The following is a 230,686-nucleotide window of genomic DNA, read 5'->3' as shown; positions in this document are numbered from 1 at the left end:
GCCAGTGATTGCGGCGGCTGCCGGCGGTGCCCGGTGTTTCACCCACGGCGCGGCTCATGGCGTTGAAGAATGGCACACGCACGGCGCTGCGGGCTTCCTGATACGCGGGCAGGTAGCGGTAGGCCAGCCAGGGCAGCGGCAGCAGGAGTAACAGCCACGGGTAATCAAGCTGCCACATGATGGTGCTCCACCCAGTGTTGGCAGGTGTCGAACAGCGCCTGACGCTGCGGTGCAGGCAGGTCGCGCAGAACGTCGTCGGGGGCGTAGGCCAGTCGGGCCAGTTGCTGGCTGAAATCGGCGGGCAGCGTTTTTTTGCTGTGTTGCTGCAAGAAGTGTTGCCAGTCCTCTTGTTCAGCGGCTGCGACCGATTGCGATTGCGGCATGGAAATAGCCACACGCTTGAGCAACTCCGGCAATTCGCGCAAGGCATTCAGGTCATCACTGCGATCACGCAACTGCGCCAGTCGCACCAGCGCTTCCCGTCGATACCGGTCGCGCCGCCATTGCCGATACCGCCGCGCCCCGATCGCCAGCGCTGTCAGTAGCAGAACCGCCAGCAATACCCACCAGCCCCAGGTCTGTGGCGCGTAACTGATCGGCACGGGCAGGCCCAACTCCTTGAGTTGTTCGATGCTTGGAATGTTCGGGTTCACCGCCGGGGTCCGGCGCTTTTGCCAAGCTCGGCGCGCAATTGCTGATGGGCTTCTGCGGCGGTGCTGAACATCATCAGCGGCACCTGACTGCGGCGCAGCAGGGTGGCGACGTCCTTGAGCCGGCCACCGAGAAAATCCCCCAGCGGCTGATGCACGTTGCGTTTCTCGACCGCCAGTTCCACTTGCAACTGGCCCTGGGTGACCAGCAGTCGACCATCGCTCGGCAGCTTCATCGCCAACGGGTCGTAGACTTGCAGAGCGATCACATCGTTGTGTGCTGACAGTTGCCTCATCAACTGCAAGGTGCGTTCGCCGGCCCCGGCAAAGTCGCTGACGATGCAAATCAGATGGTCATGCCCGGCCAGCGCCAGACAACGCTGCAAGGCCTTGTCCAGTTGATCCTCGTCTTCGGCGTCGGGGTTGCCGGCGTTCAGCGCCTGGTTCTGTTCGGCGATGCGACTGAGCAAGACCTCGACCCGTTTGCGGCTGCGCAGCGGCGCGATGCAGTCGATGCGCCGATCGTTGAACACCAGCCCGCCGACCCGGTCCCCGGCATGGAATACCATCCACGCCGCCAGTGCGCCGAGTTCGGCGGCGACAGCGGATTTGAAGCTGCGCTGAGATCCGAAAAACATCGACATGCGCTGGTCGACCACGATCAGCGCCGGGCGATCGCGTTCCTCGGTGAAGGTGCGCACCACCGGTTTGCCGGTGCGCAGCGAGGCGCGCCAGTCGAGATGGCGCAAGTCGTCACCGGGCTGATAACGGCGCAACTCATCGAAGTTCAAACCCCGGCCACGCAGACGCGAGGCGTGGTTGCCGGCGAGGATGCTGCCCTGTGGCTGGCGGGCCAGGAAACTCAGATCACGGGCCTTGAACTCCAGCGCCATCAACTGTGCGAGAGAGACATAGACCAGCCCGTCGGTGCTTTCCATATCAGGCCTCAGGCGGGAATCGCCACCTTGTCGAGAATCCGGTCCAGCACCTGATCGGCGCTGACGCCATCGGCCACCGCGTCATAGCTCAGTTGCAGGCGATGGCGCAGCACCGGGTGCACCACGGCGCGCACGTTGTCCGGCGAAACGAAATCCTGACCCTGCAACCACGCATCGGCGCGGGCGCAACGGTCCAGCCCGATGCCGCCGCGCGGACTGGCGCCGATGGCGATCCAGCGGCCGAGGTCTTCGTCGTAATCGGCCGGATGGCGGGTGGCGTTGATCAGGTCGATCAGGTAGCGGTCGATGGCGGGGGAGACGTGCACCGCGCTGACTTCCTTGCGTGCGGCGAAGATCACTTCCTGCGCCAGTTCGAAGCCCTTGGCCGGCGCGGTGTTGGCGCCCTGGGCGAACTCTTCGGCGCGCAGCAGTCGCAGCACCTGGCTCTCGTTGTCGGCGCTGGGGTAGTCGAGCAGGACTTTCATCAGGAACCGGTCCATCTGCGCTTCCGGCAGCGGATAGGTGCCTTCCTGTTCAATCGGGTTTTGCGTCGCGACAACAATGAACAACTCCGGCAGCACGTGGCTGTTACCGGCCACGGTGATCTGCCGTTCTTCCATGGCTTCGAGCAATGCCGCTTGCACCTTGGCCGGCGCGCGGTTGATCTCGTCGGCCAGAATCAGATTGCCGAACAGCGGGCCGGGCTGGAAACGGATCTCGTTTTTGCCTTCGAGCTGATGCAGCACCTCGGCGCCGGTGATGTCCGAGGGCAGCAGGTCCGGGGTGAACTGGATGCGGCTCATCTTTGCGTCCAGATGCCTGGCCAGCGCCTTGACCGTGCGGGTCTTGGCCAGCCCCGGCAGGCTTTCCAGCAGCAAGTGCCCGTTGGCCAGCAGGCCGAGCAGGATCTGCCGGATCACCTGATCCTGGCCGAACACCGTTTCAGCGATGCTGGCCTGCAGGGCGTTGAGGTCGGTGAGTGCGGTCATGGCGCGAGTCCTTGCTCAAAACATGAAGGTCGGGATGACCGGAACGAACGACAGCCGGAAATTCCAGCGGCTGCTGATCTGGTCTTCGGGGTGGATTGCCGAGTACTGGATCTCGCCGGAAATCCGCACCGGCAACTTGCCGAAATTGAAGATCCGCCCGGCGCCGATACCCACGGGAAAGGTCACCTTGTTGCCGCCGTCAGCCTTCCAGTTGACCGTGACGTTGGGCGTCATGCCGACCCGCCATTGGGCCGGGCCGGGAATCACGCGCTGGATGAAGTACTGCACGTTGGTCAGGCTGACGTCCTTGCGGTTGCTGTCGCCGCCGACCGACCACCAATGCTGCGGGAATACGCCGAGCGTCCAGTCCTCGCCCAGATATGCGGCGACGAACGCTGGGCCCAGCGAGTATTTGCCGGTGCCGAGCACGTCCTTTTCAGCGGTAGGGAACATCGCCGTCGGGCCGAAGCCCCAGACCATCTTGCCGCCGCCGGCAAAACGCACCGGTTGCTTGGGCGAGAACACGCCAACGTAGGTCAAGTCGCCGAAGCCGCTGGTACGGTCAAACGGATCTTCGACCACCGAGGCGAAATCGTCGCGGTCACTGAGGATTTCATTCGGCCCCATGCCGATCAGGTTGCCGGCCCTGTGGTTGACCGGAGCGCTGACGTAGCTGATCGGCACGCGGTTGATCAGATTCCAGTCTTCGCCGAGGGAGATCGGGAAGGTCGGCATGAAGCTGTACTTGCCGAGCATCCGTGTGCCGTTGCTGTTCGGGCCCTTGAGCGCGGTGTAGTCGAACTGGTTGACCAGCAGCACCAGGTTGCCCACCGGGTTATCCATCAGTTTGGAGATCTGTTCGGTGGACGGGTCGCAACCGGCCTTCACGACGTCCTTCAGGTCGATGTCGAAGTTCTGTTGCAGGCGATGGCAGGTTTCCGGATCGCCCTTGGTGACAGGGTTGGCGGGGGCGCTACCGAGCCCCGGTAAATCACCGCCCGCGCAGGCCAGGCTGCTGAACAATGCGCTGCATAAGGTCAAGCGGCGAGCGATGGCCATCCCTGGCGCCTCCTTAGAAAAACGCCAGGGTCAGGTTGACGGAAACGCCATTGCCTTCAGGACGGTTCTTGGTGTCGAACTCCGGCACCCAACGGGCACTGACGCTGGCCTGGGCGTCGGCGAATTTGCCGCTCCAGCCAACGGTCGGGCCGGCACCGACCGAACGACCGCGAAAGCCGTTCAGGGTGTCGGCGGTGTCACCCTTGTCGTCGCTCACCTGCTGGATGTAGCCGGCGACCAGCCCGGCATTCCAGCCGTTGCCAAAGCCGTGGGTCCACAGGGCTTCGAGGGAAAAGATGTCGCCCGTACGGTAATCGGTGGCCTTGTTCTCGGTGTAGAACTGCAGGTTGCCGGACAGCGTGAGCTCGCCACCCTTGCCGTCCAGATGCGAGAACGCCACGGTGGGCATGAACGTGTAGTTGTTCTGGCCGGGGTTGGCCAGGCGATTGTCGTTATAGGCACCGGTCGGTACGTAAATCGGCAGCGAAAACGAGATGTGGTTGAGCTCGTCGAAGTGGTAGCCGGCGGCGATCGGCGTGATCAGCGCGTCGGCAAACTGGGTGCCGGAATCGCTGGTGCCGAGGGTGCGTCCACGGGGGCCGGTGATGGCCGCATCGATGTCGGTGTATTGAACCGGTATGCCGATGGCCGAGGCATAGTTCCAACGGCCTTTGCCGGTGTCCCAGACGTGAGTGACGTTGGCCATGGTGTAGGAGACTTTCATCTTGATCCCGGCGCTGACCGCCCCGGAAATCGGTGCGCCACGACTGCCCTTGAGCTCGCCGTCGTACCAGATGCTGGTAAACGACGTCACCCAGCCCGGTGCCGGCGGGACGACCCCGGCATTGGAAAACACCTGCTGGCCGGTAATCGGTCGCCCGACACCGCCCTCGGCGGCGTACAGCGCCGGGCTGCCGAGCATGCACAGCGCCAGCAACGGGCGCACAACGGAAGGCTTGACCATCACTGACTCCGCTTATTGTTTTGTGTCGACCGGGTTGAGCAACGGCATTTTCCATTCACCGCTGGCGACTTCCGGTCTTGGCAGATACAGGCGCAAGACCCCGTAGAACGGGCCGTCCGGCGCAGGCAGCCAATTGGCTTGCTTGTCTTTCCCCGGATTCTTGTGCTGCACGTACAGGGTCAGACCGCCATCGGCATCGAGCTTCAGGTCCGGCAGCATCCGCGAGTTGATCAGGTAGCGGTTGAGCGGGTTGGCCACCAGCAGTTTGGTCTTGCCGTCGTACATCGTCAGTGACCAGAACGCATCGGCGGGGGGCAGGGCGCCCTTGTCGAAATGCAGGGTGTAGTCGTGTTTCGAGGCATCGGCGTGCTGCCCGTCCTTGTCGACGAAGTAACCGATGTAGTTGGCCTCTTCGGCGGAGTTGCCGAAGATTCCCATGTTGGCGCCAGCGTAGCGGTACAGGTAATTGCCCTTGAGGTGATCGCGGGTACCGAACAGATCACCGCTGGAAACCTGATGGGTATCGACCTTGTCTTTCTGAAACGCGGCGAACTCGGCTTTTGCATCGGCAATGCCGTCTTCCAGAGCCTTGCGTTGCTCGGCGCTGAGGGCCTTCAGATCGAAGGGTTGGCCGGCACCGATACCGATTTTGGCGAAGCGGGCCAGCAAGTCTTTCTCGACATCCTGCGGCGGCGTGAAGGCCAGCATGAAATTCAGGTAACGGAACAGGTCCGGGGTTTCGCTCATGGTCGGCGTCGGTTTCGGCCAGCTGACTTTCGGCGCTGGCGCCGGGGCTTTCTGTTTCACGTAATGGCTGAGAGGTTCGACCTTGTAGCCTTTCTGGATCTGCTTGACCTTGGACAGGTCCTTGTCGTCGAACAGTTGTGTGCGGTACAGCGCGTAGGTGATGTTGCTTTCACTGCGCAGCAGACGGTCGATGTTCAGCGGCTGCTGGCCCTGCCAGTTCGGCCCGGCAATCATGAAATGACCGCCGATGTTGCCGGTGCTGCGGGTGCCCAGGTAAGCGAAATTCTGCGTGTAGGCGTCGATCAGTTGCACCGAGTAATAACGGTGCTCCTCGATGGGCGGCAGGGTGAGAATCTGCGGCTCGGCACGCAGGTCCATCCAGACGAACGAGTAAGGCGTGTCGGCGTTGGGCGTGACGAATGCGGTGTCTTTTGCGGTGAAGGCTTTGGCAGTGTTGCCGATCCTGTTCAGTGGCGCCTTGTAGTTCGGACTCTTGGTGTCGATAGCCTGGGTGTAGAGGGTCTTGTACATCTCCACGACCGGGAAACCGTACAGGTAGGCTTCCTTGGCGATGCCCCGGGCTTCATCGGGGCTGGCGGTGAAATCCTGAGCGCCGACGCCACAGCTGACAAACGTGGCCATGACGCTGTATGCCGCCACCTTGAGGGCTGGTTTCGACCGGTTACAGAGGACGGACGTCAGCGAGCGCGCCGACGAAAAGGCGTGAACTTCCGTTTTATTCGACATGATTCCCCGATTCCCTGGTGGCTCAGTGGACGACTCGGCACTTCGCGGCCGTTAAGGCGTAATCCTTTTCTTATCAAGCCTGTAGGACATGTCTGTTGAAGCTAGCAGTTAATCGGGGGTTAGCCAGTCAGAGGGATTAATTCTTTGGTTTTGTGCGCAGGATCACGCCAGTTTGTGTACTGGCGCGAGCCCTGTGCAAAGTCAGTGTTTTTTTGCCTGCTCGCGTACCCGTTCTTCCTGTTCGCGCAGTTCCGGGGTGAACTCGGCGCCGAAATCTTCCGGGCTGAACACCTGGCGAATCTCGATCTCGGCTTCGGTGCCCGGCATGGGATTAGGGCAGCGCTTGACCCACTCGATGGCTTCTTCCTTCGACTTCACGTCCCAGATCCAGTAACCGGCGATCAGCTCCTTGGTCTCGGCGAAGGGGCCATCGATCACGCTGCGTTTTTCACCGCTGAAACGCACGCGAGCGCCTTTGCTGCTGGGGTGCAGGCCGTCGGCGGACACCAGAATGCCGGCCTTCGCCAGTTCCTCGTTGTAGTTGCCCATGTCGGTCAGCAGTTGTTCGCTGGGCATCACGCCGGCTTCGGAATCCTGGCTGGCTTTGACAATGATCATGAAGCGCATGGTGTTTCTCCGCTGGAAAGTGAGGGATTCACTGCTTTGTCGAATGGCGGGGGCTTGAATCGACAGGTCGTTAAATAAAAGATGCAGACTCGCGTTTTAACAAGCATCGCCTCCATACGGAATGTGTCCGCCATGCCCACACTGGAACTCACGACCCTGATCCCCGATCGCACCCCGAGCGAGGTACTCGACTTCTGCCTGGAAGGCGTCAATTTACCGAAGATCTTTCCCGAACGCGTCACGCCGCTGGGGGATATCGACCTGAGCAACTTGCGTATCGAAGCCGGGCGGCAATTCCGTTTCCGGCACTGGATGTTCAATCTGATCCCGTCGAACTGGACGGTGACGATCCGCGAAGTCGGCGACACGCATTTTGTCGATGAAATGCTCAAGGGACCGCTGCGTGCCTTTCGTCATGAACATCGGGTGGCGGCGGGTGAGGGGGGTACGCTGTACACCGACCGCGTGACGTATTCGGCGATTGGCGGGGCGTTCAGCGAGCGATTGCTGGTGAACGGCTACATGCGGCGGATATTCGAGGCCCGCCATCGCAACATGCTGCAATTGCTTGGGTAGCGCTCAAGGTTGTATCCAATCTTGCGTGGTGGCACATGACAATTTCGGTTCAGGCATAGGTCGTCGGACAATTTCGTGGTTAACTTCCGCCTCTTGCATGCTTTCCCAACAACGTTAAGAAGGACTCCGTTCATGGCTCAAGTCACGCTCAAAGGCAACCCGGTTCAAGTCAACGGCCAATTGCCACAAGCCGGTTCCAAGGCACCAGCCTTTTCCCTGGTAGCCGGCAATCTGTCCGACGTCACCCTGAAAGACTTCGCCGGCAAGCGCAAAGTGCTGAACATTTTCCCAAGCGTCGACACCCCGACCTGCGCTACTTCCGTGCGCAAGTTCAACGCTCAGGCCAACGAACTGGCCAACACCGTGGTGCTGTGCATCTCGGCTGACCTGCCATTCGCCCAGGCCCGTTTCTGCGGCGCTGAAGGCCTGGAAAACGTACAGAACCTGTCGACCCTGCGTGGCGCCGAGTTCATCCAGAACTACGGCGTGGCCATCGCTGACGGCCCGCTGAAAGGCCTGACCGCCCGTGCGGTAGTCGTGCTGGACGAAAACGACAACGTGCTGCACAGCGAGCTGGTCAAGGAAATTGCTGAAGAGCCGAACTACGAGGCAGCTCTCTCGGTTTTGAAATAAGTGTTCTGAAACAAGCGCTTTACAATTGTTAACGGCCTGGCCCTGTCCAGGCCGTTTTCATTTGTGTATCAGTGTTTTGGCTCACACCTTGAAACGTAAGTTGAAGGTAAATTGCCGGTAAAGCTGCTTTGCTTTACCCCCACCAGTGCTTATCGTTCAGCCTCCCGTAAAAGAAGCCCACGCGCCCAATGGTTAATCACTCCATGCAATCGTCTTCCCGAAACTCTCGTCGCTGGCTGCTCAGCCTGCTTGTCCTGCTGGTCATCGCCGGTCTGTGCTGGAAATTCTGGCCCGCCGGATCGACCCACAAAGAGGGCGGCGAGAAAGCCGCGGCCGGTCATACCGGTCGTTCGGGGATGATGCGTCCGGGCTTCGGCGGCGCGGCAGGTCCGATCCCGGTGCGCGTGGCGCCGGCCGTCACCGGTGACTTCCCGCTGTATTACAAGGCGCTGGGCACCGTGACCGCGCTCAACACCATCAACGTGCGCAGCCGGGTCGGCGGCGAACTGGTGAAGATCTATTTCGAAGAAGGGCAGATGGTCAAGGCCGGCGACCTGCTGGCGGAGATCGATCCGCGCTCGTACCAGAACGCCTTGCTCCAGGCTGAAGGCACCTTGCTGCAGAACCAGGCTCAGCTGAAGAATGCCCAGGTCGACGTCGAGCGCTATCGCGGCCTGTTCAAGGAAGACAGCATCGCCAAGCAGACCCTGGACACCGCCGAAGCGCTGGTCGGCCAATACCTCGGCACCGTGAAGACCAATCAGGCGGCGGTCAACGACGCCAAGCTCAACCTCGAATTCACCAAGATCCGCGCACCGATTGCCGGTCGCGTCGGCCTGCGTCAACTCGACGTCGGCAACCTGGTGGCGGCGAATGACACCACGTTCCTCGCCGTGATCACCCAGACCCAACCGATCAGCGTGGTCTTCACGCTGCCGGAAAACACCCTCGAAACCGTACTCGCCCGCTACCACAGCGGCGCCAAGCTGCCCGCCGAAGCCTGGGACCGTGGCGACACCAAACTGCAAGCCAGCGGCGTGCTGCAAAGCCTCGACAACCAGATCGACGTGACCACCGGCACCCTGAAGTTCAAGGCACGCTACGAAAACCGCGATCAGTCGCTGTTCCCCAACCAGTTCGTCAACGTCCACCTGCTGGCCGACACCCTCAAAGGCGTCGTGCTGGCTCCGTCGGCCGCGATCCAGTTCGGCACCAACGGCACCTTCGTCTACGCGCTGGACGGCGACAAGAAAGTCACTATCCGCCAGTTGAAGATCGGTGCCAGCGATGGTCAGAACACCGTGATCACCGAAGGCCTGGCCGCCGGCGACCGCGTGGTGCTGGAAGGTACCGACCGTTTGAAAGAAGGCAGCGAAGTCGAAGTGGTCAACGACAGCCAGGACGTGCCGGCCACGCCGACCGAACACCTGCAAGGCAAGTCAGCCGCCACCGCGCCTGACGCTGCTGCCACCAACAAGGCCAAGAAGGGCGCATGAACATTTCGCGTCTGTTCATCCTCCGCCCGGTCGCCACCACGCTGAGCATGCTGGCCATCGTGCTGGCCGGCCTGATCGCCTATCGCCTGCTGCCGGTTTCGGCTCTGCCGCAGGTCGATTACCCGACCATCCGGGTCATGACGTTGTACCCGGGCGCCAGTCCGGACGTGATGACCAGCGCCGTCACCGCGCCGCTTGAACGCCAGTTCGGGCAGATGCCGGGCCTGACGCAAATGGCCTCGACCAGTTCCGGCGGCGCCTCGGTGCTGACCCTGCGTTTCAGCCTCGACATCAACATGGACGTCGCCGAGCAGCAAGTGCAGGCCGCGATCAACGCTGCGACCAATCTGCTGCCGACCGACTTGCCGGCGCCACCGGTGTACAACAAGGTCAACCCGGCGGACACCCCGGTGCTGACCCTGGCCATCACTTCGAAAACCATGTTGCTGCCCAAACTCAACGATCTGGTCGATACGCGCATGGCGCAGAAGATCGCTCAGATCAGCGGCGTGGGTATGGTCAGCATCGCTGGCGGTCAGCGTCAGGCGGTGCGGATCAAGGTCAACCCGGAAGCGCTCGCCGCCAACGGCCTGAACCTGTCGGACGTGCGCACGCTGATCAGCGCGTCGAACGTCAACCAGCCCAAAGGTAACTTCGACGGCCCGACCCGGGTGTCGATGCTCGATGCCAATGACCAGCTGACTTCGCCCAAGGATTACGCCAACCTGATCCTGGCCTACAAGAACGGCGCGCCGTTGCGGCTCAAGGATGTCGCGCAGATCGTCGACGGCGCCGAGAACGAGCGTCTGGCCGCGTGGGCCAACCAGAATCAGGCAGTGTTGCTGAATATTCAGCGTCAACCGGGCGCCAACGTGATTGAAGTGGTCGACCGGATCAAGGCGCTGCTGCCGAGCGTCACCGACAACCTGCCGGCCGGCCTTGAAGTGACCGTGCTGACCGACCGCACCCAGACCATCCGCGCCTCGGTCACCGACGTGCAGCACGAACTGCTGATCGCCATCGCTCTGGTGGTGATGGTGACGTTTCTGTTCCTGCGTCGCGCCAGTGCCACCATCATTCCGTCCGTCGCGGTGCCGCTGTCGCTGATCGGTACGTTTGGCGTGATGTACCTGGCCGGTTTCTCGGTCAACAACCTGACGCTGATGGCTCTGACCATCGCCACCGGTTTCGTGGTCGACGATGCGATCGTGATGCTGGAGAACATCGCTCGTTTCATCGAGGAAGGGGACAGTCCGATGCAGGCCGCGCTCAAGGGCGCGAAGCAAATCGGTTTCACCCTGATTTCCCTGACCCTGTCGCTGATTGCGGTACTGATTCCGCTGCTGTTCATGGCCGACGTGGTGGGGCGGCTGTTCCGCGAATTCGCCATCACCCTGGCGGTGGCGATCCTGATTTCCCTGGTGGTCTCGCTGACCCTGACGCCGATGATGTGCGCGCGGTTGCTCAAGCGTGAGCCGGAAGAACATGAACAGGGCCGTTTCTACCGGGCCAGTGGTGCGTTCATCGACTGGATGATCGCGGCTTACGGGCGCAAGTTGCAGTGGGTGCTCAAGCACCAGCCGCTGACGTTGCTGGTGGCCATCGGCACGCTGGCGTTGACCGTGTTCCTTTATATGGTGGTGCCCAAGGGCTTCTTCCCGGTGCAGGACACCGGGGTGATCCAGGGGATTTCCGAAGCGCCGCAGTCGATTTCCTTTGCCGCCATGGGCGAGCGTCAGCAAGCGCTGGCCAAGGTGATTCTGGAAGATCCGGCGGTGGAAAGCCTGTCGTCCTACATTGGCGTCGACGGTGACAACGCCACGCTCAACAGCGGTCGTCTGCTGATCAACCTCAAACCTCACGGTCAGCGCGACCTGACGGCCGCCGAAGTGATTACCCGCCTGCAACCGCAACTGGACAAACTGGTGGGCATCCGTCTGTTCATGCAGCCGGTGCAGGACCTGACCATCGAAGACCGTGTCAGCCGCACCCAGTACCAGTTCAGCATGTCCTCGCCGGACGCCGAACTGCTCAGCCTGTGGAGCGGGCGCCTGGTGGAAGCACTGGCCCAGCGCCCTGAACTGACCGACGTCGCCAGCGATTTGCAGGACAAGGGCTTGCAGGTGTTCCTGGTGATCGACCGTGACGCGGCCTCGCGCCTCGGCGTGTCGGTGGCGAATATCACCGATGCACTGTACGACGCCTTTGGCCAGCGGCAGATCTCGACCATTTACACCCAGGCCAGCCAGTACCGCGTGGTGCTGCAGGCTCAGGCTGGAGAGAAGATCGGCCCGCAGGCGCTGGATCAGATTCACGTCAAGACCACCGATGGCGGTCAGGTGCGGTTGTCGAGCCTGGCCCATGTCGAGGAGCGTCAGGCGCAACTGGCGATCACCCACATTGGCCAGTTCCCGGCGGTGATGATGTCGTTCAACCTTGCCCACGGTGTGGCGCTGGGGCATGCGGTGGACATCATCGAGCAGGTGCAGAAAGACATCGGCATGCCGATCGGTGTGCAGACTCAGTTCCAGGGCGCGGCCGAAGCGTTCCAGGCCTCGCTGTCGAGCACCTTGCTGCTGATTCTGGCGGCGGTGGTGACCATGTACATCGTGCTGGGCGTGCTCTACGAGAGTTACATTCACCCGATCACGATTCTTTCGACCTTGCCGTCGGCGGCGGTCGGCGCCTTGCTGGCGCTACTGCTCAGCGGCAACGACCTGGGCATGATCGCGATCATCGGCATCATCCTGCTGATCGGTATCGTGAAGAAGAACGCGATCATGATGATCGACTTCGCTCTCGACGCTGAACGCACCCAGGGCATGGCCCCGGAGCAGGCGATCTATCAGGCGGCGCTGTTGCGCTTCCGGCCGATCCTGATGACCACGCTGGCTGCGCTGTTCGGCGCGGTGCCGCTGATGCTGGCCACCGGTTCCGGCGCTGAATTGCGTCAGCCGTTGGGTCTGGTGATGGTCGGCGGCCTGCTGGTGAGTCAGGTGCTGACACTGTTCACCACCCCGGTGATCTACTTGTACTTCGACCGCCTCGGTCGACGCTGGGGCCGTGCGCCTTCGGCCGTGGAGCCGGTAGAACAGCCATGAACCTGTCCGGTCCTTTCATCAAGCGCCCGGTGGCGACCATGCTCCTGAGCCTGGCGATCATGCTGCTGGGCGGCGTGAGCTTCGGCCTGCTGCCGGTGTCGCCACTGCCACAAATGGACTTCCCGGTGATCGTGGTGCAGGCGAGCCTGCCCGGCGCCAGTCCGGAGGTCATGGCCTCGACCGTGGCGACGCCGCTGGAGCGCTCGTTCGGCGCCATCGCCGGCGTCAACACCATGAGCAGCCGTTCCAGCCAGGGCTCGACCCGGGTCATTCTGCAATTCGACCTCGACCGCGACATCAACGGCGCGGCGCGGGAAGTGCAGGCCGCGATCAACGCCTCACGCAATCTGCTGCCGAGCGGGATGCGCAGCATGCCGACCTACAAGAAGGTCAACCCGTCGCAGGCGCCGATCATGGTGTTGTCGCTGACGTCTGATGTGCTGGAAAAAGGCCAGCTCTACGATTTGGCCTCGACCATCCTGTCCCAGAGCCTGTCCCAGGTGCAGGGCGTGGGCGAGGTGCAGATCGGCGGCAGCTCATTGCCGGCGGTGCGCATCGAACTCGAACCCCAGGCGCTGAACCAGTACGGCGTGGCGCTGGACGATGTGCGCAAGACTATCGCTGGCGCCAACGTTCGCCGGCCCAAGGGTTCGGTCGAGGATGACCAGCGTTTGTGGCAGATCCAGGCCAATGACCAACTGGAGAAAGCCAAGGACTACGAGTCGCTGATCATCCACTACAACGGCGGTGCGGCCCTGCGCCTGAAAGACGTGGCCAAGGTCACCGACGGCGTGGAAGACCGCTACAACAGTGGTTTCTTCAATGACGACGCGGCGGTGTTGCTGGTGATCAACCGGCAGGCCGGCGCCAACATCATCGAGACGGTCAACGAGATCAAGGCGCAGTTGCCGGCGTTGCAGGCCGTGTTGCCGGCCAGCGTCAAGCTGAACCTGGCGATGGATCGTTCGCCGGTGATCAAGGCCACCCTGCACGAAGCGGAGATGACCCTGCTGATCGCCGTGGCGCTGGTGATCCTGGTGGTGTTCCTGTTCCTCGGTAATTTCCGCGCGTCCCTGATTCCGACCCTGGCAGTACCGGTGTCGCTGGTCGGCACCTTTGCGGTGATGTACCTCTACGGCTTCTCGCTGAACAACCTGTCGCTGATGGCGCTGATTCTGGCCACCGGGCTGGTGGTGGACGACGCCATCGTGGTGCTGGAGAACATTTCCCGGCACATCGACGAAGGCGTCAAACCGATGAAGGCCGCGTACCTCGGGGCCAAGGAAGTCGGTTTCACCTTGCTGTCGATGAACGTGTCGCTGGTGGCGGTGTTCCTGTCGATCCTGTTCATGGGTGGGATCATCGAGAGCCTGTTCCGCGAATTTTCCATCACCCTGGCCGCGGCCATCGTGGTGTCGCTGGTGGTTTCCCTGACCCTGACCCCGATGCTCTGTGCCCGTTGGCTGAAGCCGCACACGCCGGGCCAGGAGAACCGTCTGCAGCGCTGGAGCCGGCGCACCAACGACTGGATGGTCGGCAAGTACGCCACCAGCCTCGACTGGGTGCTGCGTCACCGGCGCCTGACGCTGTTGAGCCTGATCATCACGGTCGGCGTCAACGTCGCGCTGTACGTGGTGGTGCCGAAGACGTTCCTGCCGCAACAGGACACTGGCCAGTTGATCGGTTTCGTGCGCGGTGACGACGGTCTGTCGTTCAGCGTGATGCAGCCGAAAATGGAGACTTTCCGCCGCGCCGTGCTCAAGGACGAAGCGGTCGAGAGTGTCGCCGGGTTCATCGGTGGCAACAACGGCACCAACAACGCCTTCATGCTGGTGCGTCTGAAGCCGATCAAGGAGCGCAATATCTCGGCGCAGAAAGTCATCGAGCGTCTGCGCAAGGAAATGCCCAAGGTGCCCGGCGCACAGTTGATGTTGATGGCCGACCAGGACCTGCAATTTGGCGGTGGTCGTGAGCAGACCACGTCGCAGTACACCTACATTCTGCAGAGCGGTGATCTCGGCGCTTTGCGCGAGTGGTACCCGAAAGTGGTCACCGCGCTGCGAGCCTTGCCGGAACTGACCGCCATCGACGCCCGTGAAGGACGCGGTGCGCAGCAAGTGACACTGATCGTCGACCGTGATCAGGCCAAACGCCTGGGCGTGGACATGAACATGGTCACCGCCGTCCTGAACAACGCCTACAGCCAGCGGCAGATTTCCACGATCTACGACAGCCTCAACCAGTATCAGGTGGTGATGGAGGTCAATCCGAAATACGCCCAGGATCCGGTCACCCTCAATCAGGTGCAGGTCATCACCGCCGATGGCGCGCGGATCCCGCTGTCGACCATTGCCCACTACGAAAACAGCCTGGAAGACGACCGGGTCAGCCACGAAGGCCAGTTCGCCTCCGAAAGCATTTCGTTCGACATGGCCGAAGGCGTGACGGTGGAGCAGGGCAGTGCCGCCATCGAACGGGCGATTGCCAAGGTCGGTCTGCCGGAAGACGTGATCGCGAAAATGGCCGGCACCGCCGACGCCTTCGCGGCCACCCAGAAGAGCCAGCCGTTCATGATCCTCGGTGCACTGCTGGCGGTGTATCTGGTGTTGGGCGTGCTGTATGAAAGCTACATTCACCCGTTGACGATTCTGTCGACGCTGCCGTCGGCCGGGGTCGGTGCGTTGCTGTCGATCTATGCGCTGGGCGGCGAGTTCAGCCTGATCTCGCTGCTCGGGTTGTTCCTGTTGATCGGCGTGGTGAAGAAGAACGCGATCCTGATGATTGACCTGGCACTGCAACTGGAACGTCATCAGGGCATGGCGCCGCTGGAGTCGATCCGCAGCGCCTGCCTGCAACGTCTGCGACCGATCCTGATGACCACGCTGGCGGCGATTCTCGGTGCCTTGCCGTTGCTGCTCAGCCGTGCCGAAGGTGCGGAAATGCGCCAGCCGCTGGGCCTGACGATCATCGGCGGGTTGATTTTCAGCCAGGTGCTGACCCTTTACACCACACCTGTGGTTTACCTCTATCTCGACAAGGCCCGCCACCGCTTCAACAAGTGGCGTGGCGTACGTACCGATGCCGCTCTGGAAACTCCGCTATGAATGACCGTTCGCTTATCCAACTGGCCAGTGTCCGCGGCTCGCGTTTGCTGAGCCTGTCACTGTGCGTGGCGATGCTCAGTGCGTGCGCCGTCGGCCCGGACTACCAGCGCCCGCAGACCGCCGAAATTGCCCAGTACAAAGAGGCCGAAGGCTGGCGTCAGGCCAGTCCTGCCGACTCTCTGGCCCGTGGCGCCTGGTGGGAACTGTACGGTGATCGCCAGCTCAACGAGTTGATCGAGAAGCTCAACAGCGCCAACCAGACCGTCGCCCAGTCCGAGGCGCAATACCGTCAGGCCCAGGCCCTGGTGCGTGATGCACGCGGGGCGTTTTACCCGAGCATCGACCTGAGCGCGGGCAAGACCCGTTCCAGCCAGGGCACCGGCAGCAGCAGTTCGAGCCTGAGCAGTTCTTCCAGCGGGATTCGTGACACCTACAACGCCCAGTTGGGCGTCAGTTGGGAGGCCGATGTCTGGGGCAAGTTGCGTCGTGGCCTGGAGGCCAACGAAGCCAGCGCCCAGGCCAGCTTCGCCGATCTGGCGGCGATGCGTCTGAGCCAGCAGTCGGAATTGGTGCAGAACTACCTGCAATTGCGCGTGATCGATCAGCAGAAGCGCCTGCTGGAGTCGACAGTGGCGGCCTATGAGCGCTCGCTGAAAATGACCCAGAACCAATACAACGCCGGGGTCTCCGGGCGTGACGCGGTAGCCCAGGCGCAGACACAACTCAAATCCACCCAGGGTGATCTGGTGGACCTGATCTGGCAGCGGGCGCAGTTCGAAAACGCCATCGCGGTACTGACCGGCCAGCCTCCGGCGCAATTCAAGCTAGCCGAAACCCAGGACATCCCGAAGCTGCCGCAGATTCCGCTGAGCTTGCCGTCGCAATTGCTGGAGCGTCGCCCGGACATCGCTTCGGCGGAACGCTCGGTGATCGCGGCCAACGCCAACATCGGCGTGGCCAAGGCCGCGTATTACCCGGACTTCAGCCTGAGCCTCAGTGGCGGCTACAGCAGCAGTACTTCGCGGGACCTGATCAGCCTGCCGAACCGGTTCTGGTCGGTGGGGCCGAAAATGAGCCTGCCGCTGTTCGACGGCGGCCGACGCTCGGCGGAAGTTGATCGCACCGAAGCGAAGTACGACGAAACTGTGGCCAAATACCGGCAGACCGTGCTCGACGGCTTCCGTGAAGTGGAAAACTATCTGGTGCAGTTGAAAGTGTACGAGGACGAGGCGGCGGTACGCCAGGAAGCCCTTGATGCTGCGCGCGATTCCTTGCGTCTGACCCAGAACCAGTACAAGGCCGGGCTGATTGCCTACATCGACGTGGTGGTGGTGCAAGCCACGGCGTTGAGCAACGAGCGGACGGTGCTCAATATCCTGCAGAGTCGACTGATTGCCAGTGTGCAATTGATCGCGGCGCTGGGCGGTGGCTGGGACGGGCAGCTGGAAACCAGCCAGAATCCGTAACCCTGAATTCCCACGCAACGCGTGGGATCGATCAGTACTGCGACTGCCGGGCTAGAGCCTTGTCGAACGATCAAACAAGCGTTTCATCGGCTTGATGGCCATTTGATTACTTTGTCAGTGCGTTCTTCTGTGCAATCAGTACAATCGGCGCATTTGGCCCCGCTGAGAACGGAAGCAGTACGGTGGGGTGGTCACGAGAATTCTCATGCTCATCGGTAGTTATTCCTTCACGCTGGTTTTCATTTCGCTGTGTGTGGCGATCCTCGCGTCCTATACCGCGCTCGACCTTACAGGGCGCATCGCCACCGCCAAGGGTCGCGCCGTGCATTTGTGGACGGCCGGCGGCGCGTTCGCCATGGGCATCGGCGTCTGGTCGATGCACTTCATTGGCATGCTGGCCTTCAAACTACCGATCAGCCTGGGTTACGACATTTCGATCACGGCGTTGTCGCTGTTGATCGCCGTGCTGTCCTGCGGGTTTGCGCTGTGGCTGGTCAGCCAGCCGAAACTGCCGGCCTGGCAACTGGCCTTCGGCGCCTTGATCATGGGTGCCGGCATCAGCGCCATGCACTACACAGGTATGGCCGCAATGCGCATGCAACCGGGCATCGATTACGATCCGACGCTGTTCGGCGCTTCGCTGCTGATCGCCGTCGGCGCTTCGGCCGCCGCATTGTGGATTGCCTTTCGTCTTCGTCAGCATTCGCCTTATGTGCGCCTGTTTCGTGCCGGCGCAGCCATCGTCATGGGCATCGCGATTGTCGGCATGCACTACACCGGCATGGCGGCAGCGCGGTTTCCCGAAGGCAGTTTCTGCGGCGCAGCGCTCAGCGGTCTGAATGGCAATGGCCTCGATAATCTGGTGCTGATCACCACGCTCGCGGTGCTGAGCATCGCACTGCTGACCTCGATTCTCGATGCCCGCCTCGAAGCGCGCACCGCCGATCTGGCCCATTCGTTGACCGTGGCCAACCGCGAACTCACCCAACTGGCCCTGCACGACACCCTGACCGGCCTGCCGAACCGCATGCTGCTGGACGACCGGATCAATCAGGCGATGAAAAAGGTCAACGAGCAGGGCGGTTGTTTTGCGCTGATGTTCATCGATCTGGACGGCTTCAAACCGGTCAACGACGCTTTCGGTCACCACATGGGCGACCAGTTGCTGCGCGAAGTGGCGGTGCGTCTGCGTGAAGATTTGCGCAGTCTCGACACGCTGGCACGGATCGGCGGCGATGAATTTGTCCTGCTGGTGCGCCTGACCGAGCCCAACGATGCACTGGGCCTGGCAGCACGTCAGGTCGGTTTGATCGCGCAGTCGTTCCGCGTGGCCGAGCATGACCTGCAGATTTCCGCCAGCGTCGGCATCGCCCTGTACCCGGGTAACGGCCAGAACGCCCAGGAACTGCTGATGAACGCCGACGCCGCGATGTACCACGCCAAGGGCGGCGGTAAAAACGGCTACAGCTTCTTCGACGCCTCGATGAACAGCAACGCCCGCAAGCAACTGCAACTGTTGCAGGACCTGCGTGCGGCGCTGGAACACAGTCAGTTCAGTCTGCATTACCAACCCAAGTTCCACGCGGCCGATGGGCGTCCGGTCGGTGCCGAAGCGTTGCTGCGCTGGGAGCACCCGCTCCACGGCATGCTGATGCCGGACAAGTTCATCGATCTGGCCGAAAAGACCGGGCTGATCATTCCGATCGGCGAATGGGTACTCAACGAAGCCTGCCGGCAGATGCGCGAGTGGTACGTGCTGGGCTACACCGACTGGCGAATCGCAGTGAACCTGTCGGCGTTGCAGTTCTGCCACACCGGGCTGGTGCAAAGCGTCGCCAAGGCCTTGGCCACTCACCACTTGCCAGCCAACAGTCTGACCCTTGAAATCACCGAAACCACGGCCATGAGCGATGCCGACGCGAGCATGACGGTGTTGCAGGAACTGTCCGACATGGGCGTCGATCTTTCCATCGATGACTTCGGCACCGGCTATTCGAGCCTGATGTACCTCAAGCGCCTGCCGGCCAACGAGTTGAAGATCGATCGCGGTTTTGTCCGCGACCTGGAGCATGACAGCGACGACGCCGCCATCGTCTCGGCGATTGTCGCGCTCGGTCAGGCGCTGGGCCTGCGCATCGTGGCCGAAGGCGTGGAGACCGGCGTGCAGCAGGACTTTTTGACGCAACTGGGCTGCGATTCGCTGCAGGGTTATCTGCTCGGCCACCCGATGCCGGCGGATCGCTTCCTGCAGGACATCGTGCGCGGCAAGCCATTGGCGGTGAACTGAACGACTGACACAGGCCATGCAAAACCCCGCAATGACGGTTATTCTTCCTGCGACTGTTACGTGTGCATTGGGGGGAAAGCCTGCATGGATAAAGTCATTGTGATCACTGGCGGCGGTCGCGGAATCGGGGCCGCCACTGCGCTGTTGGCTGCCGAGCAAGGCTATCGGATCTGCATCAATTACCAGACGGACGAACAGGCAGCCCACCACGTACTCGACCAGGTGCGTGAACGCGGCGCCACTGCCATTGCCGTGCGCGCCGATGTCAGTATCGAAGACGAAGTGATCGGCCTGTTTCACCGGGTCGACACGGAGCTGGGCCGGGTCACTGCCTTGGTGAACAACGCCGGCACCGTCGGGCACAAATCGCGGGTCGACGAAATGTCCGAATTCCGCATCCTCAAAATCATGAAAACCAACGTTCTGGCGCCGATTCTCTGCGCCAAGCATGCGATCCTGCGCATGTCGCCCAAACACGGCGGGCAGGGCGGCAGCATCGTCAACGTCTCCTCGGTCGCTGCGCGCCTGGGCTCTCCGAATGAGTACGTCGACTACGCCGCGTCCAAGGGCGCGCTCGACACGTTCACCATCGGTCTGTCCAAGGAAGTGGCGGGCGAGGGGATTCGGGTCAACGCGGTGCGCCCGGGCTACATCTACACCGATTTCCACGCCTTGAGCGGCGATCCGGATCGGGTCAGCAAGCTGGAGTCGGCGATTCCGATGGCCCGAGGCGGGCGGCCGGATGAAGTGGCGGAGGCGATTGTGTGGTTGCTGTCGGACAAGGCTTCGTATGCGACGGGGACCTTCGTCGATCTCGGCGGCGGGCGTTAAGCTTAATGATCGTTCCCACGTCGAACCGTCTGCGTGGGAACGATCAACACGGCAGTGATCCTCAGAACGACCGCACAATCCGCCCCAACGTCTCCATCGCCTTTTCCGAGCTCTCGGTCCACGGGCTGCCGTAGTTCAACCGGATGCAATTCCTGAATCTTTGCGTCGGCGAAAAAATCGGCCCCGGCGCAATGCTGATGCCCTGCGCCAACGCCATCTGAAACAACTTCAACGAATCCATCTGCGGTGGCAGTTCCAGCCACAGGAAATACCCGCCGGCCGGTTGGCTCACGCGCGTCTGCGCCGGGAAATAACGGGCGATGGCCGCGAGCATCGCGCTTTGCTGTTCTTCGAGGGCATAGCGCAATTTGCGCAGGTGACGGTCGTAGCCGCCGTGTTGCAGGTAATCGGCGATGGCCGCCTGGGCCGGCATCGAGGCACAGAGTGAGGTCATCAGTTTCAGGCGTTCGATCTTCTGCGCGTAGCGTCCGGCGGCGACCCAGCCGATGCGATAGCCGGGGGCCAGGCTCTTGGCAAACGAGCCGCAATGCATCACCAGACCTTCGGTGTCGAAGGCTTTGGCCGGTTTCGGCGCCTGCTGGCCGTAATAGAGTTCGGCGTAGACGTCGTCTTCGATCAGCGGCACTTGATGGCGTTTCAGCAGTTCCACCAGTTCCTGTTTCTTGGCCTCGGGCATGGTCGCGCCCATCGGGTTCTGGAAACTGGTCATGCACCAGCAGGCCTTGATCGGATGCCGCTCCAGGGTCTGGGCGAGCACACCGAGGTCGATACCGTCGCGCGGGTGCACGGGGATTTCCACGGCTTTGAGCTTCAGCCGCTCCAGTACTTGCAGGCTGGCGTAGAACGCCGGCGCTTCGATGGCCACCAGGTCGCCGGGTTCGGTCACCGCTTGCAGGCACAGGTTCAGCGCTTCGAGGGCGCCATTGGTGATCAGCAGTTCTTCCATCGGCAGCATCAGCCCGCCGACCATGTAGCGCAGGGCGATCTGCCGGCGCAGTTGCGGGTTGCCCGGCGACATGTCGGTGACCACCATGCGCGGGTCCATTTCCCGGGCGGCGCTGGCCAGCGAGCGTGACAGGCGTTGCAGCGGAAACAGTTCCGGGCTGGGGAACGCCGAGCCGAATGGTACGGTGCTCGGGTCCTTGATCGATTCGAGCACCGAGAACACCAGTTCGCTGACGTCGACTTTGGTGGACTCATTGACCTGGCTGCTGATCACCGGCTCCGAGAACGGGCTCGGGGCGTGGGTGTTGACGAAGTAGCCGGAGCGCGGCCGGGCGCGGATCAGGCCGCGACGTTCCAGCAGGTAATAGGCCTGGAACACCGTGGACGGGCTGACGCCATAGGTCTGGCTCGCGTAGCGCACCGACGGCACCCGCTGACCGGGGCCGAGGACGCCGGAGCGGATCAGTTCAGCGATGTCGTCGGCGAATTTTTCGTAGCGTTTCATCGGTGTCCTGCAATGGATGGGATTTGGAAAACGGTTGTGCCAATGGGCGCAGCGCCATTGGCACAAAGGGTTGCATCTTAAAGGTTCAACGATTCATCGGCGCAACAAACCGGCTCTTCGCCACGCTATAAACCTCAGGTTCATCGCTGTCGGCAATCTTGAAGCTCAAGGTCTGCGAGCTGCTGGCCGGGCGATCCGTGGTCATCGCCACCGACACCGGCACATCGACGATCTCGCCTGCCGCCAGGCTCAGCTCGGTCTTGCCTTGCAGCTGGAAGCCGTCGCCATCCACCAGGCTCAGGTTGTAGTCCTGGCGCTGTTGGGTCTTGTTGATGACTTTGAGGGTGTAGATGTTTTCGATCTGGCCCTGGCCGTTCTCGCGGAACAGGCCACGGTCCTTGGTCACGTCCAGCGACACCATCGGCCGTTCGACCAGGGCCAGGGCGAGGGCACCGATCATCAGCACCAGCACCGCGACGTAACCGATCAGCCTTGGACGCAGCAAGTGCGTCTTGCCACCCTGCAATTCACGCTCAGAGGTATAGCGGATCAGGCCTCGGGCGTAATTCATCTTGTCCATGATCGAATCGCAGGCGTCGATGCACGCTGCGCAGCCGATGCATTCCATTTGCAGGCCGTCGCGGATGTCGATGCCGGTCGGGCAGACCTGCACGCACAACTGGCAGTCGATGCAATCACCGAGGCCCGCTTCGGCCGGTTTCACGTCGCGTTTGCGCGGGCCACGGTTTTCGCCACGGGCCACGTCGTAGGAAATTGCCAGGGTGTCCTTGTCGAACATCACGCTCTGGAACCGCGCATACGGGCACATGTGCATGCACACCGCTTCGCGCAGCCAGCCGGCATTGATGTAGGTGGCGCCGGTGAAAAACAGCACCCAGAACAGACTGACACCGCCGATCTGCAGGGTCAGCAGTTCTTCGGCCAGCGGGCGGATTGGGGTGAAGTAGCCGACAAAGGTCAGGCCGGTCAGCACGCTGATCGCTAGCCACAGTGTGTGCTTGGCCGCACGCCGTGCCAGTTTGTTCAGGCTCCACGGTGCAGCTTGCAGCTTGATCCGCTGGTTACGTTCACCTTCGGTGATCTTCTCGCACCACATGAAGATCCACGTCCACGAGCTCTGCGGACAGGTGTAACCACACCAGACCCGGCCTGCGAACACGGTGATGGCGAACAGGCCGAACGCGGCGATGATCAGCAGCGCCGACAGCAGAATGAAGTCCTGCGGCCAGAAGGTCGCGCCAAAGATGTGGAACTTGCTTTCGGAAAGGTCCCAGAGCACCGCCTGACGTCCGCCCCAGTTCAGCCACACGGTGCCGAAAAACAACAGGAACAGAAACCCCGCGCCACTCATGCGCAAGGTGCGGAACAGGCCGGTGAAGCTGCGGGTGAAGATCTGGTTGTCGCTGGTGGCGTTCTTCGCCTTCATTGGGCGCGCCGGTACTTTTTTTATGTGAGGCGTTGCTTCTACGGTTCGGACGGGGATTCGTTCGCTCATGGTCGTTCGCTCATCAGCCTCCATCAGGCCAGTGAACTATGAGCGCCGATCTGTTTGCATAACAGACTCAGGTATTTCAATAAAAAGCGTATCAGATGGGTTTTGCGCCCAGCCCTGCGACAACTTGAAGCAGCTGGCAGGCCGGGGCGCAGATGCTTATCCCAGACGTCTGCGCTGGATCTTGACCGGGATCAGTCAAATGACCGAATCACTGTCGGTGGCCTTGAGGTGTTTGCGTCCGTCTCGGGCGCCTGCGACGGTCAGCGCATCGGCTTCGGCCTCTGTGATGTAAACGCGCCGGCCTTCGATTTCCACGGCTGACATCGATTTTTCACTGTCGGTGATTATTGTCAGGTCACCGCACAGGCGAATCTGCTCACCGTTTTCGGTGGCGAAAAAACAGGTCTGGTTTTCGATGCGCACGGTCATGGGGCTGTCCTTTTTCCAAGGGTGTTGAAAGGTTAGGGCGCAGCCCCGGGGGATCGTTCTGCGCAACCGATTAATGGTCGCTAGACGATCACTGGCGGCATGGTCGTCGGCGGCTCTTCCTTGGGCGGCGGCGTGGTGCCCGGTGGCTCCTGTTCGGGGATCGGCTGCGGCTCGGTTTCGGGCAGGACGGGTTTGTCGATGTTCGGATCGGGCGTTTCAGCGGGGATCGGAATACTCATCAGATGAACCTCCGTGTGGCACATGGCGTGAGAAGTGCTTAAGTGGGTTGACCACTTCACCGCGAATTCGATCCGATTTTGTGGCGGGGCAAATCCCTGTGAACTTTTGCCGGCGAGGGTCGCTCGGAACCTGAGAGAGTTCATCGTCGGGCGCAGGCCCGGCCGTGATCGCCAAACAGGCAAGCGAGCGTCCTTGGGGCGTTAAGGAGAGATGCTCAATGACTGCTGAAAAACCCTCCGAACAGAGCTACAACCCGCACATCCCGCTGTCGCAGGCGTTGCTGCTGCCACGCATCGTCATCGAAAACACTCAGCCTTCGCTGGAGGGCGGGCAGTTTGCCGTCAAGGCTGTGGTCGGGCGCGAAATCGTGGTCACCAGCAAGATCTTCGCCGATGGTCACGACAAACTGGCGGTGCGCATCCGCTGGCGCGAAGAAGGCGAGGAAGTCTGGCAAAGCGAAGTCATGGCCGATCAGGGCAACAATGGCTGGGAGGGCCGGTTCCGTCCTCAACGCATGGGCCGCTATCTGTACCTGATCGAAGCCTGGATCGACCTGTTCGCCAGTTTTCAGTACGAGTTGGAGAAAAAGCACACCGCCGCCGTCCCGGTCAGCCTGGAGTTGCAAGAGGGCCGCACGATGGTGCAACAGGCGGCCGAACGCAGCGAAGGCCCGCTCAGTGAGCGGCTGGCGGCGCTGCACCACGAATTGTCCGGGCTGCTCGAAACCGAGCAGGTGGCGCTGTTTCTGCACCCGCAGAGTGCACAACTGATGACCGAGGCCGATCACCGCCCGTATCTGAGTATCAGCAATGAATTTCCGCTGGACGTCGAGCGCGAACTGGCCGAGTTCGCCAGTTGGTACGAGCTGTTTCCCCGCTCGATCACCGACGATCCCGCCCGTCACGGCACTTTCAATGATGTGCACGCGCGGTTGCCGATGATTCAGGACATGGGCTTCGACGTGCTGTATTTCACGCCGATCCACCCGATCGGTCGTAGCCACCGCAAGGGCCGCAACAACTCCCTGATTGCAGGGCCGGACGATCCGGGTAGCCCTTATGCGATCGGCAGCGAAGAGGGCGGGCACGAAGCGATTCATTCGCAGCTCGGCACTCGCGAGGACTTTCGTCGTCTGGTGGCGGCTGCCGCTGATCATGGTCTGGAAATCGCCCTCGATTTCGCCATCCAGTGTTCCCAGGATCACCCGTGGCTCAAGCAGCATCCGGGCTGGTTCAACTGGCGGCCGGACGGCACGATCAAATACGCGGAGAACCCGCCGAAGAAATACCAGGACATCGTCAACGTCGACTTCTATGCGCCGGAAGCGATTCCGAGCCTGTGGGTCGAGCTGCGCGACATCGTCGTCGGCTGGGTCGAGGAGGGCGTAAAGATCTTTCGCGTCGACAACCCGCACACCAAACCACTGCCGTTCTGGCAATGGCTGATCGCCGATGTGCGCACGCTGTACCCGGAAGTGATCTTCCTCGCCGAAGCGTTCACCACCCCGGCGATGATGGCGCGGCTGGGCAAGGTCGGTTACACCCAGAGCTACACCTATTTCACCTGGCGCAACACCAAGGCTGAACTGGCGAGCTATTTCAGCGAACTCAACGAATCGCCGTGGCGCGAATGCTACCGGCCGAATTTCTTCGTCAACACACCGGATATCAACCCGGCGTTCCTGCATGAGTCGGGGCGTCCCGGGTTTCTCATTCGTGCGGCGCTGGCGACCATGGGCTCGGGCCTGTGGGGCATGTATTCGGGATTCGAACTGTGCGAATCGGCGCCGGTGCCGGGCAAGGAGGAATACCTCGATTCCGAGAAGTACGAGATCCGCGTCCGCGACTTCAATGCGCCCGACAACATCATTGCCGAGATCGCCCAGCTCAATCGCATCCGCCGGCAGAACCCGGCGCTGCACAGCCATCTGGGCCTGAAGATCTACAACGCCTGGAACGACAACATTCTTTACTTCGGCAAGCGCAGCGCCGATGGCAGCAATTTCATTCTGGTGGCCGTCAGTCTCGATCCGCACCACGTGCAGGAGGCCAATTTCGAATTGCCACTGTGGGAGATGGGCCTGCCGGACGACGCCACCACCCATGGCGAAGACCTGATGAACGGCCATCGCTGGGACTGGCACGGCAAGTACCAGTTCATGCGGATCGACCCGGCTTATCAGCCGTTCGGGATCTGGCGGATCACCGCCTTTTGAACTGACTCACAGATCGTTCCCACGCTCTGCGTGGGAACGCATCTCGGGACGCTCCGCGTCCCAACGGCGGACGCAGAGCGTCCATGGCGGCATTCCCACGCAGAGCGTGGGAACGATCTGTCGATCTGCGCGGGTCGCCCTTATTGCATTGATCAGGAGTTTCACATGGCGAAGAAACCCAAGTCAGCCACCTTCATCAAGGACCCGCTCTGGTACAAGGACGCGGTTATCTATCAAGTCCACGTCAAATCCTTTTTCGACTCCAACAACGACGGGATCGGCGATTTTCCCGGCCTGATCGCCAAACTCGATTACATCGCCGATCTTGGCGTCAACACCATCTGGCTGTTGCCGTTCTACCCCTCGCCACGGCGCGATGACGGTTACGACATCGCCGAATACCGTGGCGTACACAGCGATTACGGGACGATGGCCGACGCCAAACGCTTCATCGCAGAGGCGCACAAGCGTGGTTTGCGGGTGATCACCGAGCTGGTCATCAACCACACCTCGGATCAGCACCCGTGGTTTCAACGAGCACGCAAGGCCAAGCCCGGTTCAGCGGCCCGCGACTTCTATGTGTGGTCCGATGACGACCAGAAGTACGACGGCACCCGGATCATTTTCCTCGACACCGAAAAGTCCAACTGGACCTGGGACCCGGTGGCCGGCCAATACTTCTGGCACCGTTTCTATTCGCACCAGCCGGATCTCAATTTCGACAACCCGCAAGTCATGAAAGCCGTGCTGTCGGTGATGCGCTATTGGCTGGACATGGGCATCGACGGCTTGCGGCTGGATGCCATTCCGTACCTGATCGAGCGCGACGGCACCAACAATGAAAACCTGCCGGAGACCCACGACGTCCTCAAGCAGATCCGCGCCGAGATCGACGCCAACTACCCGGACCGCATGCTGCTGGCCGAGGCCAACCAATGGCCGGAAGACACCCAGCTGTACTTCGGTGACACCGACGCCGAGGGCGTCAACGGCGACGAATGCCACATGGCGTTTCACTTCCCGCTGATGCCGCGCATGTACATGGCGCTGGCCCAGGAAGATCGCTTCCCGATCACCGACATCCTGCGCCAGACCCCGGAGATCCCGGCCAACTGCCAATGGGCGATTTTCCTGCGCAACCACGATGAACTGACGCTGGAAATGGTCACCGACAAGGAGCGCGACTACCTGTGGAACTACTACGCCGCCGACCGCCGTGCGCGGATCAATCTTGGCATTCGCCGGCGTCTGGCGCCGCTGATGGAGCGCGACCGCCGGCGTATCGAATTGCTCAACAGTCTGCTGCTGTCGATGCCCGGCACGCCGACCCTGTATTACGGCGATGAGATCGGCATGGGCGACAACATCTACCTCGGCGACCGCGATGGCGTGCGCACGCCGATGCAATGGTCGATCGACCGCAACGGCGGATTCTCCAGGGCCGACCCGGCCAGTCTGGTGCTGCCGCCGATCATGGATCCGCAGTACGGTTATCAGTCGGTCAACGTCGAAACCCAGGCCGGTGACCCGCATTCGCTGCTGAACTGGACTCGTCGCCTGCTGACCGTGCGCAAGCAGTCCAAGGCCTTCGGTCGTGGCACCTTGAAGATGCTGTCGCCGGCCAACCGTCGCGTTCTGGCCTACACCCGCGAATACACCGGACCGGACGGCAAACACGAAATCATCCTGTGCGTGGCCAACGTCTCGCGCAGCGCTCAGGCCGTGGAGCTGGACCTTTCGGCCTATGTGGGCATGGTGCCGGTGGAGATGCTCGGCGGTAATGCGTTTCCGCCCATCGGTCAGTTGAATTTCCTGCTGACCCTGGCGCCGTACGGCTTCTACTGGTTCGGTCTGGCGGCGGAAAACCAGATGCCGAGCTGGCACGTCGAACCGGCGCAGAGCCTGCCGGACTTCACCACGCTGGTGCTGAAAAAACGCATGGAGGAACTGCTCGAGGCGCCATCCCGCGCCACGCTCGAGCAGGACATCCTGCCGAACTGGTTGCAGAACCGTCGCTGGTTCGCCGGCAAGGATGCGGCGATCGAGCAGGTCCGACTGGCCTATGGAGTGCGTTTCGGCGACGCGCAGCATCCGGTGTTGCTCAGCGAAATCGAAGTCAGCAGCGGCGGGCAGACCAGCCGTTACCAACTGCCGTTCGGCTTCATTTCGGAAGATCAGGTCGGACCGGCCTTGCCGCAGCAACTGGCCCTGGCGCGGGTGCGTCGGGTACGTCAGGTCGGGCTGATCACCGATGCCTTCAGCCTTGAAGCGTTTATTCGAGCGGTGCTGCAAGGTATGCAGGGTGGCGTGGTGCTGGAATCCAGTGACGGAGAAATCCGTTTCGAGTCCACGCCGCAACTGGACAAGCTCGGCCTCGGTGCGGAATCCGAAGTGCGCTACCTGTCCGCCGAGCAGTCCAACAGTTCGGTGGTGATCGGCAACAGTCTGGTGCTCAAGCTGATCCGCAAAGTCGCGTCCGGCGTACACCCGGAACTGGAGATGAGCGCTTACCTGACCGCCGCCGGATTTGCCAATATCTCCCCGCTGCTCGGCTCGGTCATTCGTCGCGACGGGAAGGGCGAAGACAACCTGCTGATGATCGCCCAAGGCTACTTGAGCAATCAGGGCGACGCCTGGGAATGGACGCAGAACAACCTCGAACGGGCGTTGCGCGACGAGCTGGCGGACGCCGTGTCTGAACAGTCGCAACACTACAACGCGCTCGGCGAGCTGAAGGATTTCGCCGGCATGCTGGGTCAGCGTCTGGGGGAAATGCATCAGGTGCTGGCGGCGCCGAGCGACAACAAGGACTTCGCACCGCAGGTCAGCTCGGCCAAGGATGTGCAGGCGACCGGCAAGGACGTGGGCGCTCAGGTCGAGCATGCGCTGAAGCTGCTCAAGCAGCATCAGGGCGAACTTGATGCGGCGGATCAGAAGCTGGTCGGTCGTCTGCTCGACCACAAGAAAACCATCCTCGCCCATGTGCAGGAGCTGGCGAAAAAATCCGCCGGCGGCTTGCGCATCCGCGTCCATGGCGACCTGCATCTAGGCCAGGTACTGGTGATCAAGGGCGATGCGTACCTGATCGACTTCGAAGGCGAACCGGCGCGGCCACTGGCCGAGCGCCGTGGCAAGCACAGCCCGTACAAGGATGTCAGCGGGGTGCTGCGCTCATTCGATTACGCCGCCGCGATGACCATCAATGTGCACAACGTCGACAACAGTCCCGAAGCAGAGGCGGCGCGTCGCCGGGTCGCCGAACGCTATTTGCGTGAGGCCCGCGAAGCATTTGTCGAGGCATATCGCCGGGCGGCAGCTAGTCTTGATCATGCTTGGCAAGATCCTGAAGGTGCCGACGCCGCACTGGCGTTGTTCGGCCTGGAGAAAGCGGCCTACGAGGTGGCCTATGAAGCCGAAAATCGCCCCACCTGGCTGCCCGTGCCGTTGCACGGTTTGTATGGGTTATTGACGGGGCTTGAACCCTTTTCCGATCTTGGTGGAGAGTAGTCATGAGTTTCTCGAACAAGGAACAGGGTCACGTTAAAGACCGCTTGCTGCCCAGGGCGAAGGACATCGATGCCTTGGTGCGCGCAGAACATCAGGACCCGTTTTCCATTCTCGGACCCCACGGCGATGGTGCCGGCGGGCAGTTCATCCGGGCGTATCTGCCCGGTGCATTGAGTGTCACGGTGCTGGACAAGGACACCGGCGAGGAGCGCGGTCCGCTGGAGGCGACCGAAACGCCGGGGCTGTTCGTCGGGCATTTCGAGCCTTCGCGGCCGTATCAGTTGCGCACCCGCTGGGCCGGTGGCGAACAGGTCGCGGAAGACCCCTACAGCTTCGGGCCGTTGCTCGGTGAAATGGATTTGTACCTGTTCGCCGAGGGCAATCATCGCGATCTCAGCGGTTGCCTCGGTGCGCAGCTGAAAACCGTCGATGGCGTCGACGGTGTACGGTTTGCCGTGTGGGCGCCGAATGCCCGGCGGGTGTCGGTGGTCGGCGACTTCAATGTCTGGGACGGGCGCCGGCATCCGATGCGTCTGCGGCATCCGTCCGGGGTCTGGGAGTTGTTCATTCCGCGCCTGCAGGCGGGCGATCTGTACAAGTACGAAATCCTCGGCGCTCACGGCATCCTGCCGCTCAAGGCTGACCCGATGGCGCTGGCCACCAGCCTGCCGCCGGACACCGCTTCCAAAGTCGCCTCGCCGCTGCAAGTCGACTGGCAGGATCAGGACTGGATGAACGGACGCAGCGAGCGCCAGCAACACAATGCGCCGCTGTCGATCTATGAGCTGCACGCCGGTTCCTGGCAGTGCGAACTGGATGATCTCGGTGAAGTCGCCCGTCAGTACACCTGGCCGGAGCTGGCCGAACGACTGATTCCCTACGTCAAAGAACTGGGCTTCACCCACATCGAGCTGATGCCGATCATGGAGCATCCGTTTGGCGGTTCCTGGGGTTACCAGTTGCTGTCACAGTTCGCGCCGAGCGCGCGTTACGGCACGCCGGACGAGTTCGCGGCGTTCATCAATGCCTGCCATCAGGCGGAAATCGGCGTGATTCTCGACTGGGTGCCGGCGCATTTTCCGACCGATACCCATGGTCTGGCGCAGTTCGACGGCACTGCGCTGTATGAATACGGCAACCCGCTGGAAGGCTTTCATCAGGATTGGGACACGCTGATCTACAACCTGGGCCGCACTGAAGTGCATGGCTATATGCTGGCCTCGGCATTGCATTGGTTGAAGCATTTCCACGTCGATGGATTGCGGGTCGATGCGGTGGCGTCGATGCTCTATCGCGACTATTCGCGCAAGGCCGGGGAGTGGGTGCCCAATCGCCACGGCGGTCGGGAGAATCTGGAAGCCATCGATTTCCTCCGCCATTTGAATGATGTGGTGGCGCTGGAAGCACCGGGAGTTTTAGTGATTGCCGAGGAATCCACGGCGTGGCCCGGCGTCAGTCAAAGTACCCAGCAGGGCGGCCTCGGTTTTGCCTACAAGTGGAACATGGGCTGGATGCACGATTCGCTGCATTACATCCAGCAGGATCCGGTGTACCGCGCCCATCATCACAACGAGCTGAGTTTCGGTCTGGTCTACGCCTGGTCCGAGCGATTCATCCTGCCGATTTCCCATGACGAAGTGGTGCACGGCAAGCACTCGCTGATCGACAAGATGCCCGGCGACCGCTGGCAGAAATTCGCCAACCTGCGCGCTTACCTGAGCTTCATGTGGACCCATCCGGGCAAGAAACTGCTGTTCATGGGTTGCGAGTTCGGCCAGTGGCGTGAGTGGAATCACGATCAGCAGCTGGATTGGTATCTGCTCCAGTATTCCGAGCACAAAGGCGTGCAGAAGCTGGTTGGCGACCTCAACCGTTTGTACCGCGAAGAGCCGGCGCTGCACGAACAGGACGACGCGCCGCAAGGGTTTCAGTGGCTGATCGGTGACGATGCGATCAATAGCGTCTACGCCTGGCTGCGCTGGAGCAAGGACGGTTCGCCGGTGTTGGTGGTGGCCAACTTCACGCCAGTGCCGCGTCAGTCGTATCGGGTGGGTGTGCCGTTTGCCGGGCGCTGGAGCGAGTTGCTCAACAGTGATGCCGACACCTATGCCGGTTCCAATTACGGCAATGGTGGCGGGGCGTTCACCGATGATGTGCCGAGCCATGGCCAGGCGTTGTCGCTGGAGCTGAATCTGCCGCCACTGGCGGTGTTGATCCTCAAGCCCGAACGTTGATGAAGCACCTGCGGGAGCGAGCGGCTCGCTCCCGCAGGGCGACCGGAAGTGTCCTTACCAGCGCATCCGGATTCCCAGACTGCCGATCAACCCGTTCAGATCATTGTCATCCACGTCACTGCTGTAGTCGGCGCTGACATACAGGCTCACCGACGGCGTGACCTTCGCCACCAGACCCAGACCCAACTCCACCGTCGATGACTTGCGGCTGCTGCTGATCTTGTCCACCTGATCGAGGGTCACCGTGTTGCCGGTGTACACCGTGTGCCACAAGTTGGTGCGAACGTAGGGTTCGACCGGCAGACCGCTCAGGTCGTAACTGCCTTTCAGCCGAGCGCCGACCCGGCCGCTCCAGGACGAAATGTCACTCGATGAAGCGTTGCCCGAACCCGCGTAGGGCGTGTCGAGGGTGATCCGCTGATTGATCAATTGCGCCTGCGGCTCGACGACCCAGTTTTCACTCAGGCCGATCGGGAAACCGCCCTCCACCGAGAACGTCATCGCGCTGCCTTCGGTGGCCAGGCGCGCGCCCTGTTCATTACGGCTGAAACCACTGACCCGGCCACCGCTGGCCGACAGGTCGACGTGCCAGCCTTCGGATCCGGTCAGGCTGTAGTAGGCGCCGAGGCTCTGGCCTTGCAGGTTGAGGGTGTCGGTGGTCGGATCGACGAGGGCGCGGTTGACGATCAGACCGTTGCCGTTGCCCTGGATCTGGTACGTGCCGCCGATCAATCCGATCCGTTGGGTCTGGCCGCTGCTGCCTTGCAGGGTCAGCACTGGCGGTCCTTTGAGCGCTCCACCGCCGGGTGTCGCGAACCCGGGGTTGAGGATGTCAGTCTGTGCCTGGCGAGAGGCTTGTCCGTAGAGTTGATCCCAGGCCGAGGGGGCAAGGTCTTCGGTGATCAGGTGGTTGCCGCGCAGGTCGGGGCGCGGGCTCAAGCGTTGCGGGTCGGGTGTGATGACGGTCGCGGGCAGCGTCAGGATCGGTACGTCCTGGCGATACCAGGGCGTGGTCTCATCCGCCACAGGACCCGCCTGCGCCTCCATGGATGAGCACAGCAAGATAGAACTTGAAACGGTGCAAAAGGTGATTTTGATCTCGTGTGGGGTGAGTGAGGTTTTCATGAAGATCTACCTTGCTAGCGCATGTGGTATCTCGCCTTGGCGTCTCTCCTACCCCGAACGAGGGGCGACCGAATGGAGCGAGGCGAACCCGCAGCCACCCGTTTTCACGAGTGTCCGAAGGCCCGCCCCGGGTAGTGTTTCCGGGGGTAGTAAGGTAGAGCTAAGAAGACCGATGTCCCTGCGTCAAGAAATTGGACGATGAGCGGTATGGCTAAATCAGAAGCTGCAAACGTTTGTTTTTCTGCACATATCTAAGTTGTTGTTTGCAGGGAAAAACACGCCTTGAACCGCGAAACAGAGCGTTTGCTTAGCCTGCTATCGGCTTGCCAGGTGATGCGAACACCCAGATTTCCTGCCAGGCCACGCAGGTCATTGCTGTCAATATTGCGACTGTAGTCGGTGCTGGCGTAGACACTCGCGGCGGGGTCGAACTACAGATGCACCTCGACCGCCAGCGGCAGGTGATCCGACAAATGCGTCCAGGGCTTGTTGCCGAGTATCTGCGGGTCATGGCTGCTGGCATTGCGCAGGTAGACCCGGTCCAGCCGCAGCAGCGGGAAGCGCGCCGGGTAGGTCTTGGCCGGCCGGCCGTGATGACGCTCGAAGGCTTCGTGCAGGTAGTCGCGGCGGGAGAGGGTGAGGTTGCCCTGCATCTGCCAGTCATTGAAGTCGCCGGCGATGATCACCGGCGCGTCCTCCGGCAAGGATTCGAGCAACTGACAGAGCAGTTGCAGCTGCAATTGACGGTGGCTTTCGAGCAGGCTCAGGTGCACGCAGATCGCATGAACCTCATCGTGCCCCGGTACATCCAGCACGCAGTGCAGCAGACCGCGGCGTTCCGGACCGGTGATCGAGACATCGAGGTTGCGGTATTCGCGGATCGGGTACTTCGACAGCAGGGCATTGCCGTGGTGGCCGTCGGGGTAGACGGCGTTGCGGCCGTAGGCGAAATCGCTCCACATGCTGTCGGCGAGGAATTCGTACTGCGAGGTTTGCGGCCACTCGTTGTAGCGATTCGAATGCCGTTCGTGTTCGCCCACCACTTCCTGAAGAAACACCAGGTCGGCGCGGGTACTGCGCACCGCTTCACGCAGCTCCGGAAGAATGAAACGGCGGTTGAGTGCGGTAAAACCCTTGTGCGTGTTGACCGTCAACACCCGCAGGCGATGGATGGTCGACGGGTTCAAGGGCTGTGCGTCGATGACGTGACGCTTGGGGTCGCTGGACACGGTCGCTCCTCTGAATCATGACTGCCTTTTCATGCGACTGATCCGGGCGCGGGCAGTTCACATTGAGTGACTGCCCACGCCTGGCCCTCAATCTACGAAGACAATTTCATAAGGCAGGCGCATGCGCTCCAGAATAGCCCTGGGCAACAACGGTGCAATGCCGATGGCCGGTTCGCCGTTCAACTGGCTGGCGTAGGCGTGGGTAGCGTGGCTTTTGCGCGCGACGGTCCAGGTATCGAGGCGCAGCTTGCGCGCGCGGTGCCACGGAATCTGTGCCTGATCGCGCTCGGGCCAGTGCCAGGCCCAGACCGGCACATCGTGGTAGCTCGCACCGGCCAGTCGTGCGGCTTTGGCGCTGGCCCGACCGACCACTTCATGATCTTCGGTGCCGTCTTCGCACCAGGTGCTGAACACCACGTCGCCGGGTCGCAGGTAACGCGAGATGAACTCGGTCAATTGGGCTTCCTGTTCAAACAGGGCATTGTCGGTGAAACCGCCGCGCACCCATTTCAGGCTGTGCATCGGCAGGCCCAGGCGGCGCAAGGCTTCGACGCTTTCCTGGGGGCGGAACACGCTCAGGCGTTTTTCCGACCACTGGCGCGAGCCGGGATGGCTGGCGCTGCCGTCGGTGATCGAGAGCAATTGCAGGGGATGACCAAGGGAAGACAACAGTTGCAGCAAGCCGCCGCAGGTCACCACTTCGTCACCGGGGTGTGGCGCAATGACCACCGCACGCGCGCCGGGCGGCACGAGGCTATGGGTGTTGATGACGGGGATGTTGTCGAGTTGCGCGGCGCTGTTCCAGATTTGCGCCGGCAGGCCGCTTTCGCTGAGAGATAACGGTTTCATGGGGCAGGACGTCCTTGTTGAGTCTGGCCTTCAGTCACCCACGGCAACGCGTGTCTGACCCGTGAAGGCTGGTTGATAACCCTGCAGCGCTCCGAACCCTGGATTGCCGCGATGCTGAGTATTGCTCAAGACGCACGGTTCGTCGCGTTGCAGATCAATCTGCTCCGGTTTTTTTTATTCAAGCTGTGCCGTAACTCTCAAGTCGTGATCGCAGACCCAGCGGTGGAGGCCGATGTGTCGGTGTCTTGCGCTCAGTCTTCTTCGTCGCGTTGCAGTTCAAACAACAGCAGCGAGCGCCCTGTAACCGAATATTGATGCCCGAAATCGAAGCGCTCCTGACCGCGGATCGACGGTTGGTTGGTGTCGACCATGCAGGTCCAGAAACTGCCTTCAGGCACTTCCGGCAGCGTGAAGTTGACGATGTCGTGATGGGCGTTGACCACCAGCAGCAACGTCGCGTCGGCGCCTTTACGGCGGATGCCGGTTTCCTGGGCGCGGCCATCGAGCAACATGCCCAGGCAGCGGTTGTGTGCATCGTGCCAGTGTTCGGTGGTCATTTCCGTGGCGTCCGGTGCCAGCCAGGTCACGTCCTTGACCCCGATGTCTTCGTTGTATTCACCCACCAGAAAACGCCCGCGCCGCAGGATCGGGTAGGTCAGGCGCAGCTTGATCAGGCGTTTGACGAATTTGAGCAGCGCCTTGCCGTCCTCGCTCAGGTCCCAGTTGACCCAACCGATTTCGCTATCCTGGCAGTAGGCGTTGTTGTTGCCGTCCTGGGTGCGGGCGAACTCGTCGCCGGCCACCAGCATCGGCGTGCCCTGGGCCAGCAGCAGGGTGGCGAAGAAGTTGCGCATCTGCCGGTGACGCAGCGTATTGATTTCCGGATCGTCGGTGGGCCCCTCGACGCCGTGGTTCCAGGACAGGTTGTTGTTGCTGCCGTCCTGGTTGTTTTCGTCGTTGGCCTCGTTGTGCTTGTCGTTGTAGGACACCAGATCGTTGAGGGTGAAACCGTCGTGGGCGGTGACGAAGTTCACTGACGAGTAAGGGCGTCGGCCGCGCTGATTGAACATCTCGCCGGAAGCGGTCATACGGCTGGCGAAGTCGGCGAGCTGACCGTCGTCACCTTTCCAGAATGCACGCACGGTGTCGCGGAACTTGTCGTTCCATTCGACCCAACCCGGCGGGAAGTTGCCGACCTGATAGCCACCGGGGCCACAGTCCCACGGCTCGGCGATCAGTTTCACCTGGCGCAGCACCGGGTCCTGGCGGCAGGCCACGAGGAAGCTGTGACGTTCGTCGAAACCGTCGTGGTAGCGGCCAAGAATGGTTGCCAGGTCAAAGCGGAAACCATCGACGTGCATTTCACTGGCCCAGTAGCGCAGCGAATCAGTGACCATTTGCAGCACGCACGGGTGGCTCAGGTCGAGGGTGTTGCCGGTGCCGGAATCGTTGATGTAGAAGCGCTTGTCGTCCGGCATCAGCCGATAGTACGAAGCGTTGTCGATCCCGCGCATCGACAGGGTGGGGCCTTGCTCGTTGCCCTCGGCGGTGTGGTTGTAGACCACGTCGAGAATCACTTCGAGATTGGCTTCATGCAGGTGCGCGACCATCTCCTTGAACTCGGCGATCTTGCCACTGGCCAGATAACGCGGGTCCGGGGCGAAGAAGGCGATGCTGTTGTAGCCCCAGTAATTGGTCATGCCTTTGTGCAGCAGGTGCTGATCGTTGACGAAGGCGTGGATCGGCAGCAGCTCGACAGTGGACACGCCGAGTTTGCGGATGTGTTCCAGCACATCGTCGACCATCAGCCCGGCAAACGTGCCGCGCACGTTATCCGGCACGGCGGGGTGGCGCATGCTGATGCCGCGCACATGGGTTTCGTAAATGATGGTCTTGTCCCACGGCACGCTGACGCGATGGTCGTTGCCCCAGGTGTGCGCCGGGTCGATGACCTTGCATTTGGGCACGAAGGGCGCGCTGTCACGCTCGTCGAAACTGAGGTCGGCATCCGGGTGGCCGATGGTGTAGCCGAACAGCGCTTCGGACCATTTCAACTGGCCGACCAGTTGCTTGGCGTAGGGATCGATCAGCAATTTGTTGTGGTTGAAGCGGTGGCCGTTGGCCGGGTCGTAGGGGCCGTAGACCCGGTAGCCGTAAATCAGGCCTGGGTGCGCGTCTGGCAGGTAGCCGTGGAAGATTTCGTCGGTATATTCCGGCAGTTCGATGCGTTCGAGTTCGACTTCGCCGGCATCGTCGAAAATGCACAGTTCAACGCGGGTGGCGTTGGCGGAAAACAGCGCAAAGTTCACCCCCAGACCATCCCAGGTCGCGCCGAGCGGGAAGGGCAGGCCTTCACGGATTCGCGAGGGCTCGGCGTGTGCGGCGGGCTCGGCTTTCTTTGGACGGGTCATGATTGCTCCTGCAAATCGGGGTGGGCATTTTTAAAGGGCGAGTGAACCCTCGGTGGCGAGCGAACCCGCCACACGGCCATTCAGTTCAACGGTTCGAAAAGCCTCAGGCTGCCGGGGGCTTGCGGGGTGCGCGGGGCTTTTTCTCGGTGGCTTTTTCGCCTGGCGGAATCACTTTCGCGGCACTCGCCGGTTTGGCTTTGGCCGTCGTGGCCTTGGGCTTGGCCGCAGAGGCTTTGGTGGCTGCCGTTTTGCCAGTCGCCGCCTTCGGCGATTTCTTCGGTGCCAAAGCTTCGGCCTCGGCCAGTTTGCGCGCCATCTCCCAGTGGCGGGCTTCATGGCCTTCGGGCTTACCTTCCGATTCCCAGATCTGATAGGCGAATTCGCGGATGCGTTTATCGTCGGTACTCATCGCAATGCTCCTGAACTGAACTCATGCTTCTAGAAGTGTTGGATAAACAGATTGACCGGGACATCCCCCAGCGCAGCGCTGACCTCCAGCTCCCTGTTTTTTGTGACTGCGGTGCTCGAAAAAAGTCCCTTCAGATTTTCGTCCAAGGCGGCGAACGGTAATTCGACCCGCGTATCGCCCCAGCGCAGCGCATCGACCTGCGGGACGGCACCGTTTTCCAGCAGTGTTGCGCAACGGATCGGCACGATGACGATTGCCCGTTGCCCCCCATGCTCGCGGGCAAACGCGAGCACGTTGTGCGCCTGGCTGCCCAGCACCTCGAGGGCCTGGTACGAGCCTCGGCGAAACAACTCGGTGTGTTCGGCGCGCAGGTTCAGTACCTGAGCGATCAACGCTTGCTTGATGCGCCCGTTGCGCCAGTTCGACAGCAGTTCCGATACGGGAACAGGTTTCAGTGATTGTTCACGCAAGCTGTAGTCCACCGGCCGGCGGTTGTCCGGATCCACCAGACTGAAATCCCAGCACTCGTTGCCCTGATACAGATCCGGTACGCCCGGTACGGTCATGTGCAGCAAGGTTTGCGCCAGACTGTTGAGGGCGCCGGCCGCGGCGATGCTGTTGATGGATTTTGCCAATGCCCCGCGCAGCAGTTCACCTTCCGGTGCCAGCAACAGCTGCTCGGTGAAGGATTGCGCGGCGTTTTCGTAGGCTTCGTTCGGCGCACTCCAGCTGCTTTGCAACTTGGCTTCGCGCAGGGCTTTCTGCTGCCATTGCCAGATGCGTTTGGCGTAGTCGGTGAAACCACCTTGATCGTCGTTGTGCAGCTCCAGCGGCCAACTGCCGAGCAATGCCTGATAAAGGATCAACTCGTCAGCAGCCGACGGCATCTGATCGTCATTGCGCAGCGGCCGGGCGAGTGCGCGCCACAACTCGACCTGTTCGGCGTACCAGTGGCTGCGCTCGCTGAGCACAGCCAGGCGCGCGCGGGTGTCTTCGCCGCGTTTGTGGTCGTGGGTGGCGGTGGCCAGCAGGTTGTCGGGGAATGTCGCCAGACGTTGCAGGTTTGTTGCGTGAAAATCACTGACCGGGGCGCTGAACTGTTCGGTGTTGTAGCCCACGTCATTGCGCGACAGCAGCACCGCCGAGCGGTACAGCGCGGTGTCTTCCACGGCTTTGGCGGCGGCGGGTGAGGTCAGTTGCTGAAAGCGTACGCAGGCGTGGCGCAGGATCTTGCGCGACCGTCCGCGGGGTTTGCGCCGCCACGGCTGGCCGCCGAGCCAAGCGGCCACGGACTCAAGCACCGGCCAGTCGCTTTCGCTCAATGTCTGGCGCGCACCTTCCATGGCCTGCTGGAAAAACACTTCGTCCTGCGCCGAACGGCCCAGCGCACTGATGTAGGTGCGATACACCGGGAAATGCACGATCAACGCCTGCAACACCCGGCGGATCGAGCCGAGCGTGAGGTCGCGGGTCATCAGGTCGTCCCGCGCCACTTGCAACAGCGCCTGGGCAACGCTTTCGCAATCACTGGCCAGCGAGCCGTTGAGAATCTGCTGACGCGCCAGCCGTGCTTCTTCGATAAACGCCGCGGGGCGCTCGGTACGGCGTTGCCACAAGTCGCCGAGCACGTGTTCACCGGCCGGGTCGTGTTGCAGCAGCGACAGCTGATTCATGAACTCGTAACCGGTGCTGCCATCCACCGCCCAGTCGGCGCGAAGGGTTTCACCGTCGCCGAGAATCTTCTCGACGTAGATCGGCAAGTGTCGCCCCGGTGCCAGAAAGTCGAGGCGTCGACGTAGCTTGCGGCAATAACCCCGAGGATCGGCGAGGCCGTCGATGTGGTCGATGCGCAGACCGTCGATCAAGCCTTCTCCGATCAACTGGAAGATCTTGCCGTGGGTAGCTTCGAACACGGCAGGCCGTTCGACGCGCAAACCGCCGAGTTCGTTGATATCGAAGAAGCGTCGCCAGTTGATGTCGTCCGCCGCCGTGCGCCAACTGGCCAGGCGGTAGCTTTGCCGCTCCAGCAATTGATGCAGCCGCTGGAAACCGTCGTCGGTCTTTGAGTCGTAGCGCGTGAGGTTGCGCTGAAGGGTTTGCAGGATGTGCGGGTCGCTGGCCAGTTGCTGGAGTTCTTCCTTGAGCGGGATGGCCAGCGAGCGGGCGTCGGTCTGGTAGCTGAGGGTGCTGAAGCGATCGGCCAGCGACTTGAGTGCTTCGTTTGTCGGCTCGTCGGGTTTGAGCAGCTCGCCGTAATCGCCGGGGCAGATCGGGAAGTGATGCTCGTAATGCTCGACGTGGAAAGTGCCGGACTCGGCGTTGAACACCAGCGGCAGCGTGCCGTCCTGCAACGCGACGCCGTAATCGCTGCCAAGAAAGGGCAGCAGCAACTGGCCTTCCATCAACGGATCGGGCGAGTGCCACTGGATATCGAAGAACTCGCCATAGGGGCTGAGCCGGCCCCATTCCAGCAAATCGAGCCACCACGGATTGTCACCGCCACCGACCGCCATGTGGTTGGAGACGATGTCGAGGATCAGCCCCATGCCGTGTTCACGCAGGGCCGCGACCAGCCGGCGCAAGGCCGGTTCGCCGTCAAGTTCAGGGTTGACCCGGGTCGGGTCGACCACATCGTAGCCGTGCATCGAACCGGCGCGGGCGGCGAGCAGCGGCGAGGCGTAAACATGGCTGATGCCGAGCCGGGCAAAGTACGCCACCAGCGGCACCGCCTGATCGAGGGTGAAACCTTTATGGAATTGCAGGCGCACCGTGGCCCGCAACGACTGGCCTGGCGGTGCACTCATTGGTCACGCTCGGCCGCCTGAAGGCGGGCGCAGGCGAGCAGTTCCAGACGTCGCGCGGCATCGACCCCATCGAGCAACGTTTCGCTGGTGCCCGGCAGGCGCCGTGACCAGTTGGGGTGGGTGTCGATGGTGCCGGGCAGATTGGCCTGTTCGTCCAGGCCCAACGCGTCTTCCAGCGGTAGAAGCACCAGCGGCGCGCGGGTGTGGCCGAGGAACCGGACACTGGCGTCGACCACTTGATCGGCTTCATGGGACTCTTCGCGAAAGTTCTGCGGGTCCTGGCTCAAGGCGCCCCGGAGGCCTTCGCGCTCGCGTTCGCGATAACGGCGCCAGTCGATTTCACCGTTGGCGTCGATCAGCCCGAGTCGCGCATTCCAGTCGATGTCCCGGCCATGCCACCAGCCATTGAGCGTCGGGAGGTCGTGGGTGCTGGTGGTGGCCAGCGCGTTGTCCGGCCAGTCGAGGATCGGTTTGAAATGGGTGTTGTCCTGCTCGAACAACAGCACGCGCATGCCGAGCATGGCGCGGGCGATCAGTTTTTCCCGCAGGCCATCGGGCACGGTGCCGAGGTCTTCGCCCAGCACGATCGCCTGATGGCGGTGGGATTCGAGGGTCAGCAACCGCAGCAAGTCGTCCACCGGGTAATACAGGTAAGCACCGTCCGCCGGGGCTGCGCCGTTGGGGATCACCCACAGCCGTTGCAGGCCCATGACGTGGTCGATGCGCAAGCCGCCGGCGTGGGCAAAATTGGCGCGCAGCATGTCGATGAAGGCACGAAAACCATTGCGTATCAGGCCTTCCGGGGAGAATGCAGAGATGCCCCAGCCCTGGCCGGAGCGATTGAGGATGTCCGGTGGCGCACCGACGGTCAGCGACGCCAGCAATTCGTCCTGAAAACTCCAGGCCTGACTGCCGGCGCCGTCGGCACCCACCGCCAGATCAGCGATCAGGCCGATGCCCATGCCGGCGCTGCGAGCGGCGTTTTGTGCACGCTCCAGGCAGCGGTGGATCAACCATTGGCAAAACGCGAAGTAGCCGATGCGCTCGGCGTATTCCTCGGCAAACGCACCGAGGGCGGCACCTCGCGGGTCGTGCCAGTGCTCCGGCCATTCACGCCAGTCGAGATTTTCGCCCCGGGCGGCACGCATTTCCTGAATCGCTTCGAAGCGGCAGTGGTTTTCCAGCGCTTCGCCACCCGCGTCGCGGTAACTGGAAAAATCCGCCTGCAACGGATGTTCGCCACGGGTGAAACCTTCGTACAGCGCTTGCAACAGTTTTTGCTTGGCGTCGGCGGCGCTGGGCCAGTCGATCAGTTTCAGGTTTTCCAGTTGCTCGAATTGATCCGCCAGGCCGGCGGTGTCGATGGCATCACGCAGGGCGCGCTCGCCGAGAATGGTCCCCGGCGCGGCATACAGCGAATTGAGAAACAGGCGGCTGGACGGCGAATACGGGCTATAGCGCCCGGTGTCGGCGCTGAACATCGCATGCAGCGGGCTGATCGCCAAAGCGTCGGCACCGCGTTCGCCGGCGCTGCGGGCCAGTTCCTCGAGCGCCTGGGTGTCGCCGAAACCACCGTCGCCGGGGCGGCGCAGGCTGTAAAGCTGCACGCTCAGACCCCAGGCACGGGGAATCGGGCTGTCCACGGCATCGCCCACGCTGTAGCAGCGCTCGGGGGCCACGGCCAGGGTGAATTGTTGACCGGCGATGTGAATTTGCTGATAGCCGACCGGGATCTCGCCGGGCAACACCGCATCCGCATCCAGCTTGAGCGACAGCCGCGTGCCGTCCTCCAGATGAATCTCACAGGGACTTTCAGGTTCGAAATAGCGCGCCAGGTCCAGATCCGCGCCGACATCGACAGTCAGCAAGGGCGGCAGTTGGCGGTCCTGTTGCACTTGTTGCAGTTCCAGCAGGCTGGCGTCGATTTCCTGGGCTGAACCGGCCGGGTGACCGAGCCCGGTAAGGACATTGCGCAGCACGGCCGGCGCGACTTTTTGCGGGCGGCCATTGGCATCGATCCAGTCGACCGCAAGGCCGGCTCGGCTGGCGAGAATTTCCAGTTGCGCATCGCTCATAGGCGCTCTCCATCCAGGGGTGGCAAAGGGGTTGCGGCCGTGAGGCTGACGAGCGCGCAATACGGGGGCAGTCGGCCCGCGTCCTGCAGGTCGGCGGCGGGCGGTTGCTGCAAGAGCCACACCGCGTCGGCCTGTGGTGGGTTGACCACTGGCGTGTCGCTGAGGTTCAGGTCGATTCGCAGCTCGCTGCCATCGCCCAGACGCCAGCGTGCACTCACGGCGCCAAACCCCAGCACCTGTGCACCGAGTGCCTGGGTGCCGGGCAAATGCGGGGTGATGTGTTGGTGGCGCAGCTGCAACAGGTGTCGATACAGCGCAAGCGTTGTCTGCTGTTTCGGCGTGCCGCTGCCGATCAGCCTCGGTTGCGAGGCGTGAAACGTCTGCTCGGCGTTGGGATCGGGAATCTGCTCGCGGCGTTGCGGATCGGCGAAGGCGCTGAACGCGGCGAACTCGTTACGCCGGCCTTCGCGCACAAGCTTCGCGAGCTCACCGTGGTGGCTGGTGAAGAACTGGAACGGTTGCTCGGCAGCGTATTCATCACCCATGAACAACAGCGGAATCATCGGTGACAGTAGCAACAACACCGTGGCGGCCTGGAGCGCGCGCGGATCGGCCAGTTGATGCAGGCGCTCGCCGAAGGCGCGGTTACCGATCTGGTCATGATTCTGCAGGAACAGCACGAACGCGGTGGACGGCAGATGTTCGCTCGGCTCGCCACGGGGTGTGCCGTGGCGGGTCAGATGGCCCTGAAACACAAAACCCTGACTCAGGCAGCGGGCCAATTGCTCGGTGGGGTGTTCGGCGTAGTCGGCGTAATAGGCATCGGTTTCGCCGGTCAGCAGCACGTGCAGGGCATTGTGGCCGTCGTCGTTCCACTGGGCATCGTAGGCGTCTTCCAGCAGGCTGGCCTGATTGTGCTCGTTCTCCACGGTCAGCCAGACATGCCGCGACGGATCGATCTGCTGTCGTATGCGCTGCGCCAGTTCAGGCAGGAAGTCGGGGCTTTCTATGGCATGTACGGCATCCAGGCGCAGTCCGTCGAAACGGTATTCGAGCAGCCACATCAAGGCGTTTTCGACGAAGAAGTCCCGTACTTCGCGGCAGCGGAAATCAATGGCCGCGCCCCACGGGGTGTGTTTGTCTTCGCGAAAGAAACCCTTGGCGTAGCGATGCAGGTAATTGCCGTCGGGGCCGAAGTGGTTGTAGACCACGTCGAGAATCACCGCCAGGCCATAACCGTGGGCGCTGTCGATCAGGTGTTTGAGTTGTTCCGGCGCGCCGTAGGAAGCTTGCGGCGCGTAGTGCAGCACGCCGTCGTATCCCCAGTTGCGCTCGCCGGGAAACTGCGCGATCGGCATCAGTTCGATGGCGGTGATGCCCAACCCGGCGAGGCGCGCCAGATGCTGCTCGACTTCGGCAAAACCGCCGAGGGCGCCGACATGCAGCTCGTAAATCACTGCTTCGTTCCAGGGCCGACCCTGCCACGTTGTATTCCGCCAGGCATAGGCGTGCGGATCGACGACCACGCTTTGGCGATCGAGGTCGCCGTCCTGCGCCCTGGAGGCCGGATCGGGCACCTCCAGTTCGCCGTCAATGTTGTAGCGGTAGCGACTGCCGGCGGGGCAGCGGCTCTTGATCACGAACCAGCCGTCAGCCTGCGGCAGCATGGGCAGAGACCGACCGTTGCCCAGCTCGACGCTGACGTAAAACGCATCCGGCGCCCACAACGCGAATTGCGTGTGGTCGGCATCCAGCATGATCGCGCCGTGGGGCCAGGTTTCAAGGGACCGTAACGGCATCGTTGAAAACCTCCCTGGTTATTTGTGGTGCGTTTTACCCAGCGCCTTGGCCACCAGTTGTTCGTAGAGTTCGGCGTAGGGTTCGACGGCCTTGCACCAGTTGAACGGGGCAGCCATCGCCCGGCAGCGCATGGCGTGCAGCAGATCCGGGAAGGCAAACACCTTGAACGCGCGGCTCAGGGCTTCACGGTAGCTGTCAGCCGTGGACTCGTTGAACAGGAACCCGGTGACGCCGTTTTCAATGGTGTCGGCCAGCCCGCCGGTGTTGCGCGCCACCGGCAGCGAGCCGAAACGCTGGGCGTACATCTGGCTCAAGCCGCAAGGTTCGTAACGCGACGGCATCAGCAGGAAATCGCTGCCGGCGAACATCCGCCGGGCGTCGGTTTCATTGAAGCCGATGCGCACGCCGATCTGGCCGGGAAAACGCAGGGCCAGTTCGCGCATGGCCTGTTCCTCTTCCGGCTCGCCGCGTCCGATGATGGCGATCTGGCCACCGTTCTGAACGATGTACTCGGAGACGGCTTCGGTCAGGTCGAGGCCTTTTTGATAAACCAGCCGCGACACCACGGCGAACAGAGGGCCTTCCGAGTCTTTAAGGCCGAACAGTTCGCGCACGTGGGCGGCGTTGACGGCCTTGCCTTCCCAGTCGCCGATGGCAAACGGCGCGAACAGGTGCGGGTCGGTGGCGGCGTCCCAGCTCTCGTCGATACCGTTGGGGATGCCGCTGAGCAAACCTTGCTGGGTCTTGGCGGCGAGAAAGCCGTCGAGGCCGCAGCCGAAATCAGGGGTGGTGATTTCCTGCGCGTAGGTGGCGCTGACCGTGGTGATGTGGCTCGAATAGGCCATGCCGGCCTTGAGGAACGACATCTTGCCGTAGAACTCCATGCCTTCCTGCTGCAGGGCATGGGCGGGAATCCCGAGTTCCGGGCACGAGCCGAGGCTGGTCACGCCTTGATAGGCGAGGTTGTGAATGGTGAACAGGGTCGGCGTGCGTTGCCCGCGCCAGTGCATGTAGGCAGGCGCCAGACCGGCCGGCCAGTCATGGGCGTGCACCAGATCCGGGCACCAGTGGATTTGTGCGAGGTTGGCGGCGATATCGGCGGCGGCCAGGCCCAGACGGGCGAAGCGGATGTGGTTGTCCGGCCAGTCACGGCCGTTGTTGGCGCCATAAGGGCCGCCGTCGCGTGCGTAGAGCTCAGGGCAGATCAACACATAAATGACCAGGCCGTCAGGCATGTCCATGCGCCCGATCTTGCACGGTGGCAGCGCGGCGTGGCCGCCCAGTTCGCCGATGATGTGGATCGGATTTTCACTGTTCATCACTTGCGGGTAACCGGGGATCAGCACCCGGACATCATGCAGATGCGCCATCGCGCGGGGCAGGGCGGCAGAAACGTCACCAAGACCGCCGGTCTTCACCAGATCGGCGATTTCCGAGGTCACGAACAACACTTTCTTCTTGTTGGGATTCTGACTGGCTACCGGTGTCAGCGTCTTGGTGCCCGGGACGTTGATCGACCGGCTGCCGGGAACGCTCACGGTGCTCGATTCGCCGACCGGCTGATGAGCATGCTCTCCCTGAATATCCAATGCCGCACTGATCATATGAATCTCCCGTTTTGTTGATCTGATTCTTGTCTTGAACAAGCGATGTCCATGGCCAAATCCTGTGGCCGGGCGCAAACGCGCCACGCATCGGTGAGCAAACGCTACCCAACACGCGCAAGCAGAATGGGTGAAGAGGCCATTGCAAGGAATGAACCAGTCGCCTTGGCCTTGTCTTTCAGATGACCCGTCGCGATCAGCAAAAGTTTCGACAAAATTTCCACATTGTGACCGACCGGTTTCGCCCCGCGAAAACCAGTCTAGGCCAGATCCTAGAGCGGGCCAGGGCAATCGGACGAATTGTTCGACAATCTGTTGCAGGCTCACGGAAACCGTGGCTTTGAGCGGGGGATCGCACCGACGAAGTGCATGTTTGAAGGGGTGGATGGCGCAAAACGGTGACCAGTCGGTCACGTTTTAGGGCGCGAGGAAAGTGCGTATGCACTGTTGCGGTGCGGACAGTTGTGTTGGCGTGCGGTCAGTGGGTGCTGATTCGCGGGCAGGGGCTGCCCGCGAATTGGAGGAAAGTCAGTTCAGCAGACGAATCGGTTCTCCCGCTGACCAGGCCTGAATGTCCTCGATCATCTGCGAAAAGAACTGCTGATAGTTCTGTCGGCTAACGTATCCGACATGAGGCGTGGCCAGCACATTGTCCAGCGTGCGAAACGGATGCAGCGCCGGCAACGGTTCTTCATCGAATACATCCAGGGCTGCGCCAGCGATGCGCTGTTTCTGCAAGGCCTTGATCAGCGCCGCTTCGTCGACAATCGGCCCGCGCGCCGTGTTGACCAGCAGGGCGGTTGGCTTCATCCAGTCCAGCGCCTGAGCATCGACCAGGCCACGACTGCGGTCGCTGAGCACCAGGTGCACCGACAAAACGTCAGCCTGTTCGAACAATTGCTGCTTGCTGACATAGGTGACACCGGCCTGTTCGGCGCGCTCGGTGGTCAGGTTTTCGCTCCAGGCGATCACCCGCATGCCGAACACCTGACCGAACTGCGCCACCCGTTGGCCGATGCTGCCGAGCCCGAGAATGCCCAGGGTCTTGCCGTGCAGGTCGCCGCCCAGACCCTGTTGCCACTGGCCGGCACGCAGGGCGTTGGCCTCGTTCACCAGGTTGCGGGTGGCGGCCATGATCAGCGCCCAGGTCAGTTCCGGCGCAGCATGCTTATAGCTGTCGGTGCCGCAGACCTTGATCCCGAGCCGGGCTGCGGCCGGCATGTCCAGCGCTGCATTGCGCATGCCGCCGGTGACCAGCAGCTTGAGGTTCGGCAAACGCTTGAGCAGGTCTTCATCGAAGCGCGTGCGTTCGCGCATCACGCAAATCACCTGGAACCGCCCGAGGCGTTCGGCCAGCGTGGCGTTGTCCGCCGGGTAATCATGGACGAAGGTCACTTCGCCGAGACTGTCGAGCACCGACCAGTCGACTACACCCCGTGCGACGTCCTGCCAGTCATCGATCACCGCAATCTGCACCGCCATCAGCCTTGACTCCTCAACGAACGGGATTGGTTTTGTTCAGCCAGCCGAGCAGTGCCTGATGGAACTGCGCCGGTTCTTCCATCTGCGGGGCATGGCCCATGCCGGGGAATTCCACCAATGTGGACTGCGGAATCAGCTTGGCGACCTGTTTGCCCAACACGTCGTAGTGGCCGATTTTCGCTTTCACCTCGGGCGGTGCAATGTCCTTGCCGATGGCTGTGGTGTCGGAGGTGCCGATCAGCAACAGGGTCGGCATCTTCAGGTCCTTGAACTCGTAGTACACCGGCTGGGTGAAGATCATGTCGTAGATCAGCGCCGAGTTCCATGCGACCTGAGTCTTGCCCGGGCCATTGCTCAGGCCGGCGAGCATGTCGACCCAGCGGTCGAATTCGGGTTTCCAGCGACCGCCGTAATAGGTGCTGCGCTCGTAGTCGCGGATGCCTTGGGCGGTGACTTTCAGTTCGCGCTGATACCACTGGTCAACGCTGCGATACGGTACGCCAAGGGCTTTCCAGTCTTCGAGACCGATCGGGTTGACCAGCGCCAATTGCTCGACCTGATCCGGGTATTGCAGGGCGTAGCGGGTGGCCAGCATGCCGCCGGTGGAGTGGCCGAGCAGGGTGGCTTTCTGAATGCCCAGCGCCTTGAGCAATTGCTGGGTGTTGGCCGCCAGTTGCTGGAAGGTGTACTGGTAGTGATCGGGTTTGCTGGAGGTGCAGAAGCCGATCTGATCTGGCGCAACCACCCGGTAACCGGCCTCGCTCAGGGCCTGGATCGAACTGTCCCAGGTGGCGCCGCAAAAATTCTTGCCGTGCATCAGCACCACGGTGCGCCCGTTGGCCTTGCCGTGGGCGGCGACGTCCATGTAACCCATCTGCAATGATTTGCCCTGGGACTGAAAGGCAAAATGCTTGAGGGTGTAGGGATAGTCGAAACCTTGCAGTTCCGGGCCGTATTGCGGGCCTTCGGCGTGAGCCAGCAGGGGCAGGGCAGCGGTCAGCAACAGGCCGGGCAGCCAGCGGGTCAGCGACACAGACATGGGACAACTCCACAGGAAATCGGCCGATGCTGGAACGGCCGGATTAGGGCGACGTTAAACACAGGCAATGCCCGCGCCTGATCGTTCAACCGAGCCAACCCAGCGTGAGCATTGCCAGCACCGCATAACGGGCGCCTTTGGCCAGGGTGACGATCAACAGGAATCGCCCGAGCGGTTCACGCATGACCCCGGCGATCAGCGTCAGGGGATCACCGATGACCGGCAACCAGCTGAGCAGCAGCGACCAGTGACCATAACGTTGATAGTGGATGCGAGCGCGGGCCATGTGCTTCGGGCTGACCGGAAACCAGCGCCGACCCTGAAACCGCTCCAGTCCTCGCCCCAGCCACCAGTTGACCAGCGAACCGAGGACATTGCCCAGCGTCGCCACCGCCAGCAGCCCCCACAGCCAATAGCGATCGCTGACCAGCAGCCCGACCAGCACCGCTTCCGATTGCAGCGGCAGCAGTGTGGCGGCGCCAAACGCGGCGAAGAACAGCCCGATGTAACCCGCCGTCATCAATGGGCCGGGTAATCCGCCACCACCACATCAGCCCCATCCTTTTTCAGGCCGATGACTTGATAGGCATCGCTCATGCCGTCCATTTCCATGCCCGGCGAGCCCATCGGCATCCCCGGTGCCGCCACGCCAAGCAGATCGTCACGCTTGCTCAGCGCCAGCACTTGTTCGGCGGGGACGTGACCTTCGACGAATTTGCCGTTGATGATTGCGGTGTGGCAGGACGCCAGACGTGGTGGCACGCCGTGTTGTTGCTTGAAGCTGCTCATGTCGGCTTCAACGTGATCCTCGACCTTGAAACCGTTGGCTTCCAGGTGGCTGATCCACTTTTTGCAGCAGCCGCAGTTGGCGTCGCGATGGACTTCGATCGGGATGAGGTCGGCGGCTTGCGCCAGGGAGGAGATGAATAGCGCGCTCAGGGCGGCCAGACGCAGGTGGTTTCGCATGGAGGGCTCTCGGCTCGGGTAAAAAAACGCATTTTGACCGGAATTTCCCGCCCGGCATCAACGGAGTGTTTCCAAGTAATACAAGGCGGGTTGTCAGCATGATCGTAGATCAAGGCTGACAGCCCGCTGAGCGAGAGATGACAGATCTGTCAGGATCAGCGCACCTTGAACCGGCCCATGATCGCGCCGACCCGGCTGTTGGCTTCCAGCAACTGTCGGGTGTTGAGCTCGCTGGCCTGACCACTTTGCACCAGTTCATCGACCATGTGACGGATCTGCACCATGCTGCGGTTGATCTCTTCGGTGACGGCGCTTTGCTGTTCGGCGGCGGTGGCAATCTGCGTGCTGAGGCTGTTGATGTGGCTGACCGAGCCGGCCATCTCGTCGAGGCCGCTGTTGACTCGCGCCGTGGCGTCGGCGGCCGACTGGCAACTGGCCTGGGTGTTTTCCATGGCGCTGACCGACGAACTCACGCCCTGGGTCAGGCGGGTCAACATTTCGTTGATTTCCGAAGTGCTGGCCTGGGTGCGGGCGGCGAGGGCGCGCACTTCGTCGGCCACCACCGCGAAGCCGCGTCCCTGCTCACCGGCGCGGGCGGCTTCGATGGCGGCGTTCAGCGCCAGCAGGTTGGTCTGGCCGGCAATGGCGCCAATCACCCCGAGAATCTCGGTGATGCGCTGCGCGTCCTGTTGCATGCTTTCGACCTTGTGCGTGGCGCTGGCCACTTCGTCGATCAGCGCGACCACGCTGCTCGAGGCTTCGCCAACCACCACCCGCGAACGGTCGGCGTTTTCGTTGGCGCGCTGGGTGAAGGCGGCGGTTTCTGCCGCGTTCTGCGCGACGCTTTCAGCGGTCGAACTCATCTCGTTGATCGCGGTGACGGTCTGGTCGGTTTCCGAGGCGTGGCGCAGCAGGATCTGGCTGGTGTGCGCCGACGTACGTTGCAGGTTGTCGAGGCTCGAAGCCATGGCGCCGGTGGCCTGGGTGACTTCTCCGATCATGTTCTGCAGATAGGCAATGAAGGTGTTGACCGAGTGACCGATCGCGCCGAGTTCATCTTCGGCGCGGATGGTGATGCGGCGGGTCAGGTCGGCATCGCCGCTGGACAGCAGATCGATGTTGGCTTTCAGGGCCTTCATGCGCTGGATCAATTGGCGGATCGCATAGACCTGCCACAGCACCAGCAGGATCACCAGCGGGATCTGCAACAGGCTGAGTGTGCTGAGCACGTCATCGCGCTGGGCGGTAATCAACTTGGTCGGCAGGGCGGTGGCGAGGAACCATGGCGTGCCTTCAATCGGGCGCATGAAGAAGGTGCTGGCCTCACCGTTGTTGTCAAACTCGACGCGCTGGGCCTGATCACGCTGTTGCAGGCCTGCTTTTACCTGGCTGGCAAACGGTGAACTGCCGGCCAGCTCGCTGATGTTTTTCAGCACGATCGGGCCATTGATGCGCGAACTGTTGCTGATGATTTTGCCGTCGGCCTCGACGATCAGCATTTCGGCACTGAGGTCTTTTTCCTTGCGCGCCACCAGGTCGTTGAAGAAGCCCAGCGTCACGTCGATGGTCGATACACCCCAGGTCGTGCCGTTCTTCTGAATGGCCATGGCGCAGTTGGTGCGTGGCTCGGCGCTGGCATCGTCTTTATAGGCGGCGGCCCAGGCGCATTGGCCGCGCGGTGTCTGCAGGCCGCCCTTGTACCAGCTCTGGTCGTAATAGTTGGGCGCTGCGTCGCTGTTCCAGAAGGTGTTCACGGCCAGTTTGCCGGAGCCGTCGCGGTGCCAGAAGGTGCTGAACTTGTTGCGTCCCGCCTCACGCTGACCGGGCAGTGGCCAGATACCACCGCCAAATACTTTCAATTCACCGTACTGGTCCACCAGCCCCGGCAGCACCGTATCGATGGCGGCACTGTCGAGCAGCGGGATGGTCTGGGTGATGCTGCGTTGCTGCGATTGAACCTTGTTCAGTTCGCCCTGGATCTGCTCGGCGACCTCGGCAATGCGGTTGAGCACCACCTGCTCTTCGGTATGACGCAGTTTCGGCGCGACCAACTGGCTGATGCCTACCACGGTCAGGACCGACAGCAACAGGATAAATAGAACCAGAAACAGCGTGTAGCGAGCCTGAATGGTACGGAATGCGGGCATGGAGACCGGTCCTTGAGCAGCGTTTCTTATTAGGGGCGAGGAGTAAAACAGTAGGGGTATCCCTTACGTATCGTCGCGGCGCGAGGAAGCTTTAGGTACTCACGTGCTAAAAAGTTTTGAAACGCTGACCGGCAAGTAACAGATCCGACACATGCAAACTAACCAGCCCGTTCGTTAGAGTAAAAAGCCGATTTTCGCCGGACTGGCCAAGCGGCTCTGGCTCAATATCTGCGGGGCTTGCAGTGCTTTGTATCGAGAATGTACAAAATTTGTAAAAAAGTGAAAAACAGATTGGTGACATCAGTTTTCCGGCCGATACTCCGGGCAACTCAAGACGTTCCACAAGGATATTTTCATGTTCTTTTCGCAAGGAGCACGCTCATGACCGTTGGTTATACCGGCGCGTGGCAGCCCAAGGCAGGTTTGCTGGTTCGAGACGCAGGGAGCTCGGGCAAACCGGTTTCTCAAAGCGTGAAGGTCAAGCAGATGCTGGCCCTGGTCGGCAACGACCCCACCGTTCTCAACACGGCGGAAATGGACAAGCAGCGTTTGCACAAGAACATCAAGGGGTTCGATCCGGAAAACGTCACTCCCAAGCAATTGGGCAAACTGACTGACTTCCTGCGCAGCCGGGGCCTCATTTCCGAAGTGACCTCGATGACGCTGCTCAATGCCGGTGACAAGTTCGATCGTTTCGGCATTCAGAAAGACCCGGATGCCAAGTTCAATGCGCTGGAATATTTCGCCACGCAACTGGACACCATCAACAACAACAGCCTCAAGGGCAACAAGTACGCCAATACGTTGATCCCGGAGTACAAGAAAGCCATTTATGTGCTGCAGAGCCTGAAAACCTACGGACAGGGCGGTGAACGTCCGCCTCCGACCGACAAAGGCGTCAGCGCCAAGGCTTGATCGCGTAAAACCAGGCCCTCCGATGCGCAGGGCCTGGGCATTCTTGCGTTACACGGACGATGATGGCTTGGCAATGAGCGATTGCAGGTCGTCATGCAGCCGCTGCATCTGCGGGCAAATCAGCGTCAACGCCGGTGGCCTGGCGCCACGATGAAACAACGCCAGCCAGCCAGCTCCTCTCTCATCCGGCACCAGCCCGGTGAACACGAATCCCGCCGTCGTCAGCAAGTGAAAAGCGCTTGCGAATTCCTTTGCCAGCCTGAGCCTGACTGAAATGAGCCAATGCGCCGGCAGTTCCTGCAACTGCTTGAGCAAGCCGCCATCGATCTCTTTGAAAATGCCTTCATACCGGTTCAATTGTTGTTCCAGCTGCACCGGTTCGCCCACCCAGGGCGCGGCCTTGTCCTGTGTTCCGAACATGCTGCACATCTGCCTCATGAAATCCCGGCAGCTTTCGGGCCACGCCTGGGTCGGGAGCGGACGTCGGTTATCGTCGACAGGCGTGTAACCGATGACCAGCGATTCCCGCGCCGAGGCATTGAACGGAGACGGGACATGGTCGGGCAGCCATCCGACACTCTGAAAGCCGAGACTGGCTGCCATGCGCTGTGTGTAGGGATGGCCGGTGACCTGTTTGATCGTCACGCCCCGGTATCCCAGGGCTTGCGCATGAATCAACAGCTGCCGTCCCAGGCGGGTGGCAATGTTCTGACCTCGGGTTTCAGGGTCAACCACGCTCAACGCCAGCTCGGCGATGTGCGATCCCTTGGCACGAATCAAGGTCGCGTGTCCCAGCATTTGATCTTCGGCGACGGCGACCAGAGAGTGCCAGCGCCCCAGCGCATGGTTGCGATCAATCATGCAGGGCAGATAGACGTGAGGCTGGGCGTAAAGATCGCCGTAGGTTTTTCGGAACAGGTTGCTCACGGCCACAGCGTCGCTGTTGCGGTAACTGCGCAGGGTAACTGTTTCCATCAGCGCTGTTCCATGGGCGGGCTGTCGTAGACGCGCAGATCCAGTACGCGCTGGCGTTTGCCGGAGCGCGGATGGCGTGACAGGTCCTGAACCGTGCAGCAGTGAATCTCCACGTCCAGCAAGTGATCGGCATTGAGTTGTTCGATCAACGGGTAGTGTTCAATCAACGCGTGGTGCAGCCTCCGGTCGGTGTCTGCCGAAGCAGGTTGCTCAGCCTCCGGAGCCCATTTCAGGCGCAGGATATCTTTCGTTCCGGCCTGTTCGATCACCAGTTGCCAATCGTCACTGCCGGTGAGGCGTTGCACCGTATCGCCGATTTCATCGGGCAGCAGTGTCAGGATTCCCACCCTGACTCGCTGGCTGTCGGCGCTGCGGCCCATCAGCGCGAATTTGCGCGCGGGCGTTCGGTTGAGCTCTCGCCAACACGCACGATCGCCGACCGGGTAACGAATCAGCGGCATCAACCGCCGGGTGAGATTGGTCATCACCAGGCGGCCTGTGCGATCGCATTCTTCGATTACCTCACCGGTTTGTTCGTCGAGGATCTCCAGCACGCTGTGGCCCTGCGCCATCCGGTGTTCACCCAGGGCGCAGTCGCGATGACTGGCGCCGATAAAGCCGGCATCGACGCTGGCATACCCCATGGAGGCGACGCGTACATTGGGGAACACCCGGCCGAGCAGTTGCAACTGTGCCGGGAACAGGCTTTCACCGCCGTAGAGCAGGCATTCGATGCACTCCAGTCGGCGTCCCTGATGTTCCAGCCACGCGGCGAAGGTCAACAAATGCGCCGGTACACCGGCCAGTACATTGATCCGATGCCGGGAAATCGAATCGGCCAGCACGGTCGAGTCGACATGACCGGTGAAAGGGAACTCCACGACGCCCGGCTGAACGTGGGCCAGCGCATCGTGAGTGAAGATGAAACTGGCATACAGGTCGCCGACAAAAAACAGGTTGGCGACCTGATCGCCCTTGTTCAGTTGCCCGGTGAGGCTGCGACCGAAATCCTCCACCAGCGTTTGCCATTCCCGCCGCTCGAAGACCGACAGTTTGCCATCGCTGGTGGTCCCTCCGGTTTTGAACACCAGTGCGTTGCCCAGGCTTGCGGTCAATACCGGCCAGCGGTCAGTGCCGTTACCTGCTCGGGGACGCTGGCAAAGTGGCTGGCGTAAAAGCTTGAATGCTGACGCGCAAAAGCGACCAGCTCCTGCAATTCAATCCTTGGGATCATGGTGTGCTCCTTGCAGAACGGAGGAGGCGCGGGCTCCTCGGTTATCGATCAGCAGCGGCGTCTTGCCGCTGTGTTTGTTTCGGGTGAACCGGTCGATGGCGCAGACCTGCGCGTCCACTGTCAGCAGCCCGGTCTGCACAAGGGTTGCCAGCGTCGGGTAACCCAGCAGTCGGCGATGCACGTCCTGGGGTTCGAGCGCACTTAGAAATTTCATGCATTCCAGTCCGTCGGGGGCATGTTCGAGGATCACCTGAAACTCGGTCTGCAGGTGCTGCGCCAGTTCCGAGAGGCAGATGAAATCGGTGCCGATGCGCACCAGCCTGCCGTGGCGCTGAAGCAGTTCGAAGCGCGGCGTCTGCAGACCACAGCCACACCGTCCGGGCACCCAGCGGCCGCTGTCGCCGACGTCATAACGCTGAACGTCCTGACCTTCTCGAGCGAGGGAGGTGAACACCAGGCGACCGGTCTCGTTGTCACGCACTGGCTGGTCGGTTTCGAACGCGACAATTTCCAGGTGCTGGATATCGCTCAAAAGATGAAACACACCGTCGCCGGTGGCTGAACAGGCGTGACCGAGCGGGCCGGCGTCGACACTGCCGTAGATCGCCGAGCGGATCAGGCTGACGCCGCAGTCTTGCAGCAACTGCCGGCTCTGCTCGCCGAGGTGTTCGCCGCCGAGAAATACTTTTTCGACCCCGCCATAGTTGCGCAGACGCGTTTGTTCGTTGAGGAACAAACGGTGCAGGGTGCTTGGCATGCCGATCAGCGTGTTCACCTGCTGATCGACGATCAATTGCGCAATCTCCCGGTAGTCATCATCGGCCGGGGCACCCATCGGCAGGTGAGTGACGTCCAGTTGCTCCAGTACTTTGGAGAAACTGAAAAAACCGCCATACAGACCGCCACTGAAAAACAGGTTCATCACCCGGTCCCGACGTGGATCGAGACCCGCTGCAAACAGACCATCGGCTGTAGCGCGCATCTGTTGGCGAAAGTCCCGATAACTGAAACCAGACAAGGCCGGCACGCCGCTGCTGCCGCCGGAACGGAAATACAGTTGGGCCGAAGCGTTGATCGGGCGGGCGATGAACGCTTCCTTGCTCATGATCGGCAGGTTCATCACACAGGGCGCAATGCCTGAGCCATTGAGCGTGGCGTGGGAGGGCAGTTTTGTCGGCGACAGACTGGCCGAGACTCGCCGGCTCAGGCGTTGCAGGGCATAGACGCCGTCGTGAGGTTCGCCGTCGTAGCCATCGTGAATCGCTTCCGTCGGAGCAACGCGGGTGACGCCGGCGGTGATCAGCAGCTGTGAAAGCTCTGCAATCTGCTGCTCCGGGCAGATCAGGGCGCAGCTTTGCAGCACGTTTCGCCATGGCATCAGGGTCTCGATCACCCGTGTGCGCGGCAGTGGCTTGAGCAGCAGGCTGCGAAACAGTGGCGAAGGCTTCAATGGTCGGTCATGGGTCCAGATCACCCGCCAGCCCGGTGCTGTCCAGACCTCGCCAGCCACTTCGGCGAAACTGTGTGCGAGCCTGGCCATGGCGGTGTCGGTGGTGATTTGCGAGGTTTCCTGAATCGTTGGCAGCAATGCCGGCCATTGTCCGGCGCGGCGTTCGAATGCTTTGGCCAGACCCTCACCGACACCGCGCAATACGGCCTCATCGTCGCTGTCCACCAACAACCATTGCGGGCTCGAGCACGCTTGCTGATCGAGTCGGCAGACTTCGTCCACCACGGCGTCGAGCGCCTGAGGCGAGGCGGCGTCCGGTGTCAGATAAACGAAGCTGATGCGATGTCCCCAATCGATCCAGCGGCATCCGGCGGGGATTTGCTGGCGAATCGCTTGGAGTGCCGATTCGCCGCCCCAGGCCGAGACACCGTTGGCCCATTGGCACAGCTGGCCGATTTGCGCGGTGGTCGCCGGAACGACAGCGACATGCCCTGCGAGTTGGCCGCTGGGGTCGCATTGCGTCAGCGCGTGGAGCAATTGCGCGGTCAGCCCCTGATCGCTGCTGCTGGGGCGCAGCCAGGTGACGTTGCCGGCCAGCAGACTTTCGATCACAGCGCAGAACGCCAGAAGTGCCGCGTTGCCGGGGGTGATGTGGACCACCAGGCCCAACGGGCTCCAGCATTCGAAACGTGGTTGGCGATAATCGAAGCGCCGCAGTGTAGCGGGTTGATCGCCAAGCTCCCGTTCGAGTTTGCGCCGCAGACCTTGAGGCTGGCAGAACTCGATCAGTGAGTCGCGTTGTTCGGCGTCGAGCGGCAGGGTCAGGCTGATGTCGCCCAACCGAAGGGCGAGCGTGGCCGCCGCATGGATGACCGTCTCGCGGTGCAGAGGCGAGCTCAGGCGTAGGGGCAGGGCCTGGCGCAACTGATCCAGTGCGGTATCGAATCCGAAGTCAGCGTGAAGTTGTCCATTGATCAGGTACATATCAGTGCCTCCCCAAGAGTTCGGACGCCGCCATCGCGCAGCTTCTGCCGGCGGTGGTGGCGGCGCGGCCATGCAGTTCGAACCAGTCGCTGTCCAGACCGCAGCTGCAGCTTGCGCCGGGGTGCAGGGTGGCGAGGTCGCTCATGACCACCGCATGGGCGGGGCTCGAAGAAATGTAGGGCGAGACCGCACTCAGTAACCCCGGCCGACCATAGGGCAGGACGGTGAAATCGGATGGGCTACGCACAAATACCTTCGAATAGACCGGAACATGGAAGTGATGGTGAGCGCATTCGAGGTAAGGCACCGGATGCTCGACCGCACCGTAACCGTCGCGGCAGCGGGCGATGTCGATTCCCAATTGCTGGTGGATACGCTCGTAAAGCTTCCGGCGGGGGATCTCCTGCGCGGCGCTGGTTTTCCAGCCGCCGCCAAACAGCGCCAGGGAGTCAGCTGCCAGTTGCAGATCGGCCACGCCAGTGGTCTGCATGCGTTGCAGGGTCTGCCAGAGAAATGCAGGAAACCCGAAGATTCGCACCGGCAGGCCTTCTTCGGCAAAAGACTGCAACGCCGAGATGACGCCAAAGCCATCGAACTCGTGACCGTCACCGGTCCGACGCAAGGCATACACCACGCGGTTGACCGGAGCGAACCGGCACAGGAACTGGTCGGTGAACGACGTTCCCAAGGTAATGCTGGCTTCAGGCTCGTAGCTCAGGAGCAAGTAGTTGCACGGCGTTTGCGGACTGTCCCAGCCATAGTGGTGGAAGATCCGTTCGACCATGTATTGGGCGGCGGCCAGACTGCGTTCGTCATAACGCATGCGGCTTTTCTCGCCGCTGGTGCCTGACGATGTCAGTTCCAGTGCGTCTGCACCGGTCGGGCTGAGCAGTTGTTGCTGTTTGAAGAAACTGGCGAAGATCGGTGGCAGTCGCGACCAGTCGTCGAGGCTGTCCAGATCCGTCACGGTCAGTCCATTGGCGTTCAACCAGTGTTCATACCCGGGGGTGTGTTCACTGTGAAAACGGCTGATTTCGGCCATGGCCTGATCGAAAAACCCCGCCGGTACGGATTCCGGGCAATAGGGTTGCGACAACGCACAGAGCGCGTCGCTGTGGGGGAAATGGAACATCAGGCGTCCTTATTGATGTGTCGAGGAAGCGGTTTCTGCCGGAGGTTCACGCAGAAACCGGTACAAGAGAGGCAGGCTCAGCAGCCCGCCCAGTGCAGCCCAAAGGGCGAAGGACTCGAGGCGGGCACCGCCGACGATTACCGCGATGAGCGAACCGCCGGTGCCCATCACTGCAATCGAGATCATGCCCACCGCGGCAGAGACCAGGCCTTTGCTGTCATCGCTGGAAAACAGCGCCAGTCGATACAGTGCGGCATTGCTCATGCCCAGCCCCACGGCGTACAGCGCGAGGCCTGAAATCAACAAACCAAGGGGCAGGTCTGTCAGAGCACCCGCCAGCAGGGTCAAGAGCCCGAGGCAAAACGGCCAGAGCGCCAGGCGAATCAACTGCACCAATTCGCGCGAGGTCAGCAAACGGTCGAGAATCAGATTGCCGACGATGACCGCCGAAAAGATCGGTATCTGCCACAAGGCGTATTCACGCGTGGACAAGGCAAGCCGCTGGATCAACAGCAGGGGCGAGAGCCCGATCCACGCTATCAACGGCAGGCTCATCAACCCGAGCGCGAGGCTCGCGCCGAGGAACCTCGGGTTGCGCAGCAGGGCCAGGTATCGACGAAATGTCTGTCGCAAGGACAACGGAATCGGCGCCTGCTGGCCGCCGTCTCGGCGAACGATCCCGATGGTTTCCGGCATGCAGACGTAGAGCCCGGCCCACGCGATGGCAGCGACCAGGCCCAGGGCCAGGAACAGTTCGCGCCAGCTCAGCCATTCCAGCAACAGGCTGCCCAACAACGGGCCAAGCAGCGGCGACAGCAGCGCAACGTTGCCCAGCAGCGCCATGAGCCGCACGGCATCCGCCTCACAGAACACTTCCTGGAGCGCGGGATAGCTGACAGCCACCACGAATCCCAGTCCCATGCCTTGCAGAAGCCGTAATGCATTGAAGGCTTCAATGCCGGGCGTGGCGATTGCAGCCAGACAGGTCATCGCAAAGAGCGCACAACCGATGAGCAACAAGGGGCGCCGGCCAAACCGGTCGGACAGTGGTCCGATGAGCCATTGCAGGCAGACGCCTCCGAGCAGGTACAGGTTGAACGCGTTGGGGATATGCCGTGGATCAGCCTCGAGGTCTGCGGTGACGTTGAGCATGGCCGGCATGATCATGTCGCTGGCCATGTAGGTCAGCCACTCGAACAGCGTGATGGCCAGACAGAAGCCAAGCGTTTTTAGTGGCGGGATATCGATGAGTGTTCTTTGCATGCGCTTCCATGGCCTTCAAAGGGGAGAGCGCAAAGGGTAGGGGCGAGAGGTGGATGTTCCTACGCCGCCGCTGCGACGTGGTATGTCGCAGGTTTGCAGGGTATTGCCGAAGGCGGATTGCTTACTGCTGCGGGTGAAATGTCCGACATTTTGATAGGGGATATATACGGAAAATGCCCACATCATCGTGGGCATTTTTTACGGGTGCTCAATCAAATGTTGCATTTGAAGAAGCGGATATGAGAGTTGTTCGAATGTCGGATTTATCGATGTTGGTAGTAGCCTGGTCCGGGCGCGCCATAATAGCGATGGTCGCCATGCCAGCCGCCGTGGGGGAAAATGATACAGCCGCTCAGCGTGAGCAGCGCCAATACAGGAATCAGCCAGGTGATTCGACGCAGCATTTCAAAAGTCCTCATGGTTAACGCCGCATGGAGCCAAAGCTCTTCATCGGCTGTAACATGAGACCCCGTTTGCAGCGGCGCATCCCCGTGACACGGTATGCCCATGGCATGAAAGCCGATACAAACCCGATACATTTCAAAGTTTCAGGAATTCGCAATGACTCAGTCGCAACGTTTGAAATACTCGATTCTGATCGCCCTCACCGTACTGGCGATCATGTTCGGCCTGTCCTGGATGCAGAACGCCGGGATGATCAGCGAAAAAGTGTTCCAGTACATCGCCATTGGCGTGGCGGTGGTCGTGGTGGTGATCAACGGGGTGATGCGCCGCAAGGTCAAACCCTGACGGCGCTCCAGAAGGGGCTCAATCGCTATTGAGGACGGCGGCAGCCTGTGGATGCAGGCTGTAGCTCTTGTCGGCGTTGAAGGTGATCACGCCTTCGGCGCACAGGCGCTTCAACACTTCGCGCACGCTGAGAAAAGACAGCGGAATGCCCAGTTCCAGCAATTGGCTGTGGACACCGCGCACACCCAGACTGCGCTCGCTCTGAGCGGCGACCAGCAAGGCATCGATGACTTTCAGGCGAATCAGGCTGGTGCGCAGGCCGAAGCTCTTGAGCAGCAGTCGAATACGTTCATTGCCGTGGCGCTCGGCTCGTTGTCCGAATACGCTGGCGTGCGAACCCATGGAAGCTCCTTGTGGTGCCTGGCTACCGTCCGATGGTAGTTGCGGGTTGTACATGCGATTACTCCTTTTCAGAGCCTGATCAGGAAGGGTTACGGGTGCTCTCTCTAAACAAGACGTATCAGCCCGACAAATCATGAAGCGGAAAATGTAGAAAATTTGTCGTTGATTCGTCCTTTCTCCGTGATCCGGGCTCGAAACGGGCTTGTGACTGACTAAATTTTTCCCCCCGGCTTCGTTTTCTGGAAAGGCTCATTGCGCGTGGACGCGTGGGTGATTTCAGGGCGTAGCCGCTGCGCACGTATTCGAACAGGGTGCGCGGCTGCGCTCTTGGGTATTTCGATCAGGAGCGAGCGTGATTATTTCCAGGCAGTTAACCGGACTGACCCTAGCCGGCATGTTTCTCGGGCTGAGTCTGTCGGCGCATGCGTTCAGTCCTTCCACCCAGGCCGGGGCCGATATCCGTCGCACGAGTTTTGGTGTGCCGCATATCCGCGCGGAAAACGAACGCGGCCTCGGATTCGGCATCGGTTATGCCTATGCGCAGGACAATCTGTGCCTGCTGGCCAACGAAATCGTGACCGTCAACGGCGAACGTTCGCGGTACTTCGGGCCGGATCAGCTCACCGTCGAAGAGCGCGAAAACCGCGTCAGTGACGTGTTCTTCCAGTGGCTCAATACCCCGCAAGCGGTGAATGCCTTCTGGCAGGCGCAGCCGGTCGAAGTCCGAGATCTGGTGCAAGGTTATGCCGCCGGCTACAACCGGTATCTGGCCGAGCGCCGCCAGCAAGGGCTGCCGCAACAGTGCCAGGGCGAATGGGTGCGCGATATTGCAGCCGAAGACCTGGTGAAGCTGACGCGTCGGTTGCTCGTCGAGGGTGGCGTCGGTCAGTTCGCCGAAGCACTGGCAGGCGCCACGCCGCCACAAGCCACTGCGCAAAACGACAGCCACGCCCGCGCTTATGACCTCGCCGCCGCACGCCTGCAACGCTTCGCCCTGGACCGTGGCAGCAACGCGGTGGCGGTGGGCAGCGAGCGTTCCTTCAACGGCCGTGGAATGCTGCTGGCGAACCCACATTTTCCGTGGGTCGGCGGCATGCGTTTCTATCAGATGCACCTGACCATTCCCGGCAAACTGGATGTGATGGGTGCGGCGCTGCCGGGGCTGCCGATGATCAACATCGGTTTCAACCAGCACCTGGCCTGGACCCACACGGTCGACTCGTCCAAGCACTTCACTTTGTATCGCCTGCAACTCGATCCGAAAGATCCAACCCGCTATGTGCTCGATGGGCAATCGTTGCCGCTGAACAAGCAAACGGTGACGGTGCAGGTCAAACAGGCGGACGGGCAGGTGACGCCGGTATCGCGTGATATCTACAGCTCGCAATTCGGCCCGATCGTGCAGTGGCCGGGCAAGCTCGACTGGGACCATCAGTACGCCTACAGCCTGCGCGATGCCAACCTCGACAACGACCGGGTGTTGACGCAGTGGTACGCGATGAACCGTGCAGGCAACCTCAAGGATCTGCAGGACTCGGTGCACAAGATTCAGGGTATCCCGTGGGTCAACACCCTGGCCGTGGATGACAAGGGTCAGACGCTGTACATGAACCTGTCGGTGGTGCCGAACGTCAGTGCCGCCAAACTGGCCAAGTGCAGCGATCCGCGTATCGGCCTGAAAATGATCGTGCTCGACGGCGCCAACAGCGCCTGCGCCTGGGACATCGATCCGCAAGCCGCGCAAAAAGGCATTTACGCGTCCAGTCAATTGCCGCAATTGTTGCGCAAGGATTTCGTCCAGCACTCCAACGATTCGGCGTGGCTGGCCAACCCGGCGCAACCGCTGACTGGTTTCTCGCCGCTGATCAGCCAGGAGGGCCAGCCACTGGGGCTGCGCTCGCGTTTTGCACTGGATCGTCTGGCGACCCTGAGCAAAAAAGGTTCGGTGTCGGTGCAGGACCTGCAACACATGGTGATGGATGATCAGGTGTTTCTGGCCGCTCAAGTGCTGCCGGATCTGCTGAAATTCTGTGCATCGCCAGGCGGCGCCGAGGCCGCGTTGAAATCGGTGTGCAGCGGTCTCAAGGCCTGGGACGGTCGCGCGAACCTGGATTCGGGAATGGGCCTGGTGCATTTCCAGACCATCATGCAAGCCTTGCAGGAATCGCCGGATGTCTGGCGCGTGGCGTTCGATCCGAAGGACGCGCAGCACACGCCGCGCGGACTGGCGACTGAAAAGCCCGAAGTGGCCAAGGCGTTGCGCGAAGCGATGCTGGCGTCCGCCGAATCGGCCAGCAAAATGGGCCTGACCGCACAAACCCGCTGGGGTGATGTCCAGGTGGTCAGCAGTGGTGGTCAGCAGACGCCGATCCATGGCGGGCCAGGGACATTGGGCATCTACAACGCAATCCAGAGCGTGCCGCGTGAAGACGGCAAGCTGGAAGTGGTCAGCGGCACCAGTTACCTGCAAGTGGTGACGTTCGACGACAAGGGGCCGCACGCTCAGGGCCTGCTTGCGTTCTCGCTGTCCAGCGATCCCGCGTCGAAATACTCGCGGGATCAGACAGAAGCCTTCTCGAAGAAACAGTGGAGTGCACTGCCTTTCACCGAACAGCAGATCAAGGCTGACCCGCAGTATCAGGTGCAAAGTGTGCGTGAAGAACTGGATAAAACGGGGAAAGTGGCGGCGCAGTAATCAGTCGTCAGGATGTTGCGACAGCCGTTGAAGGCCGCCCCCGAAAAGGGGCGGCCTTCAGCTTTTTGGGGGTTGCTGCGGCATCGGGTTGATCACTGGATTGCCGTCCCTGTTGCGGGTGATGAACACCGGCAGGACTTTGGGCATCGAGCCGGCGAAGCTGTTGAGCTCCTTGATGTTGTAGATACCACCGACCCGGATCGACCCCGTGGCGCTGTCGGCCAGCATCAGCGGTTTGTCCAGGTAACGGTTGATCAGCGGCAGGGCTTCGTTCAGCGCCAGGTTGTCGAGAATCAACTTGCCGCTGCGCCAGGCCAGCGAGGTGTCGTTGGCGTAGGTCTGGCTGATTTGCGGCATGTAATCGCCGTGTTTGTAGCGAGCCTGCATCGAAGGGCCGAGGCGCAGGCCATCGCCGGATAACTGAGTGTTGCTGGTGACCAGCACCGAACCTTCAACCAGGTTCACTTTCACCTGGTCCTCATACATCCAGACATTGAAGCGAGTGCCGGTGACGCGAATCTTGCCTTCGCCAGCCCTGACGATAAACGGATGGTTCAGGTCATGGCTGACTTCGAAAAAGGCTTCGCCCTTTTTCAGGGTGACACGACGCTCGTCCTTGTAATTGCTGAAGGTCAGATCGGTATTGAGGTTCAGCTCGACCTGACTGCCATCGCCCAGGGTGACGTGGCGGACATTGTCGGTGGCAGCGAAATGCTGATAGCTGTTGGGCAACCAGCCCAGATTCCATCCCGTCCAGGCTGCCAGTGGCAACGCCAGCGCGCAAACGGACGCTGCTACCGCATATTGACGCCAGGTCCGGGCCGGTGGGCTGATCGGTACGATCACCGCTGGCTCCGGGCGCGGAAGGTGTTCGGCGACATCCCAGATTTCCAGCATGGCCTCGTATTCGAACGCGTGCAGCGGATGCGCATCGCGCCATTGCTCGAACGCCAGCCGTTCCTCGGCGGTGCAGTCGACGGCGTGCAGGCGCATGCACCAATGCGCAGCGGCATCGGTGATCGCATCGTATTCGGCTTCGGAGAGGGTGTTCTGGGTCATTGACTCGTCCTGATTTCCGGCATTCTAACCTTGAGGGCAAGGTGCCGAGAACATCCGTCATGGCAATTGCCCATCAAAGTGGAACTTATTTTTCACTCGGGCGCCCAAAAAGCAGGACATCCGATGAGCACTATCCACAAATGGAGTGAAAAAATGATCAAAAGAACCTTGGCCGCTTTCGTTGCGACAGCCAGTCTTCTGAGTGCCGGTGTGGCGCTGGCCGACCGGCCGGGCGCCGGATGGATCACCATTGAAAAAGCCATTGAAATCGTCAAGACCAAGGCCGGGTATGTCGAGGTCTACGAGATCGAAGCCGACAACAACGGCTACTGGAAAGGGGAAGGGCGCAAGGCTGACGGTGTGGTGTATGAATTCCGCATTGACGGTGCATCGGGCAACGTCTTGCGTGACCAGAAGGACTGATTTCGGACAGGGTGATCCATTATAAAAATGCGCAGGTGTCGAGCCTGCGCATTTTTTGTGCGAATCACGGCGCGGGAACGGAATCCAGTTGCCGGCCGACTTCGCAGATCAACAGGGCGATCGAGTCGGCGTTATGCAAGATGACACCAACACGGGCGTCCGATGAGTTCTGATCCATGAACGCATTGCGTGCTGCGTTCATGGTAGTGCTTTGCGTCTGTTTGAAGATTTCCGCCGTGGTGGTCGCCTTCTCCGCAATTCTGTCGAAGTCGATCCAGGCCTTGCTGCCAGCGTCCCATTCCGCGAACAATTGCGCTCGCGGCGTGGCCAGTGACAGCGCCATTCTTCGTTCGTCTTGCAGGTCCTGGAACAGGTTGGCACCCTCAGGTGTGGCCGGTGAAATCAGGTCAGTAAACGGCTCGCGCCCCCTGACCGTTGCAATGTCCCATGCATTGCTCAGTTGATGGGCCATCTCGTGTATGAGGGTTTCGGCTTGTGCGTGGCCGTCGATATCAAATCCCTGTGCCACGACGGGCAGGTAGTCGTCCAGTTCCTGATCAAAAAAATGCTGGGTGAAATGGACTTTGTTCTTCTGATCGCCATCAAGAACAAACGCGATCACGTCGTGGAACCATCGGGTCGAGCCGACAATGAAACGATCGGTATTGAGCAAATCATCAGTCGGATCCACCAATGCATTGCAGATGGGCACGATCGCCGTTTTTATCCTGGACAGGATCTGTGTCGTGACGCGCGGTACATCAAAAAACTCCATGAGAAACCGGTTGACCCTTCCTCCGGGCACGACATTGATGTCCAGAATGGCCAGGTTATGCAGGCAGTTGAACGCATAGTCCCGGGCCATCGCGACTGCACGCCCGAGAATCCGGGCTTTTTCGGGGTATCGCCGAGTGATTTCTCCCATACCGTGCGCTTCGATATTGAGCATCGTGCGACGCATGCGTGAGTACTTGTCGTGTTCGATCATTTTGGAAAAGGCTTTGCCGAAGTGAACGGTCTGGCCTTTTGTGATCTTCACCATTCGTGAATCAGTCTTGAGCAGCGTCGGGCCGCGCACTGCATCTTTTACCAATTGCCAGTGCGGACCGCTTTTGACAACCTGGTAAACCTTGCCGTCCACCGCCGCATAGCTACGGTTGTTCGACACTTTCTGGTAGACGCCTTGCGTCGCGCTGTAGGCGAGATCCTTGAGTGCGACATCCGTTGCTTCGAAAGGCTGCAGCAGCGTGCGTTGTGGCGAGGTCGATTCAATCTCGGCCAGGCTCGGGGCCGTGATCTTTTCGACTGTTTGAGTACCGGTGGCGACTGTCTGCTCGCTGGTGTCGGCACCCAGCGCGCGCTCGGCAGCCATCTCGGGCATCATGCCGACAAGCACCATCTGCTCCGCGCCATCGATGAAAGACCTCAGTGCTTTTTTCCAGTGATGATTCTGCAATGCCTCGGCCGAGTCCTTGAAGTCCTCATAGGCTTGCCAGAGGAAGCGCACATAGGCGAGTTTGCCCTGCAGCATGTCCGAGGCCTGTTTGATCCCGTCACTGAACAGGATCCTGGCGTTTTCCCAGTCGGGCTGGCCGTCGCTGTCTTTCTGTGAGCCGAGCATCTGCGTCAACAACTCAAGGTTGTCCTGGTACAGCTGCTTGAGCAGGTTGTCTGCAATCGGCACATTATCGAGGGTGATTTCGCTGATTTGCCCCACCGTGGAGGCCAGCAGGCTGCGGAATGTCGCGCGGTGCGCCTCAGGCAAGCGGCGCAGCAGCAGATTCTGCAGAAATCCCGGGATATTCAGCGCCGCAATCAACGCCTTTTCATCGACGAATTCGTGAAAGGCCTGTTCGGCATACGGCGCATAGAGCACCAGCGGTCCCTTGTGGCCGGTGCCAGGTGCGAAGACGTACAGCCCGCAGGCCTTGACTGCGCTGGCGTTGGCTGTCTTGATCAGGGACAGCGCACACGCGATGGCGTGTGCGCCTTCGACGGCTGCGCGCGCGAGGGTGTCAGGCATGTCCAGGACCTGACGGATGTAGCTGAATGCGGTCTCGGACAAATGCTGCTGCAGTTTCAGTGCGTGGGCATGTTGCAGTAACTGCCAGGGCAACTGACGAAAGAAAATCTGCTGCCGGGCCAGACCTGCGACGGTGGTTGTCGCCAGTGCATCACTGACTGTCTTGCTGTAGGTGGTGGGAATCGCCAGCGACTGCAGCAGTTGCGTGACAGCACTTTGATCGAGCCCCTTGGGCAATGCACCGGTGGTTCTCGAAGTCACTTTGAATCCGGTGCCTTGGGCAACGTTAACGTGATTCAGGGCAAACTCGACCAGGTTGCGAGCCGGGCCGACCAGGGCAAGGTTGGGGGTAATCTGGATGTCACGGGGATTGAGCGAACTTTTCGGGAAGCGGCTGTCGAGCAGTGATTTCAAGGTCTGTTCGACATGGCTGACCAGCGTCGGAATGCCCGTCAGGTAATCCTTGTCATCGACGACACTCTGGTGCCACTGCTCCATGAGTTCGATGTGCAGTTTCTGCTCCGCGGCCGGCGCCATGCCCAGCCAGGCCGGGTAGGTCTGCCGTGCAGCGATCGCCTGCGCATGCGCGCCAGCCAGTTTCAGGTTGGTGTGCAAGACCGAATCGCTCAGTTGCGTCAGTGCCTTGTTACGGCTGGCCGTATCTTTGACGCGTGTTCTCACCTGCTCACAACGACCCAGAAAGTGCTCGATGGTCGATTGCATGCGATTGTGCAGTATGTTGTCTTCTATGAACTGGAACACGCCGAGCGTGTAGTACCGGTGAGCTTGCGACTGCGCAGGCAGGATGTTTTCCAGCAATGACAACCGCTGCGTGCGGTGTTGCAAACGTTGGCTGAGTCGGTGCCGCGCGACCGCGACGGTGTCGAACACTTCCAGTCCGAGCGCGGGCGTCCATAACACGGCCCGCCCGGAGTGTTGGGAATCGAGGCCGCCGCGTTCGGTCATCAGCAGACAATGGGCGAGCGGCACCAAATCCTGGGTGCCGGCAACTTCGAGGGTGAGCGAATAGGCGTCCGGGCGAAAACCCTCGATCGCATGTCTTGACGCACGTGTCGGCTGGTCGGGATTGATCACCGTATTGACGATCGCCTGGACTGAAGCGGGCAACGTGCCGTCCAGCGTGCGGAGCCGGGCTTCGCCGGTCACTCCGGCAAACCAGGCGTGGGCAAGGCTGGCCTTGTGTTTTTCAAGATACGGTCGCTGGACGTCTGCGGTCGCCATAGGTTGTGTTTTGAGCATTGCGGCAAGCGGGGTTTCAATGCTGGTGAACGTCTTGATCGCCGCGCGCGCCTTGTCTGCCAGCACCAGGGAGGGCTGCTGGCTGCCGGAGACCACCGGGTACGTGCTCCAGCGGCCCGCGCTGTCCAGTTCCTGCAAACGCCCATGGACCATGGAGCGGATGTCCAGGCTCTTGTCGAACAGGGCATGCAGATTCACGACGCCATCGCTGTGGCGATACACCTGAAAGGCATACTCGATGTTTTGTCGCAGCTTGGTGATGATCCGTTCGAAAAGGATTTTGAAGACGTCACCGACGATCCGGTCGCCTGAAACCTGCGGCTGATCGAGGCCCAGAAAACGATTGCGTTCGTCCAGACTGAGCAGACCGTAGAGTTCGTCTTCATGCCCTTTGGCCATGAACTTGCTCTGCAACGTCTGTTTCAGATCGTTGTAATCGGTGAGCACTTGCAGGCCTTGCACTGGCGTGTAGAGGAATGCGTCGGGGCCGCTGATCATCAGCGAGCCGGCCAGTTCGACGTAGTTGGCTTCGTGTTCCCACAGACGCACGGTTTCTGTGAATGGACGGTGCGGGCCGTCTGCGCTGGGGCTGATCAACTGATGCAGTGCATTGAACTGCGGTGCATCGATGATGCCCGTTTCACGTTTGACCATCCATTCGGCCCGGGCCTGGTCCTCCAGAACGTCGGCAAAAAACGTGCGACGCGGCGAGCCGTCAGCGGACGGCGCGTCCCAGTACGTTTCCAGTTGCCGAAACAGCAACACCGGCAATTTGCTCGAGGCACTGGTGACGGCGTCTTCCCATTGCTTCTGGTCATCTGTCTTCACCTCTCTGCCGGGGTTTGCATACTCGCGCAAGGCGTTGCCCGGCCAGCGTTGGTGGCGGTAATGCAACAGGACCGCGTCGCTCAGGCTCATGGAGTCGAGCCAGTGTTTTAGCGTGCCGTCGGTTTTGTCGCCGGCCACGTAAAAACTGACGCGCGTACGGCTTTGCTGCAGGGATCCGAAATGCGCCTCGAGCAGTTCATCCAGTGCGCTGTCGAGCATGGGGGTGAGCGTCGGCAACTGTTTGAGCTCGTCACGCATCGCGTGCGCATTGAGCACTTGACCTTGTTTAAACGAGTGACGCTGTTCGTCGAAGACATCGCCGTCGATCAGGCTGAATGTCACTGAAATGCGTTCTGCATCCAGCAGTCGCTTGCGCTGCACCAATGCCAGAAACGCGAACAATTGATCCTGGTCGTCGGGGTTGTTCAGGCGGTATTCCAACTGTTGCTTGAGAAGGGCCCGGTTGAGATGTTTCTTGATGCCGCCGTAAGGGGTGTAGAGGAAAAGACCCTTTTCGTCTTTGTCATCGGGTGTCTCGCTCAGCACAAAAGCCCCCGGCAAAATCAGCGGGGTCTGGTCTGTAACGTTGAGCAGAATGCGTTCGGCGCGCATGGATTGCCGGTTACGCAAGGCGTCGGTGGACAGTTTTACGTGAGCGAGCCAATTGAAATCCTTCTCCACCAGACCGTGGGTCTTGCCCAGTTCTGTCCAGAGTCCGGGTGAGTTGAAGGTTTCGGGGAATAACAACGGTTTGGTCGGTGTCGCCATGGTTGAGTCTCGCATGGGTGGGCGTGTGCACGCACCGTGGGTCGAGGCTCAAGGCTAAAACTGACAATCGACGCGCGGGTGGTAGATAAATAACGCGGGGTTGACAGGCAACCGGCCAGCCGTGGTTAATCCTCTGGCGGGTTGTTCGTTCGCTGTTGTTCCCTCCAATAATTACTCTGGAGCTTCAGATGTCTGCGCCACACGATCATGCGGTCTCGTCCACGGTGTCCCTGGATGAGCTGACTCACTTGCTGGAAACGATTTTCATCCGTCACGGCACCTCGACCGAAGTCGCCAGAACACTGGCCGCCAATTGCGCCAATGCCGAGCGGGACGGTGCTCACAGCCATGGCGTTTTCCGGATTCCCGGTTATGTCTCGACCCTCAACAGCGGCTGGGTCAACGGCCAGGCCGTGCCGAAAGTCGAGGACGTGGCCTCAGGGTTTGTCAGTGTCGATGCCGGCAACGGTTTTGCCCAACCTGCGCTGGCGGCGGCGCGTCCACTGTTGGTGGAGAAGGCCCGCAGCGCCGGGATCGCGATATTGGCGATCCGCAATTCCCATCACTTTGCCGCGCTGTGGCCGGACGTGGAGCCTTTCGCCGACGAAGGCCTGGTGGCGCTGAGCGTGGTCAACAGCATGACCTGCGTGGTGCCCCACGGCGCCGATCGGCCGTTGTTCGGCACCAACCCGATCGCTTTTGCCGCACCTCGGGCCGACGGTGCGCCGATCGTATTTGACCTGGCCACCAGCGCCATTGCCCATGGCGACGTGCAGATTGCAGCACGCAAAGGCGAGAAGTTGCCGGCGGGCATGGGCGTGGACAGCCTGGGCCAGCCGACCTGCGACCCGAAAGCGATTCTTGAAGGCGGCGCGTTGCTGCCGTTTGGCGGACACAAGGGCTCGGCGCTGTCGATGATGGTGGAGCTGCTCGCCGCCGCGCTGACTGGCGGCAATTTCTCGTTCGAATTCGACTGGAAGAACCATCCCGGCGCCAAGACTCCGTGGACCGGTCAGTTGCTGATCGTGATCGACCCGAGCAAGACCGCCGGGCAGAGCTTCGCCGAACGCAGCCAGGAACTGGTCAGGCAGATGCATGGGGTAGGGCTCAAGCGTTTGCCGGGTGATCGGCGGCATTTGCAGCGCGCCAAATCACTGGCCGAAGGCATTGTGCTGGATGGGCAGACCCTGGCGCAGTTGCGTGAGCTGGCAGGCGAGTGACGTTTTACCGGACATGAAAAAGGCGAGCCGCAGGGCTCGCCTTTTTTTTCGCTGCGCTCAGCGGCGGCCGAGCAACAGACCGACCACCAGACCGAAACCGGCGGAAATCGCCACGGTCTGCCACGGGTGGCCACCAATGTAGTTTTCGGTGGCGTCCACCGCCGGTTTGGTGCGGTCACGCACGCTGGACACAGAATCCAGCGCCTGCTGCAATTTCAGGGCGATTTGTCCGCGCAGAGTCTCCGCTTCTTCGCCGACCAGTGAGGCACTGCTTTTGAGCAGTTTGTCCGACTCTTCGATCAGAGCCTGGAGTTCGCTGAACGCTTGATCCTTGATTTGGTCTTCAGCGGCTTGAACGGCGCTTTTGCGGGCCATTGGGTGACTCCTTGCAGGTGAATGGACAGTGAACAATGGAGTGTGGCGCGGCTTGAAAAGTTGCAGCGAATTTCTCTCAGGAAGAAAAACCAGCGCCGGAGATTTCCGTCCAGCGTGTAAGATGTCGCCATTTCATGCAGCAGGTAATTCCCCATGAGTTTCAATCTGGCCGACAAATCCCTCGCAGAGCGCGCTGCGCTGGAAGACGAGAAATCCCGACTGTTCGAACTCTGGCAGAACAATCTGGGCAAAGCCAAGGGCGAAGCCGCGCGATTGTTCGGCGAGCGCTCCAAGCGCAAGGGCAAATGGGCCGAATTCGTGCGCGCCGAACTGGACGGCATGTCGCCGCCGGAGTTCGCCAACATGGTGCGCAGTGAAGTCAACCGGCTGATGGCGGCCAACAAGTAATCATTCGGTCTTGAAACTGGCGACAATCGCTTCGCGTACTTTCAATACCACCGGGTCGATCTGGGTGTTGGTGCGCCAGCCCAGCTCGATCGGATAGCGTGGCAGCGCCAGCGGGCAGGGCAGCAGTGCCAGCCCGCTCATTGAAGCAATCGCCTGTGCCGCATGGGTCGGGATGGTCGCCACACTGGCGCTGCCCTTGAGCAGATGCGGCAACGCCGCAAAATGCGTGGTCGAGGCGCAGACCCGGCGAGTCAGCCCCAACGCGGCCAGCCCTTCATCGGTGATCCCGATAAAACCACCCGAGGACACCAGAATGTGCTCCCGGGCGACAAATTCCTCCAGAGTGATCTGCTGCTGACCGGGCGCAAGGCTCGCCGGGTCCACCAGACACGCGTAACCGCCTTCACCCAACACCTGACGGCTGAGCAGCCGTTCGGCAAACCCGCCGGCGGTGATCGCCAGGTCGATGCTGCGCTCCATCAAGGCCCGGGCGACGATCTGGCTGTGGGTCTGGCGGAAGATCAGACGCAGCTTCGGCGCTCGGCGGGCGATCTCTTCGATCAGGCGTCGGCCGTAAGCAATCTCGAAATCATCCGACAGCCCCACGGTGACCGAGCGGCCGTCGTAATGATCGGCGGTCGGGTCGACCATCGCCAGGCTCTGCCGACACTTGTTCAGCGCATCACTGACCACCGGTTTCAACTGATTCGCCTTGAGCGTGGGCGCCAACCCTCGACCAGTGCGCACGAACAATTGATCGCCATAGACCTCGCGCAACCGGCGCAAAGCCGCGCTGACGGCCGATTGCGTCACGCCCAGACGCAACGCTGCGCGGCTGGCGCTGGACTCTTCATGCAGCGCTTCGAAGACTTTCAGCAGGTTGAGATCGACAGTGGCGATATTCATTGTGTTCATATCATTCAGCAGTGAGTCGGGCTTTATTCATGATCCCGTGGCGCCGGAGAATGAGCAACACCTGAACTTCACGGAGTGACCACCATGCCCAAATCAATCGTTGCCGCCCTGCAGATCGGCGCTTTGCCCAGTGGCAAGGCTGACACCCTGGAACAGATCCTGAGCTGGGAAAGCGCGATCATCGAGTCCGGCGCAGCGCTGGTGGTGATGCCCGAAGCGTTGCTCGGCGGTTATCCGAAAGGCGAGGGCTTTGGTACGCAACTGGGTTATCGCCTGCCCGAAGGGCGTGAGGCCTACGCTCGTTATTTTGCCAACGCCATCGATGTGCCGGGCGCGGAAACCGAAACGCTGGCCGGGCTGTCGGCGCGAACCGGGGCCAACCTGGTGATCGGCGTGATCGAACGAGCGGGCAGCACTTTGCATTGCACCGCGCTGTATTTCGACCCGCAGGCGGGGCTGGTGGCCAAGCATCGCAAACTGATGCCCACCGGCACCGAACGGCTTATCTGGGGCAAGGGCGACGGTTCGACGCTGCCGGTGCTTGACACTCAGGTCGGTAAACTCGGCGCAGTGATCTGCTGGGAAAACATGATGCCGCTGCTGCGCACGGCGATGTACGCCAAGGGCATTGAGGTCTGGTGTGCGCCGACTGTGGATGAACGCGAGATGTGGCAGGTCAGCATGCGCCATATCGCCCATGAAGGGCGCTGCTTTGTGGTCAGCGCCTGTCAGGTCCAGGCTTCACCAAATGAACTGGGCGTTCAGATCGCCAACTGGCCGGCGGACCGGCCGCTGATTGCCGGCGGCAGCGTGATCGTCGGGCCGATGGGTGATGTGCTCGCCGGGCCTCTGCGCGGCGAAGCCGGATTGCTCACCGCCGAGATCGACACCGAAGAACTGGTGCGGGCCCGCTACGACTACGACGTGGTCGGCCACTATGCACGGCCCGATGTGTTCGAGTTGAGCGTCGACGAGCGGGCGAAACCGGGCGTGCGCTTCACGGTTTGACGGACTGTCGGCGCCGCCATTCTTCACGGGTGATTTCCCAGATTTCCCGTGGGAAACGTCCGCCGACGAAGTTGTCCTCATCGGAGCGGACCAAGCGCATGCCAGTGCGCTCCGAGAGCTTTCGCGAACCAAGGTTCGGTGCGGCTTTCGGCGCGCGCAGCACCGGTTGATCGAGGGTTTCGAACCAGTACCGGGTGACGACTTCGCTGGCTTCGGTCATCAAGCCCTGGCCCTGCCAGGCCGGGGCAAGCCAGAAGCCACGGTTGTCGTCCGGCCCGATCATCAGGCTGATGTTGCCGATCAATTGCGCCGGTGCCGACTTGAGACGGATCGTCCAGTGCCACTCTTTGCCCGCCGCAATCGCCGGCAGCGCAATGTCCCGCAGGTAGGTGAGGGCGCCGTCGTCCGGATACGGCCAGGGCACGAAGGCGTTCAGATAACGCACCACTTCCCAGTGGGGAAATTGCTGCTGGATGGCCTCGGCGTCCGCCAGTTCAAGCGGACGCAAGATCAGCCGTTCGGTGTACAGCGTGGGGGTGTCTTCCATAAACCTGCGGCTTCCCTGTTTCTGTCAGTGAGCCGTGCAGGCTACCGCATCTTTACCAGGTTGCGGCACTGGCCTTGGGCAGACTGAGCTTGCCGGAATCGACGAAGCGCATGGTGCCAAACACACCGCCCGCCAGTTTGCCGCGCAATACGTAAGGCAGATTGTCGAGGGTTTGGGTCTGGCTCAGACCCAAAGTCTGGCGCAGCACCGAGAACGCCGAAATGCTCACCGGGACGCTGACAATGGCTTCGGAGAACCGTGGAATGGAACCGCTTTGATCGCTGACACCGGAAGCGAACGAATGACCGTTGACGTCAAGGTCCAGCGCAATGCCGTTGTAGTCGATGGCGGTTTCGTTGGGGTTCTGCACCCGCAGCTTGATGGCGAAGCGCACTTCCAGATCCTGGCTCGGCAGCGGTTCGACGCCGACCACGTTGATGTTCACCGGATCACGATTGGGAAACAGCGCACAGGCGCTGAGGGAGAGCAGAAGCAGGGACAGGATGACGGCTTGGATGCGGCGCATTGATGCTCTCTCATTGAAAAAGGGCTGAACCGTTGCCGGTATCAGCCCTTTTTTCATCGAGCGGACAGGATCAACGGTTCAACTGTGCGACAGCGGCCTTTGATGCGGGTTCAGCTTTGGCCGGTACGTCCGGGTTTTCCATGACCTGAAGGATAGAGGCTTCCGGGTCGAAGTCATCTTCTTCCAGTTCGATGAACTCTTCCGGCAGGAAGATATTCAGTACGATCGCACACAGCGCGCCAACGGTGATCGGCGACTCGAAAATATTGCGCAGCGCCTGCGGCAACTCACGCAGCACTTCCGGCACGGCGGCAATGCCCAGGCCCATACCGAGGGAAATGGCCACGATCAGCATGTTGCGACGATGCAGGCCGGCCTCGGCGAGGATCTTGATCCCGGCCACGGCCACGGTGCCGAACATCACCAGTTCCGCGCCGCCGAGCACCGGTTTCGGCATCAGTTGCAGCACCGCGCCGATCATCGGGAACAGGCCCAGCAACACAAGCAGACCGGCAATGAAAAACGCGACGTAACGGCTGGCCACACCGGTGAGCTGAATCACCCCGTTGTTCTGGGCGAAGGTCACCATCGGCATGCTGTTGAACACGGCCGCCATGGCCGAGTTGAGGCCGTCGGCGAGCAGCCCGGACTTGATTCGGCGGATGTACAGCGGGCCTTTGACTGGCTGCCGGGAAATCATTGAGTTGGCGGTCAGGTCTCCGGCAGCTTCGAGCGGCGACACCAGGAAAATCACCGCCACCGGCACAAACGCCACCCAGTCGAAGTTGAAACCGTACTTGAACGGCACCGGCACGCTCACCACTGGCACTTCCGGCAGATTGGCGAAATCCACGGTGCCCATCAGCCACGCCACCACGTAGCCGAGGGTCAGGCCGATGACGATCGCGCCCAGGCGCAGGAACGGCACGTCGACCCGGTTCAGCACCACGATGGTGCCGAGCACCAGCGCCGCCAGGAACACATGGCTGGCCGCGCCCAGATCCGCTGCGCCGAAGCCGCCGGCAATGTCGGTCATCGCCACCTTGATCAGCGACAGGCCCATCAGGGTGATGATGGTGCCGGTCACCACCGGGGTGATCAGCATGCGCAATTTGCCGATGAACTGGCTCAGTACCACTTCGATGAAGGCTGCAAAGAAGCACACGCCGAAGATCGTCGACAGGATCTCATCGGTGCCGCCGCCCCGGGCCTTGACCATGAAGCCGGCGCTGAGAATCACGCTGATAAAGGAAAAGCTGGTGCCTTGCAGGCACAGCAGTCCCGAACCGACCGGGCCGAAACGCTTGGCCTGAACGAACGTGCCGAGGCCGGACACGAACAGCGCCATGCTGATCAGGTACGGGATTTCGCTTTGCAGACCGAGGGCGCCGCCCATGATCAGGGTCGGGGTGATGATGCCGACGAAGCTGGCCAGCACGTGTTGCAGCGCGGCAAACACCGTGGCGGTGAAGTGCGGTCGGTCGTTGAGACCGTAGATCAAATCGTTGTTGCGCGGGGCTTTTTCAGAGACGGTCATGGTGGTTTGCGTGCCGCAATGCGGGGCCGGGTCGGAAAATGGGTGCGCAGGATGCCGCAAGCGGGGAGCGAGGGCAACGCATTAAAACTGCCCAAAAGGTCAGGTTCGACCAAAGGCTGACAGCAGATCTTCTTCAAATGCCTTCTGCGCATCCCCCGGCACCTGCGCTCGATGGCGGGCCAGATGGAACGCCACTTCAAAGCTCAACTCACCCTCGCGCACCGGGCGCAGCAAGCCTTTGTCCTGCCATTGGCGCGCGTAATGGTTGGGCAGATAACCGACGTGCTTGCCGGACAGAATGAAGGCGAGGGTGCCTTCGACCTGCTCGGAGCGCGCCGAACACAGCTTGCCCTGAAACGGCTCGTCACTGCGCAGGAACCGATAGGGGTGATCGACCCGGTCGCAGGCCAGCAGCGCTGCGTCATCGGGTGCATCGTCGGTGAACAGCGGATGGCCAGGCGCGCAGTACAAATGCTGGGTTTCGCTGAACAGCTCGCGGTAATCAAAGGCGCTCTGCACCTGGGAGAAATAACCGATGGCCAGGTCCAGCCGCTGTTGCAGCAGCAGGCGCTCCATTTCGCCGGGCATGGCGCTGATCAGCTCGATGCGCACCGATTCGTCCCGTTCGCGAAAACGCCGGATCGCCTCAGCCACCCGTTGCAGCACCGATTGATCGACCGCTTCCGACAGGCCCAGGCGCACTTCGCCGATCAGGCGCCCGGCGACGCCGTTGGATTGATGGCGGAAGGTTTCGATCGAATCGAACAGACTGCGCGCGGCAATCAGCAGTTGTTCGCCCTTGGGCGTCAGGCTGAAACCGCCCTTGCCACGGTTGCACACCCGATAGCCGAGGCGGGTTTCCAGCTTGGCCATTTGCTGGCTGATGCTCGACTGGCTCAGCCCCAGTTCGCCTTGGGCGGCGCTGAAACCATTGGACTCGACCACCCCGAGAAACAGGCGCAGCAGCTGCAAATCGACATCGTGGAGTTGACCGAGCATCACATTAGCCTTGGATAAAGTCAGGTTAACAAACTTGATATTTCTGGAATGTATCCGACGGCGCATCCTGAGACCACTTCCTCCGGTCAGGTGTTTCGTCATGGCTCCCTTGTTCAAGCTGTGTTTACCCGCGCTGTTGCTCTCTGTCTCCATCGCCGCCCAGGCCGAGGACAAGACGCTCAACCTCTACAGCTGGGCCGATTACGTGGCGCCTGAAACCCTGCAGCGCTTCGAAAAGGAAACCGGCATTCACGTGCGCTACGACACCTTCGATACCTCCGAGGTGCTGGAAACCAAGTTGCTTACCGGCGGCAGCGGCTACGACGTGGTGGTGCCGTCATCCAGCGTGCTGGCACGGGGGCTCGCTGCTGGCGCGTTGAAGGAAATCCCTCACGACGGGCTCAAGGGTTACGCCAATCTCGATCCGGACCTGCTGGAAAAACTCGCGGCCGTCGACCCGGGCAATCGCTATGGCGTGCCGTACACCTGGGGCACGCTCGGTCTGGGCATGAACGTTGAAGCGGTCAAGCAACGGCTGCCGGATGTGCCGCTCAACAGCCTCGATCTGCTGTTCAAGCCCGAATACGCCAGCAAGCTCAAGGACTGCGGGATCGCCATTCTCGATTCCCCGCAGGAAGTGATCGGCCTGGCGTTGCACTACCTCGGTAAAGATCCCTACAGCACCGACAAGAACGATCTGGCCGCCGCCGAAGCCTTGTTGCAGAAGTTGCAGCCCTCGGTGCTTTACGTCGCCACGGGCCGGCAGATCAGTGATCTGGCCAACGGCAGCGTGTGCCTGGCGCTGACCTACAACGGTGACGCAAGCATGGCCGCCGATCAGGCGCGCAAGGCCAACAAGCCGTTTGAAGTCGCTTACCGGATTCCGAAAGAAGGCACGCTGGTGTGGCAGGACAACCTGGCCATCCCCAAAGACGCGCCGCACCCGGAGGCCGCTCGGGCCTTCATCGAGTTCATGTTGCGCCCCGAATCCGTGGCGACGCTGACCAATACGTTGTTCTTCGCCACCGCCAACCAGGCCGCCACGCCGCTGGTGGACGAAGCGGTGCGCAACGATCCGGACATTTACCCGAAACCCGAAGTGCGCGAGCGGCTGTACGCCGACCGCAGCATGAGCCTCAAGGACATGCGTCAGCGCACGCGCTTGTGGACCACTTTCCGTAGCCATCAATAACGCTGGATAAAAACCAAAGGAGCACACCGATGGACGTGCCAATGCAGAACGATCAGGCCCTGACCCGTGACAGCCTCTACGGCACCGCTGCCGAAAGCACCTACGCCGGGATCACCAGTTTCATGCGCCGGCGCTACAGCCGCGACTTGCGCGGCGTGGACGTGGCCGTCAGCGGCGTGCCGTTCGACACCGCCACCAGCAACCGTCCGGGCGCACGTTTCGGGCCTCGCGGAATTCGTGCCGCGTCCACCGGGATTGCCTGGGAACGGCACTGGCCGTGGGCGTTCGACCCGTTCGATCATCTGGCGGTGATCGATTACGGCGATTGCGACTTCGATTACGGTTCGCCGCACACGATTCCGGAAAGCATCGAGGCCCACGCCGAGCACATCCTCAGTTCCGGCAGCGCCATGCTCACGTTCGGTGGCGATCACTTCATCAGCTACCCGCTGCTCAAGGCCCATGCGCGCAAGCACGGCACGCTGTCGCTGATTCACTTCGACGCCCACAGCGACACCTGGCCGGACGAGGGCGGCAAACGGGTCGATCACGGCACCATGTTCTGGCACGCGGCGCGGGAAGGGCTGGTGGATCCGGCGCGCTCGGTGCAGATCGGTTTGCGCACCACCAATGACGATCATCAGGGCTTTCAGGTGCTGGACGCACGGCAGGTACATCGCCGGGGCTGCGAAGCGATTGTCGAGGCGATTCGTGCGCGGGTCGGGGACAACCCGGTGTACCTGACATTCGACATCGACTGCCTGGATCCGGCCTTCGCACCGGGCACCGGGACGCCGGTCTGCGGCGGGTTGAGCACGGTGCAGGCACTGGAAATCCTTGGCGGTCTGCGTGGGATCAATCTGGTGGGCATGGACGTGGTGGAAGTGGCCCCGGCCTACGACCACGCAGACGTGACATCGCTGGCGGCGGCGACGCTGGCCATGGAGATGCTGTGTCTGTACGCGGCAAGGCACAAAGTCGACGCGTGATCGGCTCTGAGCCTGGTGAAAGCTCCTGACAATTTCTGACACCAGGCTCTGCTAAGCTCCGGCAAATTTCTGCCCGGAGCCTCACACTGTGTCGCGCACCACTCGTCTACTGACTTTGCTGCAAGTGCTTCGCGGCAAGAAACGCCCGGTCACTGCGGCGACGCTGGCGTCCGAGCTGGAAATCTCCGAGCGCACCCTCTATCGCGACATCGCCGAATTGACCGCACTCGGGGCGCCGATCCACGGCGAGGCGGGCATTGGTTATGTCTTGCGCAGCGGCCTGTTTCTGCCGCCGCTGATGCTCAACGCCGACGAGACAGAAGCCATCGTCCTGGGCCTGCGCTATGTCGATCAGCGTGGCGACGAGGTCCTGAGCAAAGCCGCAGCCGACGCTTTGGCGAAAATCGCTGCGGTGCTGGATCCCCAGGCCCAGGAGGCGATGCGCAATCCGACGGTCATGCCCGGGCCGCCCGGTTACGGCTTTCCGCAGAACGCAGTGCCGTTGAATGTGTTTCGTCAGGCGATCCGCGATCAGGCCAAGCTGCACATCGATTACGCCGACGCACAACAGGTGCCGAGCCAGCGCTTGATCTGGCCGTTGGCGCTGGGGTTTCTCAACGAGGTGCGGATCATTGTGGCGTGGTGCGAGTTGCGCAGCGCGTATCGCACGTTCCGAACCGACCGGATCTCAGCGGCCAGTCTGCAGGGCGAGCGATATCCAGGACGTCGCAGCGACCTGCTGCGCACTTGGCAGCGGCAGATGCAACTGGATGAAAACGGGCGTTTCACTCCTGACAAAAACTGACGCAGGGCTGTTCTAGGATGGCGACAGAACCCGAAAAAAGGAGCTGCACTCATGTTCCATCCCACCTCGATACTCGCCCCGGCCATCGTTGAGTACATCAACGCCGCCAACGCTCGCGATACGTCCCGGGTCGGCAGTTTTTTTGCCGAGGACGCCCACGTGTTCGATGAAGGCAATCATCAGGTCGGCCCGCAGGCCATCGCCCACTGGATGCAAGACACCGCCCGACGCTATCAGCCACGAGTCGAAGTACTGGGCGTCCAGCAGCGCACCGGCAAAGTGCTGGTGCAAGGGCTGATTTCCGGGACGTTTCCCGGCAGCCCGCTGGAATTGCGTTACACCTTTCGCCTCAACGAGCAGGGCAAAATCGCACGGCTGGATATTTCCGTGTAGCCATCGTGGCATACTGCCGCGCATGACTTTCGACTCTCCCCTAAGCGCCTGGCAACATGCCGTCGAGCACAAGGGCTTCATCCAGGATGAAGCCCAGGAGCACGCGGTCTGGGCGTTGCAAAAATGCCATGAAGCCCTGCACGCCGGTGCCCGATCGGTCACCGGCGTTTACTTGTGGGGGCCGGTCGGGCGCGGCAAGACCTGGCTGATGGACCAGTTCCATCAAAGCCTGCGGGTGCCGGCCCGGCGTCAGCACTTTCATCACTTCATGGGCTGGGTCCATCAGCGCTCGTTTCAACTGACCGGCATCGCCGATCCGCTGCGGGCATTGGCCCGGGAACTGGCGGCCGAAGTGCGGGTGCTGTGCTTCGATGAGTTGTTCGTCAATGACATTGGCGATGCGATCATCCTCGGCCGGTTGTTCCAGGTGATGTTCGACGAAGGCGTGGTGGTGGTCTGCACCTCCAACCTGCCGCCGGATCAGTTGTATGCCGACGGATTCAACCGTGACCGCTTCCTGCCGGCGATCACGGCGATCAAGCAGCATATGCAGGTGGTCGCGGTGAACGGCGCCGAGGACCATCGTTTGCATCCGGGCGCCCTCGAGCAGCGCTACTGGGTGGCGGCGCCGGAGCAGGATTGCGCGCTGGCCGGGGTGTTCGATGCGTTGGCGGCCGGGCAGGACGCCAGCTCCGAACCGGTGCCGGTCGGCTACCGCGCCTTGAATGTGGTGAAGGCCAGCGAGTCCGTGTTGTGGTGCCGTTACGCGGATTTGTGCGAGCAACCGTTCGCGGCCATGGACTTCATCGCGCTGTGCGACACCTACAGGGCTATTCTGTTGAGCGAGGTGCCGAACCTGAGCGCGCAAAAGCGTGAAGGGCGGATCGCCCGTGGCACCGAAGACGGTGCCGAGCGGGTAGTGGCCGGGGATCGCGAGTTGCCGCAACTGTCGGTGCACGATGACGGTGTACGGCGCTTCATCGCGCTGGTCGACGAGTGCTACGACCGCAAGGTGCCGCTGTACATCGAGGCCGATGTGCCGATGGACGCGCTGTACACCGAGGGTTATCTGGAATTCCCGTTCCGCCGGACCCTCAGCCGCTTGCAGGAGATGCAGCTGCAACGCTTTGCCGACACTTGATGCACGGAGGGTGCGACATGACTCAGCCACTGTCCCATCACTTGCTGACCCAGGCTTATCAGAACGCCTGGGCCAACCATCGACTGGCCAAGGCCTGGCTGCAACTCGACGATGCACAACTGGCGGCGCCCAGGGTGAGTTTCTTCCCGAGCCTTCGCCTGACCCTCAATCACATCCTCACCTGCGACTGGTTCTACGTCGATGCGCTGGAGCGCGAGTTGCGCGGTGATGAGCCGCATCCCGATTGCTATGTGTTTTTCAACGTGGATGAACCCTTCACCGAGGCGCAGGCCTTGCGCCGTGAGCAGGCCCATGTCGATCGCCGCTTGATCGCTTATTGCGAGCAGCTGCGCGATGCCGATCTGGGGCGCATCGTCACCATCGCCCGCGACACGCCGCAGCACGACAGCCGTCTGCGGATGATTTCGCACCTGTTCGAACACCAGATCCACCATCGTGGTCAGGTCCACGCCATGCTCAGCGGCACACCGGTGAAACCGCCGCAACTGGATGAGTTCTTCTGTGTCGGCGAGTCCGGCTTGCGGGCCGAGGATTTCGCCGAACTGGGCTGGACGGAAGAACTGATCTGGGGCCACTGAAACGGCTGGGTTGTGGCCGGGGGCCGCCTCGCGCTAAGGTCGGACAGCCTATCAGTGCGTATCAAACGTGCCGGGGCCCCGTGCGATCGAGGAAGGAAATGGATTCCGCAGAGATTCTTGTGCTTCAAGCCAGCTATACCAATCCGGTGCATGCCGAGGCCATCGGTGTGGTGCTCAATCATTACGCCGAAGACCCGATGGGCGGCGGCCATCCGATTGCCCCTGAACTGTTGCAGCAACTGCCCGCAGAACTGGCCAAGCGGCCTCACGCGTTCAGTGTCCTGGCCTTTGTCGGCGGCGAACCGGCAGGGCTGGTGAACTGCTTTGAAGGGTTTTCGACCTTTGCCTGCAAGCCGCTGGTCAACGTCCATGACGTGTCGGTGGTAACGAAGTTTCGAGGCCTGGGGCTGAGCCAGAAAATGCTGCGCAAGGTCGAGGACATCGCCCGTCAGCGCGGGTGCTGCAAGATCACCCTGGAAGTGCTCGAAGGTAACGCCGTGGCCCAGGGTTCCTACGCAAAATTCGGTTTTGCTCCGGGCATGTTCGACCCGAGTCACGGGCGCATGCTGTTCTGGATCAAGGAATTGCAGGCATAAAAAAAGGCGCCCGAAAAGGGCGCCCAACTGTCATCTGCGAAGCCAGAGCGGAGCCATCGCAGGTCCATCGGTAAACCTGTCTACATCAAGGACGGTAATGTTCGGTGACCTGTGCGGTCTGGTCGTCCGGGACGCGAAGCTCGTTGGCTTTCGTGTCTGTCTGCTGGCTTTGTTCGGTGTGGACCGGGAAGTTCTCCCAGTGATATCGCATCCGCTCGGCGCCGCCCTCGGCGAAAGCGCTGGCGGATGCAATGGCGAGTAGACCGGCAAGGATTGCAGTCGTGGTTTTCATGGTGCCTCCTACGAAAAAAGTCGGAGCCGTTCATCCATGAATCAGAACCTCGGGGCGCAGTGTCCGTCGAGGGCATTAACCAAGGGTTAACGCGCGTTCCGTGCAGGTTTTACCGAATGTTTCCAAGGGTGGCGGACAAAGGCTGCACGCGCCGCTGACGCGTGCAGCTCGCGGGGAAGGGCGTCAGAGTTTCCAGTCGAGGCTCAGCGTCACCGTGCGCGGATCGCCCCAGAACACGCCGTTGTAGAAGCCGACGTTGTCGTAATACTTCTTGTCAAACAGGTTGTCGACGTTCAGCGATGCCGACAGGTGTTTGTCGAACTCATAACGCGACATCAGCTTGACCACCGAGTAGGCGCCCTGACTGATTCGTGTCCGTTCGGTGATGACCCGGCCATTGGCACCGCGCCCGACCGGGCGGTTGGAATTGCCGTAGACGTCACTCTGCCAGTTCACCGCGCCACCCACGGTCAGGGCGCTCCAGTCGCCCGGCAAGCGATACGCGGTGGAGACGCGAAGCATGTTCAGCGGCTGGTTGGTGTTGGTGCGGTTTTTCTCGCCGTTGAGTGCGTGGGTGTAGGTGTAGCCGGCGGTCATGTTCCAGCCGTCATGGACTTCACCCGAGAGCTCGGCCTCGAAACCGTTGACCTTGTTGCCTTTGCCGCCGCTCTTGTAGAACTCCTCACCGGTGACCGGATCCGGTGGTACCGAGTCGTCGAGCTCGGCGACGTTGTCCTGCTTGCTCCAGAACACGGCCGTGGCCAGGTTCAGGCGCTCGTCCAGCAGGCTGCCCTTGAGGCCTATTTCATAGTTGCTGCCGACCACCGGCTCAAGGAATTTGCGATTGGCGTCGCGGTATTCCTGAGGGTTGAAGATGTCGGTGTAGCTGGCATACACGGTGTATTCGGGCGTCAAGTCGTAGAGCAGCCCCGCGTATGGCGTCCACATATCGTTGTGTTGCTGGCGGCTGGCGTCGACCGCGCTCACTTGCCGATTGTCGTCATACGTATTGTCGGCTTTTGACGCTTTCCAGCTGCCGTAGCGGCTGCCGAGTACCGCATGCAAGTCATCGGTGAAACTCAGGCGAGTGGCCAGATAGCCTGCTTTCTGGCGGGTGCTGGAGGTGGAGCCGGTCAAACTTGTGACGGTGTCAGGAAATTTGGCGATATCGCCCATGTATTTCCAGTCGCGAATCCGCCCGTAACCCGGTGGAAACGTGCCGTCGATCGTATAAGGGGAGCGCTCGCTGCGCTCGGCCTCGCCATAACCGAACATCATCTCGTGTTCGCGACCGAACAGCGCATAGGGGCCCGACACGTTGAAGTCATAGGTCTTCATTTTTTGCGTGCCGATCATGTGTGATATGTAGGCCGCCATCCCGCTGCGGTCGTCTGCGGGAAAACCGGTGCCGCCGTAGTAGACCTTGCCGTCGGTATCGCTCTGGCGATGGGTGTACGCCGCTTTCAAGTGCCAGCCGCCCGCCAGTGCCTGATCGAGGGTGGCGAAAGCGGTCTTGTCCTCGATCGGCCATGAACTCCATGACGTTGCCATGTTGGTCGAGCGGCCCAGACCGGCCTTGCCGCCGTCGGCATTCCAGTAGGGCACCGTGCCCCATGAGCTGCCTTGTACGTGCTTGTTCTGATAGTCATAGCCGACCGCGAGCACGGTCGATTCCGTCAGGTCGCCTTCGAGAATGCCGTAGCCGACTTCCCGTTGCAGCGCGTAATGGTCGCGAATTGACTGGCTGTCGCGATACGCCAGCACGCTGCGTCCGCGCAAACGGCCGTCGAAAGCAAGCGGGCCGCCCACGTCCACGTAGCTGTAGTAATCGTCGTAGCTGCCGCCGCTGAACCCGGCCAGCGCCTGCAATTGCGCGGTAGGGCGCTTGCGTACCATGTTGATGGTGGCCGAAGGATCACCTGCGCCGGTGGTCAGGCCGGTGGCGCCCCGTACCACTTCGATACGGTCGTAAATGATCGTGTCGGAATCGGACTTCATCCGGCTGAAGGTGTTGAGCATCCCGTCGATCTGGAAGTTGTTGATCGAGTAGCCGCGAGACGAATAGTTGACCCGGTCCGAGTCGTAATGCTGAACCACAACGCCCGTGGTCTGGCTCATGGCTTCGGACAATGTACCGAGCTTGAAATCATCCATCTGCTGGCGGGTCACCACGGACACCGATTGCGGGGTTTCCTTGATCGACAGGTTCAACCGCGTGGCCGTGCTCATGGCGCCGGTGGTGTAGGAAGCGGTGTCTTCAGTCGTACTGCCCAATCCTTGGGCGGTGACGTTGGTGGAGGCCAGCTCGAGTGCCGGAGCGGCGGCTTCAGGCTGTTTTTCGGCGTCGGTTTCAGCCAGCAGATCCGGGCTCAATGCAGCACTGCACAGGCCCAGGGTGAGGGTCATGGAACGGGTGATGGGCGCGAACATCGCAGCCGACTCCTTGTCTTCGAGAGAAAATTTCCTTTGGTTCAAAGACGAAGAGGGGGAGTGCGATTTAGTAACAAACGAGAAATATTGTCATTTCGAGGTATTGCGACAGCATGAAAAAAGGGCCGTTTCCGGCCCTTTTCAGGTTATTGCTTGACGACTTCCTTAGGCGCTTCGTCGGGCTTTTTCGGCTTCATCAGGCTGAAGTCGATCAAGGCTCGCTGCTCACGTTCGTAAGGGTTGCCGATCAGCAACGGACGCTGTTTGAAGCTGTCGCTGACCACGCTTTTGCTGCGGTCCAGTTCATCGAAGCTCAAACCCGCCAGGTCTGCCCAGGTGTGGATCAGGTGCGCACTGCTGTAAGGCCGGCTCAAGTCAGCGGCGAAACTCCAGTCGTGGTTTTCACGCCACTTCGGCGACGCCCAGGCCATGAACGGAATGGTGTACATCGGCGCGGTCGGTTTGTTTTCGTTACGGCCCAGGGTGTTGTGGCCCACCGAGTCGAACACGTCTTCACCGTGGTCGGAGAGGTACAGCAGGAAGCCGTTCGGATCGGACTTGGCGTAGTCCTTGATCAGGCTCGAGACCACGAAGTCGTTGTACAGCACTGCGTTGTCGTAACTGTTGTAGGTCGGCACCTGGTCGTCACGCACGCCGGCCGGCACGCCGTTGCGGTCCTGGAACTTGTCGAAGGTCGGTGGATAACGGTACTGGTAGCTCATGTGCGTGCCGAGCAGGTGCACAACGATCAGCTTGCGCGGTGCTGGATCGGTCAGAGCCTTGTTGAACGGCTCGATCACATCGCCATCGTATTGCGCGGCGTTCTGGTTGCGGTTGTTGTTCAGGTACACCTGCTCGTCGGCCTGTTCGGAGAAGGTCGTGAGCATGGTGTTGCGCTTGGTCATGGTCTGCTGGTTGGTGATCCAGAACGTCTTGTAGCCGGCCTGTTTCATCATGCTGACCAGCGACGGCGTGGACAGGTACAGATCCGGGTTCTCTTCGTCGGCGAAGGTCAACACCTGCTGCAACGCCTCGATGGTGTACGGGCGCGGGGTGACGACGTTATCGAAGACCGAGAGTTGATCCTTGAGCTTGTCCAGTTCCGGTGTGGTCTTGCGCTGATAGCCATAGAGGCTCATGCGCTGACGGTTGGTCGACTCGCCGATCACCAGCACCAGGGTCGCAGGCTGATTGGCGCCAGCGTCCTTGAGGTTGTGCAGCGGCGGGATCTTGCTCGCGCTGTCGAGCATGCCCTGCATTTCGCCCAGGGTCTCGAGGTAACGGTGGTAGGCCACGGCCATCTGCCAAGGCACGGCCGGTTCGATGCGGGTTTCGAACTTCTCGAAACCGCCGGCGAAGCTGCCGGTGCGCTGAGTCTGCTTGATCAGCGGATAACCGACCACCGCGATCAGAATCGCCATGGCTGCCACGAAGGCCCGGCCGCGCGGCATGTAGACCGGACGCAGGCGGGTCCACAGGAAGTAGGCGAACGCCGTGTGAGCGAGGAACGCAGGGATCATCCACCAGGCAAAGTACTGGGTCATGTACTCGCCGGCTTCCGACACGTTCGACTCGAACATGATGAAGATGACGCTCTGGGAGAATTCCTGCTGATAAATGAAGAAGTAACCCAGACTGGCCATCGAGCAGGCCCACAACACCACGCCGATCAGGGCGGCGAGCAGACGGGTGCGTTTGGGGAACAGCAGCATCGGTGCCAGCCACACCGCGCTCATCACGAACGCCTGGCGGAAGCCGGAGAATCCGGAGGTGCCGGTCAGCTGGATCAGCAGTTGAGTGATACCGGAGAAGTACCAGAAGAAAACAAACAGCCAGAGGAACCCGGCCCAGTCAAAACCTGCCGCAGCAGTTTTGCTGCGTTTGAACAATGCCATTCAGCACTCCAACTCGATCACCATTACCACCGCCGGGACGTTTCATGAACCAGAGCATGAAAACCGACGAACGGAAGCCGCGCGCAGACACGCACGACAGAATGGGCCGGAGTATCAACAAGCGAATGTGAAAACTTCGTTAGTTGCCGCAAATGGCAGAGAGCGGATCATGTCGGGAACAGCAGGGCAGCGGCTCCCGGATCAGGCGGGCGGTCAGGCGTGGGGTAAGCGCTGTACGCGGGGCAGAGGCTGCGGCTCAAGGCCCTGGGTCATCAGGCGCAATTGCGCCAACTCTTGTTTAAGCTGGTCGCGTTCGTCTTTCAACTGACGCAGTTCATCGCGACGGATCGTGACATACAGGGTTTGTGGCGGCATTGCTGTGTGTACTGTGCCCATTGCTCACCTCGCAAATGGCGTGTCTCAACTGCAGGTCAGCCCCGGTTTCGAGCCTTGACCTGCTATCGGCGCCGATTTTGGTTTCTTTTGCCCGCGAATGGAACTTTTTTATTTTTCATGGTCGTTGTGTCTTCGGCACGTTTCCCGACGTTATCAGTCTGGATCGGGCACAATGCCCGGAAACTTCACACCGACGCTCTGGACTAACCTCCATGAGAGCGTTGGGCTATAACCTTTGACACACTTTTATTTGTAGTAAGGAGCATCAGCACATGCAACTCGGGATTATTGGACTGGGCCGCATGGGCGGCAATATTGCACGGCGTCTGATGCTCAACGGTCACACCACCGTTGTTTACGACCGCAATACCGCCTTTGTCGATACCCTGGCCGCCGAGGGCTCTACCGGAGTCGCCGATCTTCCTGCACTGGTCGCAGGCCTGGCCAAGCCGCGTGCCGTGTGGGTCATGCTGCCGGCCGGCGCGCCGACCGAAGACACCATCGAAACCCTGAGCACTCTGCTCGAGGCGGGCGACACCATCATCGATGGTGGCAACACCAACTATAAGGACGACATCCGCCGGGCCAAGACCCTGGCCGAGAAAGGCCTGCACTACATCGACGTCGGCACCTCCGGCGGCGTCTGGGGCCTGGAGCGTGGCTACTGCATGATGATCGGCGGCGATGCCGAGACCGTTAAGCGTCTGGACCCACTGTTCGCCGCTCTGGCGCCAGGCATGGGCGACATCCCGCGCACCAAGGACCGCAAGTCCGATGACTCGCGTGCCGAGCACGGCTACATCCACGCAGGTCCTGCCGGCGCCGGTCACTTCGTGAAGATGATCCACAACGGTATCGAGTACGGCATGATGGCGGCCTTCGCCGAAGGCTTCGACATCCTCAAGACCAAGTCCAGCGAGCGCCTGCCGGAAGATCAGCGTTTCGACCTGAACGTGGCTGACATCGCCGAAGTCTGGCGTCGTGGCAGCGTGGTGTCGTCGTGGTTGCTCGACCTGACCGCCGACGCCCTGGCCAGCGATCCGAAACTCGACGGTTTCTCGGGCTCCGTGGCTGACAGCGGCGAAGGCCAATGGACCATCGAAGCGGCCATGGAACAAGCGGTGCCGGTCCCGGTGCTGTCCAACTCGCTGTTCTCGCGCTACCGCTCCCGCGGCCAGGGCACCTTCGGCGACAAGATCCTCTCGGCCCAGCGTTTCGGCTTTGGTGGCCACGTGGAGACGCCTAAGAAATGACCCATACGATCCGCAGGAAATCCAAGGCAGACCCCGCGCCACCGACCACGCTGTTTCTGTTCGGCGCCCACGGTGATCTGGTCAAGCGCCTGCTCATGCCGGCGCTGTACAACCTGAGTCGCGACGGCCTGCTGGATGATGGCCTGCGGATCGTCGGCGTTGACCACAACGCCATCACGGATGAAGCCTTCGCCAAAAAGCTCGAAGACTTCATCCGCACCGAAGTGGCGGCGAAGGTCGGCAAGGGCGATCAGATACTTGATCCGGCCTTGTGGGCCAAGCTCGCCAAAGGTATCAGCTACGTCCAGGGCGACTTCCTGGACGACAGCACTTATTCCGCGCTGGCGGCGAAAATCGCCGACAGCGGCACCGGCAACGCGGTGTTCTACCTGGCCACCGCGCCGCGTTTCTTCAGCGAAGTGGTGCGCCGTCTTGGCGCTGCGCGTTTGCTGGAGGAAACACCCGACGCTTTCAGAAGGGTGGTGATCGAAAAGCCGTTCGGCTCCGACCTGCAGACCGCCGAGGCGTTGAACGCCTGCCTGCTAAAGGTCATGTCGGAAAAGCAGATCTACCGGATCGATCACTATCTGGGCAAGGAAACCGTGCAGAACATTCTGGTCAGCCGGTTCTCCAACAGCCTGTTCGAAGCGTTCTGGAACAATCACTACATCGACCACGTGCAGATCACCGCCGCTGAAACCGTTGGCGTCGAGACCCGTGGCAGTTTTTACGAACACACCGGCGCCCTGCGGGACATGGTGCCCAATCACCTGTTCCAGTTGCTGGCGATGGTGGCGATGGAGCCACCGGCCGCATTCGGCGCCGATGCGGTACGGGGCGAGAAGGCCAAGGTGGTCGGGGCGATCCGCCCGTGGACCACTGAAGAGGCGCGGGCCAACTCGGTGCGCGGCCAGTACAGCGCTGGCGAAATCGACGGCAAGCCGCTGGCCGGTTATCGCGAAGAAGCCAACGTCTCGCCCGAAAGCACCACCGAAACCTACGTGGCGCTCAAGGTGATGATCGACAACTGGCGCTGGGTTGGCGTGCCGTTCTACCTGCGCACCGGCAAGCGCATGAGCGTGCGCGACACCGAGATCGTCATCTGCTTCAAACCGGCGCCGTATGCGCAGTTCCGTGACACCGAGGTCGATGAGTTGCAGCCGACCTACCTGCGCATCCAGATCCAGCCCAACGAAGGCATGTGGTTCGACCTGCTGGCGAAACGGCCGGGGCCGGCGCTGAACATGGCCAACATCGAACTGGGCTTCGCCTACAAGGATTTCTTCGAAATGCAGCCGTCCACCGGCTACGAAACCCTGATCTACGACTGCCTGACGGGTGACCAGACGCTGTTTCAGCGCGCCGACAACATCGAGAACGGCTGGCGTGCGGTGCAACCGTTCCTCGATGCCTGGCAACAGGACGCGAGCGTGCAGAGTTATGCCGCGGGCGAAGACGGGCCTCAGGCTGCCGATGATCTGCTGACTCGCGATGGTCGCGTCTGGCATGGTCTCGGATGAGTGAGCCGATCCGTTTTCTGTTGAGCGACATGGACGGCACGCTGTTGCTGCCCGATCACAGTCTGAGCCAGCGCACCATTGATGCCGTTCGTGCGCTGCGTGAGGCGGGCGTGTTGTTCAGCCTCGCCACCGGGCGCCCGCCCAAAGCCATGTTGCAGCAGATCGAAGCCCTGGGCGTCGATCTGCCGACCGCCGCCTTCAACGGCGGCACGATCGTCAACCCGGACGGCAGCATTCTGGTCGCACATTACCTGCCGGCCACGGTAGCGTTGACGGCACTGGCGCTGTTCGCCGATCAGCCGGATGTCGAAATCTGGGTGTTCAGCGGTGGTGACTGGCTGCTCAAGGATCCCCACGGACCGATGGTCCCGCGTGAGCAGCATGGCCTCGGTTATCCGCCGGTGGTGGTCGACAGTTTCGAGCCGTACCTGGAGCATATCGACAAGATCGTGGCGACCAGCAACAACACCGGACTGTTGATCGAGCTGGAGGCACGTTTGCTGGCGAAGGTCGAGGGCATGGCGCAGGTGTCGCGTTCGCAACCGGTGTATCTGGACGTGACGGCACTCGACGCCAACAAGGGCGCGGCTCTGGCTACTATTGCCGGTCATCTCGGCGTGCCGCTGGCGCAGACCGCAGCGATTGGCGATGGCGGCAATGATCCGGCGATGTTCCATGTCGCCGGACTGTCGATCGCCATGGGTCAGGCAGAAGACGCCGTGAAGCGTCAGGCGGACGTGGTGACCGGGCCGAACACCGAGGACGGTGTGGCTCAGGCCATCGAGAAATACATGTTACCGCTCTGATCGACGCATAAAAAAACGGGAGCCCAAGGGCTCCCGTTGTTGTTTCTACAGCCAGTAACTCACGGCATACCAGCCCAGCAACCCCATCACCACGGTGTAGGGCAACGCCATCCACACCATTCGCCCGTAGGACAACCGCACCAGCGGTGCAATCGCCGACGTCAGCAGAAACAGAAACGCAGCCTGACCATTGGGCGTCGCCACGCTCGGCAGATTGGTGCCGGTGTTGATCGCGATGGCCAGCGTCTCGAAATGTTCACGGCTCATATGGCCGGACAGGAATGCCTGTTTGACCTCGGTGATGTAGATCGTCGCCACGAACACGTTGTCACTGATCGCCGACAACAGACCGTTGGCGATGAACAGCATCCCCGGTTGCTGCTCGGCGGGCAAGGCCAGCACCCACTGAATCAGCGGCACGAACAGTTGCTGATCATGGATCACCGCCACCACGGCAAAAAACACCACCAGCAAGGCTGTAAACGGCATGGCGTCCTTGAACGCGCTGCCCAGTCGATGCTCGTCAGTGATGCCGGTGAAAGCGGTGATCAGCACAATGACCATCAAACCGATAAGGCCCACTTCGGCGATGTGGAACGCCAGCCCGGCAATCAGGATCAATGCGGCTGCGCCCTGTACCAGCAGCGCGGCACGTTGACGCGGGGTGCGTTCGGCATCGTCTTCGCTGGCGTAGTTGGCGAGAACCGCGCGGACGTTGTCCGGCAGCAAGGTGCCGTAGCCGAACCAGCGCAGCTTCTCCAGCAACATACAGGTCAACAGACCGGCCACCAGCACTGGCAGGGAAACCGGCGCGACCTTGAGGAAAAACTCGGCGAAGTGCCAACCCATCTCATGGCCGATCAGCAGGTTCTGCGGCTCGCCAACCAGCGTGCAGACGCCGCCCAGCGCAGTGCCGACGGCGCCATGCATCAGCAGACTGCGCAGGAAAGCGCGGAACTGTTCCAGATCCTCGTGATGCAGCTTGGGCAGGTGTTGATCGTCGCTGAATTCGCTGTCCTGACGCGGATCGTTGCCGGAGGCGACCCGGTGGTAGACCGAATAGAAACCGACGGCGGCGCTGATGATCACGGCGGTCACGGTCAGTGCGTCGAGAAAGGCCGAAAGAAACGCCGACAAGAAGCAGAACATCAGCGCCAGCAGCATCTTCGAACGCACGCCCAGCAGCAGGCGCGAGAACAGAAACAGCAGCAGATCCTTCATGAAGTAGATGCCGGCGACCATGAACATCAGCAGCAGAATCACCGGAAAATTGTGCTGCAACTCTTCGTACAGCGCCTGGGGCGTGGTCATCTTCAACAGCAGCGCTTCGATCAGCAGCAAGCCGCCAGGCATCAGCGGATAGCACTTGAGCGCCATGGCCAGGGTGAAAATGAATTCGATCACCAACAGCCAGCCTGCGGCGACAGGACCTGCCGACCACAGCACCACGGCGTTGAGAATCAGGAACCCGACGATGCACGCCTTGTACCAGCGGGGCGAATGCCCGAGAAAGTTGTGCGCGAACGCCTGGGCCATCGAACCGGACATCGGTTGCTCCTTGCTTTAAGAAGCGCGCAAGTTGCCGTAAGCGTTGAGCAAGATCAAGCGCAGGAGGTTTCGATTTCCGGATTTGCCGTTTTATGGGTTCAGATAACGCACCACCACGGCGCGGTAGTTGCCATCCAGTGAATAACCGCCGACCAGAATTCCACCTTGCGGTTGCAGTGCCAGCGATGTGGCGGTGTCGAGACTGCGGCCCAGTCGCGTACGCAGCCAGCCGTGACCGGCACCGAAACTTTGGTCGAGACGACCGTCGGCCAGATAGCGGGCGACGATGAAATCAGCCTCGACCCCGCCAATCGTCGCGCCTGCCGCGATGAGTCGACCGTCCGACATACGTTGCGCAGCACTCCACTGGCAGCCGCTGGGGCCGATGTCCAACAGGTTGGGCTGACCGTTGTTGCAGTGCAGGTCTGGGCGACCATTGCTGTGAATTGACAGCGCCATGCACCGGATCGGGTCGCGGCTGCTGCCAAAGCAATGCAAACGGTCCATGGACTGGATGACCTGATTGACCAGCGCACTGTGCCCCTGGGCCTTGAAGGCCAGGAATCCGTCCAGCGCAAAGCGTTCGTCGAGCTGCCCGTCCGGCAGGTAACGTGCGAGCAGGCCTTCCTGGGGGAAGTCGATCGCGCCGGCCACCACGATTCGCCCGTCCTCTTGCAGCAACAAGCCCCCCAACCAGGTGTTGAGCAGCAAGTGCCGGACCATCACAAAACCTCGACCATTGAAGGTTTCGTCAAGATTGCCGCTGGGCGTGACGCGGATCAGCATGCCGACATGGTCGGCCAATGAGCAGTGGTGGTTGGCAATCAACAGAATATGCCCGTCATCCTGGACGGCGAAATCGCAGGCTTCAGCCCCCGGAACGCCAGGCGGCAGCCAGGTGTCGCGGGTACCCATGGACAGATCGCCGGGCAGGCGAATGATTTTCCGGCCGTTGTCGCCGAAGTCCAGGGCGGGTCGGCCGTGCGCATCGAACAGCGCCAGGGCGGGCAACGTGCGATGTTCGGATTCGTAATGCAGACCTGCCAGCAGGATTCGCCCGTCAGGCAAGACCTGGAGCTTGCTGCCCGTGGCTTCGAAGCCGGAAGTGAACTGGCCGATCACGCTGCCCTGAAAGCCGAAGCCAAGATCCGCAGAGCCATCATCCAGTAGACGCGCCAGGCCGAAACGGCTGCCTTGAGGGGTGACGACCTTGGCGGCGACCAGGATGCGACCTTGCGGGTCGAGCGCTACGTGTTGAGTCAGGCTGGAAGTGCTGCCGGCAAAATAAACCTGAGCCACGCCGTTATTGGCAAATGTCTTGTCGAGTTGTCCGGCGTTATTCGCTAGCGCCGGGAGCGCAATAGCGGTCTGGGTTGACATGCATGCTTCTCCTTGCGAGTTGACCGATACCCGGGAGCCGGGTTGGCAACTGCATGAGCGAAACATTCAATCCCTGTAGACGCACAAGTACAACTGACAGAACTAACAGGTGGAGGGTCGTACTGTGCCAGAACAGTGTCTTTTGGAACCAGTCGCAAGCCTGCCAAGCATTCAGGTGCGAAAGTATTTGGGGAAGTTGTACAAGCAGGCTGAAGTTTAAAAAGATTCGGCAACTAACAGAAAAGGGCGGATGGCTCGAAAACCATCCGCATCGCCCTCGAATCAGTGCGGCATCGACCAGGATTGCAGTGCGTAACCCTCGTCGCTCAGTTCAGCGCGAGCCTGTTGCAACAGGTATTCAAGTTGAGCTGGATCGGAATAGGCACTGCTTGGAATGCGGGTGCGACCAATCTGCGAGTTGGTGCGGTCGATAACGGTCAGGCTCAGTTCGCCATTGCCGTCTTGTGGGGCCCAGGCCACGCATTGGAAAGGTTTAAATGCGTGGTTGGCAATCAAAAGAGCTTCGTTGATACGGAGCGGGGCGGTCATGGGGTCTTCTCTCTATAGTGCCCAATCAAGTGATGTGCCGTCGGTTGGGCTTACCGTTCGGCGAGTTACTTGTACTGATGCACGCAACCCGCTGGCGGGTCACACAGAATTTGAAGAAATTTCGACTTTCTTACATACAATCAGTCAATCGACAGATTTTGAAAGCCTGGTGAAAGATTCAAGTCGATAGCTAACTAATAAAGCAGCTTCTTATAACTGCTTCCCTTGTACATCTATAAGCAATCGATACAAGGCGCCGTCAAATTCTTGCTAATGTTACAGCCAGGTCTGCCAAATGACTGTTTTTACAATCATTTCCTATAATTTGGCGCCAAGGAACAGTCATGAGCGAAGCGCCTGCATTACGACGTTTATTGGTCGTCGACCCTTGTGACGACTGTCACCGATTACTGCCCGGTTTACGCGCTGTCGGCTGGGACGTAGACAGTTGCAGCCTGGAAAATGCCGCTGACCGCAGTTGCGATGTCGGCCTGTTGCGCTTGCAACCTTTTCACCTGGAACGTCCCGAGGCGGTCAAGGAACTGATCAGCCGCAGCGGCACCGAATGGATCGCCGTACTGAATCAGGAAGTGCTGCGCCTGCAGAATGTCGGGGATTTTGTCTGCGAATGGTTTTTCGATTTTCATACCTTGCCGTTCGACGTGTCGCGGGTGCAGGTCACCCTCGGCCGGGCGTTCGGCATGGCACGCCTGCGTGGCCAGGGCACGATTCACGTTGATCAGCCGGAACACGAGTTGCTGGGTGACAGCAAACCGATTCGCGAGCTGCGCAAACTGCTGAGCAAACTCGCACCCACTGAGTCGCCGGTGCTGATACGTGGCGAAAGCGGGACCGGTAAGGAACTGGTCGCCCGCACCTTGCATCGGCAATCGCAACGGCACAGCAAACCGTTCGTGGCCATCAACTGCGGGGCGATTCCCGAGCATCTGATCCAGTCCGAGCTGTTCGGCCACGAAAAAGGCGCGTTCACCGGCGCCCATCAGCGCAAGGTCGGACGCATCGAGGCGGCCAACGGCGGCACCCTGTTTCTGGACGAAATCGGTGATCTGCCACTGGAACTGCAAGCCAATCTGCTGCGCTTCCTCCAGGAAAAACACATCGAGCGAGTCGGCGGCAGCCAGCCGATCCCGGTGGATGTCCGGGTATTGGCGGCCACCCACGTCGACCTGGAAGCCGCGATCGAGAAAAAACGCTTCCGTGAGGACTTGTACTACCGGCTGAATGTGCTGCAAGTCGTGACCGCGCCATTACGTGAGCGCCATGGCGACCTGTCGATGCTGGCCAACCACTTTTCCCATTTCTACAGCCATGAAACCGGCCGTCGTCCGCGCAGTTTCAGCGAAGACGCCTTGATCGCCATGGGTAAACACGACTGGCCGGGCAATGTCCGTGAGCTGGCCAACCGTGTACGCCGGGGCTTGGTGCTGGCCGAAGGGCGGCAGATCGAGGCCCGTGACCTGGGGCTGATCAGCCAACAGTCGATTGCCACACCGATGGGCACCCTCGAAGACTACAAGACCCGGGCCGAACGCCAGGCGTTGTGCGATGTGTTGAACCGGCACAGCGACAACCTCAGCGTGGCCGCCAAAGTGCTGGGGGTTTCACGGCCGACGTTCTACCGCTTGCTGCATAAACACCAGATCCGCTAGGGCGCGGTGCTTCTTCCGGCAAGAAGCTGAAAAGGCCCGCTGCGATGCAAGTCGCAGTGGGCCTTTTCATAGTGTCGCGGTTTAGAAGTAGTACGGGAATTTCAGGCTGAAGGAAAAGTCCGGGGCATCGTCGGTCATGCCGATGGACAGGTTGGGTACGATGGTCAGGTTGTCGGTGGCCGCAATGGTCATGCCGACGTTGAAGTAACCGGCGTTGGCGTCACTGGACACCACCGATTCCCAGTCCGCGCCATCCTGTTTCAGCTTGCTCTTGCGTTGTACAAGGTCAGAGACCGAGAACGACATACTCATTTTTTCGTTCAGTGCGAAGGCTATGCCTGCGCCGATCTGGAAGCTGTCGCCGATACGGACCTTGCCCGGGGTTTTCTGGTTGACCGTGGAACTGATGTCGTCAAACGATTCCTCCAGGTTGTGGGTGTAGGACAAGCTGCCGAACAACACGGCCGGGTCAAACGTCTTGACCAGCGAAACACCCGGGGTGATCGACCAGACGCCGTTGCCGGTCGGCAGGGTGTCAGGCACGAACAGGTTGGTGTTGGCGTCGGTCTGACGCAGCTTGATACCGAACGGGTCCTTGCCGGTCGGGGCTTTCACCCGCAGGGTGACCACCGCGTCCGGGGTGTTGGCCGACTCGTCCAGGAACTTATAGGCGATGCCGAAGTTGACGTCGCCAATGGTCGGATCCCGCGAAACATCCTGTTCCGTGGTGACGTTGGCTGCGCCCTGATTGCCGCCGCCCGACTGATAAGTCGAATCGCGATACACGACCGGCACGTTCACGTCGAACTGCCAGCGGTTATCGAAGTTGTAGCGGCCCGTCAGGTCGAGGGTCCAGGTATCGGCCTTGATCCGGTCGAGGTTGATGTTGCCCAGAAAGATCGAGTCCAGTGCCAGGAAGCCGTTGAGAATCAGCTGGCGAGTGTCATAACGCGAATAGGTTATGCCGGTTTCAAAGCTGAACTTGCCGCCGCCAAAGAAGCCGCTGGCCTCGTCGTACAGGTTGGACACACTCTGTGCAGGTTGCGAATCGTCGGCAAGCGACTGGCCGTAAGAAGCGCCACTGCCCCCGGCGGCGCCCCCCGACGCTGCTGCGGCCCCGGTACCGGTGGCCACTTTCGGATTGCCTTTCATGTCTGCTGGCGATTTGGCCAGACGTTTGGGTGGTGGGGAAGCCGGTTGATCTTCGACCTGGCGGACCCGTTGCTCGAGTACCGCCAGGGCTTTTTGTTGTACTTCGTATCGTTGCTTCAGCTCCAGAAGTTCCTGTTTCAGGGTCTCCACATCCGCATCGGGTGCTGCTTGCAGCATCGCCGCGGGTAGAAGAGTACTCAAACATACAGCGGCACGCAGTGATACTGATCGATACATGAATAAGCCGTCCCTTTAAGCCCAATGATCGAGACTCAGCGTAGTTCAATATCCGATATTGCGTAGTGCTCTGAGTTGACTCAAATTGCAGTCAAGCGCGCCGGCGCTCATGCCGTTATTACTAAGGACAACATTGAGTTGCGTCAGGTTGTTGACGACGTTTGCATTACCGAGCAAACGGGTGTTTTGCAGCAGCCCGCCCTGGGCTACCTGTTGCAGGGCTGTGCCCTGATTGCCTGCGGCCTGGATGGCCATTTGTACGCCACCACCAGTGGCCGAAACGGCGACGCTGCCGGCGGCATTACTGCCGGAAATCGTTTGTCCGGCCATCAAGGCTTGCCCTTGAGCCGGTATCAGCGCCGGTGCCTGGTTGGCTTCCGAAACGTTGATCGCAACGTTGTTGTAGGCCGAGTTGCCGTCGCCGGCGGCGCGAACGCTTTGTGTCACGCCTTGGGAACTGTTGAGTCCTGCGCCACCAATGACTGAGCCGGTACCCGTTTGCAGGGTGCTGCCGTTACCGGTTTCCTTGATGGTCGAGACATAGAATTCGGGTTTTACGGTTGCTGCCTGTAGTTGCATCGCGGTTGAGGCCCCGATCAGATCTCCGCTGGCATTGCGCCAGGTACTGCTCATGACGATGCCGAAGCTGATGATCCGCCCCGGCATGACATAACGACCGCGAAGCTGTGACAGCTCCGAATCCTGGATTTCGATGGGTTTGAATCCTGCATTGGCATAGCCTGAAGCACTCGCTGCCAGGCAGGCAGCGGCCAGCCAGTATGAGGTTTTCATCTGCTGCTCCCGGGACATCCAGCCCCATTCTTTATAATCGGCGATTAAAAGAAGTCGCTCTGTATGAACCCGAAGTCCATCAATTCAGCATCTTTGACGGGGTTGAAGTTATCCAGCTTGTTCTTGGCGGTCAGCGGTGCCGGAGGACTGCGTAATGCATTGGTCTTGTCGTATCCGGGGCCGACGATGGCAAAGACAATGCCGTTCCAACCTTTGACAAAGTCATCATGTTTGTAGCGTTTATGGCCGAGAACCGGGTCTCCGATGTAAACCCAATCCTTGTCCGCTCGCTGCAGCACGACGAAATGCTTGTAGCCGCGAATTTCCATCAGTACCACCACCGGGATAGTGACCGCGTCGAGTTTTTCCGGTGGAATCTTGTAGCCCCTGGCGCGCATGCCGATGCTTTCTATGTAGCGCTTCATGTCCAGCATGGAAAAACCTTGAGTACGGACAAGGTCCTGGTCAGCGTTGACCAGCATGCCTTTGATGATGTGCTCTTCATCGACGTCGAGCCAATAAGCCTGGCGCAGTACCGTAGCCAGTGCGGCGGCGCCGCAGCTGAAATCGGTTTTTTGTTCGACGATGTCGGAAAACTTGCGCTCACGAATGCTTTGCACGTTTTTGTAGACCAGTACGCCACCGGGCAGGGCAGCCACGGGCATCTGGGCAGCCTGGGTCAGACCAGAGAGGCAAAGCAGGGCGAGGAGGGCAGTCTTACGCATGATCGATACGCCTTTGCGGACTGAGGAAAAGCCCCGTTTCCGGGGCTTTCGTTTCGATCGCGATTACATGCAGGCTTTGCAACCTGCAGCGATGGACAGCGAGTTGCTTTGTTGGTTGCCAACGCCAGCAGCGTTGTTGAAGCCACCGTTACCCGACCAGCCATTGCCAACGTTGGTCATGCTGGCATTGTTGGTGACAGGGTTTTTCCAGCCGTCTGGGGTCATCACTTGTTGAGTGGTTACGCCAGCCAGACCGAAGACACCCACGGCAACGAAGTCAGATTTCTGATCTTTGCCGCCGCCGTTGCCGCCGTGGCCTCTGTCGTCGTTGCCATAACCGCCGTGACCATGACCATGATCATCGTCTTTGGTGGTTGCGGTGCCTGCGGCCACGAATACGCCGCCTGCGGTAAATGTGCCAGTGAGCGTATCTTTTTTGTAGGTCTGGGTGCCGTTGTTGGCCACTTGAAGACCGGTGGTGCTTTGGTTGGCGGCGGCAGCGGCTTGCGCTACACGACCACCGGACACAGCGATTGCCAGGTTGTTTTTCTGTTGGTTGAAGTTGCCGGCAGCGTTGTTCACGCCAATGTTACCCGAGCCGCTGTTGCCGACGTTGTTCAGGCTGGCGTTGGCAGTGCTGGAGTAGTTGGCGACACCGTTGTTGGTGTTGACTTGAGTCGCGCTGGAGGCGGATACGGCGGAGCCGAAGATGAAGCTTTCGTCAGCGGTTGCCAGAGCAGCGGCGTTGTCTTGTTGGTTGCCATCGCCAGCGGCGTTGTTCACCCCGATGTTGCCGTTGGCGCCATTGACGGCATTACTCACGCCAGCGTTGTTTTGGGTGCCCTGGTTCAACACGGTGTTACCGCTGTTGTTTTGCACATCAAGCACTGCGGCACCGGCGCCTGCGCCGATTTGCAGCAGTTCTTCCAGGGTTGGGCCTTTTGGATCATGGTCATGACCATGCCCATTGCCGTGCCCGTTACCATGACCGTGATTGTTATCATCACGACCGCCTGCCTGTGCTGCGATTGCCATCACTGCTGCGAGAGCGAAAACCAGTGGTTTGAGGGCCATTGTAGGTTTCATGGTGTTTCTCCGTCGTGCTTATTAGTTGGTTAAGTGTTGGTACTTTCTAATTGCACTGCTTCTTGTTTGGGTCAGTCAGCGACCCGGATGCTCAGGGTGTTAGCCATTCGGTTCCCCACCCCGGCACTCTGGTTCACCTGGATTACCCCTCGGCTGCCGGTGAAGGCCTGATCACTTGTCGTGACCTGGCGACTGCCGGGTGAGGTACCAGTTGCTCCTGAGCTCGGTAACAACGCCACGTTCTGTTGGGAAAGGGCGCTATCGTCAACGCTCTGCGGCGCAGCGCTGATGCTGATGCGCATGGCGTTGGCCATCTGGTTGTTGGCCCCGGAACCCTGGTTCACGCCCAGTGCACCGTTGCCGTTACTGAATGAGGTACCGCCGATGGTGGAGCTCGCGTTGATCGAGCGGTCGGCGGGGGTATCGAGTTTCTGGTGAATGGTGGTGGTGGCGCTGGCCGACGTGCCGATGGCAATCGACTTGACGTTGGTCTGTTGCTGTTGGTCGCCGGCGGCCTGGTTGACGTTGAAGTTGCCGTTGTACTGCACGCCGGAGTTCTGAATGTTGGCGCTGTCCACGGCGCTCGGATCGGCCATGACGCTGGTGCAGCCAAGCAGAGCAAGCAGGAGCAGGGAACGATTCATCTTATTGGCCTCCGGACATGCGGGTCAGCGGAGCCAGACCGGTGCTGAGGGAGCGGTTGATGGTGTTGGAAATCGTGCCACCGCTACCGCCGCCATGACCGGCTCCCATGCCGGGCAGACCGTTTGGATTGGTCAAGACGTTGGTGCCGGGCAGGCTTGACCCTACGGCCATGTTTCCGCGAATGGATGCACCACTGGCTACACTGGCAAATTCACCGTCACTGAGTTCGGTGCTGGTCATTGCCTGGTCGATACGACCCGAAGGGTTGGCATTCACGGTGGTCGGGTAAGGGTCTTTGCCGGGAGCGCTGCGTCCGATGGGGATGGGCTGGACGTCGCGATTGAGCACGATCACGCCATTGCCTTCGGCCTGAACGTTGAAACTGAGGAAAGTGCTGGCAGCTGATCCGATCAGCAGAAGGCAAGTGAAGGCTTTATTGAAATTTCCCACGGCGGCAATTCCTTCTTCAGTGGGCTGGGCCTGGTCAGCGTTGTGAAGGAGAGAGCGAAAGCTGTGCCGCTTTTTAAATATTCAAGGATCTCAATGGGTTGGATGGATGGCGTGCAGCCTTGATACAAAAGCTGTTTCACGATTGAAACAACCCCCTGTCGGTGCAGGTGGCTATAGTCGTTGCAAAGCTCTGGAACAAGGGTTTGCGAGCATGTGTTTCACAGGCGTAACAAGTCGGGTGACAAAGCGATGAAGGCCGTTGAGACGGGCACTTTGCACCCGAGGGAGTGTTTCAGGATCGGACACTTTAGCCCCAAAGCAGGGGAAACCGACCCGGGAAACGGGGTCAGCCTTGCAGCAGGTTTCGCACGGCGTCGAAAGCTTGGATCTGCCGTGCGGCCCAGTCGCCCTGAATGATCCGGACCGGTTGGCGATGCTGCTCCAGCCAGGCCTTTGTGGCGTTGTAGAACGCCAGTCGTTCACTCAGTTGCGGCTGGCAGCGTTGGCCATCGTCAGTCCAGTCGATCTGCTCCGGGGAGAGCAACAGGTGCAGGTCGTAATGGCGGGCCAAAAGCTCCGTTTCCAGCCAGGCCGGGCAGTCACCGAACAGCGTCTGGCTCCACAACATGTTGCTCAACAGGTGCGTGTCGAGGATCAGCAGCGGCGGTTGTTGCGCTCGTGCGTCGTCTTCCCATTGCAACTGGCCGCGAGCGATCTCGGGGATATCGGCGAGGCAGGTGTCCCGTGGGTTCTGCTCGATGAACCAGCGCACGTACTCGTCCACCCGCAGGCCGCCGAACTGTTGCTGAAGACCGGCCGCCAGCCAGCTCTTGCCGCTGGACTCCGGCCCGGTGAGGACGACGACTTTCATGTGCGCAACGCCGGATCGGCGCGCCATTCCCGCCAGCCCAGCACCGCGATCAGGGTGAACAAGGCGTACAACGCTGCGGTGAGGTAAAGCGCCTTATAAAGGAACAGGCCGACGAAGATCACATCCAGCACGAACCACAATGCCCAGCATTGCAGGCGCTTGTGAGCCATCCAGAATTGCGCGACGAGGCTGAAACCGGTCAGTGCGGCGTCGAGCCAGGGTTGCGCGGCATCGGTCCAGTGCGCCATGGCGGCGCCCAGCAGCAGACTGCCGACGCTGCCGATGGCCAGCCCTTTGAGGATTGAAGGCGTGTCGAGCCGGCTGACCTGACGGCCGTCATGCATCGTCCCGGCCCGGGTCCATTGCCACCAGCCGTAGACTTGCAGGGCGGCGTAAACCACCTGCAGCAACATGTCCGAATACAGCTTCACCTCGAAGAAGACCCAACTGTAGAGCAGCACCATGACCAGCCCGATCGGCCAGCACCAGGGATTCTGTTTGACCGTCAGCCAGACGGCGATCACACCGAGGGCGGCGGCAAACAGTTCGAGCCCGGACATGCAAGATCCTTGGAGGGAGTAAAAGAGGGGGCGGATTGTACCCAAAAACCTGTGGGAGTGAGCCTCCCACAGGGCAACAACGTCAGACGCGGAACTGGCGCAGCAATCCGTTCAACTGCTCGCTCAACTGGCCCAGCCGCACACTGGCGGCACTCGACTGCTCAGCGGCCATTGCGGTGCTGTGGGACAGGCCGGCGGCCTGGGTGACGTTCTGGTTGATGTCCTCGACCACGTGCGCCTGTTGCAGGGTCGCACTAGCGATCGAAGCGTTCAGGCCGTTGAGGTTGCGCAGCGCCTGGCCGATGGCATTCAGGCTCGCACCGGCCAGTCCGGCCTGCTCGATGGTCAGTTGTGAAGCCTTGCTGCTGTCACCGATCACTTTCACGGCGGCTTCGGAATGGTTTTGCAGACGCTCGATCATCGACTGGATTTCCGCCGTGGAGTTCTGCGTGCGTTGCGCCAGCAGGCGGACCTCATCGGCCACCACCGCAAAACCACGCCCCTGTTCGCCGGCACGGGCGGCTTCGATGGCGGCATTGAGCGCCAGCAGGTTGGTCTGTTCGGCAATCGAGCGGATTACCTCCAGAACGCTGCCGATCTGCGTGCTTTCGGTCGCCAAAGTACGAATGACTTCGACCGCCTGATCGATGGTGCCGGACAGTTTGTCGATCTGTTGCAGGCTGCCGTCGATGTTGATCTGGCCCTGTTGCGCCTGCGCCTCGGCATCACGCATTTCGTTGGCGGCATGCTCGGCGTTCTTCGCCACATCCTGCACGCCGTAAGTGACTTCGTTGATGGCGGTCGCCACCAGTTCCATCTGCTGCGACTGTTGCTGGCTGCGCTGCTGGGCCTGACTTGCGTCATTGCCCAGTTCAGTGGAGGACTGGCCCAGCGCACTGGCCGACACCTGCAAATCGCCGATCACCCGGCGCAGCTTGGCGGTGAAGGCATTGAAGTGATGCGCCAACTGCGTGACTTCGTCCTGACCGTGGATGTCGAGGCTGCGGGTCAGGTCGCTTTCGCCGCTGGCGATGTTGGCCATGGCGTTCACGGTTTCCTGCAACGGGCGGACGATGCTGCGGGCAATCAGGATCACCAGCACGCCCATGATCAGTGCGATCACCAGGCCGACGACGGAAGCCTTGATGACCTGGCCCTGAAACTCGGCCTGTACATCGTCGACGTACACGCCGGAACCCAGTACCCAGCCCCATGGCTCGAACAGTTTCACGTAGGAGGTCTTGGCCACCGGTTCACTGGCACCGGGTTTCGGCCAACGGTAGTCGACCATGCCGGCGCCCTTGGATTTGGCGATGGCAACCATTTCGTTGAACACCGCAAAACCGTCCGGATCGCGGATCGCCGAGAGGTTCTGGCCTTCAAGCTTGGGATTGGTCGGGTGCATGACCATCACGGGCGTGAGGTCGTTGATCCAGAAGTAATCGTTCTGGTCGTAGCGCAGGCCGCGAATCGCGGTCAGTGCCTGCTTCTGGGCGGCGTCGCGGGTCAGGGTTCCGGCCGCTTCCAGGCCCTGGTAATAGGTCAGCAAACCGCTGGCGGTCTGCACCACATGCTGGGTTTTCTGGGCCTTGGCGTGATACAGGTCATCGTGGATCTGCTTGAGCATCAACAGGCCCAGGGTCAGCAGCATGACCACCGCCACAATCAAGATGAGCCACAAGCGTCGGCTGATCGACACACTGCGCAAGCTGTTCATAACGCTGTCACTCCGATTTCTTTTTCTTGTAATAAATCACCGCCAGCATCCAACCACGTTTCCATGGCCGGGCATACGCGACCCAAGTCGTAGAACGCGGCAGCGCTATTACGGCTTGTCTGATAGGATTTCGGCCCCGCGCGTGAAAACCTGAACCCAAGTTGCCATTTCACGGAATTTTGACTGTTTCGTGTGGATCCTTTGCGCGCGGAATCGGTACAGCAACAAACAGCTACGCTGAACGCAGTGAACGTAAAAAAATACTATCGGGGCATGCCGCTGAGCATCGCTCTTTGGGGGATTGATGGATCTTTGGACCGCCTTGCAGGCACTGATTCTTGGAGTTGTAGAAGGGCTGACGGAGTTTTTGCCCATTTCCAGTACCGGACACCAGATCATTGTCGCCGACCTGCTGAACTTCGGTGGCGAACGCGCCATGGCGTTCAACATCATCATCCAGCTCGGCGCGATTCTCGCGGTGGTCTGGGAGTTTCGCCGCAAGATTCTCGACGTGGTCATCGGTTTGCCGACTCAGCCGAGTGCGCGACGCTTTACCGCCAACCTGCTGATCGCCTTCCTGCCCGCCGTGGTGCTGGGCGTGATCTTTGCCGATCTGATTCACAAGTACCTGTTCAACCCGGTCACCGTGGCGACGGCGCTGGTGGTGGGCGGCATCATCATGTTGTGGGCCGAGCGTCGGCAGCATGAAGTGCACGCCGAAACCGTGGACGAGATCACCTGGAAAGATGCACTGAAGGTCGGCTTTGCCCAATGCCTGGCGATGATCCCGGGCACCTCGCGCTCCGGCTCGACCATCATCGGCGGCCTGTTGTTCGGCCTGTCACGCAAGACCGCCACCGAGTTCTCGTTTTTCCTGGCGATGCCGACCATGGTCGGTGCGGCCGTGTACTCGGGCTACAAGTACCGCCAGCTGTTCGTGCCGGCGGACTTCCCGGTGTTTGCCATCGGTTTTGTCACGGCGTTCGTTTTCGCCATGATCGCTGTTCGCGGCTTGCTGAAGTTCATCGCCAGCCACAGCTACGCGGCATTCGCCTGGTACCGGATCGTTTTCGGCCTGTTGATTCTGGCGACCTGGCAATTCGGCTGGGTGGACTGGGCGGCGGCCAAGGCATGAGTGATTCCCGCGCACGCCGTCCGGATCGCGGCCCGTCCGGCGGCAACATTCAGCATCTGAAGTTGAAGCTGGTGGTGTTGCTGATCGTCTGCGCATTGCCAATGTTCGGCTCGCTGTCGATGTGGCTGCGCGGAATTTCACTGGTACCGCTGACGGCCTACGGAATTGTCAGCGTGCTGGCGTTTTTCCTGTACTGGGCCGACAAGCGCAAGGCCCGCGCCGAGGCCTGGCGCACCCCGGAGAACGTCCTGCACGCCGTGGAACTGGCGGGCGGCTGGCCGGGTGCGTTGATCGCCCAGCAAGTATTCCGGCACAAGACGCGCAAGGTGTCGTTTCAGATTCTGTTCTGGGTGATTGTCGCGCTGCACCAGGTGTTCTGGATCGATCAGTTGTTCCTCGGCTCGAACCTGTTGGCGCTGGGTTAGGGCTACAGCAGCAAACCCACCTGGGTTTTCTTCGGCAGCTTGCTCACCACCAACTGGTGGGAACGTTGCAGCAACCCTCGCAGTTCCTCGGCGCCCAAAGGGTAGGGCGGGTGCATGATGATCCACTGCGCCCGTGCCAGATACGGCGCCGGGTGAATGCCCGGCCGGTCGCAATGACCGAGAAACAGATCCTTGTCGACCTTGAACGCCAGCGACTCACCGCGCAGCCCCTGCAGGGCGAACATCTTGTTACCGGCAATCGAAAACACCCGCACGCCGCCCCATTTGTAGTCTTCTTGAGCGCCGGGCAATGCCAGGCAAAAATCCGCGACGTCCGCTTCGCTCAACTTTCCTTGTTTCATAACAATCGCTCTCCACAGGCATTAAACGACTCAACCAGATGATCGATCCAGGCACGCACCGCCGGCATCACTCCTCGCCGGTGCGGATACACCGCTTGCAACCAGCCGCCGGGCAATGACCATTCCGGCAGCAACTGCACCAGCGTGCCGTTGTTCAGTTCCGCTTCGCAATACATCATCGGCAGCAGGGTGAAACCCTGGCCGGCCAGCACGCAGGCCTTGCGCACGATAAAATCGTCGATCCCCAGCCGGGCCTCCAGCGCCAGATCGCAACTCTTGCCGTGCTGATCGAGCAGGCGCACATGCACCATGCGATCGGCTTCCAGTGCGCCCAGCACCGGCAGGTTTTTCAGATCCTGCGGGTGATTGATTTCCAGACCCTCTATAAAAGATGGGCTTGCCACGACCACCATTTGCGCCTGGCGCAAACGGCGGGTGACCAGCATCGGCTCTTCGGTGCCGTGCTCGCGCACGCGCAGGGCCACGTCGATGCCTTCGGTGATCAGATCGACCCGGCGATTGATCAGGGTGACTTCCAGTTGCACCTGCGGGTACTTGCCCAGGAAGTTGCTGATCACCATCGGCAGCATTTCATGGGCAAGCCCCGTCGGGCTCGAAACCCGCAGACGTCCACGGGGCTCGCTGGACATACTGGCCACCGTCTCATCAGCCATTTCCGCTTCCAGCAGCATCGCCTGACAATGACGCAAATAGCGCTCGCCAACCGCAGTCAGCTTCAGTTGGCGGGTGGTGCGTTGCAGCAAGCGCGCGCCGAGGCGTTCTTCCAGTTCGGCGATCCGCCGCGAGAGTCGCGACTTGGGAATGCCCAGCAAACGGCCGGCAGCGGCAAATCCGCCGGCCTCGACCACTTTGGCAAAATAGTAGAGATCGTTGAGGTCTTGCATGGGGAAATCCGACTGTTCTATCAGTGGGACAAACTATCGCATTGTTGCCGTCTAATCAGCTATTGGTTTCGTAGGTAGGATTGTCTCCATTCCGTCGCCACCGGCGATTCTTTCCAGGAGATTCCAAATGAAACTGCTGCACATCGATTCGAGCATTCTGGGCGACAACTCCGCTTCCCGTCAGCTGAGCACCGAAGTCGTCAAAGCCTGGCAAGCCGCTGAGCCAGCTGCTGTCGTGACCTATCGCGACCTGGCTGCAGACGCCATCAGCCACTTTTCGTCGACCACTCTGGTCGCCGCCGGCACCACCGCTGAACTGCGCAACGCCGCACAACAGCACGAAGCCGAGCTGAGCGCCACCACCCTGGCCGAATTCATCGCCGCTGACGCCATCGTCGTTGCCGCGCCGATGTACAACTTCACCGTTCCAACCCAGCTCAAGGCCTGGATCGACCGCATCGCCGTCGCCGGCCAGACCTTCCGCTACACCGAAGCCGGCCCTGAAGGCCTGTGCGGTGGCAAGAAAGTCGTGATCGTCTCCACCTCGGGCGGCATTCACGCCGGTCAGGCTTCGGGCGTTGCTCACGAAGACTACCTGAAACTGGTGTTCGGCTTCCTCGGCATCACCGACATCGAAATCGTCCGTGCCGAAGGCCTGGCCTACGGCGAAGAAGTTCGCAACAATGCCATGAGCGCGGCTCACACCCGTATCAGCGAGCAACTGTTCGCCGCTGCGTAAGGCTTGCGTAAAGAACAGCTCTCGTTCAGGCAATACCCAAAAAACTCTGTATTCTGGTTCTGCAAGGGCCAGATACGGAGTTTTTTGTTTCCGACTGTTACATAATCTGGCCCGGGTTATGCAGTCTGATGATCAACGTCTGAGTGCAACGCCGCGCCGGATCACCGAACCTCGGAGTTTCGGGCGTCGTAACACAACGGATCTTTCGATTGAGTAACAACAGGGTGGGGCATCCCATGATGCGTCTTTGTGCAACGTTACTGATTTGCCTGCTCGGCAGCCTGAATTCAGTGCACGCAGCCCCCGGCCAGCACCCGCGCTGGAGCGTCGGTTATCACGAGATGACGTTCCTCGACCCGCTCGACCTGCAACCGATGCGCGCCATCGCGTTCTACCCCTCCACCGACCGCGAACACATGAGCCTGCTCGAGGGTTACTCGGTCGAAGCCGGCGAAGACACCAAGGTCGCCCTCGGCCGCTTTCCGATGCTGATGCTGTCCCACGGCAATACCGGCACGCCACTGGCGCTACACGACCTCGCCACGTCGCTGGCCCGCAAGGGCTTTGTGGTGGTCGCGGTGATTCATCCCGGCGACAACTCCAAGGATCACAGCCGCCTCGGTACCTTGAGCAACCTCTATGGGCGCCCGATCCAGATTTCCGAAGCCATTACCGCCACCCTCGGCGACCGCATGCTTGCACCGTTCGTGAACGCCGATCAGGTCGGCGTGATCGGTTATTCGGCGGGGGGCGAGACCGCGTTGATTCTTTCCGGCGCGCAGCCTGACCTGGATCGCCTGCGCCGTTACTGCCAGGAACGTCCGGACGACCGCGACGCCTGCAACACTCAGGGCGAACTGATCGTTGATCGCGATGACTTGCAGCCGGTGGCCGATCCGCGCGTGCATGCGTTGCTGCTGATGGCGCCGCTGAGCCTCAAGTTTGGTCGTCACACCCTGGCCGACGTGCATGTGCCGGTGCTGCTGTACAGCGGCGACGGCGACAAACTGGTGGCCTTCGACAAGAACGCCGCCGCCCTGGCGCGCAAACTGCCGACTGCGCCGGACTTCAAGTTACTGGCCGGGGCAGGGCACTTCGTGTTCATGGCGCCGTGCAATGAAGAGCAGATCCGCGCGATGCCGGCCCTGTGCACTGATGCTGACGGCGTAGATCGTGAAGACATTCACCGCAACCTGATTTCCGAGGCCGGGCGGTTCTTCTCCCATGCGCTGGGCAAACCGGATCGGGCCGGGATGCAGACGGCGGATCAGTAAAGGCTCAGGCCATCGCCCGACGCTTGAGCCACAACGTCAACGCCAGTCCGGTCACGGACAGCAGCGCTACGATCAGGAAAATCCACGAATACCCCAGATTCAACGCCACCGCGCCCATCAACGGCCCGGCAATCGCCAGCGCCAGATCGAAAAACACCGCGTAGGCACTCAGCCCGGCCCCGCGGCTGGAGTTCGGCACTTGCTTGATCGCTTCAACCCCCAGCGCCGGATACACCAGTGACAGACCAAACCCGGCCAGGCCAGCGCCAATCAGTGCATACCCGGTCGACGGTGCGAGCCACAGCAGCAACAGGCCGACGGTCTCGATGCCCATGCAGGCGATGGCGGACGCAAAGCCGCCAAATCGAGCGATGGCGGAAATGAACAGCAGCCGCGACAGGATGAAGCACACGCCGAACACCGTCAGGCAGTACGCGGCGCCGGTCCAGCCGCGATTGAGGTAATAAAGGGTGATGAAGGTGGTCAGGGTGCCGTAACCGATCGAGGCCAGGCTCAAGCTGGCACCAAATGGCGCTATCCGCCCGAACACCGCCCAGAATGGCAAACGCTCGCCACGCACCACCGGCACCGAAGGTTTGTTGCGGATCAACAGCAGGGCACCGGCCGCCAGTACCGATAATGCGATCCCCAGGCTGGTAAAACCGTAATCGGCCACCATCAGCACGCCCAGCGGTGCGCCGATCGCAATGGCGCCGTAAGAAGCAATGCCGTTCCAGCCGATGGAGCGGGCGGTGTGTTCCGCGCCCACTTGGCCCATGCACCAACTGATGGTGCCGACACCGATCAAACCCTGCGCAATGCCGAGCAGCAAACGCCCGGCGATCAAAATGATCAGGCTCGCGAGCGGGAAGTCCTGCAGCAGTGTGGAAATCAGCGTCAGCAAGCCGCTGAGCACAATCCCTGACAAGCCATAAACGATCGCCCGTTTGGTCCCGACGGTATCTGACATGCGCCCGGCCATCGGCCGGCTGAGCAGGGTGGCCAGGTACTGCGAGCCAATCACCAGCCCCGCAACGATAGCGCTGAAACCCAATTGCTCATGTACATAGCCGGGCAACACCGCAATCGGCAGACCGATGCAGAGGAAGGCAATAAAGGTATAGAAAACGATGGAGACGATCTGCAGGGTGATCGCCATGGAGCTTTGCGGTGGCTGTTGCTGCGCAGACATGAGGACTCGTTCGCGGGCGGCGGTGGGAGAGTCCGCATCATGGCGTGGTGCTGAAATAAAAGGAAGCAGGCTAACTATTTTTCCTCGGCGCAAAAAAAAGCCCTGTCACAAGGACAGGGCTTTCCGTTTACAGCTCGAATCGACTCAGAACACTACGCCTTGGCTGCGCAGGTAATCGTCGTAGGTGCCGCTGAAGTCGGTCACGCCGTTCGGGCTCAGCTCGATGATGCGCGTGGCCAGGGACGATACGAACTCACGGTCGTGGCTGACGAAAATCAGCGTGCCCGGGTAGTTTTCCAGCGCCAGGTTCAGCGCCTCGATCGATTCCATGTCCAGGTGGTTGGTCGGTTCGTCCATGATCAGCACGTTCGGCTTTTGCAGGATCAGCTTGCCGAACAGCATGCGACCTTGCTCACCACCGGAGATCACCTTCACCGACTTGAGGATCTCGTCGTTGGAGAACAGCATCCGGCCCAAAGTGCCGCGAATCATTTGCTCGCCCTGAGTCCACTGACCCATCCAGTCGAACAGGGTGACGTCGTCTTCGAAGTCGTGAGCGTGGTCCTGAGCGTAGTAGCCCAGTTCGGCGGCGTCGGTCCACTTGATGCTACCGGCATCCGGCGTAAGTTCGTTGACCAGGGTGCGCAGCAGGGTAGTCTTGCCGATACCGTTCGGGCCGATGATCGCAACGCGCTCGCCCGCTTCAACCTGGAAGCTGAAGTCCTTGAACAGCGGCTTGCCGTCGAAGCCTTTGGCCATGTGCTCGACGATGACCGCCTGGCGGTGCAGCTTCTTGTTCTGGTCGAAGCGGATGAACGGGCTCACCCGGCTCGAAGGCTTGACTTCGGCCAGCTGGATCTTGTCGATCGCCTTGGCGCGGGAAGTGGCCTGCTTGGCTTTCGAGGCGTTGGCCGAGAAGCGGCTGACGAACGATTGCAGTTCCGAGATCTGCGCTTTCTTCTTGGCGTTGTCCGACAGCAACTGCTCGCGGGACTGGGTCGCCACGGTCATGTATTCGTCGTAGTTGCCCGGGAACAGGCGCAGCTCACCGTAGTCCAGGTCAGCCATGTGAGTGCACACGCTGTTCAGGAAGTGACGGTCGTGGGAGATGATGATCATCAGGCTGTTACGCTGGGTCAGAACGTTTTCCAGCCAGCGAATGGTGTTGATGTCCAGGTGGTTGGTCGGTTCGTCGAGCAACAGCACTTCCGGATCGGAAAACAGTGCCTGCGCCAGCAACACGCGCAGTTTCCAGCCCGGCGACACTTCGCTCATCGGGCCGAAGTGTTGCTCGATGCCGATCCCCAGGCCCAGCAACAGTTCGCCGGCACGGGATTCGGCGGTGTAGCCGTCCATTTCAGCGAATTCGGTTTCCAGTTCGGCCACGGCCATGCCGTCTTCTTCGCTCATTTCCGGCAGCGAGTAGATGCGATCGCGCTCGGCCTTGACCTTCCACAGCTCTTCGTGACCCATGATCACGGTGTCGATCACGGTGAATTCTTCGTAGGCGAACTGGTCCTGGCGCAGCTTACCCAGACGCACGTTCGGCTCGAGCATGACCTGACCGCCGGACGGGTCGAGATCGCCGCCGAGGATTTTCATGAAGGTCGACTTGCCGCAACCGTTGGCGCCGATGAGACCGTAACGGTTACCCGCGCCGAATTTGACCGAAACGTTTTCGAATAGCGGCTTGGCGCCGAACTGCATCGTGATGTTAGCTGTGGAGATCAATTGCTTTACCTATCAATGGGTTGCGAGCCGCACATCTGGCGCTTGGGCCATTCCTGGGGCATTTTGGAGCTTTTCCATCTCTCCCCGGTCGCCACTGGAATTGAGCCAGCGGGCATAGGTCGAGAGCAGCATCTGGACGCTGTGTCCAAGCTGTTGGGCTATAAAGGCGGGATTCATGCCAGACATTACGCATATTGTCGCATAAGTATGACGGCAGTTGTACGGCGGCCGATAACGAACCTTCAGCCTTTCCAGCGCAGGGCCCCATCGTTTGTACAGATCCGACGTCTGCTTGATGTCTTCGCTCTTCCTGGAAGGCCGGAACACGCAGAGCTTAGTCTCGACCTTGCCAATCCCCTTGGCGCGTCGGTGGGTGTTCTGGCGGGCAAGCTCGAGCGCGTGGGGCGCGCGTTCGTTCAGTAGCACAAACCGATCCTTGCCGGTTTTGATTCGTTCCTCGAGCATGCCGTAGCCCAAGGAAACCCTGAAGGCAAATAGCAAAAATAACTGCCCACAGAAAGGGGCAGTCAGGGATGTTGTGTTTCGGCTTCGGTTGTCAGGCCAGCAGATACGCAATAGATGCGATGGTGGCAGCGTATGCTGTTAGTGAGTAGTAAAAGATGGAGTGCTGAGCTTTTTTGAGATCATCTTTTGTAACCATTTGCAGGAGAATTGAATTTGCTTTTTCTGTGGCTTCATTTGTTTTGATAGATGTCAGGTTTAGCTTTTCCTGGATTTTCTCAAGAATGGCTGCCTGATTTTTGGCTGGAGTAACATCGTGGATTAATGCCGCCTTTGCTCTTTGGCGAATGGACAGCGGGGCGCTTTCATCCAGAGCGATCGAAGAGGCGAAAGCGACAACGGATTCGGGTTGTAAAATATCTGCAGTTGCTGCGTTATTGGTTAAGTTAATCTTGCCTGTGAGTGACCCGACTTCTTGATTCATTTAATGCCCACTCCTTGAGCGATGTTTCTAGCGTATTAATATTTCGCATCCCCGCTTTCATGCGGTCAGGATGCTTTCCGGTGGGCATCATAACGTGATGTCAGGCATACGTCGCGACAACTTGCTTGACCCTTTCAAGGGATGTAAAAGCATTGCATTCTCACCCACTTTATATGTGAGGTGTTGCTGTCTCCGCTTGTCGCTTGTGGTTGAACTGGATGTCACTGCGCGAGTCCTAGAGGGCAGTAAAATCAACCCTTGTGGATGCCATCATGCGTTTAAAAAAGAAAAACCTCGTTGTCGTCATGTCGTGCGTAATGATGTTTGCGGCGGCGCCGTTATTGCCTGCTGAACTGTCCATCGTGGCTTCTGCCTTTGCCAAGGATGGTGGTGGTCATGGCGGTGGTGGTGGCGGTGGTGGTGGTGGCGGAGCAGGTGGCGGTGGCAGTCACGGCGGCGGTGTTGGCGGTGCTGGACATGGAGGCGACAGTGCCGGGCACTCAGCCAGCGCCTCCAGCAATGGCCGCGCCGAAGGCCAGGAGGCGGACCATGCCGGCAGGGCCGTTCGCGATCACGGCGTGAGTGGCCAACACACCGGACGTGATCACAACACTGACCGTGGGCACGGAACAGCGACCTCGGGTGTCGCGCACTCTAAAGCCACACGGGGCTTGTCGAAGGCCACGGCGATCTCGGCCACAACACCGGGCGATCACAACACCAAGGGATTGAGCAAGGCCAGCCTTTCAACCTCCAAATAAACGCGGTTCGCTACTCACCAGGCCTTCGTACTTCGTTGAGCGTTTGTCCTGGTGATGCACCCTGATCGCGCGTCTCCCTTTCCAGCACTCTCGTCCAGGCACCCGCGCCATCTATACGTTGTGGCGCGGGTTTCGCTCGTCTGGTAAAAAAACGATGAGTCCAGCGCCTGAATGCTCAGAGGCAAACTCTGCAGCGCCTCTCTGATTTCCTCGATATCGTTCCAGGAGATCCAATCCTCAAGCTTCAGTCAGGTGCCGCGTCTGGCCCGCTGTCTCCACTTCCTCTCGTCAAACTCGATCTGCTGTAGCGCTGATGCGACAGGCACGGCTCACTGGCGTGAAGCCTCCGCGGTTGCCATTTGGCAGATTCAGCGGACAGTTTTTCACAGATGAGGTTCACCTTTGGTTACAAAGTATGGCTAAAATGCCATCCGATCACCCAATAGCCGCTAACGGCATGGGCTCAAGGAAGTGCCACCGGGATAGTATTTGTATTCATGCCACTGCATCAGACCCTGGGCCACCGGCCGGCAGGCGCGCAGTTTGTTCACTTTTGACGTGTGACGATTTCCGTGAAACTCATCATTGCTGCTATTTATGTCATTTCCATTGCATACGTTCACCTGCGTGGTCGTGTGCGCCACAAACTGGGCCGCCAGCTGAGCGATCACTCGACGTTCTTGGCCCCGATCAACTGCTTCCTTTATCTGTTTTCGAAGAATCCGAACAAGCCCTACCTTGATCCGAAGGATTTTCCCGATCTGAGCCCGTTGCAGGCTCATTGGGAGGAAATCCGTGAGGAAGGGCAGAAGCTGCTGCGTGCCGGCGAGATCAAGCGTTCCAACCAGTACGACGATGTCGGTTTCAACTCCTTTTTCAAGACCGGCTGGAAGCGTTTCTACCTGAAATGGTACGGCGACAGCCACCCGTCGGCGCTGCAACTGTGCCCGCGCACCACCGAACTGGTGCAGAGCATCGGTTCGATCAAGGCGGCGATGTTCGCCGAACTGCCGCCCGGCTCGAAACTGGTGCGTCACCGCGACCCGTATGCCGGTTCCTACCGTTATCACCTGGGCCTGGAAACGCCGAACGACGCCGGTTGCTACATCAACGTCGATGGCGAGAACTATCACTGGCGCGACGGCGAGGCGGTGATGTTCGACGAGACCTACATTCACTACGCGGAAAACACCACCGACAAGAACCGCATCATTCTGTTCTGCGATGTCGAGCGTCCAATGAAGTACCGCTGGGCGGCCGCGTTCAACGGCTGGTTCAGCCGTACCGTGATGTCGGCCGCCGGTGCGCCGAACGATGCGGGCGACCGCACCGGCGGTATCAACCGCTTGTTTACCAAGATCTACAAGATTCGCCTGCGCGGCAAAGAGCTGAAAAAGCGCAATCGTAAGCTCTACTACCTGGAAAAGTGGGCGATCTTCGGCGGTCTGCTGGCGATCTTCATTCTGATCTGATGAATCGGGCGACTGTTGAAAGACAGTCGCCCGATTTTATTTACGAGGCCTTTTTGGTTTTTTTGGCCGTCGTTGTCTTGCTGGCTGCCTTGGCCTTCGATTTGGCGGCAGTCTTGCCACCCAGGCTACGCTTGAGCAGCTCCGTCAGATCGATCACATCAGCAGATTTGCGCTCTTCTTCGCCGTCAACGGTCTCAACGTCCTCGATCTTGCCTTCATGGGCCTTCTTGTCCACCAGCGCCATGATCTTGTCTTCGAACGCGTCGGTGTAATCTTCGGGTTTCCAGTCGGCGCTCATGTCTTCAACAAGCCGTTTGGCCATGTCCAGCTCGGCTTTGGCCAGTTGCGGTTTGGTCACCTCGCTGCCCAGCGCCAGTTCATCGAGGCTGCGCACTTCCTGTGGCCAACGCAATTTCACCAACACCAGTGCCGACTCCAATGGCATCAACGCCGCCAGATACTGGCGTGTGTGTAGAACCACGCGGGCGAGGGCGACCTTTTGGGTTTTGCTCAGGGTTTCGCGCAATAACGCGTAGACCTTGCCACCGCGTTTGTCCGGGGCCAGGTAGTAGGGGGTGTCGATGTTTTGCAGCGGGATCTGCTCGCTGTCGACGAAGGCGAAGATGTCGATGGTTTGGGTCGAAACCGGGTGCGCCGAACGGATTTCCTCCTCGCTGAGCACCACATACCGACCTTTTTCGAACTGCACGCCTTTGACGATGTGCTCCTTGGTGACTTCCTTGCCGGTGACCTTGTTGACCCGTTTATAGCCGACCGGGTCCATGCTGCGGCTGTCCAGCCAGTCGAAATCCACGCCCCGGGATGAGGTTGCCGAGACCAGCGCCACGGGGATGTGCACCAGACCGAAACTGATTGCGCCTTTCCAGATTGCCCGAGCCATGGTGACGTTCTCCGAGTGATATTCGGGTGACCCGTGGCCCGGCGCAAAAGTTTCCACTGTCTTCGGGGGGAAGGCGGGAGGCAGGTCAAACCGTGTTACACCTTGTTTATCGGTGACGGGTTAACAGATCCGAACCCTGGGCGTAGCGTGGACTCGAAGGCTCTAAGCCACATGCATCAAAACACGCGCATCGAGAGAGGCCGTTCATGAACCGTTTTCTGCTTGGCATCGCATTGCTGGCCCTCAGTAGCGGGGCGGTTCATGCCGATACCCTGTTACTGGCGCAAAGCCCGACCGGCAACAGCAATAATCCTTACAACAGCCCGATTCACAGGGCCAACCCCAACAGCATGCAGGGCACGCAGCCCGCCAATCCGGTGATCCGCGGGCCGAATACCGTCCCCGTCACTCGACCGCCCACGGTGGAAAACGGCGGAATCGGCAATGGCCAGCCTCTGCGGTCGGTGCCGAGTACACCGCCGAAATTCATTCCCAACCCACCCGCCCGTGACGGCGAGAGCAACCGTTGAATGGCAGAACCGTTTCTGCCAGCCCTTCAATCGAACAAAAGGAATCGTGCATGTTGCGTAAAACCCTTTTAGCCGGCCTGTGTGCCAGCGCAGTGATCTGCAGCCCGGCATTCGCTGCCGCCTCGAAGGAACTGCAAAGCGAACAGGGCACCCTCGAAGTCACCACCATTACGCAGGGTCTTGAGCATCCATGGGCCTTGGCGTTCTTGCCGGATCGTCAGGGCATGCTGGTGACAGAACGCCCTGGTAACCTGCGGGTAGTGGGCATGGACGGCAAACGATCGGCGCCCATCGAGGGCGTTCCGAAGGTCTGGGCCAAGGGGCAAGGCGGGTTGCTGGATGTGGTGCTGTCGCCGGACTTCAAACAGGATCGGCTGGTGTACCTGTCCTACGCCGAGGGCGGTGGCGCCGGTGACAAGGCCGGGACGGCGGTCGGGCGCGGGCGTCTGTCGGATGACCTGAAAACCCTCAAGGACTTCACTGTTATTTTCCGTCAGGAACCGAAGCTGTCGGTCGGCAATCACTTTGGCTCGCGGCTGGTGTTCGACCGTGACGGTTATCTGTTCATCACCCTCGGCGAAAACAACGACCGGCCAACTGCGCAGGATCTGGACAAATTGCAGGGTAAAGTCGTGCGGATCTATCCGGACGGCAAGGTGCCGGATGACAACCCGTTTGTCGGCCAGTCCAGTGTGCGTCCGGAGATCTGGTCCTATGGCCATCGCAACCCGCAGGGTGCAGCGCTCAATCCATGGACCGGCACGTTGTGGGAGAACGAACACGGCCCGCGCGGTGGCGACGAGGTGAACATCATCGAGCGCGGGAAAAACTACGGCTGGCCGCTGGCAACCCACGGCATCAACTATTCGATGCAGCCCATCCCGGAAGCCCAGGGTAAAACCGTCGAAGGTACTGTCTCACCGCATCACGTCTGGGAAAAGTCACCCGGCGTCACCGGCATGGCGTTCTACGATGCCGATCGTTTCAAACCCTGGCAGCACAACGTATTCATCGGCGCACTGGCCACTCAGGAGCTGATCCGCCTGCAATTCGACGGTGACAAGGTGGTGCATGAGGAGCGTTTGCTGGGCGATCTGAAACAACGTATCCGTGATGTACGCCAGGGGCCGGATGGTTACCTGTATGTGCTGACAGATGAGTCCGACGGCTCGCTGTACAAGGTCGGACTCAAATGAGCACTTCATGCGGGTGAGCGGGCGTAGAGCACTACCGCCGCCCGCAGCTTGCCGCGCCCGAAGCGGCACATTTTTTCGAACTCTCCATGGCTGACCGGCACATGCTGGCAGTCCATGGGCAGGCGATGCTGGCTGTGGTCGACATCCGGGTCATGCAGGTAGACGAAATCTTCGTCGCAATCGGTGACGATCACCCAATGCGGCGATTTGGAGCGGGTCAGACGATAGCTGCTGATCAGCACCAATGGTTGCCCGCCGGCGTTTAGCAGTCGGGGTAAATCCAGTGTCGTGCCGATGATTTGATCTACGTCGGTGTCGTTCAGTTGTGCCATGAACTCGTCATGCACCAGGCGCATGACGTCTTTTTTATGCGCGTCGCGCACGCCGTCGAGAAACAGCGGCCCGGTCATGCTCAGTTGCAAACGCACGCGAAACCCTCGGCGCCATGCCGCCAATGCCAACCCTTGAGGGCTGCAACCGCCATGGCCGGCGGTCATGAACACGGTGGTCGCTTCACGCCAGAGCTGCAACTCCTCGCGGCGCTCCAGCAAGCGATGAGCCTGCAACGCGCCCATGGCCATCAACAAACACGCCGGACCACAGGTGAAATCGGTGGTTTGCCGGTAATAGGGCACCTTGATGCTGCGTGAGTCGTGGTGTTGAAGGATGCGTTTTTCCAGGCGCAAGGCGTCCGCGTGGTCTTCGTAGTAGTCGTGAATCAGCGCAAAGCGCCGATAGCCACTGCGTTCGTACAGCGCGATGGCGGCGGGGTTGTCGGTGCGCACCTCCAGTCGCAGGTAAGCGCAGTCGTGCTCAAGGGCGCACGACTCGATGCGTTGCAGCAATTGCTTGCCCAGACCACCGCCCCGGGCTTCGGGGGAAATGGCGATGGAATACAACCGCGCAAGCGACGTGCCGCAATGGAACAGCACCAGCGCATAACCCAGCAGCTGACCCTCGCGTTCGGCCACCAGCAACTGGCCGTGGGCGCGGGTAATCATCCATTGAAAGCTGCGGCGGGTGAGCCGGTCCGTGGTGAAGCAGTGCATTTCCAGCGCCAGCAGCGCCGGTAAATCATCAACTGTCGCCAAGCGAAAAACAGTGTTCATATGACCGCCGTAAAAGTTGCGTAACGAAACGGGACTTTCGAAAAAGTTCGTGCTTAATAGAAAAGGTCTTGTTCTCCAACGGATCAATTTCTATGTCAGCGGTACAGGGTCATTGGCGCGAAGTATCCAAGCAAAGTTTGCCACCGGCAACTTATTTAAAACCGCAAATAAGAACTTCAAGTCAAGTGTTGATCATCGTCGAACGCAAGGAGGACTGGGCCTCCTACTTTCCCAGCGAAGACATCCTGACGGCGCAGGAATACCTCGAACAACCCCCCGACAATGAGCCGGGAAAACGGGTGCAGGTGATCAACCTGTGCCGCAGCTACAAGTATCTGGGCCACGGCTACTACTGCTCGTTGCTGGCCGAGGCTCGGGGCCACAAGGTGATTCCGTCGGTACGCACCATCAGCGAACTGACCCGGAAATCCCTTTATGGCCTGGCTCTGGATGACCTGGATAAAACCCTGGAAAAAGCCCTCAGCCATCACCTCTACAGTGATACTGAAGGTTTTACGCTGACACTTTATTTCGGCAGAACGCATATCGAGCCGTTGCAGGATCTGGCCCGACAATTGTTTGAAGTGTTTCCGTGTCCGATTCTGTTAGTTGAATTCCGTAGAACTAACGGTTGGCACATCGAAGGCATCAAGTTCGGTGCCCTGCACAAGTTGCGCGATGATCAGGAAGATCAGTTCGCCAACGCGCTGGACGGTTTCAGCCGCAAGATCTGGCGTGTACCGCGCTCGCCGCAAGTGGCGCGTTATGACCTGGCGATCCTGCACGATCCGCAGGAAGCCTTGCCGCCGTCCAACGCCCGTGCGCTGGAAAACTTCGTGCGAGTCGGCAAAGGCATGGGTATCGATGTCGAACTGATCGAACGCAAGGACTACGCACGACTGGCTGAATACGATGGCTTGCTGATCCGCGAGACCACCAGCGTCGACAACCACACCTACCGCTTCGCCAAGAAGGCAGAAAGCGAAGGGCTGGTGGTGATGGACGACCCGACGTCGATCCTGCGCTGCACCAACAAGGTCTATCTCACTGACCTGCTCAACAGCCACCAACTGGGCATGCCGGCCACGGAAATTCTCTACAAGGAACGACCCGAAGACTTCGAACGGGTCGGCGAGCGTCTCGGCTTTCCGTTGGTGCTGAAAATCCCCGACGGCTGCTTCTCCCGGGGCGTGATCAAGGTCGAGAGCCAACAGGCATTGCTCGAAGCTACCGCCGAGCTGTTCGAACACTCGGTGCTGTTGCTGGCCCAGGAGTTTTTCTACACCGAGTACGACTGGCGCATCGGCGTACTCAACCGCAAACCGATCTTTGCCTGTCAGTACTTCATGTCCAAGGGGCACTGGCAGATCTACAACCACAAAGCCAAGGGCCAGGACGTCAACGGCGAGTGCCGCACGCTGGCGATCCACGAAGCGCCGCGTGCCGTGGTGGAACTGGCGGTGAAGACCGCCAACCTGATCGGCGACGGACTGTATGGCGTGGACCTGAAACAGGCCGGCGACAAGGTCGTAGTGATCGAGGTCAACGACAACCCAAACCTCGACGCCGGCATCGAAGACGCTTACTTGCAGGACGATCTGTATTCGCTGGTGCTGGAGGAGTTCGTGAGGCGTCTGGAACTCAAACGCCGCGGTCAGGCCTGGTGACCGGCCGATGATCAACAGCTTTGCACTGAGCCACGGCGCCTTGCAGCGGGTCGAGCGGCTGGACGCCGAGGTGATGCTGTTCAGCAACCCCGACGCTGGCGAGCGCGACGTGCTTCACAGTCATTTCAAATTGGACGAACACGCGTTGGCCTCGGCGCTGGACCCGGACGAGGTGTCGCGGATCGAGTTTCACCCCGACCATCTGTTCCTGATCTGGAAGCGTCCGGAGAACTATTCCGGCGGCGGCAGCCTGGCGTTCGAGGTGTCGTCCTGCGGTTTGCTGTTTTCGCCGGGCCAACTGTTGGTGATCGCCACCGATGAGACGCCGTTGCACGGTCTCGGCACGCGCCGGCCACTCAATACACCGCTGGATGTGTTGCTGGACCTGCTGTTCAACAACATCCATCACTACCTCGGGCACCTGAAGGTGATCAAACTGGTTGCCCGGGAGTTGCAGCAGAAATTCAACGCTTCGATGCAAAACCAGCATCTGGTGCAGATGTTCAACCTCAGCGAAAGTCTGATCTATTACATCAACGCGCTGCACAGCAACGGCGCGGTGCTCACGCGGCTGCGCAACCACGCGGAAAAGCAACATTTCGGCAGCGAAGCCATCGGCCTGATCGACGACCTGATCATCGAAAACAACCAGTGCTACAAGCAGGCGGAAATCTACTCGACGGTGTTCTCCGGGCTGATCGACGCCCGGGGCAACCTGATGAACAACAGCATGAATAACCTGCTGCGCAAGCTGACGCTGATCAACGTGGTGTTTTTGCCGCTCAACCTGATTGCGAGCATTGGCGGCATGTCGGAATTCAGCATGATGACCGCCGGGACACCGTGGTGGGTGTCGTACCCGATATTCCTGGCGGTGATGCTGTTGGGGGCGGGCGGGATGCTGTTCGGGCTCAGGCGTCTGGCGAAATGACGGTGGCCGGGCGTTTGCGATCCTGCAGGCCTCGGACCACCAGATAAAGCAATGGTCCAATGGATACAAACACCGCCGTCAGCAACAGATATGGCACTACCGAGCAGCCCGATTGCCCACGCTTGCGCGCATCCTTGAACATCCAGATGCCGGCCAGGGTCGCCAGCAGATAAAGATCGATCACCACCTGCGCAGTGTCTGGCCGCGACATCAGGCCGATGCCGAAGTCGATCAGCGATTGCTCGGCTTGCAGCATCACGCCAACGGTGTAGCCGCTGAAGGCAATCAACGCGGCGAAGGGCAGGGCGATGGACATCATGTATTCCTTCCTTGGGCAGATGAGCGAAAGGCCAGCCTACAGACCCGCCGCAAAAATCGCCATTGACTTGCCAGCAACGCCCGGGCTAATTTCGAGCCCATGACTTCCACCGTACTGCGCTGCCAGCCAAGCATTATTACCGCCATTCCTCATTTGGCGGGCTAGCTCACGACTGCAGCACCCAACCCGCCCTAGAGGCGGGTTTTTACTTTCTGTCTCCGGGGTTCTGAATCAAACGTCAGGAGACGACCATGCGCCACAGCCCCGCCCAGCAAGCCCTGCTTGAGCAGTACGTGAAAAAGATCCTCGCCGCGCCGGTGTATGAGCTGGCGGTGCGCACGCCGTTGCAACCGGCGCCGGCCTTGTCCGAAGCGCTGGGCAACCGGATCCTGCTCAAGCGCGAAGACCTGCAACCGACGTTCTCCTTCAAGATCCGTGGCGCCTACAACAAATTGGTGCAACTGAGCGACGAGCAAAAGGCGCGCGGGGTGATCACGGCGTCGGCGGGTAATCACGCTCAAGGCGTAGCGCTGGCGGCGCGTGAATTGGGCATTGCTGCGACTATCGTCATGCCGGCCACAACACCTGAGTTGAAAGTGCTGGGCGTCAGCAGTCGCGGCGCCGAGGCATTGCTGCATGGCGAAAGCTTTCCGTTTGCCCTGGCCCACGCACTGCAACTGGCTGAGCAGACCGGGCGAACGTTCGTCTCGCCGTTCGACGACCCTGATGTGATCGCCGGCCAAGGCACCGTCGCCATGGAAATCCTGCGCGAACACCAGGGCACTCTGGACGCAATTTTCGTCCCGGTGGGCGGTGGCGGGTTGATCGCCGGCATCGCGGCATACGTCAAATACTTACGGCCGGAGGTGCGGATCATTGGCGTGGAGTCGGAGCACTCGGCCTGCCTGAAGGCTGCTTTGCAGGCAGATGAACGGGTGGTGCTGCCGAGCGTGGGCACCTTCGCCGATGGCGTTGCGGTGGCGCAGATCGGCGCCTACGGGTTCGAGATTTGCCGTTTCTGCGTGGATGAAGTGATCACCGTCAGCAACGACGAACTCTGCGCAGCGATCAAGAATATCTACGACGATACCCGCTCGATCACCGAGCCTTCCGGGGCGCTGGCGGTCGCGGGCATCAAACAGTACGTGGCGCAAACCGGCGCACGGAACCAGACGCTGATCGCCATCGATTCCGGCGCCAATATCAACTTCGACAGCTTGCGTCACGTCGCCGAGCGGGCGGCGGCGTGCGGTGTTGTGGCTTGAGATTATTCGGGAATGGCGACGCCGACCTTGTCCGAAGCCGACCAGATGCGATAACGCACTTCGACATCCGACGGTGCGTAAACCACGATGGGCAGTTTGCTGTTGTAACGCACGGTGAAGCCGTCACCGATCACCGGGACGAAGGCGCGTTTTTTCTGGGTGCCGGGTGGGCAGGCCATCAGCGTGCTCATCGGGCCGCTGACTTTTTCCAGGCGGTAGAACGGATAGCCCCAGCCTTCGAGGTTTTTCTCTTCAAGGGTGCCGCCCAGACGCTGGCGGTTGCAGTCCACCTCAAGGGTCTTGCCGGCGAGGATTTCGACTTTGAAGTTGTCTTCCTGTGCCTGCTGCGGCAAATGGATGACCTGACGAGTGAAGCCCGCTTCGGCTTTGGGGTAGGGCGCCGTGTCTTCGAGTTTGGCGGCGTGGGTGAGGGTAGACAGGCTGGCGAGCATCAGGCCGGCGGTCGCGTAAACAGTGAAATTTCTCATTGAAGCCTCCTGGCGGGTGTACGTTGGTAGACGGGCATTCTCACTGTCATGGGCGGTGAATGCAAACCGCCAGCCGCTTGCAAATTGCAGTGCCTGCACGATCGGATCTTGCATTTTGCAACTGGCTAGTTGCCTGCTTTTTTGCCAAACCATTGATTTTGAAGGAGGAGAAATCGACCCGATGAAAGGCACGGTTTATGCGTTGATTTGGTGCGGCGCACCGAGTTTGTGCGCCTACACTCCAATGGGCATTTCGCAGTACAGCCGCTTGCCACACCCAGGGATTCAGCGGGGACACACCCGTGGGGAGGCGTGGTAACGGTCATGTGAATACTTGATTGGCAGTCTCACAGTAAGGAGAGGGTTCGCCATGTTTCTGTCTGCCTTGGAACTACGCAATATCATTGAAAGCAGCTTTCTGCCGAAACGCTGCCAATGCACGCTGTCCCCGGATCTGTCGATGACCGTCAAGGTGTATGGCGATCACCAGACCGATCAGGTTGATTTGCTGGTGAGTGGCATCGATGCCAGTCACTTGAACAGCTGTCGCGAAATCAACGGCCTGATCGCCGGGTTGCGCTCGGATCTGGCGCAACACACGGCAACCCATCATTCATTGCCGCGATCAAAAGCCGTTTAACCGACCGTTTCACCCAGTTCGATCGTCACGCGCCGGGCCTGGACAAAACCGAGGCCCAGCGCGAACTCGACCAGCACCGCGAGCAGAATCCCGGGGCCGGCGTGGCCGTTGAGCCATTCTGCGAAACCCAGCACCGCCAAACCAAAACAGCCGACGATAAAACCGTTGCTCAGTGCATTGCGCGCGATCGACACCGGCGCATTGCGCACCAGATAAAACATCACCCCCAACGCTGCAAACAGCACCGCCATGCGTCGAGCTACAAAACCTGCGGCCTCGGAGTATTCAATGCTCCAGATCGAAAGCAGCACCTGCGGCGCCAGGCCCCAGGCCAGTGCCAGCAAGAAACACAGACTAAAGGTGACGGTCGACAACGTGCGAAACGACAACTGCATGGCGAATCCTTGCGGCAGTGAGAAGTGACCCGAGGATAACCTTCGAGACCCTTGCTCGCCTACCGCAAAGCCGCAATTCAGAGCTTTCTGTCAGTTCTGGAAGTCGCAGGCGTCAGACATTTTCCGGTAAGTGATTTCTTCGGGTTTGCCTGACGTATCGATGTACTTCATGTCGGCATCGATCACCTTGCAGGTCTTTGCGGGCTGCTCGGTCATCGAGACCACTTTGGCCACATTCAAAGGCATGCCGTAGGTGTAAGGCACGGCTTTGGTTGTTGCGGTGGTGTCATTGGCCTGGGCCAACCCGGCAAACGCGGTGCAGGCGAGGGCGGTGGTGAGCAGAAACGGACGAATGTTCATGGAGTGACTCCCGTGCGACGGAAAGAAAGCCCGGCGTGAAACACGCCAGGCCTGCCGCACTGGGCGTCAGCATCGGGCTGAGAGCGTGCGGATGTTTAGAGTCTTTGACCGCGGCGTTAAGCGAGGGTTAACCCGGCTGAATGCCGGCTGTCTGGCGGGGGGATTGTTTCGTGGGAGAGTCTCGGCGGATTCCTGCAAGGGTGGATGCCTTGTCTGCTTTCGGCGGTTCAAGGGGGGCGCAATGGTCCCCTGTTGAACAAAGAATCTCAGCGTCTACGGATAAGGTTTCAGCTCAATCAGCGCTTCACCTTCGACGGTTGAGGAAGCCGGCAACTCATCCGCTTCCAGATAGGCGTCCGCCGGACCGTAAATCAGGTACTTGTGGACGCTTTCATGCCCGACGTTCTCGAATATCACTTGAGGGCCTTTCGAGCCGCTCAATATCCAACGAGGGCGGTTCCTTTCCGCAAATTCCACACGGTGTACCCACCTGTCAGTTGTATCCCGAAAGAACAGGATGCCTTGTTGGTAGTTGGAGCTGAACTCGCCAGTGATCAGAAAGACATTCACGCCTTTGCCTGTGGGCACGCATTGCCAATCAACACGACTGCCGAAAGACTTATCGGCATCTGCATACAAGAATCCGGTTTCTTGCTCCTGACGGATCTTGTAAACGTGAGCGTCGGAGAGGGGATGGCCCCGCAGCAAGGATAGTCTGCTGTAGGAGCCGGCCAGATCACACTCAGCCACCGTCGTGAACGGCGGCTGAGCGGCAAAGGCGTGAAGGCTTGATGCGATGAGTCCAGCCGCGAAGACTACGTTGCGTATCACGCAGACTTCACAACCTGCTTTGGCGACACGACGGTGCCTGGCTTGTCGTTAGCGGCCGGGGCCGGAATGACCGGCGGCAGAATCGCGATCCCGGTGCCCGCGCCCGGCGCACCACCGGTATTGGCTTTCACCTCGGCACCGCTGATGGTCACGCCACCGGCATCGACCTTGACGAAGCTGCCGCCAGCCTTGGCCGTCAGCTCCATCCCGCCCTCGATCACAACTTTGTCGCCAGCGTGGTAGTGAATCTCCGTGCCTGCTTCCACGAACTGCCCGGTGCCGACCTTCACGTGCTGAGTCACGCCCACGGTCAGGTGATCGTTGGCGCGCATTTCGCTCTTGCGATCCAGATGAGTGATGCGGTGTTCCTCGACCTTGAATTCGCTCAGGGTATTGGCTTCGACGGTGTCGTGCCGTTCGTTGCCAACCCGAATCTTCTGGTCGTGCTCGATGTTTTCGTCCCAGTCGCGCTGGGCGTGGATGTAGATCTGCTCCACGCCTTTCTTGTCTTCGATGCGGAACTCGTTGTAGCCCTTGCCGCCCGGTGAGCTCAGGGTTTTGAAGGTGCTGCGGGTCTTGTTCGCCGGCAGGTCGTAGGGGACGACGTTTTCCTTGTGGTACAGGCAACCGGTGACCAGCGGCTGGTCGGGGTCGCCTTCAAGGAAGGTCACCAGCACTTCCATGCCGATCCGTGGAATGGCGATCCCGCCATAGGCCGCGCCGGCCCAGCCGCTGGCGACGCGCATCCAGCAAGTGGTCTTGTCGTCAGCCTGGCCGTCGCGGTCCCAGTGGAATTGCACCTTCACCCGGCCGTACTGGTCGCAGTGGATTTCTTCGCCGGCGGGGCCGGTGACGATGGCGGTCTGGCTGCCGAGGACTTTCGGTTTCGGGTGTTCGAGGGCAGGGCGGTAGTGCGCGTCCCACGGGGTGGCGACGAAGCTGTTGCGGTAGCCCTGGTGGAAATCGCTCTTGTTGTCGGTGACGTCGCTGGTGACGTTTTCGCCCAGCACTTGCGGTTGCTTGCCTTCGTGGAAGATTTCCAGCAGCAGCCACAGGTCGTTCCACTCGGCGCGCGGGTGTTCGGCCAGGGACATGAAATGGCCGGTCGTCAGTGTCGGCTCGTCACCCTTGCCTTCGGCGAGTTTGTAGTCGCTGCGATGGCGCTCCAGCGCTCGGGTCGAGAGGAACTTGCCGCGCTCACGGGTGGTGAAACGGCCGGGATAGTCGTAGTCCTCAAGGTCCGGCATGAACGCGGATTTGGCGGCGCCTTCAGGCAGGATCTTCGGTTTCTCGAAATCGTAATCGCGACGGCTGACACGGCTGGTGCGGGTTTCCAGGCGCAGGTTGAAGCGCTTGATCACCGGTTTGTCGGCGGTCATGCCGGAGTCTTGCTGGTAGTTCACCGGTTTCAGTTTGCGGAACACGGTCTGGTCGTCACCGAACACCAGTTTGTGGCCGCTGCTGCTGTGCTGGAAGTGGAAGTGGATGCCTTCCTCTTCGCACAGGCGCTGGATGAAATGCAGGTCGGACTCGTCGTACTGCACGCAGTAGTCGCGTTCCGGGTACTCGGCGCCGAGCTGGAAGCTGTAGGCGTCGGCCAGAATGCCCCGATCTTCCAGGACTTGAGCGATGATCTTCGGTACCGTCAGTTGCTGGAAAATCTGCTGGTCATGGTTGTGCCGCAGGTAGGCCAGTTGCGGCACCAGACTGATGCTGTAACGGGTCAGGGTCTTGCCGGAGTCACCTTGCTCGATGCGATACACCAGGCCATGAATCTTGCCCTCGCCGGTGGCGCCGAACGTCAGGCAGCCGGGCTTGTGCAGGAGTTCTTCGAGCTTGAGGTCGGGACGGGCGCTGACCAGTTCGAGGTCGAAACGGAACGGTTCGTTGAGGGCTTCGCGACCGGTGAAGCTGAGGACTTGCAGATCGGCGGAAGCGCCCTCGAGCGTGAGGGTAATGTGGGTAGCGTTGGCGTCCAGCATGCCTTGATTTCCGTCCTTTGGATTAGCGTGGGCGGATGGTGCAGGATTAAACGGCCTCGTTCAAGGCGCAAATGCCGTAGAAGCACCGGCCCGAAGGCATAGGGAAAACCCTTAGACCGGTTGTTTCGCCTTGTGAAACCGGTACTTGCGGGCGACTGATCCAGCGCAATCGCCAACGACGGCCTTCAAGAACAATCAGTCAGTTTCAGACTAAAGTCGCCTGTAGCACGTCAAAGCCATCTGCCATCATGGGCGCTCACCCCCGCGTGTTCACTTCCTTCCGGTTCTTTACTGTTCCGGGACGGGAGCTATTTCTGGTTTGTTTGCGCCCCTGCGCAATCGTTGTTCTGTTGGAGTTTTCAATGCGTCCCCCATTTCCCCTCATCACCCCGCGCCAGTCGTTTGGCTTCGGAGCCTTTGTGCTGTGCGCCGGTTTTACCGCGCAGGTTCAGGCCAGCGGTTTTTTCGAAGACACCACGGCGAAGATCGAGTCGCGCACGGTGTACTTCAACCGCGATTTCCGTGATGGGCACACCTCCAGTGATCAGGGCGCATCCAAGCGCGAAGAGTCGGCGCAGGGTTTCATTCTCAACCTGCAATCGGGCTATACCGAAGGCACCGTCGGTTTCGGCATCGATGCGCTGGGCATGGCGGGTTTCCAGCTCGATTCCAGCCCTGATCGCAGTAACAGCGGACTGCTGCCATCCAGTGGCGACAACCCGCGTGGTTCGAAAGGTCAGTACGCGAAGATGGGCCTGACGGCCAAGGTGAAAGTCTCGGACACCGTGCTGAAATACGGCGCGCTGCTACCGGATCTGCCGCTGCTCAAGTACAACGACGGCCGCCTGCTGCCGACCATGTTCAACGGTGCGATGCTGACGTCCAAGGAAGTGAAGGACCTGACTTTCATGGCCGCGCGCCTGGACAAGTACACCGCCCGGGACTCGACCGACTCCCAGGACATTCGCGTGCACTGCAAGAACAAGCGTTATGCCTGCAACGTCACCGCCGATCATTTCGACATGTACGGCTTCGATTACAAGATCAACGATCGCCTGACCGCGCAGTATCACTACGCCGAGCTGGAAGACATCTATCGCCAGCACTTCGTGGGTCTGCTGGGCAACCAGCCGCTGGGTGATGGTGTGCTGAAAGCCGATCTGCGGTTGCTGAAAAGCGCCGACAGCGGCGATGCAAAAGCGGGTTCCATCGACAACCGTGCCTTGAGCGGCATGCTGTCCTACGGCATCAGCGGCCACACCTTCAGCGCCGGCTGGCAGCGCATGAACGGTGACAATTCGATGCCGTATCTGGATGGCAGCAACCCGTACCTGGTGAACTACGTGCAGGTCAACGACTTCGCCGCCGCACAGGAACGTTCCTGGCAGCTGCGTTACGACTACGACTTCAAGGCGATCGGCATCAACGGCCTGAGCTTCCTGACCCGTTACGTGAACGGCGACCACATCAAGGTTCCGGGCAGCGATCAGGAAGGCAAAGAGTGGGAACGCGACAGCGAGTTGAAGTACGTGATCCAGAGCGGCACGTTCAAGGACGTCAGCCTGCGTTTGCGTAATGCGACGTATCGCACCAACTACGAGAAGTTCGCCCGGGACGTGGATGAGACCCGGTTGATTGTGAGTTACAACTTTTCGGTGTTGTAAGTCCGTTCAGTTCAATGACCATCGCGAGTTCACTCGCGATGGTTTTTTTTGGCCTGCGATCAGAGCCAATGCCAGAACCGGCTCCAGAACCCGCGATTCAGATCATCCTTGCACGCCGCATATTGCTGGCCGTACATGTCCGAGCGGTTCTGTACCTTGCGCGCCACCGGCGGCAGCCACGCCTTGCTGGCATAGGTCTTCTGGCGAAACCCGCCCCAGCCTTCGTGGTAATTGAGGTACTGGTTGTAAGCGTCGTACTTGTACACGCCGTTGACCGAGGTGGTCTTGTCCATGTACCAGCCGACAAAGTCGATGGCGTCGTCGAAGTCTTCGCGGTCGGCGCCGTGACGGCCGGTGCTTTTCTGGTAGTCGGACCAGACTTCGTCTTTGGCCTGCGCATAACCCGATGCCGTCGTGACGCGACCCCACGGAATCACCCACAGCAGGTATTTGCGCGGCGTCTTGGCGTCGTAGCGGTAGCCGGACTCCTGATACATGATCGCGAACGGCACCTGGATCGGTACGCCCCAGCGCTTTTGCGTGACTTGCGCTGCGTCGTACCAATCACTCTTTTCCCGAAAAATCTCGCAGAGGTTTTCCGGCGAACGCGGTGGCGATGTTCCGCAACCGGTCAGCAGTGCCGCCAATACCAAAAGTCCAACCGTACGCCCCGAATTCAAAAGCCGTCATCCCGTCGTGCAAAAAAGGGCGCCAGTCTACGCGGTCAGGTCAACTGATGGCGATAAGGCAAATCCGGACCTGTCTTGCTGCACGTCAGGGCGGCCGCCTGTACGGCAAACCTGAGCATGGCGTCGATCTGTTCGCGTTGCAGATGCTGTACGCCTTCCACCGAATCCAGTTCCTGCTCGGTCAGCCAGGTGATCAACGCGGCCTGGAAGGTATCGCCCGCGCCGACGGTATCGGCGATTTTCACCGAACTCGCCGGCACCGACCATGAACCGTGAGCACGACTGAACACGGTCGCGCCTTCACCGCCACGGGTCAGGAACACCACCTGGCAGCGATGCTGCAGCCAGCCTTCGATGACGCGCTGCGGATCCTGCTCGGGGTACAGCAGGCTCAAGTCTTCGTCGCTGACCTTGATCAGGTCCGCCAGTTGCACCAGCGTGGCTATTCGCTCGCGCCACAGCTCGATGTTCGGTTCGGGATTGAGGCGCACGTTCGGGTCGAGGGTGATCAGGCGTTTGCCGCTTTCACGCTGTATCAGCGCAAGCAATGTATCGGCAACTGGTTGCACCACCAGCGAGAACGAACCGAAGTGCAGACCGCGCACTTCAGACCCCAGCGTTGGCAGATGCGCCAGGCTCAACTGGCGGTCAGCGCAGCCTTCACCCCGGAAGCTGTAATGCGGCGAGCCATTGGCGCCCACCGCGACCATGGCCAGCGTGGTCGGCGCGGCGAAGTCCACCAGATAATCCGGGCGTACACCTTCATCTTTCAGAACTTGCTGCAAACGACGGCCGAGGTAGTCGGTGGACAACCCGGCGAACAGCGCCGAGTCCACGCCCAGTCGGCGCAAACCCACGGCCACGTTGAACGGCGAGCCACCGGCAATCGCCTTGAAATTGACTTTCGACGCCTGCCCGCCGGCATCGTCTTCGCTGAAGAAATCGAACAGCGCTTCGCCACACACCAGGTACATAGTTGTTTGCTCTTTATAACGTTGCGACATGCAGTCGATAGCGTTCATAGGCCTGCTGGAAGGCCGCGACATTCGCGGCAATCGGCAGGGTTTCACTGTTCAGGTCGAGCTTCACGCAGCGTTCGCACAGGTCGGCCAGGGTGTCTTCGTGGCCGTTGGACCACGACTTGCACCACGCCGCCTGAATCGCCGCGCCCAGGGCGGCCGCTTCGCTTTGCTCGGTGCAGATCACCGGGGTGTTCATGATGTCGGCGACGATCTGCCGCCACACCGCACTTTTCGAGCCGCCGCCGATCAGGCAAATGCTGCGGCTTTGTAAACCATTCTGACGCAGCAGATCCAGTCCGAATCGCAGGCCGAAGGTGGTGCCCTCGACGGCGGCGCGGCACAGATTGGCCCGGGTCAGGTTATCGATCGTCAGGCCATGCAGGCTGCCAGTGGCGTGGGGCAGGGGAGGCACGCGCTCGCCGTTGAGGAACGGCAGCATGCTCACGCCTTCAGCGCCGATCGGCGCCTGGGCCACCAAGGCGTTGAAAGCGTCGAGATCGAGCTCGAACAATTCGCGGATCGCGCCGGTAGCGTTGGTCAGGTTCATGGTGCAGATCAACGGCAACCAGCCGCCGCTGGACGAGCAGAAGGTTGCGACCGAAGCATCCGGACTGACCTTTGGCGCTTCAGCGTAGGCGTACACCGTACCGGAGGAGCCGAGACTCATGGTGATCGCACCCGGCTGAATATTGCCGGTGCCGATGGCGCCCATCATGTTGTCGCCGCCACCGCTGGATACCAATGCGTTGGGGTTGATACCCAGTTGTTCGGCAATCGCCGGCAGGATCGTGCCGACCGCTTGATGGGCGTCGATCAGCTCCGGCAGCGCTGCTTGCAGACGGCCGCTGGCGTCGATGTCGCGCAGCAACTGCAAATCCCATTGGCGGGTGCGCACGTTGAAATAACCGGTGCCGGATGCGTCGCCGTATTCGCTGCAACTACGACCGGTGAGCCAGAAATTCAGGTAGTCGTGGGGCAGCAGGATCTTTGCGATCCGTGAGAAAACGGCGGGATGTTGTTCCTTGGTCCATAGCAGTTTGGAGACGGTGTAACCCGGCGCGATGACCACGCCGAGGCGTTCCAGCGAGCCTCTTTCGCCGCCCAGGTAAGTCAGTAGCCGATCGTTTTCTGCGGTGGTTTCGGTGTCGCACCAGAGCTTGGCCGGGCGCAGTACCTGGCCTTGGTCATCGAGCAGCACCAGACCGTGTTGCTGGCCGGAAACGCCGATTCCGAGGATCGATTGGCCGTCGACATTTGCTGCCAGCAACGCACGCCGGGTGGCGAGGGCGAAGGCCTCCAGCCACTGCCCGGTGTCTTGCTCGCGACGGCCGTTGGCACCGCTGATCATCGTGTGGGCGGCGGCACCCTGGCCCAACACCTGACCGCTGGTGGCGTCGAGGATGATGGCTTTGGTGCCTTGGGTGCCGCAGTCGATGCCCAGGAAGAGTTGTTGGGTTGTCATGAGTACCTCACCCGTCAGGACAGAATGCTTTCCAGAGTCCGCGTCACTCCCTCTTCCCGCAAGCTTTTCAGGCACCACTCAAATGCCGCCACAAACTCCGTCGAACGCGGTATCGCCGTACCGAAGATTTCTTCAATCCCCAGCAGCCGCTCAGTAATCAAAGCATCATCCGCCACCAACGCCTGACAAAACGCCGCCCGAGGATCCGGAATCGAATAAGTGTCGCCATTCTCATCCACGCCTTTCAGATACAACGCCCAAGCTGCAACGACCAATGCCGCCCGTTTGGTCTCGCGGCCATCCGCAATCAACCGATTGATCGTCGGAATGGTGAACTTGGGAAACTTCGACGAACCATCGGAGCAAACACGTTCAAGCTGATCGGCAATCGCCTGATTGGAGAACCGCGCCACCAGCGTGTTCTTGTACTCGGTCAGGTCGATGCCCGGCACCGGCGCCAGTTGCGGGGTCACGTCCAGGTCCATGTAGGCGCGCATGTAGCGCACGAACAGTGGGTCATTCATGGTGTCGTGGACGAAGCGGTAACCCTTCAGAAAGCCCAGATAGGTCAGGGCCAGATGACTGCCGTTGAGCAGTTTGATCTTCATCTCTTCGTAGGGCGAAACGTCGTCGGTGAACTGCACGCCGACCTTTTCCCAGGCCGGGCGGCCGTTGACGAACTTGTCTTCCAGCACCCATTGCACAAACGGTTCGCACACCACTGGCCAGGCGTCGTCGACGGCGTGTTTGTCCGCCAGTTGCAGGCGATGCGCGGTGCTGGTCATCGGGGTGATGCGGTCGACCATGGCGTTGGGGAAGCTGACGTTGGCGTCGATCCAGTCACGCAAGTCCGGATCAAGCAGCGCGGTGAAGGCCAGCAGTGCCTTGCGGGTGACGGCGCCGTTGTGTGGCAGGTTATCGCAGGACATCACGGTAAACGCCGGAATGCCCGCCGCACGCCGCCGGGCCAGCGCCGCGCAGAGGAAACCGAACACGGTTTGCGGCTGTTGCGGGTAAGTCAGGTCGTGCTGAATCTGTGGCAGGTGCGTCATGAACTCGCCGTTGCTGTCATCGATGCAATAGCCACCCTCGGTGATGGTCAGCGAGACGATGCGGATCTGTGGATCGGCGAGTTTGTCGATCAGCACCTGGGCGCTGTCGCTGGCCAGTAGCATGTCGCGGATCGAACCGATGACGCGGACTTCGGTGTCGTCGCTGTCGCCCAGTTCGAACAGGGTGAACAGGTAGTCCTGTTCCATTAGGTCGTCACGGGCGCGGCGGTCTTCGGCGCGCAGGCCGACGCCGCAGATCGCCCAGTCCAGCGCTTCGCCGGTGTTCATCAGCGCATCGGTGTAATACGCCTGATGCGCGCGATGGAAACCGCCGACGCCAATGTGGGCGATGCCCTGGCGGGTGTCGTTGAGGCTGTAGGCCGGAAGCTGCACTTCGGCGGCGAGGCGGTTGAGGTTCTGTTTGTTGAGTTTCATCGGGTCAGTCTCGAAATCAGGCGGCGGCGCGCAACGGGCGGGTCAGCGCCACGCCGTCGGCATCGAACAGATGGCAGTGGGAGGCGTCCAGGTGCAGGTTCAGTTGTTCGCCGTAACGGCTCGCCAGATCACCGCGCACGCGCATGGTCAGGGCTTCGCCGGCGTTGGTCCTGACGTGGCAGAAGGTGTCGCTGCCCAGCCGTTCGCTGACGTCGGCGGTGACTTGCAGGGTGCAGTCGCCCGGTTGCGCCAGCTCCAGATGTTCCGGGCGAATGCCCAGGGTCACAGCGCTGCCGACGCTCAGATTTGCCGCGTTGAACGGCAGGGTGATGCGCGTGCCGGCGTCCAGCGAAACTTCGCAGCTCTGGCCGTCGACCCGGGCGATCTTGCCCTTGAGGAAACCCATTTTCGGCGTGCCGAGAAACCCGGCGACGAACAGGTTGGCGGGGTTGTGATACAGGTCCAGCGGCGAGCCGACCTGTTCGATCTTGCCGCCATTGAGCACCACGACTTTGTCGGCCATGGTCATGGCTTCGACCTGATCGTGGGTCACGTAGATCATCGTCGCCTTGAGGTCCTTGTGCAGGCGCAGCAGTTCCAGGCGCATTTGCACCCGCAGGGCGGCGTCGAGGTTGGACAGCGGTTCGTCGAACAGGAAGATTTTCGGGTTACGCACGATCGCCCGGCCGATGGCCACACGCTGACGCTGGCCGCCGGACAGTTGCTTCGGCTTGCGTTCCAGCATCGGGCCGAGTTCGAGAATCCGTGCCGCTTCGCCGACTTTCTTCTCGACTTCTGCCTTCGGTACGCCGGCCAGGTCGAGGGCGAACGACATGTTCTTTTTCACGGTCATGTGCGGATACAGCGCGTAGGTCTGGAACACCATCGCCAGATCACGCTTGGCCGGGCTGACTTCGGTGATGTCGCGACCGTCCAGTTCGATGGTGCCGCCGCTGACTTCTTCAAGGCCGGCGATCAGTCGCAGCAGGGTGGATTTGCCGCAGCCCGACGGGCCGACGAATACCACGAATTCCTTGTCGTTCACCTCAAGGTCGATGCCCTTGATGATGGAAAAACCTTCGAAGCCTTTTTGCAGATTCTTGATTTTCAGGTTGGCCATGGTGGCGCTCCTCATACGAATTCTTATTTCACGGCGCCGAACGACAGGCCGCGCACCAGTTGTTTCTGGCTGATCCAGCCGAAGATCAGGATCGGCGCGCAGGCAAGCGTCGAGACGGCCGACAACTTGGCCCAGAACAATCCTTCGGGGCTTGAGTAGGAGGCGATCAGCGCGGTCAGCGGCGCGGCTTTGGACGAGGTCAGGTTCAGCGACCAGAACGCCTCGTTCCAGCACAGGATCAGCGACAGCAGCACGGTCGAGGCCAGCCCGCCCTTGGCGATCGGCAGCAGCACCCGAAGCATTTCCTGCATCAGCGTGGCGCCGTCGAGGCGGGCGGCTTCGAGGATGTCTTTGGGGATGTCCTTGAAGTAGGTGTAAATCATCCAGACCACGATCGGCAGGTTGATCAGCGTGTAGATCACGATCAGCGCAATGCGCGTGTCGAGCAGGCCGAAACTCTTGGCCAGCAGGTAGATCGGCATCAGCACGCCTACCGGCGGCAGCATCTTGGTGGAGAGCATCCACAGCAGCGTGCCCTTGGTGCGCTGGGTTTCGTAGAACGCCATCGAGTAGGCCGCCGGCACCGCGATCAGCAGGCAAAGAGCCGTGGCGCTGAAGGAGATCACCACCGAGTTCCAGGCAAAGCTGAAGTAATCACTGCGCTCGTTGATGTGCAGGTAGTTCTCCAGCGTCGGCGTGAAGATGAACTGCGGCGGCGTGACGAAGGCGTCGATTTCGGTCTTGAAACTGGTCAGCACCATCCAGAAGATCGGGAAGAAAATGATGATCGCGATGGCCCAGGCCAGCGTGCCGAGCAGCAGGCTTTGCAGCCGGCGGGATTGTTGAAGAGTCATGGCAGGCCTCAGGCTTTGTCAGTCAGGTTTTTGCCGATCATCCGCACCAGAATGATCGCGGCGATGTTGGCGATGACCACGGCGATCAGGCCGCCGGCCGAGGCCATGCCGACGTCGAACTGCACCAGCGCCTGGTTGTAGATCAGGTAGGCGAGGTTGGTCGACGCGTAGCCGGGGCCGCCGTTGGTGGTGGTGAAGATTTCGGCGAACACCGACAGCAGGAAGATCGTTTCGATCATTACGACCACCGCAATCGGCCGCGCCAGATGCGGCAGGGTCAGGTGCCAGAAGATCGCGACAGGGCCGGCGCCGTCGAGGCGGGCGGCTTCTTTCTGTTCCTGGTCGAGGGACTGCATGGCGGTCATCAGGATCAGGATCGCGAAGGGCAGCCATTGCCAGGAAACAATGATGATGATCGACAGCAGCGGGTAGTGCGCCAGCCAGTCCACCGGTTGCGCGCCGAACAGCTTCCAGATGTAGGCCAGGATCCCGGACACGGGATGAAAAATCAGGTTCTTCCAGATCAGCGCACCGACCGTGGGCATGATGAAGAACGGTGAAATCAGCATCACCCGCACGATGCCGCGGCCGAAGAACTCGCTGGCCTCCAGCAGCGCACTGATCAACACACCGAACACCACGCTGATCAGCAACACGCTGCCCACCAGCAGCAAGGTGTTGGTGGCGCCGGGCAGGAACCCGGAGTCGGTCAGAAAGTAGGTGAAGTTATCCAGCCCGACGAATTCATTGATGCCCGGGTCGAGCAGGTTGTAGCGGATCATCGAGAAATAGACGGTCATGCCCAGCGGCACGATCATCCACAGCAGCAACAGGGCCACCGAAGGGCTGACCAGAAACCAGCCGGGATTGGCCACGCGGTTTTTGCGCTGGGGTTGCGACAGGTCGATGTGGGCTTTGGCAGTTGAAGTATTCATGGCGATCACATACTCGAGATACAGCGAGTTCTTTGAAGGGAGGGAGCAAGCTCCCTTCCTTCAATTGAAGAGGGCAGTGGTTACTTGGGGTAACCCGCGCGCTTCATCTCGCGTTCGGTGGTTTGCTGGGCGGCGGTCAGCGCCTGGTCGACCGTGGTCTGGCCGATCAGTGCCGCCGAGAACAGCTTGCCGACCTGGGTGCCCACACCCTGGAACTCAGGAATGGTCACCAGTTGAATGCCGATGTAAGGCACAGGCTTGAGGGTCGGTTTGCTCGGGTCAGCCGCTTTCAGCGACTCCAGCGTGACCTTGGCAAACGGTGCGGCGCTCATGTAGGCGTCGCTGTAGGTCGAGGCACGAGTGCCCGGCGGTACGTTGGCGATGCCGTCGGTCTTGGCGACCAGTTCGCCGTACTCTTTTGAGGTGGCCCAGGCACTGAATTCTTTGGCGGCGTCCTTGGCCTTGGAGCTGGTCGGAATCGCCAGCGCCCACGAGTACAGCCACGCCGAGCCTTTATCGGTGACCTGATGCGGCGCAAAGGTGAAGCCGACGTGATCGGCGACCTTGCTCTGGGTCTTGTCGGTGACGAACGAGCCGGCGACGCTGGCATCGACCCAGATTGCGCATTTGCCACTGTTGAACAGCGCGAGGTTTTCGTTGAAACCGTTGCTGGAGGCACCCGGTGGGCCGGACTTCTTCATGGTGTCGACGTAGAAGTTCAGCGCGTTCTTCCATTCCGGGCCACTGAATTCGGGTTTCCACTGCTCATCGAACCAGCGTGCGCCGTAAGCGTTGGCCACGGTGGTGATCAGCGCCATGTTCTCGCCCCAACCGGCCTTGCCGCGCAGGCAGATGCCGTATTGCTCCTTGTCCTTGTTGGTGAGTTTTTCGGCGAAGCCTGCGATCTGCTCCCAGGTCGGACGCTCCGGCATGGTCAGGCCGGCGTCCTTGAACAGGTCGGTGCGGTAATAGGTGATCGAGCTTTCGGCGTAGAACGGCAAGGCGTACAGCGAACCCTTGACTGACAGGCCTTCACGCACCGACGGGAACACATCGTCGAGGGCGTAACTGGCCGGCAGATCCTTCATCGGTTCCAGCCATCCTTTTGCACCCCAGAGTGCGGCTTCGTACATGCCGATGGTCAACACGTCGAACTGACCGCCCTGGGTGGCAATGTCGGTGGTCAGGCGCTGACGCAGGACGTTTTCTTCCAGCACGACCCAGTTCAACTTGATGTCCGGGTGCTCGGTCTCGAAGGTTTTCGAGAGCTTTTGCATGCGGATCATGTCGCTGTTGTTGACAGTGGCGATGGTCAGGGTCTGGGCGCCAAGGCTGACGCTGCTGAGGGTCATGCAGGTGAGGGCAAGCAGAGCTTTTGCAGTGGGTTGCATCGTGCACTCCTTTTCTGCACCCGGTGGGGGACAGAAGGACAGTTATTGTTTTTGTGTCTTCCGGCTGCAGGAAGAATGTGCACTGATTACAGCCTTCAATCGCAGGGCTGACAAATCATCCCTAGCACTTGAATCGATACTTTTTTGCACTCTCGATTGACGCGACAAACACAGGGAAGGGCGTTTCAGGACAGCGAGGGCAATGAAACCGTACAGGTTTTCGGGCGTCAGCCGTGGTTTTGCTCGGTCAGACGCTGCACCACCAGCCGCCGATAATGCGAGGGCGTCATGCCTTTGAGCTGCTGAAAGCGCCGATTGAAATTGGAGATGTTGTTGAAGCCCGACTCGAAACACACCTCGGTCACCGGTTTGTCACCGTCCGCCAGCAGTTCGCAGGATTTGCTGATGCGCAGGCGATTGACGAACTCGATGAAATTGCGCCCCGTGGCCTGCTTGAACACGCGGCTGAAATAGGTCGGTTTCATGCCTAGGTGCTCGGCGACTTCCTCCAGCGGCAGTTCACGGGCGTAGTGGGCGAAGATGTAATCCACGGCGCGGTTGGTGCGGTCGATGTTGTGTTCGTCGGCCAGTTGCGGCGTGGTTGCGCCGGATAGCAGTTGGTAGTCATCGGAGGCCGCCAGCAATTCCATCAGGATGAAAAAGTGCCCGAGACGGGTGATGCCGCTTGAATCGGCGATGCGTTGCATCAGGGTCATGGCCTGACGAATCGTCTGCGGTGAGCGGAATTCGATGCCGTACTGCGCACGCTCCAGCAGCGGCGCCAGGGTCTTCAGTTCGGCGAACACCTGATGACCGCTTTCGAACAGCTCATCAGTGAAGTTGACCAGCATGTCGCGCTTCTCGACCACTTCGTCTTCGGCCACCTGGCTGATCCAGTTGTGCGGCAGGTTGGGGCCGGTGAGGAACAGCGTCTGCGGGTAGAAGTTGCCGATGTAGTCGCCGATGAATACCTTGCCCGAACTGGCCACGATCAGGTGCAGTTCGTATTCCTTGTGAAAATGCCAGCGCACCAGCGGGCAGGGGAAGCCGTGCTGGCGATAAATGATGGACAACCCGTTGTGGTCATCCATCAACTCGTAGGAGGGGTCGGTCACGCGGGCGGTTCGGGTCATGGTCGGACGCTTTTTTTGTTATCGCCCGGCGATCATGCCTCTTTGCGCGCCCGTTACGCCAGCAGGCGATCAGCGGGGCGCAGGTGGGCCTTGGTTTGATTCACGGCACGGCAGAACGACACGATGTTGCTCTCTTCGATGAAGTCGACGTTGATGACGTTGCACTTCATTGCCCAATCACTGTTGTCTGGATCGAACCACTCGTTCAGTTCTTTATGAATATCAACCGGGCCGCCCAGTGCGGTGTAACAGGTGGCGGACAACGACCAGGGTTTCCACGCGCCAGGTGGGGATTTCAGGACATTGCCGATGAACTGTTTCAACTCCGCCGAGTCGGTCCGATTGCTGCCCGACCATTCATGGTTGATGTAATCAATGAACACATGGCGATCAAGTTGCCAGTGTGACCGAGCGGCCGCAAATACACGTTGCTCCTTGCTGATGTGTTTGAGTTGCCCAAGGCCGGCGCTCAGGTTTCTGCTCGGGATCAAGCGATGTCCGAGCAGGTGAATCATCATTTTATTGAAGTAGTCATAATCGAAGTCGTTACCGTCGAGACTGTGGAAGTCCAGAACAATGAACTCGTCCGGGTTTTGCTTCAGAAAGTTTTCTACGTCGGTGATCAAGTTGCCCAGGGTTCGGGAGTTGCGGTGTCCGCCATGGTGAGCACGGAATCTGCTGACGCCTTCGGCCTTTGGCTCGTAAGCCAGGCGAATGTCCAGCACCCGTGCGCCATGGTGAAGTTGGGCGTGAAACGAGTCATGCTGGCAAGCCAGCCAATGACGGGGTGGGCCGAACACTGGATAACTGGCGCGCCAGTCGCTGCCAGCGTTGTGGGTTCCCGGCAGGGTCAGTTCGGATATCGAAAGTGAATTGATGGACGGTGTCGCCGCCATCCAGTTATAGGAGGCGTAGTTATTGATGTCGGTCATGCATGCATCCTGCATAAGTTGATTGAGGCGCCACTCTTTAATAACGAAAGTGGCGCGGGCAGGATGTTTATAGTGTTTAGCTTTTCAGATGGCTATCTATCGATTGATACAGGTTGTTGGTTGTTGTGTTTATAAATTTCAGGGCTTTATTATTTGTTTGCATTCTTTGCTTCAATCCACTGCGCCATGTATTGCGTGCTCTTGTGCGAGTGATGTCGCAACATGCTGCCGGTGAAGTTGTTGCGTCTTAGTTGGGCAATGTTTGCGCGACAGTCCAGCAGCTTATTGATCAGCGCCGGCCCATGGATGGCCTGCTGATAAACCTCCTGGAGTAGCGCGTGCCCCTGGAATTGGGCCGCTTGCCAACGCACCTCGTCGCGATAAAGCTCGACCGCGGCATTGGCCAGATCCTGCGCCTTACGGCAGACAGCGCCCGGCCAGGGTTGGTCGGTATGCATGCCTTCAGCGCCAATCGGCGTGGTGACACTCGGCGTGCCGCAAAGCATGGCATCGATCAGCTTGCCTTTGATGCCGGCGCCAAAACGCAGGGGCGCCAGGCAGATGCGCGCATCGGACATGACCTGCAACGCATCCTCGGCCCAGTTCATGATGTGAAAACCCTGTGCGGCATTGTGCAAGGCTGCAGCCTTGGGCGGCGTGTAGGCGCCGTAGATGTGCAATTGTGCTTTGGGCAGTTGTTCACGGATCAGTGGCCAGACGCTCGACTTCATCCATAAAACCGCGTCCCAGTTCGGTGCATGACGGAAATTGCCAATACTGAGGAAGTGCGCGCGCTCCTCGAAAGGTTTCGCCGGTGCGCTGGGCGGTTCGACCATCAACGGACACCAGTGCAACAACTCGGGCGGCAGCTTGAACTGCTGCACCAGCAACTCGATTTCCACCTGCGAAATCATCAGGTTCAGATCGCAGCGGTAGAGCGCGGCGATCTCGCGCTTGGCCAGGTCGGTGTCGGCCATCAGGTCGAACTCTTCGGCCAGCGCCGGGGAAAACAGCTGATCGAAATCGTTGGCGTCATCGCTGAGCTTGAGGCGATCCTTCAACCGCTGATGACGGGCATGCCGCAGGCTTTGCAGATCCGAGGTTTCCAGAACGCGCAAGGCATCAGGGCAGTGCTTTTCCACTCGCCAGCCGAACTGCTCTTCGATCATGAACTGGTCGAACAGCACGATATCCGGGGCGAGTTCGCTGATGAAGGTGTCGAAGCTGCTGTTGTTCAGCTCGATCGGGACTTCGCGGATGCCCAATGCAGTCAGGTCGGCGCGGTGCTCACCGGTGCCGGCAGGGCTGGCAAAGGTGATTTGCCAGCCTTGTTGCAGGAAGGTCTCGAGAATCTGCATCACGTGCCCGCTCGCAGCGGAGGAGCGGGGTTCCGGCCAGACGTAACCAATGACGAGGACTTTGGTTGCGGGCTGACTCATGAGAAACGATTCCTGGGACGAAGAGACGGAAAAAAGGCGCGCGAATTAAAACACAACGCGCGCGCCCGCCGATCCGCTTTTTCTCAGATCGATGCCCTGGCAAGTTTGAGCCGAACCGAACCATCGATGAAGCCAAGCTTGGTGGTTTTCTTCACACCGTTCTGAATCCGGGCGAGATTGAGCAAGAACGCTTCCCGGTGAGTGCGTACCTGATCGAGCATGGACACGGCCAGTGAGTACGAGTCTGCGTTGAGCAGTGCCGGGTGTTTTTTCACCAGTGTCGGCAAAGTATTCTCAATGACCCCCAATAGCTCGAATCCCTCACCATAGGCAGCGTTGAAATGGGGATTGGACAGGTTTTTAGGGTGTGCCTTGTGGGCGTCCTTGGCGAAATCCAGTAACCCGGCCACGTCCATATCCGCAGGTCCAGCCCCGGCCTGCTTCAAGCGCCCGTAGTAGAGGTCCAGTGTGTCCGGTGCGCCGTGGGACATTTCATGAACCAGCACGTCACCGATCCGGCCGTCGTCGTACTTCGCCATGCGGTAATAATCGTCCAGTCCTTCTGGATAGACCACCAAAAAACGCTCCGGAGGACTCTTTAGATAGGAGCCGTCGAGGACGCTGGTCTTCCAGCGCTTGTAGGCCGCTGGACGTAACGCCGCGTTGGCCTCGGAACCCTTTTTGAATGACATGTTGGCCAACGTGACGTAATCCAGATCGTTGCGCATGTTGTGCAGATTGGCTTTCACATGTTTGAGCACTTCATCTGAATCATTGCCAAACACATGCTTGAGAACCGCTCTGACGTCTGCGTTGTCACTGTCCATTAACATCAACGTTGCGTTATCGAGTTTTGATTTGGCTGCCGGCAGTGCTTTTTTCACATAGGCCTTTGTGTAACTGAAGGGTTTTGTGCGCCCGAAAAGCCGTCGAAGTGGTGCAAACGGCGATACCTTCAGATTCCTGAGTTTCGGCCCCCAGGCCCCACCGACCCTGAGATTCAGTGCATACCAGTCGCTGTTGCGTTGCAGTGCCAGAAGATTGGCCGATTCGCCCAGGCCGTCCGCCGCTTTCCAGGAACCTTGAAACAGGTCGGACTTTTGCGCGGCTTTTATCAAATCGTAAGACTGAGCGCTGCCGGTCAACCTGCGCAGTTGGCCAGTGGCCGCGTCTACGACTTTAAGCCCGTGTCTGCTCAGTAGCAGGACGCCTTTTTTTGCCAGGCGTCCACTCTGAACCGCCAATGTCGGCAATCCGTCGAGCGGGTTGAAAATCGACGCCGCAAAGTGAGCACCTGCCTTTGCAATGCTCAGCACCTTGGCAGTTGTCGAGGTTGTTTTGCCGACAATGCCGGCAATCGTTGCGCCGAAACCAACCACCAGCCCCAGCAATGCCAGGCCATCGAGAATGCAGCCGCCGATGCCTTCGGAAACACGAGGGGCATCACCGGAGCGGATGTCCTCGATGCATTTCTTGAAGGGCACGATCACATTGATGGCCGCTTCATTCAGTTGAGCGTTTTCAGTGCGTATTTTTTGCAGTTCGGTCGGCGCGTACAACGATGCATACAGCTCATCACGGCTGGCCACCGGATGATTGCCCCAAATACCCTCCGCCAAAGCGTCAAATGCCCGGGAAAAGAACAGGGGCACGGGCTGGGTTTCATCTGACGCAAGAAGAAAGTCAGTGAGTTTTTCCACCACGACACTGGAGGCCGTTCCCTGTTTCGGCTCGTTTCCATTCAGATAGGCATCAAAGTCGAGCGGCCACGGCTGTTCAGGCCTTTTGGGCTGAAAGTCCGTATCCACGCCGTCATATGACAGCGAAGGTTCTTCGTACACAACACCGCTGGATCGCAATATATCGACGAACTCCGGGCGTTCTCGGCACAGCCCTCTGAGCGGAAACAACTCATAACAGCGGAATGCCTTGCCATGCTGGCATCCCAGAATAATGCCGTAGCGTCCTTTGGCTTCATTGCGTTGGCGTTGGGTTTCTTGAAATGGATTAATCGGATTAACGGATTTTCGGACCGTATACAAGGTGATCAAACCATTGGCGATCATTGTCCTGTCACGTTCTGGCAAGTTGGAAATGGCCATTTTGAGAATGGAGAACAGCGTTTTGTTGAGCGTCAGATGGTATTGCTCGAAAGCCTTGTCAAATAAAACGTCAACCGGTTTCAGTTCGCCGAGCCTTGTAAAGGCTCCGGGGGGTGTTTTGAATTTTCCGACAGCTATGAACTTGTCGGTCAGTTCCCCGTTCACGACCAGATCACCAGACATGTAAAGGTCAAGAATCGAAACTCGAAGTCTTCCGATTCTGGAGCTGCTGCTCACATTTCCCTGGTTGGAGAGAAGAAAAAGTCTTATCCACTCCAGAAAGTTGCGCTCACCAAGAGCAAGGTCAAAATTGGCCTTGTATACCCGATCCTCCAGGTAGCTGCCGGCCGGTAACAATCGTTTCAGTTCTTGCAGCGCCAATTCCCGTCGGTCAGGCGGAATGATCGCGATGCCTGTTTCCACTTCATTCAACGCCTCGACATATTGGCTGAAACGTCTGGCAGCCGTGGTAAACGCGTCCACATCTACTTCATTGCCGGCAGATTCCGGCAAAACGCCGTTGAACATTGCCCACTGGATGATTGGCGTGATTGTCGCCAGTTCATGCAGTGCGTGTTGGGCGGTGCTGATGGGGACCAGTTCAGAAAATGCCTTGATCTCGTCGTAGGTCATCAGGCGCGATGCACCGGGCGCCGTCAGCTCAATCAAAGTGACAGCCTGGGAGACGGTTACCCAGTCCGGTTTGCCGGCCGTCAATTCGGCAGGCACTTGTCGGACCAGAAACTGTGGCGCTGCGCAGGCCAGCAGAAGGATTGCAGCCAGGGGTGCATAAATAGGGGGCAGTTGCGCTTCACGAACGAGTTGCCACTCCAGTGCAGTAACAACTTGCGAAGGTGTTTTCGAGGCATTGTCCGGGTGATACAAATGAAACCCGGCAATCACCCTGGCGTGCCGCCCGACCTCGAATCCCAGGTCCAGAATCACCGCGGTAGCGACCATGCACTTGATCTGGCTCCGGGCAGTTTCAGGATTGTCGTCAAGATGCCATCCCAGCCTGTCATGCAGGTTGATTCCCAACGCCCCGGCCTCGGGTGTCTGCAGGAAATGCTCCAGATAAAAGGTTGCTCGTTCAAGTCTCTGATTGGCCGGGAGCGAAATGAAGTCCGGGGTGCCCAGATGTTGCAACAGGCTGACGCGCCCCATTGTGGTGTCTTTGACGATCTTTTTGATTGTTTCACGATCGGTTAACGAAAGATGGAAGGGTGAGTCGGCAGGCGCCAGCAGCAAATCGTGATAATCCCCGGTAGTCGGGCCCTCCGTAAGTTTAAACTCCAGCCATGTAACAAGTTGGCGCACATCTGCAACGGTGACGGGCAATGTATAGCCGTGAAAGCGTAACCATTGTTCGACCCCAATGATGTCCCTGGAAAAGACGTAGCCCCCGGTGTGTTCTGCGCAATCGGCCAGCACGCCCATTTCCCGGCGCATTTCAACTGTTATTGCAGCCTCATTTGTCAAGTCTCGCCAAATGCCTTGATCCTGAATGCTGAGTCTTGCGTGCTCATCGACACATACAATAGCTTCCGTGGGAAGTGAGTTGATTTCCACCAGGAAAAGATAGTCTTCGGTTTCAAGCAGTTTCAATAAAGCGACACGCGCGAATTCCTGAGCGTTATCAAATGTTGTATCTGGAATTCTTGGAGATGTTACGAAGCTCAGGTTGACCGAGGCAGCATCTGCATGCCCTCCAATCATGGAAGACAGCGTAGATGCGATATTCGATTTCTCTGTTTGATCGAGTTTTTGTCGTGCGCCAAATTCCATTTCGATGTTTTCGAGATGCAACAGGCTACCGCCCTGTGCGATTTGCATGAGCAACCTATCCTTGAATTGAATGTTGAGTAAGTGCCTCTGGTAGTTATATGAAGGTGACGAACGAAGAAGCCTAACTACCTGGCGGATCGCAGAGTAAGTTAATTCTGCAATCGCCGGGAAGTTGTGGTTCGTTTCAAAGTTGGTCCGGGAAGATAGAGCGTCTGTTCATTCTTTGAATGAGCAGTCGTATTCAGGATTGACCAAGAACACCTTTGACCTTGTCACGCAATTGATCAATGGAAAACGGCTTGCCGATCACATGCATGTCTGCCGGCACTTCAATGGTTTCGGCATAGCCGCTGGCGAACAGAATGGGTAGAGCAGGGCGCAAGTTGCGCGCTTCAGTAGCCAATTGACGGCCATCCATGATCGGCAAGCCGACGTCGGTCATCATCAGGTCGATGTGTTGATTCACATCCTTGATAATCTCCAGCGCCTGCTCGCTGCCGTCCGCTTCCAGAACCTTGAACTCCAATTCCTCCAGCACGTCGACGATCAGCATGCGCACGATGGCATCGTCTTCTACTACAAGGATGGTGGACGCAGTGGTGGACATAGTGGCGGCTCTCAAGAATGGGGAGGGTGGCGCCGGTCGATCAAAATTGCCGGGCTCTTGCATGAGTAAGTGGCGCATAGCCACAAGTTCCCGAATGGATACAAAAAAGAATAGGCGCAAACGGGCGGGCAAGGATAACCGTTGGCCTGTGAATCGGCGCAGGCAAATGTGGGAAAACAGTGCTAACACTGTGAGAAAAATGGATCCATGCCGCCGTTTTGGGGCAAACTCCTTGGTTTTCAACAGTTCGACAAGGCTGCCACATGTCCTCTCCGTCTTCGGTTGATGAGCAACGGTTTCGCAAACTACTGAGTCGCAACGTCAGCCTGCCTTTGGGTGTGGGCGCAATCAGCGCGGTGTTCTTCGTTTCCCTGATCACCTATCTGTTGTCGGTGATCCAGTGGGTGGAACACACCGACCGGGTGATCAATAACGCCAATGAAGCGGTGAAACTCACCGTCGACCTGGAAACCGGCATGCGCGGTTTCCTGCTCAGTGGCGATGAACACTTCCTCGACCCGTATGAAACGGCGAAGCCGCGTATCTCCGTGGCGCTCAACACCTTGCTTGAACTGACCGCCGACAACCCGGTGCAGACCGACCGCCTGCGTCGCCTGCAAGCCTTGCAAACCGAGTGGGCGACCTACGCGCAATCGATGATCGACCTGCAGCGCGCCAGCGGCGACTACAAGGCCGCGGTCAAGGCCGGGCGCGGCAAACGCCTCACTGACGAGATCCGCAAGCAATTCGAGGACGTAATCGATACCGAGCAGACGCTGCGCACCACGCGCAACGAAGATGTGCGCCGCACCACCATCTGGAGCATCAGCCTGTACCTGCTGTTCATCGCCGGTATCAGCGGTTTGCTGGCTTATATTGGTCGTCGCGATCTGCTCAGCCTTTCCAGTAGTTATGGCGCCAACCTCGCTGCGCAAAGGGCCAGCGCAGAACGCCTGGAGCAGCAGGCCTGGCTGCGCACGGGCCAGACCGAGCTGGCCGAACAAGTCCTGGGGCAACTGACGCTCAATCTGCTGGGCCGCAACATTCTGCAATTCTGTGCCCAGTACCTTGGCACTGCCGTGGCTGCGTTGTATGTACGCGAAGAGCATGGCGGGCTCAAACGCGTGGCTAGCTATGGTTTCTCCCGCGAGCAGGAAGAGCAGGAACAATCGATCTACAGCGGTGAAGGCATTGTCGGCCAGGTCGCGCAGCAGGCGCGGCTGATTCGTCTCGATTCGGTGCCGGCCGACTACTTCAAGGTCAGCTCCGGATTGGGCGAAGGCCTGCCACACAGCGTGCTGGTGGTACCGACCAGCGATGACGACCGGGTCAACGGCGTGATCGAACTCGGCTTCCTGCGTCCGCTCACCGAGCGTGATGTGGCGCTTCTGGAACGGATTGCCGGCAACATCGGCACATCCATCGAAGCGGCGCGTTACCGCCAGCGGCTACAGGAAGTGCTGGCCGAAACCCAGCAGCTCAACGAAGAGTTGCAGGTGCAGCAGGAAGAACTGAAAACCGCCAACGAAGAACTGGAAGAACAGTCGCGGATTCTCAAGGAGTCCCAGGCGCATCTGGAAACCCAGCAAGTCGAGCTGGAGCAGACCAACGAGCAACTGGCCGAACAGGCCCAGACCCTGGCCGAGCAACGCGATGCCATGGACCAGAAGAACACCGAGCTCAATCAGGCTCAGGTGCAACTGGAAGAGCGCGCCGAAGAGTTGCAGCGTTCGAGCAAATACAAATCCGAATTCCTCGCCAACATGTCCCACGAACTGCGCACGCCGCTGAACAGTTCGCTGATCCTGGCCAAGCTGCTGGCGGAAAACCCGCAGGACAACCTCAGTGCAGAGCAGGTGAAGTTTGCCGAATCGATCTATTCCGCCGGCAACGATCTGCTCAACCTGATCAACGACATTCTCGACATTTCCAAGGTTGAAGCCGGCAAACTCGAAGTGGTCCCGGAAAACACCAGCGTGGCGCGCCTGGCCGAAGGCCTGCGCGGTGTATTCGAACCACTGGCGGCGGACAAGAAACTGGCGTTCAGCGTCGAGTTGCAGCCGGACGCACCGATTACGCTGTTCACCGATCGCCAGCGTCTGGAGCAGGTCATCAAGAACCTGCTGTCCAACGCCGTGAAATTCACCGAACACGGCACGGTCAGCCTGACCATCGCCGGACAACCGGACGATCGCATTGCCTTTATCGTGCGCGACTCGGGGATCGGGATTGCCCAGGACCAGCAGGAAAGCATTTTCGAAGCCTTCCGCCAGGCCGACGGCACCACCAACCGCAAATACGGCGGCACCGGGTTGGGCCTGTCGATCTCCCGGGATCTGGCGACCTTGCTGGGCGGCTCGATCAGCGTCAGCAGCGCGCCGGGGCAGGGCAGTGCCTTTACGCTGGTGTTACCGCAGCAATACAGCGAACCGGGTGATACGCCGGTTGCACCGCTGACCTTCAGTCCGCCGGCGTCCGCACCGGTCATTACACCTGCCGTCGCGGTGTCGCCGCTGGCGTCCGTCGACATCCCGCGTTTCAACGACGACCGCAACAAGGCACCGTTCGATACCCGCTGCATTCTGGTGGTGGAAGACGAGCCGAACTTTGCCCACATCCTCTACGACCTGGCCCACGAACTGGGCTATCAGTGCCTGGTTGCTCACGGCGCGGATGAAGGTTATGACCTGGCGAAAGAGTTCGTGCCAGACGCAATCCTGCTGGACATGCGCCTGCCGGATCACTCGGGCCTGACCGTTCTGCAACGCCTGAAAGAACACGCCGAAACCCGGCACATCCCGGTGCACGTGATTTCCGTGGAAGACCGCGTCGAAGCGGCCATGCACATGGGCGCTATCGGTTACGCCGTCAAACCGACCACCCGCGAAGAACTCAAGGACGTATTCGCGCGCCTTGAAGCCAAGCTGACCCAGAAGGTCAAACGCGTGCTGCTGGTCGAGGACGACGATCTGCAACGGGAAAGCATCGCCCGACTGATCGGCGACGATGACATCGAAATCACCGCCGTCGGCCTGGCACAGGACGCGCTGGAGCTGCTGCGCACGACGATCTTCGATTGCATGGTCATCGACCTGAAGCTGCCGGACATGCTTGGCAACGATCTGCTCAAGCGCATGTCCACCGAAGACATCTGCTCGTTCCCGCCGGTCATCGTCTACACCGGACGCAACCTGACCCGCGATGAAGAGGCCGATCTGCGCAAGTATTCGCGTTCGATCATCATCAAGGGCGCGCGCTCGCCGGAGCGTCTGCTGGATGAGGTCACACTCTTTCTGCACAAAGTCGAATCGCAGTTGTCCCATGAACGGCAGAAGATGCTCAAGACCGCGCGCAGCCGCGACAAGGTCTTCGAGGGTCGCAAAGTGCTGCTGGTGGACGACGATGTACGCAACATCTTCGCCCTGACCAGCGCGCTGGAAACCAAGGGTGCAGTCGTGGTGATCGGCCGTAACGGTCGTGAAGCGATTGAAAAATTGAATGAAGTCGAGGACATCGACCTGGTGCTGATGGACGTGATGATGCCGGAAATGGATGGTTTTGAAGCCACCATTGAAATCCGCAAGGATCCGCGCTGGCGCAAGCTGCCGATCATTGCGGTAACGGCCAAGGCCATGAAGGATGATCAGGAGCGCTGCCTGCAGGCGGGTGCCAATGATTACCTGGCCAAGCCCATCGACCTGGATCGCCTGTTCTCGCTGATTCGCGTGTGGTTGCCGAAGATGGAACGCATTTAGTGGAACGTAGTTACTCAGCAGAACGAAACAGCGAAATCGAATTGCGCTTGCTGATCGAGGCGATCTACCTCAAGTACAGCTATGACTTTCGTGACTACTCCGGCGCGTCGATCAAGCGCCGGGTGCAACATGCGTTGAGCCAGTTCGAATGCGCGACGATTTCGGCGTTGCAGGAGAAGGTCCTGCACGACCCGACGGCGTTCATGCAATTGCTGCAATTGCTGACGATTCCGGTCAGCGAGATGTTCCGCGATCCGTCGCACTTCCTGGCGATCCGTCAGGAGGTGGTGCCGCTGCTCAAGACCTATCCGTCGATCAAGATCTGGATCGCCGGGTGCAGCACCGGTGAGGAGGTCTATTCGATGGCGATTCTGTTGCGCGAAGAAGGTCTGCTCGACCGCACGATCATCTACGCCACCGACATCAACCCGCGCTCGCTGGACAAGGCCAAGCAGGGGATCTTTTCGATGGAAAACGTGCGCGCCTACACCGCCAACTATCAGCAGGCCGGCGGTCAGCGCTCGTTCGCCGACTACTACACTGCTGCGTATGGCTACGCGATTTTCGACAAGAGCCTGTGCGAGAACGTGACCTTCGCCGATCACAGCCTGGCGACGGACAGCGTATTCTCTGAAACTCAATTAATTTCATGTCGTAACGTGTTGATTTATTTCAATAAAAAACTTCAGGATCGAGCATTCGGATTGTTCCATGAGTCGTTGTGCCACCGAGGCTTCCTGGTGTTGGGCAGCAAGGAAACGCTGGATTTTTCCGGCTATTCCAACCAGTTCGAGCCCTTGGTGAAACAAGAACGGATCTACCGCAAATCATGAACAGTGCAGCGGATTTGCCTCGGGTCGAGGCGATTGTGGTCGGGGCTTCCGCCGGTGGCGTCGAGGCCTTGCTGACGATGCTCGGTTCGCTGCGGTCAGGGTTCGGGCTGCCGATCATCATCGTCCTGCACCTGCCGGAAGAGCGGCGCAGCCAACTCGCTGATGTGTTTGCCCGGCGAGTGGCGTTACCGGTCGCCGAAGCCATCGATAAACAGGACATTCAGCCCGGCACCGTGTATTTCGCCACACCGGGCTATCACCTGTCGGTGGAGCAGGACCGCAGCCTGTCGTTGAGCCTGGAAGACCGCTTGCATCATTCGCGGCCTTCGATCGATTTTCTGTTTGAATCCGCTGCCGATGTCTACGGCCCGGCGCTGGCCGCCGTGCTGTTGACAGGGGCCAACCACGATGGCGCGCGGGGCCTGGCGCAGGTCAAACGCCATGGCGGGCTGACCATCGTTCAGGATCCGGACGATGCGCAGATCGCGACCATGCCCCAGGCGGCACTGAAGCTCCATCAACCGGATCACATACTTCCCATACGCGGCATCGGCCGTCTGCTTGTCGAGCTGGAACGAATCGCATGCTGAGTAATATCCAGGCAAAACTGCTGATCGTCGACGATCTGCCCGAGAACCTGCTGGCTCTCGAAGCGCTGATCAAACGCGAAGACCGCACCGTCTACAAAGCGCTATCGGCGGACGAAGCGCTGTCGCTGCTGCTGCAACACGAATTCGCCATGGCCATCCTCGACGTGCAGATGCCCGGCATGAATGGCTTTGAACTGGCCGAGCTGATGCGCGGCACCGAGAAAACCAAGAACATCCCGATCATCTTCGTCAGCGCTGCCGGCCGTGAACTGAATTACGCGTTCAAGGGTTATGAAAGCGGAGCAGTGGACTTCCTGCACAAGCCGCTGGATATCCACGCGGTGAAGAGCAAGGTCAACGTATTCGTCGACCTGTATCGCCAGAGCAAGGCGATGAAGCAACAGGTCGAAGCCCTCGAACAGAGTCGCCGCGAGCAGGAAGCGCTGCTTCAACAGTTGCAGAGCACGCAAGGCGAACTGGAGCAGGCGGTGCGCATGCGTGACGATTTCATGTCGATCGTCGCCCACGAAGTGCGCACGCCGCTCAACGGCCTTATCCTCGAAACCCAGCTGCGCAAGATGCATCTGGCCCGGGACAACGCCGCCGCATTCACCCTCGACAAGATGCACGCGATGGTCGACCGCGACGAGCGCCAGATCAAAAGCCTGATCCGCCTGATCGAGGACATGCTCGACGTGTCGCGGATCCGCACCGGCAAGCTGTCGATCCGACCGAGCCGGTTCGATCTGGCGCAACTGGTCGGCAACCTGCTGCAAAATTTCGCCCAGCAGATCGAAGCGGCCGAGACCGAAGTCAGCTTCACCGCCGCCGAACCGGTGCAAGGGCAGTGGGACGAATTCCGCATCGAGCAAGTGGTGTCGAACCTGCTGACCAACGCCTTGCGTTATGGCGGCAAGAGCCCGGTGCAGGTGCGGGTTTATCGCGAAGGCAATGAGGCTCGGGTCGAAGTCGCGGACCAGGGCATCGGTATCAGCGAGGAGAATCAGAAACGCATTTTTCAACAGTTCGAACGGGTTTCCGCCAAGACGGTGGTGGCCGGCCTCGGGCTGGGTCTGTTCATTTCCGAGCAGATCGTCGCCGCCCATGGCGGTTCCATCGTCGTCGAGAGCAAGATCAACGAAGGCGCCCTGTTTCGCGTTTGTCTGCCGCTCCAGGAAAACGGCGAAACAAACGCAACCTCTGAGTGACCACACGGTCGTATCAGCAGCTATTGACCGAACAAAGGCTTCCCATGAGCGTAGATGCACAAGATGTAGTACTCGTCGTCGAGGACGAACCGGTGATCCTGATGGTGCTGACAGACTATCTGTCAGGGCAGGGATATCGCGTATTGCAGGCCGAAAACGGCGAGCAGGCGTTCGAGATTCTGGCGAGCAAGCCGCATCTCGACATGTTGATTACCGATTTCCGCTTACCAGGCGGGATCTCCGGCGTGCAGATCGCCGAACCCGCCGTCAAATTGCGCCCAGATCTCAAAGTGATCTTTATCAGCGGCTATCCCCAGGAAATTCGTGAGACCGGCAGCCCTATTACCCGCCGGGCGCCGATCCTGGAAAAACCGTTCGATCTGGATGTGTTGCAGGAGAAGATTCAGGAATTGCTGGCCTGACGCATGCGTCGGTTGAATATCGACGCAGCGCACTGAGCACTACTTCACCTGATCAGCTTGATTGAATATGAACTGAGCATTCGCCGTAGGTGTAGTCGGCAATATGATTTTTATGATGGGAAGGACTAGTCCGCCAGTCGAATTGAAAAAGTCGACTTGATCGAATTGCGCACCTGCCAGCCCACCTTCCATATAGAAAAAAGCCTGCAAGGGCAGTTCTTTCGGAATGTCCTGTGGCCAGGTCGCGAGAATAAGTTCGATATAGTCATGGACACCTGCAAAGAAGTTCGCCAGTTGATGAGCCCTTATCGTTTGGTAAAAGGCATCCGCGGCCAGGTGATTCATCGAGTCGCTGACGTCAAAGGCACATTGATTCCACGTGTAGCTGTTGTAGTTGGCGATCCATTGCTCTGCGGTGGTTATTCCGAGGACCTTGCAGAGCCGGCTGCGATCCGGTGCATAAGGATGAGCCCCGCAACCGGGCTTTTCTCTTAGTGTTGTAGCTCCATCCTTGGGAAAGGAGCAGAGGATATCGATGTCTCGCTTGTCCGGAGGGGAGTTGAAAATCGGATAGAAAATAAACCCGTTTGTCTTCCGGTATACAAGCGTGGTGAATTTCGAATCCTGGCTCAGAAACGAAAATGAAACGCCACCACTCGATTGCGAATGCGGGCTTGGATTCCACGATTTGTAATTGGTTGAGGGAGTCGTTGCGCGAAGGATAATCCCCCGGCACAAAAACGCTGGCATTGAAGGTTTTCCGCAGTTCTGACGGAGGTCGTTGTACCGGGCGATCAAATCTGCAACTACTTGTGGGCCCGTCTGCTGAACGCTCTGGGCGACACTGATTGATTGCGTCGAGGATTGATCGTTGAATTGACACCCGGTCATCACCAGCATCAATAGCAGCGAGAAGATTCTTTTCATTGTTCTTTACCCGATTGATGTATGGCTCAAAAACCTTGCGCTCCGGCGGGTATGAAGCAACAAAAAAATCTTGATGAATAGCTGTCAGAGTTGACAGGTTTCAAGCATGAAAAAGCGGCCTATGCTGCACAGTTGGCCGCTTATGGAAAGTTACCGTCTGTCAGGATGGACAAGGAGCAAAGCGCTACCCGCGAATCATCTCCCGCACCTTCGCCGTCAACAGATCGAAGGTGAACGGCTTGGTGATCATCTGCATGCCCGGGTCGAGAAACCCGCCGCGTACCGCGGCGTGCTCGGCGTAACCGGTGATGAACAGGACTTTCAGCTCTGGCCGGTATTGCCGGCCGATTTCCGCCAGTTGCCGGCCGTTCATGCCTGGCAGGCCGACATCACTGATCAACAGATCAATGCGCTGCGCCGAATCCAGGATCGGCACCGCGCCGTCGGCGTCGCTGGCTTCGACAAAGCCATAACCCAACTCACTCAACACCGCGCTGACCAGCACGCGTACGGCCGGGTCGTCTTCGACAATCAGCACGGTTTCGCCTTCCACGGCATCCGGTGCCTGCTCCGTGTCCACGGGGGTGTGGGGCAGGGACTCGCCCTGGAAGCGCGGCAGATAGAGTTTCACCGTGGTGCCTTGATCGATTTCGCTGTCGATAGAGACATGTCCACCGGATTGCTTGCTGAAGCCATAGATCATCGACAGACCCAGACCTGTGCCCTGGCCGATGGGCTTGGTGGTGAAAAACGGATCGAACGCGCGGTTGATCACGCTCTGCGGCATGCCGCAGCCATTGTCGGTCACGCTCAACACGACGTAATCGCCCGGCGACAGATTGCTGTAAGTCGCAGTGAAGTCGCGATCCAGCACCTGATTACCGGTTTCGACTACAAGATTGCCGCCGTCGGGCATCGCATCCCGAGCGTTGATCACCAGGTTGAGCAGGGCGCTTTCCAGTTGATTGGGGTCGGCTTCGGCCACCCACAATTGTTCGTGCAGACGCATATCCAGCTGGATGCTTTCGTTGAGGCTGCGTTGCAGCAATTCGCCCATCGATTGCACCAGATCGTTCATCTGCACGGCTTTGGAGTCCAGAGACTGGCGCCGGGAAAACGCAAGCAAGCGGTGAGTCAGGCCGGCCGCGCGGTTGGCTGACGTCACGCCCAGATCGATCAGGCTGTCGAGGTCGTCGGTACGACCCCGTGCAAGACGTCGGCGCAGCAATTCGAGACTGCCGATAATCCCGGTCAGCATATTGTTGAAGTCGTGAGCGATACCGCCGGTGAGCTGGCCGACCGCTTCCATCTTCTGCGACTGGCGCAGCGCTTCTTCGTTGTGCCGCAGTTGCGCCGTGCGTTCCTCGACTTGTTGCTCAAGGGTTTCGAGGGTTGATTGCAGGCGTCGCTCGCTTTCGCTCAGATCGATCAGACGGTCGCGGGCTTCGTACTGTCGTCGTCGCCCGCGCAGGGCAGTCGTGACCAGACTGATCAAGGTCGCCGGATGGAAAGGGCGTTCAAGGAATGTCACGTTGCCCAGCAATTCACTGAGTCGCGAGGAGGGACCTTGTTCGGACCCACCGTGATGGGTGAGCAGGACGATCGGCAGGTCCGACCACGCCGGTTGTTGCTTCAGGTAGGCCAGCAGCCCTTCCAGGTCCGGGCCATTCAGGGCCTCGGCGGCGATCAGCAACAGACCGGCGCCGGGTTCCAGTTCGGCACACAGATGCCCCAGGCCGGACGTGATGAGACCGCCGTAACCGGCCTCGTTGAGGATCATCAGCGCAATCTGGCTGTCGCGACCCAGGGGCGCGAGGATCAGCGCCCGTTCGGACAGCGGGACGGTGACGGTCACAAGTTGTCTTCCTTGAGCAGCGGATTGCTCGCACCGAGGTACGTGGGCACACCGCGCAGCACACCCTGGAAGGCTTCCAGCGGTTCGCCGATGGTCATGCCCTGGGCGGAAATACGGTATTCGCGGATGGTCGATTCATGGCTGCCGGTGCGTTTCTTGATGATCGAAATCGCCCGACGCACCTTGCCGAGGGCTTCGAAGTAGCGCAACAGGATCACGGTGTCGGCCAGATACGTGATGTCCACCGGCGCCTGCATGTCGCCGACCAGACCGTGCTGGGCGACGGTCATGAAGGTCGCGGCGCCTTTGCGGTTCAGGTACAGCAGCAGTTCGTGCATGTGCAGGACCAGCGCGTTTTCTTCCGGCATCGCGGCCTGATAGCCGTTGATGCTGTCGATCACTACGGTCTTGATGTCGGCTTCATCAACGCAGCGTCGTACCCGATGAGAGAACTCGCCGGGAGACAGTTCGGCGGCGTCGACTTGCTCGATCAGCAGATTGCCGGTGGCTTGCAGGGCCTTGAGGTCGATGCCGATGTTCTTCATGCGCTCGAACAGCAGCCCCAGTTCTTCATCGAAAATGAACAGCGCCGCTTTCTCGCCACGTGTGACCGCAGCGGCAGCGAAGATCATCGATATCAGCGATTTGCCGGTACCGGCCGGGCCGAGAATCAACGTGCTGGAGCCGGTTTCGATCCCGCCGCCCAGCAGCGCGTCCATTTCGTAGATGCCACTGGTCAATTGCAGACGCGGGTAATCGCCCCGATGTTCGGCCGCCACCAGACGCGGAAAGACATGCACGCCATCGCCCATGATGGTGAAGTCGTGAAAACCGCCGCGATATTTCTGGCCGCGGTACTTGATCACCCGCACACGTCGGCGTTCGGCGCCGTAATTGGGGGTCAACTCTTCGAGGCGGATGACACCGTGGGCCACGCTGTGCACGGTTTTATCGAGGGACTCTGTCGTCAGGTCGTCCAGCAACAATACCGTCGCGTCATACCGCACGAAGTAGTGCTTGATCGCCAGGATCTGGCGGCGATAACGCAGGGAGCTTTGCGCCAGCAGACGGATCTCCGACAGGCTGTCGAGCACCACGCGGGTCGGTTTGAAGCGCTCGACCACTTCGAAAATCTGTTTGGTGGCTTCGCCCAGCTCAAGATCAGAGGAATACAGCAGGCTCTGCTGATGCTCGGCGTTGAGCAGGCTTTCCGGCGGTGTCAGCTCGAAAATCTCGATGTTTTCGTTCAGGTCCCAGCCGTGGGAGAGCGCACCCTGGCGCAGTTCGCGCTCGGTTTCGGACAGCGTGATGTACAGCGAGCGCTCGCCGGCCCGGGCGCCGGCCAGAAGAAAATGCAACGCCACCGTGGTTTTACCGGTACCGGGCTCGCCCTCCAGCAGGAACACATGACCGCGAGACAAACCACCGGCCAGAATGTCGTCCAGCCCTTCGATGCCTGTGGCGGCTTTTGCGCTGATCAACTCGTTCGATGTAGACAAAAAATGCCCTCTCATGACTAAGGGAAACGAGACAGCGGGCGGGATACGCCTTTGCGGGCTGCCTGTTTACTTGACCCTTTGCCGAGAGGGCGGTTCCGAATTTCTTGCGAGATGTGTCGAGGATGCTGTCAGACGTCGCTCAGAGACCTTGCTGCAGAGACGGATCGTCCGGATTCATCTGTTCGAGTTGGGCCAGCAGGACCTGCACGTTCTGTAACTGACCACTTTCTTTCCAGTAATTGATCAGCAGCACGCGGGCCTTGCGGTCGGCGGGGTGGCGCTGGACGATTTCCTGCAACTGTTTCTGCGCCGCTTCCAGTTCCTCAGCGCTGTGCAGGGTGGTGGCGAGGTCGTAGCGATAGTCCTTGTTGTCGGGCTCCAGCTCCACGGCTTTGGACAGGCCGAGCAGGGCGAATTCGCGTTGATCGTGATGTAGCAGCCACAGGCCCAGCGCATGTTGCAGATAGGCGGAATCCGGCTGAGCCTTCAATTGTTGGGCCAGCAGTTGTCGGGCGGCGTCACTCTGGCCCTGACGGTCAAGCACTTCGATCTGCATCACCAGCGCCGGCAGGTTGGCGGGATCCAGGCGCAGGGTTTGCTCAAGAGCATCCTGTGCCTGCTTGAGCTCGGCATTGTGCAGATACAGACGTGCCAGTTGCGCGTAGTTGGCGGCGCTTTCCGGCTGGCTCTTGAGTGCCTGCTCCCACACGTCGATGCCTTGCTGCAGCGGCGCAAAATAAAGGCCCAACTGATCGGGGGACAAGCCGAGCAGAGCGTTGATCGCGGTAAATCGAACGTCCTGATCCTCATCGTCGAGCAACGGGCCGAGCAACAGACTGCGCTGGCCGCCCGGCACCAGGCCGGTCACGCTCCTGATCGCCGCCATTCGTACATCCGGGGATTCGTTCTGCAGATCGGCATCGGCCAGTTTCAACGCTTGCGGGCTCGGGTAGTTCGGCAGTTCGGCGTGCAGCCAGACACGCCGCTTGACCGACAGGTCCGGACGCCCCAGCTGTTGGTACAAAACCCGCGCCGCGCCCGGTTGACCGGCTCGTGCGGCGGCCAGCGCTTCACTGAAACCATGCTTGATGGCCTCCGGCACCACGGGCGCGGTGCTGCGCAGGGACAGCCATCCAACCAGGAGGACAAGCACGAGGCCAAGACTGATGAACAAGTAGCGGCGGGACTGAGGCATGCAGGTATCCGAAGCTTTTATATTGACGCAGAGGGGGCAAGCTTCGGTCAGCTGAAGCCGTGAGTCAAACACTGTGCCCGATATGACCGACCACCATTGATGAATAGCCCTACAACATCTGTCGGCCCCGGAAGCCGGCCAGCTCTCGATGCAGTGACTACGCTTGGTGAAGTTCCTTTGGCGAGTGCGCTCATGCAAGCCCTGTTCAATTATTTCAAGGCCGTGATCCACCCCGGTCAGGCAGTGTTGTTGTTTGGTCTGCGCACCATTGCGGCCGGACTGCTGACGTTATACCTGGCGTTCCTGTTCGATCTGGATCAACCCAAGTGGTCGATCATGGCCGTAGTCATCATCAGTCAGCCACTGGCCGGGATGGCGTTGGCCCGCAGTTTCGGCCAGGTCATCGGCACCACGCTCGGCGCTGCGGTGGCGGTGCTGATCATGGCGATTTTTCCTCAGGCGCCTTTGCCATTCATCACAACCCTGGCGCTGTGGCTGGCCCTGTGCACGGCTGGCGGCACGTTGCTGCGCTACACCAGTTCCCAGGCGTTCGTGCTCAGTGGCTACACCGCCGTGGTGGTGGCGCTGCTGGCAATCCCGGATCAGGACGGCACCTTTCTGCTGGCGGTCACCCGGGTCACTGAAACCTTGCTCGCGGTGGCCTGCGTCTGTGTTGTCAGCCTGCTCACGGCCCGCCCCGAGGCGGTTTCGCGCAACTACTTCGCCAAAGTCGATCAGGTCATCAAACTGGTTGCCACCCATGCCGCCGCAGTGATTCGTACCGAAGAAAGCGAAGCCGAATTCCAGCGCCGGCAAATGCAGTTGCTCGGAGAAATCAGCGCCCTGGAAGGCTTGCGTCGCCATCTGTATTTCGATGCCCCGCGCCTGCGCAGTGCCAACAACCTGGTGTTGATGTTGGGCAATCAACTGATGCTGCTGACGTCGCGCCTGACAGCCCTGCGTCATCAGCGCCAGTTGCTGACCGCGCGCTGGGACGGCGATCTGCCGCTCGAAGTCCAGCGCTTGCGTGCCGATGAGCTGGCGTTTCTTGATCAATTGGCACAGTACGGGCGCTCACTGCCGGAAGACATGAGGCACCAACTGGTTGTCCTGCAGCAACAATTCGAAGCACTAGCCTACAGGGCCGAACAGTTGACCGAAGACATGAGCGCGACCTTGCGTTCGCTGGCATGGGCGCTGCGTTGGGAGCAGGCGCGGCTGCTGCAACAACTGGAGCAGATCCTCGAACTGAGCGAAGCGATACAGGAAGGACGGGAGGCCAGTTGCATGTTTCGCGGCCAGTCCAGTCCGCTGCACCTGGATTTCACCCTGGCAGCCATGAACGCCATCCGGGCCTTCAGCGCACTGCTGGTGGCCGGGCTGATCTGGATCGAAACGGCGTGGGACGGTGCACGTGGTGGAATGATTCTGGTGGGAATTCTGTGTTCACTGATGGCAACGTTCCCGCGCCCCTTGATCGCCGCACAGAGCTACGCCCGGGGATTGGGCCTGGCACTGGTGGTTTCGGCGCTGTATCAGTTCATGCTGGTGCCGGCGGTCAACGACTTCGAATGGTTGGCGATATTACTGGCACCTCTGCTCTATGTGATTGCGGTCGGACTGGCCAGCCCGGCCACGGCGGGCATCGGCATGGGGCTGGGATTGTCGAGTTTCCTGATGCTCGGTCCACAGAACGTCGGCACCGGGCAGAACACCGCCATCCAATGGTTCGAGTTTGCCGGTGCCTACGTCAGTGCGGCGATGCTGGCCCTGATCGTCTATGCCTGGATCTTTCCGTTCCGCCCGGTGTTGCGAATCCGCCGGTTCTACAACGAAGCGCGGGAGCAGGTGTATCAACTGACGAAAGTGCCCGCTACAGACGAACAGCAATTCACGTTCGAAAGCCGCATGGTCGATCGCCTGACAACGATGCTGGGGCTGTTGCCGGCAGCCAATGATCCGGATATGCAACGACGATATGAAATCAGTCTTGCCTGTGTGGCACTCGGCGTGGCCATCCACCAGCTCAGGCAACAGGTGCAGGGTAACGCCTTGCTCACGGACGCTTTCGGCCAGCAACTGATGGCCGCTTTGCGCCAGACCGGCCGCTTCGTCGCTGGCCGTCCGGATGTGCACCTGCCAGCCTTGCTGACTATGCTGCACGCGCTCGGTGATCAGTTGGATGACCTGCATGCCGCGACGCATGAACACCTGTGGTCCGTGTTTCGTATGCGCGTTGCTTTGTTGATCGTCGTCTCGTTTCTTGAGCGTCACGGTGAGTATCTGCAACACAACGCCCCTGAAGGAGAACCGGCCCTTGCCCATTGATTTCGAGGTCGGCGGCGTCTATTTGCCGCCAATCGCCCAGGCCCTGATTCTGGCCATCCCGGTCTTTCTATTGCTGGACTGGGTATTGCGCCGCCTCGGCGTGCTGCGTCTGGTCTGGCATGAAGCGCTGTTCGAAGGGGCGTTGTACGCCTGTGTTTGCGCCACATTGATTTTGTTGATGGGAGCCTGATGCCTTGAAGACGTTGCTCACTCGATTGACGACATTGGCAGTGGTGTTGCTGGCAATCGTGCTCGGCTGGTTCGCCTGGGAGCATTACACCCGAGCTCCATGGACACGGGATGCGCGGGTGAGGGCGGATGTCGTGACCCTGTCGGCGGATGTCTCGGGGCGTATCGTCAGTCTGGCGGTGCAGGACAACCAGCATGTCGACAAGGGCCAATTGCTGCTGGAGATCGATCCGGCTCGCTACAGCCTGGCGGTTGAACATGCCAGGCGTTCGGTCGAAGTGGCCAGGGCCACGCTCGGCCAATCCCGGGCCGCCATCGTTGCCAGCGAGGCGTTGCTCAAGCAACGCGAGAGCGAAGAACGGCGCAGACGCACGCTCAAGCAGGGCTTTGCGATCTCCGGGGAAGAATGGGAAAAGTCCAGTACCGAAGTGGCCGTGGCCCAGGCTGATTTGCTGCGCAACCAGGCCAATCTGGGTCTGGCGCAAGCCAACGTGCAATTGGCGATTGCAGCACTGACTCAGGCCGAGCTGGACTTGCAGCGCACCCGTGTCGAATCGCCGGTCAGCGGCTATGTCACCAACCTGTTGACCCGTCAGGGGGATTACGCGGTAGCTGGCGGCGCGCTGCTGGCACTGGTCGACAGCGACTCGTTCTATGTCAGTGGCTATTTCGAGGAAACCAAATTGCCAAGGATCGAGGAGGGCGACCGCGTGCGAATTGAATTGATGAGTGGCGAAAAATTTGGCGGCACGGTGCAAAGCATCGCCTTCGCCATTGCCGATCGGGAAAACGCACCAGGCAGTCGATTGCTGGCCAACATCAACCCCAGCTACACGTGGGTGAAGCTTGCACAGCGGGTGCCGGTGCGGATCGGCATCGACCCGGATTATGCGGGCAAGGACCGATTGAGGGCAGGCACCACCGCCACCGTCACGGTGCTGGAAAACCATGAAAGACAGGCACAAAAAAGCCCCGCGACCGAATGATACGCGGGGCAAAGAATTTGGTTGGTTGCGGCCAACCAAAGGAGCTCTTTAAAAAACTGTTACTTGCTGGCAACCGTTTCTGGCTGCCAGCCGCCGCCGAGGGCCTTGTAGATCGCGACGATGCCGCGATACAGATCGACTTCGGCCTGGGCCTGACTGTCTTCGGCGTTCAAACGCTCACGCTGGGCGTCGAGCAGCACGAGGAAATCCGTGGTGCCTTCGCGATAGCGGATTTCAGCCAGATCGGCAGCCTTGCGGCTTGATTCGCTCTGGCGGATCAGCGAGATCAACCGTTGCTGGCGTTTGCCGTAATCGCTGAAAGCGTTTTCCGATTCTTCCAGAGCCAGCAGCACTTGCTGCTCGTAGGTCGCCAGTGCGCCTTCGGCATCGGCGTCGGCACCGCGCAAACGGGCCCGCACGCTGCCAAGGTCGAACGCCGCCCAGGTGATGCTCGGGCCCAGTGCCCAGGCGTTGGCCGCCGAGGAACCGATCTGCGAACCACGCCCGGCCGTCCAGCCAAGGAAACCGCTGAGGCTGACCCGTGGGAACAGGTCGGCCTTGGCCACACCGATACGTGCCGTGGCGGAAGCCAGTTTGCGTTCGGCGCTGAGAATGTCCGGACGACGTTGCAGCAGTTCGCCTGGATTGCCGATCGGCAATGCCTTGGCGATGGCTGGCAAGTCTTTCGGGCTCAGGTCGACGGTCAGCTTGTCCGGACGCTCGCCCAACAGGGTAGCGATGCGGTTTTTCTGGCGAACCTGTTCGGCCTGCAATTGCGGCACGCTGGCTTCGACCGATGCCAGACGCGCATCGGCACGTTCGACATCGAGCTGGTCGCCAACGCCGGCGTCACGCAGGCTGATGGTGATCTTGCGCGACTCCTGTTGATTCTCCAGGTTGGCCACGGCGATCTTTTCCCGCAGTTGTGCACCGCGCAGTTGACCGTAAGCGTCCACCAGTTCGGCAATCATGGTGACTTGCAGTTGGTACAGATCGGCTTCGGCAGCCTGCTGGTCAGCGTCGCTGGCTTCCAGATTGCGCTGGATGCGGCCAAACAGATCGATTTCCCAGGCCATGTCCAGACCCAGGTCGTAGCGTTCGCTGTTGACCCGTTTGGTGGTCTGGCCGGGAATCTGACCCTTGGCCAGATCGCTGCTGGCGCGGCTGGTGATGGTCGGCATGGCGTCGTTGCTGACGTCGTCGCGGATCGCCCGTGCAGCTTTCCAGCGGGCGAACGCCACGCGCAGTTGGCGGTTGCCTTGCAGCGATTGAGTCACCAACTGGTTGAGGGTCGGATCGTCGAACTGCTGCCACCAGATGCCTTCGAACTTCGAACGGTCAAAGTTCTTCTGGCCGGCGGCGCCGTCGGTGGCGGCCGTGATGTTGGCCGCCTCCGTGGCTGGGGTCTTGTAGTCGGGACCGACTGCACAGGCGCTCAAGGCCAGTACCAGCAGGCTCGGCAGGAAGACTTTCAGACTCATTGTTGCGCCTCCAGTTTCAGGGACTTGGCCGCTTTGCGAGCCTCACCGCGTTCCACGAAGTTGCGGATCAGCACATAGAACACCGGCGTCAGCAGCAGACCGAAGAAGGTCACGCCGAGCATCCCGGAGAACACCGCCACACCCATGGCATGACGCATCTCGGCACCGGCACCGCTGGAGAACACCAGTGGCACCACACCCATGATGAACGCGAACGAGGTCATCAGGATCGGCCGCAGACGCAGACGGCAGGCTTCCAGTACAGCGGCCAGCGGGTCGAGACCTTCTTGCTGTTTGTCCTTGGCGAACTCGACGATCAGAATCGCGTTCTTGCACGCCAGGCCCACCAGTACGATCAGGCCGATCTGGGTGAAGATGTTGTTGTCACCGCCGGAGATGATCACACCGGTAATGGCCGACAGCAGGGTCATCGGTACGATCAGGATCACTGCCAGTGGCAGGCTCCAGCTTTCGTATTGAGCCGCGAGCACCAGGAACGCCAGCAGTACGCAGAGCGGGAACACGAACAGCGCGGTGTTGCCGGACAGAATCTGCTGGTAGGTCAGGTCGGTCCACTCGTAGGTCATGCCGTTCGGAAGTTCATCCTTGAGCAGTTTCTCGATGGCTTTTTCGGCCTGGCCGGAGCTGTAGCCTGGGGCTGCTGCACCGTTGATTTCAGCGGTGATGAAGCCGTTGTAGTGCATCACGCGATCCGGACCCGAGGTGTCGCTGACCTTGATGAAGGTCGCCAACGGGATCATTTCGCCCTTGTTGTTGCGTACTTTCAGCTGGCCGATCTGGTCGGATTCGAGGCGGAACTGCTGTTCAGCCTGAACGTTGACCTGATAGGTGCGACCGAAGCGGTTGAAGTCGTTGGCATACAGCGAACCCAGGTAGATCTGCAGGGTGTCGAAGATGTCGCTGACGGCCACGCCGTGGGTCTTGGCTTTTTCGCGGTCGATGGCAGCATCGACCTGCGGCACGTTCACGGTGTAGCTGGTGAACAGCCCGGCCAGTTCAGGCACGCTGTGGCTCTTGGTGATGATGTTCATGGTTTCCTTGTACAGCTCGTCGTAGCCAAGGTTGCCCCGGTCTTCGATTTGCAGGCGGAAACCACCAATGGTGCCCAGACCTTGTACCGGCGGCGGCGGGAAGATCGCCATGTAGGCTTCCTGGATCCCGGCGTACTGGCCGTTCAAGGCACCGGCAATCGCACCGGCGGACATGCTCGGGTCTTTACGCTCGTCGAACGGTTTGAGGGTCACGAACACGATGCCGGCGTTCGGGCTGTTGGTGAAGCCGTTGATCGACAGACCCGGGAACGCTACGGCGCTTTCCACGCCCGGCTGTTTCAGGGCCAGGTCGGACATGCGCTTGATCACGTCTTCGGTGCGGTCCAGGCTCGCGGCGTCCGGCAGTTGCGCGAAGGCCACCAGGTATTGCTTGTCCTGGCCGGGCACGAAACCGGTCGGGGTGCTGGAGAAACCGAAGAAGGTCAGCACCATCAGGCCTGCGTACAGGAAGAGGGCGATGCCGCTGCCACGGATAACCCGGCGCACGGTGCCGACGTAGCCATGGCTGGCGCGGTCGAAGAAGCGGTTGAACGGACGGAACAGCCAGCCACCGAAGATCTTGTCCAGCACTTTGGAGAAGCGGTCTTTCGGTGCGTCGTGACCTTTGAGCAACACAGCGGCCAGCGCTGGCGACAGGGTCAGCGAGTTGAAGGCCGAGATCACTGTCGAGATCGCGATGGTCAAGGCGAACTGCTTGTAGAACTGACCGGTGAGGCCCGAGATGAATGCAGCGGGTACGAACACCGCACACAGCACCAGCGCCGTGGCAATGATCGGACCGGTCACTTCACCCATGGCCTTTTTGGTCGCATCGAAGGGGTTGAGTCCCAGTTCAATGTTCCGCTCGACGTTCTCCACCACCACGATGGCGTCGTCCACAACGATACCGATCGCCAGTACCAGGCCGAACAGTGACAGCGCGTTGAGCGAGAAGCCGAACAGGTGCATCACCGCAAACGTACCGATCAACGATACCGGCACCGCCACCAACGGAATGATCGAGGCACGCCAGGTCTGCAGGAACAGGATCACCACCAGAACCACGAGGATCAGCGCTTCGAAGAGGGTGTGAACCACCGCCTCGATGGAGCCACGCACGAAGATCGTCGGGTCATAGACGATGCTGTAGTCCATGCCTTGCGGGAAGCTTTTCTTCAGTTCTTCCATCTTGCCGCGAACTTCGTTCGAGATTTCGATGGCGTTTGAGCCCGGGCGCTGGAAGATCGGGATCGCTACGGCAGGCTGGTTGTTCAGCAACGAACGCAGGGCGTATTGGCTCGAACCCAGTTCAACGCGGGCGATGTCTTTCAGACGCGTGATTTCACCGTTGTCGCCTGCGCGAATGATGATGTTCTCGAACTCTTCCTCGGAGACCAGACGGCCCTGAGTGTTGACCGACAACTGGAAGCTCTGGGCATTCGGGGCAGGGGGGGCGCCCAGTTGGCCGGCGGCGACCTGACGGTTCTGCTCGCGAATGGCGGTCACGACATCAGTGGCAGTCAGATTGCGCGAAGCGGTCTTGTTCGGATCGAGCCATACACGCAGCGAGTAATCGCCCATACCGAACAGCTGCACATCACCGACACCACCAAGGCGAGCGAGCTCATCCTTGATGTTGAGGATTGCGTAGTTGGACAGGTACAGCATGTCGTAGCGTTTATCCGGCGAGGTCAAGTGCACAACCATGGTCAGGTCGGGCGAGGCCTTGTCGACGGTGATACCGATGCGCGTCACTTCTTCTGGAAGTTTCGGCTCGGTCCGGGTCACGCGGTTCTGCACCTGCACCTGCGCGTTGTCCAGGTCAGTGCCCAGGGCGAAGGTGATGGTCAGGGTGATCTTGCCGTCAGCGGTCGACTGCGAGGACATGTACAGCATGTTCTCGACGCCGGTGATGGCCTGCTCCAGTGGAGCCGCCACGGTTTCACCGATGACTTTAGGGTTGGCACCCGGGAAGTTGGCACGCACCACCACGGTCGGTGGCACGACTTCCGGGTATTCGCTGATCGGCAACTGGAACAGCGAGATCGCACCGGCGATCAGGATCAACAGCGAAAGCACCGCTGCGAAGATCGGCCGTGAAATGAAGAATTGGGAAAAATTCATCGGAGTTGTCGTCCCTTAACCGCGTGGGGTCGCAGCAGCCAGTTTCACAACCGATCCCGACGCGCCTTTGGCAGGTGCGACTTTGGGCAGGTTGCTGGCTTCCAGCGCTTGTCGTTGTTGAGCCAGTGCAGCAATGGTCTGCTCGCTGGCCATCGGGATCACTTCAGGCGTGACCGGAGAACCAGGGCGAACCCGTTGCAGACCCTTGACGATGATCGTGTCGTCCTTGTTCAGGCCGCTGCGCACGATGCGCAGGCCTTCGATCTTCGGACCGAGTTCAACGGCGCGGTAGGCGGTTTTGTTGTCGCCATCCATCACCAGCACAAACTTCTTGCCGAGGTCGGTGCCGACCGCTTCATCGTTGATCAACATGGCGTTGTAGGTGCCGCTGCCGACCAGTTTCAGACGTGCATACAGACCCGGGGTGTAGGTGCCGTCGCTGTTGTCGAACACGGCGCGACCACGGATAGTGCCGGTCTTCGGGTTGACCTGGTTATCGACGAAGTTCATCTGACCCTGGTGCGGGTTGCCGTCTTCATTGGACAGGCCCATGTACACCGGCGTGGTCGCGCCACGCTGACCCTGACGGGCGAGTTGGGTGTATTTGAGGAACACACGCTCGTCGGCGTCAAAGTAGGCGTAGACCTTGTCGGTGGAAACCACGCTGGTCAGCGGAGTGGTGTCGGCAGTCACCAGGTTGCCGGCGGTGATCTCGGCACGGCTGACACGACCGCTGATTGGGGAGGTTACGCGGGTGAAGCTCAGGTTCAGCTTGGCCAGATCCAGCTGCGCTTGCAGGGCGCCGACAGCGGCACGTGCTTCTTGTGCAGCGCTGGTGCGCGAGTCAGCCAGTTCGGCGGAGATGGCGTTGCTGGCACGCAGGCGCTCGCCACGGCCGGCTTCGTTTTCACTGCGGGTGGCGTTGGCGCGGGATTGGGCGACCAGGGCTTCGAGGCGGCGAACCTCAGCCTGGAACGGACGCGGGTCGATCTGGAACAGCAGGTCGCCTTTCTTGACCAGTGCACCTTCGGTGAAGGCGACTTCGTCGATCTGGCCGGAGACCCGCGGACGGATTTCAACGGTTTCCGGCGCCTCGAGGCGCCCGGTGAATTCGTCCCACTCGTTGACCGGTTGTTCCAGCACCTTGGCCACACTGACCTTGGCAGCAGGCATGGCGGCGGCGGTCTCTGGAGCTTTGCCGCAGGCGCTCATCACCATCACGGCCAACAGAGCCAACGGGAAGCGCAAATGTTTGAGTGATTGTTCCATGGATGCATCCGCCAATGTATTGAAGATGGGCGGATGATGCTCGGCGGGTTGATAGCAAACGAATCGAATGACACGAAGGTAACTATCATTCGGAATGATATAAGACCGAGCGAAGCCCTCTAGCATGCACCTTTCGTTAGGGGGCTATCAAATGAAATGATGACAAAACTGTGTTGCGTGGCAAGTAAAAAAGCAGCAACACCTTTTCAAAGGTGAATTGCAGAAACAAAGAGACGGCCACGTGGGCCGTCTCGATCAGCTAGGTGTCGACGTGTTTCAGTTGACGCCCTTGCGGTTTGGACCAAAACGATTCGGGCCCGGCTGGCTGTCTTGTGCCAGGAACACGATGTTGACGATTGGCAGCAACAACCACCAGCCGCTGCGGTCGGTGTCGTGCATGCGGCGTACGCCTACCGCGAGCGCCGGCAGGAACACTGCCAGACTATAAAGGTTGTACAGGATGCCTTTGGTGTTCAGCATGGCATCGAGAACGCCGATGACAATGGAAACCCCAAGGTTGATCAGAATGAACATCCAGTATTCACGGCGAGTGGCGCGACCCTGAAACACTACGTAGTTCTTCAATGCTTCGAGGTATGGGTTACCCGTCGTGATGGCGGGGCCACTTGCATAGACTTGTTGTGTTGCTTGAGGCGCCCCGCACTGCGGGCAAGCCACGGCCAGACTGCTAATTTCCTTGGCGCAACCGCGGCAGAAAACCATGCTCATATTTTTTCCCTAAAATTATTCAATCGATAAACAGGACAACACAAACGCGGCAATACCTGACAAAACAATGCCGGCAATCGCGAGGTTTCTTCCTGAGTGTTTTTGGTTGATACAGACGATGCCGCAAATGAGGCCCGCGAGGCTGAGAGTCCCCACACCGACAATCGCGTCCCTGTCCCATTCGGAGTCATCAAACAGGGTGAGTGCGCTGATAATTCCGAGGATCAACGAAACGATGGCCAGCCAAGGCATTTCGGCTTGCGTTTGCGGCACTGAGGCCTGTTGGGCGGCCCCGCATTGGGGGCAGGTGAGCGCCGTTTCGTGTAGCTCCTTGGCGCATGCACGACAATAGACCATTGCCATCGTTTTCCTTAACTGAGTGCGAGTGCCCGACCTTCCATCGGTCGGGGCGGCGGTAAGTTAAACTTTATTACCGGATTTGTCATTAAGCACTTTGCCATTACTCATGAGCCAGGGTTTCTGGGCTCATCGTCCACACTGACCTTCAAGCGCAACGTCAGACCTTGAAGCTGTCTGTTTTTCAACATGCCCAGTTCCGCCCCCTTGCGTTCGTTGCCATTGGCGTCCAACCCTCGACACTGGAGACTGGACTTGAGGGAACGATCAGACGATGGATCTTGCCAATGGCAACGCACGGCGAGTATTTGCTCATCGATTCGTGTTGCCGGTTTTTCATTCTCCCCAAGGAAAGTTTCAACCTTGAGGCCGACCGAGGACGTGTCGATCGTTTTTTCGACTGTCGCAGAGTGACCAGCAATATTGAAATCAATGCCACTGAGCACCAAGAAACAATCTCCGACCTTGCGACTCACCGCTATCTCGAACTCGGAAGTGAAAGGCGTGGCGTGGGCATCGGCATAGAACTCTTTTCTATCAGGCTGCGGATCGCCCGCGTAATCGTCGGGCAATATGCATATCCCTCCGAACAGCTCGCTGTAATACGCGGTGGTGTAGACATTGAATTGTGCAGGCATTTCAGTCTTGAGCGTGAATGTGTTCGAGAGCATCGCGCAGCCGCTGCCCAGCAGCATGGAACTGGCGACAAGCAGGGTACGAACGGAGCGAAAAGCACGGTTGGTGAAGTGGTTTTGTTGCGAGGGCATCAGTACTTCCTTGTAACGTCTTGGGGGCATTTCTGGCTTTCAATGGTTTGCCGGAAGATCCACATGGCTGAATGTCAGGTCAACTGCAACATTGCTCGCGAGTAAGAAATGCGGGAGCTTGATATCCGTATGGCAATTGATTGCGCTACGCAGGCCAATGAAGCGCGCTGCGGTTCAGGGCAACGGGGTGTACTCGAAAGTGTGCGCCGAGGGTTTCCCACCCGGCGGACAAGTCGCCGTTTCTTTATAGTAAAGTTGCCAGCGAACCACCTGTCGTCTGAGGCTTTTCGGCAATTGGTGTACGTAAAAACGACAGATGGGCACGACTTATAAATGAACAACTCCACGACTACAACCAGCGGCAATTGGTATGCGGTCATTGCACTGGCACTGGCTGCGTTTGTCTTCAACACCACCGAGTTCGTCCCAGTCGGGCTGTTGAGTTCGATCGGCAGCAGCTTCGACATGACGTCGGCTCAGGTCGGTTTGATGTTGACCATCTATGCGTGGGTGGTATCGCTGACCTCGCTGCCGATCATGCTGCTGACGCGCAACGTCGAGCGGCGCAAGCTGTTGATCGTGCTGTTTGCGATGTTCATCGTCAGTCATATCCTGTCGAGTCTGGCGACCAGCTTCGCTGTCCTGCTGCTGAGCCGGATCGGCGTGGCGTTGTCGCATGCGCTGTTCTGGTCGATCACGGCTTCTCTGGCCGTGCGTCTGGCGCCACCGGGCAAGCAGGTTCAGGCCTTGGGCTTGCTGGCAACCGGCACTTCCCTGGCGATGGTGCTGGGCATTCCCCTCGGCCGGATATTGGGCGAGGCGATGGGCTGGCGAACCACCTTTATCGCGATCGCGGTGCTGGCGGCTACGTTGGTGTTCTGGCTGGCCAGGGTCTTGCCGTTGCTGCCCAGCCAGAACTCGGGGTCGCTCAAAAGTTTGCCTTTATTGTTGAAGCGACCTGCACTCGTAGCGATCTATATCCTGACCGCGATGGTCGTGACGGCTCACTTCACCGCTTACAGCTACGTGGAACCGTTCGTTCAGGTCGTGGCGGGCATGAGTGGCGAGACGGTCACGCTCATCCTGCTGTTATTCGGCGGTGCGGGGATTTTCGGATCCCTGCTGTTCAGTTGGCTGCACCGGTATAGCCCGCAGCGTTTTCTGATCGTCGCCGTGTCGTTGCTCGCGTTGTGCCTGGCGTTGCTGCTGCCCTTGAGTAGCAAGGTCTCTTACCTGTGCACGCTGAGCCTGTTCTGGGGAATGGCGATCATGGGGTTCGGTCTGGCGTTGCAATCCAAGGTTCTGGTGCTGGCGCCTGATGCGACCGATGTGGCGATGGCGTTGTTTTCGGGGATCTACAACATCGGCATTGGCGGCGGGGCACTGATGGGGAGCTGGGTGGGCAGCCAGTTCGGCTTTGCTTATGTCGGCGTCGTTGGCGGAATGTTGGCGGCGTTGGCGCTGTTGCTTTATTGCCTGTCGGTCTATCGTCTGGCTCGGCCCGGGGCTTCTGCCTGAGTTCTTGAACCGCTTTGCCAGCAAAAGCAAAGCGGTTTCGGAAAGGCTTCTATTTAATCTTTCTTGTAACTACATCAGTGCTATGCAGATCGGGCATGCCCAAAGAGTCAAAGCTCGCCTCGGCAGGCATCCAAACCGGCATCCACATCCTCGTGCACTTCATTCATCTGTATGCGCCCACTTTCTCATCCGTTGCCGATCTTCTGGCAGCTTCGGCACATGCACCATTGGCAGATCATCCGCCGGAAACTGTAGTTGATTGCGTTGATCGTCGAAGAGTACGTGGGGGCTTGAGGGTCGACAGTACCTTCATGACCTGTAGCCTGAGTTGCAATAGTTGGTGTTGGCGAAGCGGGCTGTCTATTAATTAAGTGCCATCCCTCCTTGCGCAGTCGCGCAAGGAGGGATGGCACTAACGAGTCAATACGCTTGACGCAGCGCCAGCAGGGCTTCTTCGAACAAATGCTGGTCTTGCGTCTGTTCTTGCCCGCTTTGCACGAGCAGCGCGCGCTGGGTCGCCATCCATTCATCGATCGGTTTGAAGACTTCCTCAATCACCAGCGCAATCTGGTTCAGATAGGCTTGGCGCAAGTCTTCGACAAAGGTGCTGGCCGCATCCTCTACAGCCTTGGTCTGGCGTTCCAGCATGGCCTTTTCGGCCTTTTCACTGCTGATGGCCTGGTAAATTCCGTAAATGGCCATCCCAGCCTGCAGCAGCGGGCCAGCCCAGCGTCCGGCCATGGCGGCCCAGCGTTCCATGGTTTTCTTGCCGATCCCCTTGAACAAGGTTGGCAATAGCTCTTTGCCCAATTCCAGCGCCTTCTTCACGCCTTGCTCGGTTATCGTTTTCAGGTCACCCATGGGCATTTTGCGCATGGCATCCTTGAGCGCTGGCGACAATCCACTGTCGTCATTGCCGTTGCTCTCGCGAGTAACGCCATTCACGCAGGCGTGAGCTGCACCGAAGGCGCTGTCGGCCAACGTCTGGCCAATGTCTTCAAGTTTGCGCTGGGTTGCCGGCAACTCGGTCTTGAGGGCAGTCATCATGTCGGCGGTCAGCGATGCGATGACGCTTGACGCGCCGTCTTCCATGGCCTGCTCGCCCTGTCCAGCGGGCTGGAGGTGCGCATCGTTGATTAGCGCTACGACACTCGACTTGGCGCGTACGCAGCGGCTGTCAAGGTGATGACGCAGCACGTTCTGCAGTCGGTCACGCTCGCTATCGACCTGCATGCGGGCTTTGTCCAGCGCCAGCGCCTGCTCATTACCGCCGGCCTGATGCAGGCGCATCAGGGCCAGTTCGATGGCTTCTTGCAGGTCTTTGCAGCAGGTCTTGAACATCACGCCACTGTCACTGCTGGCAAGGAAATCGCCCAGCGCCTGTTCCAATTCGAGGATGCCGCTGAACTCCACCAGTGGCTCCTTGCTTTCGATACGGCCGCGCAGGGCAGCCTTGGCGTTGACCCAGTGAATCGGCACCTGCTCCAATATATCTCCGATGCCGTGGGCGAGGGCGGCGCTCTGCAGATGCTGGCGCAGGTTGTCGTTGATGATGACGAAGTCGCGGCTGTCGTGCTGCACACCGGCCTTGTTGTTGACGATCAGCATCACCCGGCGGCCCGAGACGACGATCTGCGCCAGGCGTTCCCAGGTGGCGACCTCGTCAAGCGTACCGCCGGCTGCCACCACAAACAGGACCACTTCGCTGTCCTGCAATTGCTGCATCGCAACTTGCTCATGCCTGATCGGTGCATCGAGACCCGGTGTGTCCAAGAGCACGTATCCCTGCCAAGGATACTCGGTCACCACCGAAGTTTCCGGGTGGTCGGCCATTGGCGCTTCGGCGCGCCCCATCAGGGCGTTGAGCAGCGTGCTCTTGCCCGCGTTGTAGAGCCCATAGACCATGATCTGCGGACGCAGGCGTGCCGCTCGGCTATGCAATTGGTTGCCCAATTCGCTGGCGCGTTCGGCTGGCAACCAGCGCTGGAGCGGCGCAGTTATCGTGTCGTAGGTGGCGAGTACGCGAGTGAAGTCAGGCAGGGCCATGATCGAGTTCCTTGCTAATGGCGTTGATCTGTTGCGCGGCGAGGTCATCCAGGTTTTGCAGGGCCTGGCTGAGGTTTGACAGCCAGGTCGATACATCGACGAAGCACAGCGCATCGAGCTGGAGGTAGAGCCGGTTAAGGCGATCTTTGGCGTAGTCGATGAAGTGTTCGCGCGTAGACAGAGAAACTTCGTCACGGTTGTCGCCGACAATGATCTCGAACTCAGTCGTCTCATCGAAATGGCCGCCTGCTGCCCCCCCAGCCTTGGCGCCCATCCAGCCACCGAGGGCGGCACCGATCAACCCGCCGATTAAGGTTCCGGCTCCCGGAGCTATTAACGTACCAAGGGCGGCACCGGCCTCAGCCCCGCCCCAACCGCCGAGCCCGGCCCCTCCGGCCTTGCCGATGCCTTCGTTGCGCCGCGATTGGTAGCTGACGCTGCGCTTACGAGAGGTAAACCCCGGTAGCGCCTTGCCAACCGGCGCCACGCTCTGGGCTGTGTGGCCCAGGTCTTCGAACTTCTGCCCGATGGCTTCGCACAGCGCCCCGGCGCACTCGGCGAATTGGCGGTCGAACAGCGCCCAGCACGCGTCGGAAAATCCTTGGTCGTTCAGAGCATATTGATCAGCCAGCTTGTTGATCTCCATGGGCAGGCGCTGCTGCAGTTGGGAGAGTACGCGCTCGGAGTTGTTTTTCAGCTCTTTGCGCGCGTTGGCCAGTTCGTTCTGCAACTCGCTCAAGAGCACCTGCTGTAAACCAATCGACTCGCTCAATTGGCGGCAGAAGGCTTGCAGATTCTTCAGCGGCACTTGCTGCTTGATTTGCAGGCCTTCGGCAACGGCAAGGCGGCCGACTTCTCCCGCAAAGTCGGCCAGGCCGCTGACTTGCCAGCGCTCTTGCTGCTCCTCGGCGGAGCCTTGCTCGGCATAACAGGACGAGATGGAGTGAACCTTGAGATCATCCAGCGAGCATTCGGGGGCGGATTCGCGCAGGGCCTGGATGAAGTAGCCGACTTGCAGCTGGCGTGCGCTGTCGCTTTTCATGATCAGCGTCTTCACGACCTCACCGTCATCATTCACGTCCACGTCGTTTTCGTCGCTGCCGGTGAGCAGCACGATCATGTTCTTGTCCCTGTGCAACAGTGCCCTGGCCTCGTCCAGGTCCGAGCGCCGACCCGGGCTTTCAGATTTGCTGAGGAAGATCACCAGGTCGGCGGCGTCGACGTAGTCCTTGGTCAGCTCGCCGTTGCCCGCGTTGACCGAATGCAGCCCGGGGGAGTCGACCCAGGTCAGCCCTGGCAGGCGGAAGCCTTGGATGGCACTGGTGGCTTCCACGACATCGACGCCGAAACAGCCGTTTTCGCGGATCTGCGCATCGCTGGTCTGTTCGCACAACTGCGTGGAGGTTTCGCTGAAAAACTCAGGCTTGGGCTGCGCCTGGGCGATGAGTTGCGCATCGGGTTCGGTGCTGCCATAAGCCAGGTAGTTGCCCAGCGAAGATTTGCCAGCCTTGACCTTGCCGAAAACAAACACCAGCAGAGAGTCGCCGAATTTGCTGCGGAACTGCGTGTTGCGCTCGTAGGTCCTGACGTTCTTGATCCAGGCGTCGAAGCGCTCATCCAAATTGTTTTGGCAGGCCTTGGCAAAGGTCAGAAAGGGGTGATCTGGAGCCAAGCCAGAGCGGCTCCAGGGCGAAGTTGTGCGAATCCGCTCCAGCGCATCCAGAGTCTGCTTGAGACGCGCTTCGCGCGCCTCGACCTGGCGTTGCACATCGTTGAACCCTTGCGCGACCTGCGCAAAGACATGCAGCAGTTCGCTGCGATTGGCGGGAGCGGAGGTCATAGCGATCTGTCCAGTAATTGTCGTTTCAAGCGTTTGAGGCCTTGAATTTCAGCGCGCAGGGCTTTGGCCTGGCGCTCGCGCTCTAGCCATTCAGGGCTGAATCGGGTGTTTGGGGCCAGCAGGCGCAAGGCCTTGAGCTGGCCTTGCGCTGTGGCTTGAGGCGGGCTGGCGATAAACGCCTGGAGGCTTTCTATCGTCACGCCGGCGTGGCTTTTGCCTGAAAGTATGAGGTCGGCCTTGTGCGAAACCATCAGCTCGCTCAGCTGTGCGTCGATGTCCTGAGTGAACCGTTGGTTGCGCTGCGCCTGAGCTTGATCCCTGTCCTGTTTGCGGGTCCGCGCTTCGGCGCGTTCGCGTAACCTGGCGCGGGCCTGACGCTCGGCTTCTTCCTTTTCACTGCTGTCGGAATTGACGACCGCTGCCACAACGGTTCCGATCACGGGTATCAGTAACCACCACATATTGAATCTCCTTGCGTGGTATCAATCAGTCAGCCGCGGGCCAAGCCATGGCTTACCGATTCGAAGAGTCCGTCGACACTACTTTGTAACTGTTCGAGCTGAGTGGCCTGCGTGCCTTCGAGCTTGACCAGTCGCTTTCTGCGCTGGGCAATTAGCTGGTCGAGGAAGCGCTCCAGGACATCGCGGCGGTGATCGTCGCGTTCGGCACGCTGTTTGCCTACGCCTCGCTCAAGCAGCCCCGGATGCGCCTGCAAATGCTCGCGCAAAGAGTCGAAGCCACTCAGTTCGAGCAGCTTCGTGTTGCGCTTACGCACACCGTTGCGCAACGTGGTGAATGAGGTTGCGAAGGTAGCCGGCACGGTCCCGAACAGCGACTGCAAGATCTTGCCGATCGCCTGCTCGCTGACTTCCTGCTGAGTGACGCTTTCGGCATGGGTGAGCACCACCACCAGGTGGCGCTCCAGATCCGGGCGACGGCGCTTGAGTTCGCACAGGAAGGCCGTTTCGACTTGTTCAAGCGTGGCGGTACGCAAGTTGTGCACGAACAAAATCACATCGGCATTGGCCAGACCCAGCCACGCGAGCCGATCATCCTCATCGCAGGCGTCGATCCCCGGGGTATCCAGATAGAGGCGTCCTTCATGCTCCAAGGTCTGTAATTGCGTGGTTGCCCGTATTTCCTTGGTTTTGAAGACTTCCGTTTCAATATGCCCGGTCAGGCCATTGAGCAGTGCGCTCTTGCCCGCATTCATCAGTCCGCATACGGCAATCCGAGGTGCCGGGCCGAGGCTTTTTGCCTCTTCCAGCTCCGTGCGCAGGCGGCAGAAGTCAGGGTGTTGCTGGGTAAGCTGAATCAGCAGGTCGTCGTCCGGCACCTTTCGCTCCATGTATTGGATCCCGTTTGGTGCATAGCATGGCGATGAGATGGCTGAGTGGCAACTGGCTATTAGTCGTGAATCACTAGGAGTGAGCGGCCGAGTTTCCGGCTGCGCTTTGAAAAGCGACGGGGTGAGGTCTGAATTCAGCTTGGCAAGCTACACCTGCGATATCAATTGCACAGGAGGTTTCACTCGGTTGCTCACGCACTTGGGCAGAGTAGTGCTTCTCATCGGCCTACCTTCACTCCGCGGTGTCTGGGAAGAGTAACGGCTGAGTTTTCGAAAGAGGACCGTTGAACTTTAGACTGGGGGCATCTTTTCAAACTATCCAAAGCATGCGCTCAGATGTGCCCCCAATGTAGCAATCCACTGAAAGTGGATGGGTCTGCATGGCTTATGAAAAGCCAGTAATGATCAGCTAAACAGCCTGCTCGGCGAAACCTAAAGGCTGTCCGGATCCCCAAAAAACATCTGAATCCGCGACCTCAACCACCGCTCCCCAGGATCGTTATCCTGCGACCCACGCCAGGCCATGTGCAGTTCAAACGTACGTGTCGGCAATGGCGGATCTTCCGCGCGCACACCGCCCGCAGACGTCAGCGCATCAGCCGTGTAATCCGGCACCGTCGCGACAATGTCGGTTCCGGCCAGCAACGTGCTCAAACCGTTGAACTGCGGTACGGCCAGCACCACGTGGCGTTTGCGGCCGAGCTTTTCCAGTTCTTCATCGATAAAGCCACTGAGATCGCCGGCGAACGACACCAGCGCATGCGGGCGGGCGCAATAGTCATCCAGGCTCAATGGTCCCGGCACCGTATCGGCGCGCAGCAGTTTCGGCTGGCTGCGGCGCAAGACTTTGCGCTTGGCGTTGGCCGGCAGGTCGGTGGTGTAGCTGACGCCGATCGAGATTTCACCGGAGGCGAGCAGGCCGGGCATCAGGATGTAGTTGACGCGACGGACCACCAGCACGATCCCCGGTGCCTCGGCGCGCAGGCGCTTGAGCAGCATCGGCAACAACGCGAATTCGACGTCGTCCGACAAGCCGATCCGGAATACCGAGGTGCTGGTGGCCGGGTCGAATTCGGCTGCGCGGCTGACCGCTGTCGAAATCGAGTCCAGGGCAGGCGAGAGCAGGGCGAAGATTTCCACCGCACGAGCAGACGGTTCCATGCTGCGCCCGGTGCGTACAAATAGCGGATCGTCGAACAGTCCGCGCAGGCGCGAAAGCGCCGCGCTGATCGCTGGCTGGCCGAGAAACAGCTTCTCCGCAGCGCGGGTCACGCTGCGTTCGTGCATCAGCGTTTCGAATACGATCAACAGGTTCAGGTCGACACGACGCAGGTCATTACGATTCATCTGGAGTCCTGGCAGAGTCATCAAGCTTGACGAGAGCGACCATATGAGAACAATGGCCGGCATGAATCTTACGGGGAAAGGCTGGTAGTCTGCACCGGGTAATTCAGCTTTACTGAGAAGGCGGCAGCAGTTTTTTCATGGATTTGCTCAATGCTGGCCATACTGCGGAATCAATGACAGGCATGTCGACTATTAATAGCCACTGATAGTCTTGGCCGGAAAGCCCAGATAGAGTTCAGGGCATTAGAGGTTACTTTGACGAGGTTTGCGATGTCCCGCACGATCCGTTTTCACAAGTTTGGTCCGGCCGAGGTGCTCAAATGCGAAGAGCATGCGGCCGCTCAGCCAGGTCCTGGCGAAGTGCAGGTGCGTGTCGAGGCGATCGGCATCAGCTGGTACGACACGCTCTGGCGTCAGAACCTTGCGTCGTCTCAGGCCCGCCTGCCTTCAGGCCTGGGTCATGAAATGGCTGGTGTGGTCACGGCCATTGGCGACGGTGTCGAAGACCTGATTGTCGGTGACAAGGTGGCCAGCTTTCCGGCCGAGAGTCCCAATGACTATCCGGTCTATGGCGAACTGATCGTTCTGCCGCGTACGGCGCTGACCCGTTATCCGGACGTGCTGAACCCGATCGAAGCCAGCGTGCATTACACGCCGCTGTTGATCGCCTATTTCGGTTACGTCGATCTGGCACGCGTCAAACCCGGGCAGTTTGCCCTGGTCACTGACGCCAGTCATTGCGCCGGTCCGTCCTTTGTCCAGTTGGGCAAGGCGCTGGGGGTGCGAGTGATTGCCGCCACGAAAACCGCGGAAGAGCGCGAATATCTGCTGTCCCTCGGTGCCGAGAAAGTGATCGTCACCGAAGAAGAAGACCTGTTGATGCGGATCAACAAGATCACCGACAACCGTGGCGTCAATGTCGTGTTCGACGGTCTCGGTGGCCCACAGATGTCGCTGCTTGGAGATGTGCTGGCACCTCGCGGCAGCCTGGTTTTGTATGGCCTGCAGGGTGGCAACCAGACGCCATTCCCGGCCTGCGCAGCGTTCCAGAAGAACATCCAGTTCTTCGTGCACTGTATCGGCAACTTCACCGGGAAGCCGGAACTGGGCATCGTCCAGGATCACGTCGCCTTGCAACGTGCCCTGCGTGACATCAACCAGTTGACGGCCGACCGCGTGCTGCTTCCGCTCAAGACCCGGGTGTTCCCGTTCAACGAGTTTGTCGAAGCACACCGCTACATGGACGAATGCCCTTGCCGTGAGCGGGTCGCGCTGCAAGTCGAACCTGCCTGACCGTTGTGATCAGAGTCCGTGGCCCCACGGACTCTTGTGCGTTCCATCCTTCAGACCATGAGAAACCCTGGGCGCGACGCCTGGGGACGTTCAGCAACTGAACTGGTTTTTACTCTTGATCTGTATCTTCTAATCGCCCTCCAGACCCTGATAATTGAATGACTACTTTCATCTCAAGGAATGAGCTATGGCTGTGCATTCTCTTTTTTCTGCGCGATACAAAATGATTGTCGAGGGTCGATATCTTGATTCTTGTTTAATTGCTGTAGGGCGGTCGCGTAATCCCTTCTTTTTTTCTTGTGCTCATCATGCGCAGGCCATTGTAAGAAATTTCCCAGGAAAACTTCTTTCTCGAGAAAACCCTGTAACGGCGGGGGCTTGCGGCGTGCGAGTCATAAACATGAATTATTGCGAGCCCAACTGTTTCAAATAACTACAAAACCTTAAGTGTTAGCATTTCAGCGTCTATTAATTAATGAAGAATGATTGCGCGTCCGGCGTTCGTGGTTGCGCAATATAAAACCTTTGATATCGGGTGAAGTACTGATGAGCACGATCCATGACCAGGCAATGAACTATGTCTACCAGCAAGTATTGCAACGATTGCTGAGTTTCTTTTCCCGTGCAGAACGCACGGCATTGCAGCTGTTGATTCAGCGACTGGCGGTGGCTGCCGGGGGCATGGATCGAATCGGCGAATTCAAGGTGCTGGTGACGCAATCGGGCACTCGGGATTGCTGTTACAGCCTGGCCCTGATGCGCGCTGCGCAACTGAGCATCGCCGGACGGGCTCCGGGCACTTTTCAGTTGCGGGTGGCAACCCTGCGCGGTAGCGCCACACCGCCCTCGGCACTGCACAACATGCACCGCAGTTTCAGCGCACTGTTTCTGTATGACGACCCAAGGGTCGAACTGCTGATGATCGACAATCGGGAGGTCTTGCCTTTTAACCATCAGGCGCCGCTCACCGACGATGGTCGGGAGGCGAATCGCATCAATCTGCTGATGGTTGGCCACCGCCGGCGCTGGGGAGAGAGCCTGGAGCTTTGGGACGACGCGTACCTGGCCACCGCCGAGTTCTACGGGCAGGTCGCACGCTGGAACAACGGCGTCGATGCCTTGGTCAGCAGCGACTCCGCACGCAGCCAGGAGCATTTTCTTCAGGGACTGGATCGCGCCGCCCAGAAGGCTGGCATCGGCGCGCTGCCGAAGCGCGGTGCCGGATTCGAAGAGCTGTTCAATCTGCTCGACGGCATGGGGGGCGACTGCTATCGCGAGCTCCACGCAGAGTCCGATCTGCTGCCGTGGCGTCCTCTCGGTCAGTTCGAAGCCTGTCGGCGCACCCATTACATCGGCATCGATGACATGGTGGTGGGCAAGATGGAGGAGCGGTGGCCCTTGCTCAGCGACTTTCTCGGGTTTCAGACGGATGATTTGTTGTTCGAGCCAGGCACCGGCGAGTCGCCAGATCCCTTGGTCGCGGCCTACCTGAGCGGTCTGCAAGCCAACTACATCGGCGGTCACGATTATGAAGTCGGGGTCTCGGAATACCTGCAGCGTTGCCTGGCAGTGATGCGTCGCAAAAACCTGCCGGAGCAGATTTGCGAACGGTTTGTGGCGACGTTCGGCAACCTGTCCGATCTCAGCGAGCATCGATCGTTGGCCTCCTCATCCTTGCAAAAGAGCTTCGGGCTCAATGAAGCGCAACTGGTCTGTCTCTTGTTCGCGCCTTTCATCAATGGCGGAGCCGGGCTTGAACGTTTTCTGCGCACCTGCCATCCGGGCATGCTGGTGGCCATGCCGGATCTGCATCGTGCGATGCAGGGATTGCACGCGCCGGAGCAGGTTCTGCAATGGATGACTGATGTTAGTGGCTTGCCCGTGCGGCTGATCAGTCGGCTGTATGCCATGGACGCCATTCAAATGGCCGATCAGGCAACGCACGCCCTGGATCCGGCCGACCGCGAGGTTGCCGCAGGCGACCGTACGGCGGAAGGTTGAACGTGAGCGTAGCGCCCGGTCACCAGAGAATGCCTGCGGACGCCGGTTCATGAATGCCTCGCGTGAAAACGATTTCGCCTATCAGGCGGTCTATCGCTATCTCACCCAACTGATCGAAGGGCCAGGCGGGGAAGGGGCGGTTCGGCTGCCCTCATTAAGGCAACTGGCCGAACGGCTGAACGTGTCGATATCGACCATTCAGTACGCCTACGCACTGCTTGAACGAGAAGGCCGGGTCTACTCCGTGGCCAAGTCCGGGTATTTCGCACAGCCGGCATCCACGGTCATGCCGCCCGGGCGAGGCAATGATCTGCTGGAAACCGTGTACGTCAACGCCAGATGTCTCGGCATGCGCGTATTGAGTGCTGACGACCCGGCTTCGATTCAACCCCTGGACAGTCCGTTGCTGATGCTTGAGCGGGAGCTCATGCGCCAATATCCCCGGCCATCACAGGCACCGGCCCAGCCTTGTGGCGAGCTGGAGTTGCGCACGCTGCTGGCCGCTCGCTATACCTCATCACCCACTCATTGCTGGCATGCCGAGGATGTCTATATCGGCGCCGATGTAAGAGGGGTGCTGGAAATCCTGATCGCGGTCCTTGAGCTGCGTCACACGACCGTGGTGGTCGAGTCTCCCTGCGACTGGGTGATATTGCGCTTGCTTCAGTCTGCCGACGTGCGGGTCATCGAGCTGCCGGTACAGCCCGGCGGAGAGTTCGATCCATGGCATCTGGCCTCGTTACTGGAAACCGAACCGGTACGGCTGATCCTGCTGTCGTCGCAATTGAACATGCCCCATGGCAGCCTGGCGCCTGCGGATAATCGCGAAGCCATCGCGCGCCTGCTCAGGCTCCACGGTACCTGGGTGCTGGAAAACGACAGTTACAGTGAATTGGGCGATGACTGCGCAAGTCGACCTCTGCGGGACTTGCTGGACCCCGATCGCCTATTGGTGTTTTCCACGTTCGAAAAGGTCATCGGTGTCGAAGCGCCCTATGGCTATGTGCTCGCTCGCCAATGGCGCAACGACCTGCAACGGCACTTTCTGCTGCGTTCGTTTCGCTTGTCGCCGATTCGCCAGAAAGCCATTGCCCGACTGTATGCCAGCGGTCGTGTCGATCAACATCTGCCGGTGCTCAAGCGTCTGCTCAAGGAGCGTCGTACACAGTTGATCGAACTGCTGCGCGAAGGACTGGGCGATGCCCTGCACATCGCCGAGCCGCAGGGCGGTGCGACGGTCTGGGTGCGTTCATCGCGTCGGGTGGCGATGGGCACGGTGTTTCAACGGCTGCTCAAGCAACATGTGTTGATCGCGCCGGGAGAGCTGTTCAGTACCCAAGGCATGCATGGGCAACACATGCGTCTGAGCGCGATAGGCAGCAGCGGGCAGGAGCTGGCAGGCGTCGTCGGCTTGCTTGGCGATGCCTTGCGACTGGCCCCCGATGACTGAGCTGTTAAAAAACATCGGGGATGCGCTGGATAGATCCCATCGCACTACGGTCAAACTGCCAGTAAACTCCGCTGTAATTTCCTGAACCACTCTATTTCAGAGGTTTTGCATGACACTCAGTCCTTTTGCGGGCAAACCGGCACCGGCAGAGTTGTTGGTCGACATCCCGCGACTGGTAACGGCGTATTACACCGGTCAACCCGACGCCTCGATTTCCACCCAGCGTGTGGCGTTTGGTACTTCCGGGCATCGTGGCAGCTCCTTCGACTTGAGTTTCAACGAGTGGCACGTTCTGGCCATCAGCCAGGCGATCTGCCTGTACCGCGAAGCCCAGGGCATTACCGGTCCGCTGTTTGTCGGCATCGATACCCACGCGCTGTCGACGCCGGCCGGGGCCAGCGCCCTGGAAGTGCTGGCAGCCAACGGTGTGACTGTGATGATCGCCGAAGGCGATGAGTACACCCCGACACCGGCAGTGTCCCACGCCATTCTTTGCTACAACCGCGGCCGCACCACCGGCCTCGCTGACGGCATCGTCATCACACCGTCGCACAACCCGCCACAAAGCGGTGGCTACAAATACAACCCAACCAACGGTGGCCCGGCCGACACCCACATCACCAAGTGGATCGAAGCCAAGGCCAACGAACTGCTGGCCAACAAACTGGCAGGCGTTAAACGCATCGGTTACGAGCAGGCGTTGAAAGCCGCCACCACGCATCGTCACGATTACGTGAACACCTACGTTGCCGACCTGATCAATGTCATCGATTTCGATGCCATCCGCGGTGCCAAACTGCGTCTGGGTGTCGATCCGCTGGGTGGAGCAGGGGTGCGTTACTGGTCAGCCATTGCCGAGCACTATCGTCTGGACCTCGATGTAGTGAACAAGGAAGTCGATTCGACGTTCCGCTTCATGACCGTCGACTGGGATGGCCAGATTCGCATGGACCCGTCATCCAGCCACGCCATGCAGGGCCTGATCGGCCTCAAGGAGCGCTTCGACGTCGCGTTCGCCTGCGATCCGGATCACGACCGTCACGGCATCGTTACCCCGTCCGGCGGCCTGCTGGCACCGAACAACTATCTGGCCGTGTCGATCGACTACCTGTTCCAGAACCGTCCGCAATGGCGCGCCGACGCGGCCGTGGGTAAAACCGTGGTCAGCAGTGGCCTGATCGATCGTGTGGCCAAGCGTCTGGGCCGTCGCCTGTACGAAGTGCCGGTCGGCTTCAAGTGGTTCGCCGACGGTCTGTTCGACGGCTCGCTCGGTTTCGGCGGTGAAGAAAGCGCCGGCGCATCGTTCCTGCGCAAGGACGGTGGCGTCTGGTGCACCGACAAGGACGGCCTGATCCCGGCCCTGTTGGCTGCTGAAATGACTGCCCGTACCGGCCGTGACCCAAGCCAGGCTTACCGCGCACTGACCGATGAACTGGGCGAGCCGTTCTCGGTGCGTGTCGACGCCAAGGCCAACCCTGAGCAGAAAGCCCTGCTGAGCAAGCTGTCGCCGGAGCAAGTCACCTCGACCGAGCTGGCGGGCGAGAAGATCCAGAGCATTCTCAGCAAGGCGCCGGGCAACGATCAGGCCATCGGCGGCCTGAAAGTGATGACCGAGAACGGCTGGTTCGCCGCGCGTCCTTCGGGCACTGAAGACATCTACAAGATCTACGCCGAAAGCTTCATCGGTGATGACCACCTCAAGCAACTGGTGGCCGAAGCGCAAACCCTGGTGGACGGTGCAATTTCCACGAAGTAATCCGCGCTGAATAAAAAAGGGCGACCTCAGAGGTCGCCCTTTTTTTGCCCGTCATTCAGCCGATCAGGCCAGATCCACCAACACGATTTCACTGTCTTCAATGGCAGTAACGGTCAGCACCGGCTCATGACTCACCGCGACACCGTCTCGAGCTTGCGCACGCAAGCCGTTGACTTCAATCACGCCGGTGGCCGGTACGAGGTAGGCGCGACGTCCGGCATCGAGGCGATACTCGGCGGTTTCCCCGGCCTTGATCGTGGCTGCCACCAACCGTGCATCGGCGCGAATGCGCAGACTCTCATCGTCACCGACCTTGCCGCTGGCGAGGGTCACAAAGCCTTCGCGCTCGCCTTTGGGAAACGGTTTTGCACCCCACGAAGGTGGTGCACCGGTTTCGGTCGGCATGATCCAGATCTGAAAGATCTTGGTAGCGGTCGCTTCCAGGTTGTATTCGCTGTGGGCGATCCCGGTGCCGGCGCTCATCACCTGAACGTCGCCGGCTTCAGTGCGGCCCTTGTTGCCCAGGTTGTCCTGGTGGGTGATCGCACCTTCACGCACGTAAGTGATGATTTCCATGTCCCGGTGCGGGTGAGTGGGGAAACCGGTTCCCGGGGCGATGATGTCGTCGTTCCACACCCGCAGATTGCCCCAGCTCATGCGCTGTGGATCGTAGTACTCGGCGAACGAAAAATGGTGATGGGCATCCAACCAGCCGTGATGGGCGCCGCCCAGCGAGCTGAAGGGTCTGAGTTCGAGCATGATCTTCTCCTCAAAAGGTTCGTCATGGGGCGTTTCGGCCGCAGCCACGAAGCGAGACCGGTGATTGATGGCGAGCATCATCTATCAGCCAACAATCGAGAAAAAGCGTAAAAAGTGCTGCATTCCCATCGAATTGATTGATGTTATAAACCTCGAAACGCTCTTACGCAGCCTTCAGTTCATCGCCTAACTCGATGACCTGTAAGCATTTCGCTAGAACTCAAGGGCAAATGCAGACACCATAGCCCCCAACAGCCTCACCTCCTGGAGTCCGTCAGCGTGGCGCAACACACCCCCGATCTTCCTCCCGAACTTCGTCCCTTGGCCGAGATGCCGTGGTTCAAACGCCTGGCGGCGCGTTTCCTGGGGCACGGCCTGACGCAACTGCGCGCCCAGCATCGGGCTTCGTGGCTGCACGGCCAGGCCGATGGCTTTCGCAGCGGTCACACCGCCGGGGTCGATTATGGTTACAAGGAAGGCAAGGCTGACGGCCTGGAAGAGGGCCGTCAGGTATTGTTGATCCGCGACAGCCGCAGCACCGAGCATCGCGCGCCGAGCATCGACAACCACCTGTTCGATGACTGGCGTCTGCCACTGACGGCCGAGCTGAAAAAGCGCATGAAGGCTGACGTCGCCCGCTTGCTGCCGGCCCACGCCCAGCCAAGCGTTGCGCAGTGGAAGATGATTTTCAGTGATACGCCGTCAACGTCGGTGATTGCTGGAGCGGGTGCTGGCAAATCGACCACGCTGGTGCTGCGCATTCTGCTGCTGACGCATTATCTGGGCTTTGAGCTGGATTCGATGACCGTCGTGACCTTCACCCGGGAGTCGCGCAAGGACTTCATCAACAAACTGATTGAGCTGTTTGCGCTTTGGGGTCAGGCCCTGAGCCACAAAACCGCCCGGGATCTGGTACGAACCTTTCACTCGCGCATTCTGCCGATGGTTCGCAGCCTGCCGGGGTTCGAGCGTTTGCAGGCTTTTGAAAACCTCAGCCTCCGGCCGCAGGGCGGGGACGATGACGTCGACAGCAACCCGTTTGATCTGCGGATCAACGACGCCCAGCGGCAGCAGCTCAACGCCTGTTATCACCGTCTCTACACCGAGGACGAGCGTTTCCGGCAATTGATCCAGCCACTGTCCCGGCATGCCTTGCAGCTCAAGGAGCTGGAACGCGATCACCCGGACGTGCAAAAGCGCATGGCGGTGACCGAACTGGCCGCCAAGCGCGACGAAGAACTGTGCGACGTGATCGAAGACTTGTGGTTCCGCGCCGGTGCCTGGCCGATCAAGGGTGTCGAGCCGAACCGCCAGACCTTCGAGATCAACGGTGCGGACTTCCACTGTCATGGCTACATTCCAAGCCTCGATGCCTGGGTCATTTTGGGCTTCGATCCGCGCGAAAATCCGCAAGTCTGCCGCCCAAACGCCAAGCTGACAGTCCGTGCAGAGTGGGCAGTCAAGCGCACGCTGTTTCAAGCTTTCTGCCGTAAGCCATTGATTTGGATAGATAGTTACGAGTCATCAAAGCGCATCCTGGCCACATTGGCAGGTGATGCCAGTGCCGGGCCGGGCTTCGATTACAAGGTCAAGGGCGAGCTCGCATCCGCGCCGTTGCTGGACTGTTTTGTCGCCGCCGCCGGCTTTATCGAAAACCTGGGCCTGGATGTACCGGACGCCGTTGGCCGCATGAGTTTCGCCAAGGATGATCCGGACCGGTTTTTCTTTGAAGCGCTGAGCCTGTTCTGGCGCGCGCTGGAAGATCATTTGCTCGATCAGAAACCACCGGTCATGACCTACAACCGCATGTTCGCGCTGTTCAGCGAGCACTCGCCGGAAAACCTCAAACTGCTCAGCGATGAACTGCTGCGGCCCATGTCGCACCTGATGATCGATGAATTCCAGGACGTGTCGCCGCAGATCGTTTCGTGGATTCGCGCCAGCCTTGCGGAAATCCGCAGCCGTGGCCCGGCCATGCACGTCGGGCGCGGGGCGCAGCGTTCTTCCTTGCTGTGCGTGGGGGATGACTGGCAGTCGATCTACGGCTGGCGCGGCAGTTCGCCGAGTTACTTCATGGAGTTCAACAAGGAGTTTTCATCGCCGAGCACCACGCGGGTGATGCTCAGCGACAACTATCGCAGTCATCAGCACATCATCGACGCGGCAGAGCACATCGTCCGTGCGGCGCCGGCGATTCCCGGCAAGAAAGCCAAGGCCAGCGGCGAGGAGAAGCCGCTGCAACCGGTCAAGGTACTGGAACGCGACGATCAGGCACTCGGCCAGCGTCTGGCGGAGCACTACAGAAACGGCGATTCAATCCTGATGCTTTATCGAAAAAGTAGCGATAAATCATTGATAGAGCAGCATATTCAGTCTGTAGTTAATGTTGATTCTAGCTTGCCGTACGAGTCCCGACGCTTGAAGCAGCTGACCTATCACAGCGCCAAAGGCTTGCAGGCCGATGCGGTGTTCCTGCTCGGTGACTGTCAGCACCTGACCAGTTCGCCGTACAAGAATCAGGTCTACCGCATGGCCGGACTGGGCAAGGCCGGCGACAACGAGCCTTACGACACCGCGCAGAAGGACGAAATCCTGCGCCTGGCTTATGTCGGCATCACCCGGGCGGTGAGTCATTGTTACTGGTATGTCGAACCGCAGGACGCCCAGGCAGTGAACATGCCGCGCGCCTCCGATCGGGTCGCCAAGGGCAAGCCGTTCTTCGCCGATCACCGGCCGGAAAAGAAAACCGCCTGAAGCGAACGCCCACAAAAAAGCCCGCAAACAGCGGGCTTTTTAATTCAGATCAGTAACTTAGGCGTAACTCCTGAGAGATTCCGGAGGAACAAACGCTTCCAGCTCATCCTCCACGGCTTCGATTATTCGTTCGACATCCGCCGCATTCATGACCGTGGCACAAGGAATGCCGGCAATGGCGATCAGGGTTTCGCCGCTGGCCCGGTCGAACAGGCGGGCGATCATGCTGCCCGGCGCGTCCATCGTGGCCTCGAAACCCATGGGATGAAAATGCCAGCGCATCAGCTGGCAGGCATTGGGGAACGTAACCTTGCTTGACCCTTTATTCATGTGTTGCCCGCCTTCTTCATCGAGCGCTTCCGTTTGCTCATGGTAGGTGGGAAGAGCCTTCATTGGCTCAACCGGTGACTGCCCTTAAAAGTAGCATCTGGATGTGAAAAACCTGTGAGAATTTTCAGGCCATTTGGCGATTGCAGGGATTTTTTTGATGTAAGTCATGGTCGACGAAAACCTTGCCAAAGTGCCATCACCACCGGCTGGTTGATGCCGCGCCCGAAGTTGGGCAAGCTCGGTTCTTTTTCCAAGAGTCCCCTATGCACGCCGATGATGACGGCCCGCAACAGACCCAGGCCACGGCCGAAACGGTCATGCGCTATCACCTGAGCTGGAAACACCGGGACCTGGATGGCGTCATGGCGCTTTACCATCCGGACATCCAGTACAACGACTTCTTCCAGAACCGCGTGCTCGGCCTCGACGAACTGCGCGAGTACGTTCGCGTCAGCATGCCCCGTGAATCCGACGAAGCGCTGGAGCATTGCGACCGGATCCGCATCGACGGCAACACCGCGTTCATTCAATACGAAGTGACACTGCGCGGCGGCAATGGCCTGGTGTCGTTCCGTTCCAGCGAAGCAATTACCGTCAAGGACGCGAAAATCTGGCGGGTCAATGAATACGCGTCACTGGTGCGCGAACAGGGCTCCAGTGCTGCGGCACCGAGTCAGCGTCCGGCGGCGAGCCGACTGGGCCTGTCGCCACGCCAGTTGAGTTTCATGGCCGAAGACCTGCAGCAGTATTTCCAGCGTCAGCAGCCGTACCTCGATCCCGAACTGGATCTGCAGCGGGTGGCGAAGGAGTGCGGTTACAGCCGCAACCAGATTTCCTATCTGCTGAACCAGGTGCTGGGACAGAGCTTCTATCGCTACGTCAATCAGGCGCGGCTCCAGCATTTGCTGCAATCGCTGGACAACGCCACGCCGCCACTGCGCATCGATGAGCTGGCGTTTGCCGCCGGGTTCAACTCGCTATCGGCTTTCTATAGCTGTTTTCGCCAGCACACTGGCCAGTCGCCCAAGGCCTACGCCAAGCAAATTTCTTTGCGGACACGCGCGCAAGACAGTCACTGAGGTCAGCCACTAGGATCGACGCCATCGAAACCTGGATTGGCGGAGTCTTGCATGCCGGCGTGGCGCACTATCAGTTTATGGATGGACCAACTCGACGAGCCGCTCACCGCGCGCCCGGCGCTGGAACAAGACCTTGACGTCGATGTGGCGATCATCGGCGCCGGTTACACCGGGCTTTGGACGGCGTACTACCTGAAGAAACACGCGCCGGGCCTGGACATCGCCATCATCGAGGCGCAAACCGCCGGTTTTGGTGCGTCCGGTCGCAATGGCGGCTGGTTGATGGGCAATCTGCTGGGCGAAGATCGCCTGCTGGCAGGCCTGTCGCCACAACAGCGCCGCGCCTCATTCGATCTGCTGCACAGCATTCCTGATGAAGTGGAAGTCGTGCTCGAGCGCGAAGGCATCGACTGCGATTACCGCAAGGGCGGGGTGCTTTACTGCGCTGCGCGCTATCCGGAACAGGAAGCCAGCCTGCGCGACTATCTGAACAAGCTGCATGCCCAGGGCCTGACCGACGACGATTATCGCTGGCTCAATCCTGAACAACTGGCCCAGCAGATTCGCGTCGCCAAGCCTTACGGCGGGATTTTTGCCCCGCACGTGGCGACCATTCAGCCGGCAAAACTGGTGCGCGGCCTGGCCCGAACCGTTCAAGGCATGGGCGTGAAGATCTACGAAAACAGCCCAGTGACCCATTGGCAGGCGGGTAGCCTGCGCACCGACAAGGCCAGCGTGCGCAGTCGTTGGGTCGTTCCCGCCATCGAAGGCTATTCGGTGACATTGCCGCCACTGGGTCGTTATCAATTGCCGGTGCAGAGCCTGATTGTCGCCACCGAACCGTTGTCGGCCGCGACCTGGGACGAAATCGGCCTCAATCGTGGCCAGGCCTTCAGTGAATTCAGCCGTCAGGTCACCTACGGCCAGCGAAGTGCCGACAATCGGCTGATTTTCGGTGCCCGTGGCGGCTATCAGTTCGCCGGTCAGTTGCGGCACAACTTTGATCTGACTCGGGACGAGGTGGAGCTGCGGCGTTACCTGTTTGGCGAACTGTTCCCGCAACTGAAAAACACTGCGATCACCCATGCCTGGGGCGGCAACCTCGGTATGTCGCGGCATTTCAAACCGCACATGCTTTGTGATCGGGCCAACGGCATTGCGTTGTCCGGCGGATATGGCGGGGAGGGCGTGGGGGCTTCCAACCTGGGCGGTCGCACCCTGGCTGACCTGATTCTCGAGCGTGATACCGAACTGGTTCACCAGCCCTGGGTGCTGCCGGACGGCGGGATCCATGCGCTGCGGGCGTGGGAGCCGGAACCGTGCCGCTGGCTCGGCTACAACGCGATCATCAAAAGCTTTGTCCACGAAGACCAGACCCTGGCCAACCCGGCGACCGCGCCCTGGCGGCGCAAACTTGCCAGTCGGGTGGCCGGGTTCATGGAAGGTTTCATGCACTAAACGTCGTTTAATTCCAGACAGCCTTTAAGACAGGAAGCGCCATGAGCATCACTCAATTCAAGAACACCGCCACGCTGCCACTGGACGAATCCAATCCGGTGGCCGTGCCGCTCGGCACACCAGTGGCCATTGCGTCGACCACCAGTGTGAAGCGCGACGACGGCGTCGAAACCGGCGTCTGGGAATGCACGCCCGGGCGCTGGCGGCGGCAGATCACCGCACAGGAGTTCTGCCACTTCATTTCCGGGCGCTGCACCTTCACCCCGGACGGCGGCGGCGAAACCCTGCAAATACAAGGCGGCGACGCACTGATGTTGCCGGCCAACACACTCGGCATCTGGGATATCCAGGAGACCGTGCGCAAGACCTACGTCCTGATTTTCTGACGCTTTGATCCTTTTGATTGCCTGCCAACAACAATAGCCAATACAGGAATCGATCCATGATCCGAAAGACCCTCGCTCTCGCCCCCTTGATGCTCGCCGCTTCCCTTGCTCAGGCAGCGGAAACGGTCAAGGTCTACAACTGGTCCGACTACATCGCGCCGGATACCGCGAAAAACTTCGAAAAGGCCACTGGTCTCGGCATCACCTACGACGTCTACGACAGCAACGAAACCCTCGACGGCAAGTTGATGACCGGCAAATCCGGTTATGACGTGGTGTTCCCGTCCAACCATTTCATGGCCCGGCAGATTCAGGGCGGCGCGCTGATGAAGCTCGACAAGAGCCAGTTGCCGAACTGGAAGAACCTCAACCCGGTATTGCTCAAGGCCTTGCAGACGAACGATCCGGGCAACGAACACGGCTTCCCGTACCTGTGGGGCAGCACCGGCATCGGCTACAACATCGCCAAGGTCAAGGCGGTGCTGGGCGATAACGCGCCGGTGGATTCCTGGGACCTGATCTTCAAGCCCGAAAACATGGAAAAACTGCAGAAGTGCGGCGTGGCAATCCTCGATAACGGCCCGGAATTGCTGCCAGCGGCGCTCAACTACCTGGGTCTGCCGCATCACAGCAAGAATCCCGAAGACTATAAAAAGGCCGAAGCCCTGCTGATGAAAGTGCGGCCGTACGTCAGCTACTTCCACTCTTCGAAATACACCAGCGACCTGGCCAATGGCGATATCTGTGTGGCGGTCGGTTTCTCCGGGGACATCCTGCAAGCGGAGAACCGCGCCAAGGAAGCCAAGAACGGCGTCGATATCGGTTATGCGATTCCCAAGGAGGGCGCCGCCATCTGGTTCGACATGGTCGCCATGCCGGCCGATGCGCCAGACGCCAAGGCCGGTTACGCCTTCATGAACTACTTGCTGCAGCCCGACGTCATGGCCGGCATCAGCAACTACGTGCACTACGCCAACGGCAACGAACAGGCCGACAGTCTGATCGACCCCGCCATCAAGAACGACACCAAGGTGTATCCGAGCCCGGAAATGATGGGCAAATTGTTCGCGCTGGAAGCCATGCCGCTGAACATCGACCGGATCCGCACTCGCGTCTGGAACAAGATCCGTACCGGCAGCTGAAAAATCTGCCGGAGCGGGTTTTCCTCCGCTCCGGCAGCAGTATATGACGCCTGAAACTTGTGTTTATTTGGTTGATATCACTCCGCTGGCACCGCACTAATAAAGTGCAGGAAAGTGAGACGCGTCTAACAAAAAGTAACTTACCGATATTTAATATTTAAATAAGAAATCGTCAGACAATTAGGCAAACTCACCACACTTACAACATTCTTCCCGCCGCACGCGCTTTGTTTACGGGACTTTCCCGGAATAGTTCAATTTGATCTCAAAAAAACGCTAGACGTTAGATTTCAAATTGTGTCAGGTTTCTAACGCCTTCATTGGGCGAGTGATAGGACAATCTCGCCAGAGGTTGTCGCTATCGGACAAAAACTGTTCCATTGCTAAACAAGGAAGTGTGTTTATGTCGAAAGTAAAAGCTAATGCTATTGATACCGCCGAACAGGCTTTCCAGCTGAACGCGGCACCACTGGCCGCGCCAAGCTCGGCGTTCAACCAGATCAATAGCTTCAGCCATCAGTACGATCGTGGCGGCAACCTCACGGTCAATGGCAAACCCTCCTTCTCGGTGGATCAAGCCGCTACCCAACTGTTGCGAGACGGTGCCTCCTGGCACGACCTCGACGGCAGCGGCAAGATCGAACTGACCTATACCTTTCTGACGTCCAAAACCGCCAACTTCAGCGGCCTGGGAGTCACCGGTTTCAGTCAGTTCAGCGCCCTGCAGAAAACCCAGGCCGTGCTCGCCATGCAATCCTGGGCCGATGTCGCCAACGTGACCTTTACCGAAGCAGCCAGAGGTGGCGACGGCCACATGACCTTCGGTAACTACAGCGGCGGCCAGGAAGGCGCGGCGGCGTTTGCTTTCCTGCCAGGCACCGAGCCAGGCTATGACGGTCAGTCCTGGTACCTGACCGGCAGTGGGTACGACGTCAACAAAACCCCGGGCCTGAACAACTACGGACGTCAGACCCTGACCCACGAAATTGGCCACACCCTGGGCCTGTCTCACCCTGGCGACTACAACGCCGGGACCGGCAACCCGACCTACAATGACGCGACCTACGGGCAAGACACCCGCGGCTACAGCCTCATGAGTTACTGGAGTGAAAGCAACACCAGCCAGAACTTCAGCAAGGGCGGTGTGGAAGCCTATGCCTCCGGCCCGCTGATGGACGACATTGCCGCGATCCAGAAGCTCTACGGCGCCAACCTGACCACCCGTACCGGTGACACCACCTACGGCTTCAACTCCAACGCCGGTCGCGATTTCCTCAGCGCGTCCTCTTCGTCGGACAAGCTGGTGTTCTCGGTGTGGGATGCGGGCGGCAAGGACACCTTCGACTTCTCGGGTTTCACCCAGAACCAGAAGATCAACCTCAATGAAGCCTCGTTCTCCGACGTTGGCGGCCTGGTGGGCAACGTGTCCATCGCCAAGGGCGTCACCATCGAGAACGCCATCGGTGGCTCGGGCAACGACCTGATCATCGGTAACAGCGCAGCCAACGAACTCAAGGGCGGTGCCGGCAACGACATCATCTGGGGCGGCGGTGGCGCCGACAAGCTGTGGGGCGGCTCGGGTTCGGACACTTTCGTGTTCGCAGCCAGTTCCGACTCCAAGCCGGGTGCGATCGATCAGATCCTCGACTTTGTCAGCGGTCTCGACAAAATCGACCTGACCGGTATCACCAAAGGCGCAGGCCTGCACTTCGTCAGCGCCTTCACCGGTGCGGCGGGCGATGCAGTCCTGACTTCCTCGGGCGGCAACAGCCTGCTCTCGGTGGACTTCTCCGGGCACGGCGTGGCTGATTTCCAGGTCAGCACCGTTGGCCAGGCAGCGCTCAGCGACATCGTGGCGTGATGTGAACCGGGAAAGCGGCGCGTGATGCGCCGCTTTCTTCACTTGCATCGCTTTGGCTGGTAAGCAAGGCTACGCGTCGGAGTGAAATTTCCTATGATCCAATTCGCTTTTACCCGCAAAGCGGCGGCGTACCTGTTGCCGGTGCTGATGATGATTTCTGGAGAAACAACTATGGCAAGCAGCCTGAGACTCGAAGACCCATCGGTATTTGCCGGACAGTGGCAAGCGACCCTGAGCGACCGCAACGACGCTCCTGAAGCCCAGGCTTTGCAAGACAAACCGTCGAACACCTGCCTGATCGACCTTGAAGCCAACCAGACGCTGGGCAAGGGCGCCGACTGCCTGAGCGCATGGCTGCAGGACAGCGCCATCGGCTGGTTTCCCGATCCGGACGGTCTTTCGATCACCGGCAAGGAAGGCTCAAGAATCCAGTTTTTCAGCCGACAACGTGATGGGCTTTATCTGAGCACTTTGAAGTCAGGCCTGGTGATTACACTTGAGCGAGCTGCCAAACAGCCCTGATCGCCGGAACCGACTCACAGTTTAAATATAAGGCACCCCGTGACAGTTATAAGGCTCTCTTCAATAACTCGGACGCCGGTTTTAATCGCGAAAGTTGTTATCGAAGTGTAAGCGGACACTGTCGGTGTATGTCCCGCCCCGTGTGCGGGCTATTAATTGAAGTCTCGCCAAGCACGGCGGGGAATATCATTTCAGGAATAATCAATGAAGATGGCGAAGGCCCCAGCCACCGCTCCCTTATTCAAGGCATTGGGTGACTATAAAAGCATTCTGATCAGCGTCGGATGCTTTACCGCACTGATTAACGTGCTGATGCTGGTGCCCTCTATTTATATGCTTCAGGTCTATGACCGGGTGCTGTCTTCGCAAAACGAAACCACGCTGGCGATGCTCTCGCTGATGGTCGTGGGATTCTTCGCGTTCATCGGCCTGTTGGAAGTGGTGCGCAGCTTCATCGTGATCCGCATCGGCAGCCAGTTGGAGCGCCGCTTCAATCTGCGGGTCTATCAGGCGGCGTTCGAGCGCAACCTGTTCAAAGGCGAGGGCAATGCCGGCCAGTCCCTGGGCGACCTGACCCACATTCGCCAGTTCGTCACCGGGCCTGCGCTGTTCGCGTTCTTCGATGCGCCGTGGTTTCCGGTCTATCTGTTTGTGATTTATCTGTTCAACGTCTGGCTCGGCGTCCTCGCCACTGCCGGTGCGCTGCTGCTGATCGCCCTGGCGTGCCTCAACGAATACATGACCAAGAAGCCGCTGGGCGAAGCCGCCGGTTACTCGCAAAAATCCAGCCAGCTGGCCACCAGCCACCTGCACAACGCCGAAACCATTCAGGCCATGGGCATGCTCGGTTCCTTGCGCAAACGCTGGTTCCAGGTGCATTCGCGCTTCCTCGGCCTGCAAAACCAGGCCAGCGACACGGGCGCGGTGATCAGCTCGCTGAGCAAGACCTTGCGCCTGTGCCTGCAATCGCTGGTGCTGGGCCTGGGTGCCTTGCTGGTGATCAAGGGCGACATGACCGCCGGGATGATGATTGCCGGTTCCATCCTGATGGGCCGCGTGCTCAGCCCGATCGACCAGTTGATTGCCGTATGGAAACAGTGGAGCGGGGCGAAGCTGGCGTACCGCCGACTCGACTCCCTGCTGCAGGCTTATCCGCCGAGCGACGACGCCATGGCGCTGCCGCCGCCAAAAGGCCAGATCACGTTCGAACAAGTCAGCGCCGGCCCACCCGGGCAACGTGCCGCGACCTTGCACATGGTCAATTTCAATCTGGCGGCCGGTGAAGTACTGGGCGTACTGGGTGCTTCCGGTTCCGGTAAATCGACACTGGCGCGGGTGCTGGTCGGCGTGTGGCCAACCCTCGGTGGCACGGTTCGCCTGGACGGTGCCGACATTCATCGCTGGAATCGCGATGATCTCGGCCCGTACATCGGCTACCTGCCGCAGGACATCGAATTGTTCAGCGGCACCATCGCCGAGAACATCGCCCGTTTCAGCGAGGCTGACCCGCAGAAGGTGGTGGCCGCCGCGCAACAGGCCGGCGTACACGAAATGATCCTGCGCATGCCGCAGGGCTATGACACGCAACTGGGCGAGGATGGCAGCGGTCTGTCCGGCGGCCAGAAGCAACGTGTAGCCCTGGCGCGTGCGCTGTACGGCACACCGAGCCTGGTGGTGCTGGATGAACCGAACTCCAACCTCGACACCGTCGGCGAAGCCGCATTGTCCAGCGCCATCGTGCAACTCAAGGCGCAGGGCACCACGGTGGTGCTGGTGACGCACCGTTCTTCGGTACTGGCCCAGGCCGACAAATTGCTGGTACTCGCCGATGGCCGTCTGCAAGCCTTCGGCCCGAGCCAGGATGTGCTCAAGGCGTTGTCCGGCAACCAGGCGCAACAACAGCCACAACCTACTGAAAAAACCGCGCAGGCACCGGGCGGGCTCAGCTTGAGCCGGCAGTACCAGCCCACGACAAGGAATTCGGGTGTATGAGCAGCGCGAGCATGAACACTGAAAACGAAGCAACGATGGAACACGCGTACATCACCGAACGCCCTGAGCGCGACGCTAAATTCTTCGCCCGCATGGGCTGGATTCTGGCACTGGCCGGCGCTGGCAGTTTCTTTGCCTGGGCCGCACTGGCACCGCTGGATCAAGGGATTCCGGTGCAAGGCACGGTGGTGGTCTCCGGTAAACGCAAGGCCGTGCAGTCGATGAGCAGCGGTGTGGTCAGCCGGATTCTGGTGCGCGAAGGCGAGATCGTAAAACAGGGTCAGCCGTTGTTCCGCCTCGACCAGACCCAGGTCGCCGCCGATGTGCAGTCGCTGCAGGCGCAGTACCGCATGGCATGGGCCAGCCTTGCGCGCTGGCAGGCTGAGCGCGACAACCTCAAGCAGGTGACGTTTCCGGCAGAGCTGAGCGACAACGCGGACCCGCGCCTGGCCCTGGTGCTGGAAGGTCAGCGCCAACTGTTCAGCAGCCGCCGCGAAGCGTATTCCCGCGAGCAGGCCGCACTGCGCGCCAGCATCGAAGGCGCCACTTCGCAACTGGCCGGCATGCGCCGCGCCCGTACCGATCTCAACGCCCAGGCCGACTCCCTGCAACAGCAGTTGAGCAATCTGCAACCGCTGGCGGACAACGGCTACATCCCGCGCAACCGCTTGATGGAATATCAGCGTCAACTGTCGCAAGTGCAGCAGCAGCTGGCAGAGAACACCGGCGAAAGCGGCCGGGTAGAGCAGGGCATTCTTGAGTCGCGCCTGAAACTGCAACAGCACGGCGAGGAATACCAGAAGGAAGTCCGCACCCAACTGGCCGACGCGCAACTGAAAAGCGTCACCCTGTCCGAACAACTGACCTCCGCCGGTTTCGATCTGCAACACAGCGAGATCGTGGCGACGTCGGACGGCGTGGCCGTCAACCTCGGTGTGCACACCGAAGGCGCCGTGGTCCGTCAGGGCGAAACCCTGCTGGAAATCGTTCCGCAAGGCACGCGCCTGGAGGTGGAAGGGCACCTGCCGATCAACCTGATCGACAAGGTAGGCACGCACTTGCCGGTAGACATCCTCTTCACCGCATTCAACCAGAGCAAGACACCGCGCGTTCCCGGCGAAGTCAGCCTGATTTCCGCCGACCAGATGGTCGATGAGAAAACCGGCGTGCCGTATTACGTGTTGCGCAGCAGCGTCAGCGATCAGGCCATGGAGAAACTCAACGGCCTGGTGATCAAGCCCGGCATGCCAGCGGAAATGTTCGTGCGCACTGGCGAACGTTCACTCCTCAACTACCTGTTCAAACCGCTGCTCGACCGGGCCGGCTCCGCGTTGACTGAAGAATAAGGATGTTCGGCTGTATGAATAAGCTTTCCATGCTGGCGGCAGCGTTCGCGCTGCTCGCGGGCAACAGTGCAGTGGCGGCCATGGGGCCGTTCGAGATCTACGAACAGGCGTTGCGCAATGACCCGGTTTTCCTCGGCGCGATCAAGGAACGTGATGCAGGCCTTGAAAACCGGGCCATTGGCCGCGCCGGGTTGTTGCCGAAAGTCGGTTACAACTACAACAAGGGCCACAACACCTCGAAGGTCACGCAGCTCACCGATCGCGGCAACTTTACGGAAAACCGCAACTACAACAGTTACGGCTCCAACCTGACCCTGCAACAGCCGTTGCTCGACTACGAGGCCTACGCCGCGTATCGCAAAGGTGTGGCGCAGTCGCTGTTTGCCGACGAGAACTTCCGGGGCAAGAGCCAGGAACTGTTGGTGCGGGTGCTCGACAACTACACCAAGGCCTTGTTCGCTCAGGATCAGATCGACATCGCCCAGGCCAAGAAGAAGGCGTACGAGCAGCAGTTCCAGCAGAACGAGCACATGTTCAAGCAGGGCGAAGGCACGCGGACCGACATTCTCGAAGCCGAGTCGCGCTATGAACTGGCGACCGCCGAGGAAATCGAGGCCCGCAACGAACAGGATGCCGCGCTGCGTGAACTGGGTGCGCTGGTTGGTGTGCCGACAGTGGACATCACCGATTTGGCGCCGCTGGATCAGAACTTCCAGACCTTCGCGTTGATGCCGGCCAACTACGACACCTGGCACGAACTGGCGATCAGCAACAACCCGAACCTGGCGTCACAGCGCCAGGCCGTGGAAGTGGCCCGTTATGAAGTGGAACGCAACCGCGCCGGGCACCTGCCGAAAGTCAGTGCCTACGCCTCGATGCGCCAGAACGAATCGGAAAGCGGCAACACCTATAACCAGCGCTACGACACCAACACCATCGGCATCGAAGTCAACGTGCCGTTGTACGCCGGTGGCGGGGTGTCGGCATCGACCCGTCAGGCCAGCCGCACCATGGAGCAGGCCGAATACGAACTGGACGGCAAGACCCGCGAAACGCTGATCGAACTGCGTCGCCAGTTCAGTGCCTGCCTGTCCGGTGTCAACAAACTGCGCGCCTACCAGAAAGCCCTGACGTCGGCCGAGGCGCTGGTGGTCTCGACCAAGCAAAGCATTCTTGGCGGTGAGCGAACCAACCTGGACGCACTGAACGCCGAACAACAACTGTTTACCACCCGCCGCGATCTGGCCCAGGCACGCTATGACTACCTCATGGCCTGGACCAAATTGCATTACTACGCGGGCACCTTGAGCGAGCAGGATCTGGCTCGGGTGGACGAAGCATTCGGGCAAGGCCCACGGACGCAATAGCACCGTAGTTTTTACACAAAACAACAAAAACGAGTGGTGAACATGGACGTACGCTTCAAGCCGGCTTCGGTCGGCACCCTGTTGCTTGTGATTTTTATCAACCCGGCCCAGGCGCAATACGTGGATTCGGGCAAACCCGGCGATCCAGCCAGTTGGCGCTCCGCCGAATTCCTGCGGGACTGGGGGCTGGACCGGATGCAGGCCGATCAGGCCTACGCCGCCGGTATCACCGGCAAGGGCGTGAAGATCGGCGCGCTGGACTCCGGTTTCGACGCGGCCCATCCCGAGTTCGCCAGCGACCGGTATCACCCGGTATCGGCCAGCGGCAGCTATGTCGATGGCTCGCTGTTCACGGTCAACGGCACGCTTAACCCGAACAACGATTCTCACGGCACGCACGTGGTCGGCACCATGGGCGCCTCCCGCGATGGCAGCGGGATGCACGGCGTGGCGTTCAATGCGCAGATCTACGTCGGCAACACCAACAAGAACGACAGTTTTCTGTTCGGCCCCAATCCCGACCCGCGCTATTTCAAAGCGGTGTACGACGCACTGGCCGATGCCGGCGTGCGGGCGATCAACAACAGTTGGGGCAGTCAGCCGCCGGATGTCAGCTATCGAACCCTGGCCGATCTGCACGCCGCTTACGCTCAGCATTGGAACAAAGGCACCTGGCTCGATGCCGCCGCCGATGTTTCACGCCGCGGCGTGATCAACGTGTTCAGCGCCGGCAACAGCGGTTACCCCAACGCCAGCGTGCGTTCGGCGCTGCCGTATTTTCAGCCGGACCTGGAAGGCCATTGGCTGGCCGTGTCGGGGCTGGATCAGAGCAATCAGCAGAAGTACAACCAGTGCGGCATCGCCAAATACTGGTGCATCACCACGCCGGGGGCAAAGATCGACAGCACCATTCCCGACGGCGGTTACGCGATCAAGTCCGGCACCTCGATGGCCGCGCCCCATGCTACCGGCGCCTTGGCGCTGGTGATGGAGCGTTACCCGTACATGAACAACCAGCAGGCGCTGGAAGTGCTGCTGACCACCGCCACTCAACTCGACGGCAGCGTGACAAGCGCACCGACCGAACGGGTCGGCTGGGGCGTCGCCAACCTGAAGCGGGCGATGGGCGGACCGGGGCAATTGCTCGGCGCGTTCGACGCGAATCTGGCCACCGGGCAACGCGATGTGTGGAGCAACGACATCTCCGACAAGGCGCTGATCCAGCGTCAGAGCGAAGACCTCGCCGAGCACAGTGCCTGGCAGCAAACCCTGCAAAGCAAAGGTTGGCAGAACGGAATTTCGGCAGGCGCCAGCCAACAGGACCAGACCGATTACGCTGTCGGCATGGCCCGTGATGCGGCCGCCGCCAATCGGGTGTATCAGGGCAGCCTGATCAAGTCCGGCGCCGGGCAATTGATTCTGACCGGCGACAGCACCTATCGCGGCCCGACCACGGTCAATGGCGGTCTGCTGAGCGTCAACGGTTCGCTGACGTCTGCGGTCACGGTCAATGACGGCGGCACCCTCGGCGGTTCCGGCCGGATCGGCGCACTGATCGCCAACAGCGGCGGTCGCGTGGCACCGGGCAATTCCATCGGCACCTTGAATGTGGCCGGTGACGTGACCTTCGCGCCTGGCTCGACCTACGCGGTGGAGCTGTCACCGAACGCCAGCGATCGCATCGTCGCCAGCGGCACGGCGTCCATCAGCGGCGCCACCGTCAGTCTGTCGCTGGAAAACAGCCCGACCTTGCTCAGCACCGCTGAAGCGAAAAGCCTGCTCGGTCATCAGTACGACATTCTGCAAGCGGCCGGTGGCATCCAGGGCCAGTTCGGCGCCGTGGTGCCGGATTACCTGTTCATCGGTGGCAGTCTCGCGTACAGCGGCAACGGCATCGTGCTGAATGTCGAACGCAACGCGAGGTCTTTTGCCAGCGTCGGCCAGACCCCGAACCAGCGGGCCGTGGCCAGCGCCGTCGAAGGCATGGGTGCCGGTAACTCCGTGTACGAAAGCCTGTTGCTGTCGGCCACCGCCAGCGATGCACAGCAAGCCTTCCAGCAACTGAGCGGGGAAATCTACCCGGCCCTCGGTTCGGTACTGATTAACGACAGTCGTCAGTTGCGCGACGCCATCGGCGAACGCCTGCACGACGCAAACGCCGCGCAAAGCAACGGCTGGATCAAGGCCCTCGGCGCCTGGGGCACGACCGATTCGCAACACGACACCGCCGGCTACAGCACATCCATCGGCGGCCTGCTGGCAGGCGTCGACGGTGCGCTGGACGAGCAGACCCGCATCGGTCTGGTCACCGGTTACAGCGACAGCTCGTTGAGCATGGGTTCTGGCACGCATTCCTCGGCCAAGGTCGACAGTTACCACCTCGGTGCCTACGCCGGCCATGAGATGGGCGCCTGGCGCCTGAGCACCGGCGCGGCCTACAGCTGGCATCGCGCCGACGTCAAACGTGATCTGCAATACGGCGACGTCAGCGCCAAACAGAAAGCCAAGGTCGATGCCGCCACCACACAGGTATTTGGTGAAGCGGCCTATCGACTGAATCTGCAACCACTGGCCCTGGAGCCGTTCGCCAATCTGGCCTACGTGCATCTGGACAGCGACGGTTTCACCGAGAAGGGCGACGCTGCGGCATTGAAAAGCAGCGGCGACCAGCGTGATGCGGTGCTCAGCACCCTCGGCGTCAGGGCGATCAAGACAATCAACCTGTCGGGCACGCAAAAACTCGATGTCAGCGGCCATCTCGGCTGGCAGCACAGCCTCACCGACATCGAGGCCGAGCAGCATTTGCGTTTCGCCAGCGGCAGCGCGCCGTACAGCGTCGAAAGCTCGCCACTGGTGCGTGACGCCGCGCTTGTCGGCGTGCAGGCCAGCCTGGCAGTCACCCGCGACGTGCGGATCAACCTGGATTACACCGGACAACTGGCCAACCGTGAGAAGAGTCACGGCGTCGGCCTGAGCCTGAACTGGCAGTTCTGACTCACCGAGAGATGATCGTTCCCACGCTCCCGCGTGGGGATGCAGCCCGTGACGCTCCGCGTCACTGGACGCGGAGCGTCCCTAGAGGCATTCCCACGCAGAGCGTGGGAACGATCAACGGGGAGGGCGTGGGAACGATCACTTCAATAGACGGATTTTGTGCAACATCACTAAGGAAGGTCGCTGGATGAAAAATAACAACACCCCCGCGCAATCGGGTGGATGCTTTCGCCTGAAAACTCTCAATCGCGCCTTGCTTTGCGCCTTGGCCACCTGGGGTAGCGCACACGCTGCGCCCTATGTGGAAAGCGGCCGGGCAGGGGATGCCGCCAGTTGGCGCAGCGCCGAATTCCAGGCGGATTGGGGCCTGGGCGCGATTGGCGCGGATTACGCCTACGCCGCGGGTTACACCGGCAAAGGCGTGAAGCTGGGGATCTTCGACCAGCCGGTGTACGCCGCGCACCCGGAGTTTTCCGGGCCGAACAAAGTGGTGACCCTGGTCACCAGCGGCATTCGTGAATACACCGACCCGTACATCCCGGTCAAAGCCGGGGACGCGTTCCGTTATGACGGTTCGCCCTCGGTCGGTTCCGACGGCAAGCTCGGCGCCCACGGCACCCACGTTGGCGGCATTGCCGCCGGCAGCCGTGACGGTGGGCCGATGCACGGTGTGGCGTTCGGTGCGCAGATCATCAGCGCCGACAACGGCGACCCGGGTCCGGAAGACGGTATCGTGCGCGGCAACGACGGCGCGGTGTACAAGGCCGGCTGGGATGCGCTGATCGCCAGTGGCGCGCGGATCATCAACAATAGCTGGGGGATCGGCATCACCGACCGCTTCGATCTCGGCGGCCGTGACCCGGCGTACCCGCATTTCACCGTCAACGACGCGCAATTGCAGTTCAACGAGATCCGCACACTGCTGGGCACCAAACCCGGCGGCGCCTACGACGGTGCAATCGCCGCCGCGCGCAGCGGTATCGTGACGATATTCGCGGCGGGCAACGACTACAACCTGAACAACCCGGACGCCATCGCCGGCCTCGGTTACTTCGTGCCGGACATCGCGCCGAACTGGATCACCGTCGCCGCACTGCAAAAGAACCCGGATCTGGCCAGTGCCAATCCCTACATCATGAGTACGTTCTCTTCGCGCTGCGGCTACACCGCGAGTTTCTGCGTCTCGGCACCGGGTACGAAAATCTACAGCTCGATCATTGAAGGCACCAACGCCGACAACCTGACCACCGGCTACAAAAACTACAACGGCACCTCGATGGCCGCACCACACGTGGCCGGTTCCATGGCGGTGTTGATGGAGCGCTTCCCGTACATGTCCGGTGATCAGGTTGCCAGCGTGTTGCGCACCACGGCCACTGACCTTGGCGCACCGGGCATCGACGCCCTGTACGGCTGGGGCATGATCAACCTGCGCAAGGCCATCGACGGCCCGGCGATGTTTGTCACCGAGCAAGACATTCCCGAAGAATTCCGCATCCAGGGTGCCTATGGCTCCGGCCAGTTCGTGGCCGACCTGCCAGGCATCGGCGCGATCATCGACGCCGGCAAACCCACCGAGCGCGTGTGCACCGACATCACCTGCGGTCTCGACACCTGGCGCAACGACATTTCCGGCCACGGCGGTTTGACCAAGCAAGGGATCGGCACCCTGGTCATGACCGGCGCCAACACCTACACCGGTCCGACCCTGGTCAATCAGGGGCGACTGGCGATCAATGGCTCGCTGCAATCGGCGGTCACGGTCAACGATGGTGGCATCCTCGGCGGTAACGGGCACATCGCGGCACTGACCGCGAAGAGCGGCGGTATCGTCGCGCCGGGCAACTCCATCGGCACCTTGAACGTGGCCGGTGACGTGACCTTCGAACCGGGTTCGACCTATTCCGTCGAAGTCTCGCCGACCAGCAGCGACCGCGTTGTCGCTGGCGGCACTGCAACCATCGAGGGCGCAACCGTTGCGCTGACCCTGGAAAACAGCCCGACACTGTTGACCACGACTGAAGTGAAATCGCTGCTTGGCAGCCAGTTCAACATTCTGCAGGCGGCGGGTGGCATTCAAGGGCGCTTCGGCCAGGTCTTGCCGAGCTATGCGTTTCTCGGCGGCACCCTCGATTACTCCTCGGGCGGTGTTCAACTGAACGTCGGGCGTAACGGCGCGTCCTTCGCCAGTGTCGGCCTGACCCCGAACCAGCGTGCCGTCGGTGCAGCCGCCGAACGTCTGGGCGCGGGCAATGCGTTGTTCGAAACCCTGTTGCTGTCGCCGACCGCCGCTGTCGCGCAGGACGCCTTCCAGCAACTGTCCGGCGAGATTCACCCGGCCATCGGCACCATGCTGATCAACGATAGCCATTACCTGCGCGATGCCGTGGGCGAACGTCTGCGCGAGCGGGATCTGTTCGACGCCGGCGCACCGACCGATGACCGCAGCAACGCCTGGCTCAAAGTGCTGGGCGCCTGGGGCAAGAGCGATGGCGGCTATAAAAACGCCGACTCCAACAGCTCCATTGGTGGCTTGCTGGCCGGCGTCGACGGTTTGATCGCTGAAGATACGCGTCTGGGTTTCGTTACCGGTTATAGCGACAGCTCTTTGAACATGGGCAAAGGTACACATTCGTCTGCATCGGCCGATAGTTATCACTTGGGTGCGTACCTGGGGCATCAGATCGATGCCCTGCGTCTGACCGCCGGCGCGGCTTACAGCTGGCATCGCATCGACGTCAAACGTGATCTGCAATTTGCCGGTGTCAGCGGCAAGCAGAAAACCAAACGCGATGCGACCACCGCGCAACTGTTCACAGAAGCAGCCTACGATCTCGGTCTGCAACCGATGAATCTGGAGCCGTTCGCCAACCTGGCTTACGTGCACCTGAACAGCGACAGCTTCACCGAGAAGGGTGATGCCGCCGCACTGAAGGGCGGTGAAGATAACCGCGACGCCGTGCTGTCGACCCTCGGTGTCCGCGCCAAGCGCACGTTTGCCCTGTCGGACAAACATCAGCTTGAACTGGGCGCGACTCTGGGCTGGCAGCACAACCTGAGCAGCGTGGATTCCGACAGCCACTTGGCCTTCGTCAATGGCAACAGCGCATTCACGGTGCAAAGTGCGTCGATGGATCGCGATGCGGCAGTGGTCGGCGTTCGTGCCGGCCTGGCGCTCAATCGCGATGTCCGGGTCAACCTGGACTACAACGGACTGATCGGTTCGAACGAGAAGGACCACGGTGTGGGCCTGACGCTGGACTGGCAGTTCTAAGGTGTAGCGGCAGTTCGGCAAAGAACTGCCGTTTTTGAAAGGAAGAGAGAGCACGACATGGGACTGTTTGACTACAAAAATGCCGACGGCAAAGCGTTGTACAGCGATGCCATCGCACTGACGCTGTATTCCTACACGCCGACCGGGCAGGCTTTGCCCGGCACCGGTTGGGCGCCACTGGGCGCCACGGCACTGGGTTATCAAGGAAAGACCGACGCGAAAGGAACGTTCTTCGGCGAGAAGGACGGCTTCACCAGCGCCGAGGCGGAAGTGCTCGGCAAATACGACGCGGCGGGCAAGCTGATCGGTATCGGCGTGGCCTTTCGCGGCACGGGCGGGCTGGATTACAGCGACACCTTCGGTGACATGAAAAACAACCTGCTGGCAGCCATCGGGCCAGTGGATTACGCCACCAACTACGCGAAAAACGCCTTCGACAACCTGCTGAAGGCCGTGGCCGCGTTTGCCACGGCCCATGGCATCGCCGCCAAGGACGTGCTGATCAGCGGCCACAGCCTCGGCGGTCTCGGGGTCAACAGCGTGGCGGATCTGAGCGCGAGCAACTGGGGCGGGTTCTTCAAGGACGCCAACTACATTTCGTTCGCCTCGCCGACCCAAAGCAGCACCGGCACCAACGTGCTGAACATCGGCTACGAGAACGATCCGGTGTTCCGTGTGCTCGACGGCACCACGTTCAGCACGGCGTCGATGGGCAAACACGACAAGCCGCACGACTCGACCACCGACAACATCGTCAACTTCAACGATAACTACGCGTCCACCGCGCAGAACCTGGTGCCGTTCAGCATCGTCAATCCGCTGAACTGGTCGGCTCACAGCTCGCTGGGGTATGCCGATGGCCTGAACCGGGTGATCGACTCGAAGTTCTACAACCTCACCAGCCAGGACTCGACCATCATCGTGTCCAACCTGGAAGCGTCATCCCGGGGCAAGACCTGGGTCGAAGATCTGGGCCGCAGTGGTGAGCCGCACACCGGCAGCACCTTCATCATCGGCACCGACAGCAACGACTGGCTCAAGGGCGGGGCGGGCAACGACTTCCTCGAAGGCCGCGCCGGTGATGATCTGTTCCGCGATGACGGTGGCTTCAACATTCTGCTCGGCGGCCAGGGCCACAACACCTTCGATCTGCAGAAGCCGTTGCAGAACTTCAGCTTTGCCAACGACGGTGACGGCACGCTTTACGTGCGCGACGCGTACGGCGGCATCAGCATGACTCGCGACATCGGCGCACTGGTGAGCAAGGAGTCGGGGTCGTGGTGGAGCAGCAAGGAAATCACCTGGACCGTCACCGGCAAAGGCCTGGCCAATGGCAGTGAACTGACCCAGTACAACCATTCGCTCAATGGCGGTGCTCTCGGCGACACGCTGAAGGCCACCGCTGACGGCGACTGGCTGTTCGGTCTGGGCGGCGACGATCACCTGTTCAGCGACAAAGCCCATGTGACCTTCGTCGGCGGCGCCGGCAACGACGTGATGAGTGCGGTGGGTGGCAACAACACCTTCCTGTTCAGCGGCGCCTTCGGCTTCGATGCGATCAATGGCTACCAGGGCAGCGACAAACTGGTGTTCATGGGCGTTCAGGGCGCAGGGCAGGGCTACGACTACAAGCAACACGCTTCGCAGTCCGGCGCCGATACCGTGCTGAAGATTGGCGACTATGCCGTGACCCTGATCGGGGTGGGTGTGGCTAACCTGTCCGACTCGAATTTCGTGTTCGCCTGATTCCGTGTGGGAACCACCGCGGCTTGCGGTGGTTCCCATTGGGGTTGCATGACACAAATGTTGTAACTGAAATGCTCCGGAACGCCTCGGGAGGGGCGCTTTGGTTGTGAGCTATCTCTGAATAATTCCAACAAAGAGAGAGGCAACAGCAATGGGTGTGTACGACTACAAGAACTTCAGCTCAGCGGATTCCAAGGCGTTGTTCACTGATGCCATGGCCATCACGCTGTACTCCTATCACAACCTCGACAACGGTTTCGCTGTCGGGTATCAGCACAACGGCTTCGGCCTCGGCCTGCCGGCCACGCTGGTTTCGGCGCTGATCGGCGGCACGGATTCGCAAGGCGTGATTCCCGGACTCCCGTGGAACCCCGACTCGGAAAAACTCGCTCTGGACGCCGTGAAAAAGGCTGGCTGGACGCCCATCACCGCCTCGCAACTGGGCTATGACGGCAAGACCGACGCTCGCGGAACCTTCTTCGGCGAAAAGGCCGGCTACACCAGCGCGCAAGTGGAAATCCTCGGCAAGTACGACGCCCAGGGTCATCTCACGGAAATCGGCATCGCCTTTCGCGGCACCAGCGGCCCGCGGGAAATCCTGATCGGCGACTCCATCGCCGACGCCATCAATGACCTGCTCGCCGCATTCGGCCCCAAGGATTACGCCAAGAACTACGTTGGTGAAGCCTTCGGCAACCTGCTGAACGATGTGGTGGCCTTCGCCAAGGCCAACGGTCTCACCGGCAAGGACGTGCTGGTCAGCGGCCACAGCCTCGGCGGCCTGGCGGTCAACAGCATGGCGGACTTGAGCGGCAGCAAATGGGGCGGGTTCTTCCAGGACTCCAACTACATCGCCTACGCCTCGCCGACCCAAAGCAGCACCGACAAAGTGCTCAACGTCGGCTACGAGAACGACCCGGTGTTCCGCGCGCTCGACGGCTCGACCTTCACCGGTGCATCGCTTGGCGTACACGACGCGTCGAAAGTGTCGGCGACCGACAACATCGTCAGCTTCAACGACCACTACGCTTCGAACGTGTGGAACGTGCTGCCATTCTCGATCGTCAACGTCCCGACCTGGATCTCGCACCTGCCGACAGCCTACGGCGACGGCATGAACCGGGTGATCGAGTCGAAGTTCTACGATCTCACCAGCCGTGACTCGACGATCATCGTCGCCAACCTGTCGGACCCGGCGCGGGCCAACACCTGGGTGCAGGACCTCAACCGCAACGCCGAAACCCACAAGGGCAGCACCTTCATCATCGGCAGCGACGGCAACGACCTGATCCAGGGCGGCAGCGGCAATGACTACCTTGAAGGACGGGCCGGCAACGACACGTTCCGTGACAGCGGCGGCTACAACGTCATTCTTGGCGGCGCCGGCAACAACACCCTCGACTTGCAGCAGTCGGTGAACAAGTTCGACTTCGCCAACGACGGCGCCGGCAACCTGTACATCCGCGATGCCAACGGCGGGATCAGCATCACCCGCGACATCGGCAGCATCGTCACCAAGGAGCCGGGTTTCCTCTGGGGCCTGTTCAAGGACGACGTGACCCACAGCGTCACGGCGGATGGCCTGAAGGTCGGCAACAACGTCACCCAGTACGAGTCGAGCGTGAAGGGCACCACCGGCGTCGACACCCTCAAGGCCCACGCCAGCGGTGACTGGCTGTTCGGCCTGGACGGCAACGATCACCTGATCGGTGGCGTGGGCAATGACGTGCTTGTCGGCGGCGCCGGCAATGACCTGATGGAGTCGGGCGGCGGGGCGGATACGTTCCTGTTCAACGGCGCGTTCGGCCAGGACCGGGTGGTGGGTTACACCGCCAACGACAAACTGGTGTTCCTCGGTGTGCAGGGCGTGTTGCCGGGCGATGACTTCCGCGCCCATGCCACCTCGGTGGGGCAGGATACGGTGCTGAAGTTCGGCGGTGATTCCGTGACGCTGGTCGGGGTTTCGCTGAGCAGTCTCAGTGCCGATGGCATCGTGATCGCCTGAGGGTGACGTTGGAGGGGGAATTCTTTCCCTCTCCACATCAAAAGTGACTCATTGGCCACTACCTGACTCAAACCCCTGCACCAACAGGAAATGCGGACTAAAGCCAATGACGATGTAACCGTCATGTATAGGCAAGCCGCCATTGAGTACAGGAGATTCAAACGTGAAAGGTTTCAAGGGGTATATCGGTATCGTCGGGTTGGCGCTGCTTTCGGCCAATGCCTGGGCCGACTTGCCTCACAGCTCGATTCTGAGCCGCTATGGCGTCAGTACTGATGAATTGCCAAAGCCGGTCGAAAGCGATGAAGTCAAACCCGTTGAAGAGAAAAGCCGCTTTCATATCCAGCCCGAACAACCGTTCGTGACCGTGCGTATCGGCGAAAACAATGAGCCCGAAATGACCGGCAACCTGAGCATCGACCGCATGGCGCAACAGGAGCGTCAACGTTGCCAGCGCTTGCAGGAAGAAATGGTCCGGCGCGGTGAACGCGCGTTGAACTGCGACGGCACCCTTCCGGGCATGGCATTACCCCGCTGAAGAATGCAAAAAAGGCTGCGCGCCAACAGGACTGCAGCCTTTTTTGATGGGGTAACCGTCAATCTTCCTTGCGCACCGTGGCCACTTCGTCGGACTTCACGCGGATCTTCGCGCCGGAAATGTCCCGAAACTCATAAAAACCATCGTCGGACTTGGTTTTTGGCATGTCCTGGGTCAAATACTGCGTGCCGTTCTGCAACGTCACCACCGTCGGGGTCGAGCAACCGGCCAATGCCAGCAAAGCCACAGCTGCCATCGGCATAGCCATTTTTCTGAAATTCATACTCAGCGTTCCTCATTCAATTCGACCGATGCCGGTCTTCTAACGCGGTTGGTGCCGAATAGCCCGCAAAAGTTCGATGGACTGGCGAAAAAACCCGAATCGCGGATGCCACTGATCCTTTTCCGTTTGCACCCGGCGGGGCGGAACTGGTATCTGTACGCATAACCAGTATTCGTTCGCCATGGCCCCTTATCACCGTGACTTCCAGCCCCCTAGACGATCCGTTCTATTACCTCAACAACTTCCGGCAAGTGCTTGACTGGCTTGAGCTTCGTTATGCCGATGTGATGAGCGAAACGGAACATGCTTTCATCCGCGACTTCAAGGCACTGCCTCGCGGGTCCCAGGGTTTGCTGGTGCGGATGGTGATGCGCAAGGGCGTGCATTTTCGGGCGGGCAAGCTCAGTTATGCGGAAATTGGCGACATCGCGTTGGCCGCGCAGCCGTTGCTCGATCATGGCTGGCTGGATGAGCAGGCGCTGCTGTCGATGCCGGAGTTGTTCGATCTGTGTTTGAAGGCCGAAGTCCTGCAAGCCTTCGGCCCGGCCATCAACGAACCCAAGGGACGGAAAGTCGACTGGCTGCCGGTCCTGCATGAGCAGTTTCCCGAATCACGCCGCTGGCACGACTGGTGCCCGGCGAATGCAGATCGATTGTTCAGCCTGACGCTGATGGACCTGTGCGACCGGTTTCGCCTGATGTTCTTCGGCAACCTGTATCAGGACTGGTCGGAGTTTGTCCTCGCCGATCTCGGGATCTTCACCTACGAAAAAGTCGAATTCAGCGCCGATTCCCGGGGCCTGCGCAGCCGGGCCGACGTCGATGCCTGCCTGTTCCTGCACGATTGTCAGCAACGTTTCGAAGCGGGCGAGGCGCTTGAGCCGATTGCCGAAAAGCTGAGCGCTTTGCAGTTCGACAACCCGTGGCTGCAACGTCGACTCGGCAAGTTGCTGTTCCAGATCGGCCAGCATTGCGAACGCATCGGAGAGTTTGCCCTGGCCTTGAGCCTGTATCGCGACTGCGCCTACCCCGGCGCGCGGTTGCGGATGATTCGGGTGTTGGAGCGCTGTGGCGAATATGCGCTGGCGCTGGAGCTGGGCACGCTGGCCGAACAGACGCCGGAAAGCGCCGCCGAACAACAGGGCCTGCAACGGGCGCTGCCACGTCTGCGGCGCAAACTCGGCGGGCCGGCGCTCAAACGCGTTGCGCCAAGACAGGTGGAACGGCTGGATCTGCACTTGGAACGGCTCGATCCGGCGCTGTCGGTGGAATATCACGTGCAGGCGCACCTGCATGAAGACGCAGGCCCGGTGCATTACGTGGAAAACAGCCTGATCAATTCACTGTTCGGCCTGTTGTGCTGGCCGGCGATTTTCGCGCCGCTGCCGGGCGCGTTTTTCAATCCGTTCCAGCGTGGGCCGGCAGATTTGCTTCATGAGGATTTTCAGGGCCGTCGGGCCAAACTGTTCGAGGCCTGCCTGGCGGAACTCGACGACGGCCGTTATGCCGACACCATCCGCAGCCGATTTGCCACCAAGTGGGGTATTCAGTCGCCTTTCGTGTTCTGGGGCGCGCTCAATGAAGAACTGCTGGAACAAGCGCTGACCTGCCTGCCGGCCGAACACCTCAAGCACTGGTTCAATCGCCTGTTGCTGGACATCAAGGCCAACCGCGCCGGCATGCCGGACCTGATCCAGTTCTGGCCGCAGCACAAGACCTACCGGATGATCGAAGTCAAAGGCCCCGGCGACCGCTTGCAGGACAACCAGCTGCGCTGGCTGGAGTTCTGCCATACGCACCAGATGCCGGTGGCCGTGTGTTACGTGCAATGGGCGGAGCAGGGCGCTTGAGCTACAGCATTGCGGTGCGGGCGTTGTGCGAGTTCACCGCCAAGTGCGGCGACCTGGACTTGCGCTTCACACCGTCGCCCACCGCGCTGGAAGGCATCGCCGGTCACCGCACCGTCGCCTCGCGGCGCAATGACGCCTATCAGAGCGAAGTCGCGCTGGAAGGTGAATACCGCACGCTCAGGGTCAAGGGCAGGGCGGACGGCTACGATCCGACGCAGAACTGTCTGGAGGAAGTCAAAACCTACCGTGGCGACCTGAGCAAACAACCGGCCAACCACCGCGCGCTGCACTGGGCGCAGGCGAAGATCTACGGTTGGCTGATGTGTTGCCGGTTGCAGCTGGAGCAGATCAATCTGGCGCTGGTGTACTTCGATATCGTCAGCGAAAAGGAAACCTGTCTGGTCGAAGCCTTCAGCGCCGAAACCTTGCGCGGATTCTTCGAACAACAATGTGGCTTGTTCCTGGCATGGGCCGAACAGGAAATGGCCCACCGTGAGGCCCGCAATCACGCGGCGCAGCAGTTGAACTTTCCCCATCCCGAGTTCCGCACCGGCCAGCGTCATCTCGCCGAGTCGGTGTTCAAAGCCGTCAGCACCGGCCGCTGCCTGATGGCCCAGGCCCCCACCGGCATCGGCAAGACCCTCGGCACGCTGTTCCCGATGCTCAAGGCGCTGGCGCCGCAGCAACTGGACAAGGTGTATTTCCTGACCGCCAAGACCCCGGGACGCAAACTGGCACTGGACGCGGCGCAAGTGCTGTTCGATCGCAGCGAAACCCTGCCACTGCGGGTGCTGGAGATGGTCGCCCGGGACAAGGCTTGCGAGCATCCCGACAAGGCCTGTCATGGCGAGTCCTGCCCGTTGGCCCAAGGATTTTACGATCGACTGCCGGCGGCACGTGAAGCCGCCAGCCGATTGCAATTGATGGATCAGGCAGCGCTCCGCGATGTCGCCGCGCAACACTCGGTGTGCCCGTATTACCTGAGCCAGGAAATGGCGCGCTGGGCCGATTTGGTGGTGGCGGACTACAACTATTACTTCGATTTCAGCGCGCTGCTGTTCGGCCTGGCCCAGCTCAATCAATGGAAGGTCGCGGTGCTGGTGGACGAGGCGCACAACCTGGTCGAGCGCGGGCGGCAGATGTACAGCGCCACCCTCGATCAGGCGATCTTCAATGGCGTGCGCAAAACCGCGCCCGAGGCTTTGAAAAAGCCTTTGCAGCGGGTCAACCGTGAATGGAATGCCCTGCACAACGCGCAACTGGCGCCGTATCAGGCTTACGACAAGGCGCCGGAAAAACTCCTGCAAGCGATCACGTCGTGCAGCGCGAGCATCGGCGATTACCTCAACGACCACCCGCAAGGACTCGACAGTAGCTTGCAGAATGTCTACTTCGAAATGCTGCAATTCGGTCGCGTAGCGGAGTTGTTCGACGCGCACTACCTGTTCGACATCAGCAAGCGCGACCTCGACCGCAAACGCCCGTTATCGCAACTGTGCCTACGCAACGTGGTGCCGGCCGCGCTGCTCGGCCCTCGCCTGAAAGCGGCCCGCAGCAGCGTGCTGTTCTCCGCGACCCTCAGCCCGCGCCACTATTACGCCGACTTGCTCGGCACCCCGGCCGACACGGTGTGGATCGACGTTGAATCGCCGTTCAGCGCCGAACAGTTGCAGGTGCGGATCATCAGCCAGATCTCCACCCGATTCACCCATCGTCAGGCGTCGCTCGAACCGATTGTCGAGCTGATCGCCCGCCAGTTTGGCGAGCGCCCGGGCAACTATCTGGCGTTCTTCAGCAGCTTCGATTACCTGCAACAGGTCGCGCAACTGCTCGCCGAACGGCATCCGCACATCACGCTCTGGCAGCAATCGCGGGGCATGGCCGAAGGGCAGCGGCAGGCGTTTCTCGATCAGTTCACGGCGCACAGCCAGGGCATCGGTTTTGCGGTACTCGGCGGCGCGTTCGGCGAAGGCATCGACTTGCCCGGAGCCCGGTTGATCGGTGCCTTCGTCGCCACGCTGGGTCTGGCGCAGCTCAACCCGGTCAATGAACAGATGAAACGGCGCATGGCGGCGATCTTCGGTGCCGGTTATGACTACACCTACCTGTTCCCCGGCGTGCAGAAAGTGGTGCAGGCCGCCGGGCGGGTGATCCGCACCCAGCAGGATCGCGGTGTGGTCATGCTGATCGACGACCGTTTCGCCGAGAGCCGGATCCAACAGTTGTTGCCGCGCTGGTGGCAGCTCGACCATGCAGATGCGCCTTTCCAATCCGCCGGTTTGACGCATACTCCTGTTATTGAAAATCTGCTTTGAGCCAAGCCTGATGAGCGAGAACAAGAAGTCCGCTGCGATCGAAGAAATGCGCTTTCGCCTGCTGATCGATGCCGTGGTCGATTACGCGATCTACATGATCGACCCCAGCGGCATCATCACCAGCTGGAACTCCGGGGCCAAACGCTTCAAGGGTTATGAGGAAGCCGAGATTCTCGGCGAGCACTTTTCGCGGTTCTACACCGATGAAGATCGCGCCGTCGGCATGCCGCAGCGCGCACTGGATACGGCGATCCGCGAAGGGCGGTTCGAAGGTGAAGGCTGGCGGGTGCGCAAGGACGGCACGCACTTCTGGTGCCACGTAGTGATCGACCCGATTTTCAGCCCGAGCGGGCAGTTGCTCGGGTTTGCCAAGATCACCCGCGACCTCACCGACCGCAAGATGGCCGAGGAAACCCTCAAGCAAAGCGAACAGCAGTTCCGGCTGCTGGTGCAGGGCGTCACCGATTACGCGATCTACATGCTCAGCCCGGAAGGCCGCGTGACCAACTGGAACCCCGGCGCGCAGCGGATCAAGGGTTATGCGCCCAATGAAGTCATCGGCAAACACTTCTCGATGTTCTACACCCCGGAAGACCGTGAAATAGGGGAGCCGCAACGCGCCCTGGAAACCGCCGTGCGCGTAGGGCGCTTCGAGAACAAGAGCTGGCGCCTGCGCAAGGACGGCACGCGGTTTCTGGCGCATGTGGTGGTCGATGCGATTCGCGGCGAAACCGGCACGCTGCTCGGCTTTGCCAAGATCACCCGGGACGTGACCGAAGCCCACCAGGCGCAACTGGCACTGGAGCAAACCCGCGAGGCGCTGTTCCAGGCGCAGAAGATGCAGGCCATCGGCCAACTCAGCGGCGGTATCGCCCATGACTTCAACAATCTGCTGACGGTGATCCTCGGTAATCTGGAGATCGTGCGTAAACGTGTCGGCGACGATCCGAAGGTCAGCCGCCTGTTGGAAAACGCCACCCAGGGTGCATTGCGTGGCGTGTCACTGACCCAGCGCATGCTGGCCTTCGCCCGGCGCCAGGAACTCAAGACCGAAGCCGTGGACATTCCGAAACTGGTGCAAGGCATCACCGGCCTGTTGCGCAGTTCACTGGGGCCGGGGATTCGCATCGAAACGCAGTTTCCGGAAAATCTTGAAACGGTGCTGGCCGATACCAACCAGCTCGAACTGGCGGTGCTCAACCTGGCCACCAACGCGCGGGATGCGATGCCCGAGGGCGGCAGTGTGGTCATCGGCGCGCAGCCGCAAGTGGTTCTGGAACAGAGCCAGTCGAGCCTGGCGGCGGGGCGTTATGTCTGCCTGAGCGTGACCGACACCGGCGAAGGCATGGACGACGAGACACTGGCCTCGGCGACCGATCCGTTCTTCACCACCAAAGGCCTGGGCAAGGGCACGGGGCTGGGGTTGTCGATGGTGCACGGCTTCATCGAACAGCTGGGCGGGCGTTTCATTCTTAAAAGCGTGAAGGGGCAGGGGACTTGTGCGGAACTCTGGCTGCCGGTCGCCGTCGACGGGGTGGCGGCCAAACCTCTGAGCCCGAGGCCATCCACGGCGTCAGTGCCGCGACTCAGTGTTCTGGTGGTGGACGATGACAGCCTGGTGCGCACCAGTACCAGCCTGTTGCTGGAGGATCTCGGGCACCGGGTCATCGGCGCGGCATCCGGTGCGCAAGCTCTGGAATTGTTCGACCAAGGGGAAGTCATCGACCTGATGATCACCGACATGGCCATGCCGAAGATGAGCGGTGCGCAACTGGCCCACGCGGTGCGTTTGCTCAAGCCAGACCTGCCGATCATCCTGGCCACCGGTTATGCCGAGCGCCTCGAAGGCTTTGCGGCGGAGTTGCCACGGCTGTCGAAACCGTTCAATCAGATGAATCTGGTGGAGATCATCGCCCAGTCGATGAAATGACAAAAAGAAGCCCGGCCATGAAGGCCGGGCTTTTTTTTTTGCGTCGGTGTCAGGCCTTGCGTTGGGCCAGACTGCGTTCCATCCGCGCGATGCCTTCTTCCAGCAGCGAGCGCGGGCAACCGAAGTTCAGGCGCACGAATTGCTGGCTGTGATCACCGAAATCCAGTCCCGGGCTGAGCCCGACGCGGGCCTGTTCGAGGAAGAATTGCTGCGGATTGTCCAGCCCAAGCGCCGAGCAATCGAGCCACGCCAGATAAGTGCCCTGTGGCACGTTGATCGTCACGCCCGGCAGACGGCTACGAACCGCTTCGACCAGAAAATCACGGTTGGCTTGCAGGTATTGTTTGAGTTCCTTCAGCCACGGGCCGGCCTCGCTGTAGGCCACGCGAGTGGCTTCCATACCCAGCGGATTGACGCTGTCGACCATGCCGCAGCGGGCGTGGTTGACCCGTTCGCGCAGGGCGCTGTCCTGAATGATCATGAACGAGGTCTTGAGGCCGGCAATGTTGTAGGCCTTGCTCGCCGACATCAGGGTGATGGTGCGACGGGCGATCTCCGGGCTCAGGGACGCGGTCGGAATGTGCACGCGACCGTCGTAGCACAACTCGGCATGGATCTCGTCGGAGATGATCCAGGCGTCCTGCGCCACGCAGATGTCCGCGACTGCTTGCAGTTCTTCACGGCCAAAGACCTTGCCGACCGGGTTGTGCGGGTTGCTCAGCAACAGGGCGCCGCCACCGGTCAGGGATTCACGCAAGGCGTCCAGCGGCGTGGCGTAGGTGCCGTTGGCCTGGGCGGTGAATTCCAGCTCGACCCGGTTCAGACCCCAATGGCCCGGCGCGTGACGCAGCGGCGGGTAGTTCGGGGTTTGCACCACGACGTTCTGCTGCGGCTGTACCAACGCTTTGAGCGCCATGTTGAAACCCGACTCGACACCCGGCAGGAACACCAGTTCCTGGGGTTTCACGCGCCAGGCGAATTTGTCCCACAGGTCGGCGACGATGGCTTCGCGCAGGTTGTCCTGGGCCACGCTGTAACCCACCAATGGGTGCAGCAGACGCTGTTGCAGCGCCTCGATGACTACCGGGGGGGCCGCGAAATCCATGTCAGCGACCCACATCGGCAACACGTCGGCCGCATAGCGGCTCCACTTGGTGCTGCCGGTGTTGTGGCGGTCGAATACCTGATCAAAATCGAAAGTCATGCGCGGTCTCTGAAGGCGGAGATGGGTCGTGCCCGCGATGATAAACCTCCATCCCCTATGGGCGCGAACTTGTGACCGATGAATGGCCGACGGTCGGTTTTCACACTGGGCAAGCGCACGTTGTCTAGAGTGAAAGGATCGGCATTTGTCTGCCGCAACCGTGTTTGTCCAGAAAAACCCGGCTCAAGTACCGGGTTCCACCTGATCAGGAGTGCACGATGGATCTCAGCCGTCGTCAGTTCTTCAAGGTCGCCGGTATCGGCCTTGCAGGCTCTAGCCTGGGCGCGTTGGGCATGGCCCCGACGCTGGCCTTCGCCGAGCAGGTGCGCCACTTCAAGCTTGCCCACACCCATGAAACCCGCAACACCTGCCCGTATTGCTCGGTCGGTTGCGGCTTGATCATGTACAGCCAGGGCGATACGGCGAAGAACGTTGCGCAAAACATCATCCATATCGAGGGCGACGCCGACCACCCGGTCAACCGCGGCACGCTGTGCCCGAAAGGCGCGGGTCTTCTGGACTTCATTCACAGCCCCGGCCGCTTGCAGTACCCGCAGGTGCGCAAGCCCGGCAGCAGCGAATGGACCCGGATCACCTGGGACGAAGCGCTCGACCGCGTCGCCGACCTGATGAAGGCCGACCGCGACGCCAATTTCGTCGAGAAGAACGCCCAGGGGCAAACGGTGAATCGCTGGCTGACTACCGGGTTCCTCGCGGCCTCGGCGGCGTCCAACGAAGCGGGCTATATCACCCACAAGGTGGTTCGCAGTCTCGGCATGCTGGGGTTCGATAACCAGGCGCGTGTCTGACACGGCCCGACGGTGGCAAGTCTTGCCCCGACGTACGGCCGTGGAGCCATGACCAACACCTGGACCGATATCGCCAACGCGAATCTGATCCTGGTGATGGGCGGCAACTCCGCAGAAGCGCATCCGTGCGGCTTCAAATGGGTCACCGAAGCCAAGGCGCACAATGCGGCGCGGCTGATTGTGGTCGACCCCAGGTTTACCCGAACCGCGTCCGTGGCCGATTACTACGCGCCGATTCGCACCGGCAGCGACATCGCGTTCATGGGCGGGCTGATCAATTACCTGCTGACCGAGGACAAGATCCAGCACGAGTACGTGCGCAACTACACCGACGTGTCGTTCATCGTCAAAGCCGGGTTCGGCTTCGAGGACGGACTGTTCACCGGTTACGACGCGGCCAAACGCAGCTATACCGACAAATCCAGCTGGGGTTACGAACTGGGCGAGGACGGCTTTGCCAAAGTCGACCCGACCCTGCAGGACCCGCGCTGCGTCTATCAGTTGATGAAGCAGCATTACAGCCGCTACAACATCGACCTAGCGAGCCAGATCTGCGGCATGCCGGTCGATGCGATGCAGAAAATCTGGGAGGAAATCGCCACTTGCTCGACGCCGGGCAAGACCATGACCATTCTCTACGCGCTGGGCTGGACCCAGCACTCGATCGGCTCGCAGATCATCCGCAGCGCGGCAATGGTGCAACTGTTGCTGGGCAACGTCGGCATGCCGGGTGGCGGGGTCAACGCCTTGCGCGGGCACTCGAACATTCAGGGTCTGACGGACCTCGGGTTGCTTTCCAACTCGTTGCCGGGTTACCTGACGCTGCCGACCGACGCCGAACAGGACTACACCGCCTACATCAAAAAACGCACGCAATTGCCGTTGCGGCCGGGGCAGTTGTCCTACTGGCAGAACTACAGCAAGTTCCACGTCAGCCTGATGAAAGCCTGGTACGGCGCCAATGCCACGGCCGAAAACCAGTGGGCCTACGACTACCTGCCGAAACTCGACATTCCCAACTACGACATCCTCAAGGTGTTCGACCTGATGGGGCAAGGCAAGGTCAACGGCTACATGTGCCAGGGCTTCAACCCGATTGCCGCACTGCCGGACAAGAACCGGGTGATGGCGGCGCTGGCCAAACTGAAATGGTTGGTGGTGATGGATCCGCTGGCCACCGAAACCTCGCAGTTCTGGGAAAACGTCGGGCCGTACAACGATGTGAAGAGCGCCGATATCCAGACCGAAGTCATTCGCCTGCCGACCACCTGCTTTGCCGAAGAGGACGGCTCGCTGGTCAACAGCAGCCGCTGGCTGCAATGGCATTGGAAAGGCGCCGACGGCCCGGGCGAGGCGCGCACCGACGTGCGGATCATGACAGAGCTGTTCATGCGCCTGCGTCAGCGTTATCAGACCGAGGGCGGGGCCTATCCCGATCCGATCCTCAAACTGTCCTGGCCGTACAAGATTCCGGAAGAACCGTCGCCGGAAGAAATCGCCAAGGAGGTCAACGGCTACGCCACCACCGATTTCACCGACGCCACGGGCGCGGTGATCAAGGGCAACTCGCAACTGGCGGCGTTCGCCCAGCTCAAGGATGACGGCAGCACGGCTTCCGGTTGCTGGATTTTCTGCGGCAGTTGGACCGAGGCCGGTAACCAGATGGCCCGGCGCGACAATTCCGATCCTTACGGCATGCATCAGCATCAGGGCTGGGCGTGGGCCTGGCCGGCGAACCGGCGGATTCTCTACAACCGCGCCTCGGCGGATGTGTCGGGCAAACCGTGGGACCCGAAAAAACGTCTCGTGTGGTGGAACGGCAAGGCCTGGGGCGGCACCGACGTGCCGGACTACAAGGCCGACGTGCCGCCGGAAGCCGGGATGAACCCGTTCATCATGAACCCCGAAGGCGTGGCGCGGTTCTTCGCCGTCGACAAGATGAACGAAGGGCCATTCCCCGAGCACTACGAGCCGTTCGAAACGCCGATCGGCATCAACCCGCTGCACCCGGACAACAAGAAAGCCACCAGCAACCCGGCGGCGCGGATCTTCGATTCGGTGTGGGACAGCCTCGGCGTGGCCAAGGATTACCCATACGCCGCCACCAGCTATCGGCTGACCGAGCATTTCCACTTCTGGAGCAAACACTGTCGGCTGAATGCGATCGCCCAACCGGAGCAGTTCGTGGAAATCGGTGAAGTGCTGGCGAAAGAGAAGGGCATCGTAGCCGGCGACCGGGTGCGGGTCAGCTGCAAGCGCGGGTTCATTGAAGCGGTGGCGGTGGTGACCAAAAGGATCCGGCCGTTGCAGGTCAACAACCAGGTGGTGCACCAGATCGGCATTCCGCTGCACTGGGGTTTCACCGGCCTGACGCGTCACGGTTACCTGACCAACACCCTGGTGCCGTTCCTCGGCGATGGCAATACCCAGACCCCGGAATCCAAGTCATTCCTGGTCAACGTGGAGAAACTATAAATGGCCAGCCAAGACATCATTGCCCGCTCGGCCACCACAACCCCGGCACCCTCGGTGCGCAATCAGGAGGAAGTCGCCAAGCTGATCGACACCACCAAATGCATCGGCTGCAAGGCCTGCCAGGTCGCGTGCTCGGAATGGAACGAGTTGCGCGACGAGGTTGGCCACAACCACGGCACCTACGACAACCCGCAGGATCTGAGCGCCGAATCGTGGACGTTGATGCGTTTTACCGAGCACGAAACCGACGCTGGCAACCTCGAATGGCTGATCCGCAAGGACGGCTGCATGCACTGCGCCGAGCCTGGTTGTCTGGCGGCGTGCCCGAGCCCGGGGGCGATCATCAAGCACGCCAACGGCATCGTCGACTTCGATCAGGATCACTGCATCGGTTGCGGTTATTGCATCACCGGTTGCCCGTTCAACATTCCGCGCATTTCTCAGAAGGATCACAAGGCCTACAAATGCACCCTGTGTTCTGACCGCGTGGCCGTTGGGCTAGAGCCGGCCTGCGTGAAAACCTGCCCGACCGGGGCGATTGTCTTCGGCTCCAAAGAGGACATGAAGACCCACGCCGCCGAACGCATCGTCGACCTCAAGAGCCGTGGTTTCGACAATGCGGGCCTGTATGACCCGGCAGGCGTCGGCGGCACGCATGTCATGTACGTGCTTCATCATGCCGACACGCCGAAGATCTACGCCGGGCTGCCGGAGAATCCGGCGATCAGTCCTTTGGTAGGTTTGTGGAAAGGCATCAGCAAACCCCTGGGCCTGCTGGCCATGGGGGCGGCGGTGCTGGCCGGGTTCTTCCATTACGTGCGGATCGGCCCGAACCGCACCGAAGAGGATGATCACCCGGAACCGCCCGACACCTCGGTACACGTGATCGACCCGGCGGTGCACACCTTCGATCCACGCGGGGAGGACCGGCCATGAGCAACAAGACGATCCTGCGTTACACCGCCAACCAGCGCACCAACCACTGGCTGGTGGCGATTCTGTTCTTCATGGCCGGGCTTTCGGGGCTGGCGCTGTTTCATCCGTCGATGTTCTGGTTGACCAACCTGTTCGGCGGCGGGCCGTGGACGCGGGTTCTGCACCCGTTCATGGGTGTGCTGATGTTCGTGCTGTTCCTTGGCCTGGTGTTTCGTTTCTGGCGTTCCAACTTCTTCATCGACAACGACTGGAAGTGGCTGCGGCGCATCGACCGGGTGCTAATCAATGACGAAGAGACTGTGCCGCCGGTGGGCAAATACAACGCCGGGCAGAAGATGCTGTTCTGGACTTTACTGCTGTGCATGCTCGGGCTGTTGTTCACGGGGCTGGTGATCTGGCGCGCGTACTTCAGTCATTACTTCGGCATCACCACGATTCGCTGGGCGATGTTGCTGCATGCACTGGCGGGGTTTGTGCTGATCCTGAGCATCATCGTGCACATCTATGCCGGCATCTGGATCAAGGGCTCGGTGGACGCGATGCTGCATGGTTGGGTCAGCCGCGCCTGGGCCAAGAAACATCACGCACTCTGGTATCGCGACGTGGTTTCCAAGGAAACACCGGAGCGACCGGTCACCAAAAAGGGCTGACATTTGCCAACCATTCTTGAACCCGGGGAAATCGAAGCGGCGGCCAGTGCGCCGCCGTTTCTGTATTTGCCGCCGCACAATCTTTTCCTGCTGCGCGCCGAACGTCTGGAACGCTTGGCGGCCGGCCATCCGCTGGCCGACTACCTGCGCCTGATCGCCGGATTGTGTCGCGTGCAGCAGCAGATCCTCGACGATCCGCCCTCGACCGGGCCGATCGATGAGCAACGGATTGAGGTCTGCCGGCAACACGGCATGCCGCCGTTCGCCGCCGATACCTTGATCCGTGAGGACACGTGGCAGGCGTACCTCGACGCCTTGCTACAACGCTACAACGCGCCGGAGCAAACCGCCGTGGCCGAGGCGCTGACAACCCTGCGAGTTGCCAGCGCCGGTCAGTTGCGCGCCTGGGCCGTGGCGCTGGTCAGCGGTCAGTATTCGCTGGTGCCGGCAGCGCTGGTGCCGTTCCTTGGCGCGGCGCTACAAGCGGCCTGGAGCCATTGGCTGTTGAGTGCACCCAATCTGCAACTGGCGCCCGGCAACAGCCTCAGCCAATGCCCGGCCTGCGGATCGCCGGCCATGGCCGGGGTGATCCGCCATCGCGGCAAACACAATGGCTTGCGCTATCTGGTGTGTTCTCTGTGTGCCTGTGAATGGCATGCGGTGCGGGTCAAGTGCGTGTACTGCGAACAGAGCAAAGGGCTGGAATACCTGAGCCTTGAGGATGATCGTCACGCTGCCAATCAGGCGCCGTTGCGGGCGGAGGTCTGCCCGAGTTGCAACAGCTACCTGAAATTGCTGTACCTGGAAAACGATGCGGACGCTGAAGCGCTGTCGGCGGATTTGAGCAGTCTGCTGCTGGACATGCGTCTGGCCCAGGACGGTTATCAGCGATTGGCGCCGAATCTGTTGCTGGCGCCCGGAGACGAATGAACCGAGCGTCTACACTCTGGCGCAACGGCTTTTTATCCGGAGCGCCTGATGCCTGCCAGTGTTGCCCAGCGTTTGCCATCCATCGACAGTCTGTTGCGTCATAGCGCCTTCCAGCCATTGGTCGAACGCCACGGGCGTGAGGCGCTGCTGGCGGCGTTACGCCAGTTGTTGGACGATTTGCGCGAAACAGTGGTGGCGGGGCAGTTGTCCGCCGTTGAAATCAGCCCCGAAGCGCTGGCCGGCAGGGTCGCTGAACGCCTGTCGATACAGCAGCGCAGTCAGGTGCGGCGGGTGTTCAACCTGACCGGTACGGTTTTGCACACCAACCTTGGCCGCGCGCTGCTGCCGGAGGAAGCCATCGAAGCCGTGCAACTGGCGGCGCGTTATCCGTTGAATCTGGAGTTCGACCTGGCCAGCGGCAAGCGTGGCGACCGCGACGATCTGATCGAAGGCCTGATCCGCGAATTGACCGGCGCTGAAGCCGTCACCGTGGTCAACAACAATGCTGCGGCGGTGCTGCTGACGCTCAACAGCCTCGGCGCACGCAAGGAAGGCATCATCTCTCGCGGTGAGCTGATCGAAATCGGCGGCGCCTTTCGCATCCCCGACATCATGGCCCGCGCCGGTGTGCGCCTGCATGAGGTCGGCACCACCAATCGCACCCACGCCCGGGATTACGAAGCGGCGATCAGCCCGCGCAGCGGTTTGATCATGCGCGTGCATGCGAGCAACTACAGCATCGAGGGTTTTACCGCCCGCGTCCCCACCTCCGAGCTGGCCGAACTGGCCCATCGTCATGGTTTGCCGCTGCTCGAAGACCTCGGCAGCGGCAGCCTGCTGGATCTGACCCGCTGGGGTTTGCCAGCGGAGCCGACGGTGCGTCAGGCGCTGCTCGATGGCGCGGATATCGTCACCTTCAGTGGCGACAAACTGCTCGGCGGGCCGCAGGCCGGCGTGATTGTCGGGCGCAAGGAGCTGATCGCGAAAATCAAGAAAAACCCGCTGAAACGCGCCTTGCGGGTCGACAAGATGACGCTGGCGGCGCTGGAAGCGGTGCTCGGGCTCTATCGTGATCCGGATCGCCTGGCTGAGCGTTTGCCGACCTTGCGTCTGCTGACCCGCCCGCAAGATGACATTCTGGCTCAGGCCGAACGCCTGCAACCGGTGTTGACCGGCGTTCTCGGTGAAGGCTGGACCGTCACTGTCGTGGCGGCGCTGGGCATGATCGGCAGCGGCAGCCAACCGGTGGCGCGTTTGCCGAGCGCCGCGTTGTGTGTGCGGCCGCAGGTTTCGAAACGCCTGCGCGGGCGCTCGCTGTTGAATCTGCAGACCGCGTTGCGCGAGTTGCCGATACCGGTGCTGGGGCGGATCGACGATGACGCGCTGTGGCTGGATCTGCGGCAACTCGACGACGAACCGGCGTGGCTGGCGCAGCTCGGGCCGTTGCAGACATGATCGTCGGCACCGCCGGGCACATCGACCACGGCAAGACCTCGCTGCTTCAGGCGCTGACCGGTCAATCCGGCGACCGCCGACCGCAGGAGCGCGAGCGGGGCATGACCATCGACCTGGGTTATCTCTACGCCGAGCTGGCGCCCGGAGCAGGGCTGACCGGTTTCATCGATGTGCCGGGGCACGAGAAATTCACTCACAACATGCTCGCCGGCGCCCAAGGCATTGATCTGGTGTTGCTGGTGGTGGCGGCGGATGACGGCGTGATGCCGCAGACCCGCGAGCATCTGGCGATCGTCGAGTTGCTGGGGATTCCCCGGGCGCTGGTAGCGATCACCAAGGTTGATCGGGTCGAGGCGGGCAGGGTGGTGGAGGTTCGCCAACAAATCGAAGCCCTGTTGGCGCCCGGTCCGTTTGCCGGGGCGCCGATGCTGGCGGTTTCAAGTGTGACGGAAGAGGGTGTCGATGCCCTGCGGCAGGCTTTGTTGCAGGTGCAAAGTGAAGTGTTGAAACGTAGTCGCGAGGGTGGATTTCGTCTGGCCATCGACCGGGCATTCAGCGTGGCCGGTGCCGGGATTGTCGTGACGGGTACGGCGCTGTCGGGAATGGTTGCCGTGGGCGACAAACTGATCCTCGGGCCGCAGGGCAAAACGGTACGGGTGAGGGGGCTGCATGCCCAGAATCAACCCGCAGAACTGGCGTTTGCCGGCCAACGTGTTGCCCTGAACATCAGCGGTGATCGTCTGGAGCTCGGGCACATCCATCGCGGGCAATGGCTGCTCGCCGAAGCACTGTTCGCACCGACTCAACGCCTGGATATCGACTTCCAGTTGCTGCCCGATGAGACGCGCACCTTCGAACACTTTCAACCCGTGCACCTGCACCTCGGCACGCAAGACGTGATTGCCCGTGTGGCGCTCTTGGAAGGCCCACGACTGCTTCCGGGCGAGCGCATGTTTGCGCAATTGCTGACCAATACCCCGGTGCATGGCGTGAAGGGCGACAGACTGATCCTGCGCGACTCGAGTGCCCAGCGCACGCTCGGTGGCGGTCAGTTGCTCGACCCGTTCGCCCCGGCCCGGCAACGGCGCAGCCCTGGGCGTCTGGCGCAATTGCGGGCGCTGGCGATCAGCAGTGATCTTGAACAAGCGTTGCCGACGTTGCTGGAATACAGCGAAAGCGGCATTGATCCGCAGCGTCTGGAGCGTCAGTTCAACCGTCCACGTGAAGGCTGGTTGCTGCCGGACAACGTCCGTCTGATTGAAACCCGTCAGGGGCAGAGGCTGTTCAATGCCCAGCGCTGGGGCATTCTGAAGTTCACGCTGCTGGAGCAACTGGCGCGTTTCCATGAACTGGAACCCGACCAGATGGGCCCCGACCGTGATCGTTTGCGGCGCTTCAGCGGACTGAACATCGAGCATTCCACCTTCATCAGCCTGCTGGAGGAACTGCGCAGCGCCGGCTCACTCACCGCCAGCGGCCCGTGGTTGCACTTGCCGGATCATCAGGTTCGCCTGAGCGCCGACGACGAAAACTTGTGGCAAGCCTTGCAGCCGCTGTTCGAACAGGCCGGCTTCGACCCGCCATGGATACGCGACGTGGCCAAAGCCGTGGGCCAGGACGACGCCACCGTTCGGCTGTTACTGCGCAAACTGGCGCGGCTGGGCGTGATGCATCAGGTGGTGCGGGACCTGTTCTTCACCGACATCACCCTGCGGCAAATGGCGGCTGTGCTGCTGCGTCTGGGTGAAGAAAATCCGCCGATTCAAGTCACGGCGTTCCGCGATGCGCTAGGCTTGGGACGCAAACGCAGTATCCAGATCCTCGAATACTTCGACCGGCTCGGTCTGACCCGGCGTCTCGGCGAGGGCCGGCAGATCCGCTTCGACAACGCGCTGGCCAACCCCGGCGCCGACTGAGTTCAAGGAAGGCAATCGCGCCCGGTGGCGCGGCCGGGCTTCAAACCCGGTTGGGGACGGCATCCGTTCCCGGGCAGGTTCGACTCCGGCTGCCTTCCGCCAATTACCTGTTCTTATCGGGCGAGGGGTGCCATCAATAAGCCACTGCCGTAGAATCACGCCTCTTTTTTCGCTTCAGGCTCGGATAAAACAATGCAAGGCAATCAGCAAGACATGGACGTACTTCGCGGATGGTGTGCTTTTGTCGAAGCGACCGGGTTGGCCAAGAGCCGGGTGAAAGAGACCGATGTTTATCAGGAACAGCACGTCAGGCTCTCTGCAGACAATGTCGAAGAGGACTCGACCGGGTTTCGTTTTTCGCTGCCTGCTGATCAGACCCAAGTGCTCGAAGAACGCTTTGTCAAAGTCAGTGAAGAGGGCATTGCTCAGGCTGAGGCCCTGCAACTTGGCTTTCCACTGTTGCGCGTGATCGAGGGAAAACAAACGTTTTTCGTTCCGCTTTTCCGTTACTCATTGCCTGATAACTGGCATACCCAGTCCGAATTGAGTGTGTGCGTCCCGGTCAAGCAAGGGGTTGACGTGGTTCCCGATATCGACGCGTTTCGGGCATACCTGGACGTCGATTTACAAGAGTTGGGCGCCGAACGTCACATGATGAGCCTGGCCGCAGCCTGTACGGGAAAGCAGGGTGAAACCTTCGTCGCGGTTTTCCGGTCGTTTCTGGCCTGGATCAATTATCGCCTCGCAGGGTTGAAAGCCATCCGTAACGATGTTGCCGATGTGTACCTGGAAAAAGCCGTGACCGGGCTGATCTGTCATCCAGTGGTCAGCGACTTCAACTCTCGCGAGCAACTCAAGGACTACAAGGTCCTGCTTCAACGTCCCGACCTGAAAGCCTCGCCTTTGCTGCAGCGGTACATAATGCAGCGTTCGCTCGGCAACCCGGCGCCGCGCAACCAGTTCTCACGCTTTCCGTATGGCCTGTTCGAGCGTAAATACCCTCTGGGCAGGGGGCAAATGCAAACGTTGACCCAGGTTGCCAGCGGCGTACCGCTGGTGGCAGTCCAGGGCGCTCCCGGCACAGGCAAAACGACCTTGTTCAAGTCGTTGATTGCCAGCCGGATTGTCGAAAGGGCATTAGTCTGTATCGCCGGAGAAGACCGTAACCTGGGCGTCGTCGTGACATCGACGGCCAAAAAAGCGGTGGAGAACGTCATTGACGATTTGCGTGACGACCCTTGCCTGAAAGATTTCAGCTGGTTCTATTTTCTGTGCGGGGACAAGGCACAGGTCACCTCTGAAATTGATCGGGTGCACACGCTTCTGCGCCAACTCGACGAGCAGTCCTACGACAAGGAAAAGCAGAACGCCTTAGCGGACCGGATCGTCGGGATCCAGCAAACGATTGATGGTTTTTACGTGACGTATCTGCGTTTGCTTGCAGGTTTCGGGGAGGCTCGCTCTGCCTTTTCGGATCTTTCACCCGAAATTTTTCGCGAGCGACTGGACGCATCGATCCGCAGCGTGTGCGAAAGCAGCAAAGCGCTGGGCCTGATCGATAAACCGGAGCAGTCGCTGGATTACGCTGTTCTAACCAGCCACTGCAAGGGTGCGCTGGATGCGCTGGCTGCCGACAAAGTCAGATACACGCAAGCGAAAGACCACTTGTCTCGCAGATACACCAAACTCATTGATGCTCCATTTGATGAGACGGCGTATCAGCCGTGGCTCGAGAGCACACTCAGCGAAACACTCCAGCACCATTTTGCCGACTACCCGACGGGTTTTATGGCATCGCTGCGTGCATGGATCTCTCGCCGCAAATATACCCGTGCGTTCGACCACCTGAAAAAGAGCTGCCCCGAGGACATGAAGACCTACGGGCTCGATGGCCTCGATCATGCACACCTCGCGGAACTGGCCCGCAATCGGGGTGACGTATTCAGCGCCGGTAATGCCGAGCAGATATTTCAGACCTTGAGAGTGGGGCCCCCGGAAACCGCCCGGGAGGTGTCGCTCAAGCTACTGGCCAAGACCATTGACGAGGTCAAACAACGTTCCAGCGACTGGCGGCGTTACGAGGCGGCCCGTGACAGCTTTTACGCTGAGTTCCCGGAAGGCGACTGGATAGAAGTGTTGCGTCTGCGCTTCATCACACAGCAACGCGCGCTGTTTGAGCACGCCATTGACTACCTCTGGCAGGAGCTGCTTCGACAGAAAGAGGCGCTGGGGCAGGTATTGCCTCTCTGGTGCAATATGCTCGACGGCCAGACCGACAGCGGTTTTTACAAATGGAAGGACAAACTGCAAGAGTTCTATCGGTTGATCAGCCTTGCTTATCCGGTCATGGCCTCGACGCTGGCATCGGTGCAGAAGCTGCCAGGATACAAACTCGCTGACCTCAACGGATTCAGCCCCTACGCACTGAGCCTGGTGGATGAGGCGGGGATGGTTTCCGCAGAGTCGCTGGTTCCGTTGCTGGCACGCAGCGAAAGAAGCATCGTCGTGGGCGACCCGCTGCAGATCGAGCCGATCCGCACGCTTGGCTCGGCCATGGCCGGCAAGCTCAAGGACCAATACTTCGTCGACAATACTTTGTATGAAGCTGTGTCTCCGATGTTGGTGACCGCCTACCATCGCGCCGCCGGTTCCTTGACCGGTGCAGTCACGGACATGGGCGATGGCATTGTGCTCGACGAGCATCGGCGATGCCGACCGGCCATTGCCGAACTGTTCATGCAAATCGCCGGCTATAGGGGAGTACAGGTGTGCACGCAGCCTGCCGAACCGCGAATCCAGGCAGCGTGCGACAACATGGGTGGTTTCAATCTGATGTTCTATGGCGTCGAAGGTCGTAAAGGCCCGATGCCCAATACCAATCAGGATGAAGTCGAGGCAATCGGGTTGTTGCTGGACAAGCTGGAGGGGGCTGGTTACGACCTCAC

Annotated in this window: 182 protein-coding genes, 1 tRNA gene and 2 pseudogenes (2 of these 185 cut by a window edge); 81 read left to right on the top strand and 104 right to left on the bottom strand. The window is 60.3% G+C overall.

Annotated features, from left to right (window positions below; translation table 11 throughout):
• The 8 genes from AC1RR7_RS06775 to AC1RR7_RS06740 form a co-directional block, all read right to left on the bottom strand.
• Nucleotides 1-178, bottom strand: partial view of a vWA domain-containing protein gene (locus AC1RR7_RS06775; RefSeq protein ID WP_493156766.1) — the 5' portion only. Its footprint begins 815 nt before the window's first position; the window shows 178 of its 993 coding nt (coding positions 1-178); it begins with the start codon at nt 176-178; its stop codon lies beyond the left edge, outside the window.
• Nucleotides 165-653, bottom strand: a complete 489-nt coding sequence (locus AC1RR7_RS06770) for a DUF4381 domain-containing protein (RefSeq protein WP_493156764.1) — start codon at nt 651-653, stop codon at nt 165-167. Before AC1RR7_RS06770 ends, AC1RR7_RS06775 begins: the two co-directional genes overlap by 14 nt.
• Complete coding sequence (locus tag AC1RR7_RS06765; RefSeq protein WP_493156762.1) at nt 650-1,588, bottom strand: DUF58 domain-containing protein; 939 nt, start codon at nt 1,586-1,588, stop codon at nt 650-652. Before AC1RR7_RS06765 ends, AC1RR7_RS06770 begins: the two co-directional genes overlap by 4 nt.
• Nucleotides 1,589-1,596: 8 nt before the next feature.
• Nucleotides 1,597-2,577 carry an AAA family ATPase gene (locus AC1RR7_RS06760; RefSeq protein ID WP_493156760.1) on the bottom strand — a complete coding sequence of 327 codons (981 nt, stop codon included), beginning with the start codon at nt 2,575-2,577 and terminating at the stop codon, nt 1,597-1,599.
• A 15-nt stretch (nt 2,578-2,592) separates the two neighbouring features.
• Nucleotides 2,593-3,636 carry a hypothetical protein gene (locus tag AC1RR7_RS06755; RefSeq protein WP_493156758.1) on the bottom strand — a complete coding sequence of 348 codons (1,044 nt, stop codon included), beginning with the start codon at nt 3,634-3,636 and terminating at the stop codon, nt 2,593-2,595.
• A gap of 13 nt (nt 3,637-3,649) precedes the next feature.
• The gene (locus AC1RR7_RS06750; RefSeq protein WP_493156756.1) at nt 3,650-4,600 is read right to left on the bottom strand and encodes a SphA family protein; all 951 of its coding nucleotides are present in this window, start codon (nt 4,598-4,600) and stop codon (nt 3,650-3,652) included.
• Nucleotides 4,601-4,612: 12 nt separating this feature from the next.
• Complete coding sequence (locus AC1RR7_RS06745; protein ID WP_493156985.1) at nt 4,613-5,989, bottom strand: DUF1254 domain-containing protein; 1,377 nt, start codon at nt 5,987-5,989, stop codon at nt 4,613-4,615.
• 306 nt (nt 5,990-6,295) lie between these two features.
• The gene (locus AC1RR7_RS06740) at nt 6,296-6,721 is read right to left on the bottom strand and encodes a YciI family protein (protein WP_096820252.1); all 426 of its coding nucleotides are present in this window, start codon (nt 6,719-6,721) and stop codon (nt 6,296-6,298) included.
• Between the two features lie 132 nt (nt 6,722-6,853).
• On the opposite strand from AC1RR7_RS06740, the gene AC1RR7_RS06735 reads away from it, so the two are divergent.
• The 8 genes from AC1RR7_RS06735 to AC1RR7_RS06700 all read left to right on the top strand — a co-directional run bounded on the left by AC1RR7_RS06735 (nt 6,854) and on the right by AC1RR7_RS06700 (nt 20,215).
• Nucleotides 6,854-7,297 carry an SRPBCC family protein gene (locus AC1RR7_RS06735; RefSeq protein WP_493156754.1) on the top strand — a complete coding sequence of 148 codons (444 nt, stop codon included), beginning with the start codon at nt 6,854-6,856 and terminating at the stop codon, nt 7,295-7,297.
• Nucleotides 7,298-7,429: 132 nt separating this feature from the next.
• A complete protein-coding gene (gene tpx, locus AC1RR7_RS06730) occupies nt 7,430-7,930 on the top strand; it encodes a thiol peroxidase (RefSeq protein ID WP_102621372.1) in 501 nt (166 codons plus the stop codon).
• A 188-nt stretch (nt 7,931-8,118) separates the two neighbouring features.
• Nucleotides 8,119-9,426, top strand: a complete 1,308-nt coding sequence (locus AC1RR7_RS06725; RefSeq protein ID WP_096820255.1) for an MdtA/MuxA family multidrug efflux RND transporter periplasmic adaptor subunit — start codon at nt 8,119-8,121, stop codon at nt 9,424-9,426.
• Nucleotides 9,423-12,527 carry an MdtB/MuxB family multidrug efflux RND transporter permease subunit gene (locus tag AC1RR7_RS06720; protein ID WP_493156753.1) on the top strand — a complete coding sequence of 1,035 codons (3,105 nt, stop codon included), beginning with the start codon at nt 9,423-9,425 and terminating at the stop codon, nt 12,525-12,527. Before AC1RR7_RS06725 ends, AC1RR7_RS06720 begins: the two co-directional genes overlap by 4 nt.
• Nucleotides 12,524-15,631, top strand: a complete 3,108-nt coding sequence (locus tag AC1RR7_RS06715; RefSeq protein WP_096820257.1) for an efflux RND transporter permease subunit — start codon at nt 12,524-12,526, stop codon at nt 15,629-15,631. The genes AC1RR7_RS06720 and AC1RR7_RS06715 overlap by 4 nt, the downstream gene beginning before the upstream one ends.
• Nucleotides 15,628-17,097, top strand: a complete 1,470-nt coding sequence (locus tag AC1RR7_RS06710; protein WP_096820258.1) for an efflux transporter outer membrane subunit — start codon at nt 15,628-15,630, stop codon at nt 17,095-17,097. Before AC1RR7_RS06715 ends, AC1RR7_RS06710 begins: the two co-directional genes overlap by 4 nt.
• Before the next feature lie 205 nt (nt 17,098-17,302).
• Nucleotides 17,303-19,384 carry a putative bifunctional diguanylate cyclase/phosphodiesterase gene (locus AC1RR7_RS06705; RefSeq protein WP_493156751.1) on the top strand — a complete coding sequence of 694 codons (2,082 nt, stop codon included), beginning with the start codon at nt 17,303-17,305 and terminating at the stop codon, nt 19,382-19,384.
• An 84-nt stretch (nt 19,385-19,468) separates the two neighbouring features.
• A complete protein-coding gene (locus tag AC1RR7_RS06700) occupies nt 19,469-20,215 on the top strand; it encodes an SDR family oxidoreductase (RefSeq protein ID WP_096820260.1) in 747 nt (248 codons plus the stop codon).
• A 61-nt stretch (nt 20,216-20,276) separates the two neighbouring features.
• On the opposite strand, the gene mapR is transcribed toward AC1RR7_RS06700, so the two are convergent.
• The 4 genes from mapR to AC1RR7_RS06680 all read right to left on the bottom strand — a co-directional run bounded on the left by mapR (nt 20,277) and on the right by AC1RR7_RS06680 (nt 23,870).
• Entirely contained in the window at nt 20,277-21,686 is a 1,410-nt protein-coding gene (gene mapR / locus AC1RR7_RS06695; protein WP_096820262.1) for a GntR family transcriptional regulator MpaR, read from the bottom strand.
• Between the two features lie 85 nt (nt 21,687-21,771).
• Nucleotides 21,772-23,202 (bottom strand): cytochrome c oxidase accessory protein CcoG, encoded by a 1,431-nt coding sequence (gene ccoG, locus AC1RR7_RS06690; RefSeq protein ID WP_493064757.1) that lies wholly within the window; start codon nt 23,200-23,202, stop codon nt 21,772-21,774.
• A gap of 195 nt (nt 23,203-23,397) precedes the next feature.
• Nucleotides 23,398-23,631, bottom strand: a complete 234-nt coding sequence (locus tag AC1RR7_RS06685) for a DUF3203 family protein (RefSeq protein ID WP_102621368.1) — start codon at nt 23,629-23,631, stop codon at nt 23,398-23,400.
• A gap of 80 nt (nt 23,632-23,711) precedes the next feature.
• Nucleotides 23,712-23,870, bottom strand: a complete 159-nt coding sequence (locus tag AC1RR7_RS06680) for a hypothetical protein (protein WP_173861372.1) — start codon at nt 23,868-23,870, stop codon at nt 23,712-23,714.
• 218 nt (nt 23,871-24,088) lie between these two features.
• Between AC1RR7_RS06680 and AC1RR7_RS06675 the strand changes: the two genes are divergently transcribed.
• The 3 genes from AC1RR7_RS06675 (at nt 24,089) to glgB (ending at nt 31,827) form a co-directional block, all read left to right on the top strand.
• A complete protein-coding gene (locus tag AC1RR7_RS06675) occupies nt 24,089-26,086 on the top strand; it encodes an alpha-1,4-glucan--maltose-1-phosphate maltosyltransferase (protein WP_493156749.1) in 1,998 nt (665 codons plus the stop codon).
• Between the two features lie 165 nt (nt 26,087-26,251).
• The gene (gene treS / locus AC1RR7_RS06670; RefSeq protein ID WP_493156747.1) at nt 26,252-29,593 is read left to right on the top strand and encodes a maltose alpha-D-glucosyltransferase; all 3,342 of its coding nucleotides are present in this window, start codon (nt 26,252-26,254) and stop codon (nt 29,591-29,593) included.
• Between the two features lie 2 nt (nt 29,594-29,595).
• Nucleotides 29,596-31,827, top strand: coding sequence for a 1,4-alpha-glucan branching protein GlgB (glgB, locus tag AC1RR7_RS06665; RefSeq protein ID WP_493156745.1), 2,232 nt, complete (start codon nt 29,596-29,598; stop codon nt 31,825-31,827).
• A gap of 54 nt (nt 31,828-31,881) precedes the next feature.
• On the opposite strand, the gene AC1RR7_RS06660 is transcribed toward glgB, so the two are convergent.
• The 14 genes from AC1RR7_RS06660 to AC1RR7_RS06595 form a co-directional block, all read right to left on the bottom strand.
• Nucleotides 31,882-32,952: an autotransporter domain-containing protein gene (locus AC1RR7_RS06660; RefSeq protein ID WP_493156743.1), complete on the bottom strand. Its 1,071-nt coding sequence runs from the start codon at nt 32,950-32,952 to the stop codon at nt 31,882-31,884.
• 431 nt (nt 32,953-33,383) lie between these two features.
• Nucleotides 33,384-34,181 (bottom strand): endonuclease/exonuclease/phosphatase family protein, encoded by a 798-nt coding sequence (locus AC1RR7_RS06655; RefSeq protein ID WP_096820269.1) that lies wholly within the window; start codon nt 34,179-34,181, stop codon nt 33,384-33,386.
• 87 nt (nt 34,182-34,268) lie between these two features.
• The gene (locus AC1RR7_RS06650) at nt 34,269-35,030 is read right to left on the bottom strand and encodes a PIG-L deacetylase family protein (protein ID WP_096820270.1); all 762 of its coding nucleotides are present in this window, start codon (nt 35,028-35,030) and stop codon (nt 34,269-34,271) included.
• Nucleotides 35,031-35,281: 251 nt separating this feature from the next.
• Nucleotides 35,282-37,441: a glycogen debranching protein GlgX gene (glgX, locus tag AC1RR7_RS06645; RefSeq protein WP_493156741.1), complete on the bottom strand. Its 2,160-nt coding sequence runs from the start codon at nt 37,439-37,441 to the stop codon at nt 35,282-35,284.
• Between the two features lie 103 nt (nt 37,442-37,544).
• A complete protein-coding gene (locus tag AC1RR7_RS06640) occupies nt 37,545-37,850 on the bottom strand; it encodes a DUF2934 domain-containing protein (protein ID WP_493064760.1) in 306 nt (101 codons plus the stop codon).
• A 29-nt stretch (nt 37,851-37,879) separates the two neighbouring features.
• The gene (locus AC1RR7_RS06635) at nt 37,880-40,654 is read right to left on the bottom strand and encodes a malto-oligosyltrehalose synthase (protein ID WP_493156739.1); all 2,775 of its coding nucleotides are present in this window, start codon (nt 40,652-40,654) and stop codon (nt 37,880-37,882) included.
• Nucleotides 40,651-42,729: a 4-alpha-glucanotransferase gene (malQ, locus tag AC1RR7_RS06630; protein ID WP_493156737.1), complete on the bottom strand. Its 2,079-nt coding sequence runs from the start codon at nt 42,727-42,729 to the stop codon at nt 40,651-40,653. Before malQ ends, AC1RR7_RS06635 begins: the two co-directional genes overlap by 4 nt.
• On the bottom strand, nt 42,726-44,528 hold the full coding sequence (treZ, locus tag AC1RR7_RS06625) for a malto-oligosyltrehalose trehalohydrolase (protein ID WP_493156735.1): 1,803 nt from the start codon (nt 44,526-44,528) through the stop codon (nt 42,726-42,728). The genes malQ and treZ overlap by 4 nt, the downstream gene beginning before the upstream one ends.
• Nucleotides 44,529-44,546: 18 nt before the next feature.
• On the bottom strand, nt 44,547-46,133 hold the full coding sequence (glgA, locus tag AC1RR7_RS06620; protein WP_493156733.1) for a glycogen synthase GlgA: 1,587 nt from the start codon (nt 46,131-46,133) through the stop codon (nt 44,547-44,549).
• Nucleotides 46,134-46,661: 528 nt separating this feature from the next.
• The gene (locus AC1RR7_RS06615) at nt 46,662-47,615 is read right to left on the bottom strand and encodes a D-2-hydroxyacid dehydrogenase family protein (protein ID WP_273535554.1); all 954 of its coding nucleotides are present in this window, start codon (nt 47,613-47,615) and stop codon (nt 46,662-46,664) included.
• 13 nt (nt 47,616-47,628) lie between these two features.
• Nucleotides 47,629-48,654 (bottom strand): alpha/beta fold hydrolase, encoded by a 1,026-nt coding sequence (locus tag AC1RR7_RS06610; RefSeq protein ID WP_493156731.1) that lies wholly within the window; start codon nt 48,652-48,654, stop codon nt 47,629-47,631.
• An 85-nt stretch (nt 48,655-48,739) separates the two neighbouring features.
• Nucleotides 48,740-49,174 carry a YqaA family protein gene (locus AC1RR7_RS06605; protein WP_102621355.1) on the bottom strand — a complete coding sequence of 145 codons (435 nt, stop codon included), beginning with the start codon at nt 49,172-49,174 and terminating at the stop codon, nt 48,740-48,742.
• Nucleotides 49,174-49,620: a DUF411 domain-containing protein gene (locus AC1RR7_RS06600; RefSeq protein ID WP_096820280.1), complete on the bottom strand. Its 447-nt coding sequence runs from the start codon at nt 49,618-49,620 to the stop codon at nt 49,174-49,176. Before AC1RR7_RS06600 ends, AC1RR7_RS06605 begins: the two co-directional genes overlap by 1 nt.
• Nucleotides 49,621-49,775: 155 nt before the next feature.
• Nucleotides 49,776-51,767 (bottom strand): methyl-accepting chemotaxis protein, encoded by a 1,992-nt coding sequence (locus tag AC1RR7_RS06595; RefSeq protein WP_273535549.1) that lies wholly within the window; start codon nt 51,765-51,767, stop codon nt 49,776-49,778.
• A 381-nt stretch (nt 51,768-52,148) separates the two neighbouring features.
• On the opposite strand from AC1RR7_RS06595, the gene AC1RR7_RS06590 reads away from it, so the two are divergent.
• Entirely contained in the window at nt 52,149-52,682 is a 534-nt protein-coding gene (locus tag AC1RR7_RS06590) for a hypothetical protein (protein WP_096820282.1), read from the top strand.
• Between the two features lie 48 nt (nt 52,683-52,730).
• On the opposite strand, the gene AC1RR7_RS06585 is transcribed toward AC1RR7_RS06590, so the two are convergent.
• From AC1RR7_RS06585 to AC1RR7_RS06555, 7 genes are all read right to left on the bottom strand, one after another.
• A complete protein-coding gene (locus tag AC1RR7_RS06585; RefSeq protein ID WP_493156728.1) occupies nt 52,731-53,657 on the bottom strand; it encodes a GNAT family N-acetyltransferase in 927 nt (308 codons plus the stop codon).
• On the bottom strand, nt 53,657-54,772 hold the full coding sequence (locus AC1RR7_RS06580; protein ID WP_493156726.1) for a phenylacetate--CoA ligase family protein: 1,116 nt from the start codon (nt 54,770-54,772) through the stop codon (nt 53,657-53,659). The genes AC1RR7_RS06585 and AC1RR7_RS06580 overlap by 1 nt, the downstream gene beginning before the upstream one ends.
• On the bottom strand, nt 54,769-54,891 hold the full coding sequence (locus tag AC1RR7_RS06575; RefSeq protein ID WP_493156724.1) for a hypothetical protein: 123 nt from the start codon (nt 54,889-54,891) through the stop codon (nt 54,769-54,771). The genes AC1RR7_RS06580 and AC1RR7_RS06575 overlap by 4 nt, the downstream gene beginning before the upstream one ends.
• Complete coding sequence (locus tag AC1RR7_RS06570; RefSeq protein WP_493156722.1) at nt 54,875-57,325, bottom strand: aldehyde dehydrogenase family protein; 2,451 nt, start codon at nt 57,323-57,325, stop codon at nt 54,875-54,877. Before AC1RR7_RS06570 ends, AC1RR7_RS06575 begins: the two co-directional genes overlap by 17 nt.
• Nucleotide 57,326: 1 nt before the next feature.
• Complete coding sequence (locus AC1RR7_RS06565) at nt 57,327-58,457, bottom strand: LuxE/PaaK family acyltransferase (protein ID WP_493156720.1); 1,131 nt, start codon at nt 58,455-58,457, stop codon at nt 57,327-57,329.
• A gap of 9 nt (nt 58,458-58,466) precedes the next feature.
• Nucleotides 58,467-59,720, bottom strand: coding sequence for an MFS transporter (locus AC1RR7_RS06560; protein ID WP_493156718.1), 1,254 nt, complete (start codon nt 59,718-59,720; stop codon nt 58,467-58,469).
• A 263-nt stretch (nt 59,721-59,983) separates the two neighbouring features.
• On the bottom strand, nt 59,984-60,124 hold the full coding sequence (locus AC1RR7_RS06555; RefSeq protein WP_170929569.1) for a hypothetical protein: 141 nt from the start codon (nt 60,122-60,124) through the stop codon (nt 59,984-59,986).
• A 157-nt stretch (nt 60,125-60,281) separates the two neighbouring features.
• On the opposite strand from AC1RR7_RS06555, the gene AC1RR7_RS06550 reads away from it, so the two are divergent.
• Nucleotides 60,282-60,470 carry a hypothetical protein gene (locus AC1RR7_RS06550; RefSeq protein WP_096820288.1) on the top strand — a complete coding sequence of 63 codons (189 nt, stop codon included), beginning with the start codon at nt 60,282-60,284 and terminating at the stop codon, nt 60,468-60,470.
• An 18-nt stretch (nt 60,471-60,488) separates the two neighbouring features.
• Here the strand turns inward: AC1RR7_RS06550 and AC1RR7_RS06545 are convergent, their stop codons facing one another.
• On the bottom strand, nt 60,489-60,866 hold the full coding sequence (locus AC1RR7_RS06545) for a fe2+ zn2+ uptake regulation protein (protein ID WP_085731113.1): 378 nt from the start codon (nt 60,864-60,866) through the stop codon (nt 60,489-60,491).
• Between the two features lie 298 nt (nt 60,867-61,164).
• On the opposite strand from AC1RR7_RS06545, the gene pvdQ reads away from it, so the two are divergent.
• A complete protein-coding gene (gene pvdQ / locus AC1RR7_RS06540; RefSeq protein WP_493156716.1) occupies nt 61,165-63,507 on the top strand; it encodes a bifunctional acylase PvdQ in 2,343 nt (780 codons plus the stop codon).
• Nucleotides 63,508-63,564: 57 nt separating this feature from the next.
• On the opposite strand, the gene AC1RR7_RS06535 is transcribed toward pvdQ, so the two are convergent.
• Nucleotides 63,565-64,566 carry a FecR family protein gene (locus AC1RR7_RS06535; RefSeq protein ID WP_273540265.1) on the bottom strand — a complete coding sequence of 334 codons (1,002 nt, stop codon included), beginning with the start codon at nt 64,564-64,566 and terminating at the stop codon, nt 63,565-63,567.
• A gap of 153 nt (nt 64,567-64,719) precedes the next feature.
• On the opposite strand from AC1RR7_RS06535, the gene AC1RR7_RS06530 reads away from it, so the two are divergent.
• Entirely contained in the window at nt 64,720-64,989 is a 270-nt protein-coding gene (locus tag AC1RR7_RS06530; protein WP_102621347.1) for a PepSY domain-containing protein, read from the top strand.
• A gap of 64 nt (nt 64,990-65,053) precedes the next feature.
• On the opposite strand, the gene AC1RR7_RS06525 is transcribed toward AC1RR7_RS06530, so the two are convergent.
• Complete coding sequence (locus AC1RR7_RS06525) at nt 65,054-69,868, bottom strand: dermonecrotic toxin domain-containing protein (RefSeq protein WP_493156714.1); 4,815 nt, start codon at nt 69,866-69,868, stop codon at nt 65,054-65,056.
• 188 nt (nt 69,869-70,056) lie between these two features.
• Between AC1RR7_RS06525 and AC1RR7_RS06520 the strand changes: the two genes are divergently transcribed.
• Entirely contained in the window at nt 70,057-71,088 is a 1,032-nt protein-coding gene (locus AC1RR7_RS06520) for an Ldh family oxidoreductase (protein WP_102621346.1), read from the top strand.
• Between the two features lie 57 nt (nt 71,089-71,145).
• Here the strand turns inward: AC1RR7_RS06520 and AC1RR7_RS06515 are convergent, their stop codons facing one another.
• Nucleotides 71,146-71,463, bottom strand: coding sequence for an ElaB/YgaM/YqjD family protein (locus AC1RR7_RS06515; protein ID WP_096820293.1), 318 nt, complete (start codon nt 71,461-71,463; stop codon nt 71,146-71,148).
• A 153-nt stretch (nt 71,464-71,616) separates the two neighbouring features.
• Here AC1RR7_RS06515 and AC1RR7_RS06510 point away from each other — a divergent pair, with 153 nt between their 5' ends.
• On the top strand, nt 71,617-71,871 hold the full coding sequence (locus AC1RR7_RS06510; protein ID WP_007957535.1) for a hypothetical protein: 255 nt from the start codon (nt 71,617-71,619) through the stop codon (nt 71,869-71,871).
• Here AC1RR7_RS06510 and AC1RR7_RS06505 read toward each other — a convergent pair whose 3' ends face one another.
• A complete protein-coding gene (locus tag AC1RR7_RS06505; RefSeq protein WP_102621345.1) occupies nt 71,872-72,786 on the bottom strand; it encodes a LysR family transcriptional regulator in 915 nt (304 codons plus the stop codon). It abuts the gene before it with no gap.
• An 84-nt stretch (nt 72,787-72,870) separates the two neighbouring features.
• On the opposite strand from AC1RR7_RS06505, the gene AC1RR7_RS06500 reads away from it, so the two are divergent.
• Nucleotides 72,871-73,794 (top strand): carbon-nitrogen hydrolase family protein, encoded by a 924-nt coding sequence (locus AC1RR7_RS06500; RefSeq protein ID WP_493156711.1) that lies wholly within the window; start codon nt 72,871-72,873, stop codon nt 73,792-73,794.
• On the opposite strand, the gene AC1RR7_RS06495 is transcribed toward AC1RR7_RS06500, so the two are convergent.
• The 4 genes from AC1RR7_RS06495 to AC1RR7_RS06480 all read right to left on the bottom strand — a co-directional run bounded on the left by AC1RR7_RS06495 (nt 73,784) and on the right by AC1RR7_RS06480 (nt 77,403).
• A complete protein-coding gene (locus AC1RR7_RS06495) occupies nt 73,784-74,341 on the bottom strand; it encodes a GNAT family N-acetyltransferase (RefSeq protein ID WP_493156709.1) in 558 nt (185 codons plus the stop codon). The two genes, AC1RR7_RS06500 and AC1RR7_RS06495, sit on opposite strands and share 11 nt — an antisense overlap.
• A gap of 52 nt (nt 74,342-74,393) precedes the next feature.
• Complete coding sequence (locus tag AC1RR7_RS06490) at nt 74,394-74,867, bottom strand: LEA/WHy family protein (RefSeq protein ID WP_096820297.1); 474 nt, start codon at nt 74,865-74,867, stop codon at nt 74,394-74,396.
• Nucleotides 74,868-74,937: 70 nt separating this feature from the next.
• A complete protein-coding gene (locus AC1RR7_RS06485; protein ID WP_096820298.1) occupies nt 74,938-76,404 on the bottom strand; it encodes a nucleobase:cation symporter-2 family protein in 1,467 nt (488 codons plus the stop codon).
• Between the two features lie 99 nt (nt 76,405-76,503).
• Nucleotides 76,504-77,403 carry a LysR family transcriptional regulator gene (locus tag AC1RR7_RS06480; protein WP_493156707.1) on the bottom strand — a complete coding sequence of 300 codons (900 nt, stop codon included), beginning with the start codon at nt 77,401-77,403 and terminating at the stop codon, nt 76,504-76,506.
• 100 nt (nt 77,404-77,503) lie between these two features.
• Here AC1RR7_RS06480 and AC1RR7_RS06475 point away from each other — a divergent pair, with 100 nt between their 5' ends.
• The 7 genes from AC1RR7_RS06475 (at nt 77,504) to AC1RR7_RS06445 (ending at nt 83,118) form a co-directional block, all read left to right on the top strand.
• Entirely contained in the window at nt 77,504-78,595 is a 1,092-nt protein-coding gene (locus AC1RR7_RS06475; RefSeq protein ID WP_493156705.1) for a polyamine ABC transporter substrate-binding protein, read from the top strand.
• A gap of 29 nt (nt 78,596-78,624) precedes the next feature.
• Nucleotides 78,625-79,584: an agmatinase gene (gene speB, locus AC1RR7_RS06470; protein ID WP_064381781.1), complete on the top strand. Its 960-nt coding sequence runs from the start codon at nt 78,625-78,627 to the stop codon at nt 79,582-79,584.
• A gap of 88 nt (nt 79,585-79,672) precedes the next feature.
• Complete coding sequence (locus AC1RR7_RS06465; RefSeq protein WP_096820301.1) at nt 79,673-80,389, top strand: helix-turn-helix transcriptional regulator; 717 nt, start codon at nt 79,673-79,675, stop codon at nt 80,387-80,389.
• Nucleotides 80,390-80,440: 51 nt separating this feature from the next.
• On the top strand, nt 80,441-80,782 hold the full coding sequence (locus AC1RR7_RS06460) for a nuclear transport factor 2 family protein (RefSeq protein WP_273536359.1): 342 nt from the start codon (nt 80,441-80,443) through the stop codon (nt 80,780-80,782).
• A 22-nt stretch (nt 80,783-80,804) separates the two neighbouring features.
• Nucleotides 80,805-81,923, top strand: a complete 1,119-nt coding sequence (gene zapE, locus AC1RR7_RS06455) for a cell division protein ZapE (protein WP_273536358.1) — start codon at nt 80,805-80,807, stop codon at nt 81,921-81,923.
• Between the two features lie 17 nt (nt 81,924-81,940).
• On the top strand, nt 81,941-82,522 hold the full coding sequence (locus AC1RR7_RS06450; protein WP_273536357.1) for a DinB family protein: 582 nt from the start codon (nt 81,941-81,943) through the stop codon (nt 82,520-82,522).
• A gap of 98 nt (nt 82,523-82,620) precedes the next feature.
• A complete protein-coding gene (locus tag AC1RR7_RS06445) occupies nt 82,621-83,118 on the top strand; it encodes a GNAT family N-acetyltransferase (RefSeq protein ID WP_096820305.1) in 498 nt (165 codons plus the stop codon).
• Between the two features lie 85 nt (nt 83,119-83,203).
• Here AC1RR7_RS06445 and AC1RR7_RS06440 read toward each other — a convergent pair whose 3' ends face one another.
• From AC1RR7_RS06440 to AC1RR7_RS06425, 4 genes are all read right to left on the bottom strand, one after another.
• The gene (locus AC1RR7_RS06440) at nt 83,204-83,410 is read right to left on the bottom strand and encodes a DUF2790 domain-containing protein (protein ID WP_085731093.1); all 207 of its coding nucleotides are present in this window, start codon (nt 83,408-83,410) and stop codon (nt 83,204-83,206) included.
• A 183-nt stretch (nt 83,411-83,593) separates the two neighbouring features.
• The gene (locus AC1RR7_RS06435) at nt 83,594-85,840 is read right to left on the bottom strand and encodes a TonB-dependent siderophore receptor (protein ID WP_493156702.1); all 2,247 of its coding nucleotides are present in this window, start codon (nt 85,838-85,840) and stop codon (nt 83,594-83,596) included.
• 146 nt (nt 85,841-85,986) lie between these two features.
• Complete coding sequence (locus AC1RR7_RS06430; protein WP_192560824.1) at nt 85,987-87,735, bottom strand: phosphoethanolamine transferase CptA; 1,749 nt, start codon at nt 87,733-87,735, stop codon at nt 85,987-85,989.
• 213 nt (nt 87,736-87,948) lie between these two features.
• Nucleotides 87,949-88,131 carry a DUF6026 family protein gene (locus tag AC1RR7_RS06425; RefSeq protein ID WP_096820309.1) on the bottom strand — a complete coding sequence of 61 codons (183 nt, stop codon included), beginning with the start codon at nt 88,129-88,131 and terminating at the stop codon, nt 87,949-87,951.
• 272 nt (nt 88,132-88,403) lie between these two features.
• Between AC1RR7_RS06425 and gnd the strand changes: the two genes are divergently transcribed.
• Genes gnd through AC1RR7_RS06410 form a run of 3 tightly spaced genes read left to right on the top strand, consistent with a single transcriptional unit; the run spans nt 88,404 to nt 91,710 of the window.
• Nucleotides 88,404-89,384 carry a phosphogluconate dehydrogenase (NAD(+)-dependent, decarboxylating) gene (gnd, locus tag AC1RR7_RS06420; protein WP_096820310.1) on the top strand — a complete coding sequence of 327 codons (981 nt, stop codon included), beginning with the start codon at nt 88,404-88,406 and terminating at the stop codon, nt 89,382-89,384.
• On the top strand, nt 89,381-90,904 hold the full coding sequence (gene zwf / locus AC1RR7_RS06415; protein WP_273536353.1) for a glucose-6-phosphate dehydrogenase: 1,524 nt from the start codon (nt 89,381-89,383) through the stop codon (nt 90,902-90,904). The genes gnd and zwf overlap by 4 nt, the downstream gene beginning before the upstream one ends.
• Nucleotides 90,901-91,710 carry an HAD family hydrolase gene (locus AC1RR7_RS06410; RefSeq protein WP_102621337.1) on the top strand — a complete coding sequence of 270 codons (810 nt, stop codon included), beginning with the start codon at nt 90,901-90,903 and terminating at the stop codon, nt 91,708-91,710. Before zwf ends, AC1RR7_RS06410 begins: the two co-directional genes overlap by 4 nt.
• A 45-nt stretch (nt 91,711-91,755) precedes the next feature.
• Here AC1RR7_RS06410 and nhaB read toward each other — a convergent pair whose 3' ends face one another.
• The 3 genes from nhaB to AC1RR7_RS06395 form a co-directional block, all read right to left on the bottom strand.
• Nucleotides 91,756-93,258 (bottom strand): sodium/proton antiporter NhaB, encoded by a 1,503-nt coding sequence (nhaB, locus tag AC1RR7_RS06405; RefSeq protein WP_096820313.1) that lies wholly within the window; start codon nt 93,256-93,258, stop codon nt 91,756-91,758.
• A 90-nt stretch (nt 93,259-93,348) separates the two neighbouring features.
• Nucleotides 93,349-94,638 carry a hypothetical protein gene (locus AC1RR7_RS06400; protein WP_493156699.1) on the bottom strand — a complete coding sequence of 430 codons (1,290 nt, stop codon included), beginning with the start codon at nt 94,636-94,638 and terminating at the stop codon, nt 93,349-93,351.
• A gap of 282 nt (nt 94,639-94,920) precedes the next feature.
• Nucleotides 94,921-95,187 carry a hypothetical protein gene (locus tag AC1RR7_RS06395; protein ID WP_096820315.1) on the bottom strand — a complete coding sequence of 89 codons (267 nt, stop codon included), beginning with the start codon at nt 95,185-95,187 and terminating at the stop codon, nt 94,921-94,923.
• A gap of 344 nt (nt 95,188-95,531) precedes the next feature.
• Between AC1RR7_RS06395 and AC1RR7_RS06390 the strand changes: the two genes are divergently transcribed.
• On the top strand, nt 95,532-96,857 hold the full coding sequence (locus tag AC1RR7_RS06390) for a sigma-54 dependent transcriptional regulator (RefSeq protein WP_096820316.1): 1,326 nt from the start codon (nt 95,532-95,534) through the stop codon (nt 96,855-96,857).
• 81 nt (nt 96,858-96,938) lie between these two features.
• Here AC1RR7_RS06390 and fapF read toward each other — a convergent pair whose 3' ends face one another.
• The 9 genes from fapF to AC1RR7_RS06345 form a co-directional block, all read right to left on the bottom strand.
• A complete protein-coding gene (fapF, locus tag AC1RR7_RS06385; RefSeq protein WP_096820317.1) occupies nt 96,939-98,246 on the bottom strand; it encodes a fibril amyloid transporter FapF in 1,308 nt (435 codons plus the stop codon).
• A gap of 45 nt (nt 98,247-98,291) precedes the next feature.
• Nucleotides 98,292-99,038 (bottom strand): fibril amyloid subunit FapE, encoded by a 747-nt coding sequence (fapE, locus tag AC1RR7_RS06380; protein ID WP_096820318.1) that lies wholly within the window; start codon nt 99,036-99,038, stop codon nt 98,292-98,294.
• A 44-nt stretch (nt 99,039-99,082) separates the two neighbouring features.
• A complete protein-coding gene (gene fapD / locus AC1RR7_RS06375; RefSeq protein WP_096820319.1) occupies nt 99,083-99,763 on the bottom strand; it encodes a fibril amyloid maturation endopeptidase FapD in 681 nt (226 codons plus the stop codon).
• Between the two features lie 63 nt (nt 99,764-99,826).
• Nucleotides 99,827-100,849: an amyloid-like fimbrin subunit FapC gene (gene fapC / locus AC1RR7_RS06370; protein ID WP_102621334.1), complete on the bottom strand. Its 1,023-nt coding sequence runs from the start codon at nt 100,847-100,849 to the stop codon at nt 99,827-99,829.
• A 71-nt stretch (nt 100,850-100,920) separates the two neighbouring features.
• The gene (gene fapB / locus AC1RR7_RS06365) at nt 100,921-101,493 is read right to left on the bottom strand and encodes a fibril amyloid subunit FapB (RefSeq protein ID WP_096820321.1); all 573 of its coding nucleotides are present in this window, start codon (nt 101,491-101,493) and stop codon (nt 100,921-100,923) included.
• A 1-nt stretch (nt 101,494) separates the two neighbouring features.
• Complete coding sequence (gene fapA, locus AC1RR7_RS06360) at nt 101,495-101,944, bottom strand: functional amyloid chaperone FapA (RefSeq protein ID WP_493156697.1); 450 nt, start codon at nt 101,942-101,944, stop codon at nt 101,495-101,497.
• 346 nt (nt 101,945-102,290) lie between these two features.
• Complete coding sequence (locus AC1RR7_RS06355; RefSeq protein WP_493156695.1) at nt 102,291-102,815, bottom strand: AAA family ATPase; 525 nt, start codon at nt 102,813-102,815, stop codon at nt 102,291-102,293.
• A complete protein-coding gene (pnuC, locus tag AC1RR7_RS06350) occupies nt 102,812-103,375 on the bottom strand; it encodes a nicotinamide riboside transporter PnuC (protein WP_102621332.1) in 564 nt (187 codons plus the stop codon). The genes AC1RR7_RS06355 and pnuC overlap by 4 nt, the downstream gene beginning before the upstream one ends.
• Before the next feature lie 82 nt (nt 103,376-103,457).
• Nucleotides 103,458-105,092: a methyl-accepting chemotaxis protein gene (locus AC1RR7_RS06345; protein ID WP_493156693.1), complete on the bottom strand. Its 1,635-nt coding sequence runs from the start codon at nt 105,090-105,092 to the stop codon at nt 103,458-103,460.
• Between the two features lie 304 nt (nt 105,093-105,396).
• Here AC1RR7_RS06345 and AC1RR7_RS06340 point away from each other — a divergent pair, with 304 nt between their 5' ends.
• Both AC1RR7_RS06340 and AC1RR7_RS06335 read left to right on the top strand, forming a co-directional pair.
• Entirely contained in the window at nt 105,397-106,227 is an 831-nt protein-coding gene (locus AC1RR7_RS06340; RefSeq protein ID WP_096820326.1) for an undecaprenyl-diphosphate phosphatase, read from the top strand.
• A complete protein-coding gene (locus AC1RR7_RS06335; RefSeq protein ID WP_273540252.1) occupies nt 106,224-106,652 on the top strand; it encodes a DUF1294 domain-containing protein in 429 nt (142 codons plus the stop codon). Before AC1RR7_RS06340 ends, AC1RR7_RS06335 begins: the two co-directional genes overlap by 4 nt.
• 2 nt (nt 106,653-106,654) lie before the next feature.
• On the opposite strand, the gene AC1RR7_RS06330 is transcribed toward AC1RR7_RS06335, so the two are convergent.
• Both AC1RR7_RS06330 and AC1RR7_RS06325 read right to left on the bottom strand, forming a co-directional pair.
• Nucleotides 106,655-107,014 (bottom strand): MmcQ/YjbR family DNA-binding protein, encoded by a 360-nt coding sequence (locus AC1RR7_RS06330; protein WP_096820328.1) that lies wholly within the window; start codon nt 107,012-107,014, stop codon nt 106,655-106,657.
• Nucleotides 107,011-107,919, bottom strand: a complete 909-nt coding sequence (locus tag AC1RR7_RS06325) for a LysR substrate-binding domain-containing protein (RefSeq protein WP_096820329.1) — start codon at nt 107,917-107,919, stop codon at nt 107,011-107,013. Before AC1RR7_RS06325 ends, AC1RR7_RS06330 begins: the two co-directional genes overlap by 4 nt.
• A gap of 127 nt (nt 107,920-108,046) precedes the next feature.
• Between AC1RR7_RS06325 and AC1RR7_RS06320 the strand changes: the two genes are divergently transcribed.
• Complete coding sequence (locus AC1RR7_RS06320) at nt 108,047-108,658, top strand: FMN-dependent NADH-azoreductase (RefSeq protein WP_096820330.1); 612 nt, start codon at nt 108,047-108,049, stop codon at nt 108,656-108,658.
• Between the two features lie 236 nt (nt 108,659-108,894).
• Entirely contained in the window at nt 108,895-109,932 is a 1,038-nt protein-coding gene (locus AC1RR7_RS06315) for an alpha/beta hydrolase family protein (RefSeq protein ID WP_102621329.1), read from the top strand.
• A gap of 4 nt (nt 109,933-109,936) precedes the next feature.
• Here AC1RR7_RS06315 and AC1RR7_RS06310 read toward each other — a convergent pair whose 3' ends face one another.
• From AC1RR7_RS06310 to AC1RR7_RS06295, 4 genes and pseudogenes are all read right to left on the bottom strand, one after another.
• Nucleotides 109,937-111,124, bottom strand: a complete 1,188-nt coding sequence (locus AC1RR7_RS06310; protein ID WP_493156691.1) for an MFS transporter — start codon at nt 111,122-111,124, stop codon at nt 109,937-109,939.
• Nucleotides 111,125-111,268: 144 nt separating this feature from the next.
• On the bottom strand, nt 111,269-112,855 hold the full coding sequence (locus tag AC1RR7_RS06305; protein ID WP_096820333.1) for an ABC-F family ATPase: 1,587 nt from the start codon (nt 112,853-112,855) through the stop codon (nt 111,269-111,271).
• A 12-nt stretch (nt 112,856-112,867) separates the two neighbouring features.
• Nucleotides 112,868-113,332, bottom strand: a pseudogene (locus AC1RR7_RS06300) (tyrosine-type recombinase/integrase); the annotation flags it as partial.
• A 79-nt stretch (nt 113,333-113,411) separates the two neighbouring features.
• A complete protein-coding gene (locus AC1RR7_RS06295) occupies nt 113,412-113,801 on the bottom strand; it encodes a hypothetical protein (RefSeq protein ID WP_102621326.1) in 390 nt (129 codons plus the stop codon).
• 272 nt (nt 113,802-114,073) lie between these two features.
• Between AC1RR7_RS06295 and AC1RR7_RS06290 the strand changes: the two genes are divergently transcribed.
• A complete protein-coding gene (locus tag AC1RR7_RS06290; protein WP_493156689.1) occupies nt 114,074-114,562 on the top strand; it encodes a hypothetical protein in 489 nt (162 codons plus the stop codon).
• 572 nt (nt 114,563-115,134) lie between these two features.
• Nucleotides 115,135-116,034, top strand: coding sequence for a lipid A hydroxylase LpxO (gene lpxO, locus AC1RR7_RS06285; protein WP_096820478.1), 900 nt, complete (start codon nt 115,135-115,137; stop codon nt 116,032-116,034).
• Nucleotides 116,035-116,074: 40 nt separating this feature from the next.
• Here the strand turns inward: lpxO and ku are convergent, their stop codons facing one another.
• Entirely contained in the window at nt 116,075-116,935 is an 861-nt protein-coding gene (gene ku, locus AC1RR7_RS06280) for a non-homologous end joining protein Ku (protein WP_493156687.1), read from the bottom strand.
• Nucleotides 116,936-117,141: 206 nt separating this feature from the next.
• Between ku and AC1RR7_RS06275 the strand changes: the two genes are divergently transcribed.
• Complete coding sequence (locus AC1RR7_RS06275) at nt 117,142-117,465, top strand: hypothetical protein (protein WP_273540080.1); 324 nt, start codon at nt 117,142-117,144, stop codon at nt 117,463-117,465.
• A gap of 50 nt (nt 117,466-117,515) precedes the next feature.
• Complete coding sequence (locus AC1RR7_RS06270) at nt 117,516-118,661, top strand: PQQ-dependent sugar dehydrogenase (RefSeq protein ID WP_273540081.1); 1,146 nt, start codon at nt 117,516-117,518, stop codon at nt 118,659-118,661.
• A 5-nt stretch (nt 118,662-118,666) separates the two neighbouring features.
• Here the strand turns inward: AC1RR7_RS06270 and rimI are convergent, their stop codons facing one another.
• Complete coding sequence (gene rimI / locus AC1RR7_RS06265) at nt 118,667-119,770, bottom strand: ribosomal protein S18-alanine N-acetyltransferase (RefSeq protein WP_493156685.1); 1,104 nt, start codon at nt 119,768-119,770, stop codon at nt 118,667-118,669.
• A 92-nt stretch (nt 119,771-119,862) separates the two neighbouring features.
• On the opposite strand from rimI, the gene AC1RR7_RS06260 reads away from it, so the two are divergent.
• Entirely contained in the window at nt 119,863-121,437 is a 1,575-nt protein-coding gene (locus tag AC1RR7_RS06260) for a RimK family ATP-grasp domain-containing protein (protein ID WP_493156683.1), read from the top strand.
• Between the two features lie 7 nt (nt 121,438-121,444).
• Nucleotides 121,445-122,368, top strand: coding sequence for a magnesium transporter CorA family protein (locus AC1RR7_RS06255; RefSeq protein WP_273538164.1), 924 nt, complete (start codon nt 121,445-121,447; stop codon nt 122,366-122,368).
• On the opposite strand, the gene AC1RR7_RS06250 is transcribed toward AC1RR7_RS06255, so the two are convergent.
• Nucleotides 122,349-122,687 carry a DUF2834 domain-containing protein gene (locus tag AC1RR7_RS06250; protein ID WP_273538163.1) on the bottom strand — a complete coding sequence of 113 codons (339 nt, stop codon included), beginning with the start codon at nt 122,685-122,687 and terminating at the stop codon, nt 122,349-122,351. The two genes, AC1RR7_RS06255 and AC1RR7_RS06250, sit on opposite strands and share 20 nt — an antisense overlap.
• A gap of 251 nt (nt 122,688-122,938) precedes the next feature.
• Here AC1RR7_RS06250 and ilvA point away from each other — a divergent pair.
• A pseudogene (gene ilvA, locus AC1RR7_RS06245) lies at nt 122,939-123,928 on the top strand (threonine ammonia-lyase, biosynthetic); the annotation flags it as partial.
• A gap of 26 nt (nt 123,929-123,954) precedes the next feature.
• On the opposite strand, the gene eco reads toward ilvA, so the two are convergent.
• Complete coding sequence (gene eco, locus AC1RR7_RS06240; protein ID WP_493156680.1) at nt 123,955-124,440, bottom strand: serine protease inhibitor ecotin; 486 nt, start codon at nt 124,438-124,440, stop codon at nt 123,955-123,957.
• Between the two features lie 370 nt (nt 124,441-124,810).
• On the opposite strand from eco, the gene AC1RR7_RS06235 reads away from it, so the two are divergent.
• Nucleotides 124,811-125,080 (top strand): DUF1652 domain-containing protein, encoded by a 270-nt coding sequence (locus AC1RR7_RS06235; RefSeq protein WP_096820345.1) that lies wholly within the window; start codon nt 124,811-124,813, stop codon nt 125,078-125,080.
• On the opposite strand, the gene AC1RR7_RS06230 is transcribed toward AC1RR7_RS06235, so the two are convergent.
• The 4 genes from AC1RR7_RS06230 to AC1RR7_RS06215 form a co-directional block, all read right to left on the bottom strand.
• A complete protein-coding gene (locus AC1RR7_RS06230; RefSeq protein ID WP_096820346.1) occupies nt 125,077-125,475 on the bottom strand; it encodes a hypothetical protein in 399 nt (132 codons plus the stop codon). The two genes, AC1RR7_RS06235 and AC1RR7_RS06230, sit on opposite strands and share 4 nt — an antisense overlap.
• A 90-nt stretch (nt 125,476-125,565) precedes the next feature.
• On the bottom strand, nt 125,566-125,835 hold the full coding sequence (locus AC1RR7_RS06225; RefSeq protein WP_493156678.1) for a DUF2790 domain-containing protein: 270 nt from the start codon (nt 125,833-125,835) through the stop codon (nt 125,566-125,568).
• A gap of 273 nt (nt 125,836-126,108) precedes the next feature.
• Nucleotides 126,109-126,666 carry a hypothetical protein gene (locus tag AC1RR7_RS06220; protein WP_493156676.1) on the bottom strand — a complete coding sequence of 186 codons (558 nt, stop codon included), beginning with the start codon at nt 126,664-126,666 and terminating at the stop codon, nt 126,109-126,111.
• On the bottom strand, nt 126,663-128,648 hold the full coding sequence (locus tag AC1RR7_RS06215) for a type VI secretion system Vgr family protein (RefSeq protein ID WP_493156674.1): 1,986 nt from the start codon (nt 128,646-128,648) through the stop codon (nt 126,663-126,665). The genes AC1RR7_RS06220 and AC1RR7_RS06215 overlap by 4 nt, the downstream gene beginning before the upstream one ends.
• Before the next feature lie 362 nt (nt 128,649-129,010).
• Here AC1RR7_RS06215 and AC1RR7_RS06210 point away from each other — a divergent pair, with 362 nt between their 5' ends.
• Nucleotides 129,011-130,312 carry an OprD family porin gene (locus AC1RR7_RS06210; protein WP_096820353.1) on the top strand — a complete coding sequence of 434 codons (1,302 nt, stop codon included), beginning with the start codon at nt 129,011-129,013 and terminating at the stop codon, nt 130,310-130,312.
• Nucleotides 130,313-130,371: 59 nt separating this feature from the next.
• On the opposite strand, the gene AC1RR7_RS06205 is transcribed toward AC1RR7_RS06210, so the two are convergent.
• From AC1RR7_RS06205 to AC1RR7_RS06145, 13 genes are all read right to left on the bottom strand, one after another.
• Complete coding sequence (locus tag AC1RR7_RS06205; RefSeq protein ID WP_273538147.1) at nt 130,372-130,992, bottom strand: transglycosylase SLT domain-containing protein; 621 nt, start codon at nt 130,990-130,992, stop codon at nt 130,372-130,374.
• A gap of 44 nt (nt 130,993-131,036) precedes the next feature.
• On the bottom strand, nt 131,037-131,975 hold the full coding sequence (locus AC1RR7_RS06200; protein ID WP_273538145.1) for a carbohydrate kinase family protein: 939 nt from the start codon (nt 131,973-131,975) through the stop codon (nt 131,037-131,039).
• Between the two features lie 13 nt (nt 131,976-131,988).
• Nucleotides 131,989-133,485, bottom strand: coding sequence for a xylulokinase (gene xylB / locus AC1RR7_RS06195; RefSeq protein ID WP_096820356.1), 1,497 nt, complete (start codon nt 133,483-133,485; stop codon nt 131,989-131,991).
• Nucleotides 133,486-133,499: 14 nt separating this feature from the next.
• Nucleotides 133,500-134,972 (bottom strand): mannitol dehydrogenase family protein, encoded by a 1,473-nt coding sequence (locus tag AC1RR7_RS06190; RefSeq protein WP_493156671.1) that lies wholly within the window; start codon nt 134,970-134,972, stop codon nt 133,500-133,502.
• 16 nt (nt 134,973-134,988) lie between these two features.
• Nucleotides 134,989-136,092: an ABC transporter ATP-binding protein gene (locus AC1RR7_RS06185; RefSeq protein WP_102619822.1), complete on the bottom strand. Its 1,104-nt coding sequence runs from the start codon at nt 136,090-136,092 to the stop codon at nt 134,989-134,991.
• Between the two features lie 23 nt (nt 136,093-136,115).
• A complete protein-coding gene (locus AC1RR7_RS06180; RefSeq protein ID WP_493156669.1) occupies nt 136,116-136,946 on the bottom strand; it encodes a carbohydrate ABC transporter permease in 831 nt (276 codons plus the stop codon).
• Between the two features lie 8 nt (nt 136,947-136,954).
• Entirely contained in the window at nt 136,955-137,881 is a 927-nt protein-coding gene (locus tag AC1RR7_RS06175; RefSeq protein ID WP_249486264.1) for a carbohydrate ABC transporter permease, read from the bottom strand.
• A gap of 80 nt (nt 137,882-137,961) precedes the next feature.
• On the bottom strand, nt 137,962-139,272 hold the full coding sequence (locus AC1RR7_RS06170) for an ABC transporter substrate-binding protein (protein ID WP_102619823.1): 1,311 nt from the start codon (nt 139,270-139,272) through the stop codon (nt 137,962-137,964).
• A 227-nt stretch (nt 139,273-139,499) separates the two neighbouring features.
• Entirely contained in the window at nt 139,500-140,405 is a 906-nt protein-coding gene (locus tag AC1RR7_RS06165) for an AraC family transcriptional regulator (RefSeq protein WP_096820362.1), read from the bottom strand.
• Between the two features lie 53 nt (nt 140,406-140,458).
• On the bottom strand, nt 140,459-141,337 hold the full coding sequence (locus AC1RR7_RS06160; RefSeq protein ID WP_493156666.1) for a PI-PLC domain-containing protein: 879 nt from the start codon (nt 141,335-141,337) through the stop codon (nt 140,459-140,461).
• Between the two features lie 149 nt (nt 141,338-141,486).
• Nucleotides 141,487-142,776, bottom strand: coding sequence for a glycosyltransferase (locus AC1RR7_RS06155; protein ID WP_493156664.1), 1,290 nt, complete (start codon nt 142,774-142,776; stop codon nt 141,487-141,489).
• A gap of 83 nt (nt 142,777-142,859) precedes the next feature.
• Nucleotides 142,860-146,711, bottom strand: coding sequence for a hypothetical protein (locus AC1RR7_RS06150; protein ID WP_493156662.1), 3,852 nt, complete (start codon nt 146,709-146,711; stop codon nt 142,860-142,862).
• 193 nt (nt 146,712-146,904) lie between these two features.
• Nucleotides 146,905-147,270, bottom strand: a complete 366-nt coding sequence (locus AC1RR7_RS06145; RefSeq protein ID WP_102619826.1) for a response regulator — start codon at nt 147,268-147,270, stop codon at nt 146,905-146,907.
• A 263-nt stretch (nt 147,271-147,533) separates the two neighbouring features.
• Between AC1RR7_RS06145 and AC1RR7_RS06140 the strand changes: the two genes are divergently transcribed.
• Genes AC1RR7_RS06140 through AC1RR7_RS06120 form a run of 5 tightly spaced genes read left to right on the top strand, consistent with a single transcriptional unit; the run spans nt 147,534 to nt 154,078 of the window.
• Nucleotides 147,534-151,025 (top strand): response regulator, encoded by a 3,492-nt coding sequence (locus AC1RR7_RS06140; RefSeq protein WP_493156660.1) that lies wholly within the window; start codon nt 147,534-147,536, stop codon nt 151,023-151,025.
• Complete coding sequence (locus tag AC1RR7_RS06135) at nt 151,025-151,858, top strand: CheR family methyltransferase (protein ID WP_096820368.1); 834 nt, start codon at nt 151,025-151,027, stop codon at nt 151,856-151,858. Before AC1RR7_RS06140 ends, AC1RR7_RS06135 begins: the two co-directional genes overlap by 1 nt.
• Nucleotides 151,855-152,448 (top strand): chemotaxis protein CheB, encoded by a 594-nt coding sequence (locus tag AC1RR7_RS06130; RefSeq protein ID WP_102619828.1) that lies wholly within the window; start codon nt 151,855-151,857, stop codon nt 152,446-152,448. The genes AC1RR7_RS06135 and AC1RR7_RS06130 overlap by 4 nt, the downstream gene beginning before the upstream one ends.
• Nucleotides 152,442-153,656, top strand: a complete 1,215-nt coding sequence (locus AC1RR7_RS06125; protein ID WP_102619829.1) for a hybrid sensor histidine kinase/response regulator — start codon at nt 152,442-152,444, stop codon at nt 153,654-153,656. The genes AC1RR7_RS06130 and AC1RR7_RS06125 overlap by 7 nt, the downstream gene beginning before the upstream one ends.
• A gap of 44 nt (nt 153,657-153,700) precedes the next feature.
• Nucleotides 153,701-154,078 carry a response regulator gene (locus tag AC1RR7_RS06120; RefSeq protein ID WP_007954537.1) on the top strand — a complete coding sequence of 126 codons (378 nt, stop codon included), beginning with the start codon at nt 153,701-153,703 and terminating at the stop codon, nt 154,076-154,078.
• A 39-nt stretch (nt 154,079-154,117) separates the two neighbouring features.
• Here AC1RR7_RS06120 and AC1RR7_RS06115 read toward each other — a convergent pair whose 3' ends face one another.
• From AC1RR7_RS06115 to AC1RR7_RS06100, 4 genes are all read right to left on the bottom strand, one after another.
• Nucleotides 154,118-155,005 carry a halovibrin HvnA gene (locus tag AC1RR7_RS06115; protein ID WP_102619830.1) on the bottom strand — a complete coding sequence of 296 codons (888 nt, stop codon included), beginning with the start codon at nt 155,003-155,005 and terminating at the stop codon, nt 154,118-154,120.
• 184 nt (nt 155,006-155,189) lie between these two features.
• Nucleotides 155,190-156,860, bottom strand: a complete 1,671-nt coding sequence (locus tag AC1RR7_RS06110; RefSeq protein WP_493156658.1) for an ATP-binding protein — start codon at nt 156,858-156,860, stop codon at nt 155,190-155,192.
• The gene (locus AC1RR7_RS06105) at nt 156,857-158,359 is read right to left on the bottom strand and encodes an ATPase domain-containing protein (RefSeq protein WP_273536772.1); all 1,503 of its coding nucleotides are present in this window, start codon (nt 158,357-158,359) and stop codon (nt 156,857-156,859) included. Before AC1RR7_RS06105 ends, AC1RR7_RS06110 begins: the two co-directional genes overlap by 4 nt.
• A 139-nt stretch (nt 158,360-158,498) precedes the next feature.
• The gene (locus AC1RR7_RS06100; protein WP_102619833.1) at nt 158,499-159,554 is read right to left on the bottom strand and encodes a tetratricopeptide repeat protein; all 1,056 of its coding nucleotides are present in this window, start codon (nt 159,552-159,554) and stop codon (nt 158,499-158,501) included.
• A 192-nt stretch (nt 159,555-159,746) separates the two neighbouring features.
• Here AC1RR7_RS06100 and AC1RR7_RS06095 point away from each other — a divergent pair, with 192 nt between their 5' ends.
• The 3 genes from AC1RR7_RS06095 to AC1RR7_RS06085 are packed head-to-tail and all read left to right on the top strand — an operon-like array spanning nt 159,747 to nt 163,057.
• The gene (locus AC1RR7_RS06095) at nt 159,747-161,882 is read left to right on the top strand and encodes an FUSC family protein (RefSeq protein WP_273536770.1); all 2,136 of its coding nucleotides are present in this window, start codon (nt 159,747-159,749) and stop codon (nt 161,880-161,882) included.
• Nucleotides 161,872-162,072, top strand: coding sequence for a DUF1656 domain-containing protein (locus AC1RR7_RS06090; protein WP_096820375.1), 201 nt, complete (start codon nt 161,872-161,874; stop codon nt 162,070-162,072). Before AC1RR7_RS06095 ends, AC1RR7_RS06090 begins: the two co-directional genes overlap by 11 nt.
• A 4-nt stretch (nt 162,073-162,076) precedes the next feature.
• A complete protein-coding gene (locus AC1RR7_RS06085) occupies nt 162,077-163,057 on the top strand; it encodes an HlyD family secretion protein (protein ID WP_102619835.1) in 981 nt (326 codons plus the stop codon).
• Between the two features lie 59 nt (nt 163,058-163,116).
• Here AC1RR7_RS06085 and AC1RR7_RS06080 read toward each other — a convergent pair whose 3' ends face one another.
• The 6 genes from AC1RR7_RS06080 to AC1RR7_RS06055 form a co-directional block, all read right to left on the bottom strand.
• Complete coding sequence (locus AC1RR7_RS06080; RefSeq protein ID WP_096820377.1) at nt 163,117-164,538, bottom strand: efflux transporter outer membrane subunit; 1,422 nt, start codon at nt 164,536-164,538, stop codon at nt 163,117-163,119.
• Nucleotides 164,535-167,714: an efflux RND transporter permease subunit gene (locus AC1RR7_RS06075; RefSeq protein ID WP_102619836.1), complete on the bottom strand. Its 3,180-nt coding sequence runs from the start codon at nt 167,712-167,714 to the stop codon at nt 164,535-164,537. The genes AC1RR7_RS06080 and AC1RR7_RS06075 overlap by 4 nt, the downstream gene beginning before the upstream one ends.
• A gap of 15 nt (nt 167,715-167,729) precedes the next feature.
• On the bottom strand, nt 167,730-168,983 hold the full coding sequence (gene mexE / locus AC1RR7_RS06070) for a multidrug efflux RND transporter periplasmic adaptor subunit MexE (RefSeq protein WP_096820379.1): 1,254 nt from the start codon (nt 168,981-168,983) through the stop codon (nt 167,730-167,732).
• 276 nt (nt 168,984-169,259) lie between these two features.
• Nucleotides 169,260-169,712 carry a DUF805 domain-containing protein gene (locus tag AC1RR7_RS06065; RefSeq protein WP_096820380.1) on the bottom strand — a complete coding sequence of 151 codons (453 nt, stop codon included), beginning with the start codon at nt 169,710-169,712 and terminating at the stop codon, nt 169,260-169,262.
• Between the two features lie 15 nt (nt 169,713-169,727).
• A complete protein-coding gene (locus AC1RR7_RS06060) occupies nt 169,728-170,075 on the bottom strand; it encodes a DUF4190 domain-containing protein (RefSeq protein WP_096820381.1) in 348 nt (115 codons plus the stop codon).
• A gap of 101 nt (nt 170,076-170,176) precedes the next feature.
• Nucleotides 170,177-170,836 (bottom strand): hypothetical protein, encoded by a 660-nt coding sequence (locus tag AC1RR7_RS06055; protein ID WP_493156657.1) that lies wholly within the window; start codon nt 170,834-170,836, stop codon nt 170,177-170,179.
• Nucleotides 170,837-171,169: 333 nt separating this feature from the next.
• Here AC1RR7_RS06055 and AC1RR7_RS06050 point away from each other — a divergent pair, with 333 nt between their 5' ends.
• Nucleotides 171,170-172,354, top strand: a complete 1,185-nt coding sequence (locus tag AC1RR7_RS06050) for a sugar transporter (RefSeq protein WP_493156655.1) — start codon at nt 171,170-171,172, stop codon at nt 172,352-172,354.
• A gap of 420 nt (nt 172,355-172,774) precedes the next feature.
• On the opposite strand, the gene AC1RR7_RS06045 is transcribed toward AC1RR7_RS06050, so the two are convergent.
• The 5 genes from AC1RR7_RS06045 to AC1RR7_RS06025 form a co-directional block, all read right to left on the bottom strand.
• Nucleotides 172,775-174,400 (bottom strand): GTPase, encoded by a 1,626-nt coding sequence (locus AC1RR7_RS06045; protein ID WP_493156653.1) that lies wholly within the window; start codon nt 174,398-174,400, stop codon nt 172,775-172,777.
• Nucleotides 174,387-176,240: a dynamin family protein gene (locus AC1RR7_RS06040; RefSeq protein WP_493156651.1), complete on the bottom strand. Its 1,854-nt coding sequence runs from the start codon at nt 176,238-176,240 to the stop codon at nt 174,387-174,389. Before AC1RR7_RS06040 ends, AC1RR7_RS06045 begins: the two co-directional genes overlap by 14 nt.
• Nucleotides 176,237-176,701 carry a hypothetical protein gene (locus tag AC1RR7_RS06035; protein ID WP_493156649.1) on the bottom strand — a complete coding sequence of 155 codons (465 nt, stop codon included), beginning with the start codon at nt 176,699-176,701 and terminating at the stop codon, nt 176,237-176,239. The genes AC1RR7_RS06040 and AC1RR7_RS06035 overlap by 4 nt, the downstream gene beginning before the upstream one ends.
• 29 nt (nt 176,702-176,730) lie before the next feature.
• Nucleotides 176,731-177,588 carry a GTPase gene (locus tag AC1RR7_RS06030; protein ID WP_493156647.1) on the bottom strand — a complete coding sequence of 286 codons (858 nt, stop codon included), beginning with the start codon at nt 177,586-177,588 and terminating at the stop codon, nt 176,731-176,733.
• 432 nt (nt 177,589-178,020) lie between these two features.
• The gene (locus AC1RR7_RS06025; RefSeq protein WP_085709803.1) at nt 178,021-178,935 is read right to left on the bottom strand and encodes a LysR family transcriptional regulator; all 915 of its coding nucleotides are present in this window, start codon (nt 178,933-178,935) and stop codon (nt 178,021-178,023) included.
• Nucleotides 178,936-179,205: 270 nt separating this feature from the next.
• Between AC1RR7_RS06025 and AC1RR7_RS06020 the strand changes: the two genes are divergently transcribed.
• The 4 genes from AC1RR7_RS06020 (at nt 179,206) to pgm (ending at nt 185,435) form a co-directional block, all read left to right on the top strand.
• A complete protein-coding gene (locus AC1RR7_RS06020; protein WP_085731020.1) occupies nt 179,206-180,228 on the top strand; it encodes a zinc-dependent alcohol dehydrogenase family protein in 1,023 nt (340 codons plus the stop codon).
• A 546-nt stretch (nt 180,229-180,774) separates the two neighbouring features.
• Nucleotides 180,775-182,229 carry a hypothetical protein gene (locus AC1RR7_RS06015; protein ID WP_493156645.1) on the top strand — a complete coding sequence of 485 codons (1,455 nt, stop codon included), beginning with the start codon at nt 180,775-180,777 and terminating at the stop codon, nt 182,227-182,229.
• A gap of 49 nt (nt 182,230-182,278) precedes the next feature.
• A complete protein-coding gene (locus AC1RR7_RS06010) occupies nt 182,279-183,679 on the top strand; it encodes an aminotransferase-like domain-containing protein (RefSeq protein WP_102619840.1) in 1,401 nt (466 codons plus the stop codon).
• A 109-nt stretch (nt 183,680-183,788) separates the two neighbouring features.
• Entirely contained in the window at nt 183,789-185,435 is a 1,647-nt protein-coding gene (pgm, locus tag AC1RR7_RS06005; protein WP_096820391.1) for a phosphoglucomutase (alpha-D-glucose-1,6-bisphosphate-dependent), read from the top strand.
• A 63-nt stretch (nt 185,436-185,498) separates the two neighbouring features.
• On the opposite strand, the gene AC1RR7_RS06000 is transcribed toward pgm, so the two are convergent.
• A complete protein-coding gene (locus AC1RR7_RS06000; protein ID WP_085731268.1) occupies nt 185,499-186,194 on the bottom strand; it encodes a pirin family protein in 696 nt (231 codons plus the stop codon).
• Nucleotides 186,195-186,473: 279 nt separating this feature from the next.
• On the opposite strand from AC1RR7_RS06000, the gene AC1RR7_RS05995 reads away from it, so the two are divergent.
• Nucleotides 186,474-188,948 carry a UvrD-helicase domain-containing protein gene (locus AC1RR7_RS05995; protein WP_493156643.1) on the top strand — a complete coding sequence of 825 codons (2,475 nt, stop codon included), beginning with the start codon at nt 186,474-186,476 and terminating at the stop codon, nt 188,946-188,948.
• A gap of 57 nt (nt 188,949-189,005) precedes the next feature.
• On the opposite strand, the gene AC1RR7_RS05990 is transcribed toward AC1RR7_RS05995, so the two are convergent.
• On the bottom strand, nt 189,006-189,278 hold the full coding sequence (locus AC1RR7_RS05990) for a DUF1652 domain-containing protein (protein WP_096820481.1): 273 nt from the start codon (nt 189,276-189,278) through the stop codon (nt 189,006-189,008).
• 263 nt (nt 189,279-189,541) lie between these two features.
• Between AC1RR7_RS05990 and AC1RR7_RS05985 the strand changes: the two genes are divergently transcribed.
• The 14 genes from AC1RR7_RS05985 to AC1RR7_RS05920 all read left to right on the top strand — a co-directional run bounded on the left by AC1RR7_RS05985 (nt 189,542) and on the right by AC1RR7_RS05920 (nt 210,988).
• On the top strand, nt 189,542-190,357 hold the full coding sequence (locus AC1RR7_RS05985) for a helix-turn-helix domain-containing protein (RefSeq protein WP_273539065.1): 816 nt from the start codon (nt 189,542-189,544) through the stop codon (nt 190,355-190,357).
• A 51-nt stretch (nt 190,358-190,408) separates the two neighbouring features.
• On the top strand, nt 190,409-191,815 hold the full coding sequence (locus AC1RR7_RS05980; protein ID WP_493064819.1) for an NAD(P)/FAD-dependent oxidoreductase: 1,407 nt from the start codon (nt 190,409-190,411) through the stop codon (nt 191,813-191,815).
• Between the two features lie 41 nt (nt 191,816-191,856).
• The gene (locus tag AC1RR7_RS05975; RefSeq protein WP_493156641.1) at nt 191,857-192,201 is read left to right on the top strand and encodes a cupin domain-containing protein; all 345 of its coding nucleotides are present in this window, start codon (nt 191,857-191,859) and stop codon (nt 192,199-192,201) included.
• A 56-nt stretch (nt 192,202-192,257) separates the two neighbouring features.
• Nucleotides 192,258-193,343, top strand: a complete 1,086-nt coding sequence (locus AC1RR7_RS05970) for a polyamine ABC transporter substrate-binding protein (protein WP_102619846.1) — start codon at nt 192,258-192,260, stop codon at nt 193,341-193,343.
• Nucleotides 193,344-193,746: 403 nt separating this feature from the next.
• Nucleotides 193,747-195,204: a serralysin family metalloprotease gene (locus AC1RR7_RS05965; protein WP_096820397.1), complete on the top strand. Its 1,458-nt coding sequence runs from the start codon at nt 193,747-193,749 to the stop codon at nt 195,202-195,204.
• Between the two features lie 93 nt (nt 195,205-195,297).
• The gene (locus AC1RR7_RS05960; RefSeq protein ID WP_158243853.1) at nt 195,298-195,726 is read left to right on the top strand and encodes an AprI/Inh family metalloprotease inhibitor; all 429 of its coding nucleotides are present in this window, start codon (nt 195,298-195,300) and stop codon (nt 195,724-195,726) included.
• Nucleotides 195,727-195,930: 204 nt separating this feature from the next.
• On the top strand, nt 195,931-197,718 hold the full coding sequence (locus tag AC1RR7_RS05955) for a type I secretion system permease/ATPase (RefSeq protein ID WP_493156639.1): 1,788 nt from the start codon (nt 195,931-195,933) through the stop codon (nt 197,716-197,718).
• Complete coding sequence (locus AC1RR7_RS05950; RefSeq protein ID WP_096820399.1) at nt 197,715-199,064, top strand: HlyD family type I secretion periplasmic adaptor subunit; 1,350 nt, start codon at nt 197,715-197,717, stop codon at nt 199,062-199,064. Before AC1RR7_RS05955 ends, AC1RR7_RS05950 begins: the two co-directional genes overlap by 4 nt.
• Nucleotides 199,065-199,066: 2 nt before the next feature.
• Nucleotides 199,067-200,431, top strand: coding sequence for a TolC family outer membrane protein (locus tag AC1RR7_RS05945; RefSeq protein WP_096820400.1), 1,365 nt, complete (start codon nt 199,067-199,069; stop codon nt 200,429-200,431).
• Between the two features lie 42 nt (nt 200,432-200,473).
• Complete coding sequence (gene eprS, locus AC1RR7_RS05940; protein WP_493156637.1) at nt 200,474-203,425, top strand: autotransporter serine peptidase EprS; 2,952 nt, start codon at nt 200,474-200,476, stop codon at nt 203,423-203,425.
• Between the two features lie 187 nt (nt 203,426-203,612).
• Nucleotides 203,613-206,699, top strand: a complete 3,087-nt coding sequence (locus tag AC1RR7_RS05935; protein ID WP_493156635.1) for an autotransporter domain-containing protein — start codon at nt 203,613-203,615, stop codon at nt 206,697-206,699.
• Nucleotides 206,700-206,756: 57 nt separating this feature from the next.
• Nucleotides 206,757-208,445, top strand: coding sequence for a polyurethane esterase (locus tag AC1RR7_RS05930; protein ID WP_493156633.1), 1,689 nt, complete (start codon nt 206,757-206,759; stop codon nt 208,443-208,445).
• Nucleotides 208,446-208,596: 151 nt separating this feature from the next.
• Nucleotides 208,597-210,450, top strand: a complete 1,854-nt coding sequence (locus AC1RR7_RS05925) for a polyurethane esterase (RefSeq protein WP_493156631.1) — start codon at nt 208,597-208,599, stop codon at nt 210,448-210,450.
• A 163-nt stretch (nt 210,451-210,613) separates the two neighbouring features.
• The gene (locus AC1RR7_RS05920) at nt 210,614-210,988 is read left to right on the top strand and encodes a hypothetical protein (protein WP_096820405.1); all 375 of its coding nucleotides are present in this window, start codon (nt 210,614-210,616) and stop codon (nt 210,986-210,988) included.
• Between the two features lie 58 nt (nt 210,989-211,046).
• On the opposite strand, the gene AC1RR7_RS05915 is transcribed toward AC1RR7_RS05920, so the two are convergent.
• Nucleotides 211,047-211,271 (bottom strand): YgdI/YgdR family lipoprotein, encoded by a 225-nt coding sequence (locus AC1RR7_RS05915; RefSeq protein ID WP_096820406.1) that lies wholly within the window; start codon nt 211,269-211,271, stop codon nt 211,047-211,049.
• A gap of 197 nt (nt 211,272-211,468) precedes the next feature.
• Between AC1RR7_RS05915 and AC1RR7_RS05910 the strand changes: the two genes are divergently transcribed.
• From AC1RR7_RS05910 to AC1RR7_RS05900, 3 genes are read left to right on the top strand one after another with little or no spacing between them, the layout of a single operon-like run.
• A complete protein-coding gene (locus tag AC1RR7_RS05910; protein ID WP_493156629.1) occupies nt 211,469-213,121 on the top strand; it encodes a VRR-NUC domain-containing protein in 1,653 nt (550 codons plus the stop codon).
• Nucleotides 213,118-215,436: an ATP-dependent DNA helicase gene (locus tag AC1RR7_RS05905; RefSeq protein WP_493156627.1), complete on the top strand. Its 2,319-nt coding sequence runs from the start codon at nt 213,118-213,120 to the stop codon at nt 215,434-215,436. The genes AC1RR7_RS05910 and AC1RR7_RS05905 overlap by 4 nt, the downstream gene beginning before the upstream one ends.
• A 10-nt stretch (nt 215,437-215,446) precedes the next feature.
• Entirely contained in the window at nt 215,447-217,366 is a 1,920-nt protein-coding gene (locus AC1RR7_RS05900; protein WP_493156625.1) for a hybrid sensor histidine kinase/response regulator, read from the top strand.
• A gap of 49 nt (nt 217,367-217,415) precedes the next feature.
• Here the strand turns inward: AC1RR7_RS05900 and AC1RR7_RS05895 are convergent, their stop codons facing one another.
• Nucleotides 217,416-218,570 (bottom strand): MalY/PatB family protein, encoded by a 1,155-nt coding sequence (locus AC1RR7_RS05895; RefSeq protein ID WP_493156623.1) that lies wholly within the window; start codon nt 218,568-218,570, stop codon nt 217,416-217,418.
• 218 nt (nt 218,571-218,788) lie between these two features.
• Here AC1RR7_RS05895 and fdnG point away from each other — a divergent pair, with 218 nt between their 5' ends.
• The 8 genes from fdnG to AC1RR7_RS05855 form a co-directional block, all read left to right on the top strand.
• Nucleotides 218,789-221,854 carry a formate dehydrogenase-N subunit alpha gene (gene fdnG, locus AC1RR7_RS05890; protein WP_493156621.1) on the top strand — a complete coding sequence of 1,022 codons (3,066 nt, stop codon included), beginning with the start codon at nt 218,789-218,791 and terminating at the stop codon, nt 221,852-221,854.
• Nucleotides 221,855-222,790, top strand: coding sequence for a formate dehydrogenase subunit beta (gene fdxH, locus AC1RR7_RS05885; RefSeq protein WP_493156619.1), 936 nt, complete (start codon nt 221,855-221,857; stop codon nt 222,788-222,790).
• On the top strand, nt 222,787-223,440 hold the full coding sequence (locus AC1RR7_RS05880; protein ID WP_192560885.1) for a formate dehydrogenase subunit gamma: 654 nt from the start codon (nt 222,787-222,789) through the stop codon (nt 223,438-223,440). The genes fdxH and AC1RR7_RS05880 overlap by 4 nt, the downstream gene beginning before the upstream one ends.
• Before the next feature lie 3 nt (nt 223,441-223,443).
• Complete coding sequence (fdhE, locus tag AC1RR7_RS05875) at nt 223,444-224,370, top strand: formate dehydrogenase accessory protein FdhE (protein WP_493156617.1); 927 nt, start codon at nt 223,444-223,446, stop codon at nt 224,368-224,370.
• A 48-nt stretch (nt 224,371-224,418) separates the two neighbouring features.
• Nucleotides 224,419-225,825, top strand: coding sequence for an L-seryl-tRNA(Sec) selenium transferase (selA, locus tag AC1RR7_RS05870; RefSeq protein ID WP_493156615.1), 1,407 nt, complete (start codon nt 224,419-224,421; stop codon nt 225,823-225,825).
• Nucleotides 225,822-227,741, top strand: a complete 1,920-nt coding sequence (gene selB, locus AC1RR7_RS05865; protein ID WP_493156983.1) for a selenocysteine-specific translation elongation factor — start codon at nt 225,822-225,824, stop codon at nt 227,739-227,741. Before selA ends, selB begins: the two co-directional genes overlap by 4 nt.
• A gap of 6 nt (nt 227,742-227,747) precedes the next feature.
• Nucleotides 227,748-227,843: transfer RNA gene (locus tag AC1RR7_RS05860), tRNA-Sec, on the top strand.
• 90 nt (nt 227,844-227,933) lie between these two features.
• Nucleotides 227,934-230,686, top strand: the 5' portion of a protein-coding gene (locus AC1RR7_RS05855; RefSeq protein WP_493156613.1) for an AAA domain-containing protein. The gene runs 877 nt beyond the window's last position; only the first 2,753 of its 3,630 coding nucleotides appear in the window; the start codon lies at nt 227,934-227,936; its stop codon lies off the right edge, out of view.

The organism is Pseudomonas sp. GW821-FHT11G12 (assembly GCF_058808055.1).
The sequence above is the reverse complement of the archived record's forward strand: the minus strand, read 5'-3'. Positions and strand labels throughout refer to the sequence as shown.

What these genes read in the sequence shown, in the direction of transcription:
- AC1RR7_RS05915 (WP_096820406.1), bottom strand. Translation starts at nt 211,271, where the DNA reads ATGAATTTCAGAAAAATGGCTATGCCGATGGCAGCTGTGGCTTTGCTG.
- AC1RR7_RS06590 (WP_096820282.1), top strand. Translation starts at nt 52,149, where the DNA reads ATGACCGTTGGTTATACCGGCGCGTGGCAGCCCAAGGCAGGTTTGCTG.
- AC1RR7_RS06255 (WP_273538164.1), top strand. Translation starts at nt 121,445, where the DNA reads ATGATCAACAGCTTTGCACTGAGCCACGGCGCCTTGCAGCGGGTCGAG.
- AC1RR7_RS06650 (WP_096820270.1), bottom strand. Translation starts at nt 35,030, where the DNA reads ATGAAACCGTTATCTCTCAGCGAAAGCGGCCTGCCGGCGCAAATCTGG.
- nhaB (WP_096820313.1), bottom strand. Translation starts at nt 93,258, where the DNA reads ATGTCCGGTTCGATGGCCCAGGCGTTCGCGCACAACTTTCTCGGGCAT.
- mexE (WP_096820379.1), bottom strand. Translation starts at nt 168,983, where the DNA reads ATGGAACAATCACTCAAACATTTGCGCTTCCCGTTGGCTCTGTTGGCC.
- AC1RR7_RS06190 (WP_493156671.1), bottom strand. Translation starts at nt 134,972, where the DNA reads ATGAAACTCAACAAACAGAACCTCAACCGCCTCGCCGCCGAAGTGCAG.
- AC1RR7_RS06225 (WP_493156678.1), bottom strand. Translation starts at nt 125,835, where the DNA reads ATGAACATTCGTCCGTTTCTGCTCACCACCGCCCTCGCCTGCACCGCG.
- AC1RR7_RS06030 (WP_493156647.1), bottom strand. Translation starts at nt 177,588, where the DNA reads ATGGAGCGAAAGGTGCCGGACGACGACCTGCTGATTCAGCTTACCCAG.
- AC1RR7_RS06200 (WP_273538145.1), bottom strand. Translation starts at nt 131,975, where the DNA reads ATGTACCTGGTGTGTGGCGAAGCGCTGTTCGATTTCTTCAGCGAAGAC.
- AC1RR7_RS06715 (WP_096820257.1), top strand. Translation starts at nt 12,524, where the DNA reads ATGAACCTGTCCGGTCCTTTCATCAAGCGCCCGGTGGCGACCATGCTC.
- tpx (WP_102621372.1), top strand. Translation starts at nt 7,430, where the DNA reads ATGGCTCAAGTCACGCTCAAAGGCAACCCGGTTCAAGTCAACGGCCAA.
- AC1RR7_RS06445 (WP_096820305.1), top strand. Translation starts at nt 82,621, where the DNA reads ATGGATTCCGCAGAGATTCTTGTGCTTCAAGCCAGCTATACCAATCCG.
- AC1RR7_RS06355 (WP_493156695.1), bottom strand. Translation starts at nt 102,815, where the DNA reads ATGAAAGTCGTCGTCCTCACCGGGCCGGAGTCCAGCGGCAAGAGCTGG.
- ccoG (WP_493064757.1), bottom strand. Translation starts at nt 23,202, where the DNA reads ATGAGCGAACGAATCCCCGTCCGAACCGTAGAAGCAACGCCTCACATA.
- AC1RR7_RS06675 (WP_493156749.1), top strand. Translation starts at nt 24,089, where the DNA reads ATGACTGCTGAAAAACCCTCCGAACAGAGCTACAACCCGCACATCCCG.
- AC1RR7_RS06150 (WP_493156662.1), bottom strand. Translation starts at nt 146,711, where the DNA reads ATGCAAATCGCACAGGGCGGTAGCCTGTTGCATCTCGAAAACATCGAA.
- mapR (WP_096820262.1), bottom strand. Translation starts at nt 21,686, where the DNA reads ATGAAACGCTACGAAAAATTCGCCGACGACATCGCTGAACTGATCCGC.
- gnd (WP_096820310.1), top strand. Translation starts at nt 88,404, where the DNA reads ATGCAACTCGGGATTATTGGACTGGGCCGCATGGGCGGCAATATTGCA.
- AC1RR7_RS06705 (WP_493156751.1), top strand. Translation starts at nt 17,303, where the DNA reads ATGCTCATCGGTAGTTATTCCTTCACGCTGGTTTTCATTTCGCTGTGT.
- AC1RR7_RS06210 (WP_096820353.1), top strand. Translation starts at nt 129,011, where the DNA reads ATGCGTCCCCCATTTCCCCTCATCACCCCGCGCCAGTCGTTTGGCTTC.
- AC1RR7_RS06115 (WP_102619830.1), bottom strand. Translation starts at nt 155,005, where the DNA reads ATGAAAAGAATCTTCTCGCTGCTATTGATGCTGGTGATGACCGGGTGT.
- AC1RR7_RS06440 (WP_085731093.1), bottom strand. Translation starts at nt 83,410, where the DNA reads ATGAAAACCACGACTGCAATCCTTGCCGGTCTACTCGCCATTGCATCC.
- AC1RR7_RS06425 (WP_096820309.1), bottom strand. Translation starts at nt 88,131, where the DNA reads ATGGGCACAGTACACACAGCAATGCCGCCACAAACCCTGTATGTCACG.
- AC1RR7_RS06585 (WP_493156728.1), bottom strand. Translation starts at nt 53,657, where the DNA reads ATGGAAACAGTTACCCTGCGCAGTTACCGCAACAGCGACGCTGTGGCC.
- AC1RR7_RS06400 (WP_493156699.1), bottom strand. Translation starts at nt 94,638, where the DNA reads ATGTCAACCCAGACCGCTATTGCGCTCCCGGCGCTAGCGAATAACGCC.
- AC1RR7_RS06250 (WP_273538163.1), bottom strand. Translation starts at nt 122,687, where the DNA reads ATGATGTCCATCGCCCTGCCCTTCGCCGCGTTGATTGCCTTCAGCGGC.
- AC1RR7_RS06065 (WP_096820380.1), bottom strand. Translation starts at nt 169,712, where the DNA reads ATGAGCATGGTTTTCTGCCGCGGTTGCGCCAAGGAAATTAGCAGTCTG.
- AC1RR7_RS06660 (WP_493156743.1), bottom strand. Translation starts at nt 32,952, where the DNA reads ATGAAAACCTCACTCACCCCACACGAGATCAAAATCACCTTTTGCACC.
- AC1RR7_RS06485 (WP_096820298.1), bottom strand. Translation starts at nt 76,404, where the DNA reads ATGACCGTCTCTGAAAAAGCCCCGCGCAACAACGATTTGATCTACGGT.
- AC1RR7_RS06635 (WP_493156739.1), bottom strand. Translation starts at nt 40,654, where the DNA reads ATGAGTGCACCGCCAGGCCAGTCGTTGCGGGCCACGGTGCGCCTGCAA.
- AC1RR7_RS05965 (WP_096820397.1), top strand. Translation starts at nt 193,747, where the DNA reads ATGTCGAAAGTAAAAGCTAATGCTATTGATACCGCCGAACAGGCTTTC.
- AC1RR7_RS05880 (WP_192560885.1), top strand. Translation starts at nt 222,787, where the DNA reads ATGAGCAACAAGACGATCCTGCGTTACACCGCCAACCAGCGCACCAAC.
- selA (WP_493156615.1), top strand. Translation starts at nt 224,419, where the DNA reads ATGCCTGCCAGTGTTGCCCAGCGTTTGCCATCCATCGACAGTCTGTTG.
- AC1RR7_RS06025 (WP_085709803.1), bottom strand. Translation starts at nt 178,935, where the DNA reads ATGAATCGTAATGACCTGCGTCGTGTCGACCTGAACCTGTTGATCGTA.
- AC1RR7_RS06490 (WP_096820297.1), bottom strand. Translation starts at nt 74,867, where the DNA reads ATGCGCCGCATCCAAGCCGTCATCCTGTCCCTGCTTCTGCTCTCCCTC.
- AC1RR7_RS06395 (WP_096820315.1), bottom strand. Translation starts at nt 95,187, where the DNA reads ATGACCGCCCCGCTCCGTATCAACGAAGCTCTTTTGATTGCCAACCAC.
- rimI (WP_493156685.1), bottom strand. Translation starts at nt 119,770, where the DNA reads ATGAACACTGTTTTTCGCTTGGCGACAGTTGATGATTTACCGGCGCTG.
- AC1RR7_RS06320 (WP_096820330.1), top strand. Translation starts at nt 108,047, where the DNA reads ATGAAACTGCTGCACATCGATTCGAGCATTCTGGGCGACAACTCCGCT.
- AC1RR7_RS06685 (WP_102621368.1), bottom strand. Translation starts at nt 23,631, where the DNA reads ATGACCGTGCGCATCGAAAACCAGACCTGTTTTTTCGCCACCGAAAAC.
- AC1RR7_RS06185 (WP_102619822.1), bottom strand. Translation starts at nt 136,092, where the DNA reads ATGGCCAACCTGAAAATCAAGAATCTGCAAAAAGGCTTCGAAGGTTTT.
- AC1RR7_RS05975 (WP_493156641.1), top strand. Translation starts at nt 191,857, where the DNA reads ATGAGCATCACTCAATTCAAGAACACCGCCACGCTGCCACTGGACGAA.
- AC1RR7_RS06215 (WP_493156674.1), bottom strand. Translation starts at nt 128,648, where the DNA reads ATGCTGGACGCCAACGCTACCCACATTACCCTCACGCTCGAGGGCGCT.
- AC1RR7_RS06435 (WP_493156702.1), bottom strand. Translation starts at nt 85,840, where the DNA reads ATGTTCGCGCCCATCACCCGTTCCATGACCCTCACCCTGGGCCTGTGC.
- AC1RR7_RS06100 (WP_102619833.1), bottom strand. Translation starts at nt 159,554, where the DNA reads ATGCCTCAGTCCCGCCGCTACTTGTTCATCAGTCTTGGCCTCGTGCTT.
- glgA (WP_493156733.1), bottom strand. Translation starts at nt 46,133, where the DNA reads ATGATCAGTGCGGCATTGGATATTCAGGGAGAGCATGCTCATCAGCCG.
- AC1RR7_RS06605 (WP_102621355.1), bottom strand. Translation starts at nt 49,174, where the DNA reads ATGACGGCGGGTTACATCGGGCTGTTCTTCGCCGCGTTTGGCGCCGCC.
- AC1RR7_RS06040 (WP_493156651.1), bottom strand. Translation starts at nt 176,240, where the DNA reads ATGACCTCCGCTCCCGCCAATCGCAGCGAACTGCTGCATGTCTTTGCG.
- AC1RR7_RS06310 (WP_493156691.1), bottom strand. Translation starts at nt 111,124, where the DNA reads ATGTCTGCGCAGCAACAGCCACCGCAAAGCTCCATGGCGATCACCCTG.
- AC1RR7_RS06450 (WP_273536357.1), top strand. Translation starts at nt 81,941, where the DNA reads ATGACTCAGCCACTGTCCCATCACTTGCTGACCCAGGCTTATCAGAAC.
- AC1RR7_RS06315 (WP_102621329.1), top strand. Translation starts at nt 108,895, where the DNA reads ATGATGCGTCTTTGTGCAACGTTACTGATTTGCCTGCTCGGCAGCCTG.
- AC1RR7_RS06520 (WP_102621346.1), top strand. Translation starts at nt 70,057, where the DNA reads ATGTCTGCGCCACACGATCATGCGGTCTCGTCCACGGTGTCCCTGGAT.
- AC1RR7_RS06740 (WP_096820252.1), bottom strand. Translation starts at nt 6,721, where the DNA reads ATGCGCTTCATGATCATTGTCAAAGCCAGCCAGGATTCCGAAGCCGGC.
- AC1RR7_RS06270 (WP_273540081.1), top strand. Translation starts at nt 117,516, where the DNA reads ATGTTGCGTAAAACCCTTTTAGCCGGCCTGTGTGCCAGCGCAGTGATC.
- AC1RR7_RS06140 (WP_493156660.1), top strand. Translation starts at nt 147,534, where the DNA reads ATGTCCTCTCCGTCTTCGGTTGATGAGCAACGGTTTCGCAAACTACTG.
- AC1RR7_RS06600 (WP_096820280.1), bottom strand. Translation starts at nt 49,620, where the DNA reads ATGCGAAACCACCTGCGTCTGGCCGCCCTGAGCGCGCTATTCATCTCC.
- AC1RR7_RS06295 (WP_102621326.1), bottom strand. Translation starts at nt 113,801, where the DNA reads ATGAATCAAGAAGTCGGGTCACTCACAGGCAAGATTAACTTAACCAAT.
- fapD (WP_096820319.1), bottom strand. Translation starts at nt 99,763, where the DNA reads ATGCGTAAGACTGCCCTCCTCGCCCTGCTTTGCCTCTCTGGTCTGACC.
- AC1RR7_RS05970 (WP_102619846.1), top strand. Translation starts at nt 192,258, where the DNA reads ATGATCCGAAAGACCCTCGCTCTCGCCCCCTTGATGCTCGCCGCTTCC.
- AC1RR7_RS06460 (WP_273536359.1), top strand. Translation starts at nt 80,441, where the DNA reads ATGTTCCATCCCACCTCGATACTCGCCCCGGCCATCGTTGAGTACATC.
- AC1RR7_RS06510 (WP_007957535.1), top strand. Translation starts at nt 71,617, where the DNA reads ATGAGTTTCAATCTGGCCGACAAATCCCTCGCAGAGCGCGCTGCGCTG.
- AC1RR7_RS05930 (WP_493156633.1), top strand. Translation starts at nt 206,757, where the DNA reads ATGGGACTGTTTGACTACAAAAATGCCGACGGCAAAGCGTTGTACAGC.
- fapE (WP_096820318.1), bottom strand. Translation starts at nt 99,038, where the DNA reads ATGAAAACCTCATACTGGCTGGCCGCTGCCTGCCTGGCAGCGAGTGCT.
- AC1RR7_RS06035 (WP_493156649.1), bottom strand. Translation starts at nt 176,701, where the DNA reads ATGTGGTGGTTACTGATACCCGTGATCGGAACCGTTGTGGCAGCGGTC.
- glgX (WP_493156741.1), bottom strand. Translation starts at nt 37,441, where the DNA reads ATGACCCGTCCAAAGAAAGCCGAGCCCGCCGCACACGCCGAGCCCTCG.
- treZ (WP_493156735.1), bottom strand. Translation starts at nt 44,528, where the DNA reads ATGCCGTTACGGTCCCTTGAAACCTGGCCCCACGGCGCGATCATGCTG.
- AC1RR7_RS06765 (WP_493156762.1), bottom strand. Translation starts at nt 1,588, where the DNA reads ATGGAAAGCACCGACGGGCTGGTCTATGTCTCTCTCGCACAGTTGATG.
- AC1RR7_RS06505 (WP_102621345.1), bottom strand. Translation starts at nt 72,786, where the DNA reads ATGAACACAATGAATATCGCCACTGTCGATCTCAACCTGCTGAAAGTC.
- xylB (WP_096820356.1), bottom strand. Translation starts at nt 133,485, where the DNA reads ATGACAACCCAACAACTCTTCCTGGGCATCGACTGCGGCACCCAAGGC.
- pgm (WP_096820391.1), top strand. Translation starts at nt 183,789, where the DNA reads ATGACACTCAGTCCTTTTGCGGGCAAACCGGCACCGGCAGAGTTGTTG.
- malQ (WP_493156737.1), bottom strand. Translation starts at nt 42,729, where the DNA reads ATGAGCGATGCGCAACTGGAAATTCTCGCCAGCCGAGCCGGCCTTGCG.
- fapF (WP_096820317.1), bottom strand. Translation starts at nt 98,246, where the DNA reads ATGTATCGATCAGTATCACTGCGTGCCGCTGTATGTTTGAGTACTCTT.
- fdxH (WP_493156619.1), top strand. Translation starts at nt 221,855, where the DNA reads ATGGCCAGCCAAGACATCATTGCCCGCTCGGCCACCACAACCCCGGCA.
- AC1RR7_RS06020 (WP_085731020.1), top strand. Translation starts at nt 179,206, where the DNA reads ATGTCCCGCACGATCCGTTTTCACAAGTTTGGTCCGGCCGAGGTGCTC.
- AC1RR7_RS05960 (WP_158243853.1), top strand. Translation starts at nt 195,298, where the DNA reads ATGATCCAATTCGCTTTTACCCGCAAAGCGGCGGCGTACCTGTTGCCG.
- AC1RR7_RS06125 (WP_102619829.1), top strand. Translation starts at nt 152,442, where the DNA reads ATGCTGAGTAATATCCAGGCAAAACTGCTGATCGTCGACGATCTGCCC.
- AC1RR7_RS06230 (WP_096820346.1), bottom strand. Translation starts at nt 125,475, where the DNA reads ATGCAGTTGTCGTTTCGCACGTTGTCGACCGTCACCTTTAGTCTGTGT.
- AC1RR7_RS06075 (WP_102619836.1), bottom strand. Translation starts at nt 167,714, where the DNA reads ATGAATTTTTCCCAATTCTTCATTTCACGGCCGATCTTCGCAGCGGTG.
- pnuC (WP_102621332.1), bottom strand. Translation starts at nt 103,375, where the DNA reads ATGTCCGGGCTCGAACTGTTTGCCGCCGCCCTCGGTGTGATCGCCGTC.
- fapB (WP_096820321.1), bottom strand. Translation starts at nt 101,493, where the DNA reads ATGAATCGTTCCCTGCTCCTGCTTGCTCTGCTTGGCTGCACCAGCGTC.
- AC1RR7_RS05900 (WP_493156625.1), top strand. Translation starts at nt 215,447, where the DNA reads ATGAGCGAGAACAAGAAGTCCGCTGCGATCGAAGAAATGCGCTTTCGC.
- AC1RR7_RS06755 (WP_493156758.1), bottom strand. Translation starts at nt 3,636, where the DNA reads ATGGCCATCGCTCGCCGCTTGACCTTATGCAGCGCATTGTTCAGCAGC.
- AC1RR7_RS06570 (WP_493156722.1), bottom strand. Translation starts at nt 57,325, where the DNA reads ATGTACCTGATCAATGGACAACTTCACGCTGACTTCGGATTCGATACC.
- AC1RR7_RS06700 (WP_096820260.1), top strand. Translation starts at nt 19,469, where the DNA reads ATGGATAAAGTCATTGTGATCACTGGCGGCGGTCGCGGAATCGGGGCC.
- zwf (WP_273536353.1), top strand. Translation starts at nt 89,381, where the DNA reads ATGACCCATACGATCCGCAGGAAATCCAAGGCAGACCCCGCGCCACCG.
- AC1RR7_RS06680 (WP_173861372.1), bottom strand. Translation starts at nt 23,870, where the DNA reads ATGAGTATTCCGATCCCCGCTGAAACGCCCGATCCGAACATCGACAAA.
- AC1RR7_RS06610 (WP_493156731.1), bottom strand. Translation starts at nt 48,654, where the DNA reads ATGTCTGTGTCGCTGACCCGCTGGCTGCCCGGCCTGTTGCTGACCGCT.
- AC1RR7_RS06565 (WP_493156720.1), bottom strand. Translation starts at nt 58,457, where the DNA reads ATGTTCCATTTCCCCCACAGCGACGCGCTCTGTGCGTTGTCGCAACCC.
- zapE (WP_273536358.1), top strand. Translation starts at nt 80,805, where the DNA reads ATGACTTTCGACTCTCCCCTAAGCGCCTGGCAACATGCCGTCGAGCAC.
- AC1RR7_RS06095 (WP_273536770.1), top strand. Translation starts at nt 159,747, where the DNA reads ATGCAAGCCCTGTTCAATTATTTCAAGGCCGTGATCCACCCCGGTCAG.
- AC1RR7_RS06725 (WP_096820255.1), top strand. Translation starts at nt 8,119, where the DNA reads ATGGTTAATCACTCCATGCAATCGTCTTCCCGAAACTCTCGTCGCTGG.
- AC1RR7_RS05950 (WP_096820399.1), top strand. Translation starts at nt 197,715, where the DNA reads ATGAGCAGCGCGAGCATGAACACTGAAAACGAAGCAACGATGGAACAC.
- AC1RR7_RS06055 (WP_493156657.1), bottom strand. Translation starts at nt 170,836, where the DNA reads ATGCCCTCGCAACAAAACCACTTCACCAACCGTGCTTTTCGCTCCGTT.
- AC1RR7_RS06390 (WP_096820316.1), top strand. Translation starts at nt 95,532, where the DNA reads ATGAGCGAAGCGCCTGCATTACGACGTTTATTGGTCGTCGACCCTTGT.
- AC1RR7_RS06045 (WP_493156653.1), bottom strand. Translation starts at nt 174,400, where the DNA reads ATGGCCCTGCCTGACTTCACTCGCGTACTCGCCACCTACGACACGATA.
- AC1RR7_RS05895 (WP_493156623.1), bottom strand. Translation starts at nt 218,570, where the DNA reads ATGACTTTCGATTTTGATCAGGTATTCGACCGCCACAACACCGGCAGC.
- fapC (WP_102621334.1), bottom strand. Translation starts at nt 100,849, where the DNA reads ATGAAACCTACAATGGCCCTCAAACCACTGGTTTTCGCTCTCGCAGCA.
- AC1RR7_RS06175 (WP_249486264.1), bottom strand. Translation starts at nt 137,881, where the DNA reads ATGAATACTTCAACTGCCAAAGCCCACATCGACCTGTCGCAACCCCAG.
- AC1RR7_RS06495 (WP_493156709.1), bottom strand. Translation starts at nt 74,341, where the DNA reads ATGGAAGACACCCCCACGCTGTACACCGAACGGCTGATCTTGCGTCCG.
- AC1RR7_RS06050 (WP_493156655.1), top strand. Translation starts at nt 171,170, where the DNA reads ATGAACAACTCCACGACTACAACCAGCGGCAATTGGTATGCGGTCATT.
- AC1RR7_RS06475 (WP_493156705.1), top strand. Translation starts at nt 77,504, where the DNA reads ATGGCTCCCTTGTTCAAGCTGTGTTTACCCGCGCTGTTGCTCTCTGTC.
- AC1RR7_RS06345 (WP_493156693.1), bottom strand. Translation starts at nt 105,092, where the DNA reads ATGAACAGCTTGCGCAGTGTGTCGATCAGCCGACGCTTGTGGCTCATC.
- AC1RR7_RS06080 (WP_096820377.1), bottom strand. Translation starts at nt 164,538, where the DNA reads ATGAGTCTGAAAGTCTTCCTGCCGAGCCTGCTGGTACTGGCCTTGAGC.
- AC1RR7_RS06550 (WP_096820288.1), top strand. Translation starts at nt 60,282, where the DNA reads ATGACTCAGTCGCAACGTTTGAAATACTCGATTCTGATCGCCCTCACC.
- AC1RR7_RS06745 (WP_493156985.1), bottom strand. Translation starts at nt 5,989, where the DNA reads ATGGCCACGTTTGTCAGCTGTGGCGTCGGCGCTCAGGATTTCACCGCC.
- AC1RR7_RS06760 (WP_493156760.1), bottom strand. Translation starts at nt 2,577, where the DNA reads ATGACCGCACTCACCGACCTCAACGCCCTGCAGGCCAGCATCGCTGAA.
- AC1RR7_RS06530 (WP_102621347.1), top strand. Translation starts at nt 64,720, where the DNA reads ATGATCAAAAGAACCTTGGCCGCTTTCGTTGCGACAGCCAGTCTTCTG.
- AC1RR7_RS05935 (WP_493156635.1), top strand. Translation starts at nt 203,613, where the DNA reads ATGAAAAATAACAACACCCCCGCGCAATCGGGTGGATGCTTTCGCCTG.
- AC1RR7_RS06235 (WP_096820345.1), top strand. Translation starts at nt 124,811, where the DNA reads ATGTTTCTGTCTGCCTTGGAACTACGCAATATCATTGAAAGCAGCTTT.
- AC1RR7_RS06710 (WP_096820258.1), top strand. Translation starts at nt 15,628, where the DNA reads ATGAATGACCGTTCGCTTATCCAACTGGCCAGTGTCCGCGGCTCGCGT.
- AC1RR7_RS05980 (WP_493064819.1), top strand. Translation starts at nt 190,409, where the DNA reads ATGCCGGCGTGGCGCACTATCAGTTTATGGATGGACCAACTCGACGAG.
- AC1RR7_RS05990 (WP_096820481.1), bottom strand. Translation starts at nt 189,278, where the DNA reads ATGAATAAAGGGTCAAGCAAGGTTACGTTCCCCAATGCCTGCCAGCTG.
- AC1RR7_RS06555 (WP_170929569.1), bottom strand. Translation starts at nt 60,124, where the DNA reads ATGCTGCGTCGAATCACCTGGCTGATTCCTGTATTGGCGCTGCTCACG.
- AC1RR7_RS06340 (WP_096820326.1), top strand. Translation starts at nt 105,397, where the DNA reads ATGGATCTTTGGACCGCCTTGCAGGCACTGATTCTTGGAGTTGTAGAA.
- AC1RR7_RS06130 (WP_102619828.1), top strand. Translation starts at nt 151,855, where the DNA reads ATGAACAGTGCAGCGGATTTGCCTCGGGTCGAGGCGATTGTGGTCGGG.
- AC1RR7_RS06640 (WP_493064760.1), bottom strand. Translation starts at nt 37,850, where the DNA reads ATGAGTACCGACGATAAACGCATCCGCGAATTCGCCTATCAGATCTGG.
- AC1RR7_RS06430 (WP_192560824.1), bottom strand. Translation starts at nt 87,735, where the DNA reads ATGGCATTGTTCAAACGCAGCAAAACTGCTGCGGCAGGTTTTGACTGG.
- AC1RR7_RS06060 (WP_096820381.1), bottom strand. Translation starts at nt 170,075, where the DNA reads ATGGCAATGGTCTATTGTCGTGCATGCGCCAAGGAGCTACACGAAACG.
- AC1RR7_RS06325 (WP_096820329.1), bottom strand. Translation starts at nt 107,919, where the DNA reads ATGCAAGACCTCAACGATCTCTACTATTTTGCCAAAGTGGTCGAGGCC.
- glgB (WP_493156745.1), top strand. Translation starts at nt 29,596, where the DNA reads ATGAGTTTCTCGAACAAGGAACAGGGTCACGTTAAAGACCGCTTGCTG.
- AC1RR7_RS06165 (WP_096820362.1), bottom strand. Translation starts at nt 140,405, where the DNA reads ATGACCCGAACCGCCCGCGTGACCGACCCCTCCTACGAGTTGATGGAT.
- AC1RR7_RS06010 (WP_102619840.1), top strand. Translation starts at nt 182,279, where the DNA reads ATGAATGCCTCGCGTGAAAACGATTTCGCCTATCAGGCGGTCTATCGC.
- AC1RR7_RS06145 (WP_102619826.1), bottom strand. Translation starts at nt 147,270, where the DNA reads ATGTCCACCACTGCGTCCACCATCCTTGTAGTAGAAGACGATGCCATC.
- ku (WP_493156687.1), bottom strand. Translation starts at nt 116,935, where the DNA reads ATGGCTCGGGCAATCTGGAAAGGCGCAATCAGTTTCGGTCTGGTGCAC.
- AC1RR7_RS06480 (WP_493156707.1), bottom strand. Translation starts at nt 77,403, where the DNA reads ATGCTCGGTCAACTCCACGATGTCGATTTGCAGCTGCTGCGCCTGTTT.
- AC1RR7_RS06615 (WP_273535554.1), bottom strand. Translation starts at nt 47,615, where the DNA reads ATGGCGGTGCAGATTGCGGTGATCGATGACTGGCAGGACGTCGCACGG.
- eprS (WP_493156637.1), top strand. Translation starts at nt 200,474, where the DNA reads ATGGACGTACGCTTCAAGCCGGCTTCGGTCGGCACCCTGTTGCTTGTG.
- AC1RR7_RS06330 (WP_096820328.1), bottom strand. Translation starts at nt 107,014, where the DNA reads ATGAAACAAGGAAAGTTGAGCGAAGCGGACGTCGCGGATTTTTGCCTG.
- AC1RR7_RS06170 (WP_102619823.1), bottom strand. Translation starts at nt 139,272, where the DNA reads ATGCAACCCACTGCAAAAGCTCTGCTTGCCCTCACCTGCATGACCCTC.
- treS (WP_493156747.1), top strand. Translation starts at nt 26,252, where the DNA reads ATGGCGAAGAAACCCAAGTCAGCCACCTTCATCAAGGACCCGCTCTGG.
- AC1RR7_RS06750 (WP_493156756.1), bottom strand. Translation starts at nt 4,600, where the DNA reads ATGGTCAAGCCTTCCGTTGTGCGCCCGTTGCTGGCGCTGTGCATGCTC.
- AC1RR7_RS06155 (WP_493156664.1), bottom strand. Translation starts at nt 142,776, where the DNA reads ATGAGTCAGCCCGCAACCAAAGTCCTCGTCATTGGTTACGTCTGGCCG.
- AC1RR7_RS06335 (WP_273540252.1), top strand. Translation starts at nt 106,224, where the DNA reads ATGAGTGATTCCCGCGCACGCCGTCCGGATCGCGGCCCGTCCGGCGGC.
- AC1RR7_RS06735 (WP_493156754.1), top strand. Translation starts at nt 6,854, where the DNA reads ATGCCCACACTGGAACTCACGACCCTGATCCCCGATCGCACCCCGAGC.
- AC1RR7_RS06410 (WP_102621337.1), top strand. Translation starts at nt 90,901, where the DNA reads ATGAGTGAGCCGATCCGTTTTCTGTTGAGCGACATGGACGGCACGCTG.
- AC1RR7_RS05945 (WP_096820400.1), top strand. Translation starts at nt 199,067, where the DNA reads ATGTTCGGCTGTATGAATAAGCTTTCCATGCTGGCGGCAGCGTTCGCG.
- AC1RR7_RS05925 (WP_493156631.1), top strand. Translation starts at nt 208,597, where the DNA reads ATGGGTGTGTACGACTACAAGAACTTCAGCTCAGCGGATTCCAAGGCG.
- AC1RR7_RS06595 (WP_273535549.1), bottom strand. Translation starts at nt 51,767, where the DNA reads ATGCCCGCATTCCGTACCATTCAGGCTCGCTACACGCTGTTTCTGGTT.
- AC1RR7_RS06275 (WP_273540080.1), top strand. Translation starts at nt 117,142, where the DNA reads ATGAACCGTTTTCTGCTTGGCATCGCATTGCTGGCCCTCAGTAGCGGG.
- AC1RR7_RS06545 (WP_085731113.1), bottom strand. Translation starts at nt 60,866, where the DNA reads ATGTACAACCCGCAACTACCATCGGACGGTAGCCAGGCACCACAAGGA.
- AC1RR7_RS06180 (WP_493156669.1), bottom strand. Translation starts at nt 136,946, where the DNA reads ATGACTCTTCAACAATCCCGCCGGCTGCAAAGCCTGCTGCTCGGCACG.
- AC1RR7_RS06260 (WP_493156683.1), top strand. Translation starts at nt 119,863, where the DNA reads ATGTCAGCGGTACAGGGTCATTGGCGCGAAGTATCCAAGCAAAGTTTG.
- speB (WP_064381781.1), top strand. Translation starts at nt 78,625, where the DNA reads ATGGACGTGCCAATGCAGAACGATCAGGCCCTGACCCGTGACAGCCTC.
- AC1RR7_RS06160 (WP_493156666.1), bottom strand. Translation starts at nt 141,337, where the DNA reads ATGACCGACATCAATAACTACGCCTCCTATAACTGGATGGCGGCGACA.
- eco (WP_493156680.1), bottom strand. Translation starts at nt 124,440, where the DNA reads ATGAGAAATTTCACTGTTTACGCGACCGCCGGCCTGATGCTCGCCAGC.
- AC1RR7_RS06575 (WP_493156724.1), bottom strand. Translation starts at nt 54,891, where the DNA reads ATGATCCCAAGGATTGAATTGCAGGAGCTGGTCGCTTTTGCGCGTCAG.
- AC1RR7_RS06500 (WP_493156711.1), top strand. Translation starts at nt 72,871, where the DNA reads ATGCCCAAATCAATCGTTGCCGCCCTGCAGATCGGCGCTTTGCCCAGT.
- AC1RR7_RS06720 (WP_493156753.1), top strand. Translation starts at nt 9,423, where the DNA reads ATGAACATTTCGCGTCTGTTCATCCTCCGCCCGGTCGCCACCACGCTG.
- AC1RR7_RS06290 (WP_493156689.1), top strand. Translation starts at nt 114,074, where the DNA reads ATGCGTTTAAAAAAGAAAAACCTCGTTGTCGTCATGTCGTGCGTAATG.
- AC1RR7_RS05955 (WP_493156639.1), top strand. Translation starts at nt 195,931, where the DNA reads ATGAAGATGGCGAAGGCCCCAGCCACCGCTCCCTTATTCAAGGCATTG.
- AC1RR7_RS06000 (WP_085731268.1), bottom strand. Translation starts at nt 186,194, where the DNA reads ATGCTCGAACTCAGACCCTTCAGCTCGCTGGGCGGCGCCCATCACGGC.
- AC1RR7_RS05985 (WP_273539065.1), top strand. Translation starts at nt 189,542, where the DNA reads ATGCACGCCGATGATGACGGCCCGCAACAGACCCAGGCCACGGCCGAA.
- AC1RR7_RS06120 (WP_007954537.1), top strand. Translation starts at nt 153,701, where the DNA reads ATGAGCGTAGATGCACAAGATGTAGTACTCGTCGTCGAGGACGAACCG.
- AC1RR7_RS06515 (WP_096820293.1), bottom strand. Translation starts at nt 71,463, where the DNA reads ATGGCCCGCAAAAGCGCCGTTCAAGCCGCTGAAGACCAAATCAAGGAT.
- AC1RR7_RS06015 (WP_493156645.1), top strand. Translation starts at nt 180,775, where the DNA reads ATGAGCACGATCCATGACCAGGCAATGAACTATGTCTACCAGCAAGTA.
- AC1RR7_RS06525 (WP_493156714.1), bottom strand. Translation starts at nt 69,868, where the DNA reads ATGGCGACACCGACCAAACCGTTGTTATTCCCCGAAACCTTCAACTCA.
- AC1RR7_RS06535 (WP_273540265.1), bottom strand. Translation starts at nt 64,566, where the DNA reads ATGACCCAGAACACCCTCTCCGAAGCCGAATACGATGCGATCACCGAT.
- selB (WP_493156983.1), top strand. Translation starts at nt 225,822, where the DNA reads ATGATCGTCGGCACCGCCGGGCACATCGACCACGGCAAGACCTCGCTG.
- AC1RR7_RS06560 (WP_493156718.1), bottom strand. Translation starts at nt 59,720, where the DNA reads ATGCAAAGAACACTCATCGATATCCCGCCACTAAAAACGCTTGGCTTC.